The organism is Nocardia sp. NPDC051570, from assembly GCF_044454005.1.
GTDB lineage: Bacteria > Actinomycetota > Actinomycetes > Mycobacteriales > Mycobacteriaceae > Nocardia.
Map to the genome: position 1 here is coordinate 1 of NZ_JBITDI010000013.1, position 215,958 is coordinate 215,958.

General features: G+C 66.5%; 186 protein-coding genes, 5 tRNA genes, 1 other RNA gene, 2 pseudogenes and 1 riboswitch. Of the genes and pseudogenes, 98 read left to right on the forward strand and 96 right to left on the reverse strand.

Annotated features, from left to right (window positions below):
* Positions 1-421: 421 nt before the first annotated feature.
* The 13 genes from ACIA76_RS29095 to ACIA76_RS29155 are packed head-to-tail and all read left to right on the forward strand — an operon-like array spanning position 422 to position 12,563.
* Positions 422-679, forward strand: a complete 258-nt coding sequence (locus ACIA76_RS29095; protein ID WP_397156174.1) for a hypothetical protein — start codon at positions 422-424, stop codon at positions 677-679.
* Between the two features lie 2 nt (positions 680-681).
* Positions 682-1,074: a DUF5361 domain-containing protein gene (locus ACIA76_RS29100; protein ID WP_397156176.1), complete on the forward strand. Its 393-nt coding sequence runs from the start codon at positions 682-684 to the stop codon at positions 1,072-1,074.
* A gap of 7 nt (positions 1,075-1,081) precedes the next feature.
* Positions 1,082-4,918, forward strand: coding sequence for a tape measure protein (locus ACIA76_RS29105; protein ID WP_397156177.1), 3,837 nt, complete (start codon positions 1,082-1,084; stop codon positions 4,916-4,918).
* Complete coding sequence (locus ACIA76_RS29110; RefSeq protein ID WP_397156179.1) at positions 4,915-5,850, forward strand: phage tail protein; 936 nt, start codon at positions 4,915-4,917, stop codon at positions 5,848-5,850. Before ACIA76_RS29105 ends, ACIA76_RS29110 begins: the two co-directional genes overlap by 4 nt.
* Positions 5,847-7,895 (forward strand): Hint domain-containing protein, encoded by a 2,049-nt coding sequence (locus ACIA76_RS29115; protein WP_397156181.1) that lies wholly within the window; start codon positions 5,847-5,849, stop codon positions 7,893-7,895. The genes ACIA76_RS29110 and ACIA76_RS29115 overlap by 4 nt, the downstream gene beginning before the upstream one ends.
* Positions 7,892-8,464: a DUF2744 domain-containing protein gene (locus ACIA76_RS29120; RefSeq protein WP_397156183.1), complete on the forward strand. Its 573-nt coding sequence runs from the start codon at positions 7,892-7,894 to the stop codon at positions 8,462-8,464. Before ACIA76_RS29115 ends, ACIA76_RS29120 begins: the two co-directional genes overlap by 4 nt.
* Before the next feature lies 1 nt (position 8,465).
* Positions 8,466-9,038 carry a M15 family metallopeptidase gene (locus ACIA76_RS29125; protein WP_397156185.1) on the forward strand — a complete coding sequence of 191 codons (573 nt, stop codon included), beginning with the start codon at positions 8,466-8,468 and terminating at the stop codon, positions 9,036-9,038.
* A gap of 1 nt (position 9,039) precedes the next feature.
* The gene (locus ACIA76_RS29130) at positions 9,040-9,987 is read left to right on the forward strand and encodes a hypothetical protein (protein WP_397156187.1); all 948 of its coding nucleotides are present in this window, start codon (positions 9,040-9,042) and stop codon (positions 9,985-9,987) included.
* Positions 9,987-10,271: a hypothetical protein gene (locus tag ACIA76_RS29135; RefSeq protein WP_397156189.1), complete on the forward strand. Its 285-nt coding sequence runs from the start codon at positions 9,987-9,989 to the stop codon at positions 10,269-10,271. The genes ACIA76_RS29130 and ACIA76_RS29135 overlap by 1 nt, the downstream gene beginning before the upstream one ends.
* Entirely contained in the window at positions 10,249-10,545 is a 297-nt protein-coding gene (locus ACIA76_RS29140; protein WP_397156191.1) for a hypothetical protein, read from the forward strand. Before ACIA76_RS29135 ends, ACIA76_RS29140 begins: the two co-directional genes overlap by 23 nt.
* Before the next feature lie 3 nt (positions 10,546-10,548).
* Positions 10,549-11,562, forward strand: a complete 1,014-nt coding sequence (locus ACIA76_RS29145; protein WP_397156193.1) for a hypothetical protein — start codon at positions 10,549-10,551, stop codon at positions 11,560-11,562.
* Positions 11,562-12,185 (forward strand): hypothetical protein, encoded by a 624-nt coding sequence (locus ACIA76_RS29150; RefSeq protein ID WP_397156195.1) that lies wholly within the window; start codon positions 11,562-11,564, stop codon positions 12,183-12,185. Before ACIA76_RS29145 ends, ACIA76_RS29150 begins: the two co-directional genes overlap by 1 nt.
* Positions 12,186-12,233: 48 nt before the next feature.
* Positions 12,234-12,563, forward strand: a complete 330-nt coding sequence (locus tag ACIA76_RS29155) for a hypothetical protein (RefSeq protein ID WP_397156197.1) — start codon at positions 12,234-12,236, stop codon at positions 12,561-12,563.
* 90 nt (positions 12,564-12,653) lie between these two features.
* On the opposite strand, the gene ACIA76_RS29160 is transcribed toward ACIA76_RS29155, so the two are convergent.
* Positions 12,654-12,971 (reverse strand): hypothetical protein, encoded by a 318-nt coding sequence (locus ACIA76_RS29160; RefSeq protein ID WP_397156198.1) that lies wholly within the window; start codon positions 12,969-12,971, stop codon positions 12,654-12,656.
* Positions 12,972-13,044: 73 nt separating this feature from the next.
* Positions 13,045-13,380, reverse strand: a complete 336-nt coding sequence (locus tag ACIA76_RS29165; RefSeq protein ID WP_397156200.1) for a hypothetical protein — start codon at positions 13,378-13,380, stop codon at positions 13,045-13,047.
* A gap of 252 nt (positions 13,381-13,632) precedes the next feature.
* Between ACIA76_RS29165 and ACIA76_RS29170 the strand changes: the two genes are divergently transcribed.
* Positions 13,633-14,004, forward strand: coding sequence for a hypothetical protein (locus ACIA76_RS29170; RefSeq protein WP_397156202.1), 372 nt, complete (start codon positions 13,633-13,635; stop codon positions 14,002-14,004).
* Between the two features lie 1,275 nt (positions 14,005-15,279).
* Here ACIA76_RS29170 and ACIA76_RS29175 read toward each other — a convergent pair.
* The 8 genes from ACIA76_RS29175 to ACIA76_RS29210 all read right to left on the reverse strand — a co-directional run bounded on the left by ACIA76_RS29175 (position 15,280) and on the right by ACIA76_RS29210 (position 17,675).
* Positions 15,280-15,471 (reverse strand): hypothetical protein, encoded by a 192-nt coding sequence (locus ACIA76_RS29175; protein ID WP_397156203.1) that lies wholly within the window; start codon positions 15,469-15,471, stop codon positions 15,280-15,282.
* A gap of 15 nt (positions 15,472-15,486) precedes the next feature.
* Positions 15,487-15,663, reverse strand: coding sequence for a hypothetical protein (locus tag ACIA76_RS29180; protein WP_397156205.1), 177 nt, complete (start codon positions 15,661-15,663; stop codon positions 15,487-15,489).
* A 13-nt stretch (positions 15,664-15,676) separates the two neighbouring features.
* Positions 15,677-15,964 carry a hypothetical protein gene (locus tag ACIA76_RS29185; RefSeq protein WP_397156207.1) on the reverse strand — a complete coding sequence of 96 codons (288 nt, stop codon included), beginning with the start codon at positions 15,962-15,964 and terminating at the stop codon, positions 15,677-15,679.
* Between the two features lie 16 nt (positions 15,965-15,980).
* Entirely contained in the window at positions 15,981-16,199 is a 219-nt protein-coding gene (locus ACIA76_RS29190) for a hypothetical protein (protein ID WP_397156208.1), read from the reverse strand.
* 6 nt (positions 16,200-16,205) lie between these two features.
* Complete coding sequence (locus ACIA76_RS29195) at positions 16,206-16,556, reverse strand: hypothetical protein (protein ID WP_397156210.1); 351 nt, start codon at positions 16,554-16,556, stop codon at positions 16,206-16,208.
* Positions 16,553-16,789 (reverse strand): hypothetical protein, encoded by a 237-nt coding sequence (locus ACIA76_RS29200; protein ID WP_397156212.1) that lies wholly within the window; start codon positions 16,787-16,789, stop codon positions 16,553-16,555. The genes ACIA76_RS29195 and ACIA76_RS29200 overlap by 4 nt, the downstream gene beginning before the upstream one ends.
* Complete coding sequence (locus ACIA76_RS29205; RefSeq protein WP_397156214.1) at positions 16,786-17,247, reverse strand: hypothetical protein; 462 nt, start codon at positions 17,245-17,247, stop codon at positions 16,786-16,788. Before ACIA76_RS29205 ends, ACIA76_RS29200 begins: the two co-directional genes overlap by 4 nt.
* Before the next feature lie 89 nt (positions 17,248-17,336).
* Positions 17,337-17,675, reverse strand: a complete 339-nt coding sequence (locus ACIA76_RS29210; RefSeq protein ID WP_397156216.1) for a hypothetical protein — start codon at positions 17,673-17,675, stop codon at positions 17,337-17,339.
* Between the two features lie 172 nt (positions 17,676-17,847).
* On the opposite strand from ACIA76_RS29210, the gene ACIA76_RS29215 reads away from it, so the two are divergent.
* Both ACIA76_RS29215 and ACIA76_RS29220 read left to right on the forward strand, forming a co-directional pair.
* Positions 17,848-18,699 (forward strand): Scr1 family TA system antitoxin-like transcriptional regulator, encoded by an 852-nt coding sequence (locus ACIA76_RS29215; RefSeq protein ID WP_397156218.1) that lies wholly within the window; start codon positions 17,848-17,850, stop codon positions 18,697-18,699.
* 5 nt (positions 18,700-18,704) lie between these two features.
* The gene (locus tag ACIA76_RS29220; protein WP_397156220.1) at positions 18,705-19,076 is read left to right on the forward strand and encodes a DUF397 domain-containing protein; all 372 of its coding nucleotides are present in this window, start codon (positions 18,705-18,707) and stop codon (positions 19,074-19,076) included.
* Positions 19,077-19,199: 123 nt separating this feature from the next.
* Here the strand turns inward: ACIA76_RS29220 and ACIA76_RS29225 are convergent, their stop codons facing one another.
* The 3 genes from ACIA76_RS29225 to ACIA76_RS29235 form a co-directional block, all read right to left on the reverse strand.
* Complete coding sequence (locus ACIA76_RS29225; RefSeq protein WP_397156221.1) at positions 19,200-20,009, reverse strand: class I SAM-dependent methyltransferase; 810 nt, start codon at positions 20,007-20,009, stop codon at positions 19,200-19,202.
* A 384-nt stretch (positions 20,010-20,393) separates the two neighbouring features.
* Positions 20,394-21,290 (reverse strand): phosphotransferase, encoded by an 897-nt coding sequence (locus tag ACIA76_RS29230; protein ID WP_397156223.1) that lies wholly within the window; start codon positions 21,288-21,290, stop codon positions 20,394-20,396.
* The gene (locus tag ACIA76_RS29235; protein ID WP_397156225.1) at positions 21,287-22,555 is read right to left on the reverse strand and encodes an XRE family transcriptional regulator; all 1,269 of its coding nucleotides are present in this window, start codon (positions 22,553-22,555) and stop codon (positions 21,287-21,289) included. The genes ACIA76_RS29230 and ACIA76_RS29235 overlap by 4 nt, the downstream gene beginning before the upstream one ends.
* Positions 22,556-22,681: 126 nt before the next feature.
* Here ACIA76_RS29235 and ACIA76_RS29240 point away from each other — a divergent pair, with 126 nt between their 5' ends.
* The 5 genes from ACIA76_RS29240 (at position 22,682) to ACIA76_RS29260 (ending at position 28,613) form a co-directional block, all read left to right on the forward strand.
* Positions 22,682-24,037, forward strand: coding sequence for a hypothetical protein (locus tag ACIA76_RS29240; RefSeq protein WP_397156227.1), 1,356 nt, complete (start codon positions 22,682-22,684; stop codon positions 24,035-24,037).
* On the forward strand, positions 24,037-24,765 hold the full coding sequence (locus ACIA76_RS29245; RefSeq protein ID WP_397156229.1) for an SAM-dependent methyltransferase: 729 nt from the start codon (positions 24,037-24,039) through the stop codon (positions 24,763-24,765). The genes ACIA76_RS29240 and ACIA76_RS29245 overlap by 1 nt, the downstream gene beginning before the upstream one ends.
* A complete protein-coding gene (locus tag ACIA76_RS29250) occupies positions 24,762-25,688 on the forward strand; it encodes a glycosyltransferase family 2 protein (protein ID WP_397156231.1) in 927 nt (308 codons plus the stop codon). Before ACIA76_RS29245 ends, ACIA76_RS29250 begins: the two co-directional genes overlap by 4 nt.
* A 113-nt stretch (positions 25,689-25,801) precedes the next feature.
* Positions 25,802-28,396 carry a valine--tRNA ligase gene (locus tag ACIA76_RS29255; RefSeq protein WP_397156584.1) on the forward strand — a complete coding sequence of 865 codons (2,595 nt, stop codon included), beginning with the start codon at positions 25,802-25,804 and terminating at the stop codon, positions 28,394-28,396.
* A gap of 70 nt (positions 28,397-28,466) precedes the next feature.
* Positions 28,467-28,613 carry a hypothetical protein gene (locus ACIA76_RS29260; protein ID WP_397156232.1) on the forward strand — a complete coding sequence of 49 codons (147 nt, stop codon included), beginning with the start codon at positions 28,467-28,469 and terminating at the stop codon, positions 28,611-28,613.
* A gap of 620 nt (positions 28,614-29,233) precedes the next feature.
* Here the strand turns inward: ACIA76_RS29260 and ACIA76_RS29265 are convergent.
* From ACIA76_RS29265 to ACIA76_RS29280, 4 genes are all read right to left on the reverse strand, one after another.
* A complete protein-coding gene (locus ACIA76_RS29265) occupies positions 29,234-29,833 on the reverse strand; it encodes a hypothetical protein (protein ID WP_397156234.1) in 600 nt (199 codons plus the stop codon).
* A 701-nt stretch (positions 29,834-30,534) separates the two neighbouring features.
* A tRNA-Gln gene (locus tag ACIA76_RS29270) sits at positions 30,535-30,605 on the reverse strand.
* A gap of 8 nt (positions 30,606-30,613) precedes the next feature.
* Positions 30,614-30,685, reverse strand: a tRNA-Gln gene (locus ACIA76_RS29275).
* 212 nt (positions 30,686-30,897) lie between these two features.
* Entirely contained in the window at positions 30,898-31,737 is an 840-nt protein-coding gene (locus tag ACIA76_RS29280) for a class I SAM-dependent methyltransferase (protein WP_397156236.1), read from the reverse strand.
* Between the two features lie 468 nt (positions 31,738-32,205).
* Here ACIA76_RS29280 and ACIA76_RS29285 point away from each other — a divergent pair, with 468 nt between their 5' ends.
* Both ACIA76_RS29285 and ACIA76_RS29290 read left to right on the forward strand, forming a co-directional pair.
* Positions 32,206-33,078, forward strand: a complete 873-nt coding sequence (locus ACIA76_RS29285) for a DNA/RNA non-specific endonuclease (RefSeq protein ID WP_397156238.1) — start codon at positions 32,206-32,208, stop codon at positions 33,076-33,078.
* A gap of 346 nt (positions 33,079-33,424) precedes the next feature.
* A complete protein-coding gene (locus ACIA76_RS29290; protein WP_397156240.1) occupies positions 33,425-34,009 on the forward strand; it encodes a hypothetical protein in 585 nt (194 codons plus the stop codon).
* 399 nt (positions 34,010-34,408) lie between these two features.
* On the opposite strand, the gene ACIA76_RS29295 is transcribed toward ACIA76_RS29290, so the two are convergent.
* The 3 genes from ACIA76_RS29295 to ACIA76_RS29305 all read right to left on the reverse strand — a co-directional run bounded on the left by ACIA76_RS29295 (position 34,409) and on the right by ACIA76_RS29305 (position 35,744).
* Positions 34,409-34,738 carry a hypothetical protein gene (locus ACIA76_RS29295; RefSeq protein WP_397156242.1) on the reverse strand — a complete coding sequence of 110 codons (330 nt, stop codon included), beginning with the start codon at positions 34,736-34,738 and terminating at the stop codon, positions 34,409-34,411.
* Between the two features lie 54 nt (positions 34,739-34,792).
* Positions 34,793-35,311 (reverse strand): GNAT family N-acetyltransferase, encoded by a 519-nt coding sequence (locus ACIA76_RS29300; protein WP_397156245.1) that lies wholly within the window; start codon positions 35,309-35,311, stop codon positions 34,793-34,795.
* A gap of 136 nt (positions 35,312-35,447) precedes the next feature.
* On the reverse strand, positions 35,448-35,744 hold the full coding sequence (locus tag ACIA76_RS29305; protein ID WP_397156247.1) for a hypothetical protein: 297 nt from the start codon (positions 35,742-35,744) through the stop codon (positions 35,448-35,450).
* A 239-nt stretch (positions 35,745-35,983) separates the two neighbouring features.
* Between ACIA76_RS29305 and ACIA76_RS29310 the strand changes: the two genes are divergently transcribed.
* From ACIA76_RS29310 to ACIA76_RS29320, 3 genes are all read left to right on the forward strand, one after another.
* Complete coding sequence (locus ACIA76_RS29310) at positions 35,984-36,721, forward strand: hypothetical protein (RefSeq protein ID WP_397156249.1); 738 nt, start codon at positions 35,984-35,986, stop codon at positions 36,719-36,721.
* Positions 36,722-36,854: 133 nt separating this feature from the next.
* On the forward strand, positions 36,855-37,115 hold the full coding sequence (locus tag ACIA76_RS29315; RefSeq protein ID WP_397156251.1) for a hypothetical protein: 261 nt from the start codon (positions 36,855-36,857) through the stop codon (positions 37,113-37,115).
* A gap of 154 nt (positions 37,116-37,269) precedes the next feature.
* Positions 37,270-37,731: a hypothetical protein gene (locus tag ACIA76_RS29320; RefSeq protein WP_397156253.1), complete on the forward strand. Its 462-nt coding sequence runs from the start codon at positions 37,270-37,272 to the stop codon at positions 37,729-37,731.
* Between the two features lie 134 nt (positions 37,732-37,865).
* Here ACIA76_RS29320 and ACIA76_RS29325 read toward each other — a convergent pair whose 3' ends face one another.
* The 6 genes from ACIA76_RS29325 to ACIA76_RS29350 all read right to left on the reverse strand — a co-directional run bounded on the left by ACIA76_RS29325 (position 37,866) and on the right by ACIA76_RS29350 (position 43,529).
* Positions 37,866-39,836, reverse strand: a complete 1,971-nt coding sequence (locus tag ACIA76_RS29325; protein ID WP_397156256.1) for a S9 family peptidase — start codon at positions 39,834-39,836, stop codon at positions 37,866-37,868.
* 218 nt (positions 39,837-40,054) lie between these two features.
* Entirely contained in the window at positions 40,055-40,276 is a 222-nt protein-coding gene (locus ACIA76_RS29330; protein WP_397156258.1) for a hypothetical protein, read from the reverse strand.
* Between the two features lie 181 nt (positions 40,277-40,457).
* Positions 40,458-41,030 carry a hypothetical protein gene (locus ACIA76_RS29335; RefSeq protein ID WP_397156260.1) on the reverse strand — a complete coding sequence of 191 codons (573 nt, stop codon included), beginning with the start codon at positions 41,028-41,030 and terminating at the stop codon, positions 40,458-40,460.
* 5 nt (positions 41,031-41,035) lie between these two features.
* The gene (locus ACIA76_RS29340) at positions 41,036-42,271 is read right to left on the reverse strand and encodes a tyrosine-type recombinase/integrase (RefSeq protein WP_397156262.1); all 1,236 of its coding nucleotides are present in this window, start codon (positions 42,269-42,271) and stop codon (positions 41,036-41,038) included.
* A gap of 156 nt (positions 42,272-42,427) precedes the next feature.
* A tRNA-Ser gene (locus ACIA76_RS29345) sits at positions 42,428-42,512 on the reverse strand.
* Between the two features lie 54 nt (positions 42,513-42,566).
* Entirely contained in the window at positions 42,567-43,529 is a 963-nt protein-coding gene (locus tag ACIA76_RS29350; protein ID WP_397156264.1) for a hypothetical protein, read from the reverse strand.
* A 134-nt stretch (positions 43,530-43,663) separates the two neighbouring features.
* Here ACIA76_RS29350 and ffs point away from each other — a divergent pair.
* Both ffs and ACIA76_RS29360 read left to right on the forward strand, forming a co-directional pair.
* An RNA gene (ffs, locus tag ACIA76_RS29355) (signal recognition particle sRNA small type) lies at positions 43,664-43,758 on the forward strand.
* Between the two features lie 131 nt (positions 43,759-43,889).
* On the forward strand, positions 43,890-45,176 hold the full coding sequence (locus ACIA76_RS29360) for an aminotransferase class I/II-fold pyridoxal phosphate-dependent enzyme (protein ID WP_397156267.1): 1,287 nt from the start codon (positions 43,890-43,892) through the stop codon (positions 45,174-45,176).
* Between the two features lie 58 nt (positions 45,177-45,234).
* Here ACIA76_RS29360 and ACIA76_RS29365 read toward each other — a convergent pair whose 3' ends face one another.
* Positions 45,235-46,056, reverse strand: a complete 822-nt coding sequence (locus ACIA76_RS29365; protein WP_397156269.1) for a methyltransferase domain-containing protein — start codon at positions 46,054-46,056, stop codon at positions 45,235-45,237.
* Positions 46,057-46,145: 89 nt separating this feature from the next.
* On the opposite strand from ACIA76_RS29365, the gene ACIA76_RS29370 reads away from it, so the two are divergent.
* A complete protein-coding gene (locus ACIA76_RS29370) occupies positions 46,146-46,721 on the forward strand; it encodes an HhH-GPD-type base excision DNA repair protein (protein WP_397156586.1) in 576 nt (191 codons plus the stop codon).
* A 10-nt stretch (positions 46,722-46,731) separates the two neighbouring features.
* Here ACIA76_RS29370 and ACIA76_RS29375 read toward each other — a convergent pair whose 3' ends face one another.
* From ACIA76_RS29375 to ACIA76_RS29410, 8 genes are all read right to left on the reverse strand, one after another.
* Entirely contained in the window at positions 46,732-47,742 is a 1,011-nt protein-coding gene (locus tag ACIA76_RS29375) for an alpha/beta hydrolase (RefSeq protein ID WP_397156271.1), read from the reverse strand.
* 101 nt (positions 47,743-47,843) lie between these two features.
* Positions 47,844-48,608, reverse strand: coding sequence for a glucose 1-dehydrogenase (locus tag ACIA76_RS29380; protein ID WP_397156273.1), 765 nt, complete (start codon positions 48,606-48,608; stop codon positions 47,844-47,846).
* 44 nt (positions 48,609-48,652) lie between these two features.
* Entirely contained in the window at positions 48,653-49,495 is an 843-nt protein-coding gene (locus ACIA76_RS29385; protein ID WP_397156275.1) for a helix-turn-helix transcriptional regulator, read from the reverse strand.
* 20 nt (positions 49,496-49,515) lie between these two features.
* Entirely contained in the window at positions 49,516-50,946 is a 1,431-nt protein-coding gene (locus ACIA76_RS29390; protein ID WP_397156277.1) for an MFS transporter, read from the reverse strand.
* A 58-nt stretch (positions 50,947-51,004) separates the two neighbouring features.
* Positions 51,005-52,156, reverse strand: coding sequence for an LLM class flavin-dependent oxidoreductase (locus ACIA76_RS29395; RefSeq protein WP_397156279.1), 1,152 nt, complete (start codon positions 52,154-52,156; stop codon positions 51,005-51,007).
* A gap of 15 nt (positions 52,157-52,171) precedes the next feature.
* Positions 52,172-53,170 carry an ABC transporter substrate-binding protein gene (locus ACIA76_RS29400; RefSeq protein WP_397156281.1) on the reverse strand — a complete coding sequence of 333 codons (999 nt, stop codon included), beginning with the start codon at positions 53,168-53,170 and terminating at the stop codon, positions 52,172-52,174.
* On the reverse strand, positions 53,167-53,931 hold the full coding sequence (locus tag ACIA76_RS29405; protein ID WP_397156283.1) for an ABC transporter ATP-binding protein: 765 nt from the start codon (positions 53,929-53,931) through the stop codon (positions 53,167-53,169). Before ACIA76_RS29405 ends, ACIA76_RS29400 begins: the two co-directional genes overlap by 4 nt.
* Positions 53,904-54,710, reverse strand: a complete 807-nt coding sequence (locus ACIA76_RS29410; RefSeq protein ID WP_397156285.1) for an ABC transporter permease — start codon at positions 54,708-54,710, stop codon at positions 53,904-53,906. The genes ACIA76_RS29405 and ACIA76_RS29410 overlap by 28 nt, the downstream gene beginning before the upstream one ends.
* A gap of 468 nt (positions 54,711-55,178) precedes the next feature.
* Here ACIA76_RS29410 and ACIA76_RS29415 point away from each other — a divergent pair, with 468 nt between their 5' ends.
* The 12 genes from ACIA76_RS29415 to ACIA76_RS29470 all read left to right on the forward strand — a co-directional run bounded on the left by ACIA76_RS29415 (position 55,179) and on the right by ACIA76_RS29470 (position 67,532).
* Positions 55,179-55,955 carry a hypothetical protein gene (locus ACIA76_RS29415; RefSeq protein ID WP_397156287.1) on the forward strand — a complete coding sequence of 259 codons (777 nt, stop codon included), beginning with the start codon at positions 55,179-55,181 and terminating at the stop codon, positions 55,953-55,955.
* Positions 55,956-56,125: 170 nt separating this feature from the next.
* A complete protein-coding gene (locus tag ACIA76_RS29420) occupies positions 56,126-56,728 on the forward strand; it encodes a chemotaxis protein CheB (RefSeq protein WP_397156289.1) in 603 nt (200 codons plus the stop codon).
* The gene (locus tag ACIA76_RS29425; protein ID WP_397156291.1) at positions 56,725-58,551 is read left to right on the forward strand and encodes a CheR family methyltransferase; all 1,827 of its coding nucleotides are present in this window, start codon (positions 56,725-56,727) and stop codon (positions 58,549-58,551) included. The genes ACIA76_RS29420 and ACIA76_RS29425 overlap by 4 nt, the downstream gene beginning before the upstream one ends.
* Positions 58,552-58,601: 50 nt before the next feature.
* Entirely contained in the window at positions 58,602-59,483 is an 882-nt protein-coding gene (locus tag ACIA76_RS29430; RefSeq protein WP_397156292.1) for a hypothetical protein, read from the forward strand.
* A gap of 25 nt (positions 59,484-59,508) precedes the next feature.
* Entirely contained in the window at positions 59,509-60,255 is a 747-nt protein-coding gene (locus ACIA76_RS29435) for a GAF and ANTAR domain-containing protein (protein WP_397156294.1), read from the forward strand.
* Between the two features lie 76 nt (positions 60,256-60,331).
* Positions 60,332-61,552, forward strand: a complete 1,221-nt coding sequence (locus tag ACIA76_RS29440; protein WP_397156296.1) for an acyl-CoA dehydrogenase family protein — start codon at positions 60,332-60,334, stop codon at positions 61,550-61,552.
* The gene (locus ACIA76_RS29445; RefSeq protein ID WP_397156298.1) at positions 61,549-62,979 is read left to right on the forward strand and encodes an LLM class flavin-dependent oxidoreductase; all 1,431 of its coding nucleotides are present in this window, start codon (positions 61,549-61,551) and stop codon (positions 62,977-62,979) included. The genes ACIA76_RS29440 and ACIA76_RS29445 overlap by 4 nt, the downstream gene beginning before the upstream one ends.
* A 68-nt stretch (positions 62,980-63,047) precedes the next feature.
* Entirely contained in the window at positions 63,048-64,421 is a 1,374-nt protein-coding gene (locus ACIA76_RS29450; RefSeq protein WP_397156300.1) for a styrene monooxygenase/indole monooxygenase family protein, read from the forward strand.
* 95 nt (positions 64,422-64,516) lie between these two features.
* The gene (sfnG, locus tag ACIA76_RS29455; protein ID WP_397156302.1) at positions 64,517-65,638 is read left to right on the forward strand and encodes a dimethylsulfone monooxygenase SfnG; all 1,122 of its coding nucleotides are present in this window, start codon (positions 64,517-64,519) and stop codon (positions 65,636-65,638) included.
* Positions 65,635-66,855: an SfnB family sulfur acquisition oxidoreductase gene (locus ACIA76_RS29460; protein WP_397156304.1), complete on the forward strand. Its 1,221-nt coding sequence runs from the start codon at positions 65,635-65,637 to the stop codon at positions 66,853-66,855. The genes sfnG and ACIA76_RS29460 overlap by 4 nt, the downstream gene beginning before the upstream one ends.
* A 16-nt stretch (positions 66,856-66,871) precedes the next feature.
* Positions 66,872-67,390, forward strand: a complete 519-nt coding sequence (locus tag ACIA76_RS29465) for a flavin reductase family protein (protein WP_397156306.1) — start codon at positions 66,872-66,874, stop codon at positions 67,388-67,390.
* Positions 67,377-67,532 carry a hypothetical protein gene (locus tag ACIA76_RS29470; RefSeq protein WP_397156308.1) on the forward strand — a complete coding sequence of 52 codons (156 nt, stop codon included), beginning with the start codon at positions 67,377-67,379 and terminating at the stop codon, positions 67,530-67,532. Before ACIA76_RS29465 ends, ACIA76_RS29470 begins: the two co-directional genes overlap by 14 nt.
* Before the next feature lie 6 nt (positions 67,533-67,538).
* On the opposite strand, the gene ACIA76_RS29475 is transcribed toward ACIA76_RS29470, so the two are convergent.
* On the reverse strand, positions 67,539-68,180 hold the full coding sequence (locus ACIA76_RS29475) for a hypothetical protein (RefSeq protein ID WP_397156309.1): 642 nt from the start codon (positions 68,178-68,180) through the stop codon (positions 67,539-67,541).
* A gap of 196 nt (positions 68,181-68,376) precedes the next feature.
* Between ACIA76_RS29475 and ACIA76_RS29480 the strand changes: the two genes are divergently transcribed.
* The gene (locus tag ACIA76_RS29480; protein WP_397156587.1) at positions 68,377-68,721 is read left to right on the forward strand and encodes a YciI family protein; all 345 of its coding nucleotides are present in this window, start codon (positions 68,377-68,379) and stop codon (positions 68,719-68,721) included.
* The gene (locus tag ACIA76_RS29485) at positions 68,722-70,029 is read left to right on the forward strand and encodes an RNA polymerase sigma factor (RefSeq protein WP_397156311.1); all 1,308 of its coding nucleotides are present in this window, start codon (positions 68,722-68,724) and stop codon (positions 70,027-70,029) included. It abuts the gene before it with no gap.
* On the opposite strand, the gene ACIA76_RS29490 is transcribed toward ACIA76_RS29485, so the two are convergent.
* The gene (locus ACIA76_RS29490) at positions 69,986-70,846 is read right to left on the reverse strand and encodes an SDR family oxidoreductase (RefSeq protein ID WP_397156313.1); all 861 of its coding nucleotides are present in this window, start codon (positions 70,844-70,846) and stop codon (positions 69,986-69,988) included. The genes ACIA76_RS29485 and ACIA76_RS29490 overlap by 44 nt on opposite strands.
* A gap of 155 nt (positions 70,847-71,001) precedes the next feature.
* Positions 71,002-71,095, forward strand: a riboswitch (SAM riboswitch).
* An 11-nt stretch (positions 71,096-71,106) separates the two neighbouring features.
* On the opposite strand from ACIA76_RS29490, the gene ACIA76_RS29495 reads away from it, so the two are divergent.
* From ACIA76_RS29495 to ACIA76_RS29525, 7 genes and pseudogenes are all read left to right on the forward strand, one after another.
* Positions 71,107-72,048, forward strand: a complete 942-nt coding sequence (locus tag ACIA76_RS29495; protein WP_397156315.1) for an amino acid ABC transporter permease — start codon at positions 71,107-71,109, stop codon at positions 72,046-72,048.
* The gene (locus ACIA76_RS29500; RefSeq protein WP_397156317.1) at positions 72,045-72,809 is read left to right on the forward strand and encodes an amino acid ABC transporter ATP-binding protein; all 765 of its coding nucleotides are present in this window, start codon (positions 72,045-72,047) and stop codon (positions 72,807-72,809) included. Before ACIA76_RS29495 ends, ACIA76_RS29500 begins: the two co-directional genes overlap by 4 nt.
* Positions 72,810-72,889: 80 nt before the next feature.
* A pseudogene (locus tag ACIA76_RS29505) lies at positions 72,890-73,090 on the forward strand (ABC transporter ATP-binding protein); the annotation flags it as partial.
* A complete protein-coding gene (locus ACIA76_RS29510) occupies positions 73,091-74,152 on the forward strand; it encodes an LLM class flavin-dependent oxidoreductase (protein WP_397156319.1) in 1,062 nt (353 codons plus the stop codon).
* A gap of 8 nt (positions 74,153-74,160) precedes the next feature.
* Positions 74,161-75,525, forward strand: coding sequence for an NtaA/DmoA family FMN-dependent monooxygenase (locus ACIA76_RS29515; RefSeq protein ID WP_397156321.1), 1,365 nt, complete (start codon positions 74,161-74,163; stop codon positions 75,523-75,525).
* Positions 75,522-76,328, forward strand: coding sequence for a DUF1684 domain-containing protein (locus ACIA76_RS29520; RefSeq protein WP_397156322.1), 807 nt, complete (start codon positions 75,522-75,524; stop codon positions 76,326-76,328). Before ACIA76_RS29515 ends, ACIA76_RS29520 begins: the two co-directional genes overlap by 4 nt.
* The gene (locus ACIA76_RS29525; RefSeq protein ID WP_397156324.1) at positions 76,325-77,458 is read left to right on the forward strand and encodes an LLM class flavin-dependent oxidoreductase; all 1,134 of its coding nucleotides are present in this window, start codon (positions 76,325-76,327) and stop codon (positions 77,456-77,458) included. The genes ACIA76_RS29520 and ACIA76_RS29525 overlap by 4 nt, the downstream gene beginning before the upstream one ends.
* 14 nt (positions 77,459-77,472) lie before the next feature.
* Here the strand turns inward: ACIA76_RS29525 and rox are convergent, their stop codons facing one another.
* A complete protein-coding gene (gene rox / locus ACIA76_RS29530; RefSeq protein ID WP_397156589.1) occupies positions 77,473-78,903 on the reverse strand; it encodes a rifampin monooxygenase in 1,431 nt (476 codons plus the stop codon).
* A 341-nt stretch (positions 78,904-79,244) separates the two neighbouring features.
* On the opposite strand from rox, the gene ACIA76_RS29535 reads away from it, so the two are divergent.
* Both ACIA76_RS29535 and ACIA76_RS29540 read left to right on the forward strand, forming a co-directional pair.
* On the forward strand, positions 79,245-81,206 hold the full coding sequence (locus ACIA76_RS29535) for an ArnT family glycosyltransferase (RefSeq protein ID WP_397156326.1): 1,962 nt from the start codon (positions 79,245-79,247) through the stop codon (positions 81,204-81,206).
* A gap of 495 nt (positions 81,207-81,701) precedes the next feature.
* A complete protein-coding gene (locus ACIA76_RS29540; protein WP_397156328.1) occupies positions 81,702-82,967 on the forward strand; it encodes an ROK family protein in 1,266 nt (421 codons plus the stop codon).
* Between the two features lies 1 nt (position 82,968).
* On the opposite strand, the gene ACIA76_RS29545 is transcribed toward ACIA76_RS29540, so the two are convergent.
* Positions 82,969-84,081, reverse strand: coding sequence for an FAD-dependent oxidoreductase (locus ACIA76_RS29545; RefSeq protein ID WP_397156330.1), 1,113 nt, complete (start codon positions 84,079-84,081; stop codon positions 82,969-82,971).
* A 96-nt stretch (positions 84,082-84,177) separates the two neighbouring features.
* Here ACIA76_RS29545 and ACIA76_RS29550 point away from each other — a divergent pair, with 96 nt between their 5' ends.
* A complete protein-coding gene (locus ACIA76_RS29550) occupies positions 84,178-84,732 on the forward strand; it encodes a TetR/AcrR family transcriptional regulator (protein WP_397156332.1) in 555 nt (184 codons plus the stop codon).
* Here ACIA76_RS29550 and ACIA76_RS29555 read toward each other — a convergent pair.
* On the reverse strand, positions 84,729-86,330 hold the full coding sequence (locus tag ACIA76_RS29555) for a DUF2207 family protein (RefSeq protein ID WP_397156334.1): 1,602 nt from the start codon (positions 86,328-86,330) through the stop codon (positions 84,729-84,731). The two genes, ACIA76_RS29550 and ACIA76_RS29555, sit on opposite strands and share 4 nt — an antisense overlap.
* A gap of 656 nt (positions 86,331-86,986) precedes the next feature.
* Between ACIA76_RS29555 and ACIA76_RS29560 the strand changes: the two genes are divergently transcribed.
* Positions 86,987-87,835: a neutral zinc metallopeptidase gene (locus ACIA76_RS29560; RefSeq protein ID WP_397156336.1), complete on the forward strand. Its 849-nt coding sequence runs from the start codon at positions 86,987-86,989 to the stop codon at positions 87,833-87,835.
* 7 nt (positions 87,836-87,842) lie between these two features.
* Here ACIA76_RS29560 and ACIA76_RS29565 read toward each other — a convergent pair whose 3' ends face one another.
* From ACIA76_RS29565 to ACIA76_RS29580, 4 genes are all read right to left on the reverse strand, one after another.
* Positions 87,843-88,526 (reverse strand): TetR/AcrR family transcriptional regulator, encoded by a 684-nt coding sequence (locus tag ACIA76_RS29565; RefSeq protein ID WP_397156338.1) that lies wholly within the window; start codon positions 88,524-88,526, stop codon positions 87,843-87,845.
* The gene (locus tag ACIA76_RS29570) at positions 88,523-90,754 is read right to left on the reverse strand and encodes an MMPL family transporter (RefSeq protein ID WP_397156340.1); all 2,232 of its coding nucleotides are present in this window, start codon (positions 90,752-90,754) and stop codon (positions 88,523-88,525) included. Before ACIA76_RS29570 ends, ACIA76_RS29565 begins: the two co-directional genes overlap by 4 nt.
* 64 nt (positions 90,755-90,818) lie before the next feature.
* Positions 90,819-92,111: an ammonium transporter gene (locus tag ACIA76_RS29575; protein ID WP_397156342.1), complete on the reverse strand. Its 1,293-nt coding sequence runs from the start codon at positions 92,109-92,111 to the stop codon at positions 90,819-90,821.
* Positions 92,112-92,163: 52 nt separating this feature from the next.
* Positions 92,164-92,988: a hypothetical protein gene (locus ACIA76_RS29580; RefSeq protein ID WP_397156343.1), complete on the reverse strand. Its 825-nt coding sequence runs from the start codon at positions 92,986-92,988 to the stop codon at positions 92,164-92,166.
* A gap of 516 nt (positions 92,989-93,504) precedes the next feature.
* On the opposite strand from ACIA76_RS29580, the gene ACIA76_RS29585 reads away from it, so the two are divergent.
* The 4 genes from ACIA76_RS29585 (at position 93,505) to ACIA76_RS29600 (ending at position 103,556) form a co-directional block, all read left to right on the forward strand.
* A complete protein-coding gene (locus ACIA76_RS29585) occupies positions 93,505-96,078 on the forward strand; it encodes a DNA polymerase III subunit gamma and tau (protein WP_397156345.1) in 2,574 nt (857 codons plus the stop codon).
* 307 nt (positions 96,079-96,385) lie between these two features.
* Positions 96,386-97,597: an acetyl-CoA C-acetyltransferase gene (locus tag ACIA76_RS29590; protein WP_397156347.1), complete on the forward strand. Its 1,212-nt coding sequence runs from the start codon at positions 96,386-96,388 to the stop codon at positions 97,595-97,597.
* 38 nt (positions 97,598-97,635) lie between these two features.
* Entirely contained in the window at positions 97,636-99,789 is a 2,154-nt protein-coding gene (locus tag ACIA76_RS29595; RefSeq protein ID WP_397156349.1) for a 3-hydroxyacyl-CoA dehydrogenase NAD-binding domain-containing protein, read from the forward strand.
* Positions 99,790-99,959: 170 nt separating this feature from the next.
* Complete coding sequence (locus tag ACIA76_RS29600) at positions 99,960-103,556, forward strand: protein kinase (protein ID WP_397156351.1); 3,597 nt, start codon at positions 99,960-99,962, stop codon at positions 103,554-103,556.
* A gap of 20 nt (positions 103,557-103,576) precedes the next feature.
* Here ACIA76_RS29600 and ACIA76_RS29605 read toward each other — a convergent pair whose 3' ends face one another.
* The 12 genes from ACIA76_RS29605 to ACIA76_RS29660 all read right to left on the reverse strand — a co-directional run bounded on the left by ACIA76_RS29605 (position 103,577) and on the right by ACIA76_RS29660 (position 114,694).
* The gene (locus tag ACIA76_RS29605) at positions 103,577-104,983 is read right to left on the reverse strand and encodes an ABC1 kinase family protein (protein ID WP_397156353.1); all 1,407 of its coding nucleotides are present in this window, start codon (positions 104,981-104,983) and stop codon (positions 103,577-103,579) included.
* Positions 104,980-105,975, reverse strand: a complete 996-nt coding sequence (locus ACIA76_RS29610; RefSeq protein ID WP_397156355.1) for a DUF1702 family protein — start codon at positions 105,973-105,975, stop codon at positions 104,980-104,982. The genes ACIA76_RS29605 and ACIA76_RS29610 overlap by 4 nt, the downstream gene beginning before the upstream one ends.
* A gap of 34 nt (positions 105,976-106,009) precedes the next feature.
* Entirely contained in the window at positions 106,010-106,747 is a 738-nt protein-coding gene (locus ACIA76_RS29615; protein WP_397156356.1) for an ABC transporter permease, read from the reverse strand.
* A gap of 3 nt (positions 106,748-106,750) precedes the next feature.
* Entirely contained in the window at positions 106,751-107,533 is a 783-nt protein-coding gene (locus ACIA76_RS29620; RefSeq protein ID WP_397156361.1) for an ABC transporter ATP-binding protein, read from the reverse strand.
* A gap of 7 nt (positions 107,534-107,540) precedes the next feature.
* Positions 107,541-108,014 (reverse strand): DUF3237 domain-containing protein, encoded by a 474-nt coding sequence (locus ACIA76_RS29625; protein ID WP_397156363.1) that lies wholly within the window; start codon positions 108,012-108,014, stop codon positions 107,541-107,543.
* A gap of 2 nt (positions 108,015-108,016) precedes the next feature.
* A complete protein-coding gene (gene fabF, locus ACIA76_RS29630) occupies positions 108,017-109,270 on the reverse strand; it encodes a beta-ketoacyl-ACP synthase II (protein ID WP_397156365.1) in 1,254 nt (417 codons plus the stop codon).
* On the reverse strand, positions 109,267-109,776 hold the full coding sequence (locus tag ACIA76_RS29635; RefSeq protein WP_397156367.1) for an SCP2 sterol-binding domain-containing protein: 510 nt from the start codon (positions 109,774-109,776) through the stop codon (positions 109,267-109,269). Before ACIA76_RS29635 ends, fabF begins: the two co-directional genes overlap by 4 nt.
* Complete coding sequence (locus tag ACIA76_RS29640; RefSeq protein WP_397156369.1) at positions 109,773-111,485, reverse strand: FAD-dependent oxidoreductase; 1,713 nt, start codon at positions 111,483-111,485, stop codon at positions 109,773-109,775. The genes ACIA76_RS29635 and ACIA76_RS29640 overlap by 4 nt, the downstream gene beginning before the upstream one ends.
* A complete protein-coding gene (locus ACIA76_RS29645; RefSeq protein WP_397156371.1) occupies positions 111,482-112,426 on the reverse strand; it encodes a hypothetical protein in 945 nt (314 codons plus the stop codon). Before ACIA76_RS29645 ends, ACIA76_RS29640 begins: the two co-directional genes overlap by 4 nt.
* Entirely contained in the window at positions 112,423-113,577 is a 1,155-nt protein-coding gene (locus ACIA76_RS29650; protein ID WP_397156372.1) for a beta-ketoacyl synthase N-terminal-like domain-containing protein, read from the reverse strand. Before ACIA76_RS29650 ends, ACIA76_RS29645 begins: the two co-directional genes overlap by 4 nt.
* Positions 113,578-113,623: 46 nt before the next feature.
* Complete coding sequence (locus ACIA76_RS29655; RefSeq protein ID WP_397156374.1) at positions 113,624-113,875, reverse strand: acyl carrier protein; 252 nt, start codon at positions 113,873-113,875, stop codon at positions 113,624-113,626.
* A 375-nt stretch (positions 113,876-114,250) separates the two neighbouring features.
* The gene (locus ACIA76_RS29660) at positions 114,251-114,694 is read right to left on the reverse strand and encodes an SCP2 sterol-binding domain-containing protein (RefSeq protein WP_397156376.1); all 444 of its coding nucleotides are present in this window, start codon (positions 114,692-114,694) and stop codon (positions 114,251-114,253) included.
* A 279-nt stretch (positions 114,695-114,973) separates the two neighbouring features.
* On the opposite strand from ACIA76_RS29660, the gene ACIA76_RS29665 reads away from it, so the two are divergent.
* Genes ACIA76_RS29665 through ACIA76_RS29680 form a run of 4 tightly spaced genes read left to right on the forward strand, consistent with a single transcriptional unit; the run spans position 114,974 to position 116,769 of the window.
* Positions 114,974-115,219: a hypothetical protein gene (locus tag ACIA76_RS29665; protein WP_397156378.1), complete on the forward strand. Its 246-nt coding sequence runs from the start codon at positions 114,974-114,976 to the stop codon at positions 115,217-115,219.
* A complete protein-coding gene (locus ACIA76_RS29670) occupies positions 115,216-115,857 on the forward strand; it encodes a hypothetical protein (RefSeq protein ID WP_397156380.1) in 642 nt (213 codons plus the stop codon). The genes ACIA76_RS29665 and ACIA76_RS29670 overlap by 4 nt, the downstream gene beginning before the upstream one ends.
* A 2-nt stretch (positions 115,858-115,859) precedes the next feature.
* Complete coding sequence (locus ACIA76_RS29675; protein ID WP_397156382.1) at positions 115,860-116,312, forward strand: hypothetical protein; 453 nt, start codon at positions 115,860-115,862, stop codon at positions 116,310-116,312.
* A gap of 22 nt (positions 116,313-116,334) precedes the next feature.
* Entirely contained in the window at positions 116,335-116,769 is a 435-nt protein-coding gene (locus tag ACIA76_RS29680; protein ID WP_397156384.1) for a 3-hydroxyacyl-ACP dehydratase FabZ family protein, read from the forward strand.
* 15 nt (positions 116,770-116,784) lie between these two features.
* Here ACIA76_RS29680 and ACIA76_RS29685 read toward each other — a convergent pair whose 3' ends face one another.
* Positions 116,785-117,480, reverse strand: coding sequence for an LppX_LprAFG lipoprotein (locus ACIA76_RS29685; RefSeq protein ID WP_397156386.1), 696 nt, complete (start codon positions 117,478-117,480; stop codon positions 116,785-116,787).
* A 748-nt stretch (positions 117,481-118,228) separates the two neighbouring features.
* Between ACIA76_RS29685 and ACIA76_RS29690 the strand changes: the two genes are divergently transcribed.
* From ACIA76_RS29690 to ACIA76_RS29725, 8 genes are all read left to right on the forward strand, one after another.
* Positions 118,229-124,762, forward strand: a complete 6,534-nt coding sequence (locus ACIA76_RS29690) for a type I polyketide synthase (protein WP_397156388.1) — start codon at positions 118,229-118,231, stop codon at positions 124,760-124,762.
* Between the two features lie 26 nt (positions 124,763-124,788).
* A complete protein-coding gene (locus ACIA76_RS29695) occupies positions 124,789-127,182 on the forward strand; it encodes a type I polyketide synthase (protein ID WP_397156390.1) in 2,394 nt (797 codons plus the stop codon).
* A 37-nt stretch (positions 127,183-127,219) separates the two neighbouring features.
* Positions 127,220-128,089, forward strand: coding sequence for an ACP S-malonyltransferase (locus tag ACIA76_RS29700; protein WP_397156392.1), 870 nt, complete (start codon positions 127,220-127,222; stop codon positions 128,087-128,089).
* Between the two features lie 47 nt (positions 128,090-128,136).
* On the forward strand, positions 128,137-132,918 hold the full coding sequence (locus ACIA76_RS29705; protein WP_397156590.1) for an SDR family NAD(P)-dependent oxidoreductase: 4,782 nt from the start codon (positions 128,137-128,139) through the stop codon (positions 132,916-132,918).
* Positions 132,919-132,948: 30 nt separating this feature from the next.
* Positions 132,949-135,618 carry a type I polyketide synthase gene (locus ACIA76_RS29710; RefSeq protein ID WP_397156394.1) on the forward strand — a complete coding sequence of 890 codons (2,670 nt, stop codon included), beginning with the start codon at positions 132,949-132,951 and terminating at the stop codon, positions 135,616-135,618.
* A gap of 11 nt (positions 135,619-135,629) precedes the next feature.
* Positions 135,630-139,112: an amino acid adenylation domain-containing protein gene (locus tag ACIA76_RS29715; protein ID WP_397156396.1), complete on the forward strand. Its 3,483-nt coding sequence runs from the start codon at positions 135,630-135,632 to the stop codon at positions 139,110-139,112.
* A gap of 105 nt (positions 139,113-139,217) precedes the next feature.
* Positions 139,218-140,276 carry a hypothetical protein gene (locus tag ACIA76_RS29720; protein WP_397156398.1) on the forward strand — a complete coding sequence of 353 codons (1,059 nt, stop codon included), beginning with the start codon at positions 139,218-139,220 and terminating at the stop codon, positions 140,274-140,276.
* Positions 140,273-142,903: a type I polyketide synthase gene (locus ACIA76_RS29725; protein WP_397156400.1), complete on the forward strand. Its 2,631-nt coding sequence runs from the start codon at positions 140,273-140,275 to the stop codon at positions 142,901-142,903. The genes ACIA76_RS29720 and ACIA76_RS29725 overlap by 4 nt, the downstream gene beginning before the upstream one ends.
* A gap of 55 nt (positions 142,904-142,958) precedes the next feature.
* Here ACIA76_RS29725 and ACIA76_RS29730 read toward each other — a convergent pair whose 3' ends face one another.
* Both ACIA76_RS29730 and ACIA76_RS29735 read right to left on the reverse strand, forming a co-directional pair.
* Positions 142,959-144,464: an ArnT family glycosyltransferase gene (locus ACIA76_RS29730; protein ID WP_397156402.1), complete on the reverse strand. Its 1,506-nt coding sequence runs from the start codon at positions 144,462-144,464 to the stop codon at positions 142,959-142,961.
* An 841-nt stretch (positions 144,465-145,305) separates the two neighbouring features.
* Entirely contained in the window at positions 145,306-146,607 is a 1,302-nt protein-coding gene (locus ACIA76_RS29735; protein ID WP_397156592.1) for an acyltransferase family protein, read from the reverse strand.
* A 405-nt stretch (positions 146,608-147,012) separates the two neighbouring features.
* On the opposite strand from ACIA76_RS29735, the gene ACIA76_RS29740 reads away from it, so the two are divergent.
* Positions 147,013-148,314: an acyltransferase family protein gene (locus ACIA76_RS29740; RefSeq protein WP_397156404.1), complete on the forward strand. Its 1,302-nt coding sequence runs from the start codon at positions 147,013-147,015 to the stop codon at positions 148,312-148,314.
* A gap of 490 nt (positions 148,315-148,804) precedes the next feature.
* Complete coding sequence (locus ACIA76_RS29745; protein ID WP_397156406.1) at positions 148,805-151,078, forward strand: MMPL family transporter; 2,274 nt, start codon at positions 148,805-148,807, stop codon at positions 151,076-151,078.
* Positions 151,079-151,173: 95 nt separating this feature from the next.
* On the opposite strand, the gene ACIA76_RS29750 is transcribed toward ACIA76_RS29745, so the two are convergent.
* The 4 genes from ACIA76_RS29750 to ACIA76_RS29765 all read right to left on the reverse strand — a co-directional run bounded on the left by ACIA76_RS29750 (position 151,174) and on the right by ACIA76_RS29765 (position 154,522).
* A tRNA-Met gene (locus ACIA76_RS29750) sits at positions 151,174-151,247 on the reverse strand.
* 67 nt (positions 151,248-151,314) lie between these two features.
* A complete protein-coding gene (locus ACIA76_RS29755; protein ID WP_397156408.1) occupies positions 151,315-152,631 on the reverse strand; it encodes a class I SAM-dependent methyltransferase in 1,317 nt (438 codons plus the stop codon).
* Positions 152,628-154,055: an FAD-binding oxidoreductase gene (locus ACIA76_RS29760; protein ID WP_397156594.1), complete on the reverse strand. Its 1,428-nt coding sequence runs from the start codon at positions 154,053-154,055 to the stop codon at positions 152,628-152,630. Before ACIA76_RS29760 ends, ACIA76_RS29755 begins: the two co-directional genes overlap by 4 nt.
* A 293-nt stretch (positions 154,056-154,348) precedes the next feature.
* The gene (locus tag ACIA76_RS29765) at positions 154,349-154,522 is read right to left on the reverse strand and encodes a hypothetical protein (protein ID WP_397156410.1); all 174 of its coding nucleotides are present in this window, start codon (positions 154,520-154,522) and stop codon (positions 154,349-154,351) included.
* Between the two features lie 113 nt (positions 154,523-154,635).
* On the opposite strand from ACIA76_RS29765, the gene ACIA76_RS29770 reads away from it, so the two are divergent.
* Complete coding sequence (locus ACIA76_RS29770) at positions 154,636-155,070, forward strand: SRPBCC family protein (RefSeq protein WP_397156411.1); 435 nt, start codon at positions 154,636-154,638, stop codon at positions 155,068-155,070.
* Positions 155,071-155,155: 85 nt separating this feature from the next.
* Here ACIA76_RS29770 and ACIA76_RS29775 read toward each other — a convergent pair whose 3' ends face one another.
* Positions 155,156-155,740 (reverse strand): hypothetical protein, encoded by a 585-nt coding sequence (locus ACIA76_RS29775; RefSeq protein ID WP_397156413.1) that lies wholly within the window; start codon positions 155,738-155,740, stop codon positions 155,156-155,158.
* A gap of 124 nt (positions 155,741-155,864) precedes the next feature.
* On the opposite strand from ACIA76_RS29775, the gene ACIA76_RS29780 reads away from it, so the two are divergent.
* Positions 155,865-156,200: a YbaB/EbfC family nucleoid-associated protein gene (locus ACIA76_RS29780; protein WP_397156415.1), complete on the forward strand. Its 336-nt coding sequence runs from the start codon at positions 155,865-155,867 to the stop codon at positions 156,198-156,200.
* Between the two features lie 10 nt (positions 156,201-156,210).
* Entirely contained in the window at positions 156,211-156,819 is a 609-nt protein-coding gene (recR, locus tag ACIA76_RS29785; RefSeq protein WP_397156418.1) for a recombination mediator RecR, read from the forward strand.
* A 56-nt stretch (positions 156,820-156,875) separates the two neighbouring features.
* Here recR and ACIA76_RS29790 read toward each other — a convergent pair whose 3' ends face one another.
* Positions 156,876-157,520 (reverse strand): hypothetical protein, encoded by a 645-nt coding sequence (locus tag ACIA76_RS29790; protein WP_397156420.1) that lies wholly within the window; start codon positions 157,518-157,520, stop codon positions 156,876-156,878.
* Positions 157,517-157,735, reverse strand: coding sequence for a hypothetical protein (locus ACIA76_RS29795; RefSeq protein WP_397156422.1), 219 nt, complete (start codon positions 157,733-157,735; stop codon positions 157,517-157,519). The genes ACIA76_RS29790 and ACIA76_RS29795 overlap by 4 nt, the downstream gene beginning before the upstream one ends.
* A 278-nt stretch (positions 157,736-158,013) precedes the next feature.
* Here ACIA76_RS29795 and ACIA76_RS29800 point away from each other — a divergent pair, with 278 nt between their 5' ends.
* The 3 genes from ACIA76_RS29800 (at position 158,014) to ACIA76_RS29810 (ending at position 160,658) form a co-directional block, all read left to right on the forward strand.
* Positions 158,014-158,811: a hypothetical protein gene (locus ACIA76_RS29800; protein WP_397156424.1), complete on the forward strand. Its 798-nt coding sequence runs from the start codon at positions 158,014-158,016 to the stop codon at positions 158,809-158,811.
* A 75-nt stretch (positions 158,812-158,886) separates the two neighbouring features.
* Positions 158,887-159,546 carry a transcriptional regulator gene (locus ACIA76_RS29805; RefSeq protein WP_397156426.1) on the forward strand — a complete coding sequence of 220 codons (660 nt, stop codon included), beginning with the start codon at positions 158,887-158,889 and terminating at the stop codon, positions 159,544-159,546.
* Positions 159,543-160,658: a PLP-dependent cysteine synthase family protein gene (locus tag ACIA76_RS29810; protein ID WP_397156428.1), complete on the forward strand. Its 1,116-nt coding sequence runs from the start codon at positions 159,543-159,545 to the stop codon at positions 160,656-160,658. The genes ACIA76_RS29805 and ACIA76_RS29810 overlap by 4 nt, the downstream gene beginning before the upstream one ends.
* On the opposite strand, the gene ACIA76_RS29815 is transcribed toward ACIA76_RS29810, so the two are convergent.
* Positions 160,651-161,415 carry a sulfite exporter TauE/SafE family protein gene (locus ACIA76_RS29815; RefSeq protein ID WP_397156430.1) on the reverse strand — a complete coding sequence of 255 codons (765 nt, stop codon included), beginning with the start codon at positions 161,413-161,415 and terminating at the stop codon, positions 160,651-160,653. The genes ACIA76_RS29810 and ACIA76_RS29815 overlap by 8 nt on opposite strands.
* 198 nt (positions 161,416-161,613) lie before the next feature.
* Between ACIA76_RS29815 and leuA the strand changes: the two genes are divergently transcribed.
* Positions 161,614-163,416 (forward strand): 2-isopropylmalate synthase, encoded by a 1,803-nt coding sequence (leuA, locus tag ACIA76_RS29820; protein WP_397156432.1) that lies wholly within the window; start codon positions 161,614-161,616, stop codon positions 163,414-163,416.
* A 358-nt stretch (positions 163,417-163,774) separates the two neighbouring features.
* On the forward strand, positions 163,775-165,733 hold the full coding sequence (locus ACIA76_RS29825) for an AAA family ATPase (protein ID WP_397156434.1): 1,959 nt from the start codon (positions 163,775-163,777) through the stop codon (positions 165,731-165,733).
* A gap of 294 nt (positions 165,734-166,027) precedes the next feature.
* On the opposite strand, the gene ACIA76_RS29830 is transcribed toward ACIA76_RS29825, so the two are convergent.
* The gene (locus ACIA76_RS29830; protein WP_397156596.1) at positions 166,028-166,939 is read right to left on the reverse strand and encodes a LysR family transcriptional regulator; all 912 of its coding nucleotides are present in this window, start codon (positions 166,937-166,939) and stop codon (positions 166,028-166,030) included.
* A gap of 188 nt (positions 166,940-167,127) precedes the next feature.
* On the opposite strand from ACIA76_RS29830, the gene ACIA76_RS29835 reads away from it, so the two are divergent.
* The 6 genes from ACIA76_RS29835 (at position 167,128) to ACIA76_RS29860 (ending at position 174,707) form a co-directional block, all read left to right on the forward strand.
* The gene (locus ACIA76_RS29835; protein ID WP_397156436.1) at positions 167,128-168,060 is read left to right on the forward strand and encodes an EamA family transporter; all 933 of its coding nucleotides are present in this window, start codon (positions 167,128-167,130) and stop codon (positions 168,058-168,060) included.
* Between the two features lie 98 nt (positions 168,061-168,158).
* Entirely contained in the window at positions 168,159-169,919 is a 1,761-nt protein-coding gene (locus ACIA76_RS29840) for an FAD-dependent oxidoreductase (protein ID WP_397156438.1), read from the forward strand.
* A 29-nt stretch (positions 169,920-169,948) separates the two neighbouring features.
* Positions 169,949-171,181 (forward strand): MurT ligase domain-containing protein, encoded by a 1,233-nt coding sequence (locus ACIA76_RS29845; RefSeq protein ID WP_397156440.1) that lies wholly within the window; start codon positions 169,949-169,951, stop codon positions 171,179-171,181.
* Positions 171,178-171,888, forward strand: a complete 711-nt coding sequence (locus tag ACIA76_RS29850) for a type 1 glutamine amidotransferase (protein ID WP_397156442.1) — start codon at positions 171,178-171,180, stop codon at positions 171,886-171,888. The genes ACIA76_RS29845 and ACIA76_RS29850 overlap by 4 nt, the downstream gene beginning before the upstream one ends.
* Positions 171,889-172,252: 364 nt before the next feature.
* Entirely contained in the window at positions 172,253-173,872 is a 1,620-nt protein-coding gene (locus tag ACIA76_RS29855; protein WP_397156444.1) for a GMC oxidoreductase, read from the forward strand.
* A gap of 40 nt (positions 173,873-173,912) precedes the next feature.
* The gene (locus ACIA76_RS29860) at positions 173,913-174,707 is read left to right on the forward strand and encodes an ion transporter (RefSeq protein ID WP_397156446.1); all 795 of its coding nucleotides are present in this window, start codon (positions 173,913-173,915) and stop codon (positions 174,705-174,707) included.
* Here the strand turns inward: ACIA76_RS29860 and ACIA76_RS29865 are convergent.
* From ACIA76_RS29865 to ACIA76_RS29880, 4 genes are all read right to left on the reverse strand, one after another.
* Positions 174,702-175,910 (reverse strand): low temperature requirement protein A, encoded by a 1,209-nt coding sequence (locus tag ACIA76_RS29865; protein ID WP_397156448.1) that lies wholly within the window; start codon positions 175,908-175,910, stop codon positions 174,702-174,704. The two genes, ACIA76_RS29860 and ACIA76_RS29865, sit on opposite strands and share 6 nt — an antisense overlap.
* Positions 175,911-175,930: 20 nt before the next feature.
* Positions 175,931-176,386, reverse strand: a complete 456-nt coding sequence (locus ACIA76_RS29870) for an SRPBCC family protein (protein ID WP_397156450.1) — start codon at positions 176,384-176,386, stop codon at positions 175,931-175,933.
* 165 nt (positions 176,387-176,551) lie between these two features.
* Positions 176,552-176,734: a DUF1918 domain-containing protein gene (locus tag ACIA76_RS29875; protein ID WP_397156452.1), complete on the reverse strand. Its 183-nt coding sequence runs from the start codon at positions 176,732-176,734 to the stop codon at positions 176,552-176,554.
* A 47-nt stretch (positions 176,735-176,781) separates the two neighbouring features.
* Positions 176,782-177,360, reverse strand: a complete 579-nt coding sequence (locus ACIA76_RS29880; RefSeq protein ID WP_397156454.1) for a TetR/AcrR family transcriptional regulator — start codon at positions 177,358-177,360, stop codon at positions 176,782-176,784.
* 75 nt (positions 177,361-177,435) lie between these two features.
* Between ACIA76_RS29880 and ACIA76_RS29885 the strand changes: the two genes are divergently transcribed.
* From ACIA76_RS29885 to ACIA76_RS29895, 3 genes are all read left to right on the forward strand, one after another.
* On the forward strand, positions 177,436-178,011 hold the full coding sequence (locus ACIA76_RS29885; RefSeq protein WP_397156456.1) for a dihydrofolate reductase family protein: 576 nt from the start codon (positions 177,436-177,438) through the stop codon (positions 178,009-178,011).
* A gap of 219 nt (positions 178,012-178,230) precedes the next feature.
* Entirely contained in the window at positions 178,231-179,496 is a 1,266-nt protein-coding gene (locus tag ACIA76_RS29890; protein ID WP_397156457.1) for an aspartate kinase, read from the forward strand.
* A gap of 79 nt (positions 179,497-179,575) precedes the next feature.
* Entirely contained in the window at positions 179,576-180,607 is a 1,032-nt protein-coding gene (locus ACIA76_RS29895) for an aspartate-semialdehyde dehydrogenase (RefSeq protein ID WP_397156458.1), read from the forward strand.
* Between the two features lie 17 nt (positions 180,608-180,624).
* Here ACIA76_RS29895 and ACIA76_RS29900 read toward each other — a convergent pair whose 3' ends face one another.
* Positions 180,625-181,182, reverse strand: coding sequence for a TetR/AcrR family transcriptional regulator (locus ACIA76_RS29900; RefSeq protein WP_397156460.1), 558 nt, complete (start codon positions 181,180-181,182; stop codon positions 180,625-180,627).
* 106 nt (positions 181,183-181,288) lie between these two features.
* Positions 181,289-182,638 (reverse strand): serine hydrolase domain-containing protein, encoded by a 1,350-nt coding sequence (locus ACIA76_RS29905; protein ID WP_397156462.1) that lies wholly within the window; start codon positions 182,636-182,638, stop codon positions 181,289-181,291.
* A 324-nt stretch (positions 182,639-182,962) separates the two neighbouring features.
* Here ACIA76_RS29905 and ACIA76_RS29910 point away from each other — a divergent pair, with 324 nt between their 5' ends.
* Positions 182,963-183,406, forward strand: coding sequence for a Fur family transcriptional regulator (locus ACIA76_RS29910; protein ID WP_397156464.1), 444 nt, complete (start codon positions 182,963-182,965; stop codon positions 183,404-183,406).
* A gap of 73 nt (positions 183,407-183,479) precedes the next feature.
* Complete coding sequence (locus tag ACIA76_RS29915; RefSeq protein WP_397156465.1) at positions 183,480-184,946, forward strand: catalase; 1,467 nt, start codon at positions 183,480-183,482, stop codon at positions 184,944-184,946.
* A 69-nt stretch (positions 184,947-185,015) separates the two neighbouring features.
* Here ACIA76_RS29915 and ACIA76_RS29920 read toward each other — a convergent pair whose 3' ends face one another.
* From ACIA76_RS29920 to ACIA76_RS29945, 6 genes are all read right to left on the reverse strand, one after another.
* On the reverse strand, positions 185,016-185,273 hold the full coding sequence (locus ACIA76_RS29920) for a Txe/YoeB family addiction module toxin (protein WP_397156467.1): 258 nt from the start codon (positions 185,271-185,273) through the stop codon (positions 185,016-185,018).
* Positions 185,270-185,518 (reverse strand): type II toxin-antitoxin system Phd/YefM family antitoxin, encoded by a 249-nt coding sequence (locus tag ACIA76_RS29925; protein WP_397156469.1) that lies wholly within the window; start codon positions 185,516-185,518, stop codon positions 185,270-185,272. The genes ACIA76_RS29920 and ACIA76_RS29925 overlap by 4 nt, the downstream gene beginning before the upstream one ends.
* 78 nt (positions 185,519-185,596) lie before the next feature.
* Entirely contained in the window at positions 185,597-186,328 is a 732-nt protein-coding gene (locus ACIA76_RS29930) for a TetR/AcrR family transcriptional regulator (protein ID WP_397156471.1), read from the reverse strand.
* A 261-nt stretch (positions 186,329-186,589) separates the two neighbouring features.
* Positions 186,590-187,228 (reverse strand): lactate utilization protein C, encoded by a 639-nt coding sequence (locus tag ACIA76_RS29935; protein WP_397156473.1) that lies wholly within the window; start codon positions 187,226-187,228, stop codon positions 186,590-186,592.
* 172 nt (positions 187,229-187,400) lie between these two features.
* Positions 187,401-188,543, reverse strand: a complete 1,143-nt coding sequence (locus ACIA76_RS29940) for a transcription termination factor Rho, short form (RefSeq protein ID WP_397156475.1) — start codon at positions 188,541-188,543, stop codon at positions 187,401-187,403.
* Positions 188,544-188,829: 286 nt separating this feature from the next.
* Positions 188,830-190,455 carry a GMC family oxidoreductase gene (locus tag ACIA76_RS29945; RefSeq protein ID WP_397156477.1) on the reverse strand — a complete coding sequence of 542 codons (1,626 nt, stop codon included), beginning with the start codon at positions 190,453-190,455 and terminating at the stop codon, positions 188,830-188,832.
* Positions 190,456-190,652: 197 nt separating this feature from the next.
* Between ACIA76_RS29945 and ACIA76_RS29950 the strand changes: the two genes are divergently transcribed.
* On the forward strand, positions 190,653-191,138 hold the full coding sequence (locus tag ACIA76_RS29950) for a glutathione peroxidase (RefSeq protein ID WP_397156479.1): 486 nt from the start codon (positions 190,653-190,655) through the stop codon (positions 191,136-191,138).
* Positions 191,139-191,297: 159 nt separating this feature from the next.
* Here ACIA76_RS29950 and ACIA76_RS29955 read toward each other — a convergent pair whose 3' ends face one another.
* Entirely contained in the window at positions 191,298-191,861 is a 564-nt protein-coding gene (locus ACIA76_RS29955; RefSeq protein ID WP_397156598.1) for a TetR/AcrR family transcriptional regulator, read from the reverse strand.
* Positions 191,862-191,979: 118 nt separating this feature from the next.
* On the opposite strand from ACIA76_RS29955, the pseudogene ACIA76_RS29960 reads away from it, so the two are divergent.
* Positions 191,980-192,081 (forward strand): annotated as a pseudogene (locus ACIA76_RS29960) (class I SAM-dependent methyltransferase); the annotation flags it as partial.
* A 79-nt stretch (positions 192,082-192,160) separates the two neighbouring features.
* Here the strand turns inward: ACIA76_RS29960 and ACIA76_RS29965 are convergent.
* The gene (locus ACIA76_RS29965; RefSeq protein WP_397156481.1) at positions 192,161-193,009 is read right to left on the reverse strand and encodes a TIGR03619 family F420-dependent LLM class oxidoreductase; all 849 of its coding nucleotides are present in this window, start codon (positions 193,007-193,009) and stop codon (positions 192,161-192,163) included.
* Between the two features lie 15 nt (positions 193,010-193,024).
* Positions 193,025-194,500, reverse strand: coding sequence for an FAD-dependent oxidoreductase (locus ACIA76_RS29970; RefSeq protein ID WP_397156483.1), 1,476 nt, complete (start codon positions 194,498-194,500; stop codon positions 193,025-193,027).
* A gap of 692 nt (positions 194,501-195,192) precedes the next feature.
* Between ACIA76_RS29970 and ACIA76_RS29975 the strand changes: the two genes are divergently transcribed.
* Positions 195,193-195,864 (forward strand): acetoacetate decarboxylase family protein, encoded by a 672-nt coding sequence (locus ACIA76_RS29975; RefSeq protein ID WP_397156486.1) that lies wholly within the window; start codon positions 195,193-195,195, stop codon positions 195,862-195,864.
* Positions 195,864-196,631 carry an SDR family NAD(P)-dependent oxidoreductase gene (locus ACIA76_RS29980; RefSeq protein WP_397156488.1) on the forward strand — a complete coding sequence of 256 codons (768 nt, stop codon included), beginning with the start codon at positions 195,864-195,866 and terminating at the stop codon, positions 196,629-196,631. The genes ACIA76_RS29975 and ACIA76_RS29980 overlap by 1 nt, the downstream gene beginning before the upstream one ends.
* A gap of 93 nt (positions 196,632-196,724) precedes the next feature.
* On the opposite strand, the gene ACIA76_RS29985 is transcribed toward ACIA76_RS29980, so the two are convergent.
* Positions 196,725-197,543, reverse strand: a complete 819-nt coding sequence (locus tag ACIA76_RS29985) for a crotonase/enoyl-CoA hydratase family protein (RefSeq protein WP_397156491.1) — start codon at positions 197,541-197,543, stop codon at positions 196,725-196,727.
* Between the two features lie 141 nt (positions 197,544-197,684).
* Between ACIA76_RS29985 and ACIA76_RS29990 the strand changes: the two genes are divergently transcribed.
* Positions 197,685-199,283 (forward strand): succinic semialdehyde dehydrogenase, encoded by a 1,599-nt coding sequence (locus ACIA76_RS29990; protein ID WP_397156493.1) that lies wholly within the window; start codon positions 197,685-197,687, stop codon positions 199,281-199,283.
* 2 nt (positions 199,284-199,285) lie between these two features.
* Here ACIA76_RS29990 and ACIA76_RS29995 read toward each other — a convergent pair whose 3' ends face one another.
* The 8 genes from ACIA76_RS29995 to ACIA76_RS30030 form a co-directional block, all read right to left on the reverse strand.
* A complete protein-coding gene (locus ACIA76_RS29995) occupies positions 199,286-199,729 on the reverse strand; it encodes a hypothetical protein (RefSeq protein ID WP_397156495.1) in 444 nt (147 codons plus the stop codon).
* 14 nt (positions 199,730-199,743) lie between these two features.
* Entirely contained in the window at positions 199,744-200,502 is a 759-nt protein-coding gene (locus tag ACIA76_RS30000; RefSeq protein WP_397156498.1) for a BPL-N domain-containing protein, read from the reverse strand.
* Positions 200,499-201,719, reverse strand: a complete 1,221-nt coding sequence (locus tag ACIA76_RS30005) for a heparan-alpha-glucosaminide N-acetyltransferase domain-containing protein (protein WP_397156500.1) — start codon at positions 201,717-201,719, stop codon at positions 200,499-200,501. Before ACIA76_RS30005 ends, ACIA76_RS30000 begins: the two co-directional genes overlap by 4 nt.
* Positions 201,716-202,420 carry a BPL-N domain-containing protein gene (locus tag ACIA76_RS30010; RefSeq protein ID WP_397156501.1) on the reverse strand — a complete coding sequence of 235 codons (705 nt, stop codon included), beginning with the start codon at positions 202,418-202,420 and terminating at the stop codon, positions 201,716-201,718. The genes ACIA76_RS30005 and ACIA76_RS30010 overlap by 4 nt, the downstream gene beginning before the upstream one ends.
* Positions 202,417-206,370, reverse strand: coding sequence for a Pls/PosA family non-ribosomal peptide synthetase (locus tag ACIA76_RS30015; RefSeq protein WP_397156600.1), 3,954 nt, complete (start codon positions 206,368-206,370; stop codon positions 202,417-202,419). Before ACIA76_RS30015 ends, ACIA76_RS30010 begins: the two co-directional genes overlap by 4 nt.
* Before the next feature lie 394 nt (positions 206,371-206,764).
* Positions 206,765-206,838: transfer RNA gene (locus ACIA76_RS30020), tRNA-Pro, on the reverse strand.
* Between the two features lie 55 nt (positions 206,839-206,893).
* The gene (locus tag ACIA76_RS30025) at positions 206,894-208,390 is read right to left on the reverse strand and encodes a hypothetical protein (protein ID WP_397156504.1); all 1,497 of its coding nucleotides are present in this window, start codon (positions 208,388-208,390) and stop codon (positions 206,894-206,896) included.
* A 40-nt stretch (positions 208,391-208,430) separates the two neighbouring features.
* Positions 208,431-209,393: a metallophosphoesterase gene (locus ACIA76_RS30030; RefSeq protein WP_397156506.1), complete on the reverse strand. Its 963-nt coding sequence runs from the start codon at positions 209,391-209,393 to the stop codon at positions 208,431-208,433.
* Positions 209,394-209,509: 116 nt separating this feature from the next.
* Here ACIA76_RS30030 and ACIA76_RS30035 point away from each other — a divergent pair, with 116 nt between their 5' ends.
* A complete protein-coding gene (locus ACIA76_RS30035) occupies positions 209,510-209,974 on the forward strand; it encodes a GatB/YqeY domain-containing protein (protein ID WP_397156508.1) in 465 nt (154 codons plus the stop codon).
* 276 nt (positions 209,975-210,250) lie between these two features.
* On the opposite strand, the gene ACIA76_RS30040 is transcribed toward ACIA76_RS30035, so the two are convergent.
* Complete coding sequence (locus ACIA76_RS30040; RefSeq protein WP_397156510.1) at positions 210,251-212,617, reverse strand: penicillin-binding protein; 2,367 nt, start codon at positions 212,615-212,617, stop codon at positions 210,251-210,253.
* 342 nt (positions 212,618-212,959) lie between these two features.
* Here ACIA76_RS30040 and ACIA76_RS30045 point away from each other — a divergent pair, with 342 nt between their 5' ends.
* Positions 212,960-213,283: a WhiB family transcriptional regulator gene (locus tag ACIA76_RS30045; protein WP_397156513.1), complete on the forward strand. Its 324-nt coding sequence runs from the start codon at positions 212,960-212,962 to the stop codon at positions 213,281-213,283.
* A 59-nt stretch (positions 213,284-213,342) separates the two neighbouring features.
* On the opposite strand, the gene ACIA76_RS30050 is transcribed toward ACIA76_RS30045, so the two are convergent.
* The 3 genes from ACIA76_RS30050 to ACIA76_RS30060 form a co-directional block, all read right to left on the reverse strand.
* A complete protein-coding gene (locus ACIA76_RS30050) occupies positions 213,343-214,500 on the reverse strand; it encodes an ArsA family ATPase (RefSeq protein ID WP_397156515.1) in 1,158 nt (385 codons plus the stop codon).
* Complete coding sequence (locus ACIA76_RS30055; RefSeq protein WP_397156517.1) at positions 214,500-215,522, reverse strand: ArsA family ATPase; 1,023 nt, start codon at positions 215,520-215,522, stop codon at positions 214,500-214,502. Before ACIA76_RS30055 ends, ACIA76_RS30050 begins: the two co-directional genes overlap by 1 nt.
* A gap of 158 nt (positions 215,523-215,680) precedes the next feature.
* The coding region (locus tag ACIA76_RS30060) for a hypothetical protein (RefSeq protein ID WP_397156520.1) at positions 215,681-215,958 on the reverse strand (278 nt) is incomplete at its 5' end.

Consider the following 215,958-nt stretch of genomic DNA (forward strand, 5'->3'; position numbering starts at 1 on the left):
GAGCCGGATCGGCGACCGCGATCCCGGTCGCCGCCGACATCGCGCCGAGGGCGAATACGACAGACACGATCGCCACCCGGGCGATATATGAAAATGGCGAACGCATAGCTACTCCATCATCAGGTGGCCTTGACCACCTTGCCTGGTCATCGTCGACCCGGTTCACCACAAAGTAGCGAGTGTTCAGTAATATTTCTAGTTGGTAACAAGAAGTTCTATCGTAACGGCGCATCGCGTCGAAGGGCCCGTCAAGCCATTGCAACCGCTCAGCTGAGTGGTCTTGGGCGAACCTTCCGGGCCCCCTCGTTCCCGCCCGGCGAGGTTTCACCTCCCCTTGGACCGGGCCTGCCCTCGCTGGGCGGGCATTTCGAAAGGCCCCGTCCCAGTTTTGATTCTGATTCCTAGGAGGAGTCGCTCTCTGATGTTGGAGAAGTTCACCTACACCACCTCCGCCGGTAAGACGCTCAGCTTGCCGCGCATGGAGAACATCCCGTTCGGGTTGATCCGCAAACTCCGTAAGGAGGACGACGCCGAGCAGTTCTTCGCGCTGATCGAAGGTGTCGCGACCGCGAAGGATCTCGCGGTGCTCGATGCGATGACCCAGGCCGAGGTCAAAGAGTTGATGGACGCCTGGCAGAAGGACTCGACCATCTCGTTGGGGGAATCCTCGGGCTCCTGAGCTTGCTCGACAAGCATCAGGACGCCGTCGAAGCCGATCTCATCCGCGCTGGCCTGCGGCTGCGCAACGTCGGCACCGCCGAGTTCGACTGGCGCGACCTGCTGGTGCTGATCCGCCAATCCGCGCGCGAGTCCGCGCTCATGGCCGCCGCCCACCCCGACGCCGCCCGGTGGGGACAAAGCGAGTTCCTGCTGGCCGAGCTGGTCGATCTGACCGCGCTGCTGCTGTGGGCCAAAACGAAAGACGGCGCGAAGAACCGCAACCGGCCGCGCCCGTACCCGCGTCCCGGTGTCGAGGACCCGGGCGCTCGTCGCGTCACCGGCCATGCCGTCCCGTTGACCGAAATCCGAGACCGATTGCGCACCTTGCGCACTCACGCCGCAGAGAGGGGGTGAACCTGCGATGACTGCCGGTGGTGTCGAACTCGGCACCGGGTACGTGTCGCTGGTCCCGGCCACCGGCTCGGAGTTCACCAAGGGCGTGGACGGCGCGCTGGGCCAGGCCCAGGGCAGCGCCGACTCCGCGGGCCGGTCGATGGGCGCGAGGTTCGCGTCCGGGTTCACCGGCATCTTCAAATCCGCGGTCGCCGCAGGCGGTCTCGGGGCAGCGGTGTTCGGCGGCACCGCCCTGAAGTCCGGCTTGCAGCGCCTGACGACGATCCAGAACGCCACCACGTCGCTGACGACGATCATGGGCGACGCCGCCCAGGCCGGTCAGTTGATGGAGGAGGTCAAAAAGACCGTCAACGGCACCCCTTTCAATCTCGATCAGTTCGCTGATGTGGCGAAAAACCTGGTGGCCATGAATGTTCCGGCCGCGAAGGTGCCGGGATATCTGACCGCGATTGGTGAGGCCGCTGCCGCGTCGGGTAAGGGCGCTGAGGGTGTGTCGCAGGTCGCGGACGCGTTCGGGAAGATGGCCGCCACCGGCAAGGTCTCCCTCGACGAGGTGTGGACGGTCTCGCACGCGGGTGTGGACGCGCTCGGCATCCTCGCCAACGGGTTCGGTGTCACCACCGAGCAGATGCAGAAGATGATCTCCAAGGGTGCGGTGCCCGCGGACAAGGCCCTGGACCTGCTGGCCGAGGGCATCTTGCACGGCTCCGACGGCGCGGCCGGGGCGACGGTCGCCCTGGCGGGCACCATGGCCGGACTCCGCCAAACCCTGACCGGCGCCTCGGGCGGGTTCAAGACCGCCATGTCACGCTTCGGCGCCGGGATCCTGGCGCCGTGGCTGCCGGTCGCGACCACCGCGCTGACCGGGCTCGCGGGCGGACTGGACAAACTCACCCCGAAGATCCAAGAGTTCATGGCGCGCCTGGCCGACTCCGGCGCCGTCGAGCGGTTCACCACCGCGATGCAGAACCTGCCAGCGACGATCGATCAGGTCACCAGTCGTGTTGGCACGCTGGACTTTTCGTCGATCACAGACGGAATCGGCTCGGTCGTCAGCTCTCTCACACAGCTCAGCACCACCACCGCCCAAAGCGGCGACAGTGGCGGCGGGTTCTGGTCGAGCCTGGTCTCCGGAATCAGCGGACTCGGCTCCGCGCTGGGCGCACTCGGCGGCGACGCGATCACCGTGCTCACCGCCGCCCTGGGCGGATTGAGCGACGTACTCGGCGTGCTGGCCGATCATGCCGGGCTGGTCACCCCGCTGCTGATCGCGATGGCAGGCGCGTACGTGACCAGCCAGACCGTGCAAACCGCCTACGAGGCCGCGAAAGTCATACAGACCCCGGCGATGTTCGCGCAGCTGGCGATCCAACGCCAGCTCACCATCGCGATGACCGAGCACACCGCCGCCCTCACCGCCAACACGCTTGCGACCGGGGTGAATACGGGCGAGCAGACCGCGCAGACGGCCACCTCCGTGCGCGCCAAGGTCGCCGCCCTCGCCTCGGCCGCCGCCTCCCGGATCGCCGCCGCCGCGCAGTGGCTGTGGAACGCGGCATTGACCGCGAACCCGATCGGCCTCGTGATCGCCGCGATCGCCGCCCTGATCGCGGGCCTGATCTGGTTTTTCACCCAGACCGACACCGGGCGCGCGATCTGGGAAACCGTGTGGGGCGCCATCCAATCCGCCGTCTCCGCCGCCTGGGACTACATCAAACCGGTCTGGGCCGGATTCCTGGAAGCGCTCGGCTGGATCGGCGACAAACTGGGCTGGCTCTGGTCCAACGTGGTCTCGCCGGTGCTCGGCTGGATCGGGGACGCGTTCTCCACCTGGTGGACCGGGGCCCAGATCATCTTCGAGTACTGGAAGGTCGCGCTCGCCGACGCCGGGAACGTCGTCTCGGACTGGTGGTCGGTCATCCAGCCGACCTTCGGGTTCGTCGGTGACCTGGTGTCGGGCTGGTGGTCCGGGGTACAGGTCATCTTCGGATTCTGGGGCGACGCGCTCAGCGCGGCGGGCACGGTGGTGTCCGGGTTCGCCGACGGCGTGCAGGCCGGGTGGCGGCTGATCGGGGCCGCGATCGACACCGGGAAACGCTGGTTCACCTCGCTGCGTGACGTGGTGGTCGAGGCGATCGGCAAGATCCTGGAGTACTGGGACAAGATCAAAAAAATCGTCGGGACCGTCGGCGATGTCGCAGGCAAGATCGGCTCCACGATCGGATCCGCGGTCAGCCACGTGATTCCCGGTCTCGCACAAGGCGGTTCGGTCAACGGACTCGGCGGCCCCACCTCCGATTCGGTCCCCGCGTTGCTGTCGGCGGGCGAGCATGTGGTCACCGCGCGTGAGGTCTCCGCTGTCGGTGGGCATGCCGGTATGTATCGGCTGCGCGCGGCGATGCGCACCGGTGCGCTGCGATTCGCGGCCGGTGGCGCTGTCCCGAAAGGCATTAAGGATGCGCTCGCCGCTGCGCGCGGAGTGACCGGGCACCCGTACCTGTGGGGCGGGGTCGGCCCGGAACGGTTCGACTGCAGTGGATTCATCTCCTTCTTGCAGCGGGTCGCGATGGGGATGGCCGATCCCGCGCGGCGGCTCTACACCACCCTGGACCTGCTCGCCGGACGCCTGGCCGGGCTCGAACCCGGCCTCGGGCCGCCCGGCACCTTGATTCAGGTCGGTGTGAACACCGACCACATGGCCGCGACCATCGATGACCAACCGGTCGAAGCCGGTGGCTCCCACGGCACCTCGCGCCTCGGGCCGCCCGCCGTCGACGCGACCGACCCGCAATTCACCCACCAGTTCCATCTGCCCAACGAACTGATCGCGGGCTGGGCCGACGGCGCGCGCAGCGACACCGCAGGGGGTGGAGCTGGTTCTCGGCCGGGGAAGAAGCAGACGTGGACCGAGGAGGACGACACCAAGCTGGCCTCGGCACAGACCGCGGTCGAGCAGGCCAAGGCGCGGCGCGACAAGGTCTACGCTGACGCCAAGAAAACCGACGCCGACCGCCGCCAGGCCGACCTCACCGTGGAGAAGGCGGAACAGAAAGTCGTTGCGCTGCAGAAGCGCAAAGACGATATTGCGTCCGGTGCCGCTGACGCCCCGCCGCCGCAAGCGCCTGCGCTGGAGCACCGGTTCAGTGAGGAGGAGCTGGCGCGGATCGATGCCCAGGTGGCGGTGGATTCGGCCAACGAGCGTCGCAACGAGGTGTATGCCGATCTGGAGGCGAGCCCGAACGAGCGGCTCAAGGCTGATGCCGAACTCTCGCGTGCCCAGGACAAGCTCGACGAGCTGGCGAACAAGGGCAGCAAGGTCCAGGGCCGGGTCAAAGACTTCGTCACCGATGTCGCGGGCATGGCATTCGATGCATTCTTGGAAGAGCTACCCGGCGGGATCGGTCAATCCCGTTGGTGGAGCATCGATTACAGCCCACTGCTCGAGGCCGGGCAGAGTCTGTCGCAGCGCGCGGCGCAAGCGATCGGGCCGCTGCCGGTGTTCACCCCCGAAGCGGTCGGCGCGCAGCTGGGCTATACCCCGGCCGTGGGTCAGCCGCCGCCGCCGTGGTGGGACAAGTTGCGGCCCAAGGTGTTCGACACCGGGGGTTGGCTGCGCCCGGGTGAAGTCGCGATCAATCTCTCGCGCCGCCCGGAGCCGGTGCTGTCGTCCCCGGCGCAAATGGCCGCGTTCATGGGCGGGTTCACCCCGACGGGTGCGGGGGTGGACGCGAGTATGCGGATCGACACCCTCAACACCGGCATGAGCGCCGCGGAGTTCCGCCGCGAGTGGGCCGCGATGCAGCTCGCGCAGCGCCAGCGCGCCAAGACCTGGACGCCACGATGAACATCAGTGAGGCCACCCGAATCCTGGTGGAAGGCGCGGGCGGGCAGCGGCTCACGGTGGCCGGGCCGGGTGCCGGCAGTGACGGTGTGGTGCTGGCGGATGTGGAGTCCGGCACCGAGTTCGAGGACTTCTTCGAGGCGCAGACCACCACGATCTGGAACGCGACCGCGTTCCAGATCGGGGCTGACTTCGGTGGCATGCGGGAAGAGAAGTTCGACTTCTCCCTCGCTTTCCACATCCTCGCCACCCCCACACTCTCGTGGCGTGGCGTGTATGAGCGGTTGCGGCAAGCGTTTTCGTTCAAACGCGACTCGGGTCTGCGTGCCGAGATCGGGGACAGCAGTCGTCTGCTCACCGTCCGCCTGGGGGCGAAGCCCGCGGTGAAGGTGTCCGGTGATCCGAACGCCGACGGCTACGCGCTGGTGGTGGTGCCGCTGGTGGGTGCGTATCCGCGCTGGTGCGAACCCGACGTGACCTCGCAGTGGGTGACCACGACAGATACCACCGGCGGCGGGACGGAGTCCGGGTGGGTGACGGTCGCGAACCCGCTGCCGGTCGATTACGAGATCTGGCCGCGCTGGATCGTGCAGGGCAGCAAAGCAATCGTGTGGACGATCCCCGACTTCTCCTGGGGCTCGGACGAGTTCGAGCGGGCAGACATCGACAAGGACCGCAAGATCGTCCTGCCGCCGCTGCTCGAAGGCGAGCATGTCGTGATCGACACCGACCCGCTGACCCGCAACGGGCAGGGCAACTCGTCGATCGACACCGAGTTCTACGCTCGCATGAACGGCCGACGCTTGCTCTACCCGCTGCCCGGCAGCACCCCGGAGACGAAGATCCCGGTGTCGGTGACCGGCGCACCTATCGGGGCGGGGATTCAGGTCCGGTGCCCGCGGCCGTGGCCGCGCCCGTGGGGTGGCCTGGATTGACCGCGACCACGGCGACGATCGACTTCGACGCCGTCTTCACCGACATCGCCGCACGCCTGAAAGCCGAGACAGCGCGGCGGAGCGCGCGGCCGTGGGTTCGGATCTGGGACGGCAACTGGGTGTTGCGCGGTGAGGTGTATCGCGAGCTGTCGGCGGAGTTTTCGCTGATCGCCAACGACACCGGTATCGGCACCATCGAACTCCCGGCCTCCTATTACCTGGCGCGGTGGATGACCGCCCATCATGAGCGGTCGACCCAGAACATCCACGTGACCGTGGACCGCGATGGGGCGAGATGGTCGGGCACCCTCGATGATCTCGAACTCGACCGCGACGACCAGGGACATCGCATCGTGCGGGCGACGTTCAAGCACGACACGGAGCACCTACGGCACATCCTCGCGTTCTGTAATCCGTTCACCCCGCCCGAATTTCAGTTCCCGAAGACCTGGGCGTGCGTGACCGGCGACACGGAAGTCCTTGTCCGCGAACAGGGCCGGACCGTGGCGCGGCCGATCCGGGAACTGACCGGACGGCCGTGTGAGGTGGTGGTGCAGGGCCGGGCGTACCGGTCGCTGACCGGGTCGTGGAGCAACGGGATCAAACCGGTGTGGCGGCTGGCCACCGAGACCGGGAAAGCGATCGAGCTGACCGGTGACCACAAGGTCCTCACCCCGGACCGCGGCTGGGTGCCCGCCGAGGACATCGGCGTCGGCGGCCGGGTGGTCACCGACCACGGCCACAGCGACACCGTCACCGCGTTCGAATTCGTCGGCGAGACCGAGGTTTTCGATATCGCCGTCGAACACGTGCACCGGTTCGTCGCGAACGGGATCACCGTCCACAACTGCTTCGGGCCTGCCCGGTGGGCACTGAAGCTGACCCTGTTCCTGAACCTGCTCCGCCTCGAGACGCACGCGTGGACGGTCCCGACCACCGACCCGCTAAACCCGAAAGCCTGGCTCAACCTCGACATGTCGTCCTGGTCGCAGGTGGTGGTGCCGCACTCGATCCTCGACGACCACTCCCCATTCGCCATCGTGCACTCGCGGTTCAAGACGATGCACGAGGTCAGCAAACGCATCGTCGAAGACGCGCAACTGATCTGGGAGCCACGCCGCTGGCTGACCGGCGACCCGCCACCGTGGCCAGGGGCCAAGGTCCGTCATGGCGCGATCGTGTGGGACCTGGTCGACCGCTCCGGCTGGGACACCGAAACCTCCTTCGGTGGAACACTTTTCGACGGCCTCGTCCGTGCGGTCACCAGGATCGGTGCGGACGGGTTCACCGAGACGGTCGAGGAAGTCAAGGATCCGACGTTCCCCGAGGAGTATTCACAGCCTGGCTGGAAGGGCACCGTGCCCAGAGCGCCCGGGATCATCCTGCGCGACGGCGACCACTCAGCCATCACCTCGCTGAACTTCCACTGGCGGCCCGCGACCGATATCGGGTTCGTCACCGGCGGTCACTCCCCGGAGCTGGTGAACGGCCTGATCGGGGCCACGGTGAGTCTCCTGGGCGACCTCGCGGCTGCTGCCTTGGTGGTCCCGCCCCTGGGCGGCACGGCCTGGGAGCTGCTCAAACCGCTCATGACCGACGTCGTCGGCGCCTTCCAGAAACGTCACGACCGGAACCGGGAGAAACGTCTCGGGAACTCGGTCTTCCACGAAACCTGGTGCGACGGCGCCGACCGCGCCTACAGCCTCAACGCACTCACCGCCCTGCGCACCGGCCGCTGGCGGACCCGCGAGCAAACGAGCCACACCGTGCGCGTGGTCGACGGCTACGACGGACTGCGCATCGGCCAGCACGGGCGCGGCAACGCCTGGCTGGGCACCCGCATCGGCACCACCGTCCGCGAGTGGGGCACCCCCGGCCGCGTCTACGTCGACCGCATCACCGAACTGGTCCTGGCCTGGGACCGCACCACCACACCCACCTGGGAGATCACCGTCGGCGCCCGCGAGCCCGACGACCCCGTCGTGAAGGGACTGGAAATGCTCGACGAAATCACCGGCGTCGCACGAGATCTGGCGGTGCTGTGACCGGATTCTGGACCCTCGACGCGATCGACCCGAACGATCCGGAGCAGCGGTTCCTGCCTGCGCTGCAAGCCATCCCGATCATGGGCCGCACCCCGATCATCTTCCCCGAACCGATCGCCCGCGTCATCTCCAAACATCTGACCGAAGCCGGATGCCCGCCCATGGATCCGGCGTTGGCGAGCAAGAAGTTTCAGCGCCCGTATCGCGGGGAGCCGACCATCTTCAACCCGGCCGGGCAGTGGGTCGACAAGGATGCCGTCGATCCGGAGCCGGTGGTGATCCAGGACCCGGCCGCGATGACCGTGCGCGAACGCGAAGCTCAGGTCGAGCGGCTGCGGTATCTGGGCTACCGCATCAACGAACCCGAACCCGCTGTCCCGACGGCGCAGGTCGTCGACACCCTCGACACCCCGCCCCGGTTCGACCCGGGCGCGCATTCGGTGCGGGAGGTCAACACGTATCTGCGTGATCTCGGCGACGACGACCGGATCGAACGTCGCCGGGTCCTGCACGCCGAGCGCCATGGCAAGGGGCGCAACGGAATTCTGAAACGTCACGAGGAGAACTGACTTGGGTTTCCGCACTGTCTACGACTACGAGTGGTCCGAGGCGGGGTGGCGGATGTGCGACCGCGACGAATGCGAGATCGCGGCCGTGCCATTGGAATTCATCGACACCGCACCCATTCGCTCCGGCGACCCCGTCACGATTCTCGGTGCGTGGATGTTGTGGTACGACCGGCACGTCGAGGAGATCGAGTCCCCGGTGTGGGGCTGGTCGACCACCAACGACGTCCCCGACAGCAACCACCTCGCCGGCGTCGCCGTCGATCTCAACGCACCCCGCTACCCGTGGGGACGGTTGACCATGCCCGCCGACCGCGTCGAGCGGGTGGTCGAGGGCCTGGGCCTGTTCGAAGGCACCGTGTTCTGGGGCCGCGACTGGTCGCGGCCGGATGAGATGCACTACCAGCTCGGCTACCGCGAAGGCGATCCCCGCATCGCCGAATTCGCGGCGAGGCTACGCGCCGGGCATCTGGGTCCGTACGGGCCCGAACCGGTACCGCCGCCCGCGCAGCCCGGGTTCAGCCCGTACGTGGCCGAGGCGTTCACCCAGCTGCTCCCGAACGCCGGGAGGCCCTGACATGGGGACCGAGTGGGCCGATGTCTCCCAGTACCAAGGCATCCCGGTCGACGCGGACTATCCGCATCCGATCCTGTGTTTCCGCACCAGCTCCGGCGCGACCACCGACACCCTGGCCGCCGAGAACGCCCGCCGCGCCTGCGAACTACTCGACGCGGGGCGCCTGCAGGCGGTGATCGCCTACTACTTCTACTGGCCCGGCGAACCCAACTGCGACTTGCACCGCGAGATCTTGGAACGGGCCGGGTTGTGGGGGCACCCGCGGCTGATCTCGATGATCGATGTCGAAGGCGCACCGATCAACGGGGACAAGAGGATTCGCGGTGACCGGTCCGAGGAGATCAACGACGAGGCCGGGCGGCTGGCGGGCTGGCACGGCGACCCGCGCCGGGTGATCGGGTATTGGAACCCGGTCGCCGACCCCGAACTCTGGCCGACCCGCCCGCCCTGGTTGCGGTTGGTCGTCCCGTCCTACGGCCGCCCGCCCGGTTACCCGTTGCGGACCCCGCCGGGGTTTCTCGCGCACCAGTACACCTCGACCGGCCGGTGCGCGCCGTGGCCCGGCGATGTCGACCTCAACTACACCGCCCTCGAGCTACCGGAGCTGTTGGCGGAGTTCGGAATCCACCGAGGAGATGAAGGAGTAATCGTGTCCGATCCCGTTGTCGAGGGTGCTGCCCAGCTGCATCCATTCCCGGGCCGTCTGCGCCAGATCAACTCTCCCGAGCACGTCGGCCCGTCCACCCGCACGCCGGAGCAGCCGTGGCCCAACGACATCTGGAGCGATACCTGGAACGAAGTGGTGTGGGACGGCTTCACCCTCCCGGACGCGGCCGATCCGGAAGTTGAGCGGCACAGCCTGATCGGCTGGGTCCTCGACACCGCCGCGCGGGTCCGGGCTGTGGAGGTGAAGCTCGACCGCGCCCTCGGGGGCGCACAGGAGCGCTGATGGGCCGCCACAGCTTGCCCGACGCGCCGTCGCAGGTGCGCTACCCATGGCGCACCGTCCTGCGCACGGTCTTCCAGTTGATCATCGGACTCGCAGCAGCCATGCCGACCCTCGTCGGCGAACTCGGGTTGCCGCCGACCGCGGGTGTGGCTGGGGCGCTGGCGATCTCGGCGGCGATCACCCGGCTGATGGCGATCCCCGCAATCGACGACCTGCTGACGCTGGTCGCGCCGTGGTTGTGCGCCGAACCAGGAGCGCCTCGTGGCGACGTGGCTGACCGCTGACCTGGTCCAGGCCGTAGGGGTCTCGATCGCCTCGGTGGTGGGTGCGTTCTCGGCGTGGCAGGCCCGCCAGGTGCGGCAGCTGCGCGAACGCATCGAGGTCCTCGAGGCGCAGATGGCGCGCGAGCACGCGAGATTCAAGGCCGCGGTCCGGCTCATCCGCTCCCAGCTGCGCTATATCGACCGGCTACGCGGGTTCATCACCTACCCGGTGCCCGGTGAGCCACCGCCGGAACCGGATTACGAGATCCCTCCTCTGCTCGAGGACGAGATCTAACAGGTGAGCACGCCTGGTGCGTCCGCCCCCGACGGGTCGTTCGTACTGGGTAGTGCCTTCGGGCAAGGCATCACCGAGGACTCCGCGCGCGCGGTCGCGACGGGCGGGGTGCTGGCGGTGTGGGAGCGCTATCAGCAGCAACTGCACGACAAGGTCGTCAACGTCATCGACGATCACTCCCAGTCGATCACCGAACTGCGCCAAGCCTACGAGCAGCTCACCCTGCACGGGCGCACGATGGTCTACCGCGGCAACGACTCCTACACCCCCACCAAGGGACTCATCGCGGTCGAGGTGATCCTGCTCGCCGGTGGCGCGGGTGGTGCGGCTGGCCGCTGGGACATTGTCGGGGACCGGCGCATGGCTGGCGGCGGGGGCGGTGGGGGCGGGGAGGTCCACCACACCATTCCCGCCGCCCTGCTCCTGGTCGACGCCAATGGGAATTTCCTGCCGATTCGGATCGTCATCGGCCGGGGCGGAGCGGGTGGAACCGGGGACGCCGAGCCCGGCCACGGCGGCGGGGACACCACATTCGGGGATTTCCTGATCGCCGGTGGCGGCCAAGGCGGCCATGGCGAGCCCCAGGTCGGCGGGATCGGTGGCCGGGGTGGTGCCGGCATGATTCCCGGCGGCGACGGCGGCAAAGGCGCCCCCGCAGGGCTGACCGCCCCTCCCACCCCTGCGGGTGCAGGAGGGAAATCGGTGTCCCCCTACGACTTACACGGCGGCGGGGGAGGCGGCGGTGGGGGTGGCGGCTTCGGTGGTCCCGGCAACGCGGGCGGTCAAGGTGGTATCTCCCCGGGCGGGCTACCCGGCCGGGACGGGCAGCCACCGTCGAAGGTCGTCACCACCGGCGGCGGGGGCGGTGGCGGTGCACCGGACGCGAATTCCAGTGGCGCGCACGGCGCGTTCCCGTCCGGAGGTGGGGGTGGCGGGGGTGGTGGGATCGGCCCGCCACGCGGCAACGGCGGCAACGGCGCCACCGGAATCCTCTACGTCATCGAACGATTCGCCTGATGCGGGCGATCCTGCGCGTCTACACCTTCAACGACACCTGGCACAAACCCGCCCTGCTGGAATCGATCGAGATCATCGACCGCGCCGGAGGCGGCGGCGGAAACCCCACCAGCGGTGGGGGCGGGGGCGCGGCGGTGCGCCTGGGTCGCCTCCGTGCCGCCGACCTGCCCGAGACCGCCGCGATCATCGTGGGCCCCGGCGGTGGCCCCGGCGCGGACGGCGGGCCCAGCGCGTTCGGCGAACTTGTTGTCGCGCAGCCCGGCCGGGGCGCGGACTCCGGCGGGGCCGGGGGCATGGCCGTCATGCGCGGCGGCACCGGCGGCGCGCAGGGACGGCCCGGGGAATCGGTGTCCTCCGGGGTGGTCACGTTGCTCGCCGGGGGCGGTGGGGGAGCCGGAGCCGGATCAGTCGGCGGCGCATCGGGGCTCGTCCCCGCGGGGAGGAGTCGGCCGCCGTTGTGGCAGAGCGGGCAATCCGGGAGTGGCGGAAACCCCGGCCAGCCCGGCGGGTTCCCGGCCGGGGGCGGGGGAGCGGGCGCGCCCGGTGCGGCCGGGCTGCTGACGGTCATCGAGTACCTCTACGACCCACCCGCCACCGGAGCACCGGATCCGGTGCCCACCTGACCGTTTCACCCTCGCATTCGCGAATCGTCTGATCGGAAAGGCTGTTTCATGGCTGACGCTGTCCTGCACATTGATAATCTCGGCGGCTACGCCGGGCCCGCCCGCTGCTACAAACTCGACCCGCCCGTGCGGTTCGGTGACACCGACCACGAGTACGTGACCGTGTGGGTGCAACCCCGGTTGCCGCATCAGAACGCGGAGGTGGCCGTGGTCGCGGCGACCGCCAGCGGTGCGTGCGCGACGATGTCGGTGATCCGCCAACCGGGCAGCCACGTCCTGCACACCGACCCCGCCACCACCGACGATCTCGACGCCTGCCACGCCAAGGCCCTGGACCTGTTGGGCTACCGGCACACCATGCCCGATCCCGTCCCGTAGCGCGTCACGCGACAACCGATCCGGCCCCGGCCCGCATTCGTGCGGGCCGGGGCCGAATTCGTGTGTGCGGCGGGCGGTGTCGGGGTTCGGTTATTCGAGTACGGCGCGTTCGGCTGCCGCCCAGTCGCGTGGGCCGAGGGTGAACACCGTCATCGGTTCGGCTGCGCCCGTGTCCTCGATCGCCGCGATCAGCTGCGCCGGTGCCAGGCCGGGCCGCGCGGTGGTCGCGTCGCAGACCGCCGCCTGCGCGGGCAGGCCCTGCCAGGTGCCGTCGGTGAACAACACCACCGCCCGCCCCAGGGCCGGGGCGTCGGGCACCACCCACGCCACCTGCAGCCCGTCCTCGAACCACCGGTCACCCGGCCGGAAATCCCGCACCCGCAACACCTGCGCCCGCGAGTCGCCCATTCCCCTGCTCCTTTCGATGAATTCCCGTGGCGGGGCCGCCGCTATCACCCGGCCGCCCCGCCTGCCTGATGGGCTAGCGTGCGGCGCGGGTGCGGCCGGTGAGGTAGATCGCGGCGAACGCGGCGGCGCACCAGGCCGTGGCGCGCAACACCCCGCCCGCTACGTCGCGGCCCCGTGCGGGCGCGGCGTCGGCCGTGGTGTCGTTCCACGGCAGCGGGTCGGTGAATCGGTAGTCGATTGCCCAGCTGTCCGCGCAATCCCGGCACACCGTCGTATCGTGAGCGCATTTACGGGGGTTGCCCACCACCGGGATCCGCACGTTCTCGATCCGGTGGATCCATTCCGCGGACTCGTTCGGTTGGTACGAGGAATCCAATAGTGCGCCTACGGTCATAGTATTGCCGAACATTGTTGTGGCCCTCCATGTTTCGGTTGTCCGGTGTTTCGTACGCACCGAACATTGGCATGGTTCCGGCCACAACGGAACCCATTTGCGCGAGTCTTGTTTCGTTGAAACATGTTGGGGCAAAAGGTGTTTCGCAAAATCGAGTTGATCGTGTCGCGGTGTGCCTTTAACGTCGTGGCTGCCCGAAAAACAAACAGCCCCAGCCGGTGCGTCGAACACCGGCTGAGGCCCGAACACGGAGAGGAAACCTCCGCAATGAATAGCCTATCGATCCGCGTCCACGACGACCACCTCATCGTCGACGCACCCTACAACCCGCACTTCCACGACCGCGCCGACGAACTCGGCGGCACCTGGATCCCCGAAACCAACACCTGGCAATTCCCGCTGGACGACGAGCCCCGGGTGGCGCGATTGACCCGCCAACTGTTCCCGGCCGAAAACCCCGGCCCCGCGCACGAATTGGAGATCGCGCAGACCCAGGCCCTGCTGCCGGTGCCGGTCGATGAGCAGGACGAGCGTGCGGGGGTGAGTGTGAACCAGCGTCGCGCGGATCTGCTCGATCGACTAGAGACCCTGGTCGAGGAGGTCGTCTGGATCCACACCGCACTACGCACTCTGGGCTGACCGACCCCATGCCCGGCGCTGTCACCAAGATCCCCTCGCGTCCTGGCGGCGGTGCCGGGCGCTTTTCCATTGCAGTGGCTCTACTGGATCCGTTTGTTGCGACAAGCGGGAGGCTCAGTATGTGCGTCGTCTGCGTTCGTGGTACGCGCGGCTGCGCGGGGTTAACCCAGACGGATCCTGCTTCGGGAGGATTGCCGGTTTGGCGGTCAGACGCAGTGCCTCGCGAATGTCTTCTTCGGTCAACCGCCACGTGCGCCCGATTTTGTGACCGGGAAGTTTTCGTGCTCGCAACTGCTTCAGGTACCAATCGGTGGATTGACCGAGTCGTTCAGCGCCTACGGAGACCGGCACGGTCGTATCGGCTGGCACCACCTCCGAGGGTGACGTGGCAGACTCGCCAGCCCCGGCCAATGCATCGTCGCCAGCCGACACATCGCTCCTTCCCGTTGTGACTGGTTGTCAACCACGGCGGTCCAACATCACCCGGGTAGGCCATGCGTTTCAGGCCGTATGGCCTACCCGGCCAGCCGCATTATCGGCATCATAGTTGGCCTATTGGCTTCTACGGCTGGCTATTTTGAGGGGATCAATAGGCGCGCCATTCATCGGGAATGACGCGACCCTATTGTAGGCCGCATCGGATTAGCTGAGTGTGGTTGTGCGCCAATGAGTTCCATATGCTGCGAAAATGTAGAATGTCGGAGATGGGTGCATTCGTGCAGTTGCGCGAATATGTCTGTCTCGAAACCGTTGCGCGCCGCTGAGTCTCATCGCGGCGGCCCTACGACTCGTTAGTCGGATGGCTCGGCTAGATGGGTACCCTCATGCGCGGTGCTCAGCGGCCGGTACTCGGCGTTGCAATCTCCAGCACCCTATGTGCTCAGCCGTCGACTCCAGCGCTTCGTCCACTCCGCGGCACCACTTGCCCCGCACTGACTTTCGTCAGCGCCCTCGGCCCGCCGCCGGCGTCCGCGGCAACCAACTCAGGCTGCCGCGAACTCTCCGATCCCGATTCGATCGACTCGAGGCCCTGGTCGAGGAGGTTGTCTGGATCCACACCGCGCTACGCACTATGGGCTGACCGGCCCCTTGCCCGGCACCGTCACCAAGATCCTCGCATCCCGGTGGCGGTGCCGGGCTTTCTGTTGTGCAGGGTCAGCTAGCGCGGTGTGACCGCGCCGATGGGAATCAGCCGCTGCGGGCGTCGCGGTAATCGGTGGGGATTGCGACACTTGGGTGGTCGCGGAAACGTGGTCGTGGCAATGGGTCTGGGGTTCAGGCGTACTCGTCGGGGTACCTGTCCTGTCCGAAGCTGGCGTCGGAGATCGCGTCGCGGAGTCGGGCGTAGACGACCAGGACCGCGATGTCGAGCACGGGGCGCGCGATGCGCAGGATCGGTAGGGCGATGAGCCCTGCCGCGACGACATATCCGAGCCGGGCGACGATGCGGGTGGGGGTGGTTTGCAAAGGGGATACTCCTCATCAGGTGTTGTGCGGAAAGCGAACTGGGCCGGGTGGTTTACCGCTGGCCTCGGCGACGGCGATGGTGAGAGTGCGGACGATCTCGTCGAGGTCGTCCAGCACCGCCTGCAGGTGCGGTCCGAACTCGATCGGCGGATCGGTATCGGCGGTGGGTATTGGCTGTTGCTGTAACGGCATTGCGGGGGCGGACCTAGGCGTCGAGACTCCGGTCGGCGAACCCGTCGGCGGCGGTGACGGCCTCGGCGGCCGAGGCCGCCGACGCCTCACGCACTAGCTGGCCGTCCAGGTCGCGGATCGTCCACGAGCATGACCTGCCGGTGGTGAGGCGGATCGTGCCCGTCGCCTTCGGATACTGCTGGTGCAGCCTCGGTTGTCCGCCGTCGCTGGAGTACTGCCAGCCGTTCACCGCGTAGTACGGCGCGATGACGGCGTCGCCATCGCCCTCACTGCCGGATGTGGGCAGGGCCGTATCCATCACCGGTCGCCCCGCCTCGTCAGGGGCCGATGAACAGGCTCTCGCAGGGCAGTCGGGGCAGCCCTTCCAGGGCATCGGATGCCTCGTCGATGACTTCTATTGGCTCGCATCGTTTTTCGCTCCAATCGTGGATGAAATGCCATGCCGCGACAGCATTGGCGCGGTAGTCGACGACCGTCCCGCCGAGCCGGACCCGAAGATGCACGTCCTCGGGGTCCTCGGCTGCGGGGTCGGCCATGACGGCTCACCGCCTCGGTAACGGCCTGCTGCCCGGCCGCGCGGACGCGCTCCGGCGCGGCGGCACAGTGGTGGTCGCGGGCTGGAAGCGGTGCCGCAGCGCGGCCACTTGGCCGGAGCGGGCCAGGGCGGGGATCGGTAGCGGCTCGGTCGGGTATTTAGTCGGGTGTTTGCCTGTGCGCTGGACGTTCTCGCGTTCGGTGTCGGAGCGGGTCGTGTTCTCGCCTGGGTTCTGGCGTGGCCAGTCCGACACCGGCGCGCACGGGCGAGACGGTTGCCCGGTCAGCCGGACCGACGCGACGATCATCGCCGCGAACCCCGCCATAGCCAGCGCGTACACCAGCGTCTCCGGCGTCACGGGGTGCCCCCGTCCGCCTGTAGCTTCGCGGCTATCTGCTGGCCTTGCTCGGCGAGCTTGTAGGAATTGACCCGCCGCAGATAACCGTGACGAGTCAGCCACGTCGCGGTCGCCTGCAGTGCCGTCACCGGTTTCTTGAGCTGCTTCGCTAGTTGCACCAAGGAGTGCGGCTGGCCATCGGCCAACGCCGCGATCACCTTCACCTGCAGCTCGGTCAGCTCCTGGCCGGTCACCGGCTCGCCTCTTTGGTCGTGACCCGGATCGTTGCGTCGACGACATCTCCGAACGGCGGGAACTCGCCCAGCGGTGTGATCCATTTCCGGCGGTCGGAACCTGGTGTGGGGAGGGCGATTTCCTCACCGGGCAGCACCAGGAGCGTGCCGCTGCGGCTGGACAGTGTGGAGATCATTGCCGCGAGATCATCGGCGGGCAGGGGCCTTGCGGTGATGAACATCCACACCGCCGATCGCACCGAGACGATCGGAACCTTGCGTGGCAGCAACGTTTTCGCGATCTTGGTGCCACGCGTGTCCGAGGTCAGCACGGCGGCGTACTGATCCGAGATCAGCGTCAGCGCCTTGGTTGTCGAGCTGAGGAAGGTGGCGCAGCGGAATGCGGCCATGTACTGCTGACGGCAGGCCGCCAAGTCGTGGACGTGTGTTTGGACGTCCGGAATCACTGTGGGACTCATTAGAACTCCGTGATGCTTTCGAGCAGCACCTCAACTGGACTGCAGCAGATGGTTCCCAAAGCCGTTGTGAGGCACTGTCTGTTGGTGGCTTAGGTCCACTGAGCTGGCGAATACTCACGCTGGCTGCGTAACCAGGGAACATTCGAGAAACGGAATCCCCACCGGGGAGTAACACGTTGGACGGGTACGCTCCAGGGTGGCTCGATGACCGCCAGCTGCACCGCCTCGATCGCGGTGAGACCCACGTCTTGCGCGAGTTCTGCGGTCGCCGTGACCATTTCCGCGATCTGGATGGCGCGGATGGCCTGCTCCTTCGTCAGCGTGCGGCCCGGCAGAAAAGAAACCGCCCACCCACCCATGCCGACCGACTTGGCCCGATGGGCACTGCGGTCGCTCACGATCCACGCCTGATCTACCTGCACAGACATCGTTCCTCGATCCACCGGCGACGCCGGATCCGAACCCTCCCACCCTGTGGCGGCTATCACATCAGAAGCGTAAACATGTAAACCAGACAAGGCAACCGATCTAAGAAGTTTTCTTGTTCAGGTATGCGGTAAGGTTGCCAGTCGAGCGAAGGAGGTTCGTACCATGGCGCCGATGTCACCGACCGTCTCTCGATGGGAACTGGTGCTGCGTATCCGCCGTCGGCGAGAGCAGCTCGGCGTGGATGTCGCCTCGATCCTGAAAGCGCTCAGCATCGCGAAGGCGTACTGGTCGCTGTTCGAAAACGATCGGCGACTGATCCCAGAAGAGAAGCTCCGGACACTGTTCACCGTCCTGGAATTCGACGAGGAAGAACAAGCTGAGCTGCTGGAGCTCCGTTCTGCGGGCAAGGAGCGAGGCTGGTGGACTCGATACAGTGCGCTGTTCTCCGACGAGACGATGCGCCTGTGGGGCATGGAGTACGGAGCCGTCAGCGTCCGCTGCTGCGAAAGCGTGATGATCACCGGACTGCTACAGACCGCCGACTACGCCCGTGCGGTGATGTCGACCGACACCACCTTCATTCGGCAGGCCGAGGTCGAACAACGAGTCGACGTTCGCATGAAACGCCAGGAGCGGCTATTCGGTGAGGACCCACTCGAACTGAGTTGCCTGATGAGCGAGGCGGCACTGCTGCAACAAGTCGGTGGTCCCGAAGTCCTCAAAGGTCAACTCGACCACCTGATCTCACTGCTTGAAGAACACGAGAACGTCGACATCCGAATCCTGCCGTTCAGTGCGCGCGGCGGGCTACCGCAAGGTGGCGCAACCTTCTACCTGTTCGACTACGACGGGCCGGTTCTGCCTACCCTGGCCTGGCACGAGTTTCCCGTGCTGGCCGGATTCATCGACGACGCCGAGAAGGTGCAGGCGTTGAACGTGAGCTTCTCGCTGGTCGAGTCAACAGCGCTCAGCCGGGCCGATTCCCTGGCCCTGATTAAGCAAACCGCACGTGAGATAGGCTAAAACGCATGAGCACGACACCCCGCCCGATGCGAACCGGATGGTTCAAATCATCGTTCTCCAACCAAGGAACCAACTGCGTAGAGGTTCGATTCGACGGCGATGTCGTACTCGTGCGAGACAGCAAATATCTGCGCAACCCAGCGAACGACCCAACCATCGAGCCCGTCATCCGAATGAGGGCCGCCGACTGGGCCGCGTTCCTCGAGGCCGCACTTGGTCGAAGTGTCCTGGACGTACCCGGCCTCCCCGCCATCGACCACCACCCCGATGGGAACATCTCTCTGCGCGCCCCCGACAAGTCGTTGACCTACACCCCAGACGAGTGGCTGGCCTTCGTGCGAGGGATCCAAGCCGACGAGTTCGCCGCCGTGGCGTAACTCTGTGGCGTAAGTCAACTGGCTTCGTTCATGGTCTGCGACGGCACTTGTCCGTGAACTGTGACGGCGTTCGCGCCCGGTAGGGACCAGGGTTGTCCGCGAATGTTGACGGTATTTGAGGCGCTAGTTCTTGGTGGCGGTAAGGACTTCCAGGGCAACTGGTTCGGTGAACTGCCCGGTGGGATCGATGGCGAGCAGGGCGTCGGTGACCGCGTCCTCGAAAGCGGCCTGCCGGTCTCCAAGCAGTCGGTGAAGTGGCAGCGAGGTCGAGTAGAGGTAGCCGATGGCTTGTTCGATGGTCCAGGGCCGTAGGAATTCATAAACCTGCCGATTCACCTGCCGGAAGGGCGAATTGGCGAGGACTTGTTCATGTGTCTGGCGGGGGTCTGCCGTCGGGGTCGGGCCGTGTTGCTGGTCCGGCGGCAGGAAGTGGCGTTGGACTTCCTCGATGGTCTGCTGCCATGTCGTGGTCGGCCGGATCAGACAGCTGTCGTTGGCGATGACCAGGGCGCCGTTGTCGTCGACCATCTCATCGAGAGCGATGAGGACTTGTTCGCGGTCCATCCAATGGAATGAGCGACCCATGGTGACCAGCCTGAAGTGACCGAGGCCGCCCGGGAGATCCGCTGAATTGCCTTGTGTCCAAGTCACGTTGGTGACAGATTGCTCTCGTGCTTGCAGACTGGCTTCGGTGAGCATTTCGGGCTCGGGATCCATGCCGACGGCTTCGGCAACGTGGGCTGCGAGTGGGAGGGTCAGTTGACCGGTGCCGCAGCCGAGATCGAGCAGCCGGCCGGTGCCGTCGAGGCGCAGGCGCTGGATCATGTCGTCGAGGAACTCTTGCGGATAGCTGGGTCGGTAACGCGAATAGTGCCAGGCGGTTCCCGCGAACAGACCGCCGTGCGAACTGTCGTGCTGATCGGTCGAGTCCACTTTGTTGCCCCCTTCAGCGCCGCCCGTCCGACTGTGCCCCGATGACAGCGTGCTTCAGGACGGTGGCGGCCGATGTGACCCAACGTTACTGGCGTCCAAGCTGATTCGTTTCTCCGGCGAGTTCGATGTGGTGTTATCGTTTGGTGCGGCGTGCCGGTCGTTCGGTAGTGGGTGGGTCGGGTTGTTGGCTGGTCCGGCCGCCAGCGGCGGGCAGTGCGGCTTTGGTGTGGGCCAGTGGTAGGAATCGATACCGGTCTCGATGATGTTGCCGCTGAAAGTGAGCCTGTCGACAACCGGCGGCTGCGGCCACACCGAGGTCAGCGCCGCATCGACCGTCCGCCAGCCCACCCGTACTCGCGCTCCAACGCCTCGACTTGCCTGGGGTCAGCCGAGGGAGCGCCAACCACTCCACGGGCGCGGGCCATGACGGCCCTGGACACAGGCGAGACGGTGCAGGGCTTGATCGCGGTCAGCGTCGTTGGTAGTCGCGCTCTGCGCAGCCATACAGGTCATCCGGAACTCCCGGATATCGCGTAGGAGTTCGAAACCTGCCCATGCGGTGACATCGTGCCCGTAGACCTCACAGAACGAGCGATAGTCCTCAGCGGTGATCCAGGCGAAGGACGAGTGTTTGATCGCGGTGTGGACCAGGTCCCATTCCGGTGGGCCGAACGAGGTTCGCTCGAGGTCGAGGAACAGCACGGTGCCGTCGTCGGCGGCTACCACATTGCCGACCCAAGCGTCGCCGTGGATGACGCACCACGGCAAACCATCGGGCAGCTTGTCCCAGCGAGACCGCAGCTCGTCGAGATGTTCCCGCATCCAGACGCGATCTCGATCGGTCAGGAATAGAGCGGATTCGATGCGCTGGTCGAGTCGGACGAACGGGGCCACCACGCCGAGGTCGAATGAGGTTGGTCGCGGAAGATTGTGCAGCTGACGGAGGGCGTGTGCGACCTGGGATGGAGAGCCGTGGTGGTGTGGGGGGAGTTCGTGCCAGAAGGTGACCGCGCGATCGTCGACGATCGCAGGCTGATCGATCCCGGCGATGGTTCTCACCGCGGGGACGTGTGATGCTTCCAGCCACCGGGCGACTTCGACTTCTCTTCGTGCGGCGGCTTGTTGTCCCGGTCTAGCTATGCGAGCTATCACGCCGTCTTGCAGCCTGTAGATCGCGTTCTCGCCGACCCGCAAAGGCGTGGCGTCGGTGGCGTCGAATCCGACTTGTGCGCACGCGTTTTCGAGCACTGTCCGGAGTGTGCTGGTTGGATCCATGGTCATACTCCGGCCAGAGTGGTTCCGATGCGGTCCGATAGCTGTTGTGTTCGTGGGGTTTTACGGTGGATGGCGAGGGTCTGCAGGTCACGTAAGTCGTCGGCAGCGCGGCGCGACCGCAGATTGCTCAGGTCGGTGAGGGCGTGGTCGCCCACGGCAGCGGCCTCGGCCGGATCACTGGTCAGCATGAGCAGCGAAGCGAGCTTGGTCGCGGAGATGCCACGGGAGCGCTTGAACTGATCGGGGTGACCCGCCACCGCGGTGGCAAGCCGGGTGCGGGTTTCGGTGACGCAGTGGCCGTGGATGGCGAGATCGTAGAGGGCGTGGCCGGTGTCGCCGCAGTGCTGGGCGAGGTCGTAGTAGGCCATCCAGGCCGGGTCGTTCGCCGGGCGGGTATTCGAGAATTCACGGTCGGCGTGTTCGATCGCGCAAAGGGTGTCGCGGACGTTGCCTTGTTTGGCGTAGGCGCGTGCTTGGGCTGTATAGAGCATCGCTCGTTCGGTCGCGGTGAGCCGATCGGGGTGGTCGAGTGCCTTGGTTATGGCGGTCAGACCGCGTTGGGGGTCGCGGCACCAGATCGCTTGGCGGGCTTGGGAGGACAGCACTTTCGCCCGCAGATGCCACAACCCGCCCTTCTCGGCACACGACAGGGCTAGGTCGAACATGTTCCGGGCTTCGTCGTGGTGGTAGGAGTCGAAAGCCATGAAACCGCCGGCGTGGGCGAGAAACCCGACAGCGGCGTACAACTCGACCCGTAGTGCTGGCGTGCAGTGTGCCTCGAGCAGACTCTCGGAGTATTGCACCTGGGCGAGGACCGCTTCGCGGACGAGCCCACCGCCGTAAGCATGGTCGAGGGAGGTGAAGATCTGCGCGGCGGTGCGAATCCGATCGATCTCTTCCTGATCGACGACCGCCGGGACTGCGGCCTGCGCGAGGAGGCGACGCAGCGGGGTAGCCGCGACCGCTGTCGCGGTAAGGGCAGCGGTGCGCAGGAACTCGTGTCGATCCACCTCATCGAGCGTATCGGGGACGGCGAGGACATCGACGAGCTGACGAAACCGCTCCTGCTCATCGGGGGTGGCCTCCTTGAGAGCGGTATCGAGGGCTTTCTGGGTGCGAGGCAGCATCCGGATGGTCCCGCCGCGAGAGTTCCACTTCGTCACCGATTTGGCATCCACACCGAGTCGATCGGCGAACCCGCGCACGGTTTGGCGCGTCGCGGTACGCAGAGCCGCTGCTTCGAATCCGGTCCACTCCCGCCCCAAGATCATCGCATCAGTTTCCCCTCGGTGACCTGTAGTGATCCCACGCTAGTCCCACGCCGGTGCCACAGCGGTGAGTTCCGCAAAACACTTCCGTGCGGGACAGTCGATGACCACACGCGAGGGGAGCAGATCATGACAACTCATCAGCTGGTGGTGGTCGGGTTCGACGAGATCGTGGCCAACAAATACATGCCGTGCATCGCGCGGGCGCTGAAAGACGGTTACCTGCAGTCGTATTCGATCATCGACCTCGAATCCGAACGCCAAGCCGTCGAGGCGCGTCTGGCCGGTCTGGATCCGCAGCCACGCAAGTGCGTGTTCCTGCCATCCGGGCGCAGGGGCGCAGCGGGTGACGGCGGCGCGGTGCGGGCAGCGTTGGCGGGTGCGAAGGTGCGGGGCCTGCCCGCGATGGCGTATATCGCCACGGAGGTCGGTGCGCACGAGCGGTATCTGCGGTGTTGTGTCGAGGAAGGGATGGCATCGCTGACCGAGAAGCCGGTGCTGGCGCCGGTGTCCGCGGGCAGGTTCGAACCGGCGCGGATCTCGCAGACGATGGCGGAGCTGATCGAGATCGCGCGCCAGCGGTCGGCACAGCATTCGGTGATGACGCTGAGTCGGTATCACCGCATCTACAACGGCAAAGTCGTTGCGCCGCTGCGGGAACGGGTGCTGGCCTGGCAGGCGCCAGTCACCTCGTTACACCTGCGGACCGCGGGCGGGGTGTGGAACCTCGAACACGAGTACGTCACCCGCGAGGACCACCCGTATCGGTACGGGTACGGGATGCTCATGCACGGCGCCTACCACTACATCGACCTCACCGTACAGATCCTCGAGTTGAACAAACTCGTCCTGCCGGACAGACCGCTGCGATTACAGCTGTGCTCGTTCGGCGCCTACCCTTCCGACCAAGCCCAGCGGGTGCCGGGCGCGGCCACCGCAAGGCTGGACGGCGACTCGCCATGCCCGGCGTTCGCGCGAGAGCGCGGCCGCTACGGCGAAACCGACATCACCACGACGTTCCGGCTCGTCGACGCCGACACCGGTGCGACGATCACGCTGGGGACGCTGGCGTTCGAACAGACCACACCGTCGATCCGCAGCTGGTCGACGTTCCCGGACGGGGTGTACAACAAGAACGGCCGCACCTCCAGCGTCGATCTGGAAGCGCAACTGTCGACCCTGTATTCGGTGCATGTGCACTGCTACGACGTACCCAGCGGCCCGGACGCCGACCGGATCGGCGCGGTCGCCGATGTCGTGACGCGCGCGAACGCGGCGCTGATGCCCGGTGAGGAGTTCGTCGCCCAGGAGAGCTTCGACGGGCTGTTCCACAGCGACAGCAACCGCGAGCTGATGGAGAACTGGTTGCGTGGCACCGAAACCCGCAGCCAGCTGGCCGATCACTACCTGCCCATGCGCGTCGTCGAGGCGCTGGCGCTGTCGCTGCGTATCCCGGGCCAGGTCGTGGAGATCGACGAATTCTGATGGAGGCGACGACGATGTCGGTAATCCGCTCGCAACGCGCGGTGAGCGAGTTCTACACCCAGGCCCTCGCCGACGGCGCCGATACCGCAGAACGGCTCGACGCGCCGGTCTCGGACCGGTTCGCCGCGTTCGTCAACGGGCTCGATCCCGGTGTTCCGCGGACCGCGCTCGAACTCGGCTACGGCCGTGGCACCTACGCGATCACTCTGGCGCGCTTGGGATTCCGGGTGGTCGCGGTCGACCAGGTCCCCGCTGAGATTCTGCGGTCCCGGATAGCGGAGCAGCCCGAGCTGGCCGAGCGGCTCGAGATCGTGGAGCAACGCATCGAAAACTACGACGTGCGAGAGCAATTCGGGATTGTGGTCGCCCGCAACGTCCTGCACTACCTCGGCCAGCATCAGGTCCGCGACCTCCTGGCCCGGTGCGTGCAGCACGCACCCCACGGCGCGGGCCACTACCTGGAGGTGTTCACCGACATCGAACGCACCGACCGGCGAGGTCGTCGCGTGTTCATCGAAGACGAGGCCGCCTACACCGCAGCCGGGTTCCGTTCAGTCGCAGAACATCTCTATCGAGAATGGGAGGGACACATGACGTTGACCGCATACGCGGAGAACAACTCCGGCACCGCCATCGACGATGCCGTGGCGCGGAAATACTTCCGCGCCAACAGGATTGTCGTTGCCGCCCGGCGTCGGGCAGGCGTGGTTTCGGGAGGGGTGGCGTGAGAGCGGGAGGAGTTCGCGGGATCAGCGTCGTCGTGCCGTGCCACAACTGTGGTGAGTTCCTCGTCGAGGCGATCGAATCGCTTGTGGCACAACCCCGCACCGGCGTGTGGGAGATCGTGCTGGTCGACGATGCCTCCGACGACGCGGCCACCCTCCACGCGATCGACGTGTGCCGGGGGCACAAGGGAGTACGGGTCGTGCGCCTACCCGAGCGCGCCGGGGTGCAACAGGCTCGCACCGCGGGCTTGCGGGCGGCGCGCTGCGACTATGTTCTGCCGCTGGATTGCGATGATCGCCTCGCCACCGACCCGAAGTTGCTCACCGAGGGCGGCTACGCGCAGCAGGCGGTGCAGATCCTGGCCGAGGACCCGGAGGTGGCGTTCGTGCATACCTTCTCCCGGATGGTCGGCGATTTCGACGGGCTCACCATCTCCGCCTACCCCGCCGACGAACAGCTGATCGTGCGCAAACACCACGCGCCGCTGCCGATCGTGTACCGGCGCCGCGACGGCCTCGCCGCAGGCGGCTACGACCCGGCGATCCGGAAATGGCAGGACTGGGCCTTTGCCGTCGACCTGCTCGCCACCCGCTACCGCCGCTGCGCCACCAACCGCATCCACTGCCTGCCCCGCCCATTCCACGAGTACCGCATCCACCAGCGATGGGGACGGCTGTCCGCGGGCGAGGTCAGCGAGCTGGAAACCACCCTGCTGGTGGTCGAGCGCAACCTCGACTACTTCCAAGCGGTTCTCGACGACCCGCGCCCGGCCCGCAAGATCGCGGAGCTGGTGTGCGCGGCCAAACCCGACCGTCTCACCGAGCTGCTGCACATGGCGGCCTTCGACCTCGACCAGGCACTGACCGTGGCCCGGCAGCGCAAGTTCACCCTGTCCAGTCCCTTCGAATCTCTCGGGATCCCATGAGCAATCCCCAAGAGCAGCCATCCGCGGAAAACCCCTCACCCGGTAGCCGCGACTCGGCCCGTGGGCAGCCCATATGCTGGGCTGCTGTGACCGAATCCAACCCCCGTACAGAGATGGCCCCTTCGACGCTGCCGACGACGTTCGTACCGGCGGTACTGGAGAGCGAGCTGTACGTACGGTGGGTAGTAGCCGGTTACTTCCACGCCGACCCGTCCAGTGACAAGCCGCCGTACAGCATCGTCATCCCGCCGCCGAACGTCACCGGCCGCCTGCACATGGGGCACGCGTTCGAGCACACCCAGATCGACGCGCTGACCCGCCGCAAACGCATGCAGGGTTACGAGGTGTTGTGGCAGCCCGGCATGGACCACGCCGGGATCGCCACCCAGAACGTCGTCGAACGCCAGCTCGCCGGGGAAGGCTTGTCGCGCCACGACCTCGGCCGCGACGCGTTCATCGAGCGGGTGTGGGAGTGGAAGAACACCTCCGGCGGACAGATCTCCGACCAGATGCGCCGCCTCGGCGACGGCGTGGACTGGGACCGCGAACGCTTCACCATGGACGACGGTTTGTCGCGAGCGGTGCAGACGATCTTCAAACGCCTCTACGACGACGGCCTGATCTACCGCGCCGAACGCATCATCAACTGGTGTCCCCGCTGCCTGACCGCGTTGTCGGACATCGAGGTCGAATACCAGGACGACGACGGCGAGCTGGTGTCGATCCGCTACGGCGACGCCGACAGCGCCCTCGTGGTCGCCACCACCCGCACCGAGACCATGCTGGGCGACACGGCGGTCGCGGTGCACCCCGACGATGACCGGTACCGGCATCTGGTCGGCACCGAGATCGAGCTGCCATTGACCGGCCGTCGGATCCCGATCGTCGCCGACACCCATGTCGATCCCGAATTCGGTACCGGCGCAGTCAAAGTCACCCCCGCCCACGACCCGAACGACTTCGACATCGGGCAACGTCACGGCCTGCCGTCGCTGACCGTGCTCGACGAGCGCGGCGTCATCACCGCGCACGGCCCGTTCCAAGGCCTGGACCGGTTCGAAGCCCGCGCCGCGATCGTGGCCGCACTGCGCGCTGACGGCCGGATCGCGGCGGAGAAGCGCCCGTATGTGCATGCGGTCGGGCACTGCTCGCGGTGCGGGACCACGATCGAGCCGCGGCAGTCGCTGCAGTGGTGGGTGAAAGTGCGCCCGCTGGCGAAGATGGCCGGCGACGCCGTGCGCGACGGGCGAGTGCAGATCCATCCCGCGAGCCTGGAATCGCGGTATTTCGCGTGGGTGGACAACCTGCGGGACTGGTGCATCTCCCGGCAGCTGTGGTGGGGCCACCGCATTCCTGTCTGGTACGGACCGGGCGGCGAAACCCTGTGTCTCGGACCGGACGACACTCCGCCGACCGGTGAAGGCTGGACTCAGGACGCCGATGTGCTCGACACCTGGTTCTCGTCCGGGCTGTGGCCGTTCTCCTCGCTGGGCTGGCCCGAGCAGACCGATGAGTTGGCGAAGTTCTACCCGAACAGTGTCCTGTTCACCGGCTACGATCTGTTGTTTTTCTGGATCGCTCGGATGATGATGTTCGGGCTCTACCTCAGCGACGGCCAGACCGCGCCGTTCCCGGTGATCGCGTTGCACGGCATGGTCCGCGACAAGTACGGCAAGAAGATGAGCAAGTCGTTCGGCAACGTCGTCGACCCCATCGACTGGATGGACGCCTACGGCACCGACTCGCTGCGTTTCGCCCTCGCCCGCGCCGCCAACCCTGGCACCGACGCCCCCATCGCCGAGGAAAACGTCGAAGCAGGGCGCAACTTCACCACCAAGATCTGGAACGCCACCCGCTTCGCGCTCCTCAACGGCGCCACCACCACCGGCGAGTTGCCCGACCCGCAGGCCCTGCCCGCGGTTGACCGGTGGATCCTGTCCCGGCTGAACACCGTTGTCGCCGAAGCGGATGCGCTGTTCGACGACTACCAGTTCGCGAAGCTGTCCGACCTGCTGTATCACTTCGCGTGGGACGAGGTGTTCGACTGGTACCTCGAACTGACCAAAGCGAGCTTCTCCCAAGGCGGTTCGGCTGCCGACAGCTCACGCCGGGTGCTCGGGCATGTCCTGGACACGCTGCTGCGGTTGCTGTATCCGATCGTCCCGTTCGTCACCGAGAAACTGTGGACCACGCTCACCGGCGGTGAATCGGTCGTCATCGCCGCCTGGCCCACCGATTTCGGCTACCGCGACCCGGCCGCCGAAGCCGAGATAGCCGAACTGCAGGAGTTCGTGACTGAGGTGCGCCGTTTTCGATCGGACCAAGGCGTCCGCAGCACCCAGCCCGTCCCGGCCCGGCTGGAGCTCACCGCAGCACTCGCTCCTCACGTGTCGGCGATCCGGCAGCTGCTGCGGCTCGAACCGGCGGGCGAGAGCTTCGAGGCCACCGCGACACTGCCGATCGGCGAGGCCCGCGTCAGTGTCGATCTGTCCCAGGCGATCGACGTGGATGCTGAACGCCGTCGCCTCGAAAAGGACCTCACCGCAGCGCAGAAGGATCTGGACAGCACCACCGCCAAGCTCGGCAACGACGCCTTCCTCGCCAAGGCCCCCGCCCCCGTCATCGACGGAATCCGGGAGCGAAAGGCCAAGGCGGAAAAGGACATCGAACGCATCGGCAACCAGCTCGCCACACTAACAGCAAGATAGAACGAGAGGATGCGCCGTCGGCCTTTACCGCATGGGCCGTCGGCGCATCGCCAACGATTGGACTGGCGAAGTGGACGGGCTTCGGGTGAGCCTCAACGCCGCCGCCGCCAAGCTGGCCGGCCTCGACAGGATGCGCGATCGGCAGCCCAGCCTGGACCACGAGACCGACCTGGGCATCCCGGTGATCGGGACCAACGTCGCCGGTTCGCGGCCGTGACAAAAGCTTCCTGCGGCTGGGTATCGAGGCGATAGGGGCTTTCGGCTATGGCCACATCTCGCGCGGTGGCGCGCCATCGATGGGTGCAAAGTCGTCAACCCTTGGAATCTTGTAGCGTGCCGCGGTCCGGCAGGGCCAATGTCTTGTGCCGCAGCGCTCGAGGAGGCGGGCAGAGGATAGGGCTTCGTCTCGCGCCCACTGGCACCGCACACACCATCGCGGGCCGGTCGATAGCGCATGCGTCACCCGAATACGTTCTGTTACAGGCCGAATCCAGCTTCGATTTCGCCTGGCGTGCGGAGTCGATGCTGGCGGCCCGCACTCGGCGATCACCTCGGCGATCATCCGCACCGGCAGCAGGTCGGCGATCGCCCAGCCCAAGATGACCCAGGCGATGTTCAGCAGGAAGAGACTGGGCAGACACGGCACAGCCAACGCCCGCTGATGGCGGAACGGCCAGGCACGGGGTCTCCAGGACGATCGTTGTGTTGGTCGAAACACTCATCCCGGAGACCTCGTCGCCCATCGATCTCAGCTCAACTCACTAATACCGGGGTATACCAACACCACACCCGGATCTGGACGGGCATACCCGACCCTGGGCCGAGCGTGACACCAGGCTACTTCTTGCTTGCCGTACCGATCAGCTCGATCGGTGCGATGTCCGGTTTGCCATCGTAGGCCTTCCGCATGGCGTCGACCGCCTTGTTCTCCGCCTGAGCCGCAGCATCCGCGAGCTCGACCTTGGTAGGATTCTCCGCCGCCGACACCGCCGACGCGGCGGCGGCGTCGGCAGCGGCGCGGGCGGCGTTGGTGGCGTTGGTGGCGGCGGCAGCATGGGCGGCGGCAGCATCGGCGGCATCGGCGGCGGCATCGGCGTCGTCGTCGTGGACGGCGGCGCGGGCACCGCGGGCAGCGGCGTCGGCGGCGCCGTTGGCGTGGATGTCGGCGTTGGCGGCGGCGTCGGAGCCAGCGGCAGCGACGCGGGCGCGGGCGGCTGCGGAGCAGGCGCGTTTCCGATGCTGGTCGATGACAGCCTTATCGTCTTTGTCGGTGTCGGGGATAGCGGCGGGCTTGACACCGATGAATTCGCAGGCTGTCTTCGGGGTGGCCGCGTACACCGGTGCCGTCGTGGCATCGGTGTAACCGGTCACCGACAGCGCCAGTGCCGCAGCCACAGCCGCGACGGCAGCAGCCGGGCGAGTGGTGGGGGTGTGCATGTGTCATTACCTCCAGTCGATGGTCAGGAATGAAGATCGGACCGAACCACAGAGCAAAACCTTTCACCGAGGGCGGTAACCACCAACACCGAGCCCGTCCACCACCACAATGTGAAATACCCGGATCACCCCGAGAACTCCAGCCGATCAATCCGGGCTCGGATGCGATTGACCGGGACTGCGACACGACTTCTGACTCCTCCTCGGTGAAGGTGCAGAGACCGGCAGACGCTCAGCATTCGTCACCACCCAACCGCACGGATTGCCGCCAATCCGCCTAGACACGCGCACATCGACCCGATCGCAACGTCCCGCCACCCTCGCGGCGCCATGTCCACGGGTACGGATGTGATTCAGCAGCACGCGCGTCAGGAGCCGCCGCACACCACTACTGCTTCGATAACCCTCCAGGACAGGCGGACAGCATCGGGAAACGCACCTATGCCGCTGGGCGCGCGTTCTACGCACATGTGGAACGAGGACGCACTCGAGAACCGGGTCGTGATCGAACATATATTCGAGTCACTGTAGGCTCCGCTCCATGCCTCAGCAGACACATCTCGAATGGGCGCAGATGAATCTTGTGTCGCCTGCCAGCCTGATGGGACCACCGGTCTGTAGCCCAAGAGGGACTCGAACCCCACATCCGAGGACACCTGATTTGAGTCAGGCGCGGCTGCCATTACGCCATTCGGCCAACGCTGGGATGCAAGGATTCGAACCTCGATCGACGCAGTCAGAGTGCGTAGTCCTGCCGTTAGACGACATCCCAATATGCCACTGGGGCAGGAGGATTCGAACCTCCACCGTCCGCTACCAAAGAGCGGTGTCCTGCCGTTAGACCATGCCCCACCGTCCTGATCACGGTGCCATGCACGCGGCAGGTGCCGCAACGGATTTACCGGTCGGGGTGGCGCGATTCGAACGCGCTATCAGAGCCATGCGTGCCGATTGTTGCAAGCTCACATTCGTTCTGGTGCGGTGATGCCGAGTAGGTCGAGGCCGTGGACGAGGTTCATGCGGTGAGCTGGCAGCGTGCGAGCCGGTACCACCGCACGTGGGTTCTACGGCCTGCGCCCGGTCAGCACCGGTTGGAAGAACCCGGTCTGTTCCGGCACGTGACAGGCGAGGGACTCGAACCCGGCGGTGTGGGCGAACTCGGTGATCTGGTCGCGGGTCATCGCCCAATAGCGAGTGCGCCGCGCCGTCGTGATCCATTGTTCGCCATGCGAAGCGAGTTGGAACAGTTCCAGGTCGTAGTGTTCACCGTCGTCGGTCCAGTCCCACAGCTGGAACGTCACCATGCGTCTGGAGGCGGAGTTGTGCGTTTGCGGCCTTGTGGAGCATGGGCGTGTTCGGCGGAGGGCATCGTAATCGCGGACAGTGAGCAGGAGTAAGCCGCCCGGTCGCAGCACCCGGAGCATCTCCTCGCAGGCGTCGATCACATCGGTCGAGTTCAGCAGGTGGGGTAGCGCGTTGTCGGCGCAGACGACGATGTCGAAGGTGATAGCTGGAAATGGCAGGGACCGCATATCGGCAGCGACTACGCGCAGGGGCACGCCACGGGCCTGGGCCTCGGTGCGGGCGCGTTGTGCTGCAACCGAACTCAGGTCGGCTGCAACGGTGTCGTAGCCGAGTTGGGCAATGCCCAGCGCTTGAGTCCCGATGCCGCACGCGACGTCGAGTAGCCGCTCGTGGTTGTGGTGGCCCGCGGACCGGATGAGCTGATCCAGCGACCGGCTCTGCTGCGCGATCGTGGCTTCCAGTCCTGATAGATCAGGTCGTACGTGGCAGCTAGGCCGTCGTAGAACACCCGTGGGCAATCGTGCGCCATCCGACCACGGTAGTGAAATTGCGGTGACCAACACACCCCATATCCGGCAGAAGCAGACGTTCTGCGCCACAACGGCTCTCACCTTGACAGTCGACCCGTAAGCAGCAGTGCAGGACGTTCACGGCCGAGCTGCAGACGACGTCGCAGTGACAAGTTGACGTTGTCGTCACACGGTGTGACGAATGCTCGAACGTCGACGAGACCACCTCGGCCACAGCATGTTCCAAGATCTCGTGGCATATCTACCATCACTTGTGCGGTGGTTGCAACTGCGGGAGTGACACCAAATGTGTTGCACTCCAGAATGTTCCGAGGAAGTGGTTAGCTTTCGCGTATCTCGGTGTTCATTCAACCGCCTAGTCTTGTTTGCCCGGTTTGTCGCGCATCTCCATGTTGTGTCATCTACATTGAGTCACGTGAGGGGGAGCCTTCACGACTGGGAGATCGAGCCGGACTGCGGGTATCTACTGAGCCTTTAGTTTGGTATTCCCGCATGTCGTTTTTGGCTCGATCAGACTGACGAAACAGGGGTTAATCTATGCATGCGCAGAAGCGGCCTTTGCCGCAATTAGCTCGTTTATCTCGGGCGTTGATCCTTGCCATGTTCACGCTGTTCAGCGTCGTGGCTTTGGTCGCCGGTCCGAGCGTATCGGCGATTGCGGCTCCGGACAACCTCACGTGCGCTAATGTTCAGGCCCGTATCGATGCGAACCAAGCCGCAGCGGCGGTCCACAACGCGAACAAGCCGGATCCAAAAGATTCCGCAGCAGTAGCTGCTTACAATGCTGAAGCCGAGCGCGGCAATGCCGAATTACGCCAGCTCGTAGCATTCAGAAAGAATTGCTCCGTCGATCAACCGACGAAAGATAATCCTACTCCGGGTTATCCGAAGCCCGCGGCTAATCCCAATAAAAAGGGCACGGTCACTTCCGATCAGACCAACGACAAGTTTGAACGTGAGACGACCTACGGCGATGGCGGCAGTTCACTTTATGGCGCGATGAACGGACGGGCTGCGACGGGTGCCAAGGCGACACTCAGCCCCGACATGTACCGCTCGGGTACCGACGCTTCCGGCAAAATCAATCCCCCTGGCTGGGATAAGGATAATGCTTGGGGGAGCGATGGTTATACGCCGACCCAGTTCCAGCGTGGACATCTGTTGGCGAATGTTCTCGGCGGTCTTGGTGGTGACGCCCGCAACCTGGTGACAATCACGCAGCGTGCGAACCTCGAGATGAGCAAAATCGAATACGATATGGCTAACAGGATCGCCCTTCCGGGAAGCGGCAAGATCGACTACACGGTGACGCCCGTGTACACAAACGGCTACGACGATAGGCCGGTCAAGATTGTGATCACCGCTCAAGGCTCGGGTGCTGACGGGCAGTGGACGATCGACAATAGCTAAGTGATCGTGACCGAACCCGGATCGCTTGAATGACCGTCAGCTGATCTGTGACGCGACAAAATTCCCTTTCGGGCAAGTAGATGCCAGATCGCCGAGGCTGAAACCTGCCCGAAAGGGCGTTTTCGCAACGCATCGTCAAGATCGCCCCTGTCTGCGAACAAGAAATAAATGATCTGAGCTCGGAGCAGCGAACGAACTGGCGGGCCACTCCTCGGGAAAGCTGCAAATGTTACTCTTAATGCAGTTCCACTGCTGCCGCACCCTGCGAGTAGGGGTGACGGCTGGTGCGGCAAGCGGATGACCATCACGGATAACTATCAAAGACTACCAGGATTGAGAGTTGACAATGAGCACGTTGGACAATTTGGTCGCGTTGGTCCCGCCGCCGCCCACGGCAGTGAAATTCGATTGGAAAGCAACGGAAAGCGCTCTCGGATCTCCATTGCCCGATGACTACAAACAGCTGATCGACCTTTACGGCCCAGGTCAATTCAATGAATACATCCGCGTGACGGCCCCTACCGAAAGGGGGGGTATAATCCACTCACAGAAGGTGCTCATTGATTCCCTCATGCAGATGAGGCCGACGATTATCAGCTTCGGCGGTAAATGGATAGGAAACGATGGTTCCGAGGTTCCTGTCGACCTCGGGCCGGAAGACGCTCCGCCGCCGGTCATTGCCTGGGGAAGCGGCGGGGAGGGTGGAATCGGGTACTGGCATGTGGTCGGTGAGAATCCGAATGAGTGGCCGGTGATGTTCACTGATTTCAGCCCGGTGTCCGATTATCATACCGGCGGCCTTGTATCCTACATTTATGGACTACTCGCAGGTGCGCGGAGCGAAGTCGTGCATTTCCAGGAGAGTCGTCCGGACATTACCGAGCCATCCTTCGTGCCGGACCGCGATTTCTCTCCTTTCACGGGCGAATAAGAAGAGGTCTTGACGCAAGACATGGGTTTAGTGCGTCCACCGACTGGCAACTGCGGACCTGGTAATCGAAATCGCTAGCCTAGTTCTCGTCGGTGCAGAAGGGCAGGTCTGCGTTCTTGGGCTGTGCGAAAAATGAGTGCTTGAATTCGTTGTGCGGTTGCGTGGGCGCGGTAGGGGGTGGGGTGGGGGTTGTTTTCGGGGGTATTGCGCCCGCTGTCGCACAGACCCCGACCGACAGCACCGCGACCGTCACAGCGAACAACCCCCGTACGGAAGCACCCACCCCAACCTCCTTACGCTAACCGACGACAGAGAATCCGGCCGGCCGTACCAACAGGCGGGCCAGTCAGAGCCCATTTGGCACCGGGGACACGCCACGAATCAGCGGCCGGTCGCCGATCACGGTGAACTCGGCGTCGATGCCGAGTTCCTCGGCCGCTTCGCGCCGTGCGGCAGGAAGGGGTGTTCGCCGGGTTCGACGTGGCCGCCCATCGGCAGGTGCAGGCCCGAGTTGTGGTGCAGGCCAAGGTAGATCCCGCGCTGGTCGGGGTCGACCAGGGCCACGTACGCGACCAGGTGCGGTGCGAGGGTGGCGGGTTTGGTGCGGCGGAAGATGTCGTCGGTGCGGGCCAGCCATGCCAGCGTCTGGTCGATGTGCTGGTGTTCGAGCTCGTCCAGGGGCGTGATGGTGTGCACGATCTGCGCGACGGTGGCGGTGGCCGACTGCATGCCGGGCACGATAGCGGTGGGGACCGACATCTGCGGTGCGGGTCGATGCCGGTGTCAGCGCAGGGTCAGGGTCATCTCGAATTCGGGTCTGGGGTCGTCGGGAGAGATGATGCCGTGGCGGCCGGTGCGGGTGAATCCGTGCCGCCGGTACAGGCGTTCGGCGCGGATGTTGCCGTCGCTGACTTCGAGCCGGATCGACGTGTACCCGGTGGAGGTCGCCCAGGCTATGGCCGTGCGGACGAGTCGGTCGGCGACGCCGCTGGCGCGAGCCTCGGGCGCTACCCAGGTCGAGATCAGGTGCGCGGCATCGTGGTCGGGGTCGGCGGTAGCGGCGATGGTGCCGATGGCCGTGTCATCGAGGGTGGCGACGAAGACGGCGCGTTCAGTCAGGCGGGATCGCCATTGCTGTTCGGTGCGTGTGCGCGCTTGGGTCAAGGTGGCCCCGAAGGCGGACGGCGCCTCGGCGAGGGCCCGCAGCCGGATATCGCGCAGTATCTGCCAGTCGTCAGGGGTGAGTTGCTGGACCCGGGCCGCCGCCCAGGGTGCGGTGGTCATCGCCGCCATGTGATCCATGACCGCCTCCCGTCCCCAGCCCTCTCGTGTCCGATGACCTGCATAGCACAGGCACCACTGCACCGGGTCCCGGATGAGGAAAAGGGCAGCGAGTCACGGGGCGTGCGGGCGGCCCGCCGAAGGCCGCCCGTCTGGTTCAGTCGTGTGGGTTGGGTGGTGCGAGGAAGCATCCGCCGCCGCTGTAGTGCGCGTCGTGGGTGTGGCGGGCGATGTCGATGTCGTCGCGTCCTGCGGTGGTGAATGCCTTGTCCAGCGACCCGTAGGCGATCCGTTGCCAGGCGCGGGCGGGGTTGCGGTCCTCGCGCCAGGAATCGAACTCGGGCGCAACAGAAACCATGTATCCGGCGGCGGCCAGGTCGGCGGCGCCGCAGGCGAGGGCGTGCTCGGCGGGTCCGTAGATGAAGTGTTCGTAGGTCATGTTCGTGTCGGTCATGGCCTTTTCTCCTTGTCGCGGTTCGTGTTTGCGACACCATGGACCCTCAGATCTGCCGGTAAGTCAACTCCGTTGGTCACCGAACTCGCTTGTGGCACAACATATTTGGATTGGTATCGACTTGACTTCGTGGGCGGGGAGAGCGTTCATGGTGTCGTAGTCGAAACGCGCCGGAGCACACCGGCGGCTACCACCCCGAAAAGGGTGACGCACCAACCGAACTCGCAGGAGGAAACACCATGACCGCCGCCACCGAGACCAAGACCTCGACCGCTGAGAAGCTGTGGGCAGCGCTGCAGCAAGCGCCCGGCGTAACCTCGAAGGAACTCGCCGCCAACGCCGGGATCGGCGGCTCGACGGCCCGCAAGCTGCTGGTCGCCCTCGAACGCACCGGCGGCGCGTACCGCACGGAGGGACAAGCCGACGGGTCGGCGCAGCGGCCCGCGGACCTCTGGTGGCCCCGCACCGACGCGGCCGACACCCCTGCGGAGGAGAACATCGACGACAGTGACGCCACCGGGGCGGACCAGGCTCCGGTGGACGAGGCCGATACACCGGCCGAGGTGGCCGCCACTGCGCCCGAACCGGCGCAGCCGGACACACCTGTCGAGCCCGCCGCCGACGTCGCAGAAGCGGACACAGCGCCCGAAGCTGCGCCGGGGCAGGACTCGCAGGTCGAGCCCGGCCAGCCGCCCGCCGCCGAACCCGCCCCGCCCGAGGCCGGGACCGAGGGCGCGAACGAGCAGGCCCCCGTACCCGCGTCGGACGGGAAGCGACTGAAGCCGGGCGCGCTGCGGGGAATGGTCGAGGAATTCCTGCGCGACTGCGCGGGAAGGGAATTCGGGCCGACCGAGATCGGCCGCAACCTCGAGAGGTCGGTCGGGGCTATCCACAACTCGCTGGAAAAGCTGGTCGCTGACGGGATCGCGGTGAAGACCTGCGAGGCCCCGAAGCGGTACATGATCCCCAACACCTGAGGCGGGGCCAGCCGCCAGCCTCGGACACCACCAACAAGGGGGTGTCCGGGGGCTGGCTGCTGGAACTGACAAGGAGGCAACACATTTCGATGTTCGACTACGACACCTGGCGCGCGCCAGCTACGAGAAGGTGATGGCCCGGCTCGCCACCACCCCGGCCACGATCCTCAACGAAGGTCAGGCGAAAGCGATCCCGTTGCGCTGGTTCACCGGCGACCACGGCCACACCGTGTTCGGCGGGCACGAGCATCTGAACCTGGCGCACTGGTGCGAGAACGGCCCGTACGCGTGCAAGATCGCCCTCCGCTGGCTCGCGATCGAAGCACACAGCCTCTGTCACCGTGCGTTTGCTGGTTGGATCACTGCTGGCCGGGTTACCCCGCTCGGCGGCTAATATAGTGCGTTTCGCGGGGGACCCGTTGGGATTCCGGGCCTGCACCCCCGCTCGTCCGGAGGCCAGGATGGTTTGCATGGCAGACCCACTGCGGCTCGTTATCGGCGGTTACTACGACTCGGGTATTCAGCGGTGGCCATGACCAGAATTGATCTTGACCACCGAGGGCTGTGTCTTCGTCGTCGACTACATCTCCCCTACCTCCGAGCAGATCGACGAGTTCGAAACCGCTGAAGCACAATTCGCTTGGCTCGACACCCGCCACAACGGGATCCTGTGCTATCGAATCGGTGAAACCGCTTGGGAAAGCATCCCCTTCAACCCGCACACCGACACCCCGCCGGAGACAAGCCCAGGAGTGCCGACGATCGAACCGGGACAGCACCTGACGCTGCCGGTCGGGCTGGCCGACATCGATCGCTCGCCCGTATTGGCCGTCCGAACGATCCGATGGCCGGAGTACTTCATCAGCGCCATTCACGCAACGGTGCACAGGCTCGCTGCGCAGCCGCTCGACGCCGACCGCAGGATCAACGAAGCCAACTATCTTCATCGCTTCGTCGGCAGCGAACGAATGGCTCGACAAGCGGGCGTCCGCTGTCGCGACACGAACTGAGAACGGCGGGTTATGCTTTCCCACAGCCGATTTCGAATGCTCGGCCAGTCACGGCTCCACCCTTGCGAGAGCCCGGTCTGCGGCATGACCGCGCATTCGCAAGACCCTCGGCCGACCTCAGCGTGCCGGCCGAACTAGGTGAGGTTTTCGACGGTGACCGGCTCGATACCTTCGGCCGGTGGCAGCTCGAACCCGAACACCTGGCCGTAGAAACTCAGTTCGGCGTCCAGCGCACGGCGGATGTTCTCCGCGCGGCGGAAGCCGTGCTGCTCGCCTTCGAAGACCAAGGAGGCCACCGGGATTCGCCGTGCCCGCAGCGCTTCGACGATCATCTGTGACTGATTGGGCGGCACCACCGGATCTTCGCTGCCCTGCAACACGATCAGCGGCTTGCGGAGCCGGTCGATGTGGTGGATCGGCGATCGCTCGCGGTAGACGTCGCGCCTGGCCGGGTATTCGCCGATCAAACCATCGAGGTATCGACTTTCGAACTTATGTGTTTCGGCGGCGAGCGCCTCGAGGTCGGCGACTCCGAAATGGTCCGCACCGGCGGCGAACGGGGTGTCCGCCCGGGCCAGCGCGGCGAGGGTCGTATAACCGCCCGCCGAGCCGCCGCGGATGGCGAGCCGTTGCGGATCGACCCGGCCGTGTTCGCCGAGCCATCGGGCTGCGGCCATGCAGTCGGCCACGTCCACCACTCCCCATGCGTCCGCGAGCAATTCACGGTAGTCGCGGCCGTATCCGGCGGAGCCGCCGTAGTTGACGTCGACGACGGCGAATCCTCGGCTGGTCCAGTATTGGGTGCTCAGTGACAGCACGGGCAGCGCGGAACTGGTCGGGCCGCCGTGGATCACGACCAGCAGCGGTGGCAGTTCCCCGGCCGGTCCGCCGTAACGGCTGTTCACGGGCGGATAGAACAGTGCATGCGCGGTCCGTGGCGCGCCGGTGCGGTCCACCGAGGGAAAGGAGATCGGCTCGGGCACCGAGACCGAGGCGGGGTCGAGGCCGAGCTCGCGCGGCGGGCGGAGCACCTCGAGATGCGGTGTGCCGTCGCCGAAGTCGATGCGATACACGCCGGGTTCGGTTGTCGGAGTGGCCGCCACTACGACGACGGCGTCGGCACCGGCACGCGCGATCGCGGCGATCGAGGAAAAGGGCAGGTCCAGGTCGGTCACCGAACCATCCGGCCGGCGCAATCCGAGGCCGTCGTAGCCGTCGCGCCAGCGGGCGAACACGACGCCGCCGTCGTCGAGTACGGTGTAGCGCGCCGACCCCAATCGCCAAGCGGGCACGCCGATCTCGGCGCTCAGCTCGACCACCGGGGCGACCGTGCCGCCGGGCGCCCAGCGGTAGAGATTCCACCACCCACCGCGGTCGGAGAGGAACAACAGCGAACCGTCGGGCTGCCAGCGCGGTTCCAACACCGATTGCCCCGGCCCGCCCGCGACGACGGTGTCGGCGCCGGTCGCCAGATCACGCACCCGCAGCACGGTGTCATCCCACGGCATGGACGGGTGATCCCACGACACCCAGGCCAGCGAACCCCCATCCGAACTCAGCCGGGGCGAGATGACGAAGTCCGCTCCGCTCACCAGAACCTCCGGCGGCGAGGCACGGTCCGCGGACAGCCGCACGATCTCGTTGCGAACATCGATCGCGCCGCGCCCGTCGGCCGGATGGTGTTCGCGCACAGCCACAACGGCGGTACCGTCTGGGGCGAGGTCGCCGTCGCCGTACCGGTCGCCGCGGGGCACGGCGGGGATCGGGGTCAGCGGCACCGGCACACCCCCGGGCTCGAGCCGGTACACCCGCTGGTCGGCCCAGTTGGCGAACCAGAGCACGCCATCGCGCACGAACCATGCCGCGCCGCCGTATTCGTGGACCGCGGTGCGCGCGTCCAGACCGTCCGGCAGCAGGTCGGTGACGGTGCCATCGGCGCCGCGGCGCACGATCTGAGTCCGGCCGCCCTCGGTGGGACGTCCCTCCGACCAGTAGACATCGGTGCCGTCCACCCGCACCTCCGACAGCCGCACCACGGCCGCGACGAGGAATTCGGAGGTGATGGAGGTAGGCCACGATCCGAAGGGCAACCCTGTGACTGTCACCGGCCCAGGCTAGCCGCCATCAGCCCAACGAACCCGAACGATGCACGGTACAGCGTCCGCTCTTCGGCATAGCGGATGTTTGCTACGCATACGCTGGTCCGGTCGCCCGTCGGGAAACGAGCGGGTTGGTGACGTGTCCGCCGAATCCACATCGCGCTGGCCCCGACGAGGCCCGCCACCCGCGGTCCTGCCGGGGCGGCGGGGCTGGGGGTGTATTCCTAGTGGCGGGTGTGTGCGAGGATCGCGGTGATCTCGGCGGCTCGCCGCAGTTTCTGCGCGTAGGCGGCCATTTCCTGGCCGCGCCGGGGGCTGTCGAGCACCCAGGCCGATACTGCGCGCTGCCCGTGGGCCTTGATGTCGCGATCGTTGTGGCCGTCGATGATCTCGCCCAGCTCGCGGACCAGGTCGTTCAGTTCCCTGGTGGTCAGTGTGTCGGTCATCGCGAATCCTTTTCTGTCGGTGCGGTGTTGTTTCCGTGCGACACCATGAACGCTCTGATAAGCCACGAAGTCAACTCGCTATCGGTGTCGGAAACCGTTGCGCGGCAACCACTTCCGAGGGCGGCGCAGGCGTCGCGACAGGCCGGGCGCGCAGGTCCGCGCGCCCGGCCTGCCCGGGTGGTTACTGCGCGCGGACGGTCGGTGCGAGCAGGTCGAGATGGCGGCGCGCGAACGAGGCGGTGTCGCGGTAGCAGAGTTGCGTGGCGATCACCGGCCAGGGCACGCTCGCTTCGGCCAGCCACAGCGCGCACGTGGTCCGCAGGGCGGCCACGGCGGGCCGCCGCCCGCCCAGCAGGGTATCGGCGACCGCGTCGACCGCTGGCCGCCACACGCGCCCGACGAACCGGGTCATCAACCCGGGCCCGCAGGCCCCGTCGATCCGGAACAACTCCTCACCACTGCTGCCGATGTCGAGTCGGTCGAACAGGTTCTGCGGCACCGCGATCGTGCGCGCGCACGGCGCGTCGGCCAGAATCCAGCCACGGGGGCCGGGCCGCCAGATCCCGTGGATCCGGCCCGCTCCGGTGGCGGGGTCGAGGTCGGTGTCGGCCAGCGCGGCGGCCTCCCCGAGGCGGGCTCCCGTGATGACCAGCAAGTCGGTGAACACCTGCCACGGCGGCGGCATCTGCTCGATGATGCCCTGGTATTGCAGGGTGTCCAGCGCGCCGGGGAACCGAGTTGTGTTGTCGCCCATCGCGCTCACGCCGCCTTCCCGGCCGCCGCAGCGGGTGTGGGGAAGGCCAGCACCGCCGCCGCACCGTCACCGGCGGGCGTCGGGGTGGGCGCGGGCGTCGGTGCCGGATCGGGCTGGCGCGGTGCGAGGCTCGCCCCGATGGCCGCTGCCGCCGCTGCGGCGGCATTGCGGTCCAGATGCCCGTACACATCGACGGTGGTCTTGATCGACTCGTGCCCCAGATGCGCTTGCACCACGTGGATCGGCACCCTCGCCGTCAACATCCACGCCGCACAGGAATGCCGCAGGTCGTGGATGCGGGGTTTCTTGCCGTTCAACGGATCTCCCTTGGCCAGGGAGAGCGCGTCGCGGGTAGGCACCCAGATGTCCTTGTAGAAATACCAGATCCGCACCGGCGAGCCGTCGTCGAGCGCGAACAACCACTCGTCGGGATGACGACCCTCCAGGGGTAGTCGCGCGACGAGATGATCTGGGAGGTTGATGGTGCGGGTGGACTTCTTGGTCTTCGGTGTCCCGAGGACGGGTTTGTTGCCGGTGTACTTCCACGCCTTGTGAATTCGCGCGGTGAGTTTCGTGCGGTTGATGTCGCGCACCCGCAGCGCGGTCACCTCACCCCACCGCGCGCCGGAGGCGAGCAGGAACTCCACCAGTAGCCGCCACCGCTTCGGCAGCGCGGCGAGGAAGGCGGCGAACTCGTCCGGTTCGAGGAAACACATCTCGGTCGACACGACGCGCGGTAGTTTCGTGTGCTGGCACGGGTTTTCGGTCAGCAGCTTGCGTCGCACGAGTGCCTTGCACAGCTGGAACAGCACACCGTGCTTGTTGGCGATGGTCTTCGCGGCGTTGCCGACGTTCTCGGCGAGGTGGTTGACCCAGCGCGGTACCGACAGGTCGGTGATCACCGTGACGGGTGAGTCCGCGCCGAAGAACGGCTCGATGTCGTTGACGAGGATTCTCTTGTACCGGTTGCGAGTGCCCTTCTCGATCCCGGTCAGGCCTTCGATGATCTCGGTGCAGATCTCGTGCACCGTGGGCACATCGGTAATGGGAGTCGCGGCGGCCTCGACGGAGTAGAGCATCCGCAGCCACTCGACCGCCCCGACCGTGTCGAGGACCTTCAGCCACCGCTCGGCTTCGGGTTCGGTTTCGAACTTTTCACACCCCTGGCTGCCCTGGTACCAGTAGATGATCTGGTAGTAGGTGCTGCCGTTCTTCCGCGTGCGTTCGCGGATCTTTGCCATGAAAACCTCTGAGGTACATATCCAACAGGTCAGACACTCCCGCACCGGGAGCGCCGTGAAACTGCCGACTGTCCTCGAATGCCACGAAAACCGTGACCGCACGTGACCGCAAATCAGGAGCAACCCGAAAGCTGCCCCTGACCTGCGGCTTCGCAGCGGAGGATAGGGGATTTGAACCCCTGAGGGCGTTAACCCAACCCGCGTTCCAGGCGAGCGCCATAGGCCACTAGGCGAATCCTCCGTCGAGCAATATACCGGGTGGGGGCGGAGGAGTCTAAATCGGGCTGGTCGGGGGTTATTTGTGCAGGCCGGAGACGGCTTTCCTCAGTTGGTCCTTGCAGGTGGTGGCTACGTCGTCCTTGTTGGTGGGGGTGGTGGTCTCGACGGAGAGCTTGATCTTGGCGGACATGTTGGAGTCCAGGGTGGCGCAGGTGTAGTCGAGGGAGACGAAGCTGCTGTAGGGCTGTTCGTAGGTCGCGAAGTACGCCTGCTCGCCGATGCCGGCGATGGCGCCGGAGGTGCGGCCGCTGCCGGTGGTCTTGGTGTCGTAGTCTTTCCAGCTGTTGAATTCCGGTGTGCCGTACTGGGATTGGAAGCTGACCTCGAGTCTCAGGGTCGAGGTCTGGCCGCCGTATTTGCCGGCGCCGTCGTATGCGGCGTGGCAGTTCAGGGAGCCGCCGCCGTAGGAGCTGTCGGGTGCGCGCTCGATGTGTTCGGGTTGGCCCTTCTGATTGGGGGCCCACTTGCGCAGCGCGGTCGGGTCGATCAGCGCGCATGCGTTGGTGACGTTGGCCACGGAGTAGCTGCCGTCGATCTTCTTCGTGTCGGGGCCGAGGGCGGTGCTGCTGCCGCCGCTCTTGTGGGTCAGCGCCACCGCGCCGATCACCGCGCCGACGACGACCACCAGGCCGATCACGCCGCCGATGATCCAGCCGCTGCCCTTGCGCCGCGGCGGCGGTGGCGGGAACTGCTGATGCGGATAGCCGGGCTGCTGACCGTAAGGCGCTCCGACGTAGGGCTGCTGTGGATAACCGGGCTGCGGATAGGGCGGTGGGGGCGCGGCGCGGTAGTTGTCGAATCCCGCGCCCAGCACCGTCGGGTCCGCGCCGGTGACCGGTCCGTGCTGACCGCCCAGGACGGTCGGCTCCGCCCCGGCGATCGGCGTTCCCGGGCTGGTGTTCGCGGGTGGGGTCGACCACCACTGCACGGTTTCGCCGCTGCGTCCGTTCTGCGAATGGCCGGGGTTGATACCTGTCACTGCTCACATCCTCCGGTTGTGGCGCGGAAGCCCCCTCGAAATGTCGGACAGATCGTAGCGATTCGAATCGCGCACGTCGCGGGTCAACTGTGGGGCCCCGCGGCGGCCGGGTCGCGGCAGCGGCTACACTGGCCCACGGATCCCGCGCGGCGCGCATCCTGTGAACTCCCCCAGGGCCGGAAGGCAGCAAGGGTCAACGGGCTCTGCCGGGTGCGCGGGGTCCTCCTACTATCTCCGGCGTCCGGATCCGAAACTCGCCCTGCATCCTCGAAACTTCGACGGGTAACGTGGGCGGCTGGATCGCCGCCAGAAGCCGCGGTCCGCAAACCCTGTAACTCGCTGCTTGAAAGGCTGCTCAGGATGCCCCGGCAAACGCAGATCGGTTTGATGAGCCATGCGGAACTCGTATCCGAACACGAGACGCAGACCGCGAACTACGCGACTCTGAAGACCGAGAAGCTCACGCTGGATCTGACCCGAGGTAAGCCCTCGTCCGAACAACTCGATCTGTCCGGGGAGTTACTCACGCTGCCCGGGGCGGGCGATTTCCGCGACGGCTCCGGCGCCGACTGCCGCAATTACGGTGGCCTGCACGGACTTCCGGAGCTGCGCGCGATCTTCGGTGAGCTGCTCGGCATTCCGGTCGACAATCTGCTGGCCGGTAACAACGCCAGCCTCGAGCTCATGCACGATGTCATCGCGTACGCGATGCTGCACGGCACCGCGGACTCCGAGCGCCGCTGGGTGGACGAGCCGGTGAAGTTCCTGTGTCCGGCGCCCGGTTACGACCGGCACTTCGGGATCACCGAGAACCTCGGCGTGGAGATGATTCCGATCGCGATCAACCACGACGGCCCGGATGTGCACCGGATCGCCGAGCTGGCGGCGTCCGATCCGGCGATCAAGGGCATGTGGGCGGTGCCCAACTACTCCAACCCGACCGGTGTCACCTTCTCCGAAGAGATTGCGCGCGAACTGGTTTCGATGCCCACGGCGGCGCCGGACTTCCGGTTGTTCTGGGACAACGCCTATGCCGTGCATCCGCTGACCGATACCGCGGATCCGGTGCTGGACATTCTCGGCCTGGCCGCGGCGGCCGGAAATCCCAACCGCCCCTTCGTCTTCGCGTCGACCTCGAAGATCACCTTCGCCGGTGGTGGCGTGAGCTTCATCGGCGGATCCACGGCGAATCTGGATTGGTACCTGAAGCACACATCCAAGAAGAGCATCGGGCCGGACAAGATCAACCAGCTGCGGCATGTGCGGTTCTTCGGCGATGCTGAGGGCGTGCGCGCGCATATGCAGAAGCATCGCGCGATCCTGGAGCCGAAATTCAAACTGGTGCTGCGCATTCTGGAGGAGCGCCTGGGCGCCTCCAAGGTCGCGTCCTGGACCGAGCCCAAGGGCGGCTACTTCATCAGCCTGGACGTGCTCGAGGGAACGGCCACCCGGGTCGTCGCGCTGGCCAAGGAGGCCGGAATCGCGCTGACGCCAGCGGGTTCGGCGTTCCCGTACGGAAAAGACCCGGAGGACAAGAACATTCGCATCGCCCCCAGCTTCCCGTCGCCGGGAGATCTGGGGTCCGCGATGAACGGGCTGGCGACGTGTGTGCTGCTCGCGGCCACGGAGAAGTATCTGAGTAAGTGAGCGGGTCCTGGTGGTTCCGGCGACGAATGTGCCGGGACCACCAGGAACTTCGGCGATATCAGTTCGGCTTGTGGGCCAGCACCGCGAACATGGTCACCGACAGGTGGATATCGCCACTGCGCGCACCGGCCGCCAACTCCTCGAGCAGCGTATCGCGCTGCCGTTCGGTGATGGATCCGCGCGCGACGGCCATGGCGCAGATGCGGCCCACCAGCGCGCCCGCGCCCATGCTGTGGTCCTGCACCAGTGCGTGCGAGCCGATCTCGTCGACGATCAGGCCGGCCGCGGTGAGCAGTCCGGGCAGGCGGCGACCGGAGAACGGGTTGGTGGTGTTGGCGATCAGCGTCTCGATCACCTCGTGCACCACGTGCCGGTCGCCGGGATGCACGATCGCGGTGCCCCAGTCGCTGTCCATCACCACCACGCGCCCGCCGGGCCGCAGCACCCGCGCGATCTCCGCGGTGGCCCGGCCGGGCGAGGTCAGATGCTGAAAGACCCGCTCGCACAGCGCGATATCGAAATCGCCCGTGCCCAGAGGCAGGTTGTAGGCGTCGCCCGGCACGAACCGCGCGCCCGATCCGGCCTCGGCCGCCCGGCGCTGGGCGGCATTCAGGAGATTCGGATCCGGTTCGACGCCGAAGGCGGTCCCCCGCGGGCCGACCGCCTCGGCGAAGGCCATGACCTCCGAGCCGCTGCCGGATCCGATATCGACGGCATTCTCGCCGGATCGCACCGCCAGGGCCTCGTGGGCCCAATGCCGCAGTCGGCGAATGCCGGGTAGCGTCGCCTGCAGGTCGCGAACATCGATGAGCTGATCCCGGCCGTCCCGATCGAAACGGTCCGGACGCAGGCCGGGAAGTGTTGCCATAGGTTCGGGCATGGGCCACACCCTACGCGCGGCGAAAGTCTACGGGCGGGTAGCGTTGTGAGATGTGTCACGGCCATCGCGTCTGACATGATCTGTCCATGGTGAGCCGCAAACTGTGCCTCGCGCAGGACCCGCAGGCCGATGCATTGCTGTCCGGCGATAACTTCGCGCTGTTGACCGGAATGTTGCTCGATCAGCAGTTTCCGATGGAACATGCGTTTCGGGGGCCGCAGAAACTTGCCGATCGAATGGGCGGATTCGATATTCGGCGGATCGCCGAGGCCGATCCGGAGGAGTTCGAGGAGTTGGGCGCGACCCCGCCCGCGATTCATCGATACGGGCGGTCGATGGCCAGGCGGGTGCGGGAACTGGCCCGCCAGATCGTCGAGCAGTACGACGGCAAGGTCGAAAACATCTGGATCATGGGCGATCCCGACGGCAAAGAGGTGCTGAAGCGGCTGAAGGCGCTGCCCGGCTTCGGTGATCAGAAGGCCCGAATCTTCCTGGCGCTGTTGGGTAAACAGCTCGGCGTCGAGCCGAAGGGCTGGCGCGAGGCCGCGGGCGCCTATGGCGAACAGGGCTCGCATCGGTCGGTCGCCGATGTGCGCGACGCCGAATCCCTTTCTCAGGTCCGCGAATTCAAGAAACAGGCCAAGGCGGCCGCGAAGAAGGGCTGAATCGCCGCGGTCAGGCGGGGAGGCGGTCGGCTCGGACGTTGCGCAGGGCGTAGTCGACACCCGGGTCGCCGCGCAGTTTCCAGGCCGGACCGACGAAGTAGCTCGCGGCGGTCTTGTCGCCATTGACCAGGTAGTTCAGCCAGGCAAGGGTGATCCCGGAGGTGGCATTGTGCTGGGCGTCGTCGAAGGGGGTGAAATGGGTGACGCCCTTCAGGCAAATGAAGTACGCGGGGGCGTTGAGGTTGACCTCGTATTCGACCAGCCGGGGGAGGAAGTGCGGGACGATGAGGTCGAACGAGCCGGCCAGGTAGAGGGTGGGGACGTTGACGAGGAATGCGGCGGCGACCGGTCCGGGCTCGGTCGGCATCGCGCCGACGACCCGGAATTCGGGGTCGACCAGCTGGTAGATGTTCGGGGGGATGCTGGCCCCGTTGACCGCCGCGCCGCCGCCACCGGAATGGCCGCCGATGACCGTGCGGCTCAGATCGAGCCTGCCGGACAACGGATTCGCCGGATCGTGGTTCGCGTGTGAGAGGGCCGCGGCGGCCGCGAGGGGAAGTTCGAACAGTGAATTGACGAAATCATGCGGCATCGCCACCACGAATCCGTGGCTCGCCCAGAGCCGAGCGCTGGAGTCGTAATTACCTGGCTCGGAGGTGAAGCCCGGTACCCAGATGATCGTGGGCACACGACTCATCGTGGCGATGTCTTTGGGGTAATAGAAATCCACGCCGATCGGCGAGTCCAGCCCGCCGGGAAACTCGCGCGTGCACGTCATTTCGGAGTGATTGCCCGATACGCGGCTGAGCGCATCCCACGCGGCGTACAGGCCGGCGCACGGATATACGGCCGCGGTGCTGACCGTTTCGTGTGGCCCGAACGGTGCGTAGCGGCTCAGCGGGGTATCGCCAGGATCGAAATCATCGGCGAGGGCGACCGGCGCGCCGAACCAGCCGATGACGAACAGCGCGGCAAGGGAGAGTACGGCCGCCATGACACGCCGCCAGCCGAACCCACGCATGAAGAATCCTCCGTCACCCGAAACACGAACCCACTGCGATGCGATGGGAGCGTAACGATCTTCGAGCGCCGGAATCAGAGTGTTTAGCCCGACCTTAAGAGTCACATGCGAGCTGCGGTGACAGCGGCCACAAGCCCACCGTCGATGACCAGATCCTGGCCGTTGATATAGGAGGCGGCATCGGAGGCGAGAAATGCGACCGCCTCGGCGACATCGTCGGCGGTGCCGATCCGTCCCGCCGCCACCTCCGCCACGACCGCGGCCGCCGCCTCGGCGGACACATTGTCGTGGAACATCGGCGTCTCGATATATCCCGGGCTGACCGAATTGACGCGAATTCGCCTGGGCGCCAATTCCGCCGCGAGCGTATGTGCCAGATTGTGCACGGCCGCCTTGGTGGCCGCGTACAGGGCGCCACCCGGCATGCCGCGGTGCACTGTCCAGGAGGCGTTGATGACGATCGCCGCCCCCTCGCTCAGCAGCGGAAGGCTCCTCTGGATGGTGAAGAAAACGCTCTTCACGTTCCCGTGCAGCACCCGGTCGTATTCATCCTCGGAGATTTCCGAAAACGAGATAAACGACGCGATACCGGCATTGGCGAAAACCACATCCAACCGCCCGTGCCGCTCCCGGACCGCATCGATCAGCACGTCGAGATCGCCGAGATCCGCCGCATCGCCGGGAACGGCGAGCGCCCGAGGGCCCAATTCCGCCGCGGCGGCGTCCAGGCGGACCTTGTCGCGCCCGGTGATCACCACCCACGCGCCCTCCGTAAGGAGCCTGCGCGCCGCGGCCAGCCCCATGCCGCTGGAACCGCCGGTAATCAGCGCGACCTTATCGTCGAATCGAGAAGCGTTGTATGCCATGAGATTCAGCGTGTCGAGCGCGCAGCCGGGTAACCAGTGCCGGATCAACCCGGGTGTGCCACCACCACTCTCAGTCCGTCGAGTCGTTCGGCGGTGCCGGTTCCGGGTCGCGGGTGATAGAGGTCCAGATACCAGTCCGGATGATCGGCCACGATCAGCGCCGTCATATCGAATACCAGCTCGCCGACCTGCGGATGACGCACCGCCTTCACCGTCTGGGCCGGCGCGCTCACCTCGTGGCGTGCCCACAGTTCGGCGAATTCGGAACTGGCCGAGTCGAATTCGTCGATAACCCGCTCGAATTCCGGGTCCCCGGGAGCGCGGCCGGCATCGGCCCGGAAGGCCGCGACGACACCGGGGGCGGCCGCGGCCCAGTGCTCGTGCATGCCGCGATAGCGCGGATTGGTGAAGAAGGCGATCAGGCAGTTCCGGTCGGTGTCGTCGAATCCGAAGGCGGTCCGCGTCCCGTCGTTGACGGCGAGCAGATTCCAGTAGCGGTCCCGCAGGATCGCCGGGCGCGGGGACCAGGTATCGAGCAGCCGCCGCAATTCCGGTGTGACCGAACCGGATCCGTGCAGCACGGGCGGATTCAGCCCGGCCAGCACGTACAGATGCGCCCGCTCGGCCCCGCTCAGCCGCAGGGCCCGCGCGACGGCGTCGAGCACCTCCGCCGAGGTGTTGATGTCCCGTCCCTGCTCGAGCCAGGTGTACCAGGACACTCCGACCCCGGCCAGCAGCGCGACCTCTTCCCGCCGCAGCCCGGGAGTGCGCCTCCGGCCGGCCGTGGGCAGGCCGACCGCCTCGGGTGTCAGCCGCGCGCGCCGGGTTCGGAGGAAATCACGAAGCTGCGCATGGCGACTCGTGGTCACCACGGATCCGGCGGTCATATGCCACGGTAACAATCCGCTCAGCCCAGCGCCGGAATCGGTTGCGGCTCCGCTGCTTCCCCCGGCCGGACGGCTCGCCGCCGGGCCAGCAGCGCGGTCGGTACGCCGAGCGCGGCGATCAGGCCCATGCCGAGCAGTAGGTAGCGGGCGGAGTGCACGGTCGACGGTTCACCGAGATTCATGAGCACGCCCGCACCGGCCGAGCCGAAGGCGTTGGCGATCAGCTGGACGGTTCCTATTGTGGCAGCGGCCTTCTCGCCCTCTGATCGGTCGGTGGTGCTGCCCATGACGGCCGCGCTCAGATGCGGGAATGCGGAGCCGATACCCGTGCCGGCGAGGAACAGCCCGAATACCCACACCGCGATCAGCGGACCGCTCGCGCCCTGGCGCTGGAACGCGGCGGTGAGGAGGAGGCCGATCGCGACCGTCGCGGGTCCCGCCACGCGCAGCAGCGCGATGGTCCGGGCCCGGCTCGCGCCCGCGCTGAAGAGCTGACCGACGGTCCAGCCCAGCGACATCGCGGCACCGACGAAACCGGCTGCCAGCGGGGCCGATCCGGCCAGGCGCTGGCCGATCATCGGAATGAAGATCTCGACGTTGATGCCGATCGCGACGAAGAAGATGGTCAGGTAGAGCCACTTCAGCGATGAGCCGCGGGCGAAGGTCAGCGCGGGCAGCACGCCGTCGGCGGTGCGGCGCTCGTTCGCGAGGAAGGTGAGGGCGGCCAGCACCGCGACGAGCGCGGCCACCGCGGTCGACAGCCCGCGCGGCAGGACGCCGACCAGACTGATCGACGCGGCCGCCGAGGTGAGCAGGACCAGCGAACCCACCGGCACCCGGCGGCCCGCATCGGAGCGATCGCCGCGCGGCAGCGAGAACGGCACGGCCGCCGCGATGGGTACGGTCACCGCCGCCAGCGCGATGAAGGCGAGCCGCCACGGCCCGAACTGCGCGACCGCGCCGCCGAGCGCCGGGCCGACGAACGCGCCCAGCCCCCACACCCCCGAGATCATGCCCGAGGCCCTGGTCCACAGGTGCGCCGGATAGCTGGATCGGATCACCGCGAATCCGAGTCCCGACAGCAGGCCGCCGCCGAAACCCTGGATCGCGCGACCCGCGAGCAGCACACCCATATCCGGTGCGGCCGCGCAGACGAGGGTGCCGGCGATGAAGATCGTGAAGGCCAGCAGATACGCCCCGATCGCGCCCCGCGCCGCAAGGGCCTTGCCGACCAGCATCGATGCGACCACCGAGGCGATCAGGAAGGCGGTGGCGTTCCAGGCGAAGAGCCGTTCGCCGCCGATATCGTGCACGGCCGTCGGCAGCAGGCTCGCCGTCACATAGACATTGGTGGCGTAGAGCAGCACGCCGCCGCCGAGCACGATCGATGTTCCCCGATACCCGCGCCCGAACAGCTCGGCCCAGGATCCCGTTCCCCCGTCGACATTCATGGGACGAACGTAGAAGCTCGAGTGTGCTCGAGGTCAAGGGCGGGATCCGGGGCCCTGGCTAACTGCTGCTGGCCGCCGCCGTGGCGAACGGCGTTGTCACGGGCCGGATCTCACGCTGCGCCGGATGCTTCCACAGGCCGCGGCGCCGCAGGATCGGCAGGACGCCCTCGCCGAACCAGTACGCCTCCTCCACGTGGGGGTAGCCCGAGAGGATGAAGTGTTTGATGCCCAGGCGGGAGTATTCGACGAGACGCTCGGCGACCTCCTCATGGGAGCCGACCAGGGCGGTTCCGGCGCCGCCGCGGACCAGGCCCACGCCTGCCCAGAGGTTCGGGGCGATCTCCAGGCGTTCGGTGTCGCCGCCGTGCAGTTCGAGCATGCGGCGCTGGCCCTCGGATTCGCTGCGGGCCAGATTCGCCTGCACGCGTTCGATATCCGCCGGATCGATCGCCTCCAGTAGCCGGTCCGCCTCGGCCCAGGCCTGTTCGGAGGTGTCGCGCGAGATGACGTGGATGCGGAGGCCGTAGTCCAGGATGCGGCCGTGATCGACGGCCAGTTTGCGGATCCATTCCAGCTTCTTGCTCACCGCGAACAGCGGCTCGCCCCACGTCAGATAGGTATCGGCGAATTGCGCCGCGACCGGGCCGGCGGCGGGGGAGGAACCGCCGAAGAAGATCGGCGGCAGCGGATCGGGGTGGTTGTTCAGCAGCGCGTCCTGTACGCGAATGTGATTGCCCTCGAAGGAGAACGGCTCATGCGCCTGCCACAGCTCGCGCACCACGTGCAGGAACTCTCCGGTGCGGGCGTAGCGCGCGTCCTTGTCGAGGAAGTCGCCGTAGGCGCGCTGCTCGTGCGGCTCGCCGCCGGTGACCACGTTGAGCAGCAGCCGCCCGCGCGAATGCCGCTGGAAGGTGCCCGCCATCTGCGCGGCCAGCGTCGGGCTCACCAGGCCCGGACGCAAGGCGACCAGGAACTTCAGCGCCTCGGTCGTCTCCACGAGCATGGCCGTGGTCAGCCAGGCGTCCTCGCACCATGCGCCGGTCGGGGTGAGTACGGCCTCGAAGCCGTTCTCCTCCGCGGCGCCGGCGATCTGGTTGAGATAGCGCAGCGACGCCGGCCGGTCACCGGACATCGAGGTGCCGTGACCGCCCGCGACCAGATTGCGGGAGTCGCCGTAGGTGGGAAGGAACCAGTGAAAAGACAGGCTCATGCGAGCGATTCCCTTTCAGGATGCGGGATAGAGGTCGTTGAAGCGGGTGTCGACGAAGTCGGCGATCCTCACCTTGTTCGGGATGAGTTTGGCCGCGGAGAAGGCGTCGGCCACTTGCTGTTCGGCGTCGATGGCGGCCGGATCGAGCGGATGATCCTGATACACACTGCGTTTCACCACGACCGTCGTCACCTCGATCGGCAGGCCGCTGTGCTGGGCGTAGGTCTGCGCCCACTGATCGAGGTGCACGTTCACCCAGGCATGCGCCCGGTGGATGCGCGCGAGCAGGTCGTGTAGCGCTGCCGTGCGCGACTTGCTGTCCAGCGCCTGGGTTCCCGCGACGTAGTAGGAGTCCGGATTCACATATCCGGTGCCGTCCACCAGGATTCGCGCACCGGCCTGCTGTTCGGCCTGGGCGGTATAGGGATCCCAGATCGCCCAGGCGTCCACCCGGCCGGTGGTCAGCGCAGCGAGCGCGTCGGCGGGCTGCAGGTACTGCGGCTCGATATCGGTGAAGGACAGGCCGTTCTTGTTCAGCACCGACAGCAGGTGATAGTGCGCCGAACTGCCCTTGGCGACCGCGATCTTCTTGCCGCGCAGGTCCGTCGGGGCGTGCAGGGGCGAATCCTTGGGTACCACGATGCCCTGTCCCGCGGTGCCCGCCCCGTAACCGGAGACGATCTTGATCGACGATTTGGCGGCCGCGGCGAATACCGGCGGCGCGTTACCGACGCCGCCGAGATCGACGGCTCCGGCGTTGATCGCCTCGAGCATCGGCGGCCCGGAGGTGTACTGCGACCATTCGATCTTGTACGGCACGGCCTTCAGCTCACCGGCCGCCTCCAGCAGCGCCTGCAGGCCGGTGCCCTTCTGATCGCCGAGACGCAGGGTGACCTGGGACAGGTCGACCGTGCCGTCGGAGCGCACCGCCGCGTCCTCGGTATCGGAGGTGCCGCATGCGGTCGTCACCACCGCGGTGAGGGCGAGCGCGGCGAACAGGCGGCGGGAGATCATGCGGTTCCTTCGATGTCATGCGTGGTCACGCCGAGTTCGGTGAGCAATTCCTGCCGCAGCGCGGTGAATTCGGGATGTTCGCGCCGGCGTGGGCGCGGCAGGTCGATGCGGATATCGCGGGCGATGCGGCCGTCGGCCAGCACCAGCGCGCGGTCGGCGAGCAGCAGCGCCTCGTCGACGTCGTGGGTGACCAGCAGCACGCCCGGCCGGTGCCGGGTCCACAATTCGAGCACCAGACCATGAATCGTGATGCGGGTCAAGGCATCCAGCGCGCTGAACGGCTCGTCGAGCAGCAGCAGGTCCGGATCGCGGACCAGGGCCCGCGCCAGCGAGGCGCGCTGGGCCTCGCCGCCGGACAGGGTCAGCGGCCAGGCGTCGGCGCGTGCGGTGAGCCCGACCTCGGCCAGCGCCGCGCGGGCCGCGGCCTTCGGATCCGGATGGCGCAGGCCGAGAGTCACGTTGGCGTGCACGCGTTTCCATGGCACCAGCCGCGGCTCCTGGAAGGCGACGGCGATATCGCCGTCCACACTGACCTCGCCCTCGTGCTCGCCGTCCAGACCCGCCAGCACCCGCAGCAGAGTGGATTTACCGGTGCCGCTGCGCCCGAGCAGTGCGACGAATTCGCCGCGGGCGATATCGAGATCGATGTGGTCGAGTACCGGCCGGTCGCCGAATGCCTTGGTCAGTCCGTGAATTCGAACGACATGTTCGCGCGCGACGATCGGATCCGCGCTCAGTTCCCCAAGAAATCGCGTCGCCATACCAGCGCCCTCCTCTCGATCAGCCGCACCATGGCATCGGTGATCAGGCCCAGCAGGCTGTAGACCAGCAGGCCGACGACGATGACATCGGTGCGCAGGAATTCGCGGGCGTCGTTGATCATGAATCCGAGGCCCGCATCGGCATTCACCTGTTCGGCCACGATCAGGGCGAGCCAGGCCACGCCCAGCGATTGCCGCAGCCCGACCAGCGCCTCTGGCAGCGCGCCGGGCAGCACGATGTGGACGAGCATGCCGACCCGTGAAAGCTGTTGTACGCGGGCGAGTTCGGCGAGTTTCCCGTCGACACCGCGGATTCCGGAGAAGGTGTTGAGATACAGCGGTACGGCCACGCCGAAGGCGACCAGCACGATCTTGGGCAGTTCGCCGATGCCGAACCAGAGGATCAGCAGCGGGATCAGCCCGTAGAACGGCAGCGTGCGCAGCATCTGCACGGGCGGATCGATGAGATGTTCCCCCAGCAGGCTCAGCCCGGCCAGTAGCGCCAGGCCCACGCCGATCGCGGCGCCGATCACGAATCCGACGGCCGCGCGCTGTAGTGATACCGAAAGGGCGTGCGGCAGCGTGCCGTCGCGGATGAGGTCGACGGCCGTGCTCACGACGGTGCCGGGGGAGGCCAGGAGCCGCTCGGGCAGCGCGCCGGTGGAACTGGCCACCTGCCACGCGACGATGAGCAGCACCGGACTGATCAGGCGCGCCCAACGGGCCCGCGGCAGATGTGGCAGCCGAACGGGTGTCGACCGCAAGGCGAGTGAAGACAAGGCATAACCTCCCGGCGATCGATGCTGCCCGTCGGGGCCGGAAGGGTCACTAGTTCGAATCTGCCTGGGTGCAACCCTCCCCGAGTCTCGATGGGTACCGGAGGCTTGTCGCGATAGTCCGATATGTCGGATTTGATCAGAATTCGACGTGAATGAGGATACGAAGCTTATGAGTATGAGGGCCGACGTCGTGGTCGCGGCCCCGGCGATCACGCTCGTCACCGCTCCGGACGCGATTCTCGCGGTGGCGTAATACTTTACGACTATCGATCGGTAGTTCGACTCGTCGAATGGGTCGGAATCGTTGCAAGCGGCGCAACGAAACGATCTGCACTGCAAAGGTTTCGAGGCAGTCCTGACCAGGCTTTCAGGGGGTCTGGGCCGCAAAAGTTGCGGAGTTGCGGAACTTTGTGCAAGGTGACGCTGCGCCGTGCATTTGTGCTGCGGCCGGAAGATGAGGAATGCCAAGTGAAAATGAGGAAATTCGCGGTGGTCACGGCTCTGGTGACCACGGCGTTGGGTGTTGCCGCTGGATCGGTGAACGCCGCCCCCGTCAACGATGACGGGGCTGTCTACTACAAGTCCACCACCGAAGGTAAGTCGAGCATCATCACGACCGACGCCGGGTCCATGGATGTGGAGGACGGGGTCTTCAAGATCAAGGCTGCCAACGGAACCGTGTTGGCCGGAACGGATCTCGAGTTCCGCGTCGACGATTTCGAATTCCCGATCGTCGCGGACATTTCCGATCGCAAGGCGACCCTGACCCCGCAGTTCGATATCGAGCACGCGGCCTACAAGCCGCTCGACGCCGCGGCCAAGCCGGTCGACGCCGCGGGCAAGCCGGTCGCGCTGCCCTTCGAGGACACCGCGCCGTGGAAGACCCCGTACGACCGTGAGCAGGCGGCCTGGAACCGCATGAAGGACAGCATCGCCACGGGCGCCACCCTCGGCACCCTGGTCGGCGGCGTCGGCGGTGCGGCCGTGGGCTGCATCCTCGGTGGTGCCGCCGGTGTCGTGCTGACCGGTCCGATCACTGCCATGCTGGGTGCGCCGCTCGGCGCCGCCGGCGGCTGCATCGCGGGCCTTCTCGCGGTCGGCGCCCTGGGCACCCTGGCCGGCCAGCTGCTCGTCACCGCCCCGGTGGCGATTCTGGCTGCGGCGCAGTACTTCACGACCATCAACGCGCCGTTCGCCCCGGCTCCGGCCCCGGCCGCCCCTGCCGCTCCGGCCCCGGCCAAGTAGCAAGTAAGTAGCGCAGTCCCGGCGGAATGCCGCCGGACGCCGGCCCCGCCCGATTGCCGTGACCGGGCGGGGTCGGCGCATTTCCGTTGCGAGGGAATGGCATTCATGACTTCGCCGGATAACCCGCGCCGGAGGGTCCCCTCGGGGTGTGGTCGCGATAGGCTGAGGTGGTGCCCAGCGACACGATCGTGCCGAAACGGGATTACAGCGTCCTGGCGATCGCATCGTCGGCCGGTGGCATCACCGCGCTCAGCCGCGTTCTGGGCGGACTGCCGCCCGACCTTCCGGTGCCGGTGCTGGTCGTCCAGCATCTGGATCCCCGGCACGAGACGATCATCGCCGACGTGCTGGCCCGGCGCACCGTATTGCCGGTGCGATTGGCCCGCGCCGGGGAAACGGCCGCGCCCGCGGTGGTCTATATCGCGCCGCCGAACTTCCATCTGCTGGTGGGCGCGGACGGCGTGCTCACGTTGTCGAGCAGCGAACTCGTCCATTTCGTTCGGCCGTCGGCCGATCTGCTGTTCGAATCCGTCGCTGGGGCTTACGGTTCCGCGGCGATCGCCTGTGTGCTCACCGGATCCGGCGTTGACGGCGCGATGGGAGTGAGTGCGATCAAGGCGCGCGGTGGCACCGTGATCGTGCAGGATCCGGAGGAGGCAGAATTCACCGGAATGCCGCAGGCGGCCATTCGGACCGGCCCGGTGGATTTCGTCCTGCCGCTGGCCGAGATATCCCCGGTGATGTGCGCTCTGGTCGGGCGGAGGTCCCGGTGACCGAACCCCGACGTCGGCATGCGGCCGACGCCGCCGATCCGGGTGACGGGTCCGAGGCGTCGCTGGAAGAGCTGCTGATCTTCATCCGCGATTCGCGGGGTTTCGATTTCACCGGTTATAAGCGTTCGTCGCTGGCCCGGCGCATCCGCAAGCGGATGGCCGAGGTGCGGATCGCGGATTATCTGGATTACCGCGACTACCTGGAGAGCAATGCGGACGAATTCCGCTCGCTGTTCAACACGATCCTGATCAATGTCACCAGCTTCTTCCGCGATGTGGACGCCTGGCAGTATCTGCAGCGCGAAATCCTGCCCGAACTGATCGCGGGCACCGATATCGGCGGCGAGATCCGGATCTGGAGCGCGGGCTGTTCCAGTGGTGAGGAGGCCTATTCGCTGGCGATCGCCTTCGCCGAGGCCCTCGGCATCGATGAGGCGGTCAAGCGGATCAAGATCTACGGCACCGATGTCGACGAGGAGGCCCTGCGCGACGCCCGCACCGGCATATATTCCGGGAAGGATCTGGAACCGCTGTCGACCGAACTGCGTAACCGCTACTTCGAGGCCAACGGCGATAAGTTCGTCTTCCGCTCCGATCTGCGCCGCCGGGTCATCTTCGGCCGCCACGACATCACCCGCGACGCCCCGATTTCGCGGCTGGACCTGCTGGTGTGCCGCAATGCCCTGATGTACTTCAATGTCGAGGCGCAGTCGCAGATCCTGGACCGCTTCTATTTCGCGTTGCGGCCCAGCGGATTCCTGTTCCTGGGCAAGGCCGAGATGCTGCTGTCGGACGGGGAGCGGTTCGAGGTCGCCAATATGCGCCAGCGCATCTTCCGGCGTCGCGCGGGAGGCGCCACCACGGTGCACACTCCGGCGCAGCTGCGGCTCGACACCGGGCTCGGCCAGGAGGTGCAGGGCTTCGTCAAGCGGCGGCTGCTGAGCGAGCTCGCCCTGGAGACCGCGCCGATCGCGATGCTCGGACTCGACACCGAGGGCAAGGTGACCGTCCTCAACAGCCAGATGCGCAGCCAGTTCGGCCTGACACCGCACGATATCGGCCGCCCGCTCAGCGATTTGGAGATCTCCTATCGCCCGGTCGAACTGCGCTCGCTGATCGATCAGGCCGTCACCGAGCATCGGACCATCCGGATCAGTTCGGTCGAACGCCGGGTGGGGCCCGACGATACGCAGTTCTACGACGTGCACGTCCAACCGCTGTGGAGCGGCGACGCCCCTTATGTGGGCATCGTGGTGAACTTCGTCGACACCACCGTGGCCACCCGGCTCGCCCTCGAGGTGAAGGTCAAGCGCGAGGAACTCGAAACCGCCTACGAGGAACTGCAATCCACCAACGAGGAACTCGAGACCACCAACGAAGAGCTGCAGTCCGGCAACGAGGAACTCGAGACCATGAACGAGGAAATGCGGATCCGCGGCAACGAATTGGACCAGGCGAGAATGTTTCTCGAGGGCATCCTGTCCAGCATCGACGCCGGTGTGGTGGTCCTCGACGATGAGTTGCGGGTGCGCAGCTGGAACCGGGCCGCCGAGGAACTCTGGGGGCTGCGCGCCGAGGAGGTGAATCAGCAGCCGTTCGCCGCGCTGGATTTCGGCCTGCCGCTCGGCGACCTGTACCGGAACATCCAGCAATGCCTCGAATCCGCCACACGCTGGGGGCCGATGGAGATTCCCGCCGTCAATCGCATCGGACGCGCCATCCTCTGCACGGTCACGTGTACGCCGCTGAACGGCGCCGGCGAGGGTGTGGTGCTACTGATGGAGGAGGTCGCGACGGTATCCGGTGCGCTACAGGGGGATTGATCTCACCCGCGTCGCTGTCGTCCTTCCGGGTGGCAGGTTACACTGGAGCCGTGCGGTCCTCTTCGGACAGCGGCGACGACACTATGCGAGAGTGGCGTCACTACGCCCGCGAAATGGAACGCGCCGCCCGTGCAGCTGCCGTGGCGACGAGGTACGAACATCAGCTGCTGCGGCCGCCGGAATCCATGCGGCCGGTCCGCACGCGAATGGCCACCCTGCACCGTCAGATCGAACAGCGTCATCTGGCCTGCGCCCGGCTGTTTCGACTGCATGCCCTGCGGCTGCTGCACTGGCGTGCGGACGGTTCCGCGGCGGTCCGGCCGGTGTTCATGGCCGCCGTCGCCGAGGATCTGGGCCTGGGCAGCGCGGCGATCACGCTGTTCGACGACCAGCGGCGGGAGTTGCTGCACGCCGCCTCCGATGCCCGCTCCCGCGCCGCCCACGATCATGAGGTGACCATCGGGCAGGGCCCCGCGCGCGAGGTCGCCGCCGGCGTGGAGGCCCTCCTCGTCGAGGGTTCCGAGCTGATCGGACGCTGGCCCCAATACAGCACGGCCGCAACCGATCTCGGGATCCGCTCCGTGGTCGCGGTCGGCGTTCCGATGGGTCCGGCGTGGCGGGGGGCGCTGTGCGTCTACTCCGAGCGCAGCCATCTCCCGGCCGATGCGGTGCCGGCCATCGGGCGCATCGCCGAGGTGCTCGCCACCCAGATGCTCCCGGCCGGATTCGCGCGGGGGGTGCCGCGCGGCGCGCTGTTCGACGACGCGGACTATTCGAGCACGGTGAATCAGGCGATCGGAATGGTCGCGGTGCAGGAGTCGACCGAGCTCGACACGGCCCTGCAGCTGTTGCGCGCCCGAGCCTTCGCCGAGGGAATCTCGCTGCGGGAACTGTCCGGCCAGGTCGTGGAGGAGGGGTATCGACTGTGCTGATCATCGATCCGCTGGGCGGCCTCTCATGACCGACCGAATGGCGACCGGAATGACGCGACTGACCGCGTTGCTGCTGTCGGACTCCGATATCGTCGAGCGACCGGACGATATCGCCGGGATCGTGTCCGGGATGCTGCCGGGCGGTCCGCTCGTCGGGGTCACCCTGGACTCGGAATCCGGGGTCGTCGGTAAGTCCGGCGGTACCCATGAGCTCTCGGCCGCGGAGGTTCACCACTACGGCGCTCCGGGCCCGTACCGGGTCGTGCTCGAGACGGCCCAGCCGATGTCGGTGCCCGATCTGCGGGCCGAGGAGCGCTGGGATGGTTACGCCCGGCGGATGCTCTCCCGCGGCATCCGCTCACACGACATCTGGCCGCTCGTCTTCGATCACGACTCGGTCGGAACGCTGAGCGTCTATCTGACCAGAACCGGCGGGGTCGCCTCGGATACCCGCGACGAGCTCGGGCTGATCGTCGACCATCTGAGTGTGCTGCTGCATATCGCCGCGGAGATCAGTCATCGGCTGGCGATGACCGAGCAGCTGCGCGCGGCGCTCGACTCGCGATCGATCATCGATCAGGCCCTCGGAATCATCATGGGACAGCGGCGGTGTGACCATGAGACGGCATTCGATCTGCTGCGCGAACAGTCGAATCGGAACAACGTGAAGGTCGCCACGCTCGCGGCGCGGGTGGTGGCGTCGTTCGGCGGCGCCGAGTATCGGGAGGCGCATTTCAACGAGCCGCCGCGCCGGCCCAAGTTCCCTCGCTGACTCGGTCGGCACCCTCGGTTTCGATCCCGCTGCGCATAACCCGTGAGCAAATCCGATGGTCGCGCGATCGTCGGGTATGACCTCCACTGCTGGACACACGACCTCCGACGCGGATCTCGACGCCGTCTTCGCGCCCCTGTTCGAGCGGATCGCCGCGGGTGCGGTCGACCGCGAGATCGACCGCCGCCTGCCCTATGAGGAGGTCGGATGGCTGCGCGAGGCGAAGTTCGGCGCGCTGCGCGTGCCGGTCGAATTCGGCGGCTACGGCGCGCGTGTGCGCCAGCTGTTCCGGCTGCTCATCGATCTGGCCGCGGCCGAATCCAATCTGCCGCAGGCGCTGCGCGTGCACTTCTCCTTCGTGGAGGATCAGGTGCTCGCCGCGCCCGGCCCGGATCGCGAGCGCTGGCTGCGTTCGGTCGCCGGGGGAATCCTGGTGGGCAATGCCATCACCGAACCGGGTGTGGGGGCGGTCGATCGCTACCGGACCCGGCTCAGCGGCGAGCCCCAGCGTCGACTGCTCAACGGCGTGAAGTACTACAGCACCGGATCGCTCTATGCCGACTACATCCTGGTCGCCGCCGACCGCGACGGCGAACGGGTCGGCGTGCTGGTCGACGCCGACGCCGCGGGCGTGCGTCAGCACGACGACTGGGACGGCTTCGGGCAGCGCCTGACCGCCAGCGGCACCACGGAATTCACCGATGTCGTGATCCCGGAGGAACGGATACTCGGACCGGGCTACGGCGCCGCCGGGGCCACCTATTCGACCGGCTATCTGCAACTGTTCCACCTGGCGGTGCTCGCGGGCATCGCGCAGCGGGCCGAAACCGATGCGCGGGAATGGGTTTCCGCGCGCACCCGCGGATACACCCACTCCGCCGCCGACCTGCCGCGCGAGGATCCGCTGGTACAGCAGGTGATCGGGCGATTGTCCGCCGTCGCCTTCTCCGCGCGGGCCACCGTCCTCGCGGTCGCCGACCTGCTCGACGAGGTGCTCGATACCGGAGCGAACGACGAAAAAGGTTTGAACGCGGTCGAACTCGCCGCGGCGCAGGCGCAGCTCTCGGTGATCGACACCGTCCTCGCCGCGACGACGCAGCTGTTCGAACTCGGCGGGGCCTCGATCGTCTCCGAGCGGCTGCGGCTGGATCGGCACTGGCGCAACGCGCGCACCGTCTCGGTGCACAATCCGGCCATCCAGAAGGCCCGTGCCATCGGCGATCATCTGCTCAACGGCGCCGCACTGCCGTTCGCGTGGAGCGCGGGCGAGCGCGCGTCGCAGGAGGTGGCGCGATGACCCGGCGCATCCATTTCAACGCCTTCGATATGAACTGCGTCGCCCATCAGTCGCCCGGGCTGTGGCGGCATCCCGAGGATCGATCGCATCGGTACAAGGAGCTGAGCTACTGGACCGAATTGGCGAAGCTGTTGGAGCGCGGGCGTTTCGACGGCATCTTCATCGCCGATGTGCTCGGCACCTACGACGTGTACGGCGGTAACGATCTCGCCGCGCTGCGCCAGGGCGCGCAGATCCCGGTATCCGATCCGCTGCTGCTGGTGACCGCGATGGCCGCGGCGACAACGCATCTCGGCTTCGGCATCACCACCGGAACGGGCTTCGAACATCCCTATCCGTTCGCGCGGCGGCTGTCCACGCTCGACCATCTGACGGGCGGCCGTATCGGCTGGAATGTCGTCACCGGCTATCTGCCCTCGGCCGCACGCAACTTCGGCGCGGACGATCAGCTCGATCACGACGAGCGCTACAACCAGGCCGACGAGTATCTCGAGGTGCTCTACAAGTTGTGGGAGGGCTCCTGGGAGGACGATGCCGTGATTCGCGATGCCGCCCGGGGCATCTACGTGGATCCGGCGAAGGTGCATCACATCGGGCATCGGGGCACGCATTACACGGTGCCCGGCATACATCTGTCCGAACCGTCGCCGCAGCGCACCCCGGTCATCTATCAGGCGGGCGCCTCATCGCGCGGAACCCGGTTCGCCGCCGAGAACGCCGAGGCGATCTTCGTCGGCGCACCGTCGAAACGCGTACTGGCGCAGACCGTCTCGCGTATCCGGGATGCCCTCGAGGCGGCCGGGCGCGGGCGTTACGACGCCCGCATCTACACCCTGGCCACGGTCGTCACCGACGCCACCGACGAGGCGGCCCGCGACAAGTACGAGGAGTACCTGTCCTACGCCAGCACCGAGGGTGCGCTGGTCTTCATGTCGGGCTGGATGGGGATCGACTTGTCCCGTTATGATCTGGACGATCCGATCGGGGATGTCCGGAGCAATGCCATCCAATCGGCGGTGGCCGCATTCCAGGAATTCGACGACGACGGTCGCGAATGGACCGTGCGCGATATCGCCCGATGGGGCGGAATCGGCGGTCTGGGACCGGTTTTCGTCGGATCCGGCGCCACGGTCGCCGACACCCTGCAGGAATGGGTGGACGAGACCGATGTCGACGGCTTCAATCTCGCCTACGCCATCACGCCGGGTAGCTTCGAAGACATTGTGGAGCATGTGATTCCGGTGCTGACCGAGCGCGGCGCCTATCCGGCAGAATATACTCCCGGCACCCTGCGCAATGCGCTGTTCGGCGCGGGCGATCGGCTGCCGGACAATCATCGCGGGGCGCGCTATCGAATCGGCGGGTCCGAATCGACGGTATTGCCCGATTCGATCTCGCGACCGGGCGCCGCGATTCCCGCCTCGTGAAACTCGGCGATGAATTCTCCGTGATTCCAACACTCGGGTGAGCAACCGTTCGGAAGCAGTATTCCGTTATGACAAAAGCTGATTCGACTCGTACCGCCGCCGTCGTCGGGGCCGGGCAGACCGGTGTCACCGCCGCACTCGGACTGCTCGGCGCCGGCTTCGACGTGACCCTCTACAGCGACCGTGACCAGCGCGGTCTGCGCGACGATGTGCCCGCCACCGGAACCGCGCTCGGTTTCGGCGAGGCACAGGCGGCCGAGGCCGCGCTCGGACTGGACACCTATATCGATCGCGCGCCGAACCATACCGGTTTGAGCGTGCGCATCGCCGGCGAAGAGAATGCCGAATTGATCGCATTCGACGGCGATTTCGAGGGGTATGTCGGAATCGCGGTCGATACCCGGCTCAAGGCCGATGAGCGGTTGACCGCATTCCTCGAACGCGGCGGCCGATTCGTCGTCGACGCCGTCACCCTGGATACGCTGGACGGTATCGCCGGATCGCATGATCTGACGCTGGTCGCCACCGGGCGCGGCGGCCTGTCCGAACTGTTCCCGATCGACCCCGAGCGCACGGTCTACGATGCGCCGCAGCGCGGCGTGCTCACCATTACGGTCACCGGATTGGGTTACGGCCCGGAGGTTTTCGCCCATCGCGGCCCGGCCGGCGGCGCGCACAGCGGCTTCTCCATCTTCGCCGAACAGGGCGAGGCCTGGTGGGGTCCGTATCTGCACAAGGACGCCGGACCGACGTGGGCGTTCCTGGGCTGGGCCCGGCCGGGCAGCGACTGGGAAAAGCGTTTCGCCGCCGCCGATTCCGCCGAGTCGGCGCATCGCGTCGTGCAGCAGCTCTACCGCGATTACATCGAATGGGATCTGCCGGAAGTCCTTGCCACGCGGCATATTCCGGAGGATCCGCATTCCTGGCTGAAGGGTGCGGTGCGCCCGGTCGTGCGGATCGGCGTGGGCGAGACGTCGAGCGGACATCCGGTGGCGGCGATCGGCGATACCGCGGTGGCCTACGATCCGATCGCCGGGCAGGGCGCGCAGAGCGGGCTCATCCAGGTCCAGCGTCTGGTCGCCGCGGCCGCGGGGCATGACGGGCCCTTCGACGCCGACTGGCTGCGGGCGCGGTATGCCGAATTCCTCGCGGCTCGTTCCGATGCCGCCGCGAAGGCCACCCGGCTGTTCCTCAGCGATCCCGAATTCGGCGATATCGGCAACCAGTTCTTCGCCACCGCCGCGGTCGATTCCGGCTTCGCCGCGGCGCTGGTCGGCCTGCTGCATCGGCCGCAGCCGTTCCTCGAGATCGACTCGGTCGAGGATGCGGCGGCGTATATCACCGGCGTGACCGGCGAGGATGCGGCCGAATTGCTGGGCCGGTTCCAGCCCGCGGGCCGGTTCGAGCGGTCGCGGTACGACGCGGCGATCGCCCGGGCTTGATGCGATGCGATCGCAGCGATTCAAAACCTCGTGTCGTGCTCTGCGTGCTGCTGAAGTGAAGGCACGCACCGGGGGCGGCCTCGAACGGAGCAAGGATGACGACCGAAAACATCGCCGAGGCGATCAAGTTCGCCTACTGGGTGCCCAATGTCAGCGGGGGCCTGGTCACCAGTGAGATCGAACAGCGCACCGGCTGGGACTTCGAATACAACAAGAAGCTGGCCCAGACCGCGGAGAACAACGGCTTCGACTACGCGCTGTCGCAGGTGCGCTATACCGCCTCCTACGGGGCGGAGTTTCAGCACGAGTCGACGTCCTTCAGCCTCGCGCTGCTGGGGGCGACCGAGCGGCTGAAGGTCATCGCGGCCATCCATCCCGGTCTGTGGCATCCGGCGGTGCTGGCGAAATTCGGCGCGACCGCCGATCATCTGTCCGGCGGCCGGTTCGCCATCAACGTCGTCTCCGGCTGGTTCGCCGGGGAATTCCGGGCGCTGGGCGAGCCGTGGCTCGAACATGACGAAAGATACCGGCGCAGTGCGGAATTCCTCGAGGTGATCCGCAAGATCTGGACCGAGGATAACGTGAACTTCGCGGGAGACTTCTATCGGATCCGCGATTTCACCCTCAAGCCCAAACCGCTCAATACCCCCGAGCGGCCGAATCCCGAACTGTTCCAAGGCGGTAACTCCACGGCCGCCCGCCACAACGGCGGCCGGCACGCGGACTGGTACTTCTCCAACGGCAAGGATTTCGACGGCGTCACCGAGCAGCTGAACGATCTCCGCGAGGTCGCTCGGCAGCATGATCGGGAGGTCAAGTTCGGTCTCAACGGCTTCATCATCGCCCGCGACACCGAGAAGGAGGCGCGCGATACCCTGCGCGAGATCATCGAGAAGGCCAATCGGCCCGCGGTGGACGGGTTCCGGGACGCGGTGCAGCAGGCCGGCCCGTCGACCCGGGACGGCAAGGGTATGTGGGCCGATTCGAGTTTCGAGGATCTGGTGCAGTACAACGACGGCTTCCGCACCCAGCTGATCGGCACCCCGGAACAGATCGCCGAACGCATCGTGGCCTACCGCGACCGTGGTGTGGACCTGATCCTGGGCGGTTTCCTGCATTTCCAGGAGGAGATCGAATACTTCGGCAAGCGAGTGCTTCCGCTGGTGCGCGAGCTCGAGGCGCAGCGCAGGCCGGTCGCGGCGGTGGCGGGTCGATGACCGCCGTCACGGCGCAACGCATCACCTCCGCTGATCATGCCCGCGAGGTGGCCGCCCGGCTGGCGTCGGAATTCGCCCTCGGCGCCGCCGAGCGGGATCGGCTGCGCGGGTTGCCCTTTCACGAGGTGGAGCGGTTGGCGGCCAGCGGTCTGCTGGCCGTCACCGTGCCCGCCGCCTACGGCGGGGCCGATCTCGCGGCGAGCGAGGTCGCCGAGGTGGTGCGGATTCTCGCGACGGCCGATCCGAATATCGCCCAGATTCCGCACAGTCACTTCGTCTATCTGAATCTGTTGCGGCTGGCCGGATCCGAGGAACAGCGGCGGTGGTACTTCACTCGGGTGCTCGACGGTGCCCGCATCGCCAATGCGCAATCCGAGCGCGGCGGCGCGACCGTTGCCGAGGTGCGGACCACGCTGAAGCCGCTCGGCGACGGGCGGTTTCGCATCGACGGCAGCAAGTTCTATTGCACGGGTTCGCTGTTCGCCGATGTGCTGGCCGCACTCGTCCGGCTCGATGATCCGGGTGCCGACAGCGGCCTCGCGCCGGGGGAGTACATCGCGTATCTGCCCGCCGATACCTCCGGGGTCGAGATCCTCGACGACTGGAATGCGCTGGGGCAGCGGACGACCGGTAGCGGGTCGGTGCGCTTCGATGGCGTGCTCGTGACGGCCGATCAGCTGGTCGAGCGGTCGGGCGCGGTGCGTGCGCCGACCGGTTACGGCGCCTTCGCGCAGCTGCTGCATGTGGCCATCGATGCCGGTATCGCCCGGGGTGCGCTCACGGCCGCGACGGAGTTCGTGCGCACCCGGAGTCGGCCGTGGTTCGAGGCGGGTGTCGAGCGGGCGATCGACGATCCCCTGACGATTCAACGCTTCGGCGAACTCGCCGTCGCGGTCGTGACGGCCGAGGCGACGCTCACCGCGGCCGGGCTCGCCGTCGACGCGGCCACCATCCCGGATCCCGGACCGGAGGCGGCGGCCGCCGCCTCGCTCGCGGTGGCCACGGCCAAGATCGTCGCCGATCGGGCGGCCGACGAGGTCGCCTCGGCCCTGTTCGAGGTGGGTGGAACCCGAAGCGCGGCAGCCGATCTCAATCTGGATCACTTCTGGCGCAATGCCCGCACCCACACCCTGCACGATCCGGTGCGCTGGAAGTTCCAGCACATCGGCCGGGCAGTCCTGCACGGAACGCCGCCACCGCTGCACGGCGTCATCTGAGATCGGAGTGGTGAATATGGCCGAGCTGACCGGGATTCCGGCGGACAGGGCCGGTCTGCGCCGGGCCTTCGCGGCGTTTCCCAGCGGTGTGGTGGCGGTCTGCGCCGAAATCGATGGCACCGCATCCGGATTGGCGGTGAGCACCTTCGTGCCGGTATCGCTGGATCCGCCGCTGGTGTCGTTCTGCGTGCAGAACGGCTCCACCACCTGGCCGCGCCTGGCCGCGGCCGGCCATCTGGGTTTGAGCCTGCTCGGCCTGGATCAGGAGGACGCCGCCCGCTCGCTGAGTTCGCGTGTGGGCGACCGCTTCTCGGGCGTGGGCCTGCATCGGGGTGCGGGCCATGCGATCTTCGTCGACGGTGCCTCGGCCTGGCTCGAAGGCAGCGTAGAGACCCAGGTGCCCGCGGGCGACCATCAGGTGGTCATCCTGCGCATTCATCGCCTGGCCACCCGCACCGACGTCGATCCGCTGGTCTTCCACGGCAGTCGCTTCCGCCGCCTGCATCCGGAGGAGGTACTCCATGGAGCCCGCTGAATCCCGTTCGCTGCGTGCGCTGTTCGCCGAGGACGCGCGTCGCTGGCTGGAGAACTGGCGGACCGGGCGGGATCGCTCGGGCCGCTGGTCGTGGGTGAACCTCGACTGGATCGGCAGTGTGATCGGACCCGCCTCGCTCTAAGCTGCCTCACACCGGATGCGACGGCCGGAAACACAGCCGTCGCCGCGTGCCCGGGCTCGGGCTGGTGTGTTCGACCACCGCGGCCGCCAGCCCGCGCGCCTCGATATCGTGCTGGTACATGTCCTGGCTGAATCCGTCGAGGTGAACCAGGGTGTGCCGGATGAGCATCGGCCCCACTTCGGGCGGTTCGGTACATGCGCGGCGATAATCCGAGGCCGCCCGCGGATCCTCGGTGAGCGCGGCCAGCGCCCCGATCCGCACCCGCTGGGTCAGCCCGGCCCAGATTCGCGCCTCCTCCGCGGTGCGGAGTCGCCGCCACCCGCCCCGATAGTCCAGATCCCGGATGATGTCGTCGGCCGGTTTGCCCAGGCGCGTCTCACACACCACGGCCCACAGCGCGCACAGCCAGCTCAGCGCCCGCAGGGTGTGCAGCGGTTCGCGCCGGGTCTCGAGTTCGTCCTCGGCCTCGTCATGGGTGTCGAGGTTCACCCAGCGGAACACCAGCGATTCGATCTCGGTCAGGAAGCCGCCCGGCAGATCGTCCACATCCGGACGCCCGATGCGCACCGCGCGGCCCGAGACCAGATCCCGCAGTTCGACCATGTCCGCGTCGGCGGTCCGCACCCAGCGGTGCGATTCCCTGGTCATCCTTGGGGCCCCCAGGTCGGTGCGGCAGGGCGCGATACCGCCCACTCGGATTGAGCCATGAATCGGACCGGCCCGCAAGCGCAGATTCTCAGGGTCGGGCTGGCAGGATCTCCCGGACGGTGTCGAATCAGGGCCAGCCCGTTCGTGTAGAGGATGAGAGCCGGTGACGGATCGGCTCATGGCGAAGGAGCACATCATGCCCGAATACCTGCTCAACATCTATCAGCCGGAGGCAGGGGAGCCGCCGGCGGATCTGGCCGAGATCATGCGCGAGGTCGAGGCGCTCAACGACGAGCTGCGGGCGGCCGGTTCGTGGGTGTTCGCGGCCGGGCTGCACGCACCTGATACCGCGACGGTCGTGCGGGCCCGGGGCTCGGAGATATTGATCACCGACGGCCCGTACGTGGAGAGTAAGGAGTACATCGCCGGATTCAGCCTCATCCGCGCGGTCGATCTGGATGAGGCGCTGGCGTGGGGGCGGCGATTGGCGGCGATTCTGCGCGGACTCCCGGTGGAGGTCCGACCGGTCATGGGTGACTGAATGAATCCGCCTGTGAGCCCGGATGTTTCGGCGGTGTTCGCCGAGCACTACGGCCGGGCGGTAGCCAGCCTGATCCGCGTCTTCGGCGATATCGATATCGCCGAAGACGCGGTCCAGGACGCCTTCACCACCGCCGTGCAGCGCTGGCCCGCCGAGGGCATCCCGCCGAGTCCGCCGGGCTGGATTATCACGACCGCGAGGAATCGCGCGGTGGACCGTCTCCGGCGCGAGGCGGCCCGGGCGGACAAGTATGCCCAGGCCGCTCTGCTCAGCCTTTCCACATTCGCCTCCGAGGACGGGAACCCTTCCTCAGGTTCCCCGCCCGGGGACCCCTCCCCAGGTTCCCCGCCCGCTTTTGGCGGGGACGAACGTCTGCGCCTTATCTTCACCTGCTGCCACCCCGCGCTCGCGATGCCCAATCGCATCGCCCTCACCCTGCGCCTGTTGGGCGGCCTGACCACCCTCGAGATCGCCCGCGCCTTCCTCACCTCGGAATCAACCATGGCGCAACGCATCTCACGTGCCAAGGCCAAGATTCGCGCCGCCCGGATCCCCTACCGCGTACCCCGGGACGCCGATCTGCCCGAACGGCTCGGGGCCGTGCTGGCGGTCGTCTATCTCATCTTCACCGAGGGCCATACCGCCTCCAGCGGAACGCAATTGACGCGTGGGGACCTGTGCGCCGAGGCGATCCGGCTGGGCCGCGTGCTCGTCGAACTGATGCCGGATGAGCCGGAGGCCGTCGGCCTGCTGGCCCTGATGCTGCTCACCGAGGCCCGCCGCCCGGCCCGCCACACGGCCGACGGCGCCCTGGTGCCGCTGGCCGATCAGGATCGCGGCCGATGGGATCGCGAGCTCATTGCCGAGGGGCATCGGCTGGTGCGAGAGTGCCTGTGCCGCAATCACCCCGGCCCCTATCAGATCCAGGCCGCCATCAATGCCGTACATACCGATGCCGCGACCGCCGCCGATACCGATTGGGATCAGATCCTGCGGCTCTACGACCAGCTCGCGGCGGTCGCACCCGGCCCGATCGTCTCGCTCAACCGGGCCGTCGCCGTCGCCGAGATCGACGGCCCGGCCGCGGCGCTGGCGCTCGTCGATGAACTACCGCTCGCGGATTACCACCTTTACCACGCGATCCGGGCCGACCTGCTGATCAGGCTCGGCCGAACCGCCGAGGCCGCAAGCGCATTCGCCGATGCCCTCGCGCGGACCGGCAACGCCGCCGAGCGCGACCACCTGCGCCGCCGCAGCGCCGACCTCACCGGGACAGCGAATTCTCCTGGGCCGGGAGCAACTTGTTGAGCTGCCGGTTCGCATACCGCATCACCATCTCGTAGGGCCAGGCGAACTTGCGGGCGAACCAGTAGCCGATTCGGATATCGGTCGCGGTGTGCACGAGATAGCGATTGTGCCTGATACCGGCGAGGATCCGATCGGCCACCTGCTCCGGCGTCGCCGCGTGGCCGACGAAGGCTCCGCGCAGCTTCGCCACCCGCGGATCGTCCGGATCGACGCCCACGATCTCTGTCGTCCTGACCATCGGGGTGTGCACCGCGCCCGGGACGACCAGGCTCACCCCGATGCCGTACCGCTCCAGCTCGAAGCGCAGCACCTCCGAGACCCCGCGCAGCCCGAACTTCGCGGCGCTGTAGGCGGCGTGCCACGGCAGCGCGAGCAGTCCGGCCGCCGAGGAGACGTTCACCAGATGTCCGCCACGCCCGGCCCGGATCATCGGCGGGACGAAGTTCTCGATGATGTGGATCGGCCCCATGAGATTCACCTCGACCATCGAGCGCCAATGCCGATGTTCGAGGTTCTCCACGGTGCCCCAGGCGGAGAGGCCCGCGATATTCATGACCACGTCCAGGCTGCCGTACTCGTCGTGCACCCGCTCGGCCCACGCGGTGACCGCGTCGTAGTCGGAGACGTCGAGTGTCTGCGCGTCGAGCACCTCACCCCCGGCCGCGCGGATCAGCTCGACCGTTTCGGCCAGCCCCGCGGCGGCGATATCGGTGAGCACCAGGCGCGCACCCGCGCGCGCGGCGGCCTGCGCGGTGGCCCGGCCGATACCGCTGGCCGCGCCCGTGATGAGGCATATCCGGTCGGTCAGATCCTTCATGAACGTTCACCCTAGCCATTGCGAACATCGTTGTACACAGTGCTGTTTCCCCCCTCGGAATTCCCCGTCGGTAAACGGGAAAACCCGCTGCCAACAATTGAATTCACGTTGATCGGGACGGCAGACAGTCGCACCGATGTCCGATACGTTCGAATTCACCATCCAGAGCGGTTGAGAGATCTGGCTCGACGAGACCGCAGCAACCCCCCGCGGGCCGGGTGCGGGTGCTACCGCCAGGACCGATGGAGGATCGCGATTCCATGACCACTGTGGCCGCTATCGATCCCTCCGGCACCGTCGAGGTGGCCGAGGACACCCTGCCGGTGGCGCGTACCCGGCACCCGTGGCGCTGGCTGATCGCCGTCGTCGCGCTGGTGCTGGTGGCCCAGTTCGCGCACGGCCTGGTGACCAATCCCGGCTGGGACTGGCCGACCTTCGCCCGATACTTCGCCGCCGATTCGGTGCTCGCGGCGCTGAAGCTGACCGTGGAGCTCACCTTCTGGGGGACGCTGTTCGGATTCCTGCTCGGTATCTGGCTGGCCGTGGCGCGATTATCGAAAGTCCCTGTGCTGCAGGTGATCGCCTGGGCATATGTCTGGGCGTTCCGCTCGATTCCGCTGATCGTGCAGCTGCTGTTCTGGTTCAACATCGCCTATCTGTACAAGCGCCTGTCGATCGGAATCCCGTTCGGCCCCGCGTTTTTCAGCTTCGATGTGAACGGGGTGATCAGTGGATTCACCGCCGCGGTCATCGGGCTGGCGTTGCATCAGGCGGCGTATTCGGCCGAGATCATCCGCGCCGGAATCATTTCCGTGGATCCGGGCCAGCTGGAGGCGGCCAAATCGCTGGGCCTGCCGTGGCGGCGGCAGTTCTTCACCATCGTGGCGCCGCAGGCCATGCGCGGCATCCTGCCCAATGCGGCCAACGAGGTGATCAGCCTGTTCAAGGGCACCTCGATCGTCTCGGTGATGGCGATCGCCGAGCTGTTCTACCAGGTCCAGGTGATCTACGGCCGCAACGGCCGGGTGGTCCCGCTGCTGATGGTGGCGACGGTCTGGTACATCGTGCTCACCAGCGTGCTGACCGTCGTGCAGTACTACATCGAGCGCCACTTCGCCAAGGGCGGCCATCGCGAGCTGCCGCGCACACCGTGGCAGCGCGTGCGCGGCAAGCTCGCCGAGATCACGGGGGAACGCCGATGAGCGCGTACACGGTCGAATTACGGGGCGTACACAAGCAGTTCGGCGCCAACGAGGTGCTGCGCGGGATCGATCTCGCGGTGCGCCCGGGCGAGGTGACGGTGATCCTGGGCCCCTCGGGTTCGGGCAAATCGACGCTGCTGCGGACGATCAACCACCTGGAGAAGGTCGATGCGGGGACCGTGCGGGTGGCCGGAGAACTGGTCGGCTATCGCCGCAAGGGCGCGAAACTGCACGAACGCAGCGAACGGGAGATCCTGCGCCAGCGCTCCCGCATCGGCTTCGTATTCCAGAGCTTCAATCTGTTCCCGCATCTGACCGTGCTGGAAAACGTTGCACTGGCCCCGATTTCGGCGCAGCGCCGTCCCCGCGCCGAGGTCGAGGCGGAGGCGGTCGATCTGCTCGAGCGGGTCGGACTGGCCGATAGGGCGCAGGAGTATCCGCGACGGCTGTCCGGCGGCCAGCAGCAGCGGGTGGCCATCGCCCGCGCGCTGGCGCTGCGCCCCCAGGTGGTGCTGTTCGACGAGCCGACCTCCGCGCTGGATCCGGAGCTGGTCGGCGAGGTGCTCGACGTGATCCGGGCGCTGGCCCGCGACGGCGCGACGCTGGTCATCGTCACCCACGAGATCGGCTTCGCCCGCGAGGTCGCCGACACCGTGGTGCTCATGGACGCCGGGCGGATCGTCGAACAGGGCCCGCCGGGTCAGGTGCTCGACGATCCGTCCCATCCGCGCACCAAATCCTTTCTCGCACATGTTCTCTGAGGGAGATGAGACGTTGTCCCGCAACTACTCCGCGGTCCGCACGGTGCATCACATCGCGCAGGACGATGCCCTGGCCGCCCCTGAGCTATCTGTTCATCACCCACGACCTGGCCGTGGTCCGGCGCGTCGCAGACCGGGTGGCGGTCATGAACGCCGGGCGAATCGTCGAGACGGCCGGCATCGCTGAGCTTTTCCATCATCCGCGCCATGAGTACACCCGTGAACTGCTGTCGGCCATTCCGGGCGCCGGGCGGCCGATCGCCATCGAAAGGACGGCCTGAATGACCCATTCACAACCGCTGCTGGGTGTCGAATTGTCCGGCACCGGAACACATCCCGCCTCGTGGCGGCGCGCGGATTCGCGCGCCGAGGAGCTGTTCACCGCCGGATACTGGCTCGACGCCGTACTCGCGGCCGAGGCCGCGGGGGTGGATCTGGCCTTCCTGCCGGATTCGTTCGCACCGCAGGTTCAGGGCGCGGTCGGGCGGCTCGAGGCCGTGGGCATCGCCGCGCGGGCGGCCGCGGCGACCCATCGGATCGGGCTGATTCCGCAGGCGCCGGTCACCCACACCGAACCGTTCCACGTCTCCAAGGCGATCGCGAGCCTGGATTTCGCCACCCACGGCCGGGCGGGCTGGGAGGTCACCGTCTCCTCGGGTCAGGCCGCGCTGTTCGGCCGCAAGGCCGAACAGGATCCGGCCGGGCTGTGGCACGAGGCCGATGAGGCGGTGGAGGTGGTGGCCCGGCTGTGGGACAGCTGGGAGGACGATGCCGAGATCCGCGACCTGACGACCGGCCGCTTCATCGACCGCGACAAGCTGCACTACATCGACTTCGTGGGCGAGAACTTCTCGGTGAAGGGGCCCTCGATCACCCCGCGGCCGCCACAGGGTCAGCCGCCGGTGGCGGTCCGGGCCGAGGATGCGCACAGCACCCGCGTCGCGGTCCGGCGCGCCGACCTGATCCGCGTCGCCGCACCGGATCTCGACGCCGCGGCGGGGATTCGCGACGAGCTACGGGCGGCGGTCGCGGCGGCCGGTCGCGATCCGCGATCGGTCTCGGTGCTGATCGATCTCGATGTGCATCTGGCCGCGACCGAGGAGGCGGCCGCGGCCGAATTCGATCAGCTCGAGACGTGGACGACCACACCACCGAAGGCGTTGCGGCATATCGGAACTCCGGCGACCCTGCGCGCGCTGCTGGCCCGGATCGCCGCCGACGGAGTCGTACTGCGCCCGCTGGCCCTGCCCGCCTTCCTCGCCCAGCTGCCGCGCCTGACGCCCACCCTCCGCGACCGGCTGGGTCTGCCGCACCCCCTCAACCGCTACGCGCTCACCGCCTGAGGACGGATATGCCGAATAACAAGGTACGCAAGCAGATACATCTGGCCGCCCACTTCCCGGGCGTCAACAACACCACGGTGTGGAGCGATCCGGACTCCGGCAGTCAGATCGACTTCGACTCCTTCGTCCATCTGGCCCGCACCGCCGAACGCGGACTGTTCGACTTCTTCTTCCTGGCCGAGGGGCTGCGCCTGCGCGAACATCGCGGGCAGATCTTCGATCTCGATGTGGTGGGCCGCCCCGACACCTTCACCGTGCTGAACGCGCTGGCGGGCGTCACCACCCGGCTCGGCCTGGCCGGGACGATCAACACGACCTTCAACGAACCCTTCGAACTGGCAAAGCAATTCGCGACCCTGGACCATCTGTCCGGCGGCCGCGCGGCCTGGAACGCGGTCACCTCCTCGGACGCCTTCACCGGCGAGAACTTCCGGCGCGGCGGCTATCTCGACCATGCTCAGCGGTACAGCCGCGCCGCGGAGGTCGTCGACGCGACGCGAGCGCTGTGGGACAGCCCGCCGGGAGACGCGCTCGTCATCGACCGGGAGCGTGGGATTTTCGCCCGGCCCGCGCCGAGTGTGCGCTACACCAGTGAGCAGTTCGATATCGAGGGGCCGTTCGTGCTGCCGCGCAGTCCACAGGGCTATCCGGTGCAGATCCAGGCGGGCGATTCCGATGAGGGCCGGGAGTTCGCCGCCGCCAAGGCCGATGCCGTCTTCAGCAGGCACGGCGAACTCGAGGACGGCCAGCAGTTCTATACCGATGTGAAGGAGCGGCTGGCGAAATACGGTCGCGCCCGCGACGATCTGAAGATCCTGCCCGCCGCGACCTTCGTGCTGGGCGACAGCCCGGCCGATGCGCAGGAACGGGCCCGGCACATCAGGTCGCAGCAGGTCGGCCCCCGGACCGCCCTGGCCTTCCTCGAACAGGTCTGGGGCCGTGACCTTTCCGCCTACGATCCTGATGGCCCGCTGCCCGATATCGATCCGGTCGACAACGTGAACATCACCCGCGGCCGAGTGCGCCACGCCAAGGATCCGCGCGCGATCGCCGACGCCTGGCGGGCCCGGGCCGAGGCCGAGAAGCTCAGCATTCGGGAGCTGATCATCGAGGTGACCGCGCGGCAGCAGTTCGTCGGCACACCCGCCGAGGTGGCCGCCGAGATCGATCACTATGTGCAGAGCGATGCCGCCGACGGATTCGTGCTCGTCCCGCACATCACCCCGCACGGCCTGGACGAATTCGTCGCCAAGGTCGTGCCGGAACTGCAGGAGCGCGGCAGTTTCCGCACCGAATACACCGGCACGACCCTGCGCGAACATCTGGGTCTGCGCCATCCCCATCAGACCAGTGCAGGAGTCCGTGCGTCATGACCGCAGTCACCACCGAATTCGATCTGCAGTGGCAGAGCTGGCGCGCCGAGCGGCAGTCCTGGGCGCGCGAGCCGCTGGGCTGGCTGAGCCTGACCGGATTGCACTGGCTGGGGGAGCGGGACGAGGTTATCGAGGGTCTGCCCGGGCGCTGGCGCGTCGAGGGCGAGAATGTCGTCATCGCCAGCGAATTCGCCGACGGGCTCGCGGTGGACGGCGAAATCCTCGATGGCCGAACCGAACTCACACCGGGTGAGGGAGCGCCCGGCCTCGAGGTCCGCGCGGGTGCGCGCAGTATCGAAGTGATCCGCCGCACCGGGCAATTCGCGTTGCGGGTGCACGATCCGGCCGCGCCGACGCTCGCGGCGTTCACCGAGATTCCCAGTTACGCACCGGATCCGCGCTGGTCGGTCATCGGCGTATTCGAACCCTACGATGCGGCCCGGACCGTCACCACCGGCGCGGTGGTGGCGGGTCTCGAACATCATCATCGCGCGGCCGGGACCATCACCTTCCGGATCGGCGCCGCCGAATATCGGCTCATCGCCTTCGGCGAGGCGAAATCCGGTCTGCGCGTGCTGTTCACCGATGCCACCAGCGGCGTGACCACCTATCCCGGTGCGCGGTTGCTGCCGATCGGCGTGCCCGACGGCGACGGCGGCGTGCTGCTCGACTTCAACCGCGCTCAGAATCTGCCCTGCGCATTCACCGACTACGCCACCTGCCCCGTCGCCCCGGCCGAGAACCGGTTGCCGGTCGAGGTCCGGGCCGGTGAGCGCGATCCCCGTACGGAGGCCGTGAAATGAGTGTCCCACTATCGATCCTGGATCTGTCCCCGATCAGCGCGGGATCGACCGCGCAGCAGGCGATCCGCAATTCGGTCGATCTCGCCCGGCGCGCGGAGGCCTGGGGATATCGGCGCTACTGGGTGGCCGAACATCACTTCGTCCGGGTGGCCAGCTCCTCGCCGACGACCCTGATCGGGCTGATCGCCGCGGCCACCAAGACGATTCGGGTGGGTTCGGCGGCCGTGCAGCTGGGCCAGCACACCTCGGCGTCGGTGGTGGAGGCGTTCGGAACGATCGATGCGCTCTATCCCGGGCGGCTCGATCTGGGGCTCGGACGGTCCGCGCACCGGCTCGCGCAGTTCCGTTCGGCCGGAGTGCCGCCGGTCCCGGTGTCGCAGCGGCCGACCGAGGTGCGCGACGGGGTGGTGATTCCGCCCCCGTTCTCGCCCGGGCAGGTGCTCGACACCAGCCGCGTGGCCGCGGGTTATGAGGCATTGGTGCTGCCGGGTGCGGAGTCGATCGACTACACCGAACAGGTGGAACAGATCCGCGCCCTGCTGACGGGTGGCTATCGGAGCTCGGAAGGTATTGCACTGCGGGTGGTTCCGGGTGAGGGGGCCCAGGTGGAGCTGTGGCTGTTCGGCAGCAGCGGCGGCGAGAGCGCCCGGCTGGCCGGACGCCTCGGCTTGCCCTTCGCGGCCAACTATCACGTCTCACCCGGCACTATCCTGGAAACCGTTGCCGCATACCGGGAATCGTTCCGCCCGTCGCCCCGTTACCCCGATCCGTATCTGATCGTCTCGGCGGATGTGGTGGTCGCCGAGGACGAGGTGTCGGCCACCCACCTCGCCTCCACCTACGGCCATTGGGTCTACAGCGTCCGCAGCGGCGCGGGCGCCGCCGACTACCTCGATCCCGATACCGCCCCACCCCTGACCGACCAGCAGCACCGCCTGGTCCGCGACCGGGTGACCACCCAATTCGTCGGCACACCCACCACGGTCGCCAATCGCCTCAGATCCCTCCAACAACTCACCGGCGCAAACGAATTGGTGATCACCAGCGTCACCTACGACCATCAGGACCGCCTGAACTCCCATCGCCTCCTCGCCGAGGAATGGGGCCTGCAGCACATCCGGGCCGCCTGACCCGGACCGCGTGCTCAGCCGACGGCGGCGCCGAACCACGTGGGCAGCGCGACGAGCAGATCCTGCTGATCGTCACCGACCCAGGCCACGTGGCCGTCGGGCCGCAGCAGCACGGCGGGCGCGTCCAGTTCCTCGCTGACGTCGACGACATGGTCGACCCGGTCGGCCCAGCCCGCCACCGAGAGTCGGCCGGTCTGATCGAGCAGCAGGCCGCGGCCGTCGTGCATCAGTTCGTAGAGGCGTCCGCGCTTACACCCGATGTCCCGCAGTCGGCGGCCGAGCAGCTCATGTCCCGCGCCGAAGTCGTAGCGGACCGAGATCGCGGTGATCTTCTCGATCAGGTACCGGTTCACCTCCTCGAAGTCCATCAGCTCCGATACGAGCCGGCGCAGCGCCTGCGGGCCCGGCTCGAGGGATGTCAGTTCCATCTGCGCGCGGGTGTTGTCCAGCACATCGGCGGCCACCGGATGCCGTTCGGTGTGATAGCTGTCGAGCAGCCCCTGCGGAGCCCAGCCATCGATCTCGGCGGCGAGTTTCCAGCCGAGGTTGAACGCGTCCTGGATGCCGAGATTGAGGCCCTGCCCGCCCATCGGCGGATGGATATGCGCCGCATCGCCCGCCAAGAACACCCGCCCGACCCGGTAGCGCTCGGCCAGCCGGGTGCCGTTGCCGAAGCGGGACAGCCAGCGCGGCGAATGCGCGCCGAAGTCGCTGCCGCCGATCGCCCGCAGCTGCTGCTTCAGCTCGTCCAGGGTCGGCGGGACCGTCCGATCCTCGGCCACCCCTTCGGCCGGCACGACGACGCGATACACCCCGTCCTCGAGCGGCATGGCGCCGAACCGCTTATGCGTCTTGCGGACCTCGGCCACCACCGCCGTCAACTCCTCGGGCGCCACCGTCAGCACCACCTCACCCAGCAGCGTCTCGACCGTGCTGGGCTCACCGGGAAAGTCGACGCCGAGCAGTGTGCGCACCGTACTGCGCCCGCCGTCGCAGCCGACGAGATACCGCGCACGCACCCGCGTCCCGTCGGCCAGCTCGGCGGTCACGCCCTGATCGTCCTGACTCAGCCCGACCACTTCGGTGCTCCGCCGGATCTCGATCCCGAGCTCGCGGGCGCGCTCGGTCAGCAACCGCTCCGTGAGGTTCTGCGGGATACCGAGAACATATGGATGCGCGGTATCCAGTCCCCGCCCCGGCCACGGCTTATCGATGGCGGCAAAGAACCCACCCACCTCATACTTCGTGCCGAGCTCGAGAAACCGCTCCAGCAGCCCGCGCTGATCCATCACCTCGATACTGCGCACATGCAACCCGAGCGACCGCACGATCTTGGTCGGCTCCGCATCCCTCTCCACCACGAGCACATCCACCCCGTGCAACCGCAGCTCGCTCGCCAGCATCAACCCGGTCGGCCCGGCACCGGCCACGATCACGTCGACCATGAAATCTCCCATTCAACGAGGCTGCGTTTCCACCGCTACCGGCTTCGGCGGGAGATTCTGCAGCACACCCGGGGTCTTGCCGCAAGACCCCGGGTGCGATATACGTTGAAGGGGGATAAGAATCGAGCGACTTCCCGCCTCCTTTGCGGACAGCCCTCCCGATCCATGATCTTGCGCGGATCTCTCTCGCCCTGGACCTCTGTCAGAGTGTCACTGCCTCGTCTCCGCGCGGCCCGTCGTGTTCTCAGTGTGGCCCTGTGTCTTTGTGCGGCCCTTCGCTACTCCGCGCTGACCGTCGTATCTCCCTGCGGCCCTTCATGTCTCGGTGTGCGGTCTCTGATGTGCGGTCCCTCTTGTCCCGCGGGGTCCACCCGGCGATGGAGATCGCGGACTCTCGGGTGGAAATCCCCACGGCGCGGGTGGAATTCGGGAGAATCCGTTTGCCCGGCATGGCGGGGGCGGGGATCGTGGGCCGGGTGGCGGCTGTAGTTCTCGAGTCCGATGTAGCGAATGAAGTCCGGTGGCGGTTCTGGCGGGCCGTGCCCGGGGAGCCCGCGTGGGCGCGGCCCGCGTTGTGGGCTATCGCCGTGGTGGCGGGTGCGTCCTATGCGTGGGGGATCGCGCAGCAGAAGCCGCATCCGTATTACGCGGCGGTGGCGCGGTCGATGTCGATGAGCTGGCACAACGCCTTCTTCGCCGCCTTCGATCCCGAGGGGCGGCTCAGCGTCGACAAGCTGCCCGGGGCGTTCTGGGTGCAGGCGCTGTCGGTGAGGGCGTTCGGGCCGCATGTGTGGGCCCTCGTGCTTCCGCAGGTGATCGAGGGCATGCTCACGATCCTGCTGCTGTACCGGGTGGTGCGGCGGGTGTCGGGGCCCGAGGCAGCGGTGGCCGCCGCCGCGATCGCGGCATGCGTTCCGGTCGCCGTCGCGCTGAATCGCGGCAATCTGCCCGATACGCTGCTGATCCTGCTCCTGGTCGCCGCCGCCGACCGGATCCTGGCGGCCCTCGAATCGGGACGCCGCCGCGACCTGGTCTACACCGGACTGCTGATCGGCGCGGCATTCCAGGTGAAGATGGTGCAGGCCTGGCTGATCGTGCCGGTGATCGCCGCGGTCGTGTTGATCACCGTGCCCGCCAACCGATTTCGACGCCGGATCGCCGATACCGCGCTGTTCGGCAGTGTGGCACTGATTGTTTCGCTCAGCTGGATGACGATGGTCAGTCTCATCCCGGCCCACGATCGCCCGTACATCGATGGCAGCCACCACAATTCGCTGTTCGAGCAGGTATTTCTCTACAACGCCGCGGACCGGACGAATAACGACTTCAGCGTGGGCGCGGCCAACTTCGCCGTCGGTAACACCGGCCGGAACTACCGTTCCGCGCTGATCCTCGGCCCGGACGATCACCTCGCCCATGTCTTCACCGGCGGTGGCGGACGCGATGCGGGCTGGCTGATTCCGCTCGCTCTGGTCGCTCTGATCGCTCTCGCGATCCTGGCCCGCCGCCGCGGCCGCACCCGACTCGGTACGGCCGCGGTGCTGCTCTGGGGCGGCTGGCTGCTGGTATATCTGGCGGTCTTCCTGGCCGTCGGCACGGTGAATCCCTACTACCTCGCGGTACTGATCCCCCCGATGGCCGCCCTGATCGGCATGGCAGTGGCCGAATATCGCACTGCCACACCGCGAATGCGCCGCATCGCGCTGATCGCCGTGCTGGCGACCGTCTGCTACGGCTGGTGGCTGCTCGCACCCGCACCGGTCGCGGTGCGCTGGACCACGGCCATCGTGGCCCTGGCCCTGTGCGCGCTATCGGTAATCATCCGCAGTGCCCGCTCGGTGATCCCGCTCCTGGTGGCCGCGCTGACCGCACCGACCGTGGCCGCGGCCGCACTCGTCATCGACGGTTACGGCTGCCTCGATATGCCATTCGAATCGCCCGCGACCAGCACCGTCACCCAGACCTTCGTCGGCGAGGCATTCGGCGAGGCCACCGGGGTTCTCGCCCAGCTACACAAAGAGATGCCCGCTGTGCGCTATCCGGTGGTCGCGAACACCTCGATGGTTGCCGCCCCGTTCATCTTCGTCAGCGGCCGCGAGGCGCCCGCGTTCGGCGGTTACACCGGCACGGTCCAGGCCATCCCCACCGCCGACCTCGCGCGGATGGTCGCCCGCGACGAGGTCGGCATCGTCCTGCTCGAACCGGTCGACGACGATCGAGTGCACTGGATCGAGGGGCACTGCAAGCATCTCCCGGGCGATTCGGGATCGTCGATCCAGGTGTACGTCTGCGCGTCACGGTGATCAGACCCGAGAATCACGAGCCGTCGCGAAAGCCCTTCGCGCATACGCCCGCACATCGGCGTCGGAGTCGTCGACCGCCAGCCGCAGCGCCGCGCGTACGCGGTCATCGGTGGACCATGCGCTCAGGGTGTGACCGTAGGGGCGCGGGCGGGCGGGATCGCGGCTATTGCGCCACCCCGCGGACCTGGGCGAAAAGTTATATTCAGGCTGATCGCAATGCATGCGTACCGTCTGGTCTGGCGTCGACAAGACATAGGATGATAACTTCTTAACCATGTCCTTCAGCCGTCCGAACGCCGCACGCGTCACGTATGTGACCGTTGCGCTCGGTGTGCGGCTGCCGCGGCAGCGGGAGCTGTGTTGCTCCCTGCCGCGCAGCTGAGAACCGCTCCAGTCCCTTTCGCCGACTGATTCTCGGGCCCATTCTCGCTGCCTTGTTGCTGCCCCCTTTTCGGACATGTCCCGTGAACCGGGACTACAACAAGGACTTCGCACATGACGAGCCCTACCCTCGAGCGACCGTCGACCCTCACCCTTCCCGCCCGGACCGCCCCCGCGCGTCCGGCCGTCCCGCCCGAACTGCGCATCGCCGACAATCCCGCCGCCGCGGTCCTGCGGGCCGCCACGCGCGGGCCCATCTTCCGCGATTCCGCCGCCCAGACAACGGGTTTGAGCATCGCGACCGTGAATCGTCAAGTCTCCGCGCTACTGTCGGCCGGACTGCTGCGAGAGCGCGCCGACCTCACCGCATCCGGCGCGGTCGGACGGCCACGGGTGCCCTTCGAGGTCGACACCGACTCATACACCACCCTCGGCGTACATATCGGCGCCACGGTGACCCGCATCGTCGCCGCCGACCTGTCCGGCCGCATCCTCGGCGGCCTCGAGATCGCCAGCCCGCAGGCCGGACAGGAAGCGGCGCTGACCATCATCGCGCGCAGCGCCAAGGCCTTCCTGGATCGGCTGCCCCGGCGGCGGCCGCTGTGGACCGGCATCGCGCTGGCCGGGCGGGTCGATCCGGCCGCCGGTGTCGTGGATCATCCGCGGCTGGACTGGCAGACCGCCCCGGTGGCCGCGGTCTTCGGCAGCGTCCTGGATCTGCCGGTGTCGGTGGCCGCGCACGTCGAGGCGATGGCCGCCGCCGAGCTGCTGCTGAACTCGGGTCCGGACGAGCATCGCCCGGCCTCGAGTCTCTACATCTACGCCCGCGAGACGGCCGGGGTCGCGGTGACCCTGCACGACCGCGTGCATACCCCGGCCAGCGGCCCGGGTTCGATCGCACACCTGCCCACCGGCTCCGATATCGAATGCTCCTGCGGCCGGCGCGGCTGCCTGGAGGCCACGATCGGCGAGGCCGCGCTGCTGGCGCGTGCCGTGCGCGCGGGCATCGTGCCCAAGCGGGAGGCCCCGCGCCGCCCGGTCATCGCCGACCTGTACCGCGCCGCCGAGTCCGGCTCCGACGCGGCCCGCGATCTGCTGCAGGAGCGCGCCGAAATCCTCGGCCGCACAGCCGCTCTGGTCCGCGATATGTTCAATCCGGATCGAGTCGTCCTGGGCGGGCAGGCCTTCACCGGCTACCGCCCCGGCGTCGAAACGGTCGCCAAGGCCTTCGCGCGGAGCACCACGCTGCCCCCGGCCGATCTGCGCATCAGCCGTTTCGGCGGCCGCGTCCAGGAGCACGCTGCGGCGGTGACCTCGCTGAGCGTGTTCTACGCCGACCCGCTCTCGGCCATGCGCCGCTCCACCCGCACGCCCCGCTGAGTCATCCGCGCAGGAGTCGAACTGCCGTGTCGCGCAGTGTGATTCCTGCGCGGGACTTGGGGACGAGTAGCCGCGACGCGAGCAGGAAACCGCGCGCGCGTGGCGCGACGACCGCGCGGTGGCGTCGCTCGTAGCGCCGCAGCGCCGCCGGGATATCTTCCGGCCCGCGCCCGAGTTCCTCGGCGAGAGTGTGGCCGCCGATCACGGCGAGGGTGGAACCATCGCCGAACAGCGACAGCGAGGAGGCTGCGTCGCCCAGCAGGGTGATGTTCCCGATCGACCAGTGCGGCAGGCGAACTCGACTGACGGCGTCGAAGTAGAGATCCTCGGCGGCCCGGACGCGGTCGAGATAGTGGGCGAAGGAGCCGAGCCGGTCGGCGTACGCCTCGGTGACGATCCGCTTGTGCTGTTCGGAGTCGCGGTGGTCGAAGCCGGGGACCGCGGCGTGATGAAAGATGAACGCCGCCCCCGGATTTCCGCTCGCGGGATGCACCGCCAGCGACAGACCGGGCGAATTGACCATGACCACCTCCCGCTCGCCGCGCAGCGGCCGGTCGACGGGCAGCGTCGCCACGTACATGCCCATATGCCGGACGAATTCGGTCTCGGGGCCGAAGGACAGCCGACGCACCGCGGAATGCAGTCCGTCCGCACCGATCACGAGATCGAAGCGTTCCGGCGCACCCCGTTCGAAGGTCACCTCGACGCCGTTGCCGGTCTGCCCGAGCCCGGAAATCGCGTCCCCCCAACGAATATCGGCATGGTCACGGGTCGCCGAGAGCAGCACACTCGCCAGTTCGGCACGGGGGACCTCGATTTCGCTGTTCCCGGCCGACCCCTGGAACGCGGCTGTGCGTATCCCGCCGCGCACCCGCCCGTCCGTATCGACGAAGACCAGTCGATCTATCCGCGAGGCGACCTCACGCAGCCGGGGCAGGACCCCCATCCGCTCGACGATCCCGACAGCATCGCCCTTGACGTCCACCGGATTCCCGCTCGACCGCTGCCCGGCCGCCCGCTCCACGACGGTGACCCGGAAGCCGCCGCGCGCGAGCCAATACGCCGCCGTCGATCCCGCCACCCCGGCCCCGGAGATCAGCACGCTTTTACCCACGGCGACATCCTCTCGACAAGTGGACGAAATGCGTCCACTTGCTGTCACGGTACGCTATGCGGAAGAGATTCGTCCACTTACTTCCCCGAGGTGTGCATGCGGGCCGACGCCCAGAGCAATCGCGATCAGATCCTTGCCGCGGCCCAGGTGGTATTCCGCGAACTGGGCGTGGACGTGCCGATGAAGGCGATCGCCGATCGCGCGGGCGTGGGCGTGGGCACGCTGTATCGCCGTTTTCCCGATCGGGAGTCGCTGATCAGTGCGGCGGGCTACGAATACCTCTCGGGCCTGGCCGAATCGGCCGAGACCGCCCGGCGCGAGGAGGGCGCGGCCTGGCCCGCGCTGTGCCGGTTTCTGCGTGAATGTGCCGGATTACGGTTGGGCGCAATGGCTTCCGCGCTGGAGCCGAATCTGCACGATGAGCTGCGTGGCGATCCGAACCTCACCGCCGTGCGGGCGCGGGTCGCCGATCTGGTCGCGCGGATGACCGCCCAGGCCCAGGCCGAGGGCGATCTGCGCGCCGACGTCACGGCCGAGGATGTGGCCCACCTGATGACCCTGCAGGTCTATGCCCATCCCAAGGGGCAGACCTATGCCGAGGCCATCGCCCGGACGATGGAGATCGTCCTCGACGGCCTGCGGGCGCGCTAGGCGAACAGGCCTTCCAGCGCGGTGATGAAATACGGGAAATGCCCGGCGAATCGGTGCAGATTGCGATCCCGGTCGAAGCCGCCGAACCAGTACAGGCCGGACTGCCGATCCGTCGACGGGTCGAGATCGCGAAATGCGCGGATCCAATTGTCCGCGCGCCCACCGATGATCGTGAACGGCAGGGCTCGGGAGAACACCAGCTCCCGATCGGCAGGCGGAATCCGTTCGGGCCGTAGCTCATCCAGTCCGCGCTGCAGCGAGCGCACCCGGACCACGAGTTCGCGCCCGGCCGCGGTGCGCGCGGGCAGATAGCGCGGCAGCAGCAGGGCCGCCACCCCGCCCAGTGCGATCGCGACGCCGACCAGGGCATAGCCGCCCGTGATCGCCAGTGCGATCGTGGTCGCGACGCCGATCGCGACGAGCGCGGCGCCCAGCCAGAAGGGGAGGCCGCGCCGCCGCCGATCGATCAGCAGGCCGCGGTCGACGGCCGCGCCCAGCAGCGCCGCCCGCGCGGGCTCGCCGATCGGACGGCCGCGCAGCCCGGCCACCGTCACCGCCTCGGTCCCGTCGGGCAGCAGCGACCGATAGATCCGCTGCTCGTAGTCGCGCAGCCGATCGTCGGGCGGATTCACCCGGGTGATCCGCCAGTCCGCATCGCTGAGCGCCTCGATCCGGAGATAGCGCCGCACGGCCAGATCGACCACGGTCGCGGCGAGATCCGCGGCATCGGCGGATCCGTCCAGCAGCACGCCCACCTCACCCGGCAGGGTGCCCTCCGGCGAGGCGAATTCCATCCGATTCCCCGTGGGCCGCAACGGTTCCACCGCCTCGCGCCCGGCCAGCGCCGCGGCGTCCTGACGGCGCGACCAGGCCACGAATCCGGCGCAGGCGGCCACCGCGGCCAGCAGTACGCCGAAGGCCACCAGCACCGGCACGGTGAAACCGAAAGCCTCCGAACCGCTTCCGTCCCGGATATCGGCATTGGCGGGCACAGTGCCCGGGGGCAGCTGCAGCGTCACATCGAGCACATCGCCCCGATGCAGCCCATCCTGGGTAAGGAACATCACGCCGTCCGGCTCGATTCGGACGTCGTTGCACTTCTTGGCCCGTCCGGGCGGTCCGATCGTGCAGTCGGCGATGCCCATCCGGTAGCTCGGGCTGATCACCGACGCATCGATGGAGGCGACATCGGCGTTGAGCACACCGGTCCACTTGAACAGCTGGGTACCGGGCGCCTCGCTGACCGCGCCGTGCACGGTGAAGTTGAAGGTGGATTCGCCCGGCTGCGCGTCGATGGTGAACCGATCGCCGTCGACCTTCGCGGTCCCCGCCCCCGTGGCCGAGATATCCGACACGCCGAAGCGCCGTTCGCCATTGTCCCCCTGGGCGATTCGCAGTGGCAACACCATGTGGAACTGCCCGCCCGGCGGAACCTGCACTGTCTCGGCAACTTCCAGCAATCCATCGTCGCCGAGCTTCAGATCGGCCGTGATCGCCGCGCCCCCGGCCGGTTGGGCCCGCGCGTCGGGCAGGCCCGCGAACAATCCGGCCAGTACGAGCACCAGCGCGCCGAGGGCGCCCCCCCGAAAGATCAGCATGGGGCCTTAGCTTAGACAGCTTGCTATTCTGCGTCAGCGGCTGTCGAGTACCCGAAAGAACCAGGGGGCATGGGGGAGTGACTCAACCACCCTACGGATACGGTCCGATTCCGCCCGCCGGTCGACCGGTCCCGCCGCACGGGCAACCCCCGAGTTATCCACTGCGCCATGGTCATCCGCCGGGTCAGCCTCCGCAGCATCCGGGCAACCACCCCGCACCGCTGTATCCACAGCAACCCTATGGGCCACCGGGCCAGTCGCCCACACCGCAGCAACCCCATCGGCCGCCGGGCCAGTCGCCGCAACAACCCAACGTGCCACCGGGCCAGTTGCCCACACCACAGCATCCGTCGGGGCCACCAGGCCAATCGCCCGCGCCGCAGCATCCTCATCGGCCGCCGGGCCAGTCGCCGCAACAACCCAACGTGCCACCAGGTCAGTCCCCCGCGCCGCAGCATCCGTCTGGGCCACCAGGTCAATCGCCCGCGCCCCAACAACCCCACGGATCATCGGGCCGCCCGCCCGCGCCGCAACGACCGTACGGCCCGCCCGGCCAACCTCCCGTCGGGCACGGTCCCGTACCGCCCGCGCCCTATGGTCCGTCCGGCACACCACCGCGGCGCCGCAAGGGCGGTGGCCGACTCGGTGCGGCGCTGGTGATCATCATCGCGATCGTGGTGACCGCGCTGGTCCGTGTCGGCGTCCGCACGGACGCGCTCACCTCGACCCATTCCGGCGGTCGTTCCGAATACACCTACGGCCCCACCGGAAAGGGTTCCGGCACAGGGTCGGTCGCCGCGACCGGCGGCAATCCGCTGCTGACCGATCCGGGTTCGCCGCTGAATCCCGCCCGCTGCCACTACGCCCCGTGGAGCACCCAGGTCGACGCCGCGCGCAAGTTCTTCGACAGCGCCTCGGTCTGCCTGGAACAGGCCTGGAAACCGGTGCTGGCCAGCGCCGGACTGCCCTTCACCGCGCCGAAGCTGAACGTCACCGCGACCACCGCGGGTATCACCACGCCGTGCACCGGCAGCAGCAGCAACTTCGCCGCCTTCTACTGCGGTGCGGATCAGACCATCTACCTGCCGATCAGCCAGCTGCAGACCGATATGTTCGCCGGTCACTGGGAGATCTACCTATCGGTGTTCGCCCATGAATACGGCCATCACGTACAGGCCCAGGCGGGCATCCTGGCGGCCGCGAACCGCCAGCGCCGCGACGCGGGCCCGAAGACCGCACAGGGTCTGGAGGTCTCGCGGCGAATCGAATTGCAGGCCAACTGTTTCGACGGCATGTTCCTGTCGTCCTCGGCGAGCGGCGGCTCGCTGTCGAGCGCGCAATCCGGCAATGCCCGCGACGATGCCTACGGCCGCGGCGACGCACCCGGCGATATGCGCGACCACGGCACCGCCCGGCATATGGGCGACTGGTTCAGCACCGGTTTCGACAAGAACAAGACGGCCCAGTGCAATACCTTCACCGCCTCGGCGAACCAGGTGAGCTGACCGCGCGTCAGCCTCGGTCGCGAATGCGCTTCAGCCAGGCCACGGCGTCGTCCGGGGTCGCGTCCTCGCCCATGATGTCGAGCGCCGCGCGTCCGACGCATGCCGCGCCCAGCACCCGGTCGGCGATCTCCTCCGGATCTCCCCACGGCAGAAAGGGTTTCGCGATCATCAGCGAGACGATGCCGTGCGCGCTCGCCCACAGCTGCAACATCACCGGTACCGGATCGCCGGGCGTGAGCAGCCCGCTGTCCATCGCCTCGCGGACCGTCTGCGAGAGACGTTGGAACACGGCACTTCCCAGCACCTGGTCGACCGCGCGCGGCCGGTCCCCGGGAGCGTTCACGGTCGCGATGCGGTACTGCTCCGGATGGTCGAGCGCGAATCGCACATAGGCCAGACCCTGTGCGCGCAGGCGCATGATGGGCGAGAGGCCGGGATCGGTCGCGGCCACGATGGCGGCGTCGAGATTCTCGAAGACCTGCGCCACCACCGCCTCGAGGAGGGCGTCCTTATCGGCGAAGTGCCGGTAGATCGACGGCGCGCTCACCCCGACCAGCCTGCCGACCTCACGGATCGATACGGCGTCGGCATTTCCGGTGCGCGCCAGCAGCTCCCGGGTCGCATCCAGGATCTCCTCCCGCAGCGCGCCCCCGGCGCCGCGCGCCGACCGTGGACGACGCACCGCCGTCATCGATATCCCACCGGGTCCGGTTCGGGAGCGGAATCCTCACTGAGCCCGAACCTTTCGTGCCAGCGGGCCAGCGGCGCGGGGGCCCACCAGTTGATCGTGCCGAGCAGGCGCATCAGCGCGGGCACCAGCAGACCACGGATGATCGTGGCATCGGCGAGCACGGTCAGCGTGAGCCCGAGCCCGAACATCTGGATGAAGGTCACCTTGCCGAAGGCCATGGCACCCAACACTATCGCCATCAGCACGGCCGCGGCGGTGACGATCCGGCCGGTGCGGGCCACACCCACGGCGACCGAATGCGTATTGGCGGCGTTGGTGCGATCCGAGGCCAGCCACTCCTCCCGGATGCGCGACAGCAGGAACACCTCGTAATCCATCGACATGCCGAAGGCCAGGCAGAACATCAACATCGGCATGGTCGCGACCAGATATCCGGTCGGGGTGAAGCCGATCAGGCCCGCCAGATGCCCGTCCTGGAAGATCCACACCATCATCCCGAACATGGCCGTGAGCGAGAGACAGTTCAGCACAAGGGTTTTCAGCGGCAGGACCACACTGCCGGTGAACAGGAACAGCACCACGAAGGTCGCCAGCGCGATCAGAATCGCCGCCAGTGGAAGTCGTGAACCCAGATCGTGCAGCCCGTCGGCGTTCATCGCCTCCACGCCACCGAACAGCGTCGCCGATGGCGCGGGAACCGCGCGCAACTGCTCCAGTAGATCGCGGCTGTCATCGGAGAACGTCGCGAATTTCGATGCGACCGTGAGGTATTGGCCGGAGTCGTTGGCCATTCCGGGCGGTGTGGAACCCACCCGGTTACCGGAGACGTAGACCCCCGCATTCGACAGCACCGCCGAGACGCCGTTCACCTTCGACAGCGCCACGGCATAGGGGCTGCCGTCGCCGCGATATCCGGGCAGGACCACCGTGGTCGACAGCTGGGCATTGATCGCCGGGAACTGGGCGCGCAATTCGTCGCCGACCGCCCGGCTGGCCGCACCCGTCGGCAGCACCCGATCGTCGGGATAGCCGAATTTCACACCCAGGAACGGCGATCCGAGGGCCAGCAGCACCGCGGTGATCACCACCGCCACCGGCACCGCGCGGCGCATCACCCAGGTCACCATGCGGTACCAGCCGGTCTGCTCGAGCGGCCGAGCCACCGGATCGGGCCGACGCAGCAACCGCCGCAACGGAACTCGCAGATTCCACGCGTTGACCCGATCGCCCAGCAGCACCAGCGCGGCGGGCAGCACCAGAATCGCCGCCACGGCCGCGGCCGCCACCACCGCGACGCCCGCGTAGGCGAACGACTTCAGGAAGTACAGGTTGAACACACTCAGCACGGCCAGGGCCAGGGCGACGGTCAGCGCGGAGAACAACACCGTACGCCCGGCGGTCTGCACGGCCCGGATCGCGGCGGCCCGATGGTCGGCGCCGCCCTCGAGCTCCTCGCGATAGCGACTCACGATGAACAGGCTGTAGTCGATCGCGAGTGCCAGGCCGAGCGCGGTGGTCATATTCAGCGCATAGATCGACACGTCGGTGAACAGGGTGAACAGCCGCAGGATCGCCAGCGTGCTCGCGATCGCGAACAGGCCGACCGCCAGCGGCAGCGAGGCGGCGACCACACTGCCGAACACCAGGATCAGCACGATCGCCGTGAGCGGTATCGCGATGCCCTCCGCCACCGCGAGATCCTTGGTGACCTGCCCGTTCACCTCGTGATAGATGGCCGCCAGGCCGCCCGCGCGCACCGTGACGCCCGGGGTGTTGCCGTCCAATTCCCCGACGATCTCGCCCGCGGACTTCTGCGCCACATCGTCGCCGCCGGTCAGATAGGCCACGATCAGGGCCTGCTTACCGTCGGTACTGCGCAGCGCGGCCTTCACATTCGGCGGGCTGGTCCAGTACGAGCGGACGCCGACGGCATCGGAACGGGCCTGCAGCCGCTGGGTGATCTCGGTACCGGTCGCGGCAGCCGCCGGACTGTCGACCCCCTGATCCGAGCGCACGAGCAGCACCAAATTGGGCTCTGCACCGTCGAATTGGTCGGCCAGGATCCGCGTGGCCCGCGACGATTCGGCGCTGTCGGAGGTGAATCCGGCGGATTTCAGATGGGCCGTGGCCGAGGCCCCGAAGACGCCGAACAGCAGCGCCAGGCCCAGCGCCGTCAGCAGGATCACCCGGGGATGCCGAGTCGACAGCTGTGCGATACGGGTGAGCATCCGCGCCCCAATCGGTCGTCGAGGTGAGGTAACCGCGTTAGGGTAACGCCGTTACCTTCTAGATTCAGTGATCCCGATCACTCTGCCCGCTCTGCTGTCCGAAGATCCCGCGCGACGCGTGCCCGTGCACGCCCTCGACGTAGGCGGTCTCGGCATGCAACGCGAAGTCGATGCCCGCGATCTCGTCTTCGTTGCTGACCCGGAAGCCCAGCGTGCGGTCGATCAGCTTGCCCAGTGCGAACGACACGGTGAAGGCGTAGGCCGCCACCACCAGCACGCCCACGGCCTGCTTACCCAGCTGCGCGAGCCCGCCGCCGTAGAACAGTCCCCGCGCGCCGCCGGTCATCACCTGATTGGCCAGCAGTCCGATCAGCAGCGTGCCCACGACGCCGCCGACGAAGTGCACGCCCACCACATCGAGCGAATCGTCGTAGCCCGCCTTGAACTTCCAGCCCACCGCGAACGAACACACCACGCCCGCGAGCAGTCCCACGATCAGCGCGCCGAGCGTGTTGATCGATCCACAGGACGGCGTGATCGCGACCAGGCCCGCGACCGCGCCCGAGGCCGCGCCGAAGGTGGTCGGACGCCCGTCCCGGATCCGTTCCACCACAAGCCATCCGAGCATGCCCAGACATCCGGCGACCAGCGTATTGAGGAAGACCGCGGCGGCCAGTCCGTCGGCCTTCAGCGCCGAACCGGCATTGAATCCGAACCAGCCGAACCACAACAGCCCCGCGCCCAGCAGCACGAACGGCAGATTGTGCGGACGCATCGCGTCCACCTTGAACCCGATCCGCGGCCCCAGGACCAGCGCCAACGCGAGTGCCGATGCGCCGGAGGCGATCTCGACCACGAGACCGCCCGCGAAATCGAGTGTCCCGAACGCGGACAGCCAACCGTGCGGACCCCAGACCCAGTGCGCGATGGGCGAATACACTCCCAGCGCCCACAGCGGGACGAACACCATCCACGCCGAGAACTTCGCCCGGTCGGCGACGGCGCCGCTGACCAGTGCCGCGGTGAGGATGGCGAAGGTCAGCTGGAAGGTGGCGTAGAGCAGTTCGGGCACCCCGCTGCGTACCGTGCCCGGATCGATTCCGGCCATGGCGATATGGGCGAGATCGCCGATCACGCCACCGCCGACGTCGTCGCCGAAGGCCAGCGAATAGCCCAGCAGCAGCCACACCACCGTCACCAGTGGGATGGCGATGAAGCTCATCATGAGCATGTTCAGCACACCGGTCGTGCGCACCATGCCGCCATAGAAGATCGCGAGGCCGGGCGTCATGAGCAGCACCAATGCGGTGCTGGCCAGCAGCCAGGCCGTCGCGGCGGGATCGATGGTCGAAGGCACCGGAAGGAACTCCTTTCACGCGCGATCGCGTCGGAAGGAAGCTACCGAACGATCATTTGCGCGCCTTACGGGCCAGCACTCGTCGCCCGCGCGGCCCCGGGACCGGCAGGTCGTCGCTCAGGTCCAGCCACTCCGCGGTGCTGAGCCACTGTTGCTGGGCCCTGGCATCGGCGGTGTCGTTGAATATCCGGCGCCCGCGATCGTCGCGGAGATCGTGGGCGAGCACCGACCAGCGCGGCGGGCGGCCGTGCTCGGTTTCGTGGGCGGCGAGAAATCCGGCGACGAGGGTGCCGATCGTATTCACCGGCCGTAGCGAGACCCGATTGCCATATGCTGCCGAATGGAAACGTCTTGCGGCACATAAAGATCGGGGCGTCGCATTGAATGCGATCCAGCCCGCGCGCTGTGCGCGTTCGATCAGCCACAGATGTTTGATCGCATTCGGCGCGATATCGCCGACGCGTTCGTGAATCAGGCCGAGTACCGGATCGGTGAGCAGGATGTCGCGCCGCGTCGGCCCGATTCCATGCTCGGCCCAGTATTCGTGGGTGAGACCCGCCAGCACCCGGCCGAAATCCTCGACGCTGCGCTGGGCGCGCCGGCCCAGGCGCTCGATGCGCTCGGCCTCCTGCCGCATCTCGGTCTGCACGATGAGCGTGCGGATGGCCGCCAGCGTCGGAACCTGCCCGCGATCGAGCAGTTCGAGGATGGCGGTGGCGGTTTTGGGGTCGGCCGCGGCGGTCACCGGTAGCGAGTCCCGGTTCAGGGCGAAATCGCGCGGGCGGATCGCACGGCTCAATAGGCCGACTGCGGCACGGTTTCCGGCGAAATCAGTATGGGCGAGCCAAGCGGCGGCGATGTCGTCACGCGACGGCACAGTCGACTTTTCCTCCGGGCTGGTGCGGGAGGGTTCGCGGAAGACCTATGCGAGAACTCCCGCCGGGTCTGGGAGAGGTTGTGTCCCGGTCGGGATGAGGGACCGACCGGGAACACCAACCTGATGAAGGTTTGGCTACCGAAGTTGCCGAGGACCACGTTAACCAGTCAATTGCAGATATCGCCAATTGGTTGACAAGATCGTTATGTAGTCAATTGTCCGTGCTAACCGGGGAATGGGTCTGAAAATCGGGGACGCATGCGGGACTAGCTCGGTAAACGTCTGGGTTTGGTTGTAGATTGAATTCGTTTACCCCCATGGATCGCCGCTGGGCTCGGGTGCGCGCTCGGTACTAACGGGTCTCGAGAATGATTGTGATCCGCATCACATTGCTTGTCTCGCGGTCGCCCGCGCCCATCCGGCCGTTCACCCCCGTTGCCCCATCCGCGGACGCCGTGCCGAGATCAACGGCCAGCGCATGTATTCGATGTCGGTGCGCGCCGGTACCCTCGGGCCGTGGCTCTGTACCGGAAGTACCGACCGGCAACGTTCGCAGAGGTGGTGGGGCAGGAGCACGTCACCGACCCGTTGAGCATCGCGCTCGACACCGGGCGGATCAGTCATGCCTACCTGTTCTCCGGCCCGCGCGGTTGCGGCAAGACCTCCTCGGCGCGCATCCTCGCGCGCTCCCTCAACTGTGAACAGGGGCCGACGTCGAGACCGTGCGGCGTCTGCTCGTCCTGTGTCGCGCTGGCGCCCGGCGGTCCGGGCAATCTCGACGTCATCGAGCTCGACGCCGCGAGCCACGGCGGTGTGGACGACACCCGCGAGCTGCGCGACCGCGCCTTCTACGCCCCGGCCGAATCGCGCTATCGCGTCTTCATCGTCGACGAGGCGCATATGGTCACCACGGCGGGCTTCAACGCGCTGCTCAAGATCGTCGAGGAGCCGCCCGCCCATCTGATCTTCGTCTTCGCCACCACCGAGCCGGACAAGGTGCTGCCGACCATCCGCTCGCGCACGCACCACTATCCGTTCCGGCTGCTGCCCCCGGCGACCATGCGCGGCCTGCTCGGCAAGATCTGCGATCAGGAGCATGTGCAGGTCGAGGAGGCCGTGTACCCCTTGGTGATTCGCGCGGGCGGCGGATCCCCGCGCGACAGCCTCAGCGTGCTCGATCAGCTGCTGGCCGGGGCGGGGCCCGAGGGCGTCACCTATCAGCGGGCGCTGGCCTTGCTGGGCGTCACCGATATCGCGCTGATCGACGATGCGATCGAGGCGCTGGCCGCCGACGACGGGGCGGCGCTGTTCGGCACGATCGACCGCGTGGTCGAGGCGGGTCACGATCCCCGCCGCTTCGCCACCGATCTGCTCGAGCGCGTGCGCGATCTCATCCTGCTGCGCGCGGTACCCGATGCCGTCGAGCGCAATCTGGTCACCGGCCCCGGCGACGTCCTCGACCGCATGCACGATCAGGCCGCCCGCCTCGGCCCCGCCGCACTGGCCCGCTATGCCGAACTGCTGCACGAGGGCCTCGGCGAGATGCGCGGCGCCACCAATCCGCGTCTGCTGCTCGAGGTCGTCTGCGCCCGCATGCTCCTGCCCGCGGCCGCGGGCACCGAATCCGCCACGCTGCAACGCCTCGAGCGTCTGGAACGGCGTATGGAGGGTGGTGCGCTGCCGCCGGCCTCGAATCCGGGTCCTGGCGCGGCCTCGGGCGGTTCCGCGCAGTCCGCCGCCGAGAGTTCGCGCCGCCGAGGAGCCGAGGCATTGGCGGCCATTCGGGATAATCGATCCGGAAAGCCCGGCGCCGCACCGCCATCCGATGCGCCGACCGCGGACGATGCGCACACCGCCACGCCGCCGGTGGAATCGGATCCGCCCGCGCCTCCCGCCCCGTCCGCGAATGCGCCCGCGCAACAAGGGGGCTCGACGCCCGCTGCCTCGCGCCCCCATCCGGCCCAGCGCGCCCGGACTCTGGCCGGTGCCGAAGCCGGACAGGCGCCCGGGGACGCGGCGCCGGATCGGACGGCACACTCCGGCGCTCCGGTTGCCGAACAAGCCCCTGCGGCGCAGCGGGAACCGTCCGAACCGACGGCGCAATCCCATGGCGCTCCGGTTGCCGAGCAAGCCCACGCGGCGCAGCCGGAACCGGTAGTCGAATCGGCAGCCGTCGAATCCGAGCCGCCCGCCCCGGTCGCCGCGGCATCGGCGGTTGATGCGGATATCGCCCCCGAGCCGGTCGATCCGGCGCCTGATCGCGCCGAGGTCCGGTCCGGTCCGGCGGCGGAGGAGATGCGGCCGGAGCCCGCGGCGGATATCGCGGAACCCGCCGTCGCACAGGAGGTTCCGCCAGCGGCGGTGGCCTCGGAGGCGACCGGTGACGATGCGCTGCTGCGCGAGGTCGAGGCCAAATGGGGCGATATCCGGGCCAAGGTGCGGGAGTTCGGGGTGGCGGTGCACGCACTGCTGTCCGGGGCCTCGGTGGCGCGGGTCGAGGGCGAGGTCATCGTGTTCGCGCATCAGCACGCGCCGCTGGCGCAGCGGTTGTCGAATCCGAAGTATGTGGAGGCCGTGCAGTCGGCCGTACATGCCGTACTCGGCCGCGAGCACGGCGTGCGCTGGGAGGCCGGTGCGGCAGCGGCCCGTCCGCCCGCGCCCGCGAGCAGTGCTCGCGGCCAGACGGCACCCGCACCGAATCGCGCCGCGGGCGCATCCGCGCAGCCGAAGGCGGCCGCTGCCGAGGCGCCGCGCTTCACCCGGCCCAGCCAGACCCGGGCGACTCCGGAGGTATCCAGTGCCCCGCGCGTCGAATCCGGCCCCGCCGACGCCGATTCCGGGAGCCGTCCGGCGCCCGCGGACGACGACATTCCGCTGCCCGACGGACCGGACCTTCCGGACGACCCTGGACCGGACGGCTACTCGCCGGTAGGTTATGTAGGTGTCCCACCTGCGTCTACGCCGGAGGAAGAGCGGGAGATGCTCGCGGAATCGGCCCACCCGGTACCCCCGGGCGACCGCCGCGACCCCGATGAGGTGGCCTTGGAGTTACTTCGAACTGAGCTGGGCGCCACACGGCTGGACAGTTGACAGCCACCTCTCGGTCGGCGTTAAGTTAACCGGAGTTCGCATCCGGCGGTATACTGTGGCGGAGGATCTCGGCGTGCTTTCGGCCGGGTGGCCGTCGGCGTCGCCAGCGGCGAGTTCCTGTGGTGATGTCCGGGCATCCGGGCAAGCCAGGGCGCTCGCAGGCCGACGTTTGTACAGCGTTATGCGGTGCGAGCGACGGCGCTAATTGAACACGGACGGTCGGTCTCGCACGGGCCGGTCGGCGAGGTTACCTGCGGCGTACCGCCCACAACGGTGTCGGCGCACCCCAAGGAAGGAAAACTCCGATATGACCACAGAGGCCTACATCTACGAGGCCATCCGCACCCCGCGTGGCCGCAACAAGAAGGGCACGCTGCATTCGGTCAAGCCGATCGACCTGACCACCGGTCTGGTCAAGGAGCTGCGGAACCGTTTCCCCGATCTGGACGAGGATCGCATCTCGGATGTCATCCTGGGCGTCGTCTCGCCGGTCGGCGATCAGGGCGCCGATATCGCCCGCACCACCGTGCTGACCTCCGGCCTGCCCGACACCGTGGGCGGCACCCAGATCAACCGGTTCTGCGCGTCCGGCCTGGAGGCCGTCAACCTCGCCGCCCAGAAGGTTCGCTCCGGCTTCGAGGATCTGGTCATCGCCGGTGGCGTGGAGGCCATGTCCCGCGTGCCGATGGGCTCCGACGGCGGCGCGATGTTCATGGACCCGTGGACCAGCTACGAGAACTACATTGTCCCGCAGGGTATCTCGGCCGACCTGATCGCGACGATCGAGGGCTTCACGCGTGAGGATGTCGACGCCTACGCGGTGCGTTCGCAGCAGCGCGCGGCCGAGGCCTGGAGCGGCGGCTACTTCACCAAGTCGGTCGTGCCGGTCAAGGACGTCAACGGCCTCACCGTGCTCGACCACGATGAGCACATGCGTCCCGACACCACCCTCGAGGGCCTGGCCAAGCTGAACCCGTCGTTCACGGCCATCGGTGAGATGGGCGGCTTCGACGCGGTGGCGCTGCAGCGGTACCACTACGTGGAGAAGATCAACCACGTCCACCACGGCGGCAACAGCTCCGGCATCGTCGACGGTGCCGCGCTGGTCCTGGTCGGCAACGAGGAGGCCGGTAAGGCCTCCGGTCTGACCCCGCGCGCCCGCGTCGTGGCGACCGGCATCAGCGGCGCCGACGCGACCATCATGCTGACCGGCCCGACGCCGGCCGCGCACAAGGCGCTCGCCAAGGCGGGTCTGTCGGTCGACGATATCGACCTGTTCGAGATCAACGAGGCGTTCGCGTCGGTCGTGCTGAAGTTCCAGCGCGATCTGAACATCCCGGACGAGAAGCTCAACGTCAACGGCGGCGCCATCGCGATGGGCCACCCGCTGGGCGCCACCGGCGCGATGATCACCGGCACCATGGTCGACGAGCTGGAGCGTCGCAACGCCCGCTACGCCCTGGTGACCCTGTGCATCGGCGGCGGTATGGGTGTGGCCACCATCATCGAGCGCGTCTGACGCGTCGGACCCGAATTCCACAGGGAGACAACGAAGTTATGACCGACAACATGATCGCCTGGGCGAAGGACGCCGACGGCATCGTCGTGCTGACCATGGACGACCCGAACCAGGGCGCCAACACGATGAACGAGCTCTACAAGAAGTCGATGACGGCCACCGTCGATCGGCTCGAGGCCGAGAAGGACGACATCACCGGTGTCGTCATCACCTCGGCGAAGAAGACGTTCTTCGCCGGCGGCGACCTGAAGAACATGATGCAGGTCGGCCCGGACGACGCACAGGCCCTGATGACCGAGCTGACCGAGATCAAGGGCGCGCTGCGCCGCCTCGAGCAGCTCGGCAAGCCGGTCGTCGCGGCCATCAACGGCGCCGCGCTGGGCGGTGGCCTGGAGATCGCGCTGGCGACCCACCATCGCATCGCGGCCGAGGTCAAGGGCATCAAGATCGGCCTGCCCGAGGTCAAGCTCGGCCTGCTGCCCGCCGGTGGCGGCGTGACCCGCACCGTGCGCATGTTCGGCATCCAGAACGCCCTCATGCAGGTCCTGCTGCAGGGCAACGAGTTCAACGCCACCAAGGCCCAGCAGATCGGCCTGGTCAACGAGGTCGTCGCCTCGATCGAGGAACTGGTCCCGGCCGCCAAGGCATGGATCAAGGCCAACCCGGACAAGGGCGTGCAGCCCTGGGACGTCAAGGGCTACAAGATTCCGGGCGGCACCCCGGCCTCCCCGGCCCTGGCCGCCAACCTCCCGGCCTTCCCCGCGAACCTGCGCAAGCAGCTCAAGGGCGCCAACATGCCGGCCCCGAAGAACATCATGTCCGCCGCGATCGAGGGCGCGCAGGTCGACTTCGACAACGCCTCGCTGATCGAGTCGCGCTACTTCGTGAACTTGCTGACCGGCCCGGTCGCGAAGAACATGATCCAGGCGTTCTTCTTCGATCTGCAATCGATCAACAATGGCGGCTCCCGGCCGAAGGATATCGCCAAGCGCGAGATCAAGAAGGTCGGCGTGCTGGGCGCGGGCATGATGGGCGCGGGCATCGCGTACGTCACCGCCAAGGCGGGCATCGAGGTCGTGCTGAAGGACGTCACCATTGAGGCGGCCGAACGCGGCAAGGACTACTCGGCACAGATCGAGAAGAAGGCCCTCTCGCGCGGTAAGACCACCGAGGAGAAGTCCGCGGCGCTGCTGGGTCGCATCCACCCGACCGCGGATCCGGCCGACTTCAAGGGCGTGGACTTCGTCATCGAGGCGGTCTTCGAGAATCCGGAGCTCAAGGCCAAGGTCTTCCAGGAGATCGAGGACATCGTCGATCCCGACGCGCTGCTCGGCTCGAACACCTCGACCCTGCCGATCACCCTGCTGTCCAACGGCGTGAAGCGGGCCGAGGACTTCATCGGCATCCACTTCTTCTCGCCGGTCGACAAGATGCCGCTGGTCGAGATCATCAAGGGCGAGAAGACCTCCGACGAGGCCCTGGCCCGCGTGTACGACTACACGCTGGCGATCCGCAAGACCCCGATCGTGGTGAACGACTCGCGCGGCTTCTACACCTCGCGCGTCATCGGCAAGTTCATCAACGAGGCCATCAAGATGCTCGATGAGGGCGTCGACCCGCAGACCATCGAGCAGGCCGGTCTGCAGGCGGGCTATCCGGCGGCGCCGCTGAAGCTGTCGGACGAGCTGAACTTCACCACCATGCAGAAGATCTACAAGGAGACCGCCGAGGCCCTCGTGGCCGCGGGCGGCGAGATCGACGGCGCCTCGTCGGCGACCGCCTCGATCCTCGACAAGCTGGTGGGCGAGTACGACCGCAAGGGTAAGGCGGGCGGCGCCGGCTTCTATGACTACGTCGACGGCAAGGCCGCCGGTCTGTGGTCGGAGCTGCGCTCGATCTTCAAGACCTCGACGGAGCTGCCCGCGGGCGTCACCTTCGGGGATCTGAAGGACCGCATGCTGTTCGCCGAGGCGATCGAGACGCAGAAGTGTTTCGACGAGGGCGTGCTGACCACCACGGCCGACGCCAACATCGGCTCGATCTTCGGCATCGGTTTCCCGGCCTGGACCGGTGGTACCCACCAGTTCATCGTGGGCTACCCGGGCGGCCAGGCGGGCTTCGTGGCCCGCGCCGACGAGCTGGTCGCGAAGTTCGGCCCGCGTTTCGAGGTGCCTGCCTCCCTGCGTAAGTAAGGGTGCGTGTCGATGCGGCCCGGACCACGAACCCCGTGGTCCGGGCCGTATTGTGTGCGAAGGATTTTCGTTCGGACTGGTCGGTCCGTGCGCGCACTGATCGGAATTCCATACGCGTGAGTTCCGACCGCGCTACGTTGGAGTAAGCGCGGAACGTTCGAGGTGGTGCCATGAATCCACACACGGGCAAGGTCCGCAGCACCGAGACACAGGCCGAATCGAACACCCAGCGTCACCTGCTGATCGGCACCGCCGACGAGCTCGAAGCGATGGGACTGTTCGATGCGGAGGAGATCGGACGCGGCGGCTTCGGGGTCGTCTATCGCTGTGCCCAGCGAGCGCTGGATCGTGTCGTCGCGGTGAAGGTGCTGTCCTCGGAGATCGACGAGGAGAGCCGCGAACGCTTCCTGCGCGAGGAACATGCCATGGGCCGGTTGTCCGGCCATCCCAATATCGTCGACATCCTGCAGGTCGACGTCACCGCCAGCGGGCTGCCCTTCATCGTCATGCCCTATGCCGCGCACGGCTCGCTGGAGCGGCTCATCCGCGAACACGGCCCGCTGACCTGGTCCGACACCGTGCGGGTCGGGGTGAAACTGGCCGGTGCGATCGAGAGCGCCCATCGCGCGCATGTGCTGCATCGCGATGTGAAACCGGCCAACGTCCTGCTCAGCCGCTACGGCGAACCCCAGCTGACCGATTTCGGCATCGCCCGCATCCCGGGCGGGTTTCGCACCTCGACCAGCATGATCACCGGCTCGCCCGCCTTCACCGCGCCCGAGGTGCTCAAGGGCGACGAGCCGACCGAACGCTCCGATGTCTACGGCCTGGGCGCCACCCTGTTCGCCCTGCTCACCGGGCATGCCGCCTTCGAGCGGCGGTCGGGGGAGAAGATCGTGGCGCAGTTCCTGCGCATCACCACTCAGCCCATTCCGGATCTACGCGAGCAGGACTTCCCCGCCGATGTGGCCGAGGCCATCGAGTCCGCGATGTCCCCGGAGGCGGAGGACCGGCCCGCCTCGGCCTACGAGCTGGGTGAGCTGCTGCGCTCGATACAGCAGGCGCACGATCAGCTGCCCGATGAGATGGCGCTGCTGGACGCGGGCCTGGACGCGGAGGACAGCGGCAACGGCACGAGTCCGACCGCGGCCGTGACCAATCCATCGCTGCGCACGCGCTCGATGATGAGCGGTCCGCGCGGCACGCTGTCGCTGCGGCCGCCGGGCGAGGTCACACCGTCCTCGACGCCCACCTTCCCGCCTACGCCCACCACGAAGTTCCGCCCGCCCACACCGAGCCGGGAGCCGGTGCCGCGGCCGCGTCTGCTCGAGGTGCTGCGCGCGGGTGGGCGGCGGCGGCTCGCGGTGATCCACGGCCCGGCCGGATTCGGCAAGAGTACGGTCGCCGCGCAGTGGCGCAACGAGCTCAGCGATCGGGCGGTCGCGGTGGCATGGATCGGCATCGACCACGACGACGATAACGAGGTCTGGTTTCTCGCCCATCTGGTGCAGGCGATCCGGCGGGTCAGCCCCGATATCGGCACCGGGCTCGAGCAGGTTCTGGAGGAGCGCCCGCCCGAGGCCGTCTCGTACGCGATCTCCACGCTGATCGATGAGATCCACGCGAGCGCGCGGTCGATCGTCGTGGTGGTGGAGGATTGGCACCGCGTCACCGACGCCGGGGCGCATCGGGCCATGGATGCCCTGCTGGACAATGGCTGTCATCATTTGCGCTTCGTGATCACCACCCGGGAGCAGGCGGGGTTGCCGCTGAGCCGGATGCGGGTGCGCGACGAACTGGTCGAGATCGACGGCAACGCGCTGCGGCTCACCGTGCCGGAGACCCAGGAAATTCTCGTGGCACACAACGGTTTACCGCTCACCGATAAACAGGTCGAACAGATTCAGGCGGCCACCGACGGCTGGCCCGCCGCGATCCAGCTGGTGAGCCTGGCGCTGCGCGCGCCGGGAGGCGAGGCGGTGGATCCGGATCAGCTGATCGCCCAGCTGTCCGGTGGTAACCAGGTGATCCGGGAGTATCTGGCGGAGAACGTTCTCGACACCCTCGAGCCGAGACTGCTGGAATTCCTCATGGCGATCTCGGTGACGGAGAAGGTGAACGGTTCGCTGGCCGCGGCGCTGAGCGGGGAGGGCGATGCCGAACAGCTGCTCGAGCGGGCCGAGCAGCGGGAGTTGTTCATCAGACGGGTCGCCTACGATCCGGAGTGGTTCCGGATCCAGCCGATGTTCGCCGAACAGCTGCGGACTCGGCTGGATCGGGTACACCCCGGCAAGCTGAAGTCCCAGCACCGCAAGGCCTCTCGCTGGTACGCCGAACATCAGCTGCTGCGCAAATCTGTCGATCACGCGCTGCTGGCCACCGATCTGAAGCTGGCGCTGGATCTGGTCGAGAGCGGCGGCATGGATCTGATCGACACCTCGAAGCTGGCCACCCTGCTCGGCACGGTATCGAAACTGCCTGTGCAGCAGGTCGCCTCGCGATCGAAGCTGCTGATGGCCTTGGCGCGCGCCAATATCAACCTGCAGCAGTCCGGTGCGGCGCGCACCGCGCTGGGCCGGCTGTCGAACATGTTGGCGCGCAGCGAACCCACCGATGCCGACGCCATGCGGCAGCGCTGTCAGGCGGCCGTGCTGGCCGCGGCCGATCAGGTGGCCCGCGACCGCACCGACGGTGTGCTGGAACGGGTTTCGGACTGTTTGCAGCTGGCCGACGATCTGCCCGCCTGGACCGTGTCGACGGCGGCGAATCTGGCGTCGTTCGTGCGGCTGTGCGATTTCGACTTCGAGGGCGCCCGCGGCATGCAGGACTGGGCGGCCAAGTACCACGCTCGCTCCAAGGATCCGCTGGGCATCGTATTCGGCCTGCTGAGCAAGGGCGCGGCGGCCTATGAACAGCTCGATATCGATGCGGCGACCGAATCGTTCGAGCGGGCGTGGCAGACCGCGCGGGAACGCTCCGGCCCGCGCTCGCACGCGGTGCGGGTGGCCGCGGCGCTGCTCGGCGAGGTGACCTATCGCCGCGGCGATCTGGACGCCGCCGAGCGACTGCTGGATCAGAGCCATCAGCTGGTCGCCCGGGTGGGCCCGGTCGACTTCATGGTCACCACCTTCGTGATCGGCGCGCGGGTCAAGGCGGTGCGCGGCGATCTGCAGACCGCCGCGCTGCGCCTGGACGAGGGCGCGCGAATCGCCGTGGACCGCAAGCTGTCTCGCCTCGGCGCCCACATACGTGCCGAACGCCTGCGGCTAGGCTTACCGGGCGATGCGTACGCCGCCATGGGCGATCCGGTGCCGCGCTCGATACGCCACGCCACCGGCACCACCGCCCTGGCCGCCGAGGCCGAGGAGCTGGCCGCCATCCGCGCCCTGCTGGCCCGCCACCACCGCGGCTTCGACGCCTATATCGGCGACGATCAGGCTCCGCTGGGCACCGACGATTCGGCCGTCAAGCGCGCCCGCGCCCTGCACGGTCGCATGGTCGAACAGCACCGCCCCCGAGCCGAATTGGATACGGCCCTCCTGCTGGCCGAATGCCTTTCCGCCGCGGGCTGGACCGGCGAGGCCATCGGAACCCTCACCCCCGTGGTGATCCGCTGCGCCGAATTGGGCTGGACCAGACCACTTCTCGACGCGGGTCCCGGTGTCATGGCCATCCTCCGCACACTGCGCGACGAATTACCCTTCGGCGGAGGACAACCCGACGGTCCGCAGATCCCGCGGGACTTCCTGGTGAATCTGCTGGCGTAGCGGGGCCGGGCGACCGGGGGTCAGGCCGACCGCCGATCCGCGGGTAGGCGGATGCCGAGCTCCGCGGTCCTCGCGGCGACCTGTTCGGGGAAGATGTTGCGCAGCAGGTACAGATCGCGACCGATTCGCCAGTCCGGTGCGAGCGCGACCGCGTACCGCTCGAAATAGCCGAGTTGTTTGCCCATCAGGATGAGTTGCTCGGGTCCGGCGATGCCACGGTCCTTGCCGAAGTCGAGCAGGCCGGAGGTGATCATCTTCATATCCAGCTGGGCGAGTTCGCCGGCCAGGATCGGTCCCAGCACGATGGCGAGTTGGGCACCGATCGCCACGTCGTCGGTGCTCTGTTCGGCGAAGAGATCGAGTTCGCGCAGGGCCGTCGCCACGGGTGTGAAGTCGCCGTCGAAGGCGCTTGCGTAGAACATCGCGCGCACCAGGGCTCGCCAGGGCGGCGACATCGTCCCGACAATGCCGAAGTCGAGCATCGCGACTCGGCCGTCGTCGAGCATCCAGAGGTTGCCCGCATGGACGTCGCCGTGAAACCGGCCGTGTACGGTCACGCCCTCGAGCCATACCTTCACCAATTGCCGAATCAGCATCTCCGGATCATCGTGTGCCGCGCGGACGGCCTCGAAGCGGTCCAAGGGGACCCCGCGCAGTCGTTGCATACAGAGCGTCCGGCGCCCGCAGTTCTCCCAATAGACCTCGGGCACAACCACTCCCGCGTTATCGCCGAACGCGCGGAGGTCGGCGCCGATGCGGCTCTGGTTATCGGCCTCGACCAGAAAGTTCAGTTCCGCGACGGTCACCTCGTACAGATCGCGCACCACACCGACGGCATTGGCGATCCGCGCCACGTCCGACCGCCGCTCGAGCAGTTTCGCCAGAACCAATGCGGTGCGCAGATCGACGATCATCCGGCGCGCGATGGCCGGCCGCTGTACCTTGACCACCGCTTCGCGTCCGTCGGCGAGTACGCAGGCATGGACCTGGGCAACCGAGGCCGCGGACAAGGGCTTGTCGTCGAATTCGGCGAAGATCTCGCCGATCGGCCGGCCCAGATCCGCCTCGATAATCCGCCGCGCCCGAGCCGCCGGAAAGGCCCGCACATCGTCGAGGCAACGCAGGCAGGCGTCGGACAGCTCCTTGGGAAAGGCCCCGGCCGACGATGCGATCAACTGGCCCAGTTTGACGAACATCGGGCCGAGCAGCTCGAAAGCGTCGGTGATGCCCTCGGCCAGCGCTTCTCGCAGGGTCGCCCGCCCTCGTCCGGTGAGCAGCCCGACCGTATGCCCGGCAAGCCGACGGCCGACACAGCCGCCCACGACGATCGTGATGGTGACCATTCGAATCGCCTCGGTCACGCCGAAGCGGTCCAACCGGGGACGCTCGATGGCGAATGCCTCGGGCGGCAGTTGTCGTGTGCTCATCGGTGTCCTCCGACCGCGAGATCGGCGAACTGGTCACGGATCCGGCGACGCCACAGCTCGTAGGCGGGGATCTCGAGGGGTTCGGTGGGTAGTTCGGCGGCGGTCTCGGCCAGCGTCGCGAGTTCGGCGACGGTGCCACCGCAGAGGACCTCCGCGGCCAGTTCGGTATTGCCGGGTACGAATCCGGAGTAGTGCCGGGCCTTGATCGCCATCACCGCACCGACCGCCAACTCCGGCGCGTATATGCCCGCGCTCTGCATCAGCTTCTCCAACTCGGGCCGGATCGGACCGCCGAGATAGGCGGCCGCGGCGCCGATACCGCTCCACACATCGCCGAGTCGGTCGGCCTCGAAGGTATTTGCCGTCGCCGCGATCGCCTCGAAATCACCGCCGTGATAGAACGAAATCGCCCGGCCGATACCTTGATCGAAGGCCCGGGGGAAGTATTCGGGAAACCCTTCCCATCGACGCTGTGGCGCTCGACGCCGGCCGAGGATCCAGCGCCGCGGATCGAAGAAGGCGCGGTCGAATGCGTAACCGTCGACCGCCAGCCAACTCAGATTGCCGACCAGCGGATTGGAATCGAATCGGGGCAGTGCGCGCTCCCACATCCAGCGCGGCATCCGCGACATCACCAGCCCGAAGCCGACATAGGCCATCAGCGAATGCGGTTCGCCGTGGCCGCGGACGAAGGCCTCGGCATGCGCGGTACGACCGAACATCAGCAGATCGCGCATTGTCATCGCGGCCACCGCACCCTCGTAGGCGAGGCTGCGGTAGTACGGGTCCACCCATTCCAGTCGCCGTGCCACCAGGTCCGGATCGGCGATATCGGCGCCGTATTCGAAACCTTCCAGCACCGCCCGGGATACGCCTTCGTAACGCCTGCCGACGTCGTTGGCGACAACGGGGAACCCTCGGACGGCGAATTTCATATCGTTCATCGATGGTGTCGGCACCAGGTGCCTCGCGATTGTCAGGGCGGTGACCATCGAACTCCCTCATCTGATCGAATATCGTTGTGCATCACTGTGATCGGCGACGCAGCGTGATCGCGCCGAGGGCAAGCAAGGTGATGCCGAAGGTGAGAATGACGGCAAGGTCACGCCAGAGCAGAGTGGTCGGCAGGGGATAGGTTCCCACCTCGCCCAACGCCTCGGCCGCATACCGCAGTGGCACAACGTTACTGGCCGCCTGCAACGGTCCCGCCATTTCCTCGCGTGGCCAGAACAGGCCGCACAACAGCAGTTGCGGAATGATCACCGAAGGCGCGAATTGCAATGCCTGGAACTCGGTTCTGGCGAACGCACTGGTGAACAACCCGGTCGAGGAGCCGAGAATCGCGGTCGAGACCACGATCATCAGCACCACCGCGATCTTCCCCTGGGTTTCGAGCCCGAGCAGTCGATAAGCGACCGTCGCGGCGACGGTCGCCTGGACGACGGCGACCGCGGCGAATGCGATCCCGTATCCGAGCAGCAGATCGAGCTTGTGCAAAGGCATGCTCAGCAGTCGCTCCAAGGTGCCGCTCGCCCGCTCGCGCAGCATTGCCACGCTGGTGATGAGGAACATCGACACGAAAGGAAAGATGCCGAGCAGCAGCAGTCCGATCTGGTCGAAGATATCGGGGCGATTGTCGAACACGAACCGCAGCAGTGTCAGTAGCACACTCGGGACCACCAGGATGAGCCCGATGGTGCGGCGGTCGTGGCGCAGCTGGTTGAGCACCCGCAATGCGGTCCACGCGGTGAGACGAATCGACATCGGTCAGGCCCCCATCCGATCGGTGTTCCTCGCGACCGGTGACCGATCGTCCTGGTCTGCTTTCCGTTCACTGGCGAGAACCAACTCCAGGAACGCATCCTCCAAATTCGTCGCGCCGGTCGCCTCGCGCAGTTCCTCGGGAGTCTCGTCCGCCAGCAGCCGGCCTTCCCGCATCAAGAGCAACCGATCGCATCGATCCGCCTCGTCCATCACATGACTCGACACCAGCAGGGTGGTGCCGGTGGCCGCCAGCTCCCGGAAGTGGTTCCACAGGTCACGCCGCAGCACCGGATCCAATCCCACGGTCGGCTCGTCGAGGACGAGCACCGAGGGTTTGGCGACCAGTGCACAGGCCAGTGACACTCGGGCCTGCTGACCACCCGACAACTTGTCCACCAAACGGTCCGGATATGCCGCCAGGCCGACATCGCGGATCGTCTCGTCGACCGCGGACCGCGAAACCCCGTACACCGCACCGAAGTAGCGCACGTTCTGTCGAACCGTCAGGTCGCTGTACACCGATGGAGACTGCGTCACATAGCCGACCTGCGCGCGTAACGACGCGGTACCGCTGGGCTTTCCGAGTACCGTCACGGTGCCCGACTTGATTCGCTGTACTCCGACGATGGACCGGATCAGGGTGGTCTTCCCGCAGCCGCTCGGACCGAGCAGGCCCATCACGCTGCCCGCGGGCACCGTGAACGACACCCCCCTCAATACCGGAAGTGAACCACGTTCCACCACAAGATCTTCGACGACCACGGCCTGAGATTTCGCTGCTGCCATGGTTGGGTCAACCTACTCGGAACATGTTGTATTGGAGTCCGAATCCCTCGATGAACCGGCCCGCGCCGAGGAAGAGGGTGTGATTGACCCAGTCCAGCGCCGAATCACCGGTCTCCAGTCGCGGTGTCACCCGGAAGTACTGATCGTCGAATTCCGTTGCACCGCCTTCGGTGAACGCGCGCTGCACCTTCTCGTTCATCTCGATCAGGCCGGGGAATTCGGCATAGATGGCCGCGCCGTCGGCGGTCTGGAATTGCACCCGCACGTCCAACCTGGCCCAGCCGTCCGCGCCGATCAGCACCCAGTCGCCGCCACCGGGCAGCACCTTCCCGGTGAAGGCCTCGACCTCGGGCACATCCGGCGCGCCCTCGAGGACACCGTCGAGGATCTCGATGAACATCCGAACACCATAGGGACCGGGCCCGATCATGATGGGCGGCTTGAGATTCGCGGTGACAGTGCCGATAAGTGTCAGTTCCATGCTCAGTCCTCGTCGTCGTTGTCGGCGTGCCGGAAAGCGAGCGTCACGTTGTGACCGCCGAAGGCAATGGAATTCGAGAGCGCGACATCGACCCGCTGCGTGCGCGCGACGTTCGGGACATAGTCCAGATCACATTCCGGGTCGGGCACGGAATAGTTGATGGTCGGCGGAATCTGCCCCCGGTCGATCGCGAGTGCGCAGACGGCCGCCTCGACGGCGCCGGTGGCGCCCAGCATGTGCCCGGTCATCGACTTGGTCGAGCTGATCGGCACATTCGGCGCGTGCTCGCCGAACGCGAGGTGTACCGCCCGGGTCTCCGCGGGATCGGACAGCATGGTTCCGGTGCCGTGGGCATTGATGTAATCGACGTCGGCCGGGGCGATACCGGCCTCCCGCATCGCGCGCGTCATCGACCTGGCCGCGCAGGCGCCGTCCTCGCGCGGCGCGGTCACATGGTGCGTATCGACCACTTGGCCGTAGCCGCATACCTCGGCGTAGACGTGGACACCGCGGGCGCGCGCCGATGCCAGCGGTTCCAGCAGGAGCATGGCCGCGCCCTCGCCGAGAACGAAGCCGTCCCGGTCGGCGGCGAAGGGACGCGCGGCGCCCGCCGGGTCGTCATTGCGTTTGGACAGCGCGCGCATGCTCGTGAAACCCGACAGCACAACCGGAATGAGCGCCGCCTCGGCGCCGCCGACCAGACAGGCCGACGCATAGCCGTCGCGGATCATCCGATAGCCCTGTCCCACCGCGTCCGCCGACGACGAGCAGGCGCTGAGCGGCGCATAGCTCGGCCCGCCGAACTTGTACCGGAAGGCCACGGCGGAGGCGGCGAAGTTGGCCATCGTCATCGGAATGAACAGCGGCGATGCGTTTTTACCGGCGAGGCGGGCCCCGATGTTCTCGGTCGCGGTGCCCGCACCACCCAGCGCGCAGCCGACGATGGTCGCTATCTCCTCGCGGTCGATGCCCTCGATGCCCTGGTCGGACAGGGCCAGCTCCGCGGCGGCCACCGCAAGGTGTCCCACCCGATCGAAGCGTCGCGCATCCTTGTAATCCAGCCATTGGGACGGATCGAAGTCGGGGATCTCGGCGGCGATCCGCACCCGGTTGAACGATGCGTCGAACGAGCTGATCTCCCGTACTCCACTCACCCCGGAAATCAGCTGCTTCCAGGTGTTCTCGGTACCGATACCGAGCGGAGTGACCATCCCGATTCCGGTGATCGCGACGCGGTGGCGTTCGTCTGGTCTCATCGCTTCGCCTCCGGCCGGGCCAATCCGAAGAAGGTCTCCATCTTCATCGCGACTTGAACATCGCCCTGGACCTTCAGCTCCCCACGCATCAACAGTTCCATGCCTTTGGCCAATCCGGTCGCGACCCGCACGAAGCCGACGCCGCTCAGGAATACACTCAGATCCGGTGTGGCGCTGGTGTTTTCGATCCGGCAGGATTGCGGGCCGAACACCACATCCTGGCTGATCGTCTCGCCCGGCGGCCGCGTGACGTGATAGCGGACGGTCACATCCTTGTCGAAACTTCCGGGTACGTAATAGCTCGGCATGAGTTCGAAGGCATTGCGCAATGCCTGCTCGCCGACCTCGGTGCCCAACGCCCACACCAGGTCCGCTTCGGGCAACACCTCGACAACGGAGCGCACGCGCGGGCGCTCCCCGGAGAGCAGATCCTCGATCTGAGCTCTGCTCGCCTTACCTGATCCGGCCGCGATGGTTACCGCCTCGGCCAGCGCCTCGGAATTCACGAGAGCACCTCCATTGTCGTCGAACCTGTTGTGGTACTTGCGATAACGGTGTGGATGAGTTCGTTGTACGGATCGGCGCCGGTCAATACCGCCGCGATATGACCGTCGGGACGAATCAGCACCGCCGAACGTCCGGTGAGCTCATATGCCGTGACCATCTCGCCGGTCGGGTCGGTGAGCAGCGCCGCGCCTCGTGGGGCGGGGGCGGCCGCGTCCGCGGTGCGCACCGCCACCGCGGTGACCGGAACGGTATTCATCAGATGGACGTAGCCGACCGCGTCGGCCCACGCCTCCGCCGCGGCCCAGCCGCATACCAGCGCGAAGACATGATCGGCGAGATCGAGGGTGGACACCAGTTCACCGGTATCGTCGCGAAGCCAGTAATGCGGTGCGCGACAGCCGATTTCGGCACGTGGGCGATAGTCGATCACACTCTCGACGGCGGTGGCCGCGCCATAGCGGAATCCGAGAGCCTGCCCATAGTAATCGAAATGCGGACGCTGCGCTTCGATTCCGGCCTCGAGGACCGCGGTGATCTCCACATGTCTGTCCGCGGGATCTCCAGCGGCGAGCAGGGGCGCGGCGAGATCCCCGAACTCCCGCATGGCACGGGCGTTGCGCTCGCTCTGCTCGGCGTTGAAACGCGCGACCGGCGCGCGCTCGGCCTCATAGCTGTCGAGCAGATCGGATCCGGCCCATCCGGCGAGCACGCCCGCGAGTTTCCAGGCCAGATTGTGTCCGTCCTGGATACCGGTATTCATGCCGAAGCCGCCGGTCGGCGGGAAGGTATGGGCGGCGTCGCCGACCACGAACACCCGACCGCTCGCGTCCCGCCAGCGGTCCGCCCGGGTCGAACCCATGGTCCAGGTCCGAGTGGCGACGATCTCGGCATCGATACCCGCGCCGAGTGCGGCGTGCAGCACGGCCGCCGCGTCCGGCTCGCTCGCATCGGATCGCGTTGTCGCATCGAGGGGAACCTCGAGCAACCAGTCGCCGGAGTCCGGCGACACCGTGATCAGCACGCCCCGGACCCGGCTGTTGATGATCCACGACAGCACGCTTTCCGTGCCGCGCAGCAGCGGACCCAGGTCGGCGCGGAAATGGATGTCGAGCAGTGTCCCGAGTGGCGGGTCCGCGGTCGTGCCGATGCCGACCATCTCACGCAGCGTGCCGTGCATGCCCTCGGCGAGGACGAGATAGTCGGCGGTGAGTCGATGGGAACCGCCGTCCGCGGTGGTGTACGCGAGGTCGACCTCGCGCGAGGTCGACGCGGCCCCGGTCACCCGAGCGCCGGTGATCACCTCGACGGTGCCGCATTCGGACAGCTGCTCGGCGAATACCGACTGCATCCGGCTCTGTGGACAGATCACCGGAAGTGTCGGACTCTGTCTGCCCAGTCGCATGAGCTTATCCGTCGACTCCACCAGTTCGAGACGTCCGAACTCGATGCCGGCCACCGTGTGCAGGAACCGCACTCGGGTGGCACGTTCCAGCGTGGTGCTCACCGCGAGCACCACGTCGAGCACGCCGAGTCCGCGCAGCACCTCCGTCGTCCGGGTGTTCACCAGAGTCGCCTGCGGATGCCGCGGTGGCGTGCTGTGCCGTTCCAGCAGCGTCACATCGATATCCCAGCGCGCCAGACAGAGCGCGGTCGCGAGTCCGGCCGGGCCGCCGCCCACTATCGTGACCTGGCGGCGCCGCGCGATCATGATGCGGCTCCGGCCGGGACCGGCATGCGCAGCGATGCGGCGAGCCGCGTCCGCACGATCCGGTCGAATCGCGAACCACCGAGCAGCTCCGCGGCGGCGAGTATCGGAAAGCCCACCGCGATCGCCAGCCCGAGCGAACCGACGAATCCGGTCAGAGTCGTGACCCGCGCCGCCGCACCGAATCTCGAAGCCTGCCGTATCACCGCACCCCAGCGTCGAAATTCCTTGCCCGCCAACATATCCGCAGCCGCCAGCATCGGAACGACCGGTGCCGAGTCGGCGGCGCGCAGCGCGGCGGCGATCTCGTCGCGGGACTTCGTTCGCGCGATATCGATGCCGAGCGCGCCGACCCGGGCCAGCTCGTCGCCGCCGACGCCGGCCCGGCCGAACAGCGCGCCGTCGCGGCGGCCGAGCAGCAGCCAGCGCAATGTGGTGACCAGAGTGAGGAACTGGGCGCGAGTGTCGATGGTGGTGATGGTGCCGACACCGCGCGCACCGGCAACCGCGAGATGGCGATTGGTCTCCGCCACCGCCGAGTACCACATGTTCCGGCAGGCGACCACCGTCAGCACATCCCGCCCGGCGAAGATCTCGCGATGTCGCAGCAGCAGTGCCCGCGCGGGCAGAGACGGCGCCAAGTACCACACTTGGTAGGCGAGAATGACCAATTCTCCTGGGCTGGAGTACATTTCGGCCGAGGGAGGCGCGAGATCCGCGACTGCCCGCTCATCCGTGCATGCCGGGAATACGCCGAAGAACCGGGTGATCGGCCAGGGGAAGGGATAGGGCGCGGCAAGTTCGATACGCACCCGTCGAACCTGCCAGCCCGCGGCGCGCAGCGGCGCCACCAGCGCGTCCACCGTCTCCGTCAGCTGTCCGGTCTGGCTGTACTCGAAGATAACCGCACTACCGGGCATTTCGGTTTCGGACGATGTCTTCATGCCGATGCTTTCGCCTGCCGGTCAGTGCCCGCGACCGCGGTCAGATGCATGAACGAGATCGCGAAGCGCCCCGATTCCGGCACCATGCACAAGAGAGTTTCGCCGGGCTGCACAAGATTATCTCGCAGCATTTGGTCGAGTATCACATAGATGCTCGCACTTCCGATATTCCCGACCGTGGTCAGATTGCTGTACCACGCGTCGGGACGACCCGCGGATACGCCGCGACGGCGGAGCTCGCCGATCAGCATCGTCTTCATGCGCTCGCTGGAATAATGTGCCGGGAACCAGGTCACCTGGTCGGGGTCGAATTTCCCCGCGTCGGCGAGACGCTCGTACTCGTCGATCCCCACCCGGACCAGATGCGGCAACAGCGACAGTTTCTGCCGTGGCGCGAGTGCACCGTCGATGGCTGCCGCGGATGCGGTCGGATAGTCGCCCCAGGTCTTTTCGCACGTGTTCTTGTTGCTGCCGAAGTACATGCATGCGTTTTCGGTGTTCGCATACGATGTCAGCGTAATCCAGTCGATGCGCAGGCTGAGGCGATCGGGAGCTGGTGCGTTCGAGACGACCGCGGCGCCGGCGCCATCGGAGAGCATATACCGCAGAAATGCGGTCTCCATCGGTAGCGAACCGTCTTCGGTGATCGCCTTCATCTCTTGGTAGCGCGTATGTTTGAATCCGCGCGACGCCAACTCGCTGGCCACGGACAACGCGGTCTGCTTCTCGCCGACCTTTACCTGGAGATAGGCATTCTTCAGCGCCATCATGCCGGAGCTGCAAATACCGTGCGCGGTCACGATCTCCATCGGCGGGTAGCCGAGTTCGCCGTGCACCATGCTGGCATGACCCGGCCCCATCAGATCCGGCAGTGTCGTGGCCGCTGCCAGCAGCTCGACCTGCTCTGATGCTATGCCCGCACGCTGCACCGCGTCGCGGACCGCCGCCGCGGCCATGGCCGCGTTCGAGTAGATCGTCTGCTGCTGCTTGTCGATCGCGTAGTGCCTGGTCTTGATGCCGCTGTTCTGCAGAATCTGATCCTTCAGGTCCGACGACGCGCGCCCAGCCTTTCCGATGTACTCCTCGATTTCGTCATTGGTGATCGGCTGACCAGGGAGAAAACGCCCGGTTGCCGTGATGTACGCGTCCATTGACATCCACGCTTTCGTTCGAAACCAATCGATGTGCCGGCACCACTCAGGCAGATTCGGAAACCTTGATGCGAATCAGGCCGATCAGATCGGAGAACGTGCGCACCGACGCGATGCGCTCGTCGTCGAGGGAGATTCCGTACTTCGTTTCGATGAGGTCGGCGATCGATAGGACGCCGAGCGAGTCCAGGCCGATGTCTTCCATTGTCGCATCGGGCGGTACCTCGCCCAGATCGATTTCATAGTGTGCCAGCAGAAAGTCTGCGATGTCATCGCGAATTGACACGTCGATTGACATGATTCACCATTTTCCTCGAATACCGCGTCACGGCATGAAAGATCGAGCAGATGCTCGAATATAAGATCCCCCAGCTCTGGTGAGAGCTCTCGAGAGAATCATTCTGACATTACGAGAATCATCCTGACATAATTTCTGGATAATCTGTGAGAGACCCGACGTCATTTCTGGATAATCTGAGGTGGAGACGCCGTTATCCCCGCCGGTGGAATGGTCCTTCTAGCTGGACTGTTCGGGTGGCCACCCCGTTCGGTCAAGCTGTCTGATTGGTTGGATTTAACTCATCTTATGAGTTGATCTCAGCATCGTCAATTTGTTCGGGCCGCTAAGATTCATTTATCCGACGGGGTGGTCTGTTTCCCCCGGGTTGTTGTGTTAGCTGCGCACGAACCAATCCTCGATCTTGCGCGCCGTCATCAGATTGCCTTTGATGCGTAAGCGTCCACTCAGCATCAGGGCCATTCCGCCGACCTGACCTGCGATCAAACGCAGGAACATGACCATGTCGATCTCCATCGTCACCGTGGGCTGACTTCCGGCAATCCCCTCATGCACTGTGCAGCAACCGTTTTCGATGATGACGGTCCAGATGGCTGCTGGGTTGCCGATCTGCCAGCGCACCACCGCCTCGACGTTCTCGATCCGCTCCCCGATGACTCGGTGCGGCATCTCGGCGAAGACCGCGTGCAGCACCAGCGCGCGGCTGAACGGATCTGTCATCGCGTTGGCCAGCACGTTGTCATCGATGCCGCGGATGATCTCGTTGAACTCCGAGGAGGCCGATGATGTTGCGGCTGAGTTAATTTCGGTCTTCGACATGCTGGTTCTCCTGGATTCGCGGAGGTGGGGGAATGCCGGGCGCGAGAGTGATGAGTGTCACGATCCGCGTTCGCCGGCGTCGTCGCCCAGACTAGGTTTCGGGTCCGAGTGCGGTCAACGTCCAGGGTAGGAAGCCGGTGGCCGTGTTATGCTCTGCGCATCATCGCTGTCCAGCTGGGCTGGTTCGGCATAAATTCTCCAGTTCGCTTACCCGCGAACGTTTCTGGTCAAGGCTCTGGACTGCTCGCCGTCAGTCCTTCTCATCCTCCTGGAGACCTGATGAACTCGACGAACTCGAGCAACCACGACTCGTCATCGACCGCCGATGCGCTGAGCGCATTGATCGAAGATCCGGTAGCAGAGGGTATTTCGAGGCTCGATGCCGCGCAGCGCGACGATCTGGCGGAACTCATCGAGCTGGCGACGCGGGCACGCATCGAGAAGCTGACCGAAGCCGCGGTCGGCGCCTTGGACAATATCCCGGTCCTCCTGCGTGGAGCGGTCCGAAAGGTAGTGGGACTGTGAAGGATTCAGCTGCGGCCCGGATGATCGCGCTGGCCGGACTGGCCCGCGTACTCGATGTGCCGGTCGCCCGCATCGAGTATCTGCTCGAGGTCTCCGCCGAGGACCTCACTACTTTCCGGCACCAGGTCGTCGATCATCTCTTCGGGGCGGTCACCACCGCGGGGTTCAGCCGGATCGTCGCCGCGACCAGGGTGCTGCCCGCGCCCGTCGCCGCGAAGGTGGCGACGCATAACAACAGTCCGCTGATGACCGCGCATTTGGCGACAGCCATGGAGACCTCGCGCGCACTCGGTGTCGCGAAGCGATTACCCGCGGCATTCCTGGCGCAGGTCGCGGCATATCTCGATCTGCGCCGGTCGGCCCCGCTCATCGCCGGATTGCCGGCCACCCTGGCGGCCGCGGTGGCCAGGGAGCTCGCCGACCGGCAGGACTGGCTGACCCTGGGCGAACTGATCGAGATCACCTCCGACGATCAGCTCACCCGCTGTCTGAGTGCCCTCGATGCCGGCGAGATCGTCACGCTGGCAAGTCATTCGAACGACCCCGCGATGTCGGACCGGATCGCGGGGATGGTGTCGGAGCCCTTGGCCGAACAGTTGCGCGGCACCGCGATGTCGGCGGGCGAGGCCGAGGGGTAGGCATGCGCTTCCATCTGATCGACCGGATCGAGGCGTGGGAATCCATGCGGCACATCCGCGCTCGTAAGGCGACCTCGGTCTACGAGGACTACTGGCAGCCGTCGAGCGGTGGGCCGGTCGTGCCCTTCGGGCTGGCGCTGGAGGCGCTCTGCCAGGCCGGCGCCTGGCTGGTGCTGCTCAGCTCCGAGCACCGCAAACGCGCGGCCCTGCTCAGCGTCGGAGAGGTCACGATGCTGCGGGACGCGGTTCCCGGTGATGTGCTGCGCATGTCGGCCGATGTCGTATCGGCGCGGAACCGAACCGCGGTAGTGGACGGTCGGGTCGAGGTCGACGGTGAACCGATACTGATCGCGCGAAACATCATGTGCGCGTTGATCGATGCCGATCGGCTCGATGATCCGCAGGAGACGGCACGGATGGCCGAGATCTTGCTCGGCCGCGGGCCACTGGATTGATTCCGCATTTGGAGGAGCGCAGATGACGACCTTCGACACCGAACAGTACTCGCGTTCGCTGCCCGTTCAGCCCGCGACGATGGGCACCCCGATGTTCGACCGCATCATCAATGTGGAGCCCGATATACGCGCGACCGCCTATCTGAATGTCGCGGGCACGCTGCCCTACTTCGCCACCCATTTCCCTCGGTATCCGGTGCTGCCCGGTGTACTGCTCATCGAAAGCGCCATCGCGCTGGCTCGTCTGGCCGCGAACAACCCCGGCCTGCGGCTCAGGCATGCGAAGCGACTTCGATTCCGGCGGTTCGTCGTGCCGGGCGATCAGATCGAACTGACGGTATCGGCGCTCGGGGGCGAGGGTTCTTCGGTGGGCGAGGGCGATACGGTGTGGCAGGCCGAGGCGACGGTGGAGGGCACGGTCGCCGCGGCGATCGCCGCATTCACGTTGCGGTCCTGAACCCCGGGGCAGTGCTCAGCTCACCGCGGGCACTTGCACCTTCTTGTTGAGATCCGACAGCGTGAAGTCGATCGTGACGGTGCCACCCGATGCGCCCGGAACGGTCATCCGCGTGCCCACCGGAAGATGTCGGCCGGCGGTCGCGAACCATATGGTGAGCCCGGCGTCCTGCCGCAGCCCCGGCAGCCAGGCCTGCGCATCGGCACGGCTGACGTTACCGGTGACCCGGAACGCCTCCACACCGTGGAACTGTTCGCGTGCCTCGGTCGCGGGATGCTCGATATCGGCCAGCATGTGTGCCAGCCCGTGGTCCGGGTCCAGCATCACAGATGGCTCGGGGAGTTCACCGACTCCTGAAAGTGGTTGTGCCGGAGCATATTTACCGTCAGCCGAGCGTGAGTACAGCTGACCGCCCTGTTCGACGAAGTCGAACCGGAGCCCCGCGATCTCCGCGGTGCCCACGGCCGCCCCGCCGACACCCCCTTTCGGCGCTCGAATGTCCGCGCTCAACGTGCGAGCGGCCAGCCCCGGCACTGGACCCGAGGTCGTCATCTGCACATGTGCGCTGGTGAGACTGCCACTGGCCGCAGTGGCGCCACGGAGCAGGAAATTCGGGTCCGGTAATCCACCCGACCCGTCCCCGCATGCCGCTATTGCGCTCAATACCACACCGATAGCAACCAATGATGGGACTGTTCTACGGCGAGTCACCTATTCATGATAACGGTTCGGGGCCGCGCGCACCCGGTGATCCGATGAACAGTCGGTAGCCGTATTCTCTTGCTGCCCAACGGCGTTCGGGTGTATCGCGCGAGTGTGTCGACGAGCTGACATAACCCGGACGTCACCCCGTCGACGCGATGATCACGTTCGGATAATCGCATGGTCATAATGCGATCATTTCCTCTGATGGCAGCGGCGATTTCGTTTCTCGATGTGCAGAGTGAACTGTTCGAGACCCGCGAATGGTGATGTGTCCCAATGGGTTGACAAGCGAACGTTAATGCAGTGTTATGTATGGAGCTGTATGACCAAAACGCTGAAATCGCCTTCGGGTCCGGAGCTGTGTAGCCCTGTGCTGTCTGGCGAAGTGGGGATGTCCGTGGATGCTGAAACCACGTCTCATATCACACATCTCATATCGACGTAACGAAGCATCGCATCCCCTCCACACATCATCCGACCAGGGATTTCGAGTGCACTGCGCACATCAGCGGGCCACCCCGGATTCCTCGTGGCAGGCTGACCAGCAGAATTTGAGAATGGCACGGTAGACCGCGATTCCGGACGATTGTATGACTCCGATCGTGCTGCCCACGATGTAATGCAGGCCAGAAGCGCCAGCGGTCCACACCGGTCGTTTTCAATGAGCGCGGAAGAGTATATCGCAGTGAAACTGCGGCGTCTGCAACGATATCTCGCGCCTAGTGCAGACGTGCGTTCAGGAAGGTTGACAATAATGGCTACCGAATCCGAATCCAATCTCCGCAAATACCTCAAGCGGGCCGCGATCGATCTGAACGTGGCGCGACAGCGTGTGCAGGATATGGAGTCGCGCATCCATGAGCCCATTGCGATCGTGGGTATGTCCTGTCGGTATCCCGGGGGTGTCGAGAACTCCGAGGACCTCTTTCGAGCGGCTCTCGAGGGTCGAGATCTGATCTCCGAATTCCCGTCCGACCGTGGCTGGGATGTCGAGTCGGCGTACGATCCCGATCGCGGGAACAAAGGTACGACTTATGTCCGCCACGGTGGATTCCTGTCCCGCCCAGGAGATTTCGACGCCGCCTTCTTCGGTATCTCGCCCCGTGAAGCACTCGCCATGGATCAGCAGCAGCGCCAGCTGCTCGAGGTCGCTTGGGAAGCATTCGAGAACGCCGGCATCGACCCCGGAACCGTGCGAGGCAGCGCGACCGGAGTTTTCGCGGGTGTCATCCCCTCCATGCATCTGCCCGACCCCGACGACAAGACCGCATTCCACGGTCTGCTGGCCACCGGCCGTGCGGGCAGTGTCGCGAGCGGTCGTATCGCCTACATCCTCGGGTTGGAAGGTCCCGCGGTGACGGTGGATACGGCCTGTTCCTCGTCGCTGGTCGCCCTCCATCAGGCGGTGCAGTCCCTGCGTACCGGCGAGACCTCGATGGCTCTGGTCGGAGGGGTGACCGTGATCGCCAGCCCCGCCGAGTATGTGGAGTTCTGCGCGCTGGGCGCGCTGGCGCCGGACGGCCGCTGCAAGCCCTTCGCGAACACGGCCGACGGATTCAGCATCTCCGAAGGCGTGGGTGTCCTGCTGCTCGAACGGCTGTCGGAGGCCAGGCGCAACGGTCGTCGGATTCTGGCACTGATTCGTGGGTCCGCTGTGAACCAGGACGGCGCGAGCAACGGCCTGACGGCGCCCAATGGTGTTGCACAGCAACGGGTTATCCGATCGGCGCTGTCCGACGCGCGTCTGACCCCGAGCGAGGTCGATGTGATGGAGGCGCACGGCACCGGCACTCCACTGGGTGATCCGATCGAGGCCACGGCCCTGCGGGCGACCTACGGCCGCGAGCGTGTCGGTGCGCCGCTATTGCTGGGATCGGTGAAGTCGAATATCGGTCACACCTTCGCGGCCGCCGGTGTGGCAGGTGTGATCAAGATCGTCGAGGCGTTGCGCCGGGGCATCGTTCCACCGACCCTGCACGCCGACACGCCGAGCCCGCACGTCGAGTGGGACGACGGACAGTTGCAGTTGGTCACCGAGGTCCGGGAGTGGCCGGCGAACGAGCATCCGCGGCGGGCGGCGGTGTCGTCGTTCGGAATCAGCGGCACGAATGCCCATGTGATATTGGAACAGGCCCCGGTCGACGAGCCGGTGGAATCGACGGAACATGTGGCGCCGCAACTGATTCCGTGGGTGGTGTCGGCGAAGAGCCGGGACTCGCTGACCGGCCAGGTGAAGCGTCTGCTCGATCGGGTGCGCCGCGACGGCGAACTGGATCCGGTCGACATCGGTGTATCCCTGGTGACATCGCGAGCTCTGCATTCCCATCGCGCGGTGGTACTCGGGCGCGATCGCGACGAACTGGTGGCGGGGCTGGCGAATGTGGCCGAGGGGACGGAGGCCCCCGGAGTGGTGGTGGGCGCCGGTGCGATCAAGGGCAAGACCGTCTTCGTATTTTCTGGGCAGGGCTCACAGCGGTCGGGAATGGGACGCGAACTGTATGAAGCGTTCCCGGTCTATCGCGCGAAATTCGATGAGATCTGCGACTTGTTCGAGCCGCTGCTGCGGCGTTCACTGCGTGATGTGGTGTTCGCCGATGCGGACAGCGCCGACGCGACGCTGCTCAACCGGACCGACTTCACCCAGGCCGGGCTGTTCGCGTTCGAGATGTCGTTGTTCGAACTGCTTCGGTCATGGGATGTGCTGCCCGACATCGTGGTCGGCCATTCGATCGGTGAGATCGGCGCCGCCTGTGCCGCCGGTATCTGGACGCTTCCCGACGCCGTGAAGTTGGTGGCCTCGCGTGGCTCGCTGATGGCGGCGCTGCCCGAGGGTGGTGCGATGATCGCAGTGGGCGCCGGTGAAGATGTCGTCGCGCCGCTGCTGGTCGGGCGTGCGGCCGAGGTCGGCATCGCGGCGGTGAATTCCGCTGGAGCGGTGGTGATTTCGGGAGTCGAGGTGGCGGTCGAGGAAATCGCCACGGCTATCAAGTCCACCGGGGTCAGGACGGCCAGGCTGCGGGTGAGTCACGCCTTCCATTCGCCGCTGATGGATCCGATGCTGGCCGAATTCGCCTCTGTCTGCGCCGAATTGACCTACGCCGAGCCGACGCTGCCCGTGGTGTCGAATGTGACCGGCCGAATCGCGACGCCGGGGCAATTGCGCGATCCCGGCTACTGGGTCGCGCATGTATGCGCGCCAGTGCGATTCGCCGACGGTATAACGGCCGCGGCCGAAGCGGTGAAGGCGGGTTCGACGTTCCTCGAGATCGGGCCGACCGCGGCGTTGACCGGTCTGGTCGGTACGACTCTCGCCGAAGACGTCGACGATCCGGAGAACGGGTCCGTCGCCGTTGCCGCACTGCGAGCGTTGCGTCCGGAAGTCATGTCCTTGCTGTCGGCGGTGTCCACGGCGCATGGGCGCGGCACCCATATCGCGTGGGCGACGCTGTTCGCCGGCACCGGTGCGCGGTCTGTCGAATTGCCCACGTACGCCTTCGATCACAAGACCTACCAGGTCTTCGAGGGAGCGGGCTCCGGAGATCCACGTCAACTGGGTCTGGGGGTTGCCGAGCACCCGTTGCTGGGCGCGGTGGTGCCGATGGCCGATAGCGATGGTGTCCTGTTCACAGGTCGGTTGTCCTTGTCGTCGCATCCGTGGTTGGCCGATCATGCGGTCGGCGGGCGGGTGCTGTTGCCGGGAACGGCATTCGTGGAGTTGGCGTTGTTCGCCGCGAGTGTCGTGGGCGCGTCGCGGGTGGGCGAATTGGTATTGGCCGCGCCACTGGTGATTCCGGAGCGGGGCGCGGTGCAGATACAGGTGCGGGTGTCGGGCGGGCGGGAATCGGGGCAGTGGCAGATTACGGTTCATTCCCGGGCGGAGGTCTCGGGTGCGCAGGACCGGGCGTGGACCTGCCATGCCACTGGGGTGGTGGATTCGGTTCTCGCAGAAGGTATTTCGTCCGATGAGCTGAAGGTGTGGCCGCCGGTGGGTGCTTCGCCGGTGGAGATCGGCGATATCTACGGAACGTTCGCGGCCGGTGGGTACGGCTATGGGCCGGTCTTCCGGGGATTGCGGTCGATGTGGCGGCGCGGTGCTGAGTTGTTCGCCGAGGTGGTGTTGCCGGAGACGGCCGTCGGGGACGCGGCGAAGTTCGGATTGCATCCGGCGTTGCTGGATGCGGCGCTGCATACGTCGTTGGTGGGTGCGTTGCCCTCCGGTGATGTCGGCGCGGTGAAGTTGCCGTTCGCCTGGGAAGGGGTGCGTCTGTCGGCGGTGGGTGCGTCGGCATTGCGGGTGCGGCTGGTGCAGTCGGATGATCGGTTGGAATTGCTGCTGGCCGATCCGGCGGGTGGGCTGGTCGCTCACGTGGAATCGCTGACAGTACGGGCGATGTCGATGGATGCGCTGACCGGACCAGGCTCCTCGATCGCCGACGGTCTCTTCGGTCTGAACTGGGTGGCGTCGCCGCATCCGGAGATCGGGCCGGTCGGCGAATGGACGGTCCTCGAGGATCCGACGGTCACGAGCAACGGCGCCGGGCGCTGGGGGCTGGAACGGTGGATCGAGAACGGGCGCGATGCCCTCGTGCTCACCTGCCCGGCCGGATCGTCGGGATCGGTGATCTCCGATACGCATTCACGCGTTGTCGGCGTCATGGAGCGGGTGCAATGGCTTCTCGCCCAACCGGATTCGGCGTCGGCCTCGATAGTGGTGGTGACGCGGGGCGGGGTCGCCGTCGACGGTGGTGAGGATGTCGATGCCGCGAGCGCCGCGGTGTGGGGGTTGTTGCGCAGCGCGCAGAGTGAGAACAGCGGCCGGATTGTCCTGCTGGATACTCCGGGCGACAGCGTGTCGGCGGAGATCACGCTCTCCCAGCGGCGGTCCGCGGTCGCGGCGGTGCTGGCCGCGGATGAGCCGCAGGCCGCCCTGCGTCGCGGCGGATTTCTCGTACCCCGCCTGACCCGCGCGGGCGCCGATCACACCAGCGGCGCGCACCGTGCCGAATCGGGGTCACCATGGCGTCTCGGCATTCTGGGCAAGGGAACGCTCGACGGCGACAATATGGTGCTCGAATCCGCCGAGGACGCCGTGGAACTACAGCCGGAACAAGTCCAGGTGTCGTTGCGCGCGGCGGGAATGAACTTTCGCGATGTGCTGATCACCCTCGGCATGTATCCGATCGAGGGCACACCGGTCGGTGGCGAAGGCGCGGGTGTCGTATCGGCCGTGGGCTCCGATGTGACCCGCTTCAGACCGGGTGATCGGGTGATGGGCCTGTTCACCGGCGTCGGATCCACCGTCGTCGCCGATCAGGCCACGGTGGTGGCCATGCCGTCGGGCTGGAGTTTCGAACAGGCGGCGGCCGCACCGGTGGTATTCGCGACGGCGTATTACGCGCTGGTGGATCTGGCCGGTCTGCGGGCCGGTGAGTCCCTGCTGATCCACGCCGCGACCGGCGGTGTCGGTATGGCCGCGGTGCAGCTGGCCGGACATTTGGGTGCGGAGCTGTATGCGACGGCGTCCGCTCCGAAATGGCCGGTATTGCGGGAACTCGGCTTCGACGATGCGCATATCGGGAATTCGCGGACGCTGGAGTTCGAGCGACAGTTCCTGGAACAGACCGGTGGCCGTGGTGTCGATATCGTATTGGACTCGCTGGCCGGTGATTTCGTGGACGCGTCGTTGCGGTTGCTGCCGCGTGGTGGCCGGTTCATCGAAATGGGTCTCACCGATGTTCGTGACGCCGAACAGATCGCGGTGGCGTATCCGGGCGTGACGTACCGCGGCTTCGTGCTCATGGAGGCCGGGCCGCAGCGCCTGCAGGAGATTCTGTCCGAACTTCTCGTTCTGTTCGAATCCGGTGTGCTGCAACCTCTTCCGGTGACGGGGTGGGATGTGCGACGAGCCCCGGAGGCGTTCCGGTACCTCTCGCAGGCACGCCATATCGGCAAGAACGTACTGACCATTCCGCGGCCGCTGGAACTCGATGGCACCGTCGTGATCACCGGTGGCACAGGCGGATTGGGCGCCGTGGTGGCACGGCATCTGGTCACCGGTCGCGGCGTCGAGCATCTGGTGCTCACCTCCCGGCGCGGGATGAATGCCGAAGGGGCGCCGGAATTGGTCGCCGAGTTGTCGGAGTCGGGCGCCACCGTGCGCGTGGTGGCCTGCGATATCTCCGATGGCGACGCGGTGCGCGAGCTGATGGCCGGTATCGATGCCGACCATCCGCTGACCGGTGTCGTGCACGCGGCCGGCGTGCTGGACGACGGCCTGCTCACCGGTCTGACCCCGGAGCGGGTGCGGAAAGTCCTCGCGCCCAAGGTTGATGGGGCATGGCATTTGCACGAGGCGACCAGGGAACTGGACCTGGCCATATTCGTCACCTTCTCCTCGGTCGCCGCGATATTCGGGTCGCCGGGGCAGTCGAATTACGCGGCGGCGAACTCCTTCCTGGACGCGCTCGCGACGAATCGGCGTCGGCAAGGGCTGGCTGCCACATCGATCGCCTGGGGTCTCTGGGAGGAGGCGACCGGCATGACGGGCGAGTTGTCCGATACCGACCGTGCGCGGCTGCGGGCGAGTGGTTTCGTGCCGGTCGCCACCGACGACGGAGTCGCGATGCTGGATGCGGCGATCGCATCGGGCCAGATGTATATGGTGGCGTCTCGGATCGATACAGCGGCGTTGCACAGTGTCGATTCGGATCTGCTGTCGCCGGTGCTGCGTGGCCTGGTGCGGTCGATGCGCCGGGCCGCGGACGCCGATTCCGAGCAGGCGTCGAAGCTGGTGGCCGGTCTGGCCGGATTGAGTCCGGTCGAACAGGAAAAGGCGCTGCTGGATCTGGTGCGTTCCCATGCGGCGGCGGTGCTGGGTCACGATTCGGCGGACGCCATCGGCGCCGATCTCGCCTTCAAGGACATCGGTTTCGATTCGCTGGGCGCGGTGGAGTTCCGGAACCGGCTCAAGAGCTCGACCGGATTGAAGTTGTCGACGACGGTGGTCTTCGACTATCCGACGCCGGCGGCGTTGGCCGGCTATATCCGCGAGGAGATCGCGCCCGCCGAGGATGCGGTGGCGCGGATCGTCGCGCACGCGGAGGTCCTGTCGAATGCCTGTGCGGCAGTCGAATTGGAGCGCTCCGATATCGCCCGTGTCACGGAGAAACTCAACGAGATCATCCGAAAACTGCAGGGCGACAGCCATTCCGGCATCGATCTGGAAACCGCGGCAGACGATGAGATATTCGACTTCATCGACCAGGCATTTCCGTCCGATCTTGTCTGACTCGACCCAGCATCAGGAGATCACTGATGGCGAACGAAGTAGAGCTTCGTAGGTATCTGAAGAAGGCCGCCGTCGAGTTGAAGGAAGCTCAGCGTCGACTCGACGATCTCGAATCGCGTGCGGTGGAACCCATTGCGATCACCGGGATGTCGTGCCGGTTTCCGGGCGGGGTGAAGACACCCGAGGAGTTCTGGCTGGCGCTCGAGGAGGGACGAGACCTGTACGGCCCGATGCCGCAGGACCGTTCGTGGCAGCGCTGGCTCGGCGGCGACGGCGGCAGCTATGTCGATGAGGGCGCATTCATCTACGACGCGTACGACTTCGATGCGAAGTTCTTCGAGATCCCGCCGATCGAGGCGCGCGAGATGGATCCGCAGCACCGGTTGATGCTCGAAATCGCCTGGGAGGCAATCGAACGGTCGCGCATCGATCCGGAGTCCCTGCGCGGCAGCTCGACCGGTGTCTATCTCGGGATGAGTTCACAATCCTACGAATGGGTGGGCCTGGACGAGACCTGGAGCGGCGCCACGGGATATCTGCTGACCGGTAACGCCGTCGCCGTGGCCGCCGGTCGGATCGCGTACAAGCTGGGATTCGAGGGTCCCGCGATGATGGTGGACACGTCGTGCTCGTCCTCGCTGACCGCGATCCATCAGGCGTCGGCGGCATTGCGGTCGGGAGAATGTTCGATGGCGCTGGCCGGCGGCGTCATGGTGATGTCTCTGCCGTTGTGGTTCATCGGATTCTCCCGGTTGCGGGCTCTGGCGCGGGACGGGCGGCCGAAGCCGTTCGCCGCCGCCGCGGATGGCACCGGATGGGGTGAGGGCGCCGGAATGGTGATGCTGGAACGCCTGTCGGACGCACGGCACCACGGGCATCCGGTACTCGGGCTGATTCGCGGTTCGGCAGCGAATCAGGACGGCGCGTCCAACGGCCTCACCGCGCCCAGCGGGCGCGCCCAGCAGCGGGTGATCCAGCAGGCCCTGCGCAATGCCCGAGTGAATGCGGCCGAGGTGGATCTCGTCGAGGCGCATGGCACCGGCACGGTGCTCGGCGATCCGATCGAGGCGGAGGCGGTGCTGGCCACCTACGGAAAGGAACGCCGGCCCGAGCGGCCGTTGTGGCTGGGATCGGTGAAGTCGAACCTCGGTCATACCCAGGCCGCCGCCGGTATCGCGGGTGTCATCAAGGTGGTCGAGGCGATGCGGCACGACACCGTGCCGCCGACACTGCATGTCGATGAGCCGACGCCGCATGTCGATTGGAGCGCCGGGGATGTGCGACTGGCGACGACCAAGCAGCCGTGGCCGCGCTCCGGTGGTCCGCGCCGGGCAGGTGTCTCGGCCTTCGGCTTCAGCGGCACCAATGTGCACGTCATTGTCGAAGAGGCACCCGAGGTCACTGGCACGGAACCGCGTCGAGATACCGAACAGCCGCTGCCGCTGATTGTTTCGGCCAAGAGCGAAGACGCGCTGCGGGCGCAGGCAAGTCGGCTGCTGGACCGCTTGACGGTCGATGCCGCGCTGGATTTGCGGGATGTGAGCTTCGCGCTGGCGACCACTCGGACGGCTTTCCCGTGGCGGGCGGCGGTAGTCGCCTCCTCGCGTGCCGAAGCCTTGGACGGGTTGTCGGCGGTCGCGACCGGAACACCGGCGAGCACCGTGTACCGCGGTCGCGTTGGCGCCCATCAGAACTTGGTGCTGCTGTTCTCTGATCGCGGAATAGCGGTGCCGCCCGGCATGTCCGGCGCGTATCCGGTATTCGCCGCCGCATACGAGGAGGCGAAGGCGGCAGTGCCTCGCGAGGTGTTCGCCAGTCAGGTCGCGGCGTTCCGACTGCTCGAATCCTGGGGTGTCCGGCCCGATCTCGTCCTGGGTCACGGCCTGGGCGAGGTGGTGGCGGCGCATGTGGGGGGCGCGCTGTCGCTGCCGGAGGCGGCGATCATGCTGGACGCACCGGAGGATCTCGATACCGTGCCATCGGAGCCGGCCATACCTGTCGTATCCGATTCGATCGGCGGCGTCACGTCGACAGGTGAGTTGCGCTCACGCGAATACTGGTCGCGGACAAGAGATCCCGAACGACGCGGAGCTGGTATCCGCCACCTGGCCGGTTCGGGCGCCACGACATTCGTCGACTTCGGCGCGATGGCGACTCGGGAGATCGGCGCCGAAGCATTCGGTACGAGCCCCTGTGCGCCGGTGTTCTGTGCCGAGCAGCACGCGTCGGGCGGCCTCGCCACCGTGCCGGCGATCGCGTGGACCACGGGCGCTGCGATGGACTGGACGGCGTTATATGCCGATCGGACGGTGTGCGCGGTGGACTTGCCGACCTACGCCTTCCAGCGCCGCAGGTTCTTCATCGTCCCCGACGCGGAATGCGAATCAGAGGTGATATCCCATGGCGGACAACGGATCTAGAGCCGCACTACTTGCCCCGGGTCAAGGTGCGCCCGCCGTGGGTGTCCTGAAGCAATGGGTGCGAACACCGAAAGGCGATCAACTCGTCGCGGAGTGGTCGGACGCATGCGGCGTCGATCTCCTGTACGCCGGAGTGCTGGCGACCGAAGATGAGTTGATCGATACCGAAATCGCGCAGCCCCTGATAGTCGCTGCCGCGGTGATCGCCTGCGAACTCCTCCCGCTGAGTCGATTCATGGATACGAGCACGGTGGTCGCGGGCCACTCCGTGGGTGAGCTCTCGGCGCTGGCGATAGCGGGGGTCGTCTCGGCACGCGAAGCAGTCGTACTCGCCGCCGAGCGGGGAAGGTTGATGGCGAAGGCGTGCGCCGCCGAACCGACGGGTATGGCCGCTCTCGGTGGAGAATCTGTCGAGAGCGTAGTGACAATGCTCGCCGATCTCCACCTGGGTATTGCCGTCAACAATGGTCATGGTCAGATAACCGTTGCGGGTCGAGTCGACGCAATAGAGGCATTGCTGAATCAGCTGCCGAGTGGCGTACGGGCCAGGCGTATACCTGTTTCGGGGGCTTTTCACTCGAGTTATATGAATTCGGCAGAGATCGAGTTTCGCGAGATATTGTCGACGATCGACGTCCGAGATCCATGGTGTGTCCTGCTGTCGAATTCGGATGGCAATCCTGTCGATTCCGGTCGAGATGCGGTAGATAAACTGGTCCGGCAGATGACGAGGCAAGTCAGATGGGATCTCTGTCTTGATTCCATTCACTCCAGCAGTCCGGCATATATCGTCGAGCTGCCGCCTGCCGGCATACTGACTCGCCTTTCGCTGCGCCTGACACCGTCCGCCATCCATATCGAGGTGAGATCACCCGAGGACCTCGGCCTGTTCGATGCGTTGCAGTAGACGGCCTGAAGGGCGGAGCAGTGGAACCTGGAAGAACTGACTACGACGTGCTGGATACCGATATCGCGATCGTGGGGATGAGTGCGCGCGTCCCGGGTGCACGTAACCTCGACGAGTTCTGGAAACTACTTACAGCCGGGCGAGAGGGGATATCCCATTTCTCCGAAGATGAGCTGATACGGGCTGGAACTGCCGAAAGAACCATCCGGACAGCAGGATTCGTACCATCCAACGGAATGATCGGCGGCATCGACCTGTTCGATCACGCCTTCTTCAACATGAGCCGGAGCGAAGCCGAGCTGACGGATCCGCAGCAGCGGATCTTCTTGGAGACTTGCTACAGCGCGATGGAAGCGTCCGGATACATCCCGGAGACATTCCCCGGCCTCATCAGTGTCTATGCCGGTGCGGCCATCAGCACATACTGGGAAAAGCATGTCATTCCCACTATTGATCAGTCGACCACGCCCCGCCTCTTCCAGGTGATGGTCGGCAACGACAAGGACTACCTGGCCACGCGAGTGGCCTACAAGCTGAATCTCAGGGGCCCGGCCTACACCATTCAAACGGCGTGCTCGACATCGCTGGTGGCAATTCATCTGGCATGTCAGGGGATTATAAACGGCGAATGCGATATGGCGATAGCCGGAGGTGTGACCGTCAAGGTGCCGGAGGTGCGCGGCTATCTCTATGACGAGGGGGCCATCCTCTCGGCGGACGGCCATGTCCGAACATTCGATGCCACCGCGACGGGTACGGTCCTCGGTAACGGAAGTTGTGCCGTAGTCCTGCGCCCGCTCTCGGATGCCATCAGGGATCGCGACACGATATATGCGGTGATCAAAGGTTCGGCAACCAATAACGACGGCGCGAACAAGGTGGGATTTGCCGCACCGAGTAGTCGAGGACAGGCAGCGGCGATTATCGAGGCGCATACCGCGGCCGGAGTGACTTCTCGAGAGATCTCCTATGTCGAGGCACACGGCACCGCGACGAGATTGGGCGATCCGGTCGAGATCACCGGCCTCACGGCTGCTTTCGGCAGCGAGCCGGACGCGCGTCAGTACTGCGCCATCGGATCGGTCAAGACGAATCTGGGCCACCTCGACGCCGCCGCGGGTGCGGCGGGCCTGATCAAGACGGCCCTGATGTTGCGGCACCGGACGCTGGTGCCGTCGCTGAATTTCGACGTCCGTAATCCCGATATCGAATTCGAGTCGAGCCCGTTCTATGTGAACACCGAAACAAAGCATTGGGATGGGCGGGGAGCCCCACGGCGAGCAGGCGTCAGCGCGTTCGGCATCGGTGGCACGAATGCGCACGTCATCGTGGAGGAGCCGCCGGTGCTACCGGCGGGACGGGCGCGCGAGGAGAAGATCCTGGTGTTGTCCGGACATTCGAAGAAGGCGGTTCTGGCGATAGCCGGCGCGCTGGCAGATCATATATCGAGTAATTCGGATGCATCGCTCGATGACATCGCGTTCACCCTGGCGGTCGGACGATCCCCCAAGACGTACAGAGCGGCGATCTGCGCGGACACGATGGAGACGGCAGCCGCGCGACTGCGCTCGATCGGTGACGACGATATATCCCGGGTCGACTTGGACGTCCCGCCCGCCGGTATCCGGATCGACGCATCCGGCTCGGATGATCGACGAGCCGATCGTGACGATCCCGTGAGCGCGGCGCGGAGACTGGCCGCTCTGGAAGATGAATGCGCTGCGGCCGGTCTGGCGCTGCGGGGGAGAGCCGGACGCGGTTTCACTCGCACCTACGCACTGGCCCGGTGGCTGTCGGAGTGGGGCGTCGAACCAACGATTGGATCGAGTTCGCAATGGGCCGATCTCATGTCCGCGTGCCTGGCCGGAGAGATGTCACTCGGTACGGCAGCAAGGTGCCTGGATAGCGCCGACTCCGGCGCTATCGGCGACAAGTCGGCAGATGTACGCGCGACCGACGAGGATGGCGCTGTCATCAATGCGGGTGATGGTCTCAATGCGATCATCACACGTCTGTGGACGGCGGGTTTGAATGTCGATTGGGAGGAATTCTACGCCGGTCTGTCGTTGCGCCGGGTTCCGTTGCCCGCCTATCCGTTCGAACGGCAGAGATGCTGGTTGGAAGCTTCCGAGCAAGCGATAGGCGTAGCTACCGATACCGCGCGACTCGGGAATCCGCTTCTGGGACATAACGTATCGATGCTGGACGGATTCAGATGTACCTTGGCGCCGCAGCCGGCAGGAGGCATCTTCGTCGATCATTCGGTGGGTGGTCATCCGGTGGTGCCGGCGACGGCGCAGATCGAAATCGTGCTGGCGGCCGCGCGCCATGCGGTCACCGAAGCGCCGATTGCCCTCGAGAATATCTCTCTTCGCCATCTGATGAGAGCGTTCGATTATGACGAGACGTTTCAGGTCAGGATCGAGAGATACGGCCGCGGCGTATCATTCGAGATAATCGGCAGAGTGCCAGAGGGCGGTACCGAGCAGAGCTTTTCCAGCGGCGATATCGTCGACTGGGCGCCGCCGTCCGACCCGCCGCGAATTGATATGGGAACGACGCGCAGCCCGCTCGACGTCGTCGACTCCTCTTCGGTCTACGAATGGTTCGCCGATTATGGTGTGAACTGCGGACCCGACTTCCGCACGGTGACGAGGATCGAGTTCTTCGACGGGTATGCATTCGCTGATCTCGAACTGCCGACATCGAGTCGGGCACAATCCGATCCGTATCTGGTGAACCCGGTGGTTCTGGACGGTGCCGCACAAACGGCGGCCGCATTTCAGGTGTGGTCCAGAGGCACTGCCGGGTCGGGATCGGGCTATCTTCCGGTGGCTGTCGCGCGCATCGAGGTGTACGGACCGGTGCCCGAGAAATGTCGCGCTCGTGTCCGTGCGGTGGCGGACGGCGCCGACTCGGGCATATCGACGGTCGACATCGATGTGGTGGATGACGACGGCTATGTGATGTGTCGCATGGTCGGCGTGGCCCTGAAGGAAGTTCGGCTCGCTGGGGTATCGCCTGTTCGGGATATCCCACGGTTGTACAACCGGCAATGGGTCGCCGCACCGCTCGGCGGGCCCGCGTCCTCTCCCGACTACATCGCGGTGATCTCTCGGATCCCCGATCTCGTTCAGGTGGCAGCCGACATGATCGAATCCCGGTTCTCGGCCCTCGCGGTCGATGCCGCTTCGCCTGCTGCTCCGGTCATCCGATGCGTCACTCCCGCCGACATTTCGACGGTCCTCGCCGAACTCGAGGCGCGGGCCCATCAATCGGTGGCCATCGTCATGGATCTCGGAATCGAGGATACGGACAGCGGCGGCGAGATGACCGTTGCCCGTGCGGTATTCGATCTGATGAAGGGGCTGTCGGCGTCCGGGCGAGCCGATATTCGCATTGTTGTGGGACTCGGCAACGAATCGAATCGGTACCGGGGAGCGGTCGCGGGTCTGCTTCGATGCGCCTGCCTGGAGAACGCACACCTGATCTGTTCGGTTGTCACGCATGACGACTCCGGTCGCCTGGGCTCCCTGATCGATGAGGCGCTGAGGGGAGACAGCCTCGAAGTGATCTACGAAGGCGACGATCGCCTGGTCCCCGAGTTCGGTCTCCTGACGCCCCCGGTGCGATCGGAGGGTGTGCTGTGGTCCGAAGACCACACCTATGTGATCACCGGGGGCTCCGGGGGTATCGGACGGATCCTGGCGCGAAGCATCTCGGAAGTACCGCGGACCAAGGTCGCGCTCATCGGACGTGCGGATCCCGCACAGATCTCTATCGCTGGTCTGGCGGCCAGAGACGATGCGACGGTCGAATACTTTCAGGCCGATGTCACGAACTATCGCGAATTGCAGGAATCCCTCGAGGCGATCCGCGGCAGATTCGGCCGAATCGACGGCGTCATCCACGGTGCGGGCGTCATTGCGGACGCACTACTGAGTACGAAGTCGTGGACTACATTTCGGCAGGTAGTGGAGCCGAAGGTGGCCGGGCTAAGGAATATGGACGTGTTGACCCGCGACGACCCGCTCGACTTCTTCATAGGAATGTCGTCGCTCGCTTCGATCATCGGATCGCCGGGGCAGTCCGACTATGCGTTCGCGAACGGATATATCGACTCGTTCATGGCGGATCGCGCACAACGAGCCGCAGCGGGACGACGGCGCGGAATGTCGCTGGCGGCCATCTGGCCGATCTGGACCGACGGCGGCATAGTGGCGGGATCTCGGATGACGCAGGCTGCTGCGGCATTCCGATCTCGCACCGGGATAGATGTGATCGGCAATGACAGTGCGCTCCACACACTTCGGCTCGCACTGTCGACATCGCATCCGGCTGTCGTCATAGCCCCGGGGGCCGCGGCGGATCGTATCGAGGCGAGCCTGCGCCGGGCAATGCGGTCCGATCAGAGCGGAGCTCGGCGGCATAAAGACAACGCTGTCGCGGACCATGTGGACTACAGCGCGGACCCGCGCACGGTGATCGAAGCGGAAATCGCTCGTGTATTGGGACAGGCCCGATTCGATCCGGAGCTCGCAGCACGTCGATTCCAGGAGTTGGGAATCGATTCGCTGGGCGCGACCGAAATGCTCGAGCACATTGGAGCCCTGCTGGATATCAGGTTGCCTGTCTCCCTGATCTACGACTACCCGACCACGGAGAAGCTCACCGCCTATGTCGTAGAGCTTCTCGCGGACGATAATTCGCCGGAAATCGAATTGCATCCCTCGAGTTCGAACACGTCGACGGATGACGACATATTGCAGGCATCGGCCCTCGAGGTGATGGACCTGATCGATAAGGAATTCGGCGCGGCGCCGCAGTGACTGGATCCGCCTTAGATTGGATGTTCCCGGATGACTGACAAAGACAAGCTACTGGCGTATTTGAAGAAGGTCACACTGGACCTCCGCCGAATGCAAGAACGAACACGAGCGCTCGAGGCGGCCCAGTCGGAGCCGGTGGCCGTGGTCGGAATGGCGTGTCGTTTCCCCGGGGGTGTGGTGTCCCCGGAGGGTTTGTGGGATGTCGTGGCCGGTGGTGTGGATGTGGTGGGCGCTCTCCCGCGGGACCGCGGCTGGAATGTGGAGGGCCTGTTCGATCCCGAGCCGGGAAAGATCGGGAAGTCCTCCGCGCGTGCGGGCGGATTCTTGACCGATGCCGCCGATTTCGATGCGGGGTTCTTCGGGATCAGTCCGGATGAGGCCTTGTCGATGGATCCGCAGCAGCGGCTGCTGCTGGAGGTGTCGTGGGAAGCGGTGGAGCGGGCCGGTATCGACCCGAAGTCGTTGCACGGCAGCGACACCGGGGTATTCGCCGCCGGATTGATCTGGGATTACCTGCCGCGCATGTCGGAAACTCCGGATAAGGCTGCCGATTATGCGCTGACGGCCAACAACGGGTCGGTCATGTCGGGACGAGTGGCGTATGTCTTGGGGCTGGAGGGCCCGGCGATCACGGTCGATACCGCGTGCTCGTCGTCGTTGGTGGCATTGCATCAGGCGGGGCAGTCGTTGCGGTCGGGGGAATGCGCACTGGCGTTGGTGGGTGGCGTGACGGTGATGGCGACGCCCGGAATGCTGACCGGTTTCTCGCGGCAGCGGGGGCTGGCGGCGGACGGGCGATGCAAATCCTTTGCCGCGGCGGCGGATGGGACGGGGCTCGCCGAGGGCGTGGGTGTGTTGGTGGTGGAGCGGTTATCGGATGCCCGGCGCAACGGCCGTGAGGTATTGGCGGTGGTGCGGGGGTCGGCGGTCAACCAGGACGGTGCGTCCAATGGAATGACCGCACCGAACGGCCCGGCCCAGCGGCGGGTAATCCTGCGGGCGTTGGCCAATGCGCGGGTGGCGGCCGATCAGGTCGATGTGGTGGAGGCGCACGGGACGGGAACCCCACTGGGGGATCCGATCGAGGCACAGGCATTGCTGGCGACCTATGGGCGAGGCCGGCCGCCGGACCGTCCCTTGTGGTTGGGGTCGGTGAAATCGAATATGGGTCACACTCAGGCGGCCTCGGGTGTGGCCGGTGTGATCAAGATGATCGAGGCGATGCGTCGCGGGGTGATGCCCGCGACACTGCACGTGGATTCGCCGTCGCCGCATGTGGATTGGTCCGCCGGAACGGTCGAACTGCTGACCGAGGCCCGCCCCTGGCCCGCGCCGCCGGACCGGCCCCGCCGGGCGGCGGTGTCCTCATTCGGTATCTCGGGCACGAATGCCCACGTGATCCTGGAACAAGCGCCACCGATGGAGTCGGTGGCATCGGTGGAGTCGGTGATTCCGGTGGTCCCGTGGGTGTTATCGGCCAAGTCGGCGGCCGGATTATGTGCTCAGGCAAGGCGATTGGCCGCGTGGGTGGAGGCCGATGCGGACTTGGATCCGGTGGATATCGGGTTTTCCCTGGCGACAACGCGGTCGGTATTCGAGTATCGCGCGGTGGTGGTGGGTGGGAGTCGTGCGGAGTTGTTGACCGGGTTGAAGTCGGTGGCCGAGGGCCGGACCTCGGATCAGGGTGTGGTTACCGGACGTGCGGGTGTGGCGGGTAAGTCGGCATTCGTATTCCCGGGGCAGGACGCGCGGCGATTGGGTATGGGTCGTGAATTGTCGGGAGTGTTCCCGGTATTCACGGCGGCGTTCGACGAGGTCGTGCGGGAGCTGGACAAATGGATGGACGGCTCACTGCGGGAAGCGATCTGGGGTTCAGAGCCGGAGGTGCTGGATCGGCCGGTATTCACGCACGCGAGTCTGTTCGCGTTCGAGGTGGCGCTGTTCCGGTTGCTCGGCAGTTGGTGTGTGCGCCCGGACTATCTGGTCGGGCATTCGATCGGGGAGCTCTCGGCAGCACATGTATCGGGCGTGTTGTCGTTGCCGGACGCGGCGCGGCTGGTGGTCGCTCGCGGTCGTTTGATCCAGGAGTCACCCGAGAGCGGGGTGACGATGGGGCCGATGCTCGAAGAGTTCGGTCGTGTTGCCGCGGAGTTGTCGTTCGGCACACCGACGATTCCGGTGGTGTCCGGCCTCGATGGGCGGTTGGCGGGCGCCGAGATGGGGTCGCCGGAGTATTGGGTGCGGCAGGTTCGTCAGGCGGTGCGGTTCGGTGACAGTGTCCGGACGCTCCTGGCGCAGCGCGTATCGCGGTTTCTCGAGTTGGCGCCGGAATCAACATTGACGGGGCTGATCGCGGAATCGGCGCTCGGAGAGGGTATTTCGATGGTGCCACTGCTGCGTCGATCGGTGCCGGAATCGGTGGCGGTGGTCGGTGCGTTGGGACAGTTGTATGTCAGCGGATCGTCACCGGATTGGGCCGCCTTCTTCGCCGGTTCGGGGCAGCGGGTGTCGTTGCCTACGTACGCATTCCAGCATGAACGGTATTGGCTGGGGACAGCCGAGCATCACGCCGATCAGCTCACCGCACGAATCGATGAGCTCGAGCGAATACTCGGAGCCGACGGAACAACACAGGACCTCCATCTGTCCAGCGTCGCGTCGCGACTACATCAGATCGCTCGCGGGCTCGAGCGCGGATGAGGGAGGGCGCCATGGGCACTACGGAAGCATCACTGCCAAGACTCCGCTGCCATATCATCGGAGATGAGCTGATCGCGGCGGAATGCGCGGAGATATTGATTCGGGAGCAGTTCACGGTGCTCTCCATTGTCACCGAAAGTGCGGAGTTGCGTAGCTGGTGTCATCGAAATGGCATCCAATGCACATCTGCCGGGATCGAGGCGGTGGATGAGTATCTGTCCGGCGACTACGAGTATTTGTTCAGCATCGCGAATCTGCGGATGCTCCCCGGCTCGATACTGAACCGGCCGACCGAATATGCCGTCAACTTTCATGATTCCATACTTCCGAGAAACGCGGGGATCAATGCGCCTTCCTGGGCGCTGATCAATGGCGATAGATTCCTGGGAGCCACCTGGCATATCATGCAACAATCCGCTGACACCGGAGATATTCTCGAACAAGAAGAATTCGAGATCCTGGACGACGATACCGCGCATACCTTGAACATCAAATGCGCCGATGCGGCTGTACGGTCCTTCGATCGGTTGGTGCGATCAATCAGGCATAATCAACTGCGGCGGCGGCCGCAGGATCTTGACTTACGCACCGTGCACCGCTCAGCGGAGTCACCGCCGCGCGGGGGGATAATCGACTGGAACGATTCCGCCCGAACGATCGAGCGGCTGGTTCGAGCCTGCGACTTCGGGGGTCGCCGGAACTCCTTCGGAGTCGCGTACACCATGGTGGACGATGTTCCGGTCATTATCGGTACAGCCAGGTCCTCGACCACTCGATTTACCCGTCGGCCCGGAACGATCTCCAGGAACGGCATCGGCGAAATCATGGTGGCGACCGCCGATTATGACCTCGTGATCGAGGACATCACTACCGAACTGGGGAAGGTGATCGACGGACCGATCGTTGATCGGTGGATTGCCGCGGGGACCATCGCCGATTCCGGCTCCGACGAATTGGCGGAATCCGCACGGTCGGTCATGTCGCGACTGAAGAAATATGAGCGGCACTGGGCCCGACTGCTACACCATCTCCGGCCGCTCGACATACGCCTCCCCGCTCCGGAGCGTCGAGGCGCCTGTCAGCGTTTCGAACAGATACTCGCCGCGCCGGCGGGAGCCGAATTCCCGCTCGGGCAGCTCGTCTTCGCTGCCCTGTGCGTCAATCTCGACCTACTGAGCCTGGGCACCGGCGTGGACGTCACTGTCGCATCCGCGGTCGAGTTCGCTGAAGCCGTTATCGGAACTCGGTCGATCGCGACCCATGTTCCGTTCAGGATCCCGAGTGTCCTCCCGGATGACACGTTGTCGACATACGCTGAAAAGACGATCGCAGCACTCGAATACGATGCGATCCGGGCGTCGTTCTTCCGTGATATCCGATTGCGGCACAGGGCGCTCCCGCATGTCGAGGATACGCGAATCCTCCTCGATGTATTCGGCGGCGGTAAAGAGCCAGATGATATCTCGCCATACGAGATAGCTGTCATATTCGATGCTCCGGCAGCGTGCCTGAGAGTAGTCACCGCCGAGCGTGATGGTAATGAGCTGTTTGGTGCGGAACTTATCGGATTTGTCACGCGAGCCATCGAGAACAGCAGCACGGCACTGACAAATATCCCCCTTATCGCCCGTACACAGAAGGCCATCGATCGGACAGGGTCGCCGGCAGGCGATGTGCCGGTATCGCAGATGATATCCGCGCAGGCACTGAGATCACCTGATTGCCGGGCGGTCAGCTGCGAGAACGATTCCCTGACGTACGCACAGCTCGAAGCTCTGGCGAACCATATCGCGGTAACGCTGGCCGAATATCAGGTCCGCCCGGGGGATCGGGTTGGAGTGTACCTACCGAGATCCGCCACACTGGTGGCGGTTCTGCTGGGAATACTGAAGGCGGGTGCCGAGTACGTTCCCTTCGATCCCACATATCCCCGCTCGCGAATTGCTCATATGGTCAGCGACGCAGGCGTCGCAGTAGTTGTTACTTCACGAGCCTTCGACGATCTTGTCCTCGACGGCGATCATACCGAGCTGCGAATAGAGGATCTCCAGGTCGCTCCCACCGGAATTCATTTCTCCGACCACTCGAATATCGAGGGCGTAGCGTACACAATTTATACGTCGGGCTCGACCGGCACACCGAAAGGTGTATCGGTCGGACACAGATCCCTGATGAACCTTCTTCGGTCGATGCGGGAACGACCCGGACTGACATCATCGGATCGAATGCTCGCCCTCACCACAGTATGTTTCGATATCGCCGCATTGGAACTCTGGCTCCCGTTGACCGTGGGCGCCGAGCTCCGCATCGCAGACGAGACGCAGCGGCAGGATCCGAATGCGCTGCGCGCACTGTTGCATGAGTATCGCCCAACCATTATGCAGGCGACACCGACTACGTGGAAAATGCTGATCGCGTCGGGATGGCCCGGGGATCCCGATCTCACGGCGTTATGCGGTGGCGAAGCGGTCACACCGGAAGTCGCCGAAGAACTGGTTTCCAGGGTGCGGGACTGCTGGAATATGTACGGCCCGACGGAGACGACGATTTGGTCATCGGCCGATCGGCTGGGTCGTGGAATCGCTCCCGTGATCGGCGATGTGATCGACGGGACCACATTCCATATTCTGAACGCACGTCTCTACGACTTGCCCGTAGGTACCGTGGGTGAACTGTATATAGGGGGAACAGGCCTGGCACACGGTTATCTGAATCGACCTTCCCTGACCGCGCTCAGATTCGTAGCCGATCCGAACCGGGTGGGACAACGGATGTATCGGACCGGAGATCTGGTTCGGCGCGTCGACGAATCGCGGTCGCACTACGTATCGAGAACCGACGGTCAGACTAAGCTTCGCGGTCATCGAGTAGAGCTGAATGAGATCGAGAACGCCATATCCGGCCGACGATCCGTACGGGAATGCGCGGTGACCGTTGCCGGGGAAGGTCCGGATGGGGTGCTGGTCGCTTTCATTGCGACCTGTCCGGAATCCGATGTCGACGATTGGAGTGATCTTCGTCGTTATCTTCGAACTACCCTACCGTCATATATGGTTCCCTCGAGGTATATCAGCGTCGATGCGCTTCCCCGGACATTGAATGGAAAGATCGACAGGGCCACTCTCCCGGTGCTGGCCGACCTGCAAAGTCCTTCCGCTCCGAAGGTTCCGTCGGGAATCACGCCGCGCGAGGAGACCATCTGGAGAATTTGGGCGGAAGTGCTGGGAGATGGGCAATTCGGGATCGACGATAATTTCTTCGATGTCGGTGGTACTTCGCTATCGGCCAATCATATCGCGCGTCGCGTGCGTGACAGCGTCGACTCATATTTCAGTCGGGTCGATATATTCCGGTACCCCACCGTATCTCTCATGGCCCGCAATTTCCCTCGCCCAGTGGACAGTGCATCAGATTCCGAGACGACTGGCCGATCGCATAATGTGAAACGACTTCAGGCGAGGCGGAGAAAACCCGCCGAACGTAGGGAGGGATAGAACGTGACTACGATCGAAGCGTGCAGAATATGCAGTCTCCGGAAGGGTCATCCCGGAGTTACGCTGGATGCAAACGGCGTATGCAACTTGTGCCGACTGGATACCATGGGCGATCTACTCGACAACTACAACTACACAAAATCTGTGTTCGACGACTTCCGGAAGTCGGCCCCGGACCGGGATGCCGAGTACGACTGCTTGTTCATGTACAGCGGCGGTAAAGACAGCACCTATATGCTCGACAAGTTCGTGAATGAATACGGCAAGAGAGTGCTGGCCTATACCTTCGATGTTCCGTTCGAAAGCAATCATATATCGGAGAATATCAAACTGGCCAAGGCGAAGATAGCGGCGACCTTCGTGATGGATCACGATGACGCGGGTATAAGGACGGTAGTCAGGGATATCTTCAACAGGCCTGTCGCGGCAGGGTCGGGTAGGTACCTGGACGAGAAGCTACCCTGCGCGTCCTGCCGGAACTTCTTCCTGATACGGGCGATCATCCGCGCTTATGACGATAGTATCCCCTTCATTGCCATGTGCGCCGACCCGCAGCAGATCCTGACGATGGAGTCGAATGTCCGCGAGATAGTCAAAGGATTTCACAAGACGTTCGGCGGCGACCGATGCGAGGAGCTGTTCGGCGATAAGATCGAGGAATTGCTGTTCGCGGACGAAACGCGCCTCCCACGCGTGGTGTTTCCTTTCATAGCATTACGTCATGAATATGACCCGGAAGCGATCGTGCTCGAGCTGAAAGGTAAGGAACTCTATCAATCATCACCGCTCGAGACGCACTGCACACTCTTCCCGCTGCTGAACTATTACTCGTTCAAAAACTGGAATACCATGTTCTACAAGCTCAACGCTTCGAGCTATCTTCGATCGGCCGCGCGGAACTCGACGGTCGATCGATCGACATTCAGTCTCAAGTTTCCGCGATCGGTCGATCTGCTCGGGCTCGAGGATGAATTCCGTGATGTGGTGTTCAAGATTGTGCATCGTGACGGAGACAGGCAGGAGCTGAGATCCGCATTGGTCTCGATCTTTATTCGATTGGAAGCGGGCGAGGCTGCGGCAGAGTTTGTCGCGGATACCTTCATGGATATGCATAAGGTGGCCGCGGATATGGGGATAGAACTAGAATCAGGACTGGATCGATGAACTATCAGCTGGCTGAATCCGATATCGCGATCATTGGAATGGCTGCTCGCTTTCCGGGGGCTCGCAACATCGAGCGTTTCTGGGCTAATCTCGCGTCCGGGTCGGATGCGTTGGAGATTCTTTCACGCGAAGATTTGATACGTGCAGGCGTCCCGCTGTCGATACTGGATGACTCCCGATACGTCCCGGCCGCCCAGCGGGTCGATGGTGTGGAGATGTTCGATGCCGATTTCTTCGGCATCGCGCCGGCGGATGCGGAAATCATGGATCCGCAGCACAGATTGTTCCTGGAGGTTGCGTATGAGGCCTGTGAGAACAGTGGCTATGTTCCGGCGGAATTGGGTCAGCGTGTCGGGGTATATGCCGGCGCGGGGATGAACCACTACTTGCTCACAGAATTAGGCGGTCTCTATCGCAGCGGATCCTCTCTCGATCAGTATCGGATGATGATCGCCAACGAAAGAGACTTCCTTGCGACTCGCGTGTCCTACAAGTTGAATCTGCGTGGCCCGAGTGTGGGAGTCAGCACCGCATGCTCCACATCGGGTGTGGCGGTCCACACCGCCTGCCTTGCGCTATTGGGCGAGGAATGCGATGCGGCGATCGCGGGGGCCGTTCATCTGAGGCTGCCGGCGAATCAGGGCTATACCTATACCGACGGAATGATCTACTCCGTCGACGGTCGCTGCAGGCCATTCGACAAGAATGCCAGCGGAACCGTGATCGGCAGCGGTGTCGGAGTGGTTGTGCTCAAGCGGATGGCGGACGCGGTCCGTGACGGGGACTGGATCAACGCTGTGATCAGAGGCAGCGCGATCAATAACGACGGTGCGGGCAAGGCGGGCTTCACCGCCCCGAGTGTGGCGGGCCAGGTAGGAGTTATCGCCGATGCGCTGGCGGTCGCGGACTGTCCGGCCGCGAGCATCAGCTATGTCGAGGCCCATGGGACCGCCACACCGCTCGGTGACCCGATCGAGTTCGAGGCGTTACGCGAGGCCGTCGGCGCTCGCGGTGCATCGGGGCCCTGCGCGATCGGCTCGGTGAAGTCGAATATCGGACACCTCGATACCGCTGCCGGGATCGCGGGGTTGATCAAGACGGTGCTGATGTTGCAGCACCGCAAGCTCGTACCGAGCCTGTACTTCAGCGAACTGAACAGCGATATCGCCGATCGGGACGGGGCGGAGCTGTTCGTCAACACGGAGTTTCAGGACTGGAAATCCGCGAGCGGTCCGCTCCGCGCCGGTGTCAGTTCCTTCGGCATCGGCGGGACGAATGCGCATCTGATCCTCGAGGAGGCGCCCGCGCGGACCGATCGCGAATCACCGGAGCGGCCCGAGATTGTCGTGATTTCGGCGCGGTCGATGGACTCACTTCGAGAGGTGTCCGGATCGCTTGCGCGACAACTCCGCCGGAGTACCGGCGAACTGGCGGATGTCGCGTACACGCTGGCGGTCGGCCGTCGTCAGCACACCTTCCGCCGGGCGCTGGTGGCCCGAACCGCGCGCGATGCCGCCTTGGCTTTGGCTCTGGAGGACGAGAAGGTACTGCACGTCGGCGTCGTGGACGGAGCAACCGCGCTGCCCGGTGTCCTCGAGCTCGGTTGCGCAGGCTCGGCGCCGAGTTCATATTTCGACGCACTGGAGGGCGCGTTTCCGGCATTCAGTGGTCTGGTCGACGAAGTAGTGCGTCTGCTCTGCTGCGATCGTTCGCGCGGGGAAGTATTCGAGAGCGATGATTCCACCGCATGGTTCATCAAGGAGTATGCCGTAGCCGAACTGTGGCGGCGTCAGGGATTCGGCCGTACCAGTTTACGTGGCGTGGGACCGAGTAGGGTGGTCGCCCTGTCTCTCGCCGGTGTCATCTCACCACTCGACGCGCTGCACAGCATCGCTGGGGATGACTGTGGCCCAGTTGAATTCGGCGAATCGACAGCACGCGTATGGTGTGGCGAAGATTTCGGATGGCTCGAGGAAGGCGTGCGGCCCGCGGGTCCGGACTTCGAAACCTACTTCCGTCGCGGTGCCGCCGACTCGATCAATGATGCCGAGAGCGAAGCCTTTTCGGTCCAGTCCCTTCCGAACGCGATATCCGAAGACCACGAACCGCTCGAATGGATCGCCGAGCAGGCGGCGCGAGCCTGGGTCGCCGGTGTCGAGATCGACTGGCACGCTTTCCATGCCGATCGCGATCTACGTCGGGTCCCATTGCCGCCCACACCTTTCGAATCTCGGCGGCATTGGGTGCGGCCGGACGATGACGAGGCAGGCGCCGTGGGAGCCGCGGTGTTCGCCGCGGCGACCGCGGACGAACAAGTGGGCAGGCTGAAGTCGCTGATCGACACGGAACTCGGCGAGATGGTGAAGGGTGATGTCCGGTCGCGGATCACGCGAGACGAGAATCTCTTCGAAGCGGGCGTCGAGTCGCTGATGCTGATCGAGTTGGTTGCGAGACTGGGGAAGGCGCTCGATCGGGATGTGCCTTCGTCGCTGTTCGTGGAATACCCCACTGTCAACTCGTTCGGCGATCGCCTGGCGGTGATCCTCGGTATCCGCGAGGCTCCCGAACAGTCCGAGATCCCCAGGTCCAGGCGGGCCAGGCGGCGAGCTTCGATGCCGGGACAGTAGTCGGCTCCATGATCAACGAAAAACGTTCCCGGAACCATGGTTCCGGGAACGTTCCCTAGTGCGTGGGTCGCGTGGTGGCCCGGGGGTCGTGCCAGTGGCCGAGATCGAAGAACAGTGTGGTCATGGAGTCCCACATGATCGACCACGGTTGCTTCGGCCCCTTGCATTTCCAGACGGCGACCATGCGGTCGATGCCGGGGATGCCCATCGGATCGTCGAGTTGCGCAACGCGTTCCACCTCGTCGAAATGGGATCGCAGGTCGGCTTCGGCGGTGTCCAAACCGACGTAGATCACCGTGGTTGTCGAATCCGGTGGCGGGCCGAAGAATCCGAAGCCTCGGCTCGGACTGTAGGTGGCCGGCAGGTCGTATTTCCCGCCGAACTGCTCGACCGCACCACCCTGCCAATAGCCTTGGGTAATGATGGCGGAGTGTGCCTTTTCCTCGGGTGTCAGCGTGTCGTAACCGGCGGCGACGGCCGAGATCATGCGCGACCAATTGGTGGTTCCCCAGAACGCCGACCGGATGCCGAGATCGATGGCGTCCACGGTCTGGCTGCGCCAGCTGGGAGGTAAGGGCAGGAGGGTGAGCGTGCCGATGTACGTCACCACCGTGAGCACGACGATCGGAATCATCGCCAGGTTCATCCACCGTTTCCGGGGGTACCGCCACAGGCCGACGGCTCCGATGGCGAACATGGCAGGGAAGAAGCCCGTCGGGTAGTACGGCCGGCCGTGGGTGATGACGACAAACAGGGTCATGAGCAGCAGGGCGACCGCGATGAAGCGATACGGCCGCAGCGCCTCCTGCTTGACTACCGCCCAGAATCCGACCGCGATCAACACTGTGCCCAGGAAGCCCGCGAATCCGAGCCACTGCGGGAAGAATCCCGGCGGACCGTAACCCGTGGCGTCCTGTTCCGCGCCGATGATCGTGCCCATGGCCAGCTGCGGCCAGTTGTGCTGCGACTGCCAGTACAGAATCGGAACCAAGGACAGGACGAGGATGCCGGTCGCCACCCACAGCGCGGGGCGACGCAGGATTTCCCGGGGGCCGCACAGGATGACGGCTATGCCGAGACATGCCCAGACCAGTGGGATCATCCACTTCACCTGCATGTCCAGGGCCGCAACCAGTCCCGCTACGACGATCAGCCAGTCCTGACGAGTACGAACCCAGCGGATCAACAACCAGGTGATCACGGCCGTGAGGGTGGCGTCGAAAGAGAACGTGCTCAACGCGCACTGGGTAACCAGCAGGTAGGACGTGCCATAGCAGCCCGCGGCGAGCAGCTGGACGCGGCGACTGCCCCGGAGTTCGTAGGCGATCAGCGCCGACACCACGATCGCACCCACGCTCATCAGGACGGCCGGGATCCGCAGCGCCGTCACCGATCCCGGTGCGAGCACGTCCGCGATATGGGCGAACAGCGCCACGACGACGCCCTGATCCGCGTAGGTGTAGTTGAGTCGTCGGCCGGCGGAAAGGAAATAGAGCTCGTCACCGAAGAACTCGTAGCGTCCCGCCGTTACCGTCAGGACTATCGCGGAGATCACAGCCATCAGCGCGACGCCACGGAAAGCGAACGATGGGTGGGTATTCGGAAGGCCTTTCGGCTCGGTACGAACCGCAACGACCGCTGTCATGCACTGCCCCTGTTATTTCCGACAGACGCGTTCGACGCCCCACTCCCGCTAGTGGCGTCGCATCTGTTCGCTGGTGAACTGTCCTCCCCGGCAGCGAACTTGATGAGCGCGAGAGCTCGCGGTCCTGCTCGGATTATGCAGTTTTGCATGACATTAATGCCTGTCGTCAGGGTGTGCAAATGACCTGGGCAGTGATAGTCATCCGCTCTGAATAGGCAGCCTTTGTCGGTGCGGCAGCATCGACTTACCTTCTCGTGGTGACCGATTCGATGGCCGATGTCGGAACGCGTAGTGGCACAATGTCACTCGTTCGGGCCAGTGGAAGTGAAGCTTGCACAATGAGGATTCGAACAATGTAACGTGCGTCGCATCGGGCACTACTGCCAGCCTCTGTCGGCACCGTGCGCGACTGCGTGCCTTCGAATTCGGCGACTGTTCCTTCTTTGTTTACTCATGCCGTCATCCCTCGATCAAGATCATCGAGGAACGCTCGAAGCCGAGCGGTGATCCGCCGACAGATCCGATCGGACGAGTATGTGGTATCAGTTGTCATCGAAACGAAAGATCCGCCAATGTAATTGGCAGTAAGGAACACAGGTCGACATGGAAATCATCGGACTCATCCTCAATCTGATCGGACGAGCCGCCACGCTGGCGAGTGCGGGATCCGCCTACATGAACACTCCTCACCACTGACCGGGGTATGCGGCGGGCCCGGTCCCGCGGGCCGCCGCAACCGTGACAGCGCGGAGAGCGCTCAGGCCATCGCTGGCACCGGTCGTGCCCTCGCCTTCATCTCGGCGATCAAGCGATGGCCGAGGTCGTGGAAGGGCTTCTCTAGCGCGTAGTAGGTCAGGGTGGCGATGAGCAGTGTGCTGCCGACCCAGGTGCACCAGGTGAGCCAGACTGCGGGGATGCCGGCGACCGACGTGGTCCAGCGGGGCAGCCCGTTCAGTACCAGCAGGTGGACGAGGTAGAGCGAATAGCTGATCCGGCCCAGGAACAGCAAGGGGCGGGGGAAGGAATGTCGCCGCAGCAGCAACGCTGCCCCGAAGAACATGTAGGCGCCGACCATGGCAGCGACGTCCTTGTACCAGCCGACAAAGGTTCCGGTGTCCGGGTCGACATGTTCCCCGAACGTGACGAACCACAGCACTGTTATCAGGAATACGGCGAGGCCGAAGACCCCCCACCCGATGCCGGTGGTGGTCTCGCCTCGCGTCATCCGGTAGAGCACCGTGCCCACGAACATCGTGGCGAAGACCGCGGCCGAGTACCCCGTGGGCCCAGGCTGATTGAGTACCAACGGAACGGCGATCACGGCGAGCGGAAGCGCGATGACCGCGTTCCGGCGGTTCACCGCCCGAAGGGCGAATATCGCCGCGACCAGCGCTGTCACAATTACGACCCCCAGCCGAGTGGTCCAGTTCGCCTGCGGTCCGTTGAGCAGTCCGGGCGGAATCAGGGCAAGGGGAACCATCGCGCTGAGTGCGAGAACCGCGACGGGCACTGATCGAGGGAGAAACCGGCCGAGGAACAGCAGCGACACGAACATGTAGAACACCAGCTCATAGGTGAGTGTCCAGGCGATGCCAACCACCAGATCTTCCCTCTGGCTGGCGAACAGGAAGAGATGCGTCATGGTCGCGTTGGTCGCCAGGTTCCACACGGGATTGGTCAGAAAGCTCGATGACAGCGGGTACCGGCCTACGGCGTACATGATCATCGCTGCGATCAAACAGGCCCAGAACAACGGGTAGAGCCGGAAAAACCGCCCCACCCAGAAGGCGCCCAACGACCGCCCCCGCTCCAACGACGTAGGGATGATGAAGCCGCTGACGAGAAAGAACACGAAGACCCCGAACTGCCCGGGCTCGAAGATTCCCGCGGAAAACCGTTGAAAACCTGGCCACAGTCCGATCGAGCAGTGTTGAATCACGACCGCCAAGGCCGCCAACCCCCGAAGCGCATCGAGAAACTCGAACCGGCCACCCCTGCCGCGTACCGCTCGTTCAACCGGAGCGATCGGATCCGCAACAGCCTCATCTGATTTCGTCACACCCAACCGCCGAGAATTCGACGTGGATCCCCCTGGATACATAGTTGGCGATCGTAACCGAATCGAATCGCGACCAGCACGGCAGGTGAATATCTCCGTATTTATGACCCAGGTCACATCAATCGCACCGACCAATCACCGGCCGATCACCACGATTCACAGCGGGTCGCTATCACCATGCCTCGCAGTGCGTTTGCGGGTGCCGGTGATGCACACTATCCTCTCGCGAAGTTACACAATCCGAGAGCGACCGCGCGCGTTCGCGATCGTCGTGCCGGAAAGTCCTTGGGGGAGCTGTGATTCCGATTCTGTGCCGGCAGTCGCAGGACAACTGGCCCCGGCCGGCCATGGGCATGATCATCGGCGGGGAGCGGGACGTCACGGGCTTCGGCCCGTCGGGCTGCCATGACTGTTGATGATGTTGCGGCGGCTCCGATCGCTCCGGTTGAACGAGCGGTACGCGGCAGGGGTGGCCGGTTCGAGTTTCTCGATGCGCTTCGAGGCTTGGCGGCCTTGGCGGTCGTGATTCAACATTCGTCGGAACGCCTCTGGCCGGGGTATTTCCGGTTCTCCGTAGCGCACTTCGGGCTCGGACAGTTCGGGGTGTTCGTCTTCTTCATCGTCAGCGGCTTCATCATTCCCGCATCGCTGGAGCGAGGGCGGTCCCTCGGCGCGTTCTGGGTGGGCCGGTTCCTCCGGCTCTACCCGTTGTTCTGGGCCTGCCTGATCGCGGCGATGATCCTGCACTCGATACACCGGTACGATCTGCCGACGGATTTTCTGGCCCACCCCGCACTCGAGTTCTCGAAGAACCTCACCATGGTGCAGTTCTTCCTCGGCGGCCCGGACATCCAGGTGGTCGGCGCCTCCTGGTCGCTGTCCTACGAACTGGCGTTCTACCTGTTTCTGTCGCTGTTGCTGATCGGTCGGCTCAACCGTCGATCGATACCCCTGGCGGTTCTCGCGCTCTGTTTGATCGCCCCCGGGGCGGCACTGCCACCCGCGCTGCTCAACGGCACCCACGCCAACGTCATCACGCGTTCGATGGTCGCGGTCGCGACGATCCTGGTCGCGGTGGTGTTCGCCCGCTTGGCAGCCGACCGGCACGCGGCCCTCGCCGCGATCCTGCTCGCATTCATCACCGTCCCACTGGTTCTCAACCAGCCCGGGGAGTCGGTGTTGACTTTCGGCTATTTCGCCACCATGTTCGTCGGCACGGTGCTCTATCGGATGACGTCGGGCGAAATCTCCGCGAGGCGCGGATGGGCGGTATTCGGGTTCGCCGTGTGCGTGATCTTCGGAATCAGCCTGTTCATCGAGCCCTACTCGGACCAGGCGACCGGCGTGATGGTCACCTGGCTCAAGCAACCCGCCACCATCATCCCCGCCTACCTGTTGTTCGCGTCGGCGCTGTTGCTCCGCCGCCATACTTTCCCGCGTCCGTTGCTGTTCCTGGGACGGATCAGCTACTCGCTCTACCTCGTCCACGCCCTCGTGCTCGACGCCCTGCCCCGCTGGACCTGCTCTGTCGCCGGCATTCCCGCGGCCTGGCTCACCTTGTGCACGTGGGTGATCGCCGCGCTGGTGATCGCGGCGGTGACCTACCGCACGATCGAGAAGCCCTGCCACAACCTCGGCCATCGCCTGATGACCAAAATAGACGCACGGAAGCGTGCCGAAGACCATCGGCGAACCGTTGCCGCGTAAGAGAAAAGGATTGACGCAGCCTTGTCGGCGTAATGCCGGGACCGCTCCTTGCGTCGATTGGGGGTACCGGAATATCTCCGTATTCATGACCCGGGTCACATCAACCGCATCGACCAAATCGCCGGATGATCGCAAGGATTCACAGCGGGTCGCTATCACCATGCCCCGCAGTGCGTTTGCGGGTCTCGGTGATGCGCACTAGTCTCTCACAACGTTGCACAATCCGAGCACGACCGTGAGCGTCCGCGCTCATCAAGATCGCTGCTGGAGAAGAATTGGTTGGTCGGCGAACAGAAGTGTTCAATGTCGCCAATCGTGGAGGTGACGTTGAACACGTCTGCCGGAAAGTCCTTGGGGGAGTTCATGTCAGCGGTCCTCGCGTTTTTCGCCGGACGATGACTCGACTACACCTACGCGGAGCGGGACGCCACGGGCTTCGGTCCGCCGGGATCCACCCGATGCGCAGCCTGTTGATGATCGGCGGGAGATAGTGTTCACGCGCTGGGGCAACCTCGTGCACCGGCAGCGGTTCGCTGTGCTCGGCATTGTTATAGCCGGATTGCTCGCGCTGGGCGTGTACGGCTTCGGTCTGGGGAACCATCTCAGCTCCGGCGGCCTCGACGACACCGGGTCGGAATCCTTCCACGCCGCGCTACTGATCGGTGCGGCGTGGCCGCAGAGTCATGACGCCGACGTTATCGCGATCTACACCGCGCCGCCCGGAAAGACTGTCGACGATCCCGAGTTCAGCCGCACGATCATCGGCAGCCTCGACAACCTGCCGCGCCGGTACCCCGGGCAGATCATCGGAATCAACGGTGCCTATTGGCGCACCGAAACCGGCAGAGCCAGCGGACCGCTATTCGCCACGCCCGACAAGAAGTACGCCGTGGCGTCGATCGGGATCCGCGGTACCGGCGACAATGAGATTCTCTCCAACTACCGCCAGGTCAAGGACGTCTTCGAGATCCCCGGTGTGGTCGTGCAGGTCGGTGGCTTGAAACCGGTGGCAGTGACGCTCAACGACACGATGGCCCAGGACATCCGGCGAATGGAGGTTCTGGCCTTCCCACTGGTGGCGGTGCTGCTGTTCTTCATCTTCGGCGGCGTGGTCGCCGCGGCGTTGCCCTTGATCGTGGGCGGGCTGACGATGGTCGGCGCCAACGGGATCATCCGCCTTCTGACCAACTACACCGAGGTCAATTCGTTTGTCGAGCCGGTCGTTTCGATGATCGGCCTGGGTCTGGCCATCGACTACGGCCTCTTCATCGTCAGTCGTTTCCGGGAAGAGCTCGCCGAAGGGTACGACACACCGGCGGCGGTACGGCGAGCGGTGATGACAGCCGGGCGCACGGTGGTGTTCTCCGCGACGATGATCATCGCGAGTGCCGGTGGCATGCTGCTGTTCCCACAGGGTTTCCTGAAATCCATTGCCTACGGATCTATTTCGGCGGTGTCGCTGGCCGCGCTGACGGCGATCACGGTCCTGCCCGCGATGCTGGCTGTCCTCGGCCCGCGGGTGGACATGTTGGGTATCAAGAGGTTGCGCAAGACCAAGACCGCGGAGGAGGTCGAGAACGGCTTCTGGGGCAGGAGTACCCGCTGGGTGATGCAGCGTCCGCTGAAGATCGGTGGCACATTGTGTATCGTCCTGCTGCTGTTGATCCTGCCCGTGCGCAATCTGGCCTTCGGCGGATTCAGCGAGCGATACCTGCCCCCGGACAATGAAACTCGCCTCGCGCAGCAGCAGATCGACACGGCGTTCCCCGGGCGCAGGTCCGACCCGATCGAACTGGTCTTCGTCTCCGCCGACGGCAACGCTGTCGGCGCCGTCTGGAAACAGGTGAACGACGCACCGGGACTATCCGGGAAGTTCGACGTGCCACGACGGTCCAGCACGCAGCCGAACATCTATCGGACCAGTGCGCTACTGGCCGACTCTCGTCGCGCCGATACCACCATCGACTACTTGCGGTCGATCGAAACCCCTGACGGGGTGAGCATGTTCGTCGGCGGAGTGCCTGCCGTCCAGAAGGACAGTATCGACGCACTGCTGGACCGGATGCCGCTGATGATCGGACTGGTCCTGCTCGTGACGACGCTCTTGATGTTCCTGACCTTCGGCTCACTGATTCTGCCGATCAAGGCGGCGATCATGAGCGCCCTCGGGCTCGGCTCGACCCTGGGCATCCTGACCTGGATCTTCATCGGCGGTCACGGTGCCGGGCTGTTGAACTTCACGCCACAGCCGATCCAGGCGAATGTGCTGGTACTGATCATCTCCCTCGTCTATGGCCTGTCCACCGACTATGAGGTCTTCCTGATATCGCGGATGGTCGAAGCACGCGCGAAGGGGGGCCCCACCACAGAGGCGATCCGCATCGGGACCGCGCATACCGGTCGCATCATCACCGCGGCCGCGCTGATCCTGCTCGTCGTCACCGGCGCATTCGCCTTCTCGGATCTGGTGCTGATGCAGTACATCGCGTACGGGATGATCACCGCACTGCTCATCGACGCCACCGTGCTGCGCATGCTCCTCGTGCCCGCGACGATGAAACTGCTCGGCGACGACTGCTGGTGGGCGCCAGGCTGGATGAAGAAGATCCAGCAGAAGATCGGCTTCGGCGAACCCATCCTCGACGATGAACGGCCCGCCGACGGCACCCTCATCGACCTCGTCGAGACCACCCCGATTACCGACCCGGTGACCATGCAACTCCCGGTATTCACCGAATCACGTTCTGCTCGTCGATTGAGCTGACGTACGGCGCCTGGTCGAGATCACCCAGACACGCGGTAAATCGCTGAATCAGCGAAAAGGCCCCGAAGCCAGTGGCTTCGGGGCCTTTTCGTCAGTAGCGGGGACAGGATTTGAACCTGCGACCTCTGGGTTATGAGCCCAGCGAGCTACCGAGCTGCTCCACCCCGCGTCGGGTGCTTGCACTACTTTACGCACATGCTTCGCGGGGGTTTCACGCGGGGTCTACTTAGGGGTTTTCAGGCCTTCCACCAGGGGCGGAGCGGGACGGTCCACTCCTTGTCCGACGGCAGCTTCATGCCGAGGACCTGATGGAGTTGAACGACGTTGAGCTGGAAGCCGAGTCGGCAGCCCGCCATGTACAGGCCCCAGACCTTCGCGGTGCCCTCGCCGACCTCCTCGACGCAGGCATCCCAGTTGGCCACCAGGTTCTTGCACCATTCGGCCAGGGTGAGGGCGTAGTGCGGGCGCAGGTTCTCCTCGTGGATCACCTCGAGGCCGACGTTCTGGATATCGGAGATGATGCGACCCGAACCGATCAGCTCGCCGTCGGGGAACACGTAGCGGTCGATGAAGTCACCGGCCTTGGTGGTGCGCGTGTTGTCGGGGCGGGTGATGCAGTGGTTGAGGAACAGGCCGCCGTCGCGCAGCTTGCTCTGGATGTAGGTGAAGTAGCCGGGATAGTTGGCCACGCCGATATGCTCGGTGAGTCCGATGGACGACACCGCGTCGAAGCCGGATTCGGGCACGTCCCGGTAGTCCGAGTGGCGGATATCGGCCAGATCCTGCAGCCCCTGCTCCTCGACCTTGGCCCGGCCCCATTCGGCCTGTTCCTTGGACAGGGTCGCACCGATCACCTTCACGCCGCGCTCGGCCGCGTAGCGGACCATTCCGCCCCAGCCGCAACCGATGTCGAGCAGCCGGTCGCCGGGCTTCAGGTTCAGCTTGTCGAACACCAGGCGGTACTTGTTCTCCTGCGCCTGCTCCAGGGTCTGGTCCTCATCCTCGTAACACGCACAGGTGTAGGTCATCGAGGGGCCGAGCACGTACTCGTAGAAGGTGTTCGAGACGTCGTAGTGGTGATGGATCGCCTCGGCGTCGCGGGCCTTCGAATGCCGCAGACCCTCCAAGGCGATACGCCGCCACCGCGGCAGGGTCTCCTGCGGCGGTGGCGCGATCGGCTTGAGCGCATCCCAGCCGAGCGAGCGCGCGATGGTGACCAGTGCCAGCGCCGAGGGGCGATGGAACTTCAGATCGCTCATCGCCTTCAGGAAGTCGTACGGGTCGCCCGGATGCACACCCTCGGCGCTCATATCGCCGGAGATGTAGGCGCGTGCCATGCCGAGATCGCCCGGGGCCGTGGCGATGTAGTTGATGCCGCGCGGAGTCTTGATGTCCAGTGCGAACTTCGAATCCACCGGGCCCGTACTCGAGCCGTCATAGGCGGAGAACCGGATCGGCACCTCGCCGTCGACGAGTGCTTCGAAGATCTCGGCAATGCTGAGTTTCGTACCCAACTCCGCGAATACGTCGGAGCGATCCTTGAATGTGGTCACTTGCGTTGCACCGCCTTCGAATACAAATCCAGCAAACGATGATCGGGGTCGTATCGTTTCTTCAGTTCGGGATAGATATCGCCGCCGTAGAGCCGGGCGAATTCATCCTCGTCGTAGTACGCGTCGGAGTACAGCGATTTGTGCCCGTCCAGCTCGCTGACCTTGCGTTCGATGGCGCGGTTGGCCGCGCCCTCCTGTTCGCCCGCGACGGTCGGAACCGCCGACCAGAAGCCGACATTGACGTAAGTGCGGCCGGGCTCCAGCGGATACAGCGGCCAGGGGCGCTCGATCCGATCGTCGTGCAGCCGAAGCGGGCACAACCACAGCGGTTCGATCGGGATCTCGTCCAGGAACCAGTGCAGGAATTCCGCGGTGCGCTCGATGGGCACCTCGATGTCCTGCACCACGCGCTCGCGCGGCGGATTGCCCTTGCGGGCCTCGAGCTTGTCGCCGATGTCGTAGCGCTGATCCAGTGCGATGAGCTTCCAGTAGAAGCTGGATCGCCGATACCGCGAGGGCCAGAATCGCCGGGCCGTCGGATTCTGTGCGCCGAAAGCCCGTGAGCACCAGAACCAGTCGGTGTCCCAGCGCCACAGATAGTCGTGGATGGTCAGCCGGTCGCGCTTGGGCTCGGCCGAATCATGCTGGAGGGAGCGGTAATAGATGTCCATCCCGGTGTAATCGCTGACCGGGCCGGGCTCGTCGGTCTGGCGGCCGAGCACCAGATAGCTTTCGCCGGCGGTGAATACGACGCCGTCGAGGTAGTCGACCCGCTCGCCGTCATGGGCGCGCTCGGCGATGATCCGCGCCATGGCGGTCTCGAGCTCGCCCAGATCATGGAACCGCACATGCCGCAGCGCCACATAGGGCTGCACCGATTCAAGCCGGATCTTGAGCCGCGTCGAATAGCCGAGCGTGCCATAGGAATTGGGGAATCCGCGGAACAGATCCGCATGCTCGCCGTCGGGTGTGGCGGTGATGATCTCGCCCGCGCCGGTCAGCACATCGATCTCCAGGACCGATTCGTGCGGCAGACCGTTGCGGAACGAGGTCGACTCGATACCCAGGCCGGTGACCGCGCCGCCGAGGGTGATGGTCTTCAGCTGCGGCACCACCAGCGGGGCCAGCCCGTACGGCAGGGTCGCCGCGACCAGATCCTCATAGGTGGTCATGCCCGCGACGTCGGCGGTCTTGGCCTGCGGATCCACCGCGATGACCTGCGTCAGCCCGGATACGTCCAGGCCCGGCGCGGTGTTCTTCGCGCGGGCGCGGAACAGATTGGAGGTCTTCTTCGCCAGCCGGACATTGGCCTCGCGTGGAATGGCGCGATAGCTGGCCAACAGCCGATCGACCCCCGCCCGGTGCGCGGCAAAACCTGATTCGTGTGCGGCCGGTGCGCGTCCGGCCTTCCCCAACAGACTCACTGCCACCCCCTGACGCTATCTCGCACCGAATCCGGGGGCCACCGTGAGGGTACCCAGGGGCCGGATTCTTCACCCATATGTTGCATAGCGTTCCGATAGCCCGGCAGCTTCTCCCGGCCGGAGCGGAATCTCCAGGTCACGCCGTTGTTTTCGATCGGAACGATACGGGCGTACCGGATCTGCCGGAACGTCGCAGGACCGACCGCGTGACCGTGGCATGCCCCCGGCCGCCGTAATGGGAGAGTTGTCACGCCCGTGGCGGGAATGATCGCCCGGTGGATTTTGCTGAAAGGTTATTCGGCTTGTTCGCCGAGCCGCTTCCCGAACCAGTGCTGGGAGTAGGGGGAGTGCCGCCCCTCGTACAGCAGATACCAGCGGTCGCTGACCTCGGTGTAGTAAGTGCGCCACAGTGTTCGGGCGAGGGGTGGGTCGTGCTGCTCCGGGGTGATGGTCCATTCCGATGTCATCGATCCCCTGTGTGATTCCGCCGACGCTGGTGATCCGGCTCGCCACGATCGCGGCGTAGCATAGCCCCGCGGCAAGGAACGTGCACAGCGCTGAGTCAAACAAGGAGCTCATAGTGGGACAGGTCAACGCCTCCAGTTCGATCGTCGTTCCGGCGGATTCGCAGCGCGCGCTCGAGGCGATCGCCGATTACGAGACCGTGCGGCCGCGCATCCTCACCTCGCACTATCACGACTACAAGGTGCTCGAGGGCGGCAAGGGAGCGGGCACGGTGGCCGAGTGGACGCTGCAGGCCACCCAGAAGCGGTCCCGCAACGTGCATGCGGTGGTCTCGGTCTCGGATTCGATGGTGACCGAACGGGATTCGAATTCGACGATGGTGACGACCTGGACGGTGACGCCGTCGGGCGCCGGTGCGCTGGTCACGATCCGCACCGGCTGGAAGGGCGCGGGCGGCGTCGCCGGATTCTTCGAGGGCATCTTCGCGCCGTTGGGGCTCAAGAAGATTCAGGCCGAGACGCTGGAGAATCTGAAGCGCGAACTCGCTTGACCCTGGGCGATATCGAACAGATCGCCCGCTCGATCTGTTCGCGCCGGTCGGGGCGGACAGATCGAGACGGACGACGTTCCAGCGGTCACCGCGTCAGCACGAATGTCAACAACTGCGGGGTCTGGAAGATCCCGCGCCAGTAGGAGTATCCGAACCATACGCCCGGGGCGATCTCGCGGACCTCGTCCCAGATCGGGGAGAGGATCGAGGGGGCGTAGTCGAATGCCCACGCGGGCCGGCCGTCCATGCGGGACGGTGCGACGTACACGTTCGCGGGGAAGCCCTCGATTCCGGCGACGGTGACGCGGTTCATCAGGCGGCCGCCGTTCGGTCCGGTGTAGAAGTTCTTCCCGCGCCAGAACGGCGGTGCGATCGCCTCGATGATCGACGGGCGCGTCACCCATCCGTTGGTCGCACCGGTCGGTACGCTCCCGCGGGGTGAGTTGCGGAAGATCTGATCCTGTTGTTCCGGTGTGCATCTACTGCGTAACGACTCGACCGTCGCGCTCGGGTTGTAGTCGTAGATCACACAGCCGCCACCGTGGTCGACATCGGCACTGGCGGTAGGTGTTTGGACTGCTGCCGGTGCCACGGCGAGCATCGTCGCCAGGCCTGCGGGTGCTACCAGGCGCACAAAGGATTTGCGGAAAAGGTCACGGTATACACGCATCGCTGCCTCCACCGGATCGTCCGACCCACCTTTGATGGTAAGTCGCTATGACCGGGCGGATGGGGTGATCGACCCAACCGTGACTACGCTGGTACGTAACCACTTCCCGCAGAGAGGACAGTCCGTGCAGCCAGGTGGAGAGTTCGACATGGGGGCGCTGCTGCAGCAGGCCCAGCAGATGCAGCAGGCCGTGCTGGAAGCGCAGGAACAGATCGCCGCGGCCGAGGTCGAGGGCGTCGCGGGCAATGGCCTGGTGAAGGTGACCATCAAGGCCACCGGCGAGGTGCAGTCGCTGCGGATCGATCCCAAGGTGGTCGACCCCGACGATGTCGAGACGCTGCAGGATCTGGTCGTCGGCGCGCTCAACGACGCGATGACCAAGGCGCAGCAGCTGGCCGCGGAGAAGTTCGGCCCGCTGGCCGGCGGCGGTGGCCTCCCCGGCCTGCCGGGCCTCGGCTAGAGGATCACTGTTGTACGAGGGTCCGGTTCAGGATCTGATCGACGAGTTGGGCAAGCTGCCCGGCGTCGGTCCGAAGAGCGCCCAGCGCATCGCCTTTCATCTGCTGTCGGTGGAGCCGCCCGAGATCGATCGGCTGCAGGCGGCATTGCAGAAGGTGCGCGACGGGGTGCGGTTCTGCGCGGTATGCGGCACGGTCTCCGACGGTGAGCTGTGCCGCATCTGCGCGGACCCGCGGCGCGATCGCACCATGATCTGCGTCGTCGAGGAGCCCAAGGATGTGCAGGCCATCGAGCGCACCCGCGAATTCCGCGGCCGCTACCACGTACTCGGCGGTGCGCTGGATCCATTGTCGGGCATCGGCCCCGATCAGCTGCGCATCCGGGAACTGTTGGCGCGCATCGGAAATCAGGACGACGGCGTGGACGTGAGCGAGGTCATCATCGCCACCGATCCCAATACCGAGGGCGAGGCCACGGCCACCTACCTGGTCCGCATGCTCCGCGACTTCCCCGGCCTGACCGTGACCCGCCTCGCCTCCGGCCTCCCCATGGGCGGCGACCTCGAATTCGCGGACGAACTGACCCTCGGCCGGGCGTTGTCGGGGCGTCGCGCACTCTGATCCGTTGCCCGGATTACCTTCCGCGACAGGGGAACCCCCCGTCGGGGACGGAAGGTTCACAGCTCGACGGGATTCCAGTCCAGGGCGTCGAAGCGGGTGCGGTTCCCGGTGGCCCAGTCCCAGATCAGGTCGGCCACCAGGGTCGGGTCGTCGGTGTGGGCGCCGAAGTGGCGGGTGGGGGAGCCGTCGCGGTATTCGAGGGTGTACCGGTTCGCGTCGTCGCGGTAGGTCTGGATGTAGTGCTGGGGTTCGCCTTCGGCGATCAGGTAGGGGCCGGGGGCCTCGAGGGCAGGGATCCACAGGTCGACCAGGGCGCGGGTGAGGTAGGGGAATTCGCCCGCGCCGCCGTGGGTGATCGTCAGCGGAATATGGTCCGCGGGGTCGATCAGCCAGCTCAGCTGCGGGTCGTAGAGGGCGTAGTCGCGCGGCGTGGCGAGTTCGAACAGCAGGGCGCGCAGATGGCCGATGGCGTCGTAGTCGCTCGAAACGTACAGTGCCGCACCATTGTCCTTGCCGCCGACGGGGGAGTCGGCGAGGAAGGCGTCCCGTTCGGGCAGGGCGGCGTTGCGGCCGTTGAGTTCGGCCGCGATCGCCGCCACCGCCTCCGCCTCGGGCAGGCCCTGCTGGCCGGTCAGATACGCATCGGCCGCCGCGGGCGTCGACGCGACGCCGGAGGGCAGGAGGACCTGGTCGTAACTCACCCGGCCAGGCTACGCGGCCCCGTCACCGTCTCCGTGACCGCACATCCGCAGCCCCCGGCGACATCGAAGCAGTCGACGATGCAGGTGTGCCGGGAATGGTCGGCGTCGAAGCAGTCCGCCTCGGTGCATTCCACCGACCGGTCGGTGTGCACGATCAGCGTGCCGTGGCAGTGATCGAGCACCGCATCGCAGGACGGACAAACCCTCGCGTGCATGAGACCTCCTGTGAGAACGTCCGCCTTTCGTCTTACCACCGCCGCCCGACAGGCTCGCGATCTCGGCCGCGTGTCGGGCGAACCTTGCGGATCCGAAACTTGTTGCCTTCCAGAATGGAATCGCACCTGCCGGATCGCGGAAATCGGCGCGGAGCCGTTGTCCGCGGTTCGGGCGTGATCGTATTCTCGGGCCGAGGGGGTCGAAGTGCCGGTTTTCGTCGCTGTACGTGTCGATGTTCGCGGTGTCCCGTCGGGGACGAATCACTGTGGAGGACAGGATGACTGGCGAGTTCTACAGCTGGAAGGTCACGCGGATCGATCCGGACGGGACGGACCGGATCCTGGAGACGGGGGAGGGCACATTCGGCGCCGCCGATGCCCTGACCGGTCGCGTCTGCCAGGACTTCATCCAGGTGGGCACCGCCGTCTTCGACCGGGTGTGCGGGGAGCTGGTCGAGGAGCAGTACGCGGTGGTGCTGGACGCGCGGATCGAGGGGACTCCGGATCCGGCGCCCGAGGTATGGCGGGCCGCCATCATCGTGCGCGATCGCGATGGGGTGGAACGGATGACCTCGGCCGCCGATCTGCACTATCGGAAGGTCGGCGTCCAGGAGGTCGAGGAGTATCGAAAGGAGTTGGCGCTGTGGGAGAAACGCGAGAAGCAGCGGCGCGAACGGTGCCTGCGGGCCATCGCCGCCGCCGGTCGCGCGCTGCCGAAGGAGGATGAGGTGCCGCATCTCGAGGTGGCCGACCCGCGATTGCGCGGCCTGGTGCTCAGCCTGCGGGTGGAGGCCGATACCGTCCGCGAGGAGGTCCCCGACCTCGACCACTGCCGCGAACAACTGATGCTGGCCGAAAACACCGTCGCCGCAGCGCGTTCCGCCGAACGGGCCGCGCGGGCCAAGGGTGATCCGGCCGAGGCCGGGCACGCCCGCGCCTACGTCGAACGCTGGACCCCGCGCATCGACCGCTGGGTCAGCTATATCGAGCTGACCACGGAGGCCTACGCCGACGCCGCCTCGGTCGACGCCCTCGCCGACCGACTCAGTCTCGTGCACCTGCCGTCGGAGAACTGAGCCCCGCGCCCGGCGCATATCAACTGACTATGTAAGCTCTCAACAATCAGTTGAAATCGGATGCGGAAGGGTGCCATGACCGGGCGGGTTGGCGAAGCCGAGGTGCGGGCGACCCTGGCCGTGCTGGCACAACTGGTCGAGCCGCTGGCGCAGGCCCTGCGGGCCGAGGTCGTGGTCCACGATCTGACCCATCTGCCGGATTCGGTCCACGCCATCGCGGGCGGGCTCACCGGCCGCGATGTGGGCGCCCCGGCGACCGATCTGCTGCTGCGGCATCTGAGCTCGGGGGCGAGCGCCAATCTGATCGACTATCCGACCGAACTCCCGCAGCATCGCCGCGGCCGATCCAGCACGATCATCGTCCGATCGCCCGCGGACGGGACGCCGGTGGCCGCGCTGTGCCTGAATATCGATGTCACCGAGCTCGCCGAGGCGCATCGACTGCTCGGTGCGCTGCTCGGCGCGACCGCGCAACCGGTCGCGGGCCCGCGCGAGACCTTCCCGCGCAGTGTGGGCGAGCTGGCCGACCGCATGATCGCCGAGGCCGTCGCCGACACCGGGGTTCCGGTGGAGTTGATGAAGAAGCAGCACAAGATTCAGGTCGTGGCGCGACTGCGCGAACAGGGCGTATTCGCGGTCAAGGACGCGATCGAGACCGTGGCCGAGGCGATCGGCGTCACCCGATTCACCATCTACAACTACCTCAACGAGCTCGAGGGTGAGGACAGCGCATGACCGCCGCCGATACGACCGATGTCATGGTCGATATCAACCGTTACGACCCCGCGCACCGGCAGTGGCTGGCACAGGCCATCGCCAAGGTCCGCGCCGACGCGCGCCGCTCGTCGGATACCCATCTGCTGCGCGTGCCGGTGCCGTCGGTGCCGGGCGTGGACCTGTATCTGAAGGACGAATCCACCCATCCCACCGGATCATTGAAGCATCGGCTGGCCCGCTCGCTGTTCCTGCACGCGCTGTGCAGCGGCTGGATCCGGCCCGACCGCCCGGTGATCGAGGCCTCGAGCGGTTCGACGGCGGTGTCGGAGGCGTACTTCGCGCGGCTGATCGGGGTGCCGTTCATCGCCGTGATGGCGCGCAGCACCAGCCGGGAGAAGGTGCGGCTGATCGAATTCCAGGGCGGCCGATGCCATTTCGTCGATAACGCCATCGAGGTGTACGAGGTGGCCGCGCGGCTCGCGCGCGAGACCGGCGGGCACTACATGGACCAGTTCACCTTCGCCGAACGCGCGACGGACTGGCGGGGCAACAACAACATCGCCGAGTCGATCTTCGATCAGCTCGCCGAGGAACCGCATCCCGACCCGGCGTGGATCGTCGCGACCGCGGGCACCGGCGGCACCTCGGCGACCATCGCCCGCTATATCCGCTACACCGGCCGCGCGACCGGCATCTGCGTTGCGGACCCGGACAATTCGGCGTTCTTCCCCGGCTGGCGGGACGGCGATTCCGGCGTCACCACCGAGATCTGTTCCCGCATCGAGGGAATCGGCCGCCAGCGCGTCGAGCCGAGCTTCGTCTCCTCGGCCATCGACCGCATGATCCACGTTCCGGACGCGGCCGCCATCGCCGCCGTGCACGTGCTCGAGGAGCTGATCGGCCGAAAGGCGGGGGCCTCCACCGGAACCGGTCTGTGGGCGGCGTTCCACATCATGTCGGAGATGGCGGCCGCGGGCCGCAGCGGCAGCGTGGTCGGACTGCTGTGCGATCCGGGCGACCGCTATATCGACAAGTACTACTCCACGGAATGGCTTGCGGCCCAAGGTATCGACATCGCGCCCTATGCCGCGCGCCTGCGTGGCTTCCTCGAGTCGGGACGGCTCAGCTAGCCAGCAACCGGACCACGGCGATCGTGCCGACCACCACGATCACCGCGCGTAAGACGGTGGGCGGCAACCGTCGTCCCACCGTCGCGCCCAGCTGACCGCCGATGATCGAGCCGAGCGCGATCAGTCCCGCCACCTGCCACGACACGTGGGCGACGACGATGAAGATCGCGGCCGACGCGGAATTGGCCAGCATCGCCAGGTAGTTCTTCACGCCGTTGAGCCGCTGGATGTCCTCGTCCACGAACACACCGAGCAGGCCCATCAACAGAACGCCCTGTGCGGCACCGAAGTACCCGCCGTAGACGCCGGTGCCGAGCACGGCCGGCCACAGCAGCGGTCCGCCGTGTTCCGGTGTGTCGCCACCCTGTTCGCGCCGCCGCTTCACCCAGCGCGCCAGCCGCGGCTGCACCACCACGAGGACCAGCGCGGCGATGATCAGGACCGGCACGATCGCCTTGAAGGCCCCGGGCGGTAGGGTCAGCAACAGCACCGCTCCCGCCACCGCGCCGATCAGGGTCGCGCTGCCGAGCCGCAGCATCCGGGCCCCCTGGCCCGCGAGTTCGCGCCGATATCCCCACACCCCGCTGGCGCCGCCGGGCACCATGCCGATCGTGTTCGAGACATTGGCGGTCACGGGCGGATAACCCAGGGCGAGCAGCACCGGAAAGGTGATGAGCGTCCCCGAGCCGACGATGGTGTTGATACCGCCGGCGGCGATGCCCGCGCCGAAGACCACGAGCTGTTGCGTCCAGGTCATCCGCATTCCTCACGTCGGGCCGTGTCGACCTGTCTTTCCAGCTTCGGTCTCGGGCCTGTAAACTCGCCTCATCATGCAGCGGGCACTTCTTCTCGGTCGCCGCGGCGGGGTCTGATACGGACCGGCTCCCGTCGCGGGGTTCAGCTGTGCCGGTCGACCCACCTTCGGGATCCCATCCACACCCACGGAGAACATCGCATGTCACCCGCTGACGCCTTCGTATCCGCCACGCGCACGATCACCGCGCCGACCAAGCCCGCGCCCGCCGATCAGCCCGCGTGGAACACACAGAAGAACTCCTCGATGCCGACCTTCCGGTATCGGCCCTTCGCCGAGGAGGTCGAGCCGGTCACGCTGTCCGACCGCACTTGGCCGGACAAGATCATCGATCGGGCCCCGGCATGGTGCGCGGTCGATCTGCGCGACGGTAACCAGGCCCTGATCGATCCGATGAGCCCCGCCCGTAAGCGGCGCATGTTCGACCTGCTGGTCCGCATGGGCTACAAGGGGATCGAGGTCGGCTTCCCGTCGGCCAGCCAGACCGATTTCGACTTCGTCCGCGAGATCATCGAGGACGGCGCGATCCCGCACGATGTCACCATTCAGGTGCTGACCCAATGCCGTTCGGAGCTGATCGAGCGCACCTTCGAGGCGTGCCAGGGCGCGCCGCACGTGATCGTCCACTTCTACAACTCCACCTCGATCCTGCAGCGGCACGTGGTGTTTCGCGCCGATCGCGAGGCGGTGAAGAAGATCGCGACCGACGCCGCGCGGCTGTGCCTGGAGGTCGAGAAGCGTTATCCCGATACCGATTGGCGCTACGAGTACAGCCCCGAGTCCTATACCGGCACCGAGCTGGATTACGCCCGCGAGGTGTGCGACGCGGTCACCGAGATCATCGCGCCGACGCCGGACCGGCCGATGATCATCAATCTGCCCGCCACGGTCGAGATGGCCACCCCCAACGTGTACGCCGACTCGATCGAGTGGATGAGTCGCAATCTGGCGCGGCGCGAGGCGATCGTGCTGTCGCTGCATCCGCACAACGATCGCGGGACCGCCGTCGCGGCCGCCGAATTGGGGTATCAGGCCGGGGCCGACCGCATCGAGGGCTGTCTGTTCGGCAACGGCGAGCGCACCGGCAACGTCTGCCTGGTGACCCTGGGGATGAATCTGTTCTCCCGCGGCGTCGATCCGCAGATTGACTTCTCCACTATCGACGAGATCCGCCGCACCGTGGAGTACTGCAACCAGCTGCCCGTGCACGAGCGGCATCCCTATGGCGGCGATCTGGTCTACACCGCGTTCTCCGGCAGCCACCAGGACGCCATCAACAAGGGCCTGGACGCGATGAAAGCCGCTGCGGACGCGTCGGATTCGGATGTCGACGACATCACCTGGGCGGTGCCGTACCTGCCGATCGATCCCAAGGATGTGGGCCGCACCTACGAGGCGGTCATCCGGGTCAACTCGCAGTCCGGCAAGGGCGGGGTCGCCTACATCATGAAGACCGATCACGGACTGGTGCTGCCGCGGCGGCTGCAGATCGAGTTCTCCCGGGCGGTCCAGCAGATCACCGACGGTGAGGGCGGTGAGGTCACGCCCAAGGAGATGTGGGACGCCTTCGCCGAGGAGTATCTGAATCCGGTCCTGCCGCTGGAGCGCATGCGTCAGCGGGTCTCCGCATCCGAAACCGACGGCGGCACCGACCATATCGATGTCGTGGTGAAGGTCGACGGGGTCGAGCAGGAGATCTCCGGCGAGGGCAACGGCCCGCTCGCGGCGTTCGTGGACGCGCTGTCGACGATCGGCACCGATGTCCGTGTGCTGGACTACTCCGAGCACGCCATGTCCTCCGGTGACGACGCCCAGGCCGCGGCCTACGTCGAATGCGCCATCGGCGACAAGGTGACGTGGGGCGTCGGCATCGCCACCTCGATCACCACTGCCTCGCTGCGCGCGGTCGTCTCGGCGGTGAACCGGGCGTCCCGCGCTCGGTGAGCCCCTCGCTTCGCTCGGGGACATAAGGAGGGCCTCGGGACGTAAAGGGCCTCGGGACGTAAGGAGGGCCTCGGGACGTAAGAAGGACCTCGGGACGTAAGAAGGACCTCGGGACGTAAGAAGGACCTCGGGACGTAAGAAGGGCCTCGGGGTATAAGAAGGGCCCGGAGTCCCCGTCGTCGGCCGCCAGGCCGGCGTCGGGGCACGGGGAGATCACTTGTGGATCACATGTGGATAAGTCTGGGCGATAAGGGGTATGGACCTCGTCCGCGGGGACACGGGTAATCGGACAGCGTGCTAGCTTGGAGCTGCATTAGCGCCGAGCTCTCTGCTCGAACTCCGAGCAGATGGGGGAACCGTGACGACTGACGACAACTCGACCCAACCGCCCTGGTTGCAGAACAATCATGGGGTGGACGTGGCCGCCGAGAAGGACGATTCGACCTCGAAGCCGGTGCACGACGAGACGGCGGAGGACGCCGCGGCCGAGGCCGCCGACGACGCCGGTCGAGACGCGTCCGAGGGCGGCGAACCGGCCGCGTCCGGGATCTTCCCACCCGTGCCCGACTCCCTCGAGCAGACGGCCCTCCCGCCGGGGCCGCCGTACGGGCAGGAGCAGTTCGATCCGTTCGCGCCCGCGCAGTCCGGCTTCGCGCCCGGCCCGTATCCCGGGCCCGGTGCGCCCAATCCCGGCTTCGCGCTGACCGGCAACTTCCCGATGCCCGATCAGTACGGCCAATACGGGCCGCCGCCCGGTGGTCCGGGCGATCCCCAGAACTTCGCGCCCGGCCCGGGTGGCCCGAATCCGTTCGTGCCCGGGCCTTCCGGTGACCCGAACGGTTTCGCGCCGGGTCCGGGCGATCCCCGCGGGTTCGTCCCCGGTCCGGGTGAGCAGCATGGTTTCGCGCCCGCTCCGGGTGACCCGAACGGGTTCGCCCCGGGCGGCCCCCGTGATCCCAACGGGTTCGCGCCCGGCGATCCCAACGCCTTCCCCGCCGGATACGGCGAGATGCGCCAGGAGACCCCGTACGGCGAGATCCGGCAGGAGATCGGCCCGGACGGCATGGTCCGGCGGGTCTTCCCCGAGGACGGTGGCCAGTTCGCGCCGCCGCCCGGACCGGAACAGGCCGGTGGCGGTCAGGAGCAGTACAGCTGGGCCCCGCCGCCGCTGCCGCCCACCCCGCAGCCGCAGCAGATGTACTCCCAGCCGCCGCTTCCGCCCGGTCCGAGCTGGCAGCAGGGGCCACACAGTGCGCCCAATCCGCCGCAGCCGCAACAGCATCCGGGCTTCCAGCCGCAGCATCTCGGGCAGCCGGGTCACCCCGCATCCTCGGTCAACGATCTGAACCTGCTCAAGCGGGCCCGCAAGGCGCCGCGCAGCGGATGGCGCCGGGCCGTGCACAAGGTGACCGGCGGTGCGGTGAATCCGGGCGAGTCGCCCGCGGATCTGGTCCAGCGCGACCTCATCGAGCGCGTGAACCAGCCCGTGCGCGGCGACTACCGGATCGCGATCCTCTCGCTCAAGGGCGGCGTCGGCAAGACCACCACCACGGTGGGCCTGGGTTCGACGTTCTCCTCGCTGCGCGGCGACCGCGTCATCGCCATCGACGCCAATCCCGACCTCGGGACGTTGGGCCATCGGGTGCCGCGGCAGACCCGCTCCACGGTGCGAAATCTGCTGGAGGATCAGCACATCGGTCGATACTCCGATGTGCGGGCACATACCTCGCAGGCGCCGAGTCGGCTGGAAGTGCTTGCCAGCGAACAGGATCCGGCCGTATCGGAGGCGTTCAGCGAGGAGGACTACCGCCGCGCGATCGCCATCCTGCAGCAGTTCTACAACATCATCCTGACCGACTGCGGCACCGGACTGATGCATTCGGCGATGAAGGGCGTGCTGGATATGGCCAGCTCGCTCATCCTCGTGACCTCCCCGGCCATCGACGGCGCCCGCAGCGCCTCGGCCACACTGGACTGGCTCGAACATCACGGCTACGGCAAGCTCGTCGAGCGAACCGTGGTGGTGGTCAACGCCTCTCGGCGTGGCGCGTCCACGGTCGACCTGGATCAGCTGCGCAAGCTGTTCCTGGACCGCACCCGCGCCGTCCAGGTCGTCCCCTTCGACGACCACCTCGCCGAGGGCGCCGAGATCGATCTGGAACTGGTCGGCAAGCCCACCCGCCGAGCCCTGCTGGAACTGGCCGCGATGGTCGCCGACGACTTCGGCTACCACCTCCCGCAACCCCCGAACCAGCGCCCCAACTACCCGACCGGCCCTCAGGGCCCGTACCAGGGCGGCCCATACTCGGGCCACTAGATCCGGCCGAACCCATGCCGGGATGACGAGGCCCAAAGCCCTTGCCATCCCGGCATTTCGATCTCCGGCGCCCGGCCCCCTGACCAGCCGCACCCTTTCTCGCTCTTCGCACCCGTTGTGGGCGCCCACAGGTGGTGCGAAGCGCGAGAAAGGGTGCGGCTGTTCCCTGGGCCCGGCTCCCTGAGGGTTCCGGCACGTGGCCGCTATGCATCCGGCCTTCTTGCGGCCCAGCGTCTCGGCCTCCTTGTGTTCCCGACGCCTCGGCCTCCTCATGTTCCCGACGCCTTGACCTCCTTATGTTCCCGGCATGCTCTTCGCCGGGATCTTCGACGCCGCGGATTCGAAGGCCCGCAGGATCGCGGCGATGGCCGGGCGGGTGGCGGCGTGGGGGCGGTAGGCGAGCTCGTAGAGGCGGGCGGCTCGGACGCCCGCCAGGCGCAGGACCACCAGGTCGGGGTGGCGCACGGAGTAGCGGGGCATGAGGGCTACGCCGTAGCCGGAGGCCACCAACTCCTCGATGACGTTGAAATCGTTGAGGCGCTGGGCGATTCGGGGTTGTACGCCGGTCACGGTCGCGATCGAGCGCAGTACGTCGTCGACCGGGAAGCCGCCGCGGACGCTGAGCCAGGTCTCCTCGGCGAGTTCGCCGGGGACGACCGCGCCCTGATGGGCCAGTCGGTGGCCGGGGGCGACGACCACATCGATCGGTTCGCGCATGAGCAGCCGGGAGGTCACCCGCGGACCGGTCAGCGCGGGTGCGCGCTCATCGCGATGGGTCAGCACGACGTCGTAGTCGGCGAGTAGGCGCGGCACCGCGGTCGGCGGCACATCCTCATCGCGCGCCACCATCTCCACGCCGCTGCCGTCGAGTGCGGCCAGCACGTGCGCGAGCAGTAGCGCCGCGCCGGACGGGAACAGCGCCACCCGCACCTGCCCGCGCGCCGAGCCGCGATACAGCGCCATCTCGCCGACCGCCCGGTCCATCGCGGCGAGCACCTCGTCGGCGCGCACCACCAGCGCGCGCCCGGCATCGGTCAGCCGCACCCGCCGCCCGTCCGGCTCCAGCAGCGCGACCCCGGCCTCGCGGCCCAGCACCTTGAGCTGTTGCGAGACCGCCGAGGGGGTCATCGACAGCGCCTCCGCCACCGCCATGACCGTCCCGCGATCCGCCAATTCCCGCAGCACTCGCAATCGCTCCACGGCCATGAACCCGCCACCGCCGCTTTGCGTTTCGCGCCCGTCCTGACGCATGCTCGTCTCGACTCCCTGCTCGGCTGTCCGATCCTGCCCGATGATTCGCGGCGCCGTTGCTGCAGATCTATTCAGTTTTACTACATCATCGATGCACATATATTCATTAGTGCTAACTAGTTGCGAACCTCATGATGATCGGCGTGAGTTACCGTGATCGTCTGCTCGGGCTGGCCGTCGTCGTGCTGTGGGGGCTGAACTTCCTCGCACTGCACGTGGGCCTGGATCATTTCCCGCCGTTCTTCTTCGCGGGGCTCCGATTCGCGGTGCTGGCGATTCCGGTCGTCTTCCTGGTGCCGAGGCCGCAGGTGCCGCTGCGGTGGCTGCTGCTCTACGGCGCCGGATTCGGGATAGCCCAGTTCGCCTTCCTGTTCACCGCCATGCGGGCGGGCATGCCGACCGGGCTGGCCTCGCTGGTGCTGCAGAGTTCGGCGCCGTTCACGGTGGTGCTCGGCGCGCTGCTGCTGCGGGAACGGTTGCGGCCCAGGCAGATTCTGGGTCTGGGGGTCGCGGTACTCGGCATGGTGGTGATCGGCTGGGATCGGTCCCAGCACGCCACCGTCGTCCCGGTGCTGCTGACACTGGCGGCCGGATTGGGTTGGGCCTTCGGCAATATCGGCTCGCGGCTGGCCGCCGCGGGTAGTGCGGAACGGCAGGTGGATCCGCTGCATCTGACGCTGTGGATGGCGGTGGTGCCGCCGGTGCCGATGTTCGCGCTGTCCGCGGCGGTGGAGGGGTCCGAGACCGGGGTGCGGGCGCTGCTGGCGTCGTTCACCCCGGCGGGCTGGCCCGCCCTGGCCGCGCTCGGCTACACCGCGGTGCTGGCCACCCTCGTGGGATCGGGTCTGTGGACCTATCTGATGAGTCGCTATCCGGCCGGTGCGGTCGCGCCGCTGTCGCTGCTCGTGCCCGTCGTGGGCATCGGCGCGGCATGGGCGGTCCTGCACGAGCGGCCGACACCGCTGTCGCTGGCGGGTGCGGCCATCGTGATCGCCGGGGCGTTCGCGGCGACCTCGGCGCGGCGGCCGCGCGCGGAGCGAAAGGCCGTCGAGGCCGAGTTGGCGCTCAGCACATAAGTGCGAATGTGATCGCTGGGGACCGTTTTTCACACCCCGGCCCACGCGTGTCCGGGATTTACCGCTTACAGTTAGCCGCGGCGTGGAGGTCCCGAAAGATGGCAGATCAGCAATCGGTCGTTTCGCGGAGAACAGTACTTCGCACAGTGGTGGCGGCGGGCATGATGACCGCGGGCGCGATGACGCTGCGCCCGGCGCGGGCGGCGGCCGATCCGGGTCCGCGCGTGGCGATCTTCGGCGGTGGCGTGGCCGGGTTGACCGCGGCCCACGAACTGGCCGAACGCGGTTTCGATGTCACCGTCTACGAGCGGCGCGCGCTCGGCGGCAAGGCCCGCAGCATTCCGGTTCCGGGTTCGGGTCGCGACGGACGTCCGGATCTGCCGGGGGAGCACGGTTTTCGCTTCTTCCCGGGTTTCTATAAACACCTTCCGGACACCATGCGGCGAATTCCCTTCCAGGGCAATGCGAATGGAGTTTGGGACAATCTCGTTCCGGCCGTCGAGGCGCGCTTTTCCCGTGCCGGAAGCGGCGCCATTCTGCTGCCCATGGGCCGGGCCGGTAAGCAGTGGTCGAATCCGGACGATTTCCGCCAGACGGTGGGTGCGGTCATCGCCACCTCGACCAAGATGCCGATGACCGACGCGCTCTACTTCGCGAATCGGCTGCTGGTCTTCAACACCAGTTGTGACGCACGGCGATTCGGCGAGTGGGAGAACATGTCCTGGCGCGACTTCGTCGGCGCGCGCGGGCGCTCGGCGGAGTTCCGGATCCTGATGTCGCGCACGCTGACCACGCTGCTGGTCGCGGCCAAGGATGATCACGCCAGCACCCGCACCATCGGCAACATGGGCGAACAGTTCCTCGGCAATCCGCTCGAGACCGATAACGACGGACCGCTGGACCGGCTGCTGAACGGCCCCACCACCGAGGCCTGGCTCGATCCGTGGCTCAATCGGTTGCGGCAGTTGGGCGTTCGATTCGAGAATGCGGAACTGCACGGGCTGGATACGACCGGGCGCCGGATCAGCGGCGCGCGGATCACCGGCGGCGACGGCGCGGCGCGAGCGGTGGACGCGGACTACTTCGTGCTGGCCGTGCCGATGGAGGTCGCCCGCGGCCTGTGGACGCCCGAAATCCTCGAGGTGCGCCCGGAATTGGCGGCCATGGACCGGCTGGTGACCAACTGGATGTCCGGCATCCAGTTCTATCTGCGCCGCCCGACCGCCATCGCGCGCGGGCACACCGCCTATATCGACTCGCCGTGGTCGCTGACCTCCATCGCGCAGAACCAGTTCTGGTCACGCACGAAGCTGTCCGGCTTCGGTGACGGATCCGTGCAGGACTGCCTGTCGGTGGACATCTCGGACTGGAATACTCCCGGCATCGTGTACGGCAAACCCGCCACGGAATGCACCCACGACGAGATCGCGCGCGAGGTATGGGCGCAGCTGCAGGCCCATCTCGAGGGGCCCGCGGCCCTGCACGACGAGGATCTGCACTCGTGGTTCCTGGATTCGGGCATCGGATGGGATGCCGCGGCGCGGCGCAATACCAATGCCGATCCGTTGCTGATCAATACCGCGGGCTCGTGGGCGGCCCGGCCACAGGCGCATGGTGCGCTCGAAAACCTGTTCCTCGCAGGCGATTACGTGCAGACGCAGGTGGACCTGGCCACCATGGAGGGCGCCGGCGAATCCGCGCGCACGGCCGTGAACGCGCTGCTGGACGTCGCGGGCTCCACCGCCGAGCGCTGCACGCTGTTCCCGATGTATCGAGCGCCCCAGCTGGAGCCGATGCGACAGCTGGACGCGACCCGCTACGCGGCCGGGCAGACGAACATGTTCGACGTGCCCGTGTAGCGCAGGTCGGGAACACTTAAACTCGCGGCGTGGCAGACATCTCGGTACGTGGGCGATTGGCGCTGCGGGCGGCGGCCGCCGCGTCGTGGGCGTCGCAGAAGGCGGGGCGGGGGAAGGGGTCGATGATCGGGGGATTGATCGCGCTGCGCATCGATCCGACGATCATGACCCAGCTCGGACGGGGGCGGCGCACCGTGCTGATCACCGGAACCAACGGCAAATCCACCACGACCCGCATGACCACGGCCGCGCTGGGCGCGCTCGGGCCGGTCGCCACCCAGGCCGACGGTGCGAATATGGATGCGGGCATCGTCGCGGCGCTCAGCGCGCATCGGACCGCGCTGGCCGCGATCGAGGTCGACGAGCTGCATCTGCCGCATGTGAGCGATGCCCTCGATCCGGCCGCCGTGGTGCTGTTGAATCTGAGCCGCGATCAGCTCGACCGCGTCGGCGAGATCAATATGATCGAGCGGAAGCTGCGCGCGGGCATGGCCCGGCATCCGGACGCCGTGCTCATCGCCAACTGCGACGATGTGCTGATCACCTCCATCGCCTACGACCATCCCCACGTGGTCTGGGTCGCGGCCGGCAGCGGCTGGGCCGCGGATGCCACCAGCTGCCCGCGCAGTGGTGAGCCGATCGTCTGGGAGGGTGCGCACTGGCGCAGCACGGGTGCGGATTTCCAGCGCCCCGAGCCGGACTGGTGGGTGGACGAGGGATTCCTGTACGGCCCCGACGGCCTGAAACTGCCACTGCACCTTGCCCTTCCGGGCCGCGCCAACCGTGGTAACGCGGCACAGGCCGTGGCGGCGGCCGTCGCCCTGGGAGCCGAACCGGAGCGGGCCGCGGATGCCGCGGCCACCGTGCGCGAGATCGCCGGGCGTTACCGCAGCGTGCAGGTGGGCGAGCACACCGCGCGCCTGCTGCTGGCGAAGAATCCGGCGGGCTGGCAGGAGGCGCTGTCGATGATCGACCCGGCCGCAACGGGTTTGGTGATCGCGGTCAACGGCCAGGTGCCCGACGGCGAGGATCTGTCGTGGCTGTGGGATGTGCGGTTCGAACACTTCGAGGGCACCCAGGTGGTCGCCGCCGGTGAGCGCGCCACCGATCTGGCGGTCCGGCTGACCTACGCCGGCGTCGACCACACCACGGTCGCCGATCCGTTGCGCGCCATCGCCTCCTGCCCGCCCGGCCGGGTCGAGGTGCTGGCCAACTACACCGCGTTCCGCGACCTCAACCGCGATCTGGAGGCGACCCGATGACGGATTCGACCGTGCGGATCGGACTGGTCCTGCCGGATGTCATGGGCACCTACGGCGACGGCGGCAATGCGGTCGTGCTGCGGCAGCGGTTGCGCCTGCGTGGCTACGACGCCGAGATCGTCGAGATCACCCTGGCCGATCCGGTCCCCGAATCGCTGGATATCTACACCCTCGGCGGCGCCGAGGATTCGGCCCAGCGACTGGCCACCCGGCATCTGCAGCGCTATCCGGGCCTGCAGCAGGCGGCGGCGAAAGGCGCTCCGGTGCTGGCGATCTGCGCGGCCATCCAGGTGCTCGGGCACTGGTACGAGACCTCGTCGGGGGAACGCGTCGACGGCGTCGGCCTGTTCGACGTCACCACCGCCCCGCAGGCCAAGCGCGCCATCGGCGAGGTCGCCTCGACCCCGTTGATCCCCGGCCTCACCCAGGCGCTCACCGGTTTCGAAAACCACCGCGGTGGAACGAAACTCGGCGGCGACGCGACCGCGCTGGCCCGCGTCAACCGCGGTGTGGGCAACGGCGTCGGCGACGGGCTGGAGGGCGTCGTTCAGGGTTCGGTCATCGGCACCTACCTGCACGGTCCCGCCCTGGCCCGCAATCCCGAACTGGCCGATCATCTATTGCGCCGCGCACTCGGCGTGGACGAGCTGGCACCGCTGAATCTGCCCGAGGTCGATCAACTCCGCCGGGAGCGTTTGCGGGCCTAGGCGGTGCCGCGGCTGTGAGCGGGTCCGGTCGGCCGCGGCGACCACCCGCTCGCGCAGGGCGTGGATCCGCTCCCCGTCGGCCGGGCAGATCCGGCGCTCGCCCGCATCCTGCGGGCGGAGATTCCTTGCGATGCGCAGTTCGATTGCGGTGTGCGCCGACTCGTCCGCTCTTTGTGCCATCTGGAAGTAAGGGCTTAACTCCCCGGGCGATACGAAAGTCGTGCAGGGGCATCGCCTGGGGGCGTCATCTCCTCTTATAGCGAAGCGCTATCCGTGAGACGTTTACGTCTCTCGCATTCTGTTGAGGCAGCCACCGTCAGCCCGGTAATCTCGCGCGCGGTCGTGCGGATGAGGGAGGTGGCCGGTGCGCAGACGCGCCTTTTTGAAGGCTGCCGGAGCGGCGGCGCTGTTGGGCGCGGTTGGCACCGGCAACGGGACAGGGCCCGCAGCGGCCGACCCGGTGTGGAACGAGCTGTTCCGACAGTGGGTGCCCGAGATCTACGCACCCCTGCCGGATCCGCCGGAACATACCGAGGCCATCGTCGTGGGTTCCGGTTTCGGTGCGGCCGTGGCCGCGCTGCGACTGGCCGAGGCCGGAGTGTCGAATACCGTGCTGGAGCGCGGTTCTCGCTGGCCGAACGATCCGTGGCGGGAGATCTTCACCGGTGATGTGCTGCCCGACGGTCGCGGCTTCTGGCATCGCACCAGTTTCACGGGCATCACCAAGGTCACCATGCATTTCGCCGACTTCGGCGGCGTTCTCGACGTCACGGAGTTCCCGGGTATCGATGTCTGGCGCGCCGCGGCCGTCGGCGGCGGATCGGTGGTGTTCACCGGTGTGATGGTCGCGCCGCAGCGCCGATTCTTCGACCAGGTCTTCCGCGGCGCCGTTGCCTACGACGAGATGGACCGTGTCTACTTCCCGCGCGTGCGGCAGATGTTGCGGCTGAGCGTGATGCCGCCGGACATCTACGGCTCGGAGCCGTTCACCCACTCCCGCATGTGGGACGACCAGGTGCGCAAGGCCGGATATCAACCGCGGCCCAGCGATTCGATCTTCAACTGGGATGTCGTCCGATCGGAACTGTCCGGCGGAACCAAGCCGTCGGCCACCACCGGATTCAGCAATCTGGGCAATTCCAACGGCGCGAAGTTCGACCTCAACCAGAACTATCTGAAGTACGCACAGGGCACCGGCCGCTCGGCGGTGTACGCGGGCCATCGCGTCGACTCGATCGCCCAGGATCCGAGCGGCCGTTACCTCGTCGGCGTCACCAAACTCGATCCGACCGGAGCCGTCCTCGCGACTCGAACCCTCACCTGCGACAAGCTGTTCCTCGGCGCCGGTTCGGTCGGAACCTCCGAACTGTTGGTGCGCGCCCAGGCCACCGGGGCGCTGCCGAATCTGAACGAACACGTCGGCGACGGCTGGGGCACCAACGGCGATGTGGTCCTCGGCCGTGGCGAGAGCAGGCTGGTCGGGCTCGGCCAGGGTGTGCCCAGCGCCAGCCGCATCTACGACGAGTCCGGTATGCCGCTGACCCTGGAAAGCTGGTATCTGCCGGGCATGCCGACCGAAACCGGCGGGGTGGGTTCGCTGGGTCTGGCGCTCGATCCGACGCGGGCCCGATTCACCTTCGACAAGGCCCGCGACGCGGCCACGCTGAACTGGCCGCGGCAGGCCCAGGATCAGGTCCTCGCCGCATGCCGCTCGGTCGATCACCGGATCGCCGAACGTGCCGGGGCCCTGCTCGATTACAGCGCGATCGGCTACGACGCCAACGCGTTCCTCACGGCCCATCCGCTGGGCGGTGTCGTGATCGGACAGGCCACCGACAACTACGGCCGCGTCCACGGCCATCCGGGCCTGTACGTGATGGACGGCGCCGTCGTACCGGGCAGCACGGGCACGGTGAATCCGTCGCTGACCATCGCGGCCCTGGCCGAGCGCAACATCGAGGCGGTGATCCGCGCGGGCCGCTGATTCCGATTACCCTCGGCGGGATCGTTCGAGGGTGAAAGGGATGGTCGTGGCCCAGTACCGCAGCGTGGCGGCGATGGACGTCGAGGAGTATCCGCGCAAGCCGCCGGCCTTGTGGACCGAATTCGTGATGTTGGCGCTGGCCGTGTTGTCGGTGGCCCTGCTGGTGTGGCTCACCTTCTTCTCGGTCTCGGCGGGCGTCGAGCGGGCGATCGTGATCGCGGACTACTCGATCTGTGCGGTGTTCGCGGCCGAATTCCTGTGGCGCTGGCGGCGTTCGGACTGGTCGTGGACGTTCCCGTTCGTCTACTGGTACGAGGTGCTGGGCATGATCCCGATCCAGGCCCTGTTCTTCCGCGGATTCCGGCTGCTGCGGATCGTGGTGATCGTGGTGCGCCTGGCCCGGGCGGCCGATCGTGCGTTCGGGGATCGGGTGACCGCGGCGCTGGTGAATCGCTTCGTCGGCACGGTCGTCGAGGCCGTCAAGCGCCCGGTGACCATCGCGGTGATGGATGAGGTCGCGCAGGTGATGCGCACCGGCCAGTACACCCGCAATATCGCCGCGGCACTGGAGGAGAACCGCCACGAGCTCGACGCCATGATCCTCGACCTGATCAAGAACGATCCCCAGATCGGCCGGGTGCGCTATCTACCGTTCCACGAGGACGTCATCCGCGGGGTCGCCAACACCACCTTCCGCATCCTGTTCCAGGTGCTGTCCGATCCGCGCATCGACGAACTCGTCGGAGACGTGCTGCGGGAGAACGTGAATCAGATGCGGATCGCGGTGCGTGAGGGCATCCAGGTGCCGGAGACGGTGAACAACAGGGTCTTATGACCCACCGTGGCGGACCTCCTCGCGCGGTTCGGCATATCGCACGACCTCCCACAGGATCAACACCGCCAGCACGCCGAACAGCAGCCCCAGCGCGGCCATGGCGGGTATGCGCGAGGCCACCGGAACGAGTCCGACCAGAATCACCGCGGTGAGCACCCGCGGCCACAGCACCACCCCCGTCGCGTACTGCCGGAATCCGACCAGCGCGAGCAGATACACCACCACGCCGCCGTACAGCGCGAACAACGGGATCCCGTGCAGTCCGTCGCTCAGGGTGTGCCCAGCCGCGCCGCCCACATAACTCTCCACCTTCTTGAGCCCGAGCGAGAGCGCGATGATGCCGACGACCATCGGAAAGTGCCAGTAGGTGTAGCAGTTTCGGGCGATCTGGATGCGTCGCTCGCCGCGTGCCCGCTCCATCGCCCGCTCCACCACGGCCGCGCCCACATCGAAGTAGGCCCACCACAGCAGCGCGGACACAGCCAGCGCCAGCAGCGATCCCACGGTGATCGGCCAGGAGATCGGCAGTCCGGCCACGCCGACGCCGATCGAGACGACCGATTCGCCCAGCGCCACGATCACGATCAACCCGTGCCGCTCGGCGAAGTGCCCCACCGAATTCAGCCGCCATTCGTTACCCGCGAACAGCGTCCACAGCATGTCCCCGGCGATGGCGGCGATCCACAACAGGATCTGCGCGGTGCCGTGATTGGTCGCCGCCACGATCAACAGCACCGTGCCGATCGTGATCGAGCCGAGCGACCACCGCGTCACCTGCCGGCGCAGCTGCTCGTCCTCGCTACTGGCGCACCAGAACACGTAGATGTGCACGAGCCGGATCACCAGATATCCGAGCGCGAACACCAGCGGCCCGTACCAGCCGCCCGGCATATCGTGGAAGGCCTCGGGAATGGTGAGTGCCATGATCAGCGCGGCGCCCATCGCGGCGAACAGCGCGATCCGGGCGATGCCCTCGTCGGCCTTGATCACATTGCCCAGCCAGGCGTAGGCGATCCACACCCACCACATGATCGCGAGCACCAGGAACGCCCGCAGCATGTTCACCGCGGTGGTCTCGTGCGCGGCCAGGTCGGTGACCTGGGTGAAGGCGAATACCAGCACGAGATCGAAGAACAGCTCGAGCTGCGTCACCGACGCATTCTCGGAAAGCGCCTGAAGGCGTGCGCGTCTGCCACCCGTCATGGGGACATCGTGGCAGGCGGTCAGCTAACTTCGTAGTTTTCGAACCGGAATTTCTCGATGAACTCGATCAGATTCTGAACCGCCTCGTCGTTGACCCGGTTCAAGGTGCGCTTCATCAACAGTCCCGGAACCGGGATCGGGAGATACACCTCGGTGTGGTACCAGACCTCGGTACCCTCGGCGCTCTCCTCGATCTCGAACCAGCCCTTGCCACCACCGCCGGCGCCGCTCTCCACGACCTCCCAGGCGATTCGGTCGGGGGCGCAGTCGTATTCGAGAACCTGGCGGTCGGAGTTGTTCATCGGCGTCACCGTGGCGTAGACCCGCTTGGGTCGGCCGTAATCGTCGCGGGTCGCCACGCGCACATCCTTGTGCCACGGTGACCATTCCGAGGTTCGTTCGACCGCGAGTAATGCTTCGGTGACCTGCTCGGAATGGACCTCGACAACGAATCTATGGTCGGTTTTCGTGCGCATGTCTCGTCCTCCACCCCCCGGATTCGGTATCCCCGATTGTCTCCAGGGTCACAGCGCACGTCAACTGTGTGGTCTGTTTCACACGTGTCGTTCACGCGTCCAGTCCGCTTGAATTGTGCAGCATGCCCGGCGTATTCGCACCGGGCTGTGCCGGTCGCGGGGTGGTCAGTGCGGCCGGACGACGCAGTCCGGGCCCGGGAAGACGAGGCTCTCGTGGCCGTCGTCGAATCGGACCACATAGGGCGGAGCCCCGTCCGTGCCCCGGACCTCGATGATTTCGCCGGTCTGCCCGGGTAATCCGACCGTCCGGCTGTGCACTCTCAGCTGGTCTCCGACGTTTGCGCGCATGGTCGATTATCAACCGGAAGTGACTTGTCTCACAAGGCCGTCGGATTTCAGCCCTCGGCCGGTATGGCGCGCTCGACCGCGGCGCGCACGAGGGCCCGGCTCTCGGCGTCGGTGAAAATGCCCGGCAGTGTGAGCCTTTCGAGGATGAGCCAGTTCAGGCTCAGATACAGCAGCCGGACCGCGGTCGCGTCGCCGGGCAGTCCGGATTCGAGATGGGTGGCGATATTCATGTCGAGGTCGGCACGGACCCGTTCGGTGAGCATGGTCTGCAATTCGGGTCGGCGGGTCGCCTCCAGGCGCAGCTCCAGGAGGGCGAGATAGCCGGTGCGGAAGGCGGTCAGGCGCGCGACCGTCTCGGTCAGCAGTTCCACGATCGCCTCCCGGTTCTTCGGATCCTCGCCGAGCCGGGCCAGTGCCTCGTCGCCGGGATGGACACGCTCGTAGAAGCGGCCGCCGACCTGGATGAGCAGATCGTCGCGATTGGCGAAGTAGTTGGATGCCGTACCGGCCGGGACGCCCGCCTGTTTGTCGACCGCGCGGAAGGTCAGGCCGCGCGCGCCGTCGTCGGCCAGGACCTCGATGGCCGCGTCGAGCAGGGCCTGCCGCCGTTCGGGATTCGTCCGCATATTGACACCACTCCATTTGTAGTACTACGTTCAAACCACTTCGATTAGAGTACAACAGCGAAGGCGGTCATCCGCATGCGAAAGCTCGTCTACTACGTCGGTGTCTCGCTGGACGGCTACATCGCGGGGCCCGGCGGCGAATTCGACTTCTATCCGCTGTCGGCCGAGATGGCCGCCTGGATCAACGACCGCTACCCCGAGGCCGTCCCCACCCACATCCGCCGGCACCTGGGGATGGATGTGCACACCCCGAACCGGCAATGGGACACGGTGATCATGGGCCGCGGCACCTACGAGCCCGCCCTGTCGGTCGGAGTGACCAGCCCGTATGCGCATATGCGCCAGTACGTCGTCTCTACGACACTCGGTGCGGTCGACGATCCAGCGATCGCGGTCGTCGCCGACAATCCGGTGGCGCTGGTGCGGCGGCTGAAAGCCGAAGAGGGCAGGGATATCTGGCTGTGCGGCGGCGGCAAGCTGGCCGGGGCGCTCATCGATGAGATCGATGAGCTGATCATCAAGAGCTATCCCGTGCTCGCGGGTAACGGCGTGCGCGCCTTCACCGGCGCCTTCCGCCCGACGCTGTTCACCCCCGCCCGGCGCCGGGATTTCGACAGTGGCGCCCAGGTCACCTGGTTCACCCGCGCCTGACGCTGCGCCCGGCCCGACCGCGTTCTGCATATATCCATACGCCCCGGCTCGGCCGCGATCACGCGGAATCGGGTGCTGACCACGCGCAGTACCCGATCCGATGTCAAACCTCTCGATAACGAGAATCACAGTCGGAGGTAGCCCGATTACGAGTGGACAACGATCGGTACGCTTGGGTGCTGGTAATTGCACGCTAGTCGATCTTGGAGGACCCCTGTCGTGGCTCTCGTCGTTCAGAAGTACGGAGGATCCTCGCTCGAATCCGCCGAGCGAATCCGGCGCGTCGCTGAACGGATCGTGGAGACGAAGAAGGCGGGCCACGATGTGGTCGTCGTATGCTCCGCGATGGGCGATACGACCGACGAACTGCTGGATTTAGCCCAGCAGGTGGCCCCCGTTCCGCCCGCACGCGAGCTGGATATGTTGCTCACCGCGGGCGAGCGCATCTCGAATGCGCTGGTCGCCATGGCCATTCATTCCCTGGGCGCGGAGGCGCGCTCGTTCACCGGTTCACAGGCCGGGGTGATCACCACCGAGGCGCACGGCAACGCCCGCATCATCGACGTGACGCCCTCGCGCGTCCGTCAGGCCCTCGACGAGGGCGTGATCGTGTTGGTCGCCGGTTTCCAGGGCGTCTCGCAGGACAGTAAGAACGTGACCACGCTGGGTCGTGGCGGCTCCGACACCACCGCGGTCGCGCTGGCCGCCGCGCTCGAGGCCGATGTCTGCGAGATCTATACCGATGTGGACGGCGTCTTCACCGCCGACCCGCGAATCGTCCCGGATGCGCAGAAGCTGGATCGGGTCTCCTTCGAGGAGATGCTGGAGATGGCCGCCTGTGGATCCAAAGTGCTCATGCTGCGCTGCGTGGAGTACGCGCGCCGCTACAACGTGCCCGTGCATGTGCGTTCCTCGTACGCCGACAAGAACGGCACCTACGTATACGGATCGATGGAGGACATCCCCGTGGAGAAAGCAATCCTCACCGGCGTCGCGCACGACCGCAGCGAGGCGAAGGTGACCGTGGTGGGCCTGCCGGACTCGCCGGGCTACGCGGCCAAGGTGTTCCGCGCGATCGCCGATGCCGAGATCAACATCGATATGGTCCTGCAGAACATCTCCAAGGTGGAGACGGGCAAGACCGACATCACCTTCACCCTGCCCAAGACCGACGGTCCCAAGGCCGTCGAGTTCCTGACCAAGCGGCAGGACGAGATCGGCTTCTCGCAGGTGCTGTTCGACGATCACATCGGCAAGGTGTCGCTGGTGGGTGCGGGCATGAAGAGCCATCCGGGCGTCACCGCCACCTTCTGTGAGGCGTTGGCCCAGGCGGGCATCAACATCGACCTGATCTCCACCTCCGAGATCCGGATCTCGGTGCTGGTCAAGGACACCGAACTGGACGAGGCCGTCGGGGTTCTGCACCGGGCCTTCGATCTGGGCGGCAACGAGGTGGCGGTCGTGCACGCCGGATCGGGGCGTTGACATGATCGGGTCAAGCCCGGAGGCGGCAGCGGAGCGTAACCATGTAGGGCTCCCGATCATGTCGAAAGGACACTGAGGCATGGGTGTGCGCGTAGGTGTCGTCGGCGCGACCGGACAGGTCGGCGCCGTCATGCGGAAACTGTTGGAGGAGCGCAACTTTCCCGCCGACGAGGTGCGCTTCTTCGCCTCGTCGCGCTCCGCGGGTAAGACGCTGCCGTGGCGCGGCGGCGAGATCGTGATCGAGGATGCCGAGACCGCCGATCCGAGCGGACTGGATATCGCGCTGTTCTCCGCCGGAGCCACCATGTCGCGGGTGCAGGCGCCGCGATTCGCGGCCGCGGGTGTCACCGTGATCGACAACTCCTCGGCATTCCGCAAGGATCCCGAGGTCCCGCTGGTCGTCTCCGAGGTGAATCCCGAGCAGGTCCGCAACCTGCCCAAGGGCATCATCGCCAACCCCAACTGCACCACGATGGCCGCCATGCCGGTGCTCAAGCCGCTGCACGACGAGGCCGGGCTGCGCCGGTTGATCGTGTCCAGCTACCAGGCGGTCTCGGGCAGCGGCCTGGCCGGTGTGGATGAGCTCGCCTCCCAGATCCGCGCGGTGGCTCCCGATATGGAGAAGCTGACCCACGACGGCGCCGCGGCCGCATTCCCCGCCCCGAACAAGTACGTCGCCCCGATCGCCTTCAATGTGCTGCCGCTGGCCGGTTCGCTGGTCGACGACGGCTCGGGTGAGACCGATGAGGATCAGAAGCTCCGCAACGAGAGCCGCAAGATCCTCGGCCTGCCGGACCTGCTGGTGAGCGGCACCTGCGTGCGAGTCCCGGTCTTCACCGGCCACTCCCTGTCGGTGAACGCCGAATTCGACCGCCCGCTGTCGGTCGAGCGGGCCCGCGAGATCCTCGCCGCCGCCCCCGGCGTGCGGCTGGTCGACGTCCCGACCCCACTGGCCGCCGCGGGCAACGACGATTCCCTCGTCGGCCGCATCCGCCAGGACCCGGGCGCTCCCGAGGGCCGCGGTCTGGCCCTGTTCATCTCGGGCGACAACCTGCGAAAGGGAGCCGCCCTCAACACGATTCAGATCGCAGAAGTTCTGCTGCGGGGCTGAGCGAGCGGCCCTTCGTCTTATCGGACGCGCAGGCCGTCGAAGACGATGGCGAAGGTGCGGCGGCGTTGTGCGTCGGTGATGGTGGGGATGTGGGTGACCAGGAAGGTGCCCTTGAGGGCCCGCAAGAGGTCGTCGAGATCGATATCGGGGCGGACGCCGCCGGATCGCTGGGCTCGGTGCAGCAGCGTCTCGATCGAGTCGAGCATTCCCTTGACAGGGGAGGACAATTCGAGTGCATGGTCGCTGCCGATGGCCTCGGCCAGATCCCGTTTGACCGCACCCTCGGCCACCCAATGGTCGAGGAATCCGAAGAACGCATGGACGGGATCAGCGGCAGTGGCCAGCTCGCGGGCGTAGTCGGTCAGACGCTCGATATTGTCCACGATGGCGGCGTGGAAGAGCGCCTCCTTGGTAGGGAAGTGGCGATAGACCGTACCGGGCCCGACCCCGGCCCGCCGCGCGATCTCATCCAGGGGAACCGAAATGCCCTCGGCGGCAAAGGCTTCCCGCGCGGCCGCGAGAACCCGTTCGCGATTGCGGCGAGCGTCGGCCCGCAGAGGACGTCCTTCGGTCACGGGCGCGAGTCTACCCATTTCTCCCATTGACAAGCGGGGTGATCGTTCCGTTTCAATTCGAGAGAGGTCGTGAACGCCGCCGTACTGGCCCGGATCGCGGGCTGAATCAGCGAATTCCCGGTGTGCGCGGATCGGTGCCCAGGCATACCGCGATGAAACACCCTGGCGGCGCGTCGCTGAACGGTGCCGCGAGTGGAGTCTTCAAGCAGGACAACACATTACAACCCGGGTAGGCGTCCGGTCCGATACCGAAGACGGCCTCGGCGATCTCGGGATCGATGTAGTCGCGAGGATCGATCTGGATCGGTTGCTCCACGTAGGGGCCCGGATCGGATACCGGTGGGTGCGCCATGGCGGCCACCAACCGCCGGAAGAACTCCCAGGACAACTCGTCGGTGGTCTGCAGGAGTCCGGCCAGGCCCCTCGCCGAGTGATTGCCGAACACGCCGGTCCACACCACCTCGAGGTCCCATTCGGGGATCACGAAGACATTCTGCAGTCCGAGGCCGGACATCAGATACGAATCGCGCGGTATGAACGCGGGTATCTCCACGCACCCCGCCCCGACCCAGAACAGATATCCGTAACAGGGGTTGGTCGCCGAGGGCTGGCGGGCCATGCGCAGGTAGTCGCTCGACACGATCTGCCTTGTGCCCCACCGTCCGTCGTTGCCGAGCAGCAGCGCCAGGCGGGCCAGATCGTTCGGCGGAATCAGCAGATGGGCGTAGCCGTAGGTGTGCTCGGAACGGTCCCGGGCCCAGTAGTAATCGCCGCGCGCGATGCCCAGCGGGTCGAACAGCTCCCGCTGTGCGAAGTTCTGGAACGGCTCGCCGATCGCCAGTTCCACCACATAGGTCAACAGGTCCACATTGCGCTGGCTGTAGGTGAATTCGGTACCCGGCGGACTGTCGAAGGGCACCCCGAGCGCCTGTACAGCGCTGTTCGGATCGATCGGGACGACGGCGGTCAGGCCCTCGGTCAGTGCCCCGGTCCGCAGCCCGGAGGTCTCGGTGAGCAGGTCCCGCACCGTGATCGATCGGTGCCGGGCGTCGCCGAGGCCCGGCGGCAGATAGCGATCGATGGGTGCGGACAGATCGAGTTCGCCTCGGTCCCAGGCGATTCCGGCGACCAGCGAGACGACGCTCTTGGTCACGCTCCAGACGTTCCATGCGACGTTGCCGGTCTCGGCGTTGTTCGGTCCCTCGCCGACCAGGCAGTTGTGCCGGAAGACCTGGACATTGAGCCGATTTCGCTGTCCGGTGAAGGCGAGCGCGGCGGCCAGTCGATCGGTATCGAATCCGACCTCCGCCGGGGTCGCGCGTTCGAGCTGTCGATCCGAGGTGACCGCACAATGTGTCTCGTCCACCGGCTGGGCCCGCACCGGCCCGGCCGTGAGCGCGCCCGCGACCGATACGGCGACGGTCATGCCGGAAATCCACCCCAGGATGCGGCGCATACGAGCAGGCTATCCCGGACAGCGCACGAACGCCGCCAGGTTGGGCCTGGCGGCGTCGGTCCGAGCGCGCAGATATGGGTCCCTGCGGCTCGAGGTGCCGACGCCCAACATGCGCCTCTCGGCGAGTGGTCGCTCGTAGCGACGAAGGGTGAGGCCCGGGGCTGTCCCGACGTCGGCAACGGTAGTCAACCGGGCACCGCCGCAATCTATTCCGGCGTACGAGATGTGATGTGGGTAACCGGATGAGGTGCGCCGCGACCTCGGCGTAGAACATAACTGACAGTCTTTTCTTGACTTACTCCAGAAAACGTGGAGACTGGAGTTATGCACACCGACGCCTACGATCCGCGCCAGCAATTGCGCGCGGCCGGACTGCGGGTTACCGCCCCGCGGGTGGCGGTGCTGGATGTGGTTGCGGCACAACCACATTCGGATGCCGATCGGGTGGCCGCCGCGGTTCGTTCCCGGCTGGGTTCGGTGTCCACGCAGGCCGTGTACGACGTATTGCGGGCCTGTGTGAGCGCCGGGCTGCTGCGGCGGATCGAGCCGGCCGGCTCCTCCGCCCTGTACGAGGCGCGGATCGGCGACAACCATCATCACCTGGTGTGCAGGCAGTGCGGCACGGTCGTGGATGTGGACTGTGCCGTGGGCCATGCCCCCTGCCTCGATCCGTCGGACGCGCATGGCTTCGCGGTCGACGAGGCCGAGGTCGTGTACTGGGGCTTGTGCCCGAATTGCCGTCCGGCAGACGGCATCCCGTCCCACTGATCGAACGAACTCCATCCCACCCCGGGGCAGCCCATACCCTGGGGCAAGCCGTCGACCCTCGAGGAGGCTGCACATGACCAAGCCGACCACCACCAATACCGGCACCCCGGTCGCCAGCGATAACGAATCGCTGACCGCGGGTACCGAGGGCCCGATCCTGCTGCACGATCACTACCTGATCGAGAAGCTCGCCCAGTTCAACCGCGAGCGGGTGCCGGAGCGGATCGTGCACGCCAAGGGTGCGGGCGCCTACGGCGAACTGGTCGTAACCAACGACGTCAGCCGCTTCACCAAGGCCAAGCTGTTCCAGCCGGGTGCGCGGACCGAATCGCTGGTGCGCTTCTCCACGGTCGCCGGCGAGCAGGGCAGCCCGGACACCTGGCGTGATCCGCGCGGTTTCGCGGTGAAGTTCTACACCACCGACGGTAACTACGACCTCGTCGGCAACAACACCCCGGTGTTCTTCATCAAGGATCCGATCAAGTTCCCCGACTTCATCCGCTCGCAGAAGCGCTTGCCCGGCAACGGACTTCGCGATCACAACATGCAGTGGGACTTCTGGACGCTGCGCCCGGAGACCGCCCACCAGGTGGCCTGGCTGATGGGCGACCGGGGCATCCCGAAGACCTATCGCCATATGAACGGCTACGGCTCGCACACCTATCAGTGGATCAATGCCCAGGGCGAGCGGTTCTGGGTGAAGTACCACTTCAAGACCGATCAGGGCATCGACTTCCTGACCCAGGCCGAGGCCGATCGGCTCGCCGGTTCGGATCCGGACTACCACCGCCAGGATCTGTGGGAGGCCATCGAGCGCGGCGAATTCCCGAGCTGGACGGTTCATGTCCAGGTGATGCCCGCCGACGAGGCCGCGGCCTACCGGTTCAACCCGTTCGACCTGACCAAGGTCTGGTCGCATAGGGACTACCCGCTCATCGAGGTGGGCCGCTGGACGCTCAACCGCAATCCGGCCAACTACTTCGTCGAGATCGAGCAGGCCGCATTCGAGCCGTCGAATACCGTTCCGGGAGTTGGCTTCTCACCGGACAAGATGCTGCTGGGCCGCGTATTCGCCTATGCCGACGCACATCGCTACCGCATCGGAACCAATTACGCTCAGCTGCCGCCGAACCGGCCCCGCGCCGCGGAGGTGAACACCTATTCCAAGGAGGGCGCGATGCGGTACGACTTCAACGCGCCCGAGGTGCCGGTGTACGCGCCGAACTCCTACGGCGGCCCGCATGCCGACGCGTCGAAGGCCCCCGACGAGGCGGCGTGGAACTTCGAACCGGAGATGGTGCGCGCCGGATACATCCAGCACCGCGAGGACAGTGACTGGGCCCAGCCCGGCACGCTCGTCCGCGAGGTCTTCAACGACCAGCAGCGCGACCGCCTGGTGAGCAATGTCGTCGGCCATGTGCTCGGCGGCGTCCGCGAGCCGGTCCTGAGCCGAGTGTTCGAGTACTGGACCAACATCGACCCGGAGATCGGCAAGCGCATCGAGGAGGGCGTCCGCGCCGGCCTCGAGGGCAACGCGTAATCGGATCGAAAAACGAAGGCCCGCGCCGGATTCGGTGCGGGCCTTCGTTATCAGCGGAGCCGCCACCGCTCACTCGTAGTGGCCGCCGACCTTGGCGATCCAGATCGCATCGTCGGTCACCTTGTAGACAATGCGATGTTCCTGGGTGATCCGCCGCGACCAGTAGCCCGCAAGGTCGTGTTTGAGCGGCTCAGGTTTGCCGATCCCTTCGAACGGGTCATTCAAGATCGCTTTGATCAGTGCGTTCGTTTTCCGAAGTACGGTTCGGTCGCGTTGTAGCCAGGATGCGTATTCGTCCCATGCCGTCTCGGAGAAGACGAGCCTCATTCGATCAGCTCATGCTCGTGGCCACCTCCGGACTCGAGCTCCTGAATTGATCTGCGCAGGCGGTCGCCATCGCGGCCACTCAGGAGCTCGACCGTAGTGATCAGCGAGTCGTAGTCTTCCTTTGACATCAGTACGGCATTACCGGCCTTGGACACGATCTCGATCGTGTCGTGATCCTCGTTCACCTGCTTCACCAGCGGGAATAGGTTCTTGCGAGCTTCCGATGCTGTGATCGCGGGTGCCATGATTCCTCCAGGCATAGTGGTACAGAATATGGTACCAGTGCGCTGGGTGGGGCCGATTTCGAGAAATATGAACCCGAATCATTCAGCGCGGCGGCGTAATTCGAGGCCGTCGAGGATCAGGGTCAGTTCGGTGTCGAAGTCGGTGTCTCGGGTTCGGGCCGGGTTGGTGTCGCGGGGTTCGGTGTAGCGCTTGTGGGTGCGGGGGTAGGGGCTGGAGGCTGAGCGGCCGGCGGAGAGCAGGCCCTGCATCCAGTCGTGTTCGTCGAGGCCGCTGCGGGCGATGGTGGTCAGCATGGCGGCCTCGGTGGAGGTGGAGCCGACGATGTAGCCGAGGATCGTATTGGTGGCGCGGTCGGCGGTCTCCTCGTCGAAGCCCGCCGATTCCAGGATCGTCAGCAGTCCCTCGGACAGGCGCATCATGTTCGGGCCGAGGTAGCTGAGCCCGGCGGTGCTCAGCACGCCGGTGATCCAGGAATGCCGCAGCAGACCGGCGCGCATATCGCGGCCGAGCCGCACGAGCGCCGGGCGCCAGCCCTCGGGGGCCGCATCCGGGATCGTGATCTCGCCGAGCACCTCGTCGATGATCAGTTCGAGCAGTTCGTCCTTGTTGGCTACGTGGGTGTAGAGCGAGGTGGCCCCGGCGTTGAGCTTGGTGCCGAGCCGGCGCATGCTCAACGCCTCGAAACCCTCGGAGTCCAGCAGCTCGATCGCCTCGGCCACGATCTGCTCCCGGCTCAGCGCCGGCGTATCGCGCCGGGGGCGTTGTGGCCGGGTCCAGACCGACGGGATCTCCTGCGCCTTCGCGACCATCGCGGTCTCTCCTCTCCTGTTGCGGTCAGCATAACCGCTGGCGCACACTGTTCGCTCGCACGAACGATGTGCGGTATCGGAGAGGTCGGAGCCGCTTTCAGAGCATGCCCCACCAGTAGAGCAGGCAGGCCAATACGAAGACGACTACGGTTTCCATCGTCGCTCCCAATTCTCTTGGCGCACTTGTCCCCATCATTCCTCGAGATGACAGGCCGTGCCGGAGAGCATGATCACAACGTGGCAACGGACGACGGCTCGCCGTCATTCGACGATGACGATGACCAGATGGCGCGGGCCCTGTCCGGCGGGCACCGGAATCAGTTCGTCGTCGGGGGCGGCCGCCGGTCCGCGGAACCAGGTGATCGGCCGGCGGGAATCGAGGCGATCGAGGACATCGGGCAGGGCGGGTTCGATCTGCCCGGCGCGGACCACGCAGATATGACAGCCGGGGGTCAGCATCGAGGCCCGGCCCTGGCCTGGACCGCCGTCCAGGACGATGGTCGCCGGATCGACGACCGCGCCGGCGCAGCCGGTCACCACGGCGTCGGGCGTATCGGTGGAGCCCAGGGGATGATCGGCCACGACCCGATGTCCGGCGGCCTCGGCCCATGCGGTGAGCCAGTCCAGCGGCAGACCCTCCGGCGCGACGACCGAGTTGGCGTCGTGGGTGGTCAGCGCCTCGGTCACGGCCTCGGTGATCCGTGCCTCGGAGACCCGAACCACCTGGGCGCCATCGTTTTTCACGCGTTCGGCGAACATGTCGACCAGTTCGGCGCGGGCGGCGGGATCCAGAACGGCCGGTGGCCGTCGATGGCGGCCGAGCGTGACCGTGCGCTCGTCGGCGGGCAGTGCCTTGAGGGCATCGCGCACGCGTCGCAGCATCTCCTCGCGCTCGATCATGGCCGCACCTCGGCGGCGGGCGGGAAATGCGAGGATCCGTCGAACCAACCACCAGAACCGCGAGTCGATTGGGCCGGCAGCCTCACGAAAACCTCCAGATCGAGCCGGATCGGCACGGTCCATTCGGCGCCGACCACCGATCCAGAGTAACGGGAGGAACCGGACGGGCGGGTCAGCGCCCCGCGGTGCGGATGTTGCGCAGGAATTCGGCGTTGGTCTGGGTGCCGCGCAGACCGGTCAGCAGCAGCTCGGCGGCCTGGCGCGGTTCGCGACCGGCCAGGGTGCGGCGCATGGACTCGATGGCGGCCAACTCCGCGGGGTCCAGCAGCAATTCGTCGCGCCGGGTACTGGAACGGTTGATATCGACGGCCGGGAAGATCCGGGCGTCGGCGATCTGCCGGTCGAGTTTGAGCTCGGCGTTGCCGGTGCCCTTGTACTCCTCGAAGATCACCGAATCGGCGACCGAACCCGTCTCCACCAGGGCGGTGGCGACGATGGTGAGCGATCCGCCGTTCTCGATATTGCGTGCGGCGCCGAGGAACTTCTTCGGCGGGGCCAGCGCGGCCGCGTCCACACCACCGGACAGGATGCGGCCCGATGCCGGAGTGGCCAGGTTGTAGGCGCGGGCCAGCCGGGTCAGCGAATCCAGCAGCACCACCACATCGCGACCCATTTCGACCAGGCGCTTGGCATGTTCGATGGCCAGTTCGGCGATCGCGACATGTTCGCGCGGCGCGCGGTCGAAGGTGGCGGCGGCGATATCGGCGGGCACGGCGCGGGACAGGTCGGTGACCTCCTCGGGCCGCTCGCCGACCAGCACCAGCATCAGCTGGCATTCGGGATGGTTCTTGGCGATTCCGTGCGCGATCGATTGCAGCACGGAGGTTTTGCCCGCCTTGGGCGGTGCGACAACCAGTGCGCGTTGACCCTTGCCGATCGGCATCGCCAGATCGGTGACGCGCGTGGTCAATTCGTGTGATTCGGTCTCGAGGCGCAGACGATCGCGCGGGTAGATCGGGACGAGATCGGCGAAATGCGGTCGCTTGCGGGCCTGTTCGGGCGACATGCCGTTGACGGTGTCGACGCGGATCAGCGGGGCGAACTTCACCCCCTCGCGTCTGGGGCCGACGATGCCGGTCACGGCGTCGCCGGGCCGCAGTCCGCACTCGCGGACCAGGCGCGTCGGCACATGGGCGTCACGCGGTCCGGGCAGATAGCCGTCGGTTCGCACCGCGGCGTGGTTATCGGAGATCTCGAGTATTCCTGTGACGACCGTCTCCGTATCGGTCGCGTGGTGAATTGTCTTGTCTTGCATGATTTTCCCCCTCGGGAAGGCTATGGGTACGGCGAAAGGCCGCGACCGCGGCAGATGCCGCGAATGGGGATCCGGTCGAACCGGCAACGCAATGCTGCTACCCGAACGTCCGGGATGAATACCTCGTGGGCGGGACCTGGTCCACCTGCGTCCACAAGTCGAAGAACGCTGCCAACGTTAGCGTCATGCTCCACAACACGCAATCCCCTGCGTTTGTTCCCCAATGCCGAGAGCCCCGGCCGAAAAGCGGGCCGGGGCTGGGGGTGAGGGAGAACTACCCCTCCCGCTACTGGCTGGTGATGAGTTCGGCGGCCCTCTCGCCGATCATGTAGCAGGGGGCGTTGGTATTGCCGCCGGTGATGCTGGGCATGATCGAGGCGTCGGCGACGCGCAGATTCTCGATACCGCGCACGCGCAGCTGGGGATCGACCACGGCGCGTTCGTCCACACCCATGCGACAGGTGCCGACCGGGTGATAGACCGAATGCACACGATGGGGAAGTTCACGGCGCAGGGCGGTCTCGTCGCGGTAGGCCGGGCCGGGGGTGAACTCCTCGGTGATATCGCCCGCGATCGAGGAGTTCGCCATGATCTCGCGAATCATCCGAACACCCTCGACGAGGAATTCGGTATCGGCCGGATCGGACAGATAACCCGGATCGATGAGCGGTGAATCGAGCGGATCGGCCGAGGCCAGCCGGAGTTCGCCGCGGCTGCGGGGATAGATCAGCGTCGGGAAGATGGTGAAACCGGCCCGCCGGTCCACCAGATGCAGCTTGTCCTCGTCCTGATTGGGCACCGGATAGTTCCACGGCAGGGTGTGGATCTGCATATCCGGAATGTCGCGTGCGAACGAGGTTTTCACGAAGCCGACGGCCTCGAAGACCGTGCGGCCGAACCACGAGCCGCCGGGCCGGGCCAGTTCGCGGATCAGCCCCGCCGCGAAATGCGAAGGGATGCCGCGATGTACGGCCTTACGCGACAGGAACGTCATCGGCACGAACAGATGATCGTGCAGGTTCTGCCCGACCGGCAGATCGGTATGCACGGTGATCCCCAGCTCGCGCAGCTGTCCCGCCGGACCCACGCCCGAGAGCATCAGCAGCTGCGCCGAGCCGATCACACCGGCCGACACCACGACCTCCTTGGCGGCGCGGATGATCCGCCGCCCGGACTTCTCGAGCACCTCGACCCCGGTCGCCCGCCCGTTCTCGATGACGACCCGCGTCACATGCGCACCCGTCACCACCCGCAGCCCGGAGTCCGGGCGGTTGGTGATGAAGCCGCGAGATGAGCTGTAGCGCAACCCGTCTCGCACGCTCTGCTGGAAGATACTGATGCCCTCCTGGGATTCGCCGTTGTAGTCGGCGATCTGGGGCACCCCGAGAGTGTCGGCGGCGGCCGTCATGAATTGCCGGGCGATCGGTGTCAGTTCGCGCTGGCGGGTCACCTCGATCGGCCCACCGGCGCCGCGCACCTCGCTCGCGCCGTCCTCCCAGTTCTCCAGCCGCTTATAGGCGGGCAGCACGTCGTCGTAGCTCCAGCCCGCGCAGCCCTCGGCGGCCCAGGAGTCGAAGTTGGCCCGGTTACCGCGCACGAACAGCATGCCGTTGACCGAGCTGGAACCGCCGAGCACCTTGCCCCGGGTCATCGGGATCAGGCGATCGTCGGCATGTTTCTGCGGGACCGAGAACTGCTTCCAGGTCACGCGCTTCTTCAGCTGCGGGACCGTATGCACCATGGTGATCATGCCGGGCACGGTCACCAACCGGGTGTCGTCCTTGCGGCCCGCCTCGATCAGGATGACGCTCGCGCCGTCCTCGACGAGCCGCGCCGCGACCGTGGCACCGGCGCTGCCCGCGCCTACGACGATGTAATCGGCCTCGCTGGTATCCGCGATGCGGTCGGTCATATTCGCTACCTCATCTTCGAAGTGGTCCAGGACACACTGTAGAACAAGTTCTAGTCTTGGTGAAGATGTGAACCTTACTTCTAGCCTGGCAGCGGGTTCGAAGGCTTGTGGCGCTGTGTAGAACTCGTTCCACTTCTGCCGGTGCTCGTCGGATCGCACAACCGGGGTGGCCGCCGGAGGCGTCCTATGATCACGGGGTGAGCATTCGCGACATTCCCGTACGGACCCTCTCCGACGAATCCACCACCCTCGGCGATCTGGCCGGGGACAAGGCGGTGCTGGTGGTCAACGTGGCCTCCAAATGCGGCCTGACCCCGCAATACACCGGACTGGTGGAACTGCAACAGACCTACGGGCCACGCGGTTTCAGCGTGGTCGGCGTGCCGTGCAACCAGTTCATGGGCCAGGAGCCCGGCACGGCCGAGGAGATCCAGCAGTTCTGCTCGACCACCTACGGCGTGGATTTCCCGCTACTGGAGAAGGTCGAGGTGAACGGCGACGACCGCCATCCGCTGTATCGGGAGTTGGTGCGGACCACCGACGCCGACGGCGAGGCCGGTGATATCCAGTGGAACTTCGAGAAGTTCCTCGTGGATCGGGACGGTAAGGTCGTCGCCCGATTCCGGCCGCGCACCGAGCCCGGCGATCCGGCGGTGGTCTCGGCGATCGAGGCCGTGCTCTAACTATCCGCGCCGGCGGTAGCGGACCGCGCACGGCTGCCGCAACCGGACCACCATCGTGGAATGGTCGTTGCGGTAGCTGTCCGCGGGAAATGCCATCGGAAATCCTTCCGCAGTACCGCGTCCATTCGCGATGGACACCTGTCCGGGCGGTATTGGAAATCAGTTGCGCAGCACCTGCAATGCCGATTTCTCGAGCCGATCGGCGATTTCGGCATAGGACGCGTAGCCGATGCCCGCACGCACCAGCGCGCCCGCATAGAGCAATTCGAGTGTTTCCACGATATCCGGATCGGCAGCCGGTCCGAGCGCATCGATCAATCGGCGGCGAATCTCGCCGCCGATACGGACGCGCAGATGGGCGACATCGGGATCGGTGCCCAGCAGTGCGCTGGTCACCGCCCCGGCCAGGGCGGATTCGTCGGCGACCAGCATCGCGATCTGGCGCAGTACGGCCACCACCCGCACGGTCGGGTCGGGCGAGTCGCCCGCCGGTGGCGGGGTCGCGGCCAGGCGACGCCAGAAGACCTCGGCGACCAGGTGTTCCTTCGAGGAGAAGTAGGTGTAGGCGGTGGCCGTGCCCACTCCTGCGGACGCGGCCACCATACGGACGGTCAACCCCGCGAAACCCTCGCGCGACAACACCTCCAGTGCGGCCCGGGTCAGCCTCTCGACGGTATCGGCCTGCTTCTCGGTGAGGCGACGGCGAGTGGCCTCCGAATTCACCGCGGGGGATTCGCTGGAAATGGGATCGGACACGTGTCTGGATGCTACTATCGGATGGTCTCGGGGGCAACTGTGAAAGGCTTTTCTATTGTCACTCGTGCCGATTCGATCATTTCCGCTCGCCATTCACGATGTATTCCCCGATCCGCGCGAAGGCGGCCGGGTGCCGTACAACATCTATCGAAAAGCTTTGGACGGAAATAATCTCCGCGAGGTCTCGACACGATTAGGACAGCAGGGCGATACGCACGTGCTCGGCTCACTCTCCGGTGATCGAAGACAATGGGGGACAGGGTATTTCAGGCCAGTGGCAGCTTGGCCGCGAGTCGATCCAGATAGGCCAGGACCTCGGATTCGGATTTGTCCGGCAGGCCGTAGAGCGCGTCGGTGACGCCCGCGGCCTCCCAGTGGGCGAGCCGCCCGGGATCGGGCCGACCGTCCAGCGCCACCACCCGCGGTGCGCCGATGCGGCCCTGCGCCAGCCAGATCTCCGCGAGCAGCCCGAGGCGCTTCAGCAGCAGTTCATGTTCGTAGGGCGTGGTGATCCAGCCGTCGGAATGGCGGGCGATCCAGCGGAAACCCTGTTCGGTTCCGGCGGTTCCGATGAGTACCGGCGGCGTCTGCTGGATCGGCTTGGGCCAGGCCCAGCTCGGCCCGAAGCGCACGAATCGGCCGTCGTAGCTCGCCTCCTGCTGCGTCCACAGCGCGCGCATGGCCTCGAGGTATTCGCGCAGGGCGGTGCGCCGTTTCTCGCCGGGAATGCCGTGATCGGCGAGTTCATCGGTATTCCAACCGAATCCGGCGCCGAGGGTGACCCGGCCGCCGGACAGGTGATCGAGAGTGGCGATGGTCTTGGCGAGGGTGATCGGGTCGTGTTCGGTGGGAAGCGCTACCGCCGTGGCCAATTCGATGCGCTCGGTGACCGCGGCCGCGGTCGCGAGCGCGACCCACGGATCGAGGGTGCGCATATAGCGGTCGTCGGGCAGGCTCGCATCGCCGGTCACCGGATGCGCCGCCTCCCGCTTCACCGGGATATGGGTGTGCTCGGGCACGAAGAACGAGGCGAAGCCGCGCTCCTCGGCGGCGCGGGCGGCCGCGGCCGGGGTGATGCCGCGGTCGCTGGTGAACAGGACGATGCCGAAACGCATGGGCCCGTCATCCTTTCAGTCGTGGCGGGCCGCGGCGATGCCCGCGCGGCGTCCGTAGAAGCTGCCGTCGCCGAGCGAGGCCCCGCTGGCATATCCGCCCGCGCAGATACCGGAGGTGCAGCGGCCCGCGGCGTAGAGGCCCGCGATCGGGTCGCCGGACACATGCAGCACGCGCGAATCGAGATCGGTCCGCAACCCGCCGAGGGTGAAACCGCCGGTATGTTCGCGCAGATCGTAGGCGGCGAGCGGGGTTCGGATCGGCTTGACCCATTCCGGCTTCTTGCCCAGCAGCGGATCCACGCCGTCCGCGGCGTGCCGGTTGTAGACCTCGATCGTGGCCTGTAAAGCGCCTGCGGGGAAACCGATTTCGGCCTCGACCTCCGCGACGGTCTCGGCCACGGAGGCCGGTGGCTGCTGCCGGAAGAAGTGCACGGTGCTCGTGGTGGCGCCCGCGGCCTCGAGCGCCTGCTCATCGATGATCAGATACGCCTTGTTGTGCTGTTCGTTGAGCGTCGCCTGCCCGATGCGGCCGCAGTAGGTGTCCTCGGGGATGTAGCGCTGGCCGCGCGCGTTGACGAGGATGCCGCGGGCGATCATCTGCGGGTCGGCGAAGAACGCGACCTCGGCGGCGTCCATATGCGCCAGCTGCGCGCCGAGCGCCTGCGCGACCCGGATCCCGATGCCGTCGTGCTCCTCGATCGAGGCCACCGGACGGTTGAGCAGCCGCGGGGTGTAGGTCCGCACCATGTCCTGGTTGTAGGCGAAGCTGCCGGTGGCCAGCACCACGCCGCGGCGGGCGCGCACGGTGATCTGCTTGCCGTACCGTTTGGCGGCGACGCCGACGACGCGATCGGTGTCGTCGGTGATCAGACGCTGGATACGCAGGTCGTATTCGGCTCGGACGCCGAGGGATTCGGCGGTATCGGTGAGCGGCTTCATCAGCATGTAGCCGCCCCCCTTCTCGCCGATGACCTTGTTCTGCATCTGCGGCAGGTGGCCGCGCGGGGCGGGAGTGGCGATGGTGTTGAAGGGTGCGGCGTTCTCGCCGCCGGAATACATCAGGCCCTGGTCGTGCGGCGGCTCCCAGCCCGGCTCGCCCCAGAACTCCTCCTTGAACGGAACGCCCTGGGCCACCAGCCAATGGAAATGCTCGACGCTGCCCTGGCAGTAGTCGTGGATCTTGGCCTCGTCCACGCCCGGGCCGAGCGCGGCGAGCAGGAACTTCTCCATATTCTCGGGAGTGTCCTCGAATCCGAGCGCCTTCTGGAGCGGGGTGCCACCGCCGAGATAGATGAAGCCGCCCGACATCGCGGCCGCACCGCCCCAGCCGCCGGTCCGCTCCAGCACCAGCACCTCGGCCCCGGCCCGGGCGGCCTCGATGGCCGCCGCGGCGCCCGCGACGCCGTATCCGGCGATCACCACGTCGGCCTCGTCATCCCAGCCGGTGACGGCATCCGCGCGCAACGGACGCACCGTGGTGGTTTCGGTCATGATCGGTCACTCCTCTGCTTCGCCTGTGCCACAACCTTTCCCACCACACCGTCGAGTGTCGTGCCGGCGGGCCGGCCGATGTGATGGCATATGTGGCGAAGACGCCCGCGCCGCCGGATACCAGTTTCCCGCCCATCAACAGCGGGGCGCCGTCGGGCGTGACGAGCCTGCTCATCGGTCGCTCCCATGCTGTCCGGACACGTGTACGGACTATATGTAGCCGGGTCGATCGAGCGCAATAACTTGTTCCAATTTCTGGCGAAATTACTGCCGAGAACCGAGGGGATGGCATTGCGGTCGACGAGGGTAGTGGGGAAACTATTCGGATCTATCGCCTGCTAGTCGACGTGATGATACTGTCCAGACACATGTCCAGATCAGCGTCTTCCGATGCCGACTCCGGAAGACTGAACTCGTTCTCATTCGATCCTTATGGCCATCGTTTCCACGACGACCCCTATCCCGTCTATCGGCGGCTGCGGGCCGAGGCGCCGCGGTGGCGGTGCGCTGATGCCCGGATTCGCCCCGCATCCCGATCGACGGCCGTCCCGATGTGGTGATCGCACCGGCGCCGACTTCACCTTCGGCGAGCACCGATCGCCGCCGCTCACCGTCGTTCCCGTTGAACGGGACCGGACTCGAAAAGCGTAGGTCGCAAAACAAGAACGTGTTCTACTTGGGAGGTGTCGGCGGTGCATGCTGTTCTAGGGGAAAAGGTTCGGATGCCGGTGGAGATCCGGCGTGCCGATGCCTGTTCGGCCATGTTCGCCGTCGACTCGGCGGCGGCGGGACGGCTGCTGGCGGACAGGGGGCTGGAGCCGGTGCGGTTCGCCGGTCGCGCCCTCTGCTCGATGGCGTTCGTCCGCTATGTCGACGGCGATCTCGGCCCATATCACGAGTTCGCCTTCGCGCTGCTGGTCCGCCGGCCGGGGCACGGCATCGGCGTGTACATCCACTGGCTGCCGGTGAATCAGAGTTTCACTTGCGCGGCCGGGCGGCAGATCTGGGGATTTCCCAAGGAGATGGCCGATATTCGAATCGAGCCCGTCGGCCGCGGTCACCGATGTGCGGTGCGGCTGGACGGTCGGTTGGTGGTGGCGCTGCGGGTCGGCGGGGGCGTGCCGCTGCCATCCGGATTGGGCGGCGCGTCTGTCGATGCCTATGCCTGGGGCGATGTCCTGCGACGCACACCGTGGGTGATGAATCCCGCGGCCGTGCGCGGTCGCCCCGGCGGTGCCCGGATCCAGCTCGGCGACCATCCGGTGGCCGACGAGATGCGCGCGCTCGGCCTGCCGGGCCGCGCGCTGTTCAGTACTCGAATCGGCTTGCTGCGCATGACATTCGAGGAAGCTCAGGAGGTTTGATGACCACGACAGCACTCGTGACCGGCGCGGCCAGCGGCATGGGCCGCATCGCCGCGCAGCGCCTGGCCGCGGCCGGTTACCGCGTCGCCGCGGTGGATCTGAACGAGACCGGGTTGGCCGAAACCGTCCGGCGCGCACCGAATATGCAGACCTATGCCTGTGACGTCTCCGATGCCGTTGCGGTGCGCGCGATGGTGGACAAGGTGCGCGCCGACCTCGGGCCGATCGAGCACCTGGTGCATTCCGCGGGCTATGCCCGCGTGGGATCGGCTCTGACGCACGATGTTTCGGAGATGCAGCGGCTGATCAACACCAACTACATCGGCACCGTCAATCTGTGCCAGGCGATCGTTCCGGCCATGCGCAACGCCGGATCGGGCACGGTGGTGCTGTTCGCCTCGATGGCGGGCTGGTTCGCCTCGCCTGGGCTCGCGGCCTACGCGGCCTCCAAGTTCGCGGTCGTCGGCTACGTCGACGCGCTCGCGCAGGAGCTGCTCGGCTCGGGTGTGCGACTGGTGTGCGTCTGTCCGCCGCATGTGGAAACCCATTTCCTGGACGACATTCGCGCCTCGGATCCCCGAGTACTGGCCGGCCGCAGCGGCATGTCGCCGGAGAAGGTCATCGATGCGGTGGAAAAGGCGCTGGGCAAACGCAAGCCGCCGATCTACCTCTTCCCCGGCGATGCGCACGCCATGGTGCTCGCCCGTCGCCTCGCCCCGAATCTGTTCCGCCGCCTCATCGCTCGCATGGTCAAACCGGAGTTGTGAGCGGGCCTCCCGCCGGTGGTCCCGCAGTCTCTGGCCAATGTTCCGCTCCCGGCACGTGTTTCGCCGGGAGCGGATCGGGCCACATCGAATTACTCAGCGCCCCTTGAACTCTGGCTTCCGTTTCTCCATGAAAGCCCGCGGCCCCTCCTTGGCGTCCTCGCTGCGGAATACCTCCAGACCCAGTTTGGCATCGATCTTGAACGCGTCCAGTTCATGCAGCCCCTCGGTATCGCGCATGGTCCGCAGGATCGCCCGAACCGCCAGCGGCCCATTGGCATTGATCAGCCCGGCGAGCTCGAGCGCCTTGTCCAGCGCGGTGCCGTCGGGGACGACATGACCGATGAGGCCGATCTCCTTGGCCTCGCGGGCGGTGATGTGCCGGCCGGTCAGCAGGATCTCGGCGGCGACGGTGTAGGGGATCTGGCGGGGCAGCCGCACGGCCGAACCGCCCATCGGAAACAGGCTCCACCGTGCCTCGGAGACACCGAATTTCGCGCTCTCGCCCGCGACCCGGATATCGGTGCCCTGCAGGATCTCGGTGCCGCCCGCGATGGCCGGGCCCTCGACGGCGGCGATCAGCGGTTTGGTCAGGCGGCGGCCCTTGAGCAGGCCGGGCATGGTGGTCGGATCGAAACCGCCGCCCTCGCTCATGTTCTCGGCATGATTCTGCTTGGTCATGGCCTCGAGATCCGCGCCCGCGCAGAAGGCGCCGCCCGCACCGGTGAGGATGCAGGAGCGGATCGCCGGATCGTCGTCGACGATATCCCAGGCCTGAACCATCAGCTCGAGCATCTCGCCGGTCAGCGCATTGCGCACGGCCGGTCGGTTCATGGTGACGATCAGCGTGGCGCCGCGGCGTTCGATCAGGGCATGCGGTTCTGTATTGCTACCGGTTTCAGTGGCTGCCGACATTCTCGTCAACCCTCTCTGCTCGGAAATTACCTGCGCTTCCGGGACGAAGTTACCCGGCGGCATTGTCGTAAACAATAACGTGTTCTAGTTTGTAATGTGGTGACCGCCGTCACGGGCGGCAAGTGGATGGAGAGATCGGCGATGGAGACAACCACGCAGGGCGGCACGGCCACACTGCCGCCGCGGATCACGAAGGCGCTCATCGATCGGCTGACCGGGATGGTGACCGCCGGTACAGCCGGGGATAAGCGCGAACCTTACGAGATGATCGAGGTCTATACCGGCGCCGCGATCGGTGAGCTGCCGCAGTCCTCGCCCGAGGATGTCGCCGCAGCGGCAGCGAATGCCCGTGCGGCGCAACGGGAATGGGCATCCTGGCCGCTGTGGCGGCGGCTCGCGGTGTTCGAGCGGGCCCATGAGCTGATCCTGGCCGAGCACGAGACCATCGCCGACCTCATCCAGATCGGCAACGGGAAGACCCGGCGGATGGCCGTCGAGGAGTCCTGCGATGTGCCGTTGGTCATCAGCCACTACCTCAAGGTGGCCAAGCGGGTGCTGCGGCCCGTGCGGCGCGGCGGGCCGATGCCGGTCATCACCACCTCGACCGAGCAGCACCGGCCCAAGGGCGTGGTCGCGGTCATCTCGCCGTGGAACTTCCCGTTCGCGATCTCGCTGTCGGATTCGGTTCCGGCGCTGATCGCGGGCAACGGGGTAGTACTCAAGCCGGACAACAAGACCGCGCTGTGCGTGCTCTACGGCGTGGAGCTGCTGTACAGGGCGGGTCTGCCGCGCGGCCTGCTGCAGGTGGTGTGCGGCGGCGGGCCGGATGTCGGGCCGAGCATCGTCGACAACGCCGATTTCGTCATGTTCACCGGATCCACCGCGACCGGGCGGATCATCGGGGAGATGGCCGGGCGCAATCTGATCGGCTGCAGCCTCGAGCTGGGCGGTAAGAATCCGCTGATCGTGCTCGACGATGCGAATCTCGACGAGGTGATCCCCAGTGCGATATTCGCCGTCTACGGCAATTCGGGTCAGGCGTGCATGCATATCGAGCGCATCTACGTCCACGAGCGGTTGCACGACGAGTTCGTGCGCCGGTTCGTCGGGGCCGCCGCGGAATTGGGCGCCACGGCGGGCGCACGCTACGACTACACACCCGAATTCGGCTCGCTGGCCTCGGTCGACCATATGGAGAAGGTGGCCGCACATATCGAGGACGCGCGCGCGAAGGGCGCGGTCGTGCACACCGGCGGTGTGCCCATGCCCGATATCGGTCCGGCGTTCTACGCCCCGACCGTGCTCACCGGCGTGACCCCGGAGATGTTGCATGCGACCATGGAGACCTTCGGCCCCGTGGCGACGATCTACCGCTACTCCGACGAGGAGGAGGTGATCCGGCAGGCCAATGCCACCACCTACGGCCTCAACGCCAGCGTGTGGAGCCGAAACCTGGCGCACGCCACCAGGATCGCCGATCACATCGAGGCGGGCAATATCAACATCAACGACGGCTATGTGACCACGTACTCGTCCAAGGGCACCCCCTCGGGCGGTCTCAAACAATCCGGCGTGGGCGCCCGCCACGGCGACACCGGTCTGCTCAAGTACACCGACACCGTCAACGTCGGCATCCAGAAGATCCAGGTCATGACCGCCCGCGCCAAGCAGCCCTTCGACAAACAACTACGCCAAACCCTGCTCACCCTCCGCTGGATGCGCAAGCTACGCATCCGCTGAAGTCACTGATGTTCCGGCCCCGGCTGCAGGAAGTCGTCGCGGGAGTCGACCTCGCAACGGTCGGCGGTGGACTGGGCGAAGATGGCGTCGACCTCGCTGGGGCGCACGCGCCGGAAGGTGAAGCGCAGATCCTCGGTGCCCGCCGCGAGAGTGCGGGTGAGCTGGGTGGTTTCACCGGAGTTGTAGACGATCGTGACCGTGACCGGACCCGGAGTGTTCAGGTGATACAGCCCGACCGTGATCCCGCGGCCGTTTGCCGCGCCGTCCCAGACGCTCGGCGCCGCACAGGCGATCGTGCCCGCGCGCAGGACCGACACCGCCGAGGCCGGATCACGCGGATGCGCGGTGGAGGCGTTGTGTGCGGAGACCGCGAACGCGGCGGCCGTGGCGGGGATGGCGAGCAGCACGGCGACCGCGAGGACGACGCGGCGCAGGCGGCGAAACATGTTTTCTCCCTGGGTTATTGGATGGTCAGCGTGGTTTCGATGAGGTCGTGGCCGAGTTCGGGGTGTATCGCATCGGTGGCGGGCAGGCGCGGCGGATGGAACCAGCTCGCGTCGGCCTCGGGATGCGGGCCGGTGAGGCCGACGCGGCCCAGGCCGTAGCGGGTGACGATGGCGGCCGGTTCACCGGAGGGATAGGTGGCCAGCTGTTGAATCGGTGTGCCGGAACGGATTCGGAAGGTGGGCCCGTCCTGGAAGTAGAGCCTGCGTCGCTGTCCGCGCCAGTTCACCGGCATGATCGCATCGTCGGTGGTGGTCACGACCGCGTTCGGGGTGGCGATGTACTGTTCCGCGTCACCGGCCAGCAGCTGATAGCCGGGCCTGCCCGCGAGGTACCCGCCGAGGCAGAAGCCGAGATAGACACCGCCGCCGCGCACCCAATCGCGAACCGTATCGGCGTGCCGGCGCAGGCGCGGCCAGGCGGCGTCCACATCGCCGCCGCCCGGTTGGGCGAAAATCAATGCCCGAGAGAGGTTTTCGGCGGTGAGGTCCAGTTCCTCGTGTGGCCCCACGTATTCGACGCGCAGCCGCGTCGAGGTCGTCCGTAGCAGCGCCGCAACGGCTTCCGGGCAGCCGGGGGTGGTGGCCGGACCCCGGTACACCAGGGCGAGCGGGGCCGGGGTGCGGTGCAGTTCGTAGGTGGCGACGATCCCGGCGCCCGCGGTGGTGGTGACCGCGGCGGCCGTCGCGATCAGAAAGGTGCGGCGACGGATCATGATCCGCCCTTGGTGCGCGAGACCGCGCGACGGGCGCGGCGTGTGATCGCGGTGACCAGCGACTCCAGCGGCCCCCGCCCGGCGGTGCTGGTCCAGGCCAGGCCGATCAGCAGCGCCGCGATCGTCTGCGCGATGAAACTCGTTGTGCGCGAGTAATGATCGAATTCGCTGTTGATGAAGGCCAGATGCAGCGTGTAGAGCGTCAGGGTCATCCGCCCGGCGGCCGCGAGCGGACGCAGTAACCGGGCCAGGATGGCCAGCCGCGCGGCCGCGAGCAGCACGCCGAGCACCACGAATGCGGAGCCGATGGTGACGAGCAGATCCAGCGATGTTCCGGTGTGTGACTTGTCCAGCGCGAGCCACCACCAGGTGTTGCCGGGCACCGTGCCGTCGGCGCCGAAGTCCAGCACTTGCTGGGTCTCGTCGAGGGTCAGCGAGCCCGCGGGGCGCGCGGCCATGATGTGATCCACGCCGTGCCGGGCGTGCAGCAGATACATCGACACCGCATGCGCGGCATAGGCCATCACCGCACCGATAACGATGAGGCCCACCACAGTTCGCATCCGCGAGAGCGTGAGCCGGCCCACGACCAGCCCCGCGCACAGATAGGCCAGCCACGCCAGGGCCGGAAACTCGCCTGTCACACCGAGTTCGGTGAACAGCTGCCACGGCTGCGACCACAGATCCACGAACGAGTAGTTGTCCCCGGTGGATTCGGGCAGGCGGCCGAGCAGCAGATGGGTGGCCACCGGCGCCCCGGTGAGGACAATCAGCCCCACGACGCCGACCGCCCAGGTGGGCAGCAGGACCAGGGGAATCGCGGCAACGAACAGGAGGGCGTAGAACGGCAGGATCACCGTGGCCAGCTGGGGATCGGTATAGCCGAGCGCGAACCCGATCGCGCCGACGACGAGCGCCCTGGCGGCCAGGCCCGCGGCATTGCTCGCCGCATCGGCCAGGCGCACCCTGCGACGACCGGTCAACAGTGCCACCGAAACTCCGGCCAGCACCGCGAACAGCGCCGACGCCCGCCCGGCGAACAGGGTGAAGCTCCAGGTCGGATCGCCGTCGCCGGTGGAGTCCGGCAGCACGTGCACGGCCATCATCCCGATCAGCGCGACGCCGCGCGCGGCGTCGATTCCGATCAGCCGTGCGACGGAAGAGGCTGTGGTGGTGGTCTTTTCGATCGGAGGCGCGGGCGCCAGGGTGGCGGTCATCCGGCCATCACCGCATCCACCAGATCCAGGGCGAGGTCCCGTCCGCAGGCCGTATGCGGATCGGCGCCCTGCGGATACCGCAGTCCGGCGTCGGTGAACCAATCCGGCGTCGCCTCCGGATGCGGGCCGACCACCCCGACCCGACCGGCGCCGAACGGGGTGACGGCGGCGGCGATGGCCTTGTTGGGATAGGTCGCGAGAACCGTTGTGCCGGTATCGGTATCGATGTCGAAATGCGGTCCGTCCTGGAAGAACAGCTGTCGGCTTCGCCCCCGCCACCGCACCTCCACCACCGTGTTGTCCTCGGTGCGCACGGTGGCTCGACGGGTATCGATGTACTGATCGGTGTCGCCGGGCAGCAGCGCGAATCCCGGTGTGGCGCCGGCCAGATAGCCGCCGAGGCAGAATCCGAGGTAGCGGCCGCCCCCGCCGACGAAGCCGCGGATCGCCTCGCGCTGATCGCGCAGATGCCGGTAGGCCTGCTCGAGGGTGTCCCCGCCGGGCTGGGCGTACAGCGCCGCGCGGGCGAGGGAGTCCGATGACAGCGGCACCCGCTCGCGCGGTCCGGTGAAGTGGATATCGAACCCGCGGTCGCTCGCGGCCAGCAGTTCCGCGACGGCCTCCGGGCAGCCGGGCAGGCTGGCCGGGCCACGGTAGACCAGGGCCACCGGGCGCGAAAGACGTGATTGCATGAACCTCATAGCGTCACTCCTGGGCCGACGACGGCGAGTTGCGCGGGAATGCCGGCCCAGCGGGTATCGGCGGTGAGCTGTTCGCCCTTCATCAGCAGCGACAGCGAGTCGAGGACCACCCGATCGCCGACGACGGCGTCGTAGAGCACGATCGAGCGGATGCCGACCGTGGCGCCCGGCCGGATGGTCACCGTCGACATCTTCATGACCCGGTCCTCGAACAGATGGGTCTGCAGCGAGGCCTCCGGCCCCACCGCCGCGTCGTCACCGATGACGACCAGATCGAATTCGGTGAAGTAGGTGGTGCCGATCCACGTGCGCCGCCCGATATCCGCGCCGAACCAGCGCAGCAGCGGCGGCAGGAACGGCGTTCCGACCAGCAACGCCAGACCGCCCGGGACCGCGGCCGCCTCGTACAGGCCGGTGACGAATTCGCTCTTGCGCACGAACGGATCCCACAGCGGATCCACCCGCGGTCCGTAGCGGCCGATCACCCCGCGCTTCACCGCGGCGCAATAGCCCACGATCGCGATCGAGACGGCCTGGGCGACCAGCGGTGACACCAGTGCGGGCACCGTGATGTCGCGGCCGTGCGCGAGCCACGACAGCGCCCACAGATAGAGATAGAAGCCGGTGCCCAGCACGGTCGCGGGCAGGGTCGCGCGGAAGAACTCGATGGCCAGCCGCTGGCGGACCAGCCGCCGCGGTGGGGCATAGGTGGCCGCCTCCGGAAAGTCGCCGGAATCCTGGCGCACCGGCAGATGCATGGCCGGGGATCCGAGCCAGGAGGTGCCGTCGGGGACGCCCGTGCGCGGCGGCAGCGTCCCGACTCCGACCAGCGCGCCCGATCCGACGGTCGCGCCCGCCGAGACGACGGCCGCATTGCCGATGAACGAGCGCCGCCCGATCGTGGTGGGCGCGAAGGAGATCCAGCCGTGGCCGAAGGTCGCCGCCCCGACGCTGGCCATATCGGCGATGAAGGTGCCCTCGGCGAGTTCGAGCAGATCCGGATCCAGATGTGCCGCGGTGGACACCTCCGAACCGCGGCCGATGCGCGCGCCGAGCAGCCGTAACCACGGCACGGTGTACAGGGTGGCGTAGAGCGAGTTGGTGAATTCCAGGCTGTATTCGAACAGCTTGTCCGCCACCCACTTTCGCACGCCGAGTGCGGACCTGGCCGGATGGATTCCGGTGGGTAGCTGTGGCAGCACCAGCCATTTGCCCGCGGCCACCAGGGCGCAGACCGTCAGCACGAAGATCGGTCCGGCCAGCAGGGTGGAGAACAGGCCGACCAGCAGATCGAAGCGCAGCAGCGCCCACCACACGAAGGCGGTGGCGGGCACGATCATCGCGATCGCGGCGACCTCCAGGACCAGCACGGCTCCGCCGATGCTCGCCAGCTGCGGCAGTGTCCACGGCGTGCGGGTCGGCGCGGTGGCGAGGATCGCCTCCGACGAATCCGACAGCCGTTCGGTCGGTGCGGCCGGCGATCCGGACCAGCGCCCTTCGGGTGGCACAGTCATGCCCATGCCCAACGCCGACTGCTCACCCAGGGCCGCCCGGGCAGACACGATGGAGCCGGGATCGAGGACCGCGTGCGCGCCGACGAAGGCGTCGTAACCGATCGTGATCGGTGCGACGACCACCCACCCGTCCTCGACTCGCCAGGGCCACAACGTGACTCCGTATCCGATGGCCGCCCCGGGCCCGATATCGAGCAGATGCGGCAGGCTGACCGAGCCGGTGGCGATATGCGCGCCGCGCCCGATGCGCGCACCCAACAGCCGCAGATAGGCATTGGCCAGGGGAGATCCGGACAGCACCGGCAGCGGGCCGATCGTGAGCAGTAGATGCATCGCCCATATCCGCAGATAGGTGATGCCCCACAGTCGGTAGCGTCCGGGCCGGATACCCGCGACGAGTATGCGCCCCAACAGAATAGGCACCACCCAGCGCACGTTCAGATAGGCGATCAACAGGGCCAGCAGCAGCTGCTCGAGCACCTCGAACGAGACGTAGCCGTCGTTGACGGTGTAGACGTAGACCACCGGCAGGGTGATCACCAGCATCAACAGATACAGCGCGGCCATCTGCGCCCCACCGGCGCGGGCTACCTCGAATGTGCTGTGCTGCAACGGTTTCGGGCGCTGAGCGGGCTGCGATGCGGCGGCGCTCGCCGTGTTCGCCGCGAGCGCGCGCACGGTCGGGAAGCGGTACAGATCCCGCAGCGCGGCCTGCGGCATCGTCCCGCTCTCCCGCAGTCGCGTCACCACCCGCGCGGCCAGCAGCGAATGCCCGCCGAGTTCGGTGAAGAAATCGGCTGTGACGGAGACGGTCTCGGGCGGCAGCCCCAGCGCCGCGGCCCAGTCGTCGCGGATCCGCTCCTCGGCCGCGTCGGCCGGTTCGATGACAGCGCCGGGGCCGACCAGGCGATGGGTGGCCGGCGCCGGGAGCAGCCTGCGATCCACCTTGCCCGAGGGCATGGTCGGAAGGGAGTCGATGACCTCGATATACGCGGTGACCATATAGCCGGGCAGCCGATCGCGCATGCGGCCGTGCAGGCGTTCGCGCAGATCGTCCGCGGGCTCGGCGCACACCACGTACGCGGCCAGTTCGGGTCCGTCCGCACCGGGTGTCGTCGCCACCACCGCCTCGGTGACGGCGGGGTCGTCCATGAGCACCGTTTCGATCTCGCCGAGATCGATGCGATGTCCGCGGATCTTCACTTCGGCGTCGGCGCGGCCGAGGTATTCGAGTTCGCCGCTCTCGTCGATGCGGCCGAGATCGCCTGTGCGGTACAGCTTTCCGTCGGGCGTGCTGGGGTGGTCGAGGAAACGGTCCGCGGTGAGATCCGGGCGGCCGACGTAGCCGAGGGCGACACCGGGTCCGCCGATGCAGATCTCGCCTACTTCGCCGTCGGGTACCGGATCGCGATCGTCGTCGAGCAGGACGATCGAGTAGGTGGGTAGTGGGCGGCCGATCGTGACCGTTCGGCTGGGGAGTAGTTCGGCGACGGTGGCGGTGACGGTGGCTTCGGTGGGGCCGTAGGTGTTGAGGATGCGGCGGCCGGGGCGGGCCCAGCGTTCGACCAGGTGGGCGGGGCAGGCCTCGCCGCCGACGAGGATGCTGCGGATCGCGGATAGTTCGCGGGGGATGGTGGCCAGCAGGGTGGGTACGCAGTAGAGGATGTTCACGCCGGAGATTTCCAGGAAGTCGGCCAGTTCGCCGCCCAGTCGGCGTGAATCGGTCGGTCCCGCAACGAGTGTCGCGCCGCGTGCCCAGGTGGGCCAGATCTCTTCGATGGAGAAGTCGAAGGAGATGGTCATGCCCTGATAGACGCGGTCGCCGGGGCGTACGTCGTAGACCTCGGGGACCACGCCGAGGAAGTTGCAGATGCTGGACTGTGCGATGAGTACGCCCTTCGGGCGGCCGCTCGAGCCCGAGGTGTACATGATGTAGGCCACCGGATCGTCCGGTTCGGGCGCTGGCTGGGGACGGTCGGGCGATGCGTCCGCGAGGGAGTCGGTGTCCATGCGGATCACGACACAACCCGAATCCGCCACGGCGTGCTCGAGCTCCGTGCAGGTCACCACGGCCTCGACCGCGGCGTCGGAGACGATGTAGGCGACCCGGTCCGGTGGTGCGCCCGGATCGATGGGTACGAAGGTGGCGCCGGCCTTACCGATGCCGAGCAGGGCGGTATAGGTGTGCAGCGAGCGCGGCAGCAGGATCGCCACCCGCGTTCCGGCACCCACGCCGAGGTGGCGCAGATGGTGCGCGAGGCGATTGGCCCGCGCATCCAATTCGGCATAGGTCAGCGCGGTTCCCGCGCAGTCCACCGCGATCGCCTCGGGTGCGCGGTCGCAGGACGCCTCGAACAGGCGATGCATTCGCTCCCGGGTCGATGGCAACTCTGCCGAATCTCGTTCCACCCCAAGTTCGATCACCAGGTCCTCCATCACGACGCGCGCCTACGACATCCGATGACACCCATGGCCCGGGCATCGACGCCCGGCACGCGCTCCCCCGCCCATCTGCCCCCCGTTTGCGGGGGATTGCGTAATGCGTTGTGTTACAACGGATTACCTTGCGGTGTGACGCTTTCGTTACGAACGCTAACAGCATCGAGGTGGCGCTACCACCCGGAAGCGATGAATTAGGGGGATAGTCATCCGGTGTAATAGGGGAAGTAACCCGGCCGACCCCGGGCCGTTAGAAACCGACGCTCCGGGATGTTTTCTCATGCGATTCGGGCGCATTGCTCACCGCTATCGGCGTGGGCGACCGGGGCCCGACAACAAAAACGGCTCCCAGCCAAAAGGCTGGGAGCCGCATCGTGTCTCCACACACGAGTCGGGGTGACAGGATTTGAACCTGCGACCTCCTCGTCCCGAACGAGGCGCGCTACCAAGCTGCGCCACACCCCGTGGTTGAGCCTGTCGTAGCTTACAGCAGGGTCGGCTCAGGAGTTAAATCGGCTGGTCATCGGTCCGGGAGCGGGCGAATGCTGGCGAGCACCTTCTTCGCCGTCTCCTTGTCGACGGCCTTGGGCACGCCGGTGTCGGCGGCGATGGTCATCACGAAGTTGCCGTTCTCGCTGGGGAACGCGAACGTGTAGATCGAGAAGGTCTTGGCGCAGCCGGGGGCCGGGGCCGTGCCGCCGCCGGAGGTCTCGACGAATGCGCCGTGCAGCTGACCGTCCAACGAGGTGAGCTGTTCGGCCTTACCCGAATTGGCGCCGGTGGCCGTGGGCCAGCCGACCTTGGTCATGCGCATGCCGACGTCGGCGGCGGCCGCGGCCGGATCGGCCTGTGGCGACAGCGTCAGGAAGGCGCTGCTGCGCACCGATCGCGGACAGTAGTTCTCCCCGTCGGTGGCCCGTCCGGCGATCTCCACGGTGTCGGGCGGCGTGCCCAGCGTGGTGGTGGCGACCGCGTCGATCTTCCAATCCTTGGGGATGTCGTAGGCCGCGCCGCGGTCGGGGACGAGCACGGTCTGATAGCCCGGAATCAGCGGCGGCGATGCCGAGGCCACGCTGGTCGGCGGCTTGGTCGTGGGCCGTGGGGTCGTGCTGGGCGCGGCGCTGCGGGCGCTGGTGAGCGCGCTCACCATGGAGGGGGTGGGCCCGGCCTGCGGCGCCGCGGCGTCGGAGCCGTGCCGGGTGGAGACCAGCGCGACCGCACCGGCGACGGCGGCCACGACCACCACGCCGACGCCCGCGAGGATCCAGCCCTTGCGGCCGCGTCCGGATGGGGGTTCGTCCGATCCGCCGATGGCCTGCGCTCCGCCCGTCGTGGGCGGCTGCTGTGCCGTGCTGGACTGCCAATTCTGTTGTGTCGCAGGCTGTTCCGGTGTGGCGCCGAGCTGCCATGCGCGTTCCGGCTGTAATGGGCGACCCGGGCCGTTCGACGGGAAGTGCTGCTGCGCAGGGTTGTTCGATGGCCTGCTGTGCGGAATCGCCTGGGTCGCAGCGGGATCGAAGTTGCGCATGGCCGGACTGATTCCGCTCATCGGCCGAGTGGCGTCATCGGGCGGTGTGCCCGGCCGACCGGCGGCGGAGGCGAGCGATTGGAGTGCGCGGGTCGCCGCGTCGCGATCCAGATTCGGGGTCGACTCGCGCGGGGCCGCCGGCGTCGGAACGTTGCGATTCGGGGGCGGAACCTGTTGCTGCGGAGGTGAACTCGAGGGCGGTCCGGGCGGCGATCCCGGCCGCCGGGGCGGGGGCGGGGGCGAACCCGGTCTCGCCCAGTCCTGCCAGGCCGGGCGGGGGAGCGACGGATCGGCCTGGCCGGGCGGTTCGGAGCGAGCGAACATCTCGGTCTTGGCCGTGTCGGCGGGCGACTCGGCCCGATGAATGGCCTGCGTCGGCGCTAAGTTCTCCGCGCTCTTCTCGGGCGGTCTGCGATGGATCTTCTCCGTCGCAGCCGCTTGTTCCCCGGCCGACGGGTCGTTCGGCCGTCCTTCGAACCCACTGGTCACCCTCGTCCCCTACCTGACGTTCCAGCCCGGCGCGCAAACCCTAGCGCGCGACGGCCTCCGATGCCGAGATCCCATGGCCGGTGTCGGCGGCCGGGCGTTTCGGCGGGGCGGCCACCAGGGTGAGCAGCGTAGCCTCCGGACGGCAGCAGAACCGGTACGGGGCCCATGGTGAGGTGCCCAATCCGGCGGAAACGTGCAGTTGGGTGTGCGCGCCCCAGCGTGAGGGGCCCTTGACGCGCGAGCGGTCGATGCCGCAGTTGGTGACCAGCGCACCGAAACCCGGCAGGCAGAGTTGACCGCCGTGGGTGTGCCCGGCCAGCACCAGGTCGTAACCGTCGGTGGCGAACCGGTCCAGCACTCGGGGCTCGGGCGAGTGGGTGAGGCCGATGCTCAACTCCGCCAACGGATTCGGCGCGCCGGCGATGGTGTCGTAGCGGTCGCGGCGCAGATGCGGATCGTCGACGCCCGCGGTCGAGATCTTGATCCCGGCGACCTCGAGATCGCGGCGCACATGGGTCAGATCCAGCCAGCCGCGTTCGGTGAACGCCGCGCGCAGATCCTGCCAGGGCAGCGGGGCGCCGTGCACGCGCTTGTGGTTCTTCTTGAAGTACTTCAGCGGATTCTTCGGCACCGGCGCGAAGTAGTCGTTGCTGCCGAAGACGAACAGGCCCGGCCGCGACAACAGCCCCGACAACGCCTGCACGACCGCGGGCACCGCACGCTGATGCGCCAGATTGTCGCCGGTGTTGACGACCAGATCGGGCTCCAGCCGCTCCAGCTCCCGCACCCACGCCTGTTTCAGCTTCTGACCCGGGGTCATATGCAGATCGCTCAGATGCAGCACCCGCAGGCTGGACGAACCCGGCTGTAGCACCGGCAGGGTCGTCTCGCGCAGGATGAAGGCATTGCGCTCGATCAGCGAGGCGTAGCCGATTCCGGCCGCTGCGGCCCCGGCGGCGCCCAGCGCGGCCCGTCGGAGTGCGGGAGACGAGAGTTCGGGCATTCGCTCAGGATAGGCGACCGGTGTGACGTACGCCGAGTGCTGTTCGGCACAAGGACACGCTAGGGGCGGCGCAAATGCGGTGGGAGCCCCCGGTCCGAGCGGCTACCGTGAGGCCCATGTCGGAACTCAAAGCCAGGCTGCGTGCCGATCTCACCGCCGCGATGAAGAGCAAGGACGCACTGCGCCTCGGCACGCTGCGCATGCTGCTGGCCGCCGTCCAGACCGCCGAGGTCTCCGGACCCCAAGCGCGCGAACTCAGCGATGCCGAGGTGCTGGCCGTCCTGAGCAAGGAGGCCAAGAAGCGCAACGAGGCAGCGGTGGTCTTCGAACAGGCCGGGCGCGGCGAACTGGCCGCTAACGAGCGCGCCGAAGAGGAGGTCATCGACGAATACCTGCCCACCCCGCTGACCGACGCCGAGGTGGCCGACCTCGCCGATACGGCCATCGCCCAGATCGCCGAGGACCTCGGCGAGCGCCCCGGCATGAAACAGATGGGCCAGGTCATGAAGATCGCTACCGGCCTGGCCGCCGGCCGCGCCGACGGCACCCGAATCTCCGCAGCGGTCAAGGCCCGCCTCTGACCTTCCCTTCCCCGCTCACCACTTCCCCCTGAGCGCTCGCTCCCATTTCCCTCCGGGGACCCCCGCTCAGCCGCACCCTTTCCCGCGCTTCGCACCCGTTGTGGGCGCCCACAACGGGTGCGAACCGCGAGAAAGGGTGCGGCTCGGCCCCTCGGCCGCCACTTGTTCCCCGTCTTCCGGCCTCTCGGCTCTCACCTGTTCCCTGTCTTCCGGCCTCTCGGCTCTCACCTGTTCCCTGTCTTCCGGCCCCCAGGGCCGGAAAAGACAGGGAACGCGCTATCGCGGGACAGGAATCGGGATGGGCGGCAACCGCGGTGGCGCCGGTGGGAATCCCGGCATGCCCGGCAGCGCCGGCGCGGGCCCCGGTACGGGCGCCTCGCGCTGGGTCCCGTCGCTGACATTGACCGTGATCACCGAGCCCGGGATCGCCGAACCGTTGGGCGTCGTGCCCAGCACCGTGCCCTTGGCCGGCGAACCGGGCACCGTCACGACGGTGACCTGGAAGCCCGCGCCGATGAGGGTCGAGCGGGCCTCGGCCTCGGACATGCCCGTGACATCGGGGATCTGGGAGTTGTTGGAGCCGCGCACATACTTGTCGTCCAGGGGCGGCAGGCTCGTCGGCGGATAGTGGTCGAGCACCGGCCTGATGCCGGAGAACCAGCTGCGGGCCGGTTCGTTACCGCCGTACAGATTTCCGTCGCCACAGCTGCGCAGCGGGAACGAGCAGATCTCGCCCGGTGTCGGCGAGTCGCCGTAGATGTAGGCCGAACCCGCGAGCGAACTCGTGAAGCCGAGGAAGGCCGAGGACCGGTGGGTTTCGGTGGTACCGGTCTTCGCCGACACCGGCACGTTCCAGCCGGCCGCGCGTGCCGAACCGGATGCGGTGCCATCGACCGCGTCGTGGCTCAGGGCGTTCGCCAGGGTGTTCGCCAGCCCGGGCTCGACGACCTGCTCGCAGGCCTGCTGGGTCAGCGGCACCGCCTTGCCGTTGCGGTCGACGACATCCTTGATCGGATTCGGCGGGCACCACTTGCCCCCCGAGGCCAGCGTCGCGGCGACATTGGACAGCTCCAGCGGATTGATCGGGAACGGACCCAGGGTGAACGAGCCCAGATTCTGCTGTTTGACCATGTCGGCCAGGCTCTGGTTGCCGTGTCCGGACGTGCCGGGCTGGGTGTAGGAGCGCATGCCCAGCCGGATCGCCATATCGACGGCCGGGGTGACCCCGACGTCCTGAATCAGCTTGACGAATGCGGTGTTCGGCGATTGGGCCAGCGCCTCGGTCACCGACATCGGCGACTTGTAGTTGCCCACGTTCTTGACGCAGTAGGTCTCGGCCGGACAGCCCGGCGTGCCGCTGTTACCCATACCCTTCGCGGTGAAGAACGTCGGCACGTCCAGCTGGGCGTTGATGCCCAGGCCCTTCTCCATGGCCGCGGCCGTGGTGAAGATCTTGAAGATGGAGCCCGCACCGTCGCCGACCATCGAATACGGCTGCGGCTGCACGGTCTGATGCTGACCCTGATCGAGGCCGTAATCGCGGCTCGAGGCCATCGCCACCAGTGGATGGGTGTCCTGTCCGGTGCCGACGATGCTCATCACCTCGGCGATATCGTCAAGGCGCGGATTGGTCACCGCGTTGACCGAGGCCTTGATCGAGTTCTGCACCGCCGGATCGAGATTGGTGCGGATCAGATAACCCCCCTTATCGATCTGATCCTTGCTGATGCCGGCGTTCTGCAGGTACTGCAGCGCGTAGTCGCAGAAGAAGCCGCGATCGGCCGCGGCGATACAGCCGCGCGGTAACCCCTTCGGCTCCGGCAGCACACCCAGTGGCATCGCCTTGGCGGCGCGGAACTCCTCGGCGCGGCTGGGGATGTTCTGGATCATCGTGTCCAGCACGGTGTTCCGACGCTCCAGCACGCCCTTGGGGTTGGTGTAGGGGTTCAGCTTGGAGCTGGACTGCACCATGCCGGCCAGCATCGCTGCCTGCGGGACGCTCAGATCCTTGGCGTCCACGCCGAAGTAGGTCTGGGCGGCGTCCTGGATGCCGTAGGAGCCGTTGCCGAACGGGACCAGGTTCAGATAGCGGGTGAGGATCTCGTCCTTGGTGAGTTCCTTCTCGAGCGTCAGCGCCATGCGGATCTCGCGCAGCTTGCGCGCCGGCGTGGTCTCGATCGCGGCCCGGCGCTCGGCGTCGGTCTTGGCCACGACCAGCAGCTGGAAGTTCTTCACATACTGCTGATCGATGGTCGAACCGCCCTGCTGCACTTCGCCGCTCGAGGAGTTGCGCAGGAAGGCGCGCAGCGTGCCCTGCCAGTCCACGCCGCCGTGTTCGGCGAAGCGTTTGTCCTCGATGGACACGATCGCCAGCTTCATATCGTTGGAGATCTTGTCGCTGGGCACCTCGAAGCGCCGCTGCTCGTAGAGCCAGGCGAAGGGCGCCCCGTTCGTGTCCACCATGGTCGACACCGCGGGCACGGTGCCCTCGACCAGTTCGGCGGAGACGTTGTCGACGGCATCGGCGGCCCGGTTGGACACGAACCCGAAACCGCCGGCGAGAGGAAACATCAACCCGGCGATGAGCACGGCCGCCAGGACGCACGCACCGGCCAGCCTCGCGAGCGTTTGTGAGATCGGCACGACCCAAGACTAAAGGCACGACTCGATCTCGCGCGGTGGGCCGTCGCTGGACACCGCTCGAGGGGCCTCTCGGCGCGTCGCGATCACCATGAACGGGCGTGTCGTCCCGTTGATTTCCGACTGTCCGGTTCTGTCAGGAATTTGCAGGGACGGTCGTACCAAAAATTCCAGGGACGGTCTTGCGCAGGCGCCATACCTTTACCTAGATTGAGAACCCAGTGTGATAGAGCTAACACTCAAAGTGGAATGTGGTGCGGGACGCAGTGGGGTTGGGTACTGCGCACTGCACGCGATTCTGGAGCGCCGTTGACCCGGTGTTCGGACTGCAAAGGGGCACACCAAATGCACATGACTACCCCCATCGCTCGATTGGACGTGGAGCAGGCCGAAGCGAGAATCGCCTGGGTGTCCCAGGCCCGATGCAAGGAAGTGGATCCCGATCAGCTGTTCGTCCGCGGCGCCGCTCAGCGCAAGGCGGCGACCATCTGTCGGCACTGCCCGGTGTTGATGGAGTGTGGCGCCGATGCCCTGGACAATCGGGTGGAGTTCGGTGTGTGGGGTGGGATGACGGAACGGCAGCGGCGGGCGCTGCTGAAGCAGCATCCGGAGGTGACGTCCTGGGCGGAGTTCTTCCGGGCCCAGCGTTCCCAGAAGGTTGCCATGTAGGGGTGTGCATGTGGAGAACGGTCCGAGCCCGCTGATGCGGGCTCGGACCGTTTTTCGGGCTAATGCTCTCCGGCCAGCTGATCGCCGACGGCGCGCAGGGCGTCCAGATCCGACACCTCGAACGGCAGTGCGGTCACCGCGACGATCGGCACGCGCGGATGCGCGCCCGTGAACCGGTGCAGCAGATGCTGTTCCCGCTTGGCGGTGCTCGCCCGGTGGGCATGGATGCGCAGCACGTCCGCGGCCAGGGTGGCGGGCGCATCGGTTCCGGAGCCGTTGGGCGAGAGCCGGTCCGCCGCGGCGAGCGCATGTTCGGGTGAGAGCGAACACAGCGCCGGATGGGTCCGGTTGAGCACCAGCCCGGCCAGCGGCATGCTGTCGGTCGAGAGGCGATCGACGAAGAACGACGCCTCGCGCAGCGCATCCGGCTCCGCGGCCGCCACCACCAGAAAGTGCGTGCCCGGCCGCGACAGCATGGCGAAGGTGCGCTCGGCCCGATCCTGGAAGCCGCCGAACATCGACTCCAGCGACTGCAGGAACACCGATGCGTCCTTGAGCATCTGGCCGCCCACGATCGTGGAGACCCCCCGTACGGCCAGGCTCATCGCGCCCGTCACGAACCGGCCCACGCCCCGGCCGGGAGCCATGATGACGCGAATCATGCGGCCGTTGAGGAAGTTTCCGAGGCGTTTGGGCGCGTCGAGGAAGTCCAGCGCGTTGCGCGAGGGCGGGGTGTCGACGACGATCAGATCCCATTCGCGCCGCCCCGCCAGCTGTCCCAGCTTCTCCATCGCCATGTACTCCTGCGTTCCACCGAAGGAGGAGGCGACGGTCTGATAGAAGGGATTGGCGAAGATCTGCTCGGCCTTGTCCGCACTCGTATGCTCGAGCACCATCTCGTCGAAGGTGCGCCGCATATTGAGCATCATCGCGTACAGCTCACCCTTGGCCTCTGGGCCCAGTCGCACCCGCTGCGGGACATTGCCCAGATCGGTCACGCCGAGCGACTGTGCGAGCCGCCGGGCCGGATCGATGGTCAGCACGACGACCTTGCGGCCCTGTTCGGCCGCGCGCAGCGCGATGGCCGCGGCAGTGGTGGTCTTGCCCACGCCGCCCGAGCCGCAGCAGACCACGACCCGTGCGGTCGGGTCGGCGATGATCCGCGAAATGTCAAGGGGGGTAGCGGTAGGGGGTAGTACCGGTTCAGGGGTACTCATCAGCGGACTCCCTGCGCGCTCAGCTGTTCGGCCAGTTCGTAGAGCCCGCCCAGATCCATCCCGTCGGGCAGCGCGGGCAGATACAGGCGGCTGATATCCACCTTGGCCAGTTCGGCCGAGCTGTCGTCCTGGGCTCGCAGGGTGGCCGAATGCTCGATCGCCTCCTGGAGCAGGCCCTGGAAGTCGCTATCGGACAGGGTGATCCCGGCATCCCGTAATCCGGTGCGTAGCGCGTCGGCGTCCAGCTCACCGGTCGCGGCGCGGGTGCGCAGCGCGGCGGGCAGATAACCCTCGGCGGCCCGGTTCACGATCACCGTGCCGACGCGGAAGTCGGCTTCGGCCAAATCCGCGACGGCGTCGGCGGTTTCCTGCACCGGCAGCGCCTCGAGCAGGGTGACCAGGTGAATCACCGTCTGATCGGAGTGCAGCAGACTGGATACGCCGTCGGCCTGTGCGGCGATCGGACCGCCCTTGGCGACCTCCGCCATCGCCTTGGTGACATCGAGGAAGCTCGCGATCCGCCCGGTCGGCGGCGCGTCGACGACCACCTCGTCGTAGACCGGCGCACCCGTCGACTTGTCCACGCGCACAGCGCATTCCTTGATCTTGCCGGTCAGGATGACATCGCGCAGACCCGGTGCGATCGTGGTGACGAATTCGATGGCGCCCATGCGCCGCATGGCCCGCCCGGCGAAGCCCAGGTTGTAGAACATATCGAGGTATTCCAGGAAAGCGTGCTCGATATCGAGCGCCAGCGCCACCACCTCGCCGCCGCCGTCGGCGGTCGCGATCTTGGTTTCGGTGGGCGGCAGCGGCGGCCGATCGAACAGCTGGGCGATGGACTGCCGCCCCTCCACCTCGACCAGCAGTACGCGCCGCCCGCCGGCCGCGAGTGCGAGTGCCAAAGCGGCCGACACCGTGGACTTTCCGGTTCCACCCTTGCCGGACACGTAGTGCAGGCGAGCTCGGTCGGCGCGTTCCGGCCATCCTCGTTTCAGCCCCGGTTCTGCTGAAACGGGCACTGCTGTCGGTACTCCCACGTCAGCGAGCCTATATTGTCGGCGCCGCCTGCGGCGTCGCGGGATTTGCGGCCTGTGTTTGTTGGCGCCGCCTTCGGCGTCGCGGGATTTGCGGCCCCTGAGGCCCGCCGTTTCGGGGCCGTCGCTTGCTCCTTCGTCGCCTACGCGACGACCCCGAAACGGCGGGCCGGCCGCAAATCGTGCGTGGTTGCGTGAGTTGTTTCGGGGCTGGCCGCTTGCTCTTGTGTCGCCTGCGTGACGACTTCGAGGCGGCGGGCCGGCCGCAAATTGTGCGTGGTTGCGTGAGTTGTTTCGGGGCTGGCCGCTTGCTCTTGCGTCGCCTGCGCGACGACCCCGAAACGGCGGGCCGGCCGCAAATCGTGCGTGGTTGCGTGAGTTGTTTCGGGGCTGGCCGCTTGCTCTTGTGTCGCCTGCGTGA

What these genes read in the sequence shown, in the direction of transcription:
- ACIA76_RS29095 (WP_397156174.1), top strand. Translation starts at nt 422, where the DNA reads ATGTTGGAGAAGTTCACCTACACCACCTCCGCCGGTAAGACGCTCAGC.
- ACIA76_RS29105 (WP_397156177.1), top strand. Translation starts at nt 1,082, where the DNA reads ATGACTGCCGGTGGTGTCGAACTCGGCACCGGGTACGTGTCGCTGGTC.
- ACIA76_RS29110 (WP_397156179.1), top strand. Translation starts at nt 4,915, where the DNA reads ATGAACATCAGTGAGGCCACCCGAATCCTGGTGGAAGGCGCGGGCGGG.
- ACIA76_RS29130 (WP_397156187.1), top strand. Translation starts at nt 9,040, where the DNA reads ATGGGGACCGAGTGGGCCGATGTCTCCCAGTACCAAGGCATCCCGGTC.
- ACIA76_RS29135 (WP_397156189.1), top strand. Translation starts at nt 9,987, where the DNA reads ATGGGCCGCCACAGCTTGCCCGACGCGCCGTCGCAGGTGCGCTACCCA.
- ACIA76_RS29150 (WP_397156195.1), top strand. Translation starts at nt 11,562, where the DNA reads ATGCGGGCGATCCTGCGCGTCTACACCTTCAACGACACCTGGCACAAA.
- ACIA76_RS29155 (WP_397156197.1), top strand. Translation starts at nt 12,234, where the DNA reads ATGGCTGACGCTGTCCTGCACATTGATAATCTCGGCGGCTACGCCGGG.
- ACIA76_RS29160 (WP_397156198.1), bottom strand. Translation starts at nt 12,971, where the DNA reads ATGGGCGACTCGCGGGCGCAGGTGTTGCGGGTGCGGGATTTCCGGCCG.
- ACIA76_RS29165 (WP_397156200.1), bottom strand. Translation starts at nt 13,380, where the DNA reads ATGTTCGGCAATACTATGACCGTAGGCGCACTATTGGATTCCTCGTAC.
- ACIA76_RS29170 (WP_397156202.1), top strand. Translation starts at nt 13,633, where the DNA reads ATGAATAGCCTATCGATCCGCGTCCACGACGACCACCTCATCGTCGAC.
- ACIA76_RS29180 (WP_397156205.1), bottom strand. Translation starts at nt 15,663, where the DNA reads ATGCCGTTACAGCAACAGCCAATACCCACCGCCGATACCGATCCGCCG.
- ACIA76_RS29190 (WP_397156208.1), bottom strand. Translation starts at nt 16,199, where the DNA reads ATGGCCGACCCCGCAGCCGAGGACCCCGAGGACGTGCATCTTCGGGTC.
- ACIA76_RS29205 (WP_397156214.1), bottom strand. Translation starts at nt 17,247, where the DNA reads ATGAGTCCCACAGTGATTCCGGACGTCCAAACACACGTCCACGACTTG.
- ACIA76_RS29210 (WP_397156216.1), bottom strand. Translation starts at nt 17,675, where the DNA reads ATGTCTGTGCAGGTAGATCAGGCGTGGATCGTGAGCGACCGCAGTGCC.
- ACIA76_RS29215 (WP_397156218.1), top strand. Translation starts at nt 17,848, where the DNA reads ATGTCACCGACCGTCTCTCGATGGGAACTGGTGCTGCGTATCCGCCGT.
- ACIA76_RS29220 (WP_397156220.1), top strand. Translation starts at nt 18,705, where the DNA reads ATGAGCACGACACCCCGCCCGATGCGAACCGGATGGTTCAAATCATCG.
- ACIA76_RS29230 (WP_397156223.1), bottom strand. Translation starts at nt 21,290, where the DNA reads ATGACCATGGATCCAACCAGCACACTCCGGACAGTGCTCGAAAACGCG.
- ACIA76_RS29235 (WP_397156225.1), bottom strand. Translation starts at nt 22,555, where the DNA reads ATGATCTTGGGGCGGGAGTGGACCGGATTCGAAGCAGCGGCTCTGCGT.
- ACIA76_RS29240 (WP_397156227.1), top strand. Translation starts at nt 22,682, where the DNA reads ATGACAACTCATCAGCTGGTGGTGGTCGGGTTCGACGAGATCGTGGCC.
- ACIA76_RS29245 (WP_397156229.1), top strand. Translation starts at nt 24,037, where the DNA reads ATGGAGGCGACGACGATGTCGGTAATCCGCTCGCAACGCGCGGTGAGC.
- ACIA76_RS29255 (WP_397156584.1), top strand. Translation starts at nt 25,802, where the DNA reads ATGGCCCCTTCGACGCTGCCGACGACGTTCGTACCGGCGGTACTGGAG.
- ACIA76_RS29265 (WP_397156234.1), bottom strand. Translation starts at nt 29,833, where the DNA reads ATGCACACCCCCACCACTCGCCCGGCTGCTGCCGTCGCGGCTGTGGCT.
- ACIA76_RS29285 (WP_397156238.1), top strand. Translation starts at nt 32,206, where the DNA reads ATGCATGCGCAGAAGCGGCCTTTGCCGCAATTAGCTCGTTTATCTCGG.
- ACIA76_RS29290 (WP_397156240.1), top strand. Translation starts at nt 33,425, where the DNA reads ATGAGCACGTTGGACAATTTGGTCGCGTTGGTCCCGCCGCCGCCCACG.
- ACIA76_RS29295 (WP_397156242.1), bottom strand. Translation starts at nt 34,738, where the DNA reads ATGCAGTCGGCCACCGCCACCGTCGCGCAGATCGTGCACACCATCACG.
- ACIA76_RS29300 (WP_397156245.1), bottom strand. Translation starts at nt 35,311, where the DNA reads ATGGATCACATGGCGGCGATGACCACCGCACCCTGGGCGGCGGCCCGG.
- ACIA76_RS29305 (WP_397156247.1), bottom strand. Translation starts at nt 35,744, where the DNA reads ATGACCGACACGAACATGACCTACGAACACTTCATCTACGGACCCGCC.
- ACIA76_RS29310 (WP_397156249.1), top strand. Translation starts at nt 35,984, where the DNA reads ATGACCGCCGCCACCGAGACCAAGACCTCGACCGCTGAGAAGCTGTGG.
- ACIA76_RS29315 (WP_397156251.1), top strand. Translation starts at nt 36,855, where the DNA reads ATGGCCCGGCTCGCCACCACCCCGGCCACGATCCTCAACGAAGGTCAG.
- ACIA76_RS29330 (WP_397156258.1), bottom strand. Translation starts at nt 40,276, where the DNA reads ATGACCGACACACTGACCACCAGGGAACTGAACGACCTGGTCCGCGAG.
- ACIA76_RS29335 (WP_397156260.1), bottom strand. Translation starts at nt 41,030, where the DNA reads ATGGGCGACAACACAACTCGGTTCCCCGGCGCGCTGGACACCCTGCAA.
- ACIA76_RS29340 (WP_397156262.1), bottom strand. Translation starts at nt 42,271, where the DNA reads ATGGCAAAGATCCGCGAACGCACGCGGAAGAACGGCAGCACCTACTAC.
- ACIA76_RS29360 (WP_397156267.1), top strand. Translation starts at nt 43,890, where the DNA reads ATGCCCCGGCAAACGCAGATCGGTTTGATGAGCCATGCGGAACTCGTA.
- ACIA76_RS29365 (WP_397156269.1), bottom strand. Translation starts at nt 46,056, where the DNA reads ATGCCCGAACCTATGGCAACACTTCCCGGCCTGCGTCCGGACCGTTTC.
- ACIA76_RS29375 (WP_397156271.1), bottom strand. Translation starts at nt 47,742, where the DNA reads ATGCGTGGGTTCGGCTGGCGGCGTGTCATGGCGGCCGTACTCTCCCTT.
- ACIA76_RS29380 (WP_397156273.1), bottom strand. Translation starts at nt 48,608, where the DNA reads ATGGCATACAACGCTTCTCGATTCGACGATAAGGTCGCGCTGATTACC.
- ACIA76_RS29385 (WP_397156275.1), bottom strand. Translation starts at nt 49,495, where the DNA reads ATGACCGCCGGATCCGTGGTGACCACGAGTCGCCATGCGCAGCTTCGT.
- ACIA76_RS29390 (WP_397156277.1), bottom strand. Translation starts at nt 50,946, where the DNA reads ATGAATGTCGACGGGGGAACGGGATCCTGGGCCGAGCTGTTCGGGCGC.
- ACIA76_RS29395 (WP_397156279.1), bottom strand. Translation starts at nt 52,156, where the DNA reads ATGAGCCTGTCTTTTCACTGGTTCCTTCCCACCTACGGCGACTCCCGC.
- ACIA76_RS29400 (WP_397156281.1), bottom strand. Translation starts at nt 53,170, where the DNA reads ATGATCTCCCGCCGCCTGTTCGCCGCGCTCGCCCTCACCGCGGTGGTG.
- ACIA76_RS29405 (WP_397156283.1), bottom strand. Translation starts at nt 53,931, where the DNA reads ATGGCGACGCGATTTCTTGGGGAACTGAGCGCGGATCCGATCGTCGCG.
- ACIA76_RS29435 (WP_397156294.1), top strand. Translation starts at nt 59,509, where the DNA reads ATGACCGACCGAATGGCGACCGGAATGACGCGACTGACCGCGTTGCTG.
- ACIA76_RS29440 (WP_397156296.1), top strand. Translation starts at nt 60,332, where the DNA reads ATGACCTCCACTGCTGGACACACGACCTCCGACGCGGATCTCGACGCC.
- ACIA76_RS29445 (WP_397156298.1), top strand. Translation starts at nt 61,549, where the DNA reads ATGACCCGGCGCATCCATTTCAACGCCTTCGATATGAACTGCGTCGCC.
- ACIA76_RS29450 (WP_397156300.1), top strand. Translation starts at nt 63,048, where the DNA reads ATGACAAAAGCTGATTCGACTCGTACCGCCGCCGTCGTCGGGGCCGGG.
- sfnG (WP_397156302.1), top strand. Translation starts at nt 64,517, where the DNA reads ATGACGACCGAAAACATCGCCGAGGCGATCAAGTTCGCCTACTGGGTG.
- ACIA76_RS29460 (WP_397156304.1), top strand. Translation starts at nt 65,635, where the DNA reads ATGACCGCCGTCACGGCGCAACGCATCACCTCCGCTGATCATGCCCGC.
- ACIA76_RS29465 (WP_397156306.1), top strand. Translation starts at nt 66,872, where the DNA reads ATGGCCGAGCTGACCGGGATTCCGGCGGACAGGGCCGGTCTGCGCCGG.
- ACIA76_RS29470 (WP_397156308.1), top strand. Translation starts at nt 67,377, where the DNA reads ATGGAGCCCGCTGAATCCCGTTCGCTGCGTGCGCTGTTCGCCGAGGAC.
- ACIA76_RS29475 (WP_397156309.1), bottom strand. Translation starts at nt 68,180, where the DNA reads ATGACCAGGGAATCGCACCGCTGGGTGCGGACCGCCGACGCGGACATG.
- ACIA76_RS29480 (WP_397156587.1), top strand. Translation starts at nt 68,377, where the DNA reads ATGCCCGAATACCTGCTCAACATCTATCAGCCGGAGGCAGGGGAGCCG.
- ACIA76_RS29485 (WP_397156311.1), top strand. Translation starts at nt 68,722, where the DNA reads ATGAATCCGCCTGTGAGCCCGGATGTTTCGGCGGTGTTCGCCGAGCAC.
- ACIA76_RS29490 (WP_397156313.1), bottom strand. Translation starts at nt 70,846, where the DNA reads ATGAAGGATCTGACCGACCGGATATGCCTCATCACGGGCGCGGCCAGC.
- ACIA76_RS29495 (WP_397156315.1), top strand. Translation starts at nt 71,107, where the DNA reads ATGACCACTGTGGCCGCTATCGATCCCTCCGGCACCGTCGAGGTGGCC.
- ACIA76_RS29500 (WP_397156317.1), top strand. Translation starts at nt 72,045, where the DNA reads ATGAGCGCGTACACGGTCGAATTACGGGGCGTACACAAGCAGTTCGGC.
- ACIA76_RS29510 (WP_397156319.1), top strand. Translation starts at nt 73,091, where the DNA reads ATGACCCATTCACAACCGCTGCTGGGTGTCGAATTGTCCGGCACCGGA.
- ACIA76_RS29515 (WP_397156321.1), top strand. Translation starts at nt 74,161, where the DNA reads ATGCCGAATAACAAGGTACGCAAGCAGATACATCTGGCCGCCCACTTC.
- ACIA76_RS29520 (WP_397156322.1), top strand. Translation starts at nt 75,522, where the DNA reads ATGACCGCAGTCACCACCGAATTCGATCTGCAGTGGCAGAGCTGGCGC.
- ACIA76_RS29525 (WP_397156324.1), top strand. Translation starts at nt 76,325, where the DNA reads ATGAGTGTCCCACTATCGATCCTGGATCTGTCCCCGATCAGCGCGGGA.
- rox (WP_397156589.1), bottom strand. Translation starts at nt 78,903, where the DNA reads ATGGTCGACGTGATCGTGGCCGGTGCCGGGCCGACCGGGTTGATGCTG.
- ACIA76_RS29540 (WP_397156328.1), top strand. Translation starts at nt 81,702, where the DNA reads ATGACGAGCCCTACCCTCGAGCGACCGTCGACCCTCACCCTTCCCGCC.
- ACIA76_RS29550 (WP_397156332.1), top strand. Translation starts at nt 84,178, where the DNA reads ATGCGGGCCGACGCCCAGAGCAATCGCGATCAGATCCTTGCCGCGGCC.
- ACIA76_RS29555 (WP_397156334.1), bottom strand. Translation starts at nt 86,330, where the DNA reads ATGCTGATCTTTCGGGGGGGCGCCCTCGGCGCGCTGGTGCTCGTACTG.
- ACIA76_RS29565 (WP_397156338.1), bottom strand. Translation starts at nt 88,526, where the DNA reads ATGACGGCGGTGCGTCGTCCACGGTCGGCGCGCGGCGCCGGGGGCGCG.
- ACIA76_RS29570 (WP_397156340.1), bottom strand. Translation starts at nt 90,754, where the DNA reads ATGCTCACCCGTATCGCACAGCTGTCGACTCGGCATCCCCGGGTGATC.
- ACIA76_RS29590 (WP_397156347.1), top strand. Translation starts at nt 96,386, where the DNA reads ATGACCACAGAGGCCTACATCTACGAGGCCATCCGCACCCCGCGTGGC.
- ACIA76_RS29595 (WP_397156349.1), top strand. Translation starts at nt 97,636, where the DNA reads ATGACCGACAACATGATCGCCTGGGCGAAGGACGCCGACGGCATCGTC.
- ACIA76_RS29600 (WP_397156351.1), top strand. Translation starts at nt 99,960, where the DNA reads ATGAATCCACACACGGGCAAGGTCCGCAGCACCGAGACACAGGCCGAA.
- ACIA76_RS29605 (WP_397156353.1), bottom strand. Translation starts at nt 104,983, where the DNA reads ATGAGCACACGACAACTGCCGCCCGAGGCATTCGCCATCGAGCGTCCC.
- ACIA76_RS29610 (WP_397156355.1), bottom strand. Translation starts at nt 105,975, where the DNA reads ATGGTCACCGCCCTGACAATCGCGAGGCACCTGGTGCCGACACCATCG.
- ACIA76_RS29615 (WP_397156356.1), bottom strand. Translation starts at nt 106,747, where the DNA reads ATGTCGATTCGTCTCACCGCGTGGACCGCATTGCGGGTGCTCAACCAG.
- ACIA76_RS29620 (WP_397156361.1), bottom strand. Translation starts at nt 107,533, where the DNA reads ATGGCAGCAGCGAAATCTCAGGCCGTGGTCGTCGAAGATCTTGTGGTG.
- ACIA76_RS29625 (WP_397156363.1), bottom strand. Translation starts at nt 108,014, where the DNA reads ATGGAACTGACACTTATCGGCACTGTCACCGCGAATCTCAAGCCGCCC.
- fabF (WP_397156365.1), bottom strand. Translation starts at nt 109,270, where the DNA reads ATGAGACCAGACGAACGCCACCGCGTCGCGATCACCGGAATCGGGATG.
- ACIA76_RS29640 (WP_397156369.1), bottom strand. Translation starts at nt 111,485, where the DNA reads ATGATCGCGCGGCGCCGCCAGGTCACGATAGTGGGCGGCGGCCCGGCC.
- ACIA76_RS29645 (WP_397156371.1), bottom strand. Translation starts at nt 112,426, where the DNA reads ATGAAGACATCGTCCGAAACCGAAATGCCCGGTAGTGCGGTTATCTTC.
- ACIA76_RS29650 (WP_397156372.1), bottom strand. Translation starts at nt 113,577, where the DNA reads ATGGACGCGTACATCACGGCAACCGGGCGTTTTCTCCCTGGTCAGCCG.
- ACIA76_RS29655 (WP_397156374.1), bottom strand. Translation starts at nt 113,875, where the DNA reads ATGTCAATCGACGTGTCAATTCGCGATGACATCGCAGACTTTCTGCTG.
- ACIA76_RS29660 (WP_397156376.1), bottom strand. Translation starts at nt 114,694, where the DNA reads ATGTCGAAGACCGAAATTAACTCAGCCGCAACATCATCGGCCTCCTCG.
- ACIA76_RS29665 (WP_397156378.1), top strand. Translation starts at nt 114,974, where the DNA reads ATGAACTCGACGAACTCGAGCAACCACGACTCGTCATCGACCGCCGAT.
- ACIA76_RS29675 (WP_397156382.1), top strand. Translation starts at nt 115,860, where the DNA reads ATGCGCTTCCATCTGATCGACCGGATCGAGGCGTGGGAATCCATGCGG.
- ACIA76_RS29680 (WP_397156384.1), top strand. Translation starts at nt 116,335, where the DNA reads ATGACGACCTTCGACACCGAACAGTACTCGCGTTCGCTGCCCGTTCAG.
- ACIA76_RS29690 (WP_397156388.1), top strand. Translation starts at nt 118,229, where the DNA reads ATGGCTACCGAATCCGAATCCAATCTCCGCAAATACCTCAAGCGGGCC.
- ACIA76_RS29695 (WP_397156390.1), top strand. Translation starts at nt 124,789, where the DNA reads ATGGCGAACGAAGTAGAGCTTCGTAGGTATCTGAAGAAGGCCGCCGTC.
- ACIA76_RS29710 (WP_397156394.1), top strand. Translation starts at nt 132,949, where the DNA reads ATGACTGACAAAGACAAGCTACTGGCGTATTTGAAGAAGGTCACACTG.
- ACIA76_RS29715 (WP_397156396.1), top strand. Translation starts at nt 135,630, where the DNA reads ATGGGCACTACGGAAGCATCACTGCCAAGACTCCGCTGCCATATCATC.
- ACIA76_RS29720 (WP_397156398.1), top strand. Translation starts at nt 139,218, where the DNA reads ATGGGCGATCTACTCGACAACTACAACTACACAAAATCTGTGTTCGAC.
- ACIA76_RS29725 (WP_397156400.1), top strand. Translation starts at nt 140,273, where the DNA reads ATGAACTATCAGCTGGCTGAATCCGATATCGCGATCATTGGAATGGCT.
- ACIA76_RS29730 (WP_397156402.1), bottom strand. Translation starts at nt 144,464, where the DNA reads ATGGCTGTGATCTCCGCGATAGTCCTGACGGTAACGGCGGGACGCTAC.
- ACIA76_RS29740 (WP_397156404.1), top strand. Translation starts at nt 147,013, where the DNA reads ATGACTGTTGATGATGTTGCGGCGGCTCCGATCGCTCCGGTTGAACGA.
- ACIA76_RS29765 (WP_397156410.1), bottom strand. Translation starts at nt 154,522, where the DNA reads ATGACATCGGAATGGACCATCACCCCGGAGCAGCACGACCCACCCCTC.
- ACIA76_RS29775 (WP_397156413.1), bottom strand. Translation starts at nt 155,740, where the DNA reads ATGCGTGTATACCGTGACCTTTTCCGCAAATCCTTTGTGCGCCTGGTA.
- ACIA76_RS29795 (WP_397156422.1), bottom strand. Translation starts at nt 157,735, where the DNA reads ATGCACGCGAGGGTTTGTCCGTCCTGCGATGCGGTGCTCGATCACTGC.
- ACIA76_RS29800 (WP_397156424.1), top strand. Translation starts at nt 158,014, where the DNA reads ATGACTGGCGAGTTCTACAGCTGGAAGGTCACGCGGATCGATCCGGAC.
- ACIA76_RS29805 (WP_397156426.1), top strand. Translation starts at nt 158,887, where the DNA reads ATGACCGGGCGGGTTGGCGAAGCCGAGGTGCGGGCGACCCTGGCCGTG.
- ACIA76_RS29810 (WP_397156428.1), top strand. Translation starts at nt 159,543, where the DNA reads ATGACCGCCGCCGATACGACCGATGTCATGGTCGATATCAACCGTTAC.
- ACIA76_RS29815 (WP_397156430.1), bottom strand. Translation starts at nt 161,415, where the DNA reads ATGACCTGGACGCAACAGCTCGTGGTCTTCGGCGCGGGCATCGCCGCC.
- leuA (WP_397156432.1), top strand. Translation starts at nt 161,614, where the DNA reads ATGTCACCCGCTGACGCCTTCGTATCCGCCACGCGCACGATCACCGCG.
- ACIA76_RS29830 (WP_397156596.1), bottom strand. Translation starts at nt 166,939, where the DNA reads ATGGCCGTGGAGCGATTGCGAGTGCTGCGGGAATTGGCGGATCGCGGG.
- ACIA76_RS29840 (WP_397156438.1), top strand. Translation starts at nt 168,159, where the DNA reads ATGGCAGATCAGCAATCGGTCGTTTCGCGGAGAACAGTACTTCGCACA.
- ACIA76_RS29850 (WP_397156442.1), top strand. Translation starts at nt 171,178, where the DNA reads ATGACGGATTCGACCGTGCGGATCGGACTGGTCCTGCCGGATGTCATG.
- ACIA76_RS29860 (WP_397156446.1), top strand. Translation starts at nt 173,913, where the DNA reads ATGGTCGTGGCCCAGTACCGCAGCGTGGCGGCGATGGACGTCGAGGAG.
- ACIA76_RS29865 (WP_397156448.1), bottom strand. Translation starts at nt 175,910, where the DNA reads ATGACGGGTGGCAGACGCGCACGCCTTCAGGCGCTTTCCGAGAATGCG.
- ACIA76_RS29870 (WP_397156450.1), bottom strand. Translation starts at nt 176,386, where the DNA reads ATGCGCACGAAAACCGACCATAGATTCGTTGTCGAGGTCCATTCCGAG.
- ACIA76_RS29875 (WP_397156452.1), bottom strand. Translation starts at nt 176,734, where the DNA reads ATGCGCGCAAACGTCGGAGACCAGCTGAGAGTGCACAGCCGGACGGTC.
- ACIA76_RS29880 (WP_397156454.1), bottom strand. Translation starts at nt 177,360, where the DNA reads ATGCGGACGAATCCCGAACGGCGGCAGGCCCTGCTCGACGCGGCCATC.
- ACIA76_RS29885 (WP_397156456.1), top strand. Translation starts at nt 177,436, where the DNA reads ATGCGAAAGCTCGTCTACTACGTCGGTGTCTCGCTGGACGGCTACATC.
- ACIA76_RS29895 (WP_397156458.1), top strand. Translation starts at nt 179,576, where the DNA reads ATGGGTGTGCGCGTAGGTGTCGTCGGCGCGACCGGACAGGTCGGCGCC.
- ACIA76_RS29905 (WP_397156462.1), bottom strand. Translation starts at nt 182,638, where the DNA reads ATGCGCCGCATCCTGGGGTGGATTTCCGGCATGACCGTCGCCGTATCG.
- ACIA76_RS29910 (WP_397156464.1), top strand. Translation starts at nt 182,963, where the DNA reads ATGCACACCGACGCCTACGATCCGCGCCAGCAATTGCGCGCGGCCGGA.
- ACIA76_RS29915 (WP_397156465.1), top strand. Translation starts at nt 183,480, where the DNA reads ATGACCAAGCCGACCACCACCAATACCGGCACCCCGGTCGCCAGCGAT.
- ACIA76_RS29920 (WP_397156467.1), bottom strand. Translation starts at nt 185,273, where the DNA reads ATGAGGCTCGTCTTCTCCGAGACGGCATGGGACGAATACGCATCCTGG.
- ACIA76_RS29925 (WP_397156469.1), bottom strand. Translation starts at nt 185,518, where the DNA reads ATGGCACCCGCGATCACAGCATCGGAAGCTCGCAAGAACCTATTCCCG.
- ACIA76_RS29930 (WP_397156471.1), bottom strand. Translation starts at nt 186,328, where the DNA reads ATGGTCGCGAAGGCGCAGGAGATCCCGTCGGTCTGGACCCGGCCACAA.
- ACIA76_RS29935 (WP_397156473.1), bottom strand. Translation starts at nt 187,228, where the DNA reads ATGATCGAGCGCGAGGAGATGCTGCGACGCGTGCGCGATGCCCTCAAG.
- ACIA76_RS29940 (WP_397156475.1), bottom strand. Translation starts at nt 188,543, where the DNA reads ATGCAAGACAAGACAATTCACCACGCGACCGATACGGAGACGGTCGTC.
- ACIA76_RS29945 (WP_397156477.1), bottom strand. Translation starts at nt 190,455, where the DNA reads ATGACCGACCGCATCGCGGATACCAGCGAGGCCGATTACATCGTCGTA.
- ACIA76_RS29965 (WP_397156481.1), bottom strand. Translation starts at nt 193,009, where the DNA reads ATGCGTTTCGGCATCGTCCTGTTCACCAGCGACCGCGGCATCACCCCG.
- ACIA76_RS29970 (WP_397156483.1), bottom strand. Translation starts at nt 194,500, where the DNA reads ATGACCGAAACCACCACGGTGCGTCCGTTGCGCGCGGATGCCGTCACC.
- ACIA76_RS29980 (WP_397156488.1), top strand. Translation starts at nt 195,864, where the DNA reads ATGACCACGACAGCACTCGTGACCGGCGCGGCCAGCGGCATGGGCCGC.
- ACIA76_RS29985 (WP_397156491.1), bottom strand. Translation starts at nt 197,543, where the DNA reads ATGTCGGCAGCCACTGAAACCGGTAGCAATACAGAACCGCATGCCCTG.
- ACIA76_RS29990 (WP_397156493.1), top strand. Translation starts at nt 197,685, where the DNA reads ATGGAGACAACCACGCAGGGCGGCACGGCCACACTGCCGCCGCGGATC.
- ACIA76_RS29995 (WP_397156495.1), bottom strand. Translation starts at nt 199,729, where the DNA reads ATGTTTCGCCGCCTGCGCCGCGTCGTCCTCGCGGTCGCCGTGCTGCTC.
- ACIA76_RS30000 (WP_397156498.1), bottom strand. Translation starts at nt 200,502, where the DNA reads ATGATCCGTCGCCGCACCTTTCTGATCGCGACGGCCGCCGCGGTCACC.
- ACIA76_RS30005 (WP_397156500.1), bottom strand. Translation starts at nt 201,719, where the DNA reads ATGACCGCCACCCTGGCGCCCGCGCCTCCGATCGAAAAGACCACCACC.
- ACIA76_RS30010 (WP_397156501.1), bottom strand. Translation starts at nt 202,420, where the DNA reads ATGAGGTTCATGCAATCACGTCTTTCGCGCCCGGTGGCCCTGGTCTAC.
- ACIA76_RS30015 (WP_397156600.1), bottom strand. Translation starts at nt 206,370, where the DNA reads ATGGAGGACCTGGTGATCGAACTTGGGGTGGAACGAGATTCGGCAGAG.
- ACIA76_RS30030 (WP_397156506.1), bottom strand. Translation starts at nt 209,393, where the DNA reads ATGCCCGAACTCTCGTCTCCCGCACTCCGACGGGCCGCGCTGGGCGCC.
- ACIA76_RS30035 (WP_397156508.1), top strand. Translation starts at nt 209,510, where the DNA reads ATGTCGGAACTCAAAGCCAGGCTGCGTGCCGATCTCACCGCCGCGATG.
- ACIA76_RS30045 (WP_397156513.1), top strand. Translation starts at nt 212,960, where the DNA reads ATGCACATGACTACCCCCATCGCTCGATTGGACGTGGAGCAGGCCGAA.
- ACIA76_RS30050 (WP_397156515.1), bottom strand. Translation starts at nt 214,500, where the DNA reads ATGAGTACCCCTGAACCGGTACTACCCCCTACCGCTACCCCCCTTGAC.